194 protein-coding genes, 1 tRNA gene and 5 pseudogenes (1 of these 200 cut by a window edge) are annotated in these 230686 nt (G+C 53.5%); 69 read left to right on the forward strand and 131 right to left on the reverse strand.

The genetic code is table 11. From position 1 onward, the window contains the following. Positions 1 to 128: 128 nt before the first annotated feature. From JMJ16_RS27620 to JMJ16_RS27630, 3 genes are all read left to right on the forward strand, one after another. A complete protein-coding gene (locus JMJ16_RS27620) occupies positions 129 to 377 on the forward strand; it encodes a bacteriocin (protein ID WP_201386815.1) in 249 nt (82 codons plus the stop codon). A gap of 176 nt (positions 378 to 553) precedes the next feature. Continuing rightward, on the forward strand, positions 554 to 1129 hold the full coding sequence (locus JMJ16_RS27625; RefSeq protein ID WP_201386817.1) for a hypothetical protein: 576 nt from the start codon (positions 554 to 556) through the stop codon (positions 1127 to 1129). Positions 1130 to 1269: 140 nt separating this feature from the next. Beyond that, positions 1270 to 4020, forward strand: a complete 2751-nt coding sequence (locus JMJ16_RS27630) for a peptidase domain-containing ABC transporter (protein WP_236601726.1) — start codon at positions 1270 to 1272, stop codon at positions 4018 to 4020. Positions 4021 to 4653: 633 nt separating this feature from the next. Here JMJ16_RS27630 and JMJ16_RS27635 read toward each other — a convergent pair. Together JMJ16_RS27635 and JMJ16_RS27640 are read right to left on the reverse strand one after the other, a co-directional pair. After that, on the reverse strand, positions 4654 to 4950 hold the full coding sequence (locus JMJ16_RS27635) for a GNAT family N-acetyltransferase (RefSeq protein ID WP_201386818.1): 297 nt from the start codon (positions 4948 to 4950) through the stop codon (positions 4654 to 4656). Between the two features lie 359 nt (positions 4951 to 5309). Further along, a complete protein-coding gene (locus tag JMJ16_RS27640) occupies positions 5310 to 6437 on the reverse strand; it encodes an RNA-guided endonuclease TnpB family protein (RefSeq protein ID WP_201386820.1) in 1128 nt (375 codons plus the stop codon). A gap of 72 nt (positions 6438 to 6509) precedes the next feature. Here JMJ16_RS27640 and JMJ16_RS27645 point away from each other — a divergent pair, with 72 nt between their 5' ends. Then, entirely contained in the window at positions 6510 to 6707 is a 198-nt protein-coding gene (locus JMJ16_RS27645) for a ribbon-helix-helix protein, CopG family (RefSeq protein WP_201377430.1), read from the forward strand. Here the strand turns inward: JMJ16_RS27645 and JMJ16_RS27650 are convergent. The 3 genes from JMJ16_RS27650 to JMJ16_RS57285 all read right to left on the reverse strand — a co-directional run bounded on the left by JMJ16_RS27650 (position 6693) and on the right by JMJ16_RS57285 (position 8308). Next, positions 6693 to 7298 carry a transposase gene (locus tag JMJ16_RS27650; protein ID WP_201386822.1) on the reverse strand — a complete coding sequence of 202 codons (606 nt, stop codon included), beginning with the start codon at positions 7296 to 7298 and terminating at the stop codon, positions 6693 to 6695. The two genes, JMJ16_RS27645 and JMJ16_RS27650, sit on opposite strands and share 15 nt — an antisense overlap. Further along, a complete protein-coding gene (locus tag JMJ16_RS27655; RefSeq protein WP_201386824.1) occupies positions 7295 to 7801 on the reverse strand; it encodes a hypothetical protein in 507 nt (168 codons plus the stop codon). Before JMJ16_RS27655 ends, JMJ16_RS27650 begins: the two co-directional genes overlap by 4 nt. A gap of 363 nt (positions 7802 to 8164) precedes the next feature. After that, complete coding sequence (locus tag JMJ16_RS57285; RefSeq protein ID WP_374229094.1) at positions 8165 to 8308, reverse strand: transposase; 144 nt, start codon at positions 8306 to 8308, stop codon at positions 8165 to 8167. Positions 8309 to 8322: 14 nt separating this feature from the next. Between JMJ16_RS57285 and JMJ16_RS27660 the strand changes: the two genes are divergently transcribed. Next, complete coding sequence (locus tag JMJ16_RS27660) at positions 8323 to 9582, forward strand: transposase (RefSeq protein WP_255553248.1); 1260 nt, start codon at positions 8323 to 8325, stop codon at positions 9580 to 9582. Positions 9583 to 9726: 144 nt separating this feature from the next. Continuing rightward, the gene (locus JMJ16_RS27665) at positions 9727 to 11427 is read left to right on the forward strand and encodes a WD40 repeat domain-containing serine/threonine protein kinase (protein ID WP_201386826.1); all 1701 of its coding nucleotides are present in this window, start codon (positions 9727 to 9729) and stop codon (positions 11425 to 11427) included. Positions 11428 to 11444: 17 nt separating this feature from the next. On the opposite strand, the gene JMJ16_RS27670 is transcribed toward JMJ16_RS27665, so the two are convergent. From JMJ16_RS27670 to JMJ16_RS27690, 5 genes are read right to left on the reverse strand one after another with little or no spacing between them, the layout of a single operon-like run. After that, positions 11445 to 11939, reverse strand: a complete 495-nt coding sequence (locus JMJ16_RS27670) for a zinc ribbon domain-containing protein (RefSeq protein WP_201386827.1) — start codon at positions 11937 to 11939, stop codon at positions 11445 to 11447. A 52-nt stretch (positions 11940 to 11991) separates the two neighbouring features. Beyond that, a complete protein-coding gene (locus tag JMJ16_RS27675) occupies positions 11992 to 14619 on the reverse strand; it encodes an Hsp70 family protein (protein WP_201386828.1) in 2628 nt (875 codons plus the stop codon). Continuing rightward, positions 14597 to 15238: a hypothetical protein gene (locus JMJ16_RS27680; RefSeq protein WP_201386829.1), complete on the reverse strand. Its 642-nt coding sequence runs from the start codon at positions 15236 to 15238 to the stop codon at positions 14597 to 14599. Before JMJ16_RS27680 ends, JMJ16_RS27675 begins: the two co-directional genes overlap by 23 nt. Further along, positions 15222 to 15677: a hypothetical protein gene (locus tag JMJ16_RS27685; RefSeq protein WP_201386830.1), complete on the reverse strand. Its 456-nt coding sequence runs from the start codon at positions 15675 to 15677 to the stop codon at positions 15222 to 15224. The genes JMJ16_RS27680 and JMJ16_RS27685 overlap by 17 nt, the downstream gene beginning before the upstream one ends. Continuing rightward, positions 15674 to 20602 carry a hypothetical protein gene (locus JMJ16_RS27690; RefSeq protein ID WP_201386832.1) on the reverse strand — a complete coding sequence of 1643 codons (4929 nt, stop codon included), beginning with the start codon at positions 20600 to 20602 and terminating at the stop codon, positions 15674 to 15676. The genes JMJ16_RS27685 and JMJ16_RS27690 overlap by 4 nt, the downstream gene beginning before the upstream one ends. 1188 nt (positions 20603 to 21790) lie before the next feature. Here JMJ16_RS27690 and JMJ16_RS27695 point away from each other — a divergent pair. After that, on the forward strand, positions 21791 to 22309 hold the full coding sequence (locus JMJ16_RS27695) for a hypothetical protein (RefSeq protein ID WP_201386833.1): 519 nt from the start codon (positions 21791 to 21793) through the stop codon (positions 22307 to 22309). Positions 22310 to 22628: 319 nt separating this feature from the next. Here JMJ16_RS27695 and JMJ16_RS27700 read toward each other — a convergent pair whose 3' ends face one another. Then, positions 22629 to 25088 (reverse strand): serine/threonine-protein kinase, encoded by a 2460-nt coding sequence (locus tag JMJ16_RS27700; protein WP_201386835.1) that lies wholly within the window; start codon positions 25086 to 25088, stop codon positions 22629 to 22631. A 429-nt stretch (positions 25089 to 25517) separates the two neighbouring features. Here JMJ16_RS27700 and JMJ16_RS27705 point away from each other — a divergent pair, with 429 nt between their 5' ends. The 3 genes from JMJ16_RS27705 to JMJ16_RS27715 all read left to right on the forward strand — a co-directional run bounded on the left by JMJ16_RS27705 (position 25518) and on the right by JMJ16_RS27715 (position 27721). Beyond that, entirely contained in the window at positions 25518 to 25751 is a 234-nt protein-coding gene (locus tag JMJ16_RS27705; protein ID WP_201386837.1) for a hypothetical protein, read from the forward strand. A gap of 185 nt (positions 25752 to 25936) precedes the next feature. Continuing rightward, on the forward strand, positions 25937 to 26590 hold the full coding sequence (locus JMJ16_RS27710) for an RNA-guided endonuclease TnpB family protein (protein ID WP_201386839.1): 654 nt from the start codon (positions 25937 to 25939) through the stop codon (positions 26588 to 26590). Between the two features lie 330 nt (positions 26591 to 26920). After that, a complete protein-coding gene (locus JMJ16_RS27715; RefSeq protein WP_236601727.1) occupies positions 26921 to 27721 on the forward strand; it encodes an aminoglycoside adenylyltransferase domain-containing protein in 801 nt (266 codons plus the stop codon). A gap of 343 nt (positions 27722 to 28064) precedes the next feature. Here JMJ16_RS27715 and JMJ16_RS27720 read toward each other — a convergent pair. The 3 genes and pseudogenes from JMJ16_RS27720 to JMJ16_RS57295 all read right to left on the reverse strand — a co-directional run. After that, positions 28065 to 28478, reverse strand: a pseudogene (locus tag JMJ16_RS27720) (IS5 family transposase); the annotation flags it as partial. Between the two features lie 160 nt (positions 28479 to 28638). After that, positions 28639 to 28857 (reverse strand): CGNR zinc finger domain-containing protein, encoded by a 219-nt coding sequence (locus JMJ16_RS57290; protein ID WP_374229125.1) that lies wholly within the window; start codon positions 28855 to 28857, stop codon positions 28639 to 28641. Positions 28858 to 28949: 92 nt separating this feature from the next. Next, positions 28950 to 29279 (reverse strand): annotated as a pseudogene (locus JMJ16_RS57295) (ABATE domain-containing protein); the annotation flags it as partial. A 136-nt stretch (positions 29280 to 29415) separates the two neighbouring features. Between JMJ16_RS57295 and JMJ16_RS27730 the strand changes: the two are divergent. Both JMJ16_RS27730 and JMJ16_RS27735 read left to right on the forward strand, forming a co-directional pair. Next, positions 29416 to 30585 (forward strand): epoxide hydrolase family protein, encoded by a 1170-nt coding sequence (locus JMJ16_RS27730; protein ID WP_201386843.1) that lies wholly within the window; start codon positions 29416 to 29418, stop codon positions 30583 to 30585. Positions 30586 to 30612: 27 nt separating this feature from the next. Continuing rightward, on the forward strand, positions 30613 to 30789 hold the full coding sequence (locus JMJ16_RS27735) for a hypothetical protein (protein WP_201386845.1): 177 nt from the start codon (positions 30613 to 30615) through the stop codon (positions 30787 to 30789). Here JMJ16_RS27735 and JMJ16_RS27740 read toward each other — a convergent pair. The 8 genes from JMJ16_RS27740 to JMJ16_RS27775 form a co-directional block, all read right to left on the reverse strand. After that, entirely contained in the window at positions 30782 to 31555 is a 774-nt protein-coding gene (locus JMJ16_RS27740) for a sugar phosphate isomerase/epimerase (RefSeq protein ID WP_201386846.1), read from the reverse strand. The two genes, JMJ16_RS27735 and JMJ16_RS27740, sit on opposite strands and share 8 nt — an antisense overlap. Continuing rightward, entirely contained in the window at positions 31552 to 32559 is a 1008-nt protein-coding gene (locus tag JMJ16_RS27745; RefSeq protein ID WP_201386848.1) for a Gfo/Idh/MocA family protein, read from the reverse strand. The genes JMJ16_RS27740 and JMJ16_RS27745 overlap by 4 nt, the downstream gene beginning before the upstream one ends. A 152-nt stretch (positions 32560 to 32711) precedes the next feature. After that, positions 32712 to 33095: a cupin domain-containing protein gene (locus tag JMJ16_RS27750; RefSeq protein ID WP_201386849.1), complete on the reverse strand. Its 384-nt coding sequence runs from the start codon at positions 33093 to 33095 to the stop codon at positions 32712 to 32714. 74 nt (positions 33096 to 33169) lie between these two features. Beyond that, a complete protein-coding gene (locus tag JMJ16_RS27755) occupies positions 33170 to 33850 on the reverse strand; it encodes a GntR family transcriptional regulator (protein WP_201386852.1) in 681 nt (226 codons plus the stop codon). A gap of 354 nt (positions 33851 to 34204) precedes the next feature. After that, positions 34205 to 34624 (reverse strand): hypothetical protein, encoded by a 420-nt coding sequence (locus tag JMJ16_RS27760; protein ID WP_201386854.1) that lies wholly within the window; start codon positions 34622 to 34624, stop codon positions 34205 to 34207. A 133-nt stretch (positions 34625 to 34757) separates the two neighbouring features. Next, entirely contained in the window at positions 34758 to 36230 is a 1473-nt protein-coding gene (locus tag JMJ16_RS27765; RefSeq protein ID WP_201386856.1) for a hypothetical protein, read from the reverse strand. Between the two features lie 40 nt (positions 36231 to 36270). Next, positions 36271 to 38229 (reverse strand): glycosyltransferase, encoded by a 1959-nt coding sequence (locus JMJ16_RS27770; RefSeq protein ID WP_201386863.1) that lies wholly within the window; start codon positions 38227 to 38229, stop codon positions 36271 to 36273. A gap of 403 nt (positions 38230 to 38632) precedes the next feature. Further along, on the reverse strand, positions 38633 to 38827 hold the full coding sequence (locus JMJ16_RS27775; protein WP_201389171.1) for a transposase: 195 nt from the start codon (positions 38825 to 38827) through the stop codon (positions 38633 to 38635). A 578-nt stretch (positions 38828 to 39405) separates the two neighbouring features. Between JMJ16_RS27775 and JMJ16_RS27780 the strand changes: the two genes are divergently transcribed. Further along, positions 39406 to 40767, forward strand: coding sequence for a serine/threonine-protein kinase (locus JMJ16_RS27780; protein WP_201386870.1), 1362 nt, complete (start codon positions 39406 to 39408; stop codon positions 40765 to 40767). 257 nt (positions 40768 to 41024) lie between these two features. On the opposite strand, the gene JMJ16_RS27785 is transcribed toward JMJ16_RS27780, so the two are convergent. Both JMJ16_RS27785 and JMJ16_RS27790 read right to left on the reverse strand, forming a co-directional pair. Then, on the reverse strand, positions 41025 to 42086 hold the full coding sequence (locus JMJ16_RS27785) for an NAD(P)/FAD-dependent oxidoreductase (protein ID WP_201386871.1): 1062 nt from the start codon (positions 42084 to 42086) through the stop codon (positions 41025 to 41027). 322 nt (positions 42087 to 42408) lie between these two features. Further along, entirely contained in the window at positions 42409 to 42822 is a 414-nt protein-coding gene (locus JMJ16_RS27790; protein WP_201386872.1) for an Rrf2 family transcriptional regulator, read from the reverse strand. Positions 42823 to 42941: 119 nt separating this feature from the next. Here JMJ16_RS27790 and JMJ16_RS27795 point away from each other — a divergent pair, with 119 nt between their 5' ends. Both JMJ16_RS27795 and JMJ16_RS27800 read left to right on the forward strand, forming a co-directional pair. After that, on the forward strand, positions 42942 to 43181 hold the full coding sequence (locus JMJ16_RS27795; RefSeq protein WP_201386873.1) for a bacteriocin leader domain-containing protein: 240 nt from the start codon (positions 42942 to 42944) through the stop codon (positions 43179 to 43181). A 176-nt stretch (positions 43182 to 43357) separates the two neighbouring features. Then, entirely contained in the window at positions 43358 to 43933 is a 576-nt protein-coding gene (locus tag JMJ16_RS27800; protein ID WP_201386874.1) for a hypothetical protein, read from the forward strand. Between the two features lie 65 nt (positions 43934 to 43998). On the opposite strand, the gene JMJ16_RS27805 is transcribed toward JMJ16_RS27800, so the two are convergent. From JMJ16_RS27805 to JMJ16_RS27840, 8 genes and pseudogenes are all read right to left on the reverse strand, one after another. After that, the gene (locus tag JMJ16_RS27805) at positions 43999 to 44298 is read right to left on the reverse strand and encodes a GNAT family N-acetyltransferase (RefSeq protein ID WP_201386875.1); all 300 of its coding nucleotides are present in this window, start codon (positions 44296 to 44298) and stop codon (positions 43999 to 44001) included. Beyond that, entirely contained in the window at positions 44234 to 44509 is a 276-nt protein-coding gene (locus JMJ16_RS27810) for a hypothetical protein (protein WP_201386876.1), read from the reverse strand. Before JMJ16_RS27810 ends, JMJ16_RS27805 begins: the two co-directional genes overlap by 65 nt. A 662-nt stretch (positions 44510 to 45171) precedes the next feature. Further along, a pseudogene (locus JMJ16_RS57300) lies at positions 45172 to 45667 on the reverse strand (alcohol dehydrogenase catalytic domain-containing protein); the annotation flags it as partial. A 459-nt stretch (positions 45668 to 46126) separates the two neighbouring features. Beyond that, complete coding sequence (locus JMJ16_RS27820; protein ID WP_201386878.1) at positions 46127 to 47671, reverse strand: sialidase family protein; 1545 nt, start codon at positions 47669 to 47671, stop codon at positions 46127 to 46129. A gap of 498 nt (positions 47672 to 48169) precedes the next feature. Further along, entirely contained in the window at positions 48170 to 48619 is a 450-nt protein-coding gene (locus JMJ16_RS27825; protein WP_201386886.1) for a MarR family winged helix-turn-helix transcriptional regulator, read from the reverse strand. 54 nt (positions 48620 to 48673) lie between these two features. Then, a complete protein-coding gene (locus JMJ16_RS27830) occupies positions 48674 to 48850 on the reverse strand; it encodes a hypothetical protein (protein ID WP_201386906.1) in 177 nt (58 codons plus the stop codon). A gap of 705 nt (positions 48851 to 49555) precedes the next feature. Further along, positions 49556 to 52516: a PAS domain S-box protein gene (locus JMJ16_RS27835; protein ID WP_201386908.1), complete on the reverse strand. Its 2961-nt coding sequence runs from the start codon at positions 52514 to 52516 to the stop codon at positions 49556 to 49558. Between the two features lie 583 nt (positions 52517 to 53099). Beyond that, positions 53100 to 53672 (reverse strand): TetR/AcrR family transcriptional regulator, encoded by a 573-nt coding sequence (locus JMJ16_RS27840; protein WP_201386910.1) that lies wholly within the window; start codon positions 53670 to 53672, stop codon positions 53100 to 53102. Between the two features lie 941 nt (positions 53673 to 54613). On the opposite strand from JMJ16_RS27840, the gene JMJ16_RS27845 reads away from it, so the two are divergent. From JMJ16_RS27845 to JMJ16_RS27865, 4 genes are all read left to right on the forward strand, one after another. Further along, the gene (locus JMJ16_RS27845) at positions 54614 to 55372 is read left to right on the forward strand and encodes a TrmB family transcriptional regulator (protein ID WP_201386912.1); all 759 of its coding nucleotides are present in this window, start codon (positions 54614 to 54616) and stop codon (positions 55370 to 55372) included. 21 nt (positions 55373 to 55393) lie between these two features. Further along, entirely contained in the window at positions 55394 to 56647 is a 1254-nt protein-coding gene (locus tag JMJ16_RS27850; RefSeq protein WP_201386914.1) for an adenosylhomocysteinase, read from the forward strand. Positions 56648 to 56650: 3 nt separating this feature from the next. Further along, complete coding sequence (locus JMJ16_RS27855; protein WP_201386916.1) at positions 56651 to 56866, forward strand: NAD(P)-dependent oxidoreductase; 216 nt, start codon at positions 56651 to 56653, stop codon at positions 56864 to 56866. A gap of 468 nt (positions 56867 to 57334) precedes the next feature. After that, a complete protein-coding gene (locus JMJ16_RS27865) occupies positions 57335 to 59554 on the forward strand; it encodes a glycosyltransferase family 39 protein (RefSeq protein WP_201386920.1) in 2220 nt (739 codons plus the stop codon). Positions 59555 to 59939: 385 nt separating this feature from the next. On the opposite strand, the gene JMJ16_RS27870 is transcribed toward JMJ16_RS27865, so the two are convergent. The 3 genes and pseudogenes from JMJ16_RS27870 to JMJ16_RS27880 form a co-directional block, all read right to left on the reverse strand. Then, positions 59940 to 60236 carry a hypothetical protein gene (locus JMJ16_RS27870; protein WP_201386922.1) on the reverse strand — a complete coding sequence of 99 codons (297 nt, stop codon included), beginning with the start codon at positions 60234 to 60236 and terminating at the stop codon, positions 59940 to 59942. A gap of 746 nt (positions 60237 to 60982) precedes the next feature. Beyond that, positions 60983 to 61132 carry a hypothetical protein gene (locus JMJ16_RS27875; RefSeq protein WP_201386924.1) on the reverse strand — a complete coding sequence of 50 codons (150 nt, stop codon included), beginning with the start codon at positions 61130 to 61132 and terminating at the stop codon, positions 60983 to 60985. A 55-nt stretch (positions 61133 to 61187) separates the two neighbouring features. Beyond that, positions 61188 to 61442 (reverse strand): annotated as a pseudogene (locus JMJ16_RS27880) (isochorismatase family protein); the annotation flags it as partial. A 305-nt stretch (positions 61443 to 61747) separates the two neighbouring features. Between JMJ16_RS27880 and JMJ16_RS27885 the strand changes: the two are divergent. From JMJ16_RS27885 to JMJ16_RS27900, 4 genes are all read left to right on the forward strand, one after another. Next, entirely contained in the window at positions 61748 to 62185 is a 438-nt protein-coding gene (locus JMJ16_RS27885) for a MarR family winged helix-turn-helix transcriptional regulator (RefSeq protein ID WP_201386926.1), read from the forward strand. 148 nt (positions 62186 to 62333) lie between these two features. Next, entirely contained in the window at positions 62334 to 62969 is a 636-nt protein-coding gene (locus JMJ16_RS27890; RefSeq protein WP_201386928.1) for an LUD domain-containing protein, read from the forward strand. Between the two features lie 162 nt (positions 62970 to 63131). Further along, on the forward strand, positions 63132 to 63797 hold the full coding sequence (locus tag JMJ16_RS27895; RefSeq protein ID WP_201386930.1) for an NADPH-dependent F420 reductase: 666 nt from the start codon (positions 63132 to 63134) through the stop codon (positions 63795 to 63797). A 56-nt stretch (positions 63798 to 63853) separates the two neighbouring features. After that, a complete protein-coding gene (locus tag JMJ16_RS27900; protein ID WP_201386932.1) occupies positions 63854 to 64942 on the forward strand; it encodes an LLM class flavin-dependent oxidoreductase in 1089 nt (362 codons plus the stop codon). A gap of 17 nt (positions 64943 to 64959) precedes the next feature. On the opposite strand, the gene JMJ16_RS27905 is transcribed toward JMJ16_RS27900, so the two are convergent. The 3 genes from JMJ16_RS27905 to JMJ16_RS27915 all read right to left on the reverse strand — a co-directional run bounded on the left by JMJ16_RS27905 (position 64960) and on the right by JMJ16_RS27915 (position 67830). Further along, positions 64960 to 65541: an HNH endonuclease gene (locus tag JMJ16_RS27905; protein ID WP_201386934.1), complete on the reverse strand. Its 582-nt coding sequence runs from the start codon at positions 65539 to 65541 to the stop codon at positions 64960 to 64962. Between the two features lie 310 nt (positions 65542 to 65851). Next, positions 65852 to 67219, reverse strand: a complete 1368-nt coding sequence (locus tag JMJ16_RS27910) for a dipeptidase (RefSeq protein WP_201386936.1) — start codon at positions 67217 to 67219, stop codon at positions 65852 to 65854. A gap of 203 nt (positions 67220 to 67422) precedes the next feature. Continuing rightward, positions 67423 to 67830, reverse strand: coding sequence for a hypothetical protein (locus JMJ16_RS27915; protein WP_201386938.1), 408 nt, complete (start codon positions 67828 to 67830; stop codon positions 67423 to 67425). Between the two features lie 322 nt (positions 67831 to 68152). On the opposite strand from JMJ16_RS27915, the gene JMJ16_RS27920 reads away from it, so the two are divergent. Further along, positions 68153 to 68863, forward strand: a complete 711-nt coding sequence (locus JMJ16_RS27920) for a DUF6022 family protein (RefSeq protein ID WP_201386940.1) — start codon at positions 68153 to 68155, stop codon at positions 68861 to 68863. Between the two features lie 519 nt (positions 68864 to 69382). Here JMJ16_RS27920 and JMJ16_RS27925 read toward each other — a convergent pair. Beyond that, the gene (locus tag JMJ16_RS27925; protein ID WP_201386942.1) at positions 69383 to 69868 is read right to left on the reverse strand and encodes an Rrf2 family transcriptional regulator; all 486 of its coding nucleotides are present in this window, start codon (positions 69866 to 69868) and stop codon (positions 69383 to 69385) included. A 20-nt stretch (positions 69869 to 69888) separates the two neighbouring features. Then, positions 69889 to 70080: a hypothetical protein gene (locus tag JMJ16_RS27930; protein WP_201386944.1), complete on the reverse strand. Its 192-nt coding sequence runs from the start codon at positions 70078 to 70080 to the stop codon at positions 69889 to 69891. 775 nt (positions 70081 to 70855) lie between these two features. Here JMJ16_RS27930 and JMJ16_RS27940 point away from each other — a divergent pair. From JMJ16_RS27940 to JMJ16_RS27965, 6 genes are all read left to right on the forward strand, one after another. Then, a complete protein-coding gene (locus JMJ16_RS27940) occupies positions 70856 to 71077 on the forward strand; it encodes a hypothetical protein (RefSeq protein ID WP_201386946.1) in 222 nt (73 codons plus the stop codon). Positions 71078 to 71348: 271 nt separating this feature from the next. Next, on the forward strand, positions 71349 to 71525 hold the full coding sequence (locus tag JMJ16_RS57305; protein WP_374229126.1) for a carboxymuconolactone decarboxylase family protein: 177 nt from the start codon (positions 71349 to 71351) through the stop codon (positions 71523 to 71525). 133 nt (positions 71526 to 71658) lie between these two features. Beyond that, positions 71659 to 72414 carry an SDR family oxidoreductase gene (locus JMJ16_RS27950; protein ID WP_201386950.1) on the forward strand — a complete coding sequence of 252 codons (756 nt, stop codon included), beginning with the start codon at positions 71659 to 71661 and terminating at the stop codon, positions 72412 to 72414. 347 nt (positions 72415 to 72761) lie between these two features. After that, entirely contained in the window at positions 72762 to 74288 is a 1527-nt protein-coding gene (locus tag JMJ16_RS27955) for a PAS domain S-box protein (protein WP_374229095.1), read from the forward strand. Positions 74289 to 74297: 9 nt separating this feature from the next. After that, positions 74298 to 74696: a response regulator gene (locus tag JMJ16_RS27960; protein ID WP_201386952.1), complete on the forward strand. Its 399-nt coding sequence runs from the start codon at positions 74298 to 74300 to the stop codon at positions 74694 to 74696. Positions 74697 to 74891: 195 nt separating this feature from the next. Next, entirely contained in the window at positions 74892 to 75047 is a 156-nt protein-coding gene (locus JMJ16_RS27965; protein WP_236601837.1) for a hypothetical protein, read from the forward strand. Positions 75048 to 75090: 43 nt separating this feature from the next. On the opposite strand, the gene JMJ16_RS27970 is transcribed toward JMJ16_RS27965, so the two are convergent. From JMJ16_RS27970 to JMJ16_RS28065, 20 genes and pseudogenes are all read right to left on the reverse strand, one after another. Continuing rightward, positions 75091 to 76287 (reverse strand): FAD-dependent oxidoreductase, encoded by a 1197-nt coding sequence (locus JMJ16_RS27970; RefSeq protein WP_201386956.1) that lies wholly within the window; start codon positions 76285 to 76287, stop codon positions 75091 to 75093. A 262-nt stretch (positions 76288 to 76549) separates the two neighbouring features. Beyond that, positions 76550 to 78796, reverse strand: coding sequence for an excinuclease ABC subunit UvrA (locus JMJ16_RS27975; protein ID WP_236601729.1), 2247 nt, complete (start codon positions 78794 to 78796; stop codon positions 76550 to 76552). A 408-nt stretch (positions 78797 to 79204) separates the two neighbouring features. After that, positions 79205 to 80551, reverse strand: a complete 1347-nt coding sequence (locus JMJ16_RS27980) for a branched-chain amino acid ABC transporter substrate-binding protein (protein WP_201386957.1) — start codon at positions 80549 to 80551, stop codon at positions 79205 to 79207. Positions 80552 to 80858: 307 nt separating this feature from the next. After that, on the reverse strand, positions 80859 to 82472 hold the full coding sequence (locus JMJ16_RS27985) for a PadR family transcriptional regulator (protein ID WP_201386958.1): 1614 nt from the start codon (positions 82470 to 82472) through the stop codon (positions 80859 to 80861). A gap of 29 nt (positions 82473 to 82501) precedes the next feature. Then, on the reverse strand, positions 82502 to 82825 hold the full coding sequence (locus tag JMJ16_RS27990; protein ID WP_201371233.1) for a PadR family transcriptional regulator: 324 nt from the start codon (positions 82823 to 82825) through the stop codon (positions 82502 to 82504). A 259-nt stretch (positions 82826 to 83084) separates the two neighbouring features. Then, on the reverse strand, positions 83085 to 85004 hold the full coding sequence (locus JMJ16_RS27995) for a glycoside hydrolase family 127 protein (protein WP_201386959.1): 1920 nt from the start codon (positions 85002 to 85004) through the stop codon (positions 83085 to 83087). Positions 85005 to 85085: 81 nt separating this feature from the next. After that, the gene (locus JMJ16_RS28000) at positions 85086 to 85964 is read right to left on the reverse strand and encodes a carbohydrate ABC transporter permease (RefSeq protein WP_201371235.1); all 879 of its coding nucleotides are present in this window, start codon (positions 85962 to 85964) and stop codon (positions 85086 to 85088) included. After that, positions 85964 to 86914 carry a carbohydrate ABC transporter permease gene (locus JMJ16_RS28005; protein ID WP_201386960.1) on the reverse strand — a complete coding sequence of 317 codons (951 nt, stop codon included), beginning with the start codon at positions 86912 to 86914 and terminating at the stop codon, positions 85964 to 85966. Before JMJ16_RS28005 ends, JMJ16_RS28000 begins: the two co-directional genes overlap by 1 nt. A 105-nt stretch (positions 86915 to 87019) precedes the next feature. Further along, positions 87020 to 88318 (reverse strand): sugar ABC transporter substrate-binding protein, encoded by a 1299-nt coding sequence (locus JMJ16_RS28010; RefSeq protein WP_201386961.1) that lies wholly within the window; start codon positions 88316 to 88318, stop codon positions 87020 to 87022. Positions 88319 to 88533: 215 nt separating this feature from the next. Continuing rightward, positions 88534 to 89592, reverse strand: coding sequence for a LacI family DNA-binding transcriptional regulator (locus JMJ16_RS28015; protein WP_201386962.1), 1059 nt, complete (start codon positions 89590 to 89592; stop codon positions 88534 to 88536). An 848-nt stretch (positions 89593 to 90440) separates the two neighbouring features. After that, positions 90441 to 90899, reverse strand: coding sequence for a RidA family protein (locus tag JMJ16_RS28020; protein WP_201386963.1), 459 nt, complete (start codon positions 90897 to 90899; stop codon positions 90441 to 90443). A 104-nt stretch (positions 90900 to 91003) separates the two neighbouring features. After that, positions 91004 to 92116 (reverse strand): alanine racemase, encoded by a 1113-nt coding sequence (locus JMJ16_RS28025; protein ID WP_201386965.1) that lies wholly within the window; start codon positions 92114 to 92116, stop codon positions 91004 to 91006. 19 nt (positions 92117 to 92135) lie between these two features. Further along, on the reverse strand, positions 92136 to 93752 hold the full coding sequence (locus tag JMJ16_RS28030; protein WP_201386967.1) for an amidohydrolase family protein: 1617 nt from the start codon (positions 93750 to 93752) through the stop codon (positions 92136 to 92138). Positions 93753 to 93961: 209 nt separating this feature from the next. Further along, positions 93962 to 94983: pseudogene (locus JMJ16_RS28035) on the reverse strand (ABC transporter ATP-binding protein). A gap of 11 nt (positions 94984 to 94994) precedes the next feature. Beyond that, positions 94995 to 96074: an ABC transporter ATP-binding protein gene (locus JMJ16_RS28040; RefSeq protein WP_201386968.1), complete on the reverse strand. Its 1080-nt coding sequence runs from the start codon at positions 96072 to 96074 to the stop codon at positions 94995 to 94997. Positions 96075 to 96095: 21 nt separating this feature from the next. After that, positions 96096 to 97031: an ABC transporter permease gene (locus tag JMJ16_RS28045; protein WP_201386969.1), complete on the reverse strand. Its 936-nt coding sequence runs from the start codon at positions 97029 to 97031 to the stop codon at positions 96096 to 96098. A gap of 12 nt (positions 97032 to 97043) precedes the next feature. Then, a complete protein-coding gene (locus JMJ16_RS28050) occupies positions 97044 to 98006 on the reverse strand; it encodes an ABC transporter permease (RefSeq protein ID WP_201386970.1) in 963 nt (320 codons plus the stop codon). A 187-nt stretch (positions 98007 to 98193) separates the two neighbouring features. Next, entirely contained in the window at positions 98194 to 99882 is a 1689-nt protein-coding gene (locus tag JMJ16_RS28055) for an ABC transporter substrate-binding protein (RefSeq protein ID WP_201386971.1), read from the reverse strand. A 263-nt stretch (positions 99883 to 100145) separates the two neighbouring features. Next, a complete protein-coding gene (locus JMJ16_RS28060; protein ID WP_201386972.1) occupies positions 100146 to 101750 on the reverse strand; it encodes a response regulator in 1605 nt (534 codons plus the stop codon). Between the two features lie 100 nt (positions 101751 to 101850). Further along, positions 101851 to 105609 (reverse strand): GAF domain-containing protein, encoded by a 3759-nt coding sequence (locus JMJ16_RS28065; protein WP_201386973.1) that lies wholly within the window; start codon positions 105607 to 105609, stop codon positions 101851 to 101853. A 236-nt stretch (positions 105610 to 105845) separates the two neighbouring features. Between JMJ16_RS28065 and JMJ16_RS28070 the strand changes: the two genes are divergently transcribed. The 3 genes from JMJ16_RS28070 to JMJ16_RS28080 all read left to right on the forward strand — a co-directional run bounded on the left by JMJ16_RS28070 (position 105846) and on the right by JMJ16_RS28080 (position 111764). After that, on the forward strand, positions 105846 to 109412 hold the full coding sequence (locus JMJ16_RS28070; RefSeq protein ID WP_201386974.1) for an NB-ARC domain-containing protein: 3567 nt from the start codon (positions 105846 to 105848) through the stop codon (positions 109410 to 109412). Positions 109413 to 109548: 136 nt separating this feature from the next. Next, positions 109549 to 110088, forward strand: a complete 540-nt coding sequence (locus JMJ16_RS28075; RefSeq protein WP_201386976.1) for a DUF4126 family protein — start codon at positions 109549 to 109551, stop codon at positions 110086 to 110088. Between the two features lie 224 nt (positions 110089 to 110312). Continuing rightward, the gene (locus JMJ16_RS28080) at positions 110313 to 111764 is read left to right on the forward strand and encodes an aminotransferase class V-fold PLP-dependent enzyme (RefSeq protein ID WP_201386978.1); all 1452 of its coding nucleotides are present in this window, start codon (positions 110313 to 110315) and stop codon (positions 111762 to 111764) included. Positions 111765 to 111833: 69 nt separating this feature from the next. Here the strand turns inward: JMJ16_RS28080 and JMJ16_RS28085 are convergent, their stop codons facing one another. Then, positions 111834 to 114005 (reverse strand): serine/threonine-protein kinase, encoded by a 2172-nt coding sequence (locus JMJ16_RS28085; protein WP_201386980.1) that lies wholly within the window; start codon positions 114003 to 114005, stop codon positions 111834 to 111836. A gap of 334 nt (positions 114006 to 114339) precedes the next feature. Here JMJ16_RS28085 and JMJ16_RS28090 point away from each other — a divergent pair, with 334 nt between their 5' ends. Beyond that, the gene (locus JMJ16_RS28090) at positions 114340 to 114894 is read left to right on the forward strand and encodes a hypothetical protein (protein WP_201386982.1); all 555 of its coding nucleotides are present in this window, start codon (positions 114340 to 114342) and stop codon (positions 114892 to 114894) included. 251 nt (positions 114895 to 115145) lie between these two features. Next, a complete protein-coding gene (locus tag JMJ16_RS28095) occupies positions 115146 to 115655 on the forward strand; it encodes a hypothetical protein (protein ID WP_201386984.1) in 510 nt (169 codons plus the stop codon). A 63-nt stretch (positions 115656 to 115718) separates the two neighbouring features. Here the strand turns inward: JMJ16_RS28095 and JMJ16_RS28100 are convergent, their stop codons facing one another. Beyond that, positions 115719 to 116303, reverse strand: coding sequence for a hypothetical protein (locus JMJ16_RS28100; RefSeq protein ID WP_201386986.1), 585 nt, complete (start codon positions 116301 to 116303; stop codon positions 115719 to 115721). Between the two features lie 212 nt (positions 116304 to 116515). Here JMJ16_RS28100 and JMJ16_RS28105 point away from each other — a divergent pair, with 212 nt between their 5' ends. Beyond that, a complete protein-coding gene (locus tag JMJ16_RS28105) occupies positions 116516 to 116908 on the forward strand; it encodes a hypothetical protein (protein WP_201386988.1) in 393 nt (130 codons plus the stop codon). A gap of 127 nt (positions 116909 to 117035) precedes the next feature. On the opposite strand, the gene JMJ16_RS28110 is transcribed toward JMJ16_RS28105, so the two are convergent. Further along, the gene (locus JMJ16_RS28110; protein ID WP_201386990.1) at positions 117036 to 117563 is read right to left on the reverse strand and encodes a hypothetical protein; all 528 of its coding nucleotides are present in this window, start codon (positions 117561 to 117563) and stop codon (positions 117036 to 117038) included. A gap of 374 nt (positions 117564 to 117937) precedes the next feature. Here JMJ16_RS28110 and JMJ16_RS28115 point away from each other — a divergent pair, with 374 nt between their 5' ends. Further along, positions 117938 to 118846 carry a class I SAM-dependent methyltransferase gene (locus JMJ16_RS28115; RefSeq protein ID WP_201386992.1) on the forward strand — a complete coding sequence of 303 codons (909 nt, stop codon included), beginning with the start codon at positions 117938 to 117940 and terminating at the stop codon, positions 118844 to 118846. A gap of 180 nt (positions 118847 to 119026) precedes the next feature. Beyond that, the gene (locus tag JMJ16_RS28120) at positions 119027 to 120073 is read left to right on the forward strand and encodes a proline racemase family protein (RefSeq protein ID WP_201386994.1); all 1047 of its coding nucleotides are present in this window, start codon (positions 119027 to 119029) and stop codon (positions 120071 to 120073) included. On the opposite strand, the gene JMJ16_RS28125 is transcribed toward JMJ16_RS28120, so the two are convergent. Beyond that, the gene (locus JMJ16_RS28125; RefSeq protein ID WP_201386996.1) at positions 120063 to 120632 is read right to left on the reverse strand and encodes a hypothetical protein; all 570 of its coding nucleotides are present in this window, start codon (positions 120630 to 120632) and stop codon (positions 120063 to 120065) included. The genes JMJ16_RS28120 and JMJ16_RS28125 overlap by 11 nt on opposite strands. Before the next feature lie 454 nt (positions 120633 to 121086). Here JMJ16_RS28125 and JMJ16_RS28130 point away from each other — a divergent pair, with 454 nt between their 5' ends. Continuing rightward, positions 121087 to 121275 carry a hypothetical protein gene (locus JMJ16_RS28130; protein WP_007906583.1) on the forward strand — a complete coding sequence of 63 codons (189 nt, stop codon included), beginning with the start codon at positions 121087 to 121089 and terminating at the stop codon, positions 121273 to 121275. Positions 121276 to 121423: 148 nt separating this feature from the next. Beyond that, positions 121424 to 122341 carry a prephenate dehydratase gene (gene pheA / locus JMJ16_RS28135; protein WP_201386998.1) on the forward strand — a complete coding sequence of 306 codons (918 nt, stop codon included), beginning with the start codon at positions 121424 to 121426 and terminating at the stop codon, positions 122339 to 122341. A 91-nt stretch (positions 122342 to 122432) separates the two neighbouring features. Here the strand turns inward: pheA and JMJ16_RS28140 are convergent, their stop codons facing one another. The 3 genes from JMJ16_RS28140 to JMJ16_RS28150 form a co-directional block, all read right to left on the reverse strand. Continuing rightward, on the reverse strand, positions 122433 to 123965 hold the full coding sequence (locus JMJ16_RS28140) for an esterase family protein (RefSeq protein ID WP_201387000.1): 1533 nt from the start codon (positions 123963 to 123965) through the stop codon (positions 122433 to 122435). A 325-nt stretch (positions 123966 to 124290) separates the two neighbouring features. Then, on the reverse strand, positions 124291 to 125139 hold the full coding sequence (locus JMJ16_RS28145) for a sulfite exporter TauE/SafE family protein (RefSeq protein WP_201387002.1): 849 nt from the start codon (positions 125137 to 125139) through the stop codon (positions 124291 to 124293). After that, complete coding sequence (locus JMJ16_RS28150; protein WP_201387004.1) at positions 125139 to 125603, reverse strand: DUF1634 domain-containing protein; 465 nt, start codon at positions 125601 to 125603, stop codon at positions 125139 to 125141. Before JMJ16_RS28150 ends, JMJ16_RS28145 begins: the two co-directional genes overlap by 1 nt. A 405-nt stretch (positions 125604 to 126008) precedes the next feature. On the opposite strand from JMJ16_RS28150, the gene JMJ16_RS28155 reads away from it, so the two are divergent. After that, positions 126009 to 127031 (forward strand): alpha/beta hydrolase, encoded by a 1023-nt coding sequence (locus JMJ16_RS28155; RefSeq protein WP_201387006.1) that lies wholly within the window; start codon positions 126009 to 126011, stop codon positions 127029 to 127031. Positions 127032 to 127099: 68 nt separating this feature from the next. On the opposite strand, the gene JMJ16_RS28160 is transcribed toward JMJ16_RS28155, so the two are convergent. After that, positions 127100 to 128011, reverse strand: a complete 912-nt coding sequence (locus JMJ16_RS28160) for a ribonuclease Z (protein WP_201387008.1) — start codon at positions 128009 to 128011, stop codon at positions 127100 to 127102. Between the two features lie 19 nt (positions 128012 to 128030). Next, positions 128031 to 128216, reverse strand: coding sequence for a hypothetical protein (locus JMJ16_RS28165; RefSeq protein ID WP_007906563.1), 186 nt, complete (start codon positions 128214 to 128216; stop codon positions 128031 to 128033). Between the two features lie 181 nt (positions 128217 to 128397). On the opposite strand from JMJ16_RS28165, the gene JMJ16_RS28170 reads away from it, so the two are divergent. Both JMJ16_RS28170 and mutM read left to right on the forward strand, forming a co-directional pair. Next, the gene (locus tag JMJ16_RS28170) at positions 128398 to 129078 is read left to right on the forward strand and encodes a DUF3267 domain-containing protein (RefSeq protein WP_201371270.1); all 681 of its coding nucleotides are present in this window, start codon (positions 128398 to 128400) and stop codon (positions 129076 to 129078) included. A gap of 30 nt (positions 129079 to 129108) precedes the next feature. Then, positions 129109 to 130035 (forward strand): DNA-formamidopyrimidine glycosylase, encoded by a 927-nt coding sequence (gene mutM / locus JMJ16_RS28175; protein WP_201387010.1) that lies wholly within the window; start codon positions 129109 to 129111, stop codon positions 130033 to 130035. Here mutM and JMJ16_RS28180 read toward each other — a convergent pair. Further along, the gene (locus tag JMJ16_RS28180; RefSeq protein ID WP_201387011.1) at positions 130022 to 130507 is read right to left on the reverse strand and encodes a hypothetical protein; all 486 of its coding nucleotides are present in this window, start codon (positions 130505 to 130507) and stop codon (positions 130022 to 130024) included. The two genes, mutM and JMJ16_RS28180, sit on opposite strands and share 14 nt — an antisense overlap. A gap of 460 nt (positions 130508 to 130967) precedes the next feature. On the opposite strand from JMJ16_RS28180, the gene larB reads away from it, so the two are divergent. Both larB and JMJ16_RS28190 read left to right on the forward strand, forming a co-directional pair. Continuing rightward, the gene (gene larB, locus JMJ16_RS28185) at positions 130968 to 131834 is read left to right on the forward strand and encodes a nickel pincer cofactor biosynthesis protein LarB (protein WP_201387013.1); all 867 of its coding nucleotides are present in this window, start codon (positions 130968 to 130970) and stop codon (positions 131832 to 131834) included. A gap of 89 nt (positions 131835 to 131923) precedes the next feature. Continuing rightward, a complete protein-coding gene (locus JMJ16_RS28190) occupies positions 131924 to 132205 on the forward strand; it encodes a KGG domain-containing protein (RefSeq protein ID WP_007906556.1) in 282 nt (93 codons plus the stop codon). A gap of 155 nt (positions 132206 to 132360) precedes the next feature. On the opposite strand, the gene ftsZ is transcribed toward JMJ16_RS28190, so the two are convergent. Together ftsZ and JMJ16_RS28200 are read right to left on the reverse strand one after the other, a co-directional pair. Beyond that, complete coding sequence (gene ftsZ / locus JMJ16_RS28195) at positions 132361 to 133977, reverse strand: cell division protein FtsZ (RefSeq protein ID WP_201387015.1); 1617 nt, start codon at positions 133975 to 133977, stop codon at positions 132361 to 132363. A gap of 429 nt (positions 133978 to 134406) precedes the next feature. Continuing rightward, positions 134407 to 134826, reverse strand: coding sequence for a response regulator (locus JMJ16_RS28200; protein WP_007906554.1), 420 nt, complete (start codon positions 134824 to 134826; stop codon positions 134407 to 134409). Between the two features lie 706 nt (positions 134827 to 135532). Here JMJ16_RS28200 and JMJ16_RS28205 point away from each other — a divergent pair. Then, positions 135533 to 136945 carry an ATP-binding protein gene (locus JMJ16_RS28205; RefSeq protein WP_201387017.1) on the forward strand — a complete coding sequence of 471 codons (1413 nt, stop codon included), beginning with the start codon at positions 135533 to 135535 and terminating at the stop codon, positions 136943 to 136945. 85 nt (positions 136946 to 137030) lie between these two features. Here JMJ16_RS28205 and JMJ16_RS28210 read toward each other — a convergent pair whose 3' ends face one another. Both JMJ16_RS28210 and JMJ16_RS28215 read right to left on the reverse strand, forming a co-directional pair. Further along, on the reverse strand, positions 137031 to 137669 hold the full coding sequence (locus tag JMJ16_RS28210) for a hypothetical protein (RefSeq protein ID WP_201387019.1): 639 nt from the start codon (positions 137667 to 137669) through the stop codon (positions 137031 to 137033). 283 nt (positions 137670 to 137952) lie between these two features. Further along, positions 137953 to 138026 (reverse strand) — tRNA-Arg (locus JMJ16_RS28215). A gap of 311 nt (positions 138027 to 138337) precedes the next feature. Between JMJ16_RS28215 and JMJ16_RS28220 the strand changes: the two genes are divergently transcribed. Beyond that, on the forward strand, positions 138338 to 139513 hold the full coding sequence (locus JMJ16_RS28220) for a hypothetical protein (RefSeq protein WP_201387021.1): 1176 nt from the start codon (positions 138338 to 138340) through the stop codon (positions 139511 to 139513). Between the two features lie 142 nt (positions 139514 to 139655). On the opposite strand, the gene JMJ16_RS28225 is transcribed toward JMJ16_RS28220, so the two are convergent. Then, positions 139656 to 140834 carry an FAD-dependent oxidoreductase gene (locus JMJ16_RS28225; RefSeq protein WP_201387022.1) on the reverse strand — a complete coding sequence of 393 codons (1179 nt, stop codon included), beginning with the start codon at positions 140832 to 140834 and terminating at the stop codon, positions 139656 to 139658. A gap of 422 nt (positions 140835 to 141256) precedes the next feature. Between JMJ16_RS28225 and aroA the strand changes: the two genes are divergently transcribed. From aroA to JMJ16_RS28245, 4 genes are all read left to right on the forward strand, one after another. Continuing rightward, positions 141257 to 142609: a 3-phosphoshikimate 1-carboxyvinyltransferase gene (gene aroA, locus JMJ16_RS28230; protein ID WP_201387024.1), complete on the forward strand. Its 1353-nt coding sequence runs from the start codon at positions 141257 to 141259 to the stop codon at positions 142607 to 142609. A gap of 404 nt (positions 142610 to 143013) precedes the next feature. Beyond that, a complete protein-coding gene (iscB, locus tag JMJ16_RS28235) occupies positions 143014 to 144342 on the forward strand; it encodes an RNA-guided endonuclease IscB (protein WP_201387026.1) in 1329 nt (442 codons plus the stop codon). A gap of 73 nt (positions 144343 to 144415) precedes the next feature. After that, on the forward strand, positions 144416 to 144718 hold the full coding sequence (locus JMJ16_RS28240) for a hypothetical protein (RefSeq protein WP_201379885.1): 303 nt from the start codon (positions 144416 to 144418) through the stop codon (positions 144716 to 144718). Positions 144719 to 144782: 64 nt separating this feature from the next. Beyond that, positions 144783 to 146054 (forward strand): radical SAM protein, encoded by a 1272-nt coding sequence (locus tag JMJ16_RS28245; protein ID WP_201387028.1) that lies wholly within the window; start codon positions 144783 to 144785, stop codon positions 146052 to 146054. Positions 146055 to 146132: 78 nt separating this feature from the next. On the opposite strand, the gene JMJ16_RS28250 is transcribed toward JMJ16_RS28245, so the two are convergent. The 7 genes from JMJ16_RS28250 to ispE all read right to left on the reverse strand — a co-directional run bounded on the left by JMJ16_RS28250 (position 146133) and on the right by ispE (position 154032). After that, a complete protein-coding gene (locus JMJ16_RS28250) occupies positions 146133 to 147341 on the reverse strand; it encodes a glycosyltransferase family 9 protein (protein WP_201387030.1) in 1209 nt (402 codons plus the stop codon). After that, complete coding sequence (locus JMJ16_RS28255) at positions 147338 to 148165, reverse strand: GNAT family N-acetyltransferase (RefSeq protein WP_201387032.1); 828 nt, start codon at positions 148163 to 148165, stop codon at positions 147338 to 147340. Before JMJ16_RS28255 ends, JMJ16_RS28250 begins: the two co-directional genes overlap by 4 nt. Beyond that, a complete protein-coding gene (gene waaF, locus JMJ16_RS28260) occupies positions 148162 to 149499 on the reverse strand; it encodes a lipopolysaccharide heptosyltransferase II (protein WP_201387034.1) in 1338 nt (445 codons plus the stop codon). The genes JMJ16_RS28255 and waaF (JMJ16_RS28260) overlap by 4 nt, the downstream gene beginning before the upstream one ends. 187 nt (positions 149500 to 149686) lie before the next feature. Then, positions 149687 to 150427 carry an IMP cyclohydrolase gene (locus tag JMJ16_RS28265; protein ID WP_201387036.1) on the reverse strand — a complete coding sequence of 247 codons (741 nt, stop codon included), beginning with the start codon at positions 150425 to 150427 and terminating at the stop codon, positions 149687 to 149689. A gap of 138 nt (positions 150428 to 150565) precedes the next feature. After that, positions 150566 to 151786, reverse strand: a complete 1221-nt coding sequence (locus tag JMJ16_RS28270) for a glycosyltransferase family 9 protein (RefSeq protein ID WP_201387038.1) — start codon at positions 151784 to 151786, stop codon at positions 150566 to 150568. Further along, positions 151783 to 152988, reverse strand: coding sequence for a lipopolysaccharide heptosyltransferase II (gene waaF, locus JMJ16_RS28275; RefSeq protein ID WP_307813212.1), 1206 nt, complete (start codon positions 152986 to 152988; stop codon positions 151783 to 151785). The genes JMJ16_RS28270 and waaF (JMJ16_RS28275) overlap by 4 nt, the downstream gene beginning before the upstream one ends. 102 nt (positions 152989 to 153090) lie before the next feature. Then, positions 153091 to 154032 carry a 4-(cytidine 5'-diphospho)-2-C-methyl-D-erythritol kinase gene (ispE, locus tag JMJ16_RS28280; RefSeq protein ID WP_201387042.1) on the reverse strand — a complete coding sequence of 314 codons (942 nt, stop codon included), beginning with the start codon at positions 154030 to 154032 and terminating at the stop codon, positions 153091 to 153093. Positions 154033 to 154293: 261 nt separating this feature from the next. On the opposite strand from ispE, the gene JMJ16_RS28285 reads away from it, so the two are divergent. Further along, positions 154294 to 155292: a hypothetical protein gene (locus JMJ16_RS28285; protein ID WP_201387044.1), complete on the forward strand. Its 999-nt coding sequence runs from the start codon at positions 154294 to 154296 to the stop codon at positions 155290 to 155292. 175 nt (positions 155293 to 155467) lie between these two features. Here the strand turns inward: JMJ16_RS28285 and JMJ16_RS28290 are convergent, their stop codons facing one another. Further along, positions 155468 to 156280 (reverse strand): hypothetical protein, encoded by an 813-nt coding sequence (locus JMJ16_RS28290; protein WP_201387046.1) that lies wholly within the window; start codon positions 156278 to 156280, stop codon positions 155468 to 155470. Positions 156281 to 156510: 230 nt separating this feature from the next. On the opposite strand from JMJ16_RS28290, the gene JMJ16_RS28295 reads away from it, so the two are divergent. Then, on the forward strand, positions 156511 to 157344 hold the full coding sequence (locus tag JMJ16_RS28295) for a purine-nucleoside phosphorylase (protein ID WP_374229127.1): 834 nt from the start codon (positions 156511 to 156513) through the stop codon (positions 157342 to 157344). Between the two features lie 4 nt (positions 157345 to 157348). Here JMJ16_RS28295 and JMJ16_RS28300 read toward each other — a convergent pair whose 3' ends face one another. Further along, positions 157349 to 158056, reverse strand: coding sequence for a hypothetical protein (locus JMJ16_RS28300; RefSeq protein ID WP_201387048.1), 708 nt, complete (start codon positions 158054 to 158056; stop codon positions 157349 to 157351). A gap of 273 nt (positions 158057 to 158329) precedes the next feature. Next, entirely contained in the window at positions 158330 to 159049 is a 720-nt protein-coding gene (locus JMJ16_RS28305) for a hypothetical protein (RefSeq protein ID WP_201387049.1), read from the reverse strand. A 383-nt stretch (positions 159050 to 159432) separates the two neighbouring features. Between JMJ16_RS28305 and JMJ16_RS28310 the strand changes: the two genes are divergently transcribed. Continuing rightward, positions 159433 to 159681, forward strand: coding sequence for a twin-arginine translocase TatA/TatE family subunit (locus tag JMJ16_RS28310; protein ID WP_201379863.1), 249 nt, complete (start codon positions 159433 to 159435; stop codon positions 159679 to 159681). A gap of 33 nt (positions 159682 to 159714) precedes the next feature. After that, on the forward strand, positions 159715 to 160062 hold the full coding sequence (locus JMJ16_RS28315; RefSeq protein ID WP_236601730.1) for a 4a-hydroxytetrahydrobiopterin dehydratase: 348 nt from the start codon (positions 159715 to 159717) through the stop codon (positions 160060 to 160062). A gap of 114 nt (positions 160063 to 160176) precedes the next feature. Here the strand turns inward: JMJ16_RS28315 and JMJ16_RS28320 are convergent, their stop codons facing one another. From JMJ16_RS28320 to JMJ16_RS28350, 7 genes are all read right to left on the reverse strand, one after another. Further along, positions 160177 to 160842 carry an SDR family oxidoreductase gene (locus JMJ16_RS28320; RefSeq protein WP_201387051.1) on the reverse strand — a complete coding sequence of 222 codons (666 nt, stop codon included), beginning with the start codon at positions 160840 to 160842 and terminating at the stop codon, positions 160177 to 160179. 81 nt (positions 160843 to 160923) lie between these two features. Continuing rightward, on the reverse strand, positions 160924 to 161394 hold the full coding sequence (gene ispF / locus JMJ16_RS28325) for a 2-C-methyl-D-erythritol 2,4-cyclodiphosphate synthase (protein WP_236601838.1): 471 nt from the start codon (positions 161392 to 161394) through the stop codon (positions 160924 to 160926). A 2-nt stretch (positions 161395 to 161396) separates the two neighbouring features. Then, positions 161397 to 162092, reverse strand: coding sequence for a 2-C-methyl-D-erythritol 4-phosphate cytidylyltransferase (gene ispD / locus JMJ16_RS28330; protein ID WP_201387055.1), 696 nt, complete (start codon positions 162090 to 162092; stop codon positions 161397 to 161399). Positions 162093 to 162283: 191 nt separating this feature from the next. Further along, on the reverse strand, positions 162284 to 163462 hold the full coding sequence (locus JMJ16_RS28335; RefSeq protein ID WP_201387057.1) for a PIN/TRAM domain-containing protein: 1179 nt from the start codon (positions 163460 to 163462) through the stop codon (positions 162284 to 162286). 345 nt (positions 163463 to 163807) lie between these two features. Next, entirely contained in the window at positions 163808 to 165229 is a 1422-nt protein-coding gene (radA, locus tag JMJ16_RS28340) for a DNA repair protein RadA (RefSeq protein WP_236038033.1), read from the reverse strand. A 167-nt stretch (positions 165230 to 165396) separates the two neighbouring features. Then, positions 165397 to 167928 (reverse strand): ATP-dependent Clp protease ATP-binding subunit, encoded by a 2532-nt coding sequence (locus tag JMJ16_RS28345; protein WP_201387059.1) that lies wholly within the window; start codon positions 167926 to 167928, stop codon positions 165397 to 165399. 832 nt (positions 167929 to 168760) lie between these two features. Next, positions 168761 to 170287, reverse strand: coding sequence for a 30S ribosomal protein S1 (locus JMJ16_RS28350; RefSeq protein ID WP_201379848.1), 1527 nt, complete (start codon positions 170285 to 170287; stop codon positions 168761 to 168763). Between the two features lie 650 nt (positions 170288 to 170937). Between JMJ16_RS28350 and JMJ16_RS28355 the strand changes: the two genes are divergently transcribed. Then, the gene (locus tag JMJ16_RS28355) at positions 170938 to 171573 is read left to right on the forward strand and encodes a CoA pyrophosphatase (protein ID WP_201387061.1); all 636 of its coding nucleotides are present in this window, start codon (positions 170938 to 170940) and stop codon (positions 171571 to 171573) included. A gap of 855 nt (positions 171574 to 172428) precedes the next feature. Here the strand turns inward: JMJ16_RS28355 and JMJ16_RS28360 are convergent. The 8 genes from JMJ16_RS28360 to mutS all read right to left on the reverse strand — a co-directional run bounded on the left by JMJ16_RS28360 (position 172429) and on the right by mutS (position 184788). Continuing rightward, the gene (locus JMJ16_RS28360) at positions 172429 to 173376 is read right to left on the reverse strand and encodes a P1 family peptidase (protein ID WP_201387063.1); all 948 of its coding nucleotides are present in this window, start codon (positions 173374 to 173376) and stop codon (positions 172429 to 172431) included. A gap of 159 nt (positions 173377 to 173535) precedes the next feature. Then, positions 173536 to 174204, reverse strand: coding sequence for a ribulose-phosphate 3-epimerase (gene rpe, locus JMJ16_RS28365; protein ID WP_201371320.1), 669 nt, complete (start codon positions 174202 to 174204; stop codon positions 173536 to 173538). A 19-nt stretch (positions 174205 to 174223) separates the two neighbouring features. Continuing rightward, complete coding sequence (gene pgl / locus JMJ16_RS28370) at positions 174224 to 174970, reverse strand: 6-phosphogluconolactonase (protein ID WP_201387065.1); 747 nt, start codon at positions 174968 to 174970, stop codon at positions 174224 to 174226. 168 nt (positions 174971 to 175138) lie between these two features. Next, complete coding sequence (locus JMJ16_RS28375; RefSeq protein ID WP_201387067.1) at positions 175139 to 176416, reverse strand: glucose-6-phosphate dehydrogenase assembly protein OpcA; 1278 nt, start codon at positions 176414 to 176416, stop codon at positions 175139 to 175141. A 97-nt stretch (positions 176417 to 176513) separates the two neighbouring features. Then, positions 176514 to 178064, reverse strand: a complete 1551-nt coding sequence (zwf, locus tag JMJ16_RS28380; RefSeq protein WP_201387069.1) for a glucose-6-phosphate dehydrogenase — start codon at positions 178062 to 178064, stop codon at positions 176514 to 176516. A gap of 351 nt (positions 178065 to 178415) precedes the next feature. Next, the gene (gene tal / locus JMJ16_RS28385; RefSeq protein WP_201387071.1) at positions 178416 to 179546 is read right to left on the reverse strand and encodes a transaldolase; all 1131 of its coding nucleotides are present in this window, start codon (positions 179544 to 179546) and stop codon (positions 178416 to 178418) included. 244 nt (positions 179547 to 179790) lie between these two features. Then, complete coding sequence (tkt, locus tag JMJ16_RS28390; protein WP_201387073.1) at positions 179791 to 181803, reverse strand: transketolase; 2013 nt, start codon at positions 181801 to 181803, stop codon at positions 179791 to 179793. A gap of 198 nt (positions 181804 to 182001) precedes the next feature. Then, complete coding sequence (mutS, locus tag JMJ16_RS28395; protein ID WP_236601731.1) at positions 182002 to 184788, reverse strand: DNA mismatch repair protein MutS; 2787 nt, start codon at positions 184786 to 184788, stop codon at positions 182002 to 182004. 95 nt (positions 184789 to 184883) lie between these two features. On the opposite strand from mutS, the gene JMJ16_RS28400 reads away from it, so the two are divergent. Both JMJ16_RS28400 and JMJ16_RS28405 read left to right on the forward strand, forming a co-directional pair. After that, entirely contained in the window at positions 184884 to 185099 is a 216-nt protein-coding gene (locus JMJ16_RS28400) for a hypothetical protein (RefSeq protein ID WP_201387077.1), read from the forward strand. Positions 185100 to 185109: 10 nt separating this feature from the next. Beyond that, on the forward strand, positions 185110 to 185511 hold the full coding sequence (locus JMJ16_RS28405) for a lipopolysaccharide assembly protein LapA domain-containing protein (protein WP_201387079.1): 402 nt from the start codon (positions 185110 to 185112) through the stop codon (positions 185509 to 185511). Positions 185512 to 185542: 31 nt separating this feature from the next. On the opposite strand, the gene JMJ16_RS28410 is transcribed toward JMJ16_RS28405, so the two are convergent. The 12 genes from JMJ16_RS28410 to nusA form a co-directional block, all read right to left on the reverse strand. Continuing rightward, positions 185543 to 187075 (reverse strand): hypothetical protein, encoded by a 1533-nt coding sequence (locus JMJ16_RS28410; protein ID WP_201387081.1) that lies wholly within the window; start codon positions 187073 to 187075, stop codon positions 185543 to 185545. Beyond that, complete coding sequence (locus JMJ16_RS28415) at positions 187068 to 187733, reverse strand: hypothetical protein (protein WP_201387083.1); 666 nt, start codon at positions 187731 to 187733, stop codon at positions 187068 to 187070. Before JMJ16_RS28415 ends, JMJ16_RS28410 begins: the two co-directional genes overlap by 8 nt. A gap of 219 nt (positions 187734 to 187952) precedes the next feature. Continuing rightward, entirely contained in the window at positions 187953 to 189374 is a 1422-nt protein-coding gene (locus JMJ16_RS28420; protein WP_201387085.1) for an FtsW/RodA/SpoVE family cell cycle protein, read from the reverse strand. A 54-nt stretch (positions 189375 to 189428) separates the two neighbouring features. Continuing rightward, complete coding sequence (locus tag JMJ16_RS28425; RefSeq protein WP_201387087.1) at positions 189429 to 189878, reverse strand: FHA domain-containing protein; 450 nt, start codon at positions 189876 to 189878, stop codon at positions 189429 to 189431. 11 nt (positions 189879 to 189889) lie between these two features. Further along, positions 189890 to 190762: a DUF3662 and FHA domain-containing protein gene (locus tag JMJ16_RS28430; RefSeq protein ID WP_201371333.1), complete on the reverse strand. Its 873-nt coding sequence runs from the start codon at positions 190760 to 190762 to the stop codon at positions 189890 to 189892. Further along, on the reverse strand, positions 190759 to 191724 hold the full coding sequence (locus JMJ16_RS28435; protein WP_201387089.1) for a bifunctional riboflavin kinase/FAD synthetase: 966 nt from the start codon (positions 191722 to 191724) through the stop codon (positions 190759 to 190761). Before JMJ16_RS28435 ends, JMJ16_RS28430 begins: the two co-directional genes overlap by 4 nt. 212 nt (positions 191725 to 191936) lie before the next feature. Then, positions 191937 to 192836 (reverse strand): tRNA pseudouridine(55) synthase TruB, encoded by a 900-nt coding sequence (truB, locus tag JMJ16_RS28440; RefSeq protein ID WP_201387091.1) that lies wholly within the window; start codon positions 192834 to 192836, stop codon positions 191937 to 191939. Between the two features lie 17 nt (positions 192837 to 192853). Next, complete coding sequence (locus JMJ16_RS28445; protein ID WP_201387093.1) at positions 192854 to 193909, reverse strand: bifunctional oligoribonuclease/PAP phosphatase NrnA; 1056 nt, start codon at positions 193907 to 193909, stop codon at positions 192854 to 192856. Then, positions 193906 to 194292, reverse strand: coding sequence for a 30S ribosome-binding factor RbfA (gene rbfA, locus JMJ16_RS28450; protein ID WP_201387095.1), 387 nt, complete (start codon positions 194290 to 194292; stop codon positions 193906 to 193908). Before rbfA ends, JMJ16_RS28445 begins: the two co-directional genes overlap by 4 nt. Positions 194293 to 194403: 111 nt before the next feature. Continuing rightward, entirely contained in the window at positions 194404 to 197124 is a 2721-nt protein-coding gene (gene infB, locus JMJ16_RS28455) for a translation initiation factor IF-2 (RefSeq protein ID WP_201387097.1), read from the reverse strand. Positions 197125 to 197783: 659 nt separating this feature from the next. Then, on the reverse strand, positions 197784 to 198140 hold the full coding sequence (rnpM, locus tag JMJ16_RS28460; RefSeq protein ID WP_201387099.1) for an RNase P modulator RnpM: 357 nt from the start codon (positions 198138 to 198140) through the stop codon (positions 197784 to 197786). Between the two features lie 142 nt (positions 198141 to 198282). Further along, entirely contained in the window at positions 198283 to 199407 is a 1125-nt protein-coding gene (nusA, locus tag JMJ16_RS28465) for a transcription termination factor NusA (protein WP_201387101.1), read from the reverse strand. Between the two features lie 419 nt (positions 199408 to 199826). On the opposite strand from nusA, the gene JMJ16_RS28470 reads away from it, so the two are divergent. The 5 genes from JMJ16_RS28470 to JMJ16_RS28490 all read left to right on the forward strand — a co-directional run bounded on the left by JMJ16_RS28470 (position 199827) and on the right by JMJ16_RS28490 (position 204717). Continuing rightward, entirely contained in the window at positions 199827 to 200981 is a 1155-nt protein-coding gene (locus tag JMJ16_RS28470; RefSeq protein ID WP_201379801.1) for an acyl-CoA dehydrogenase, read from the forward strand. Positions 200982 to 201078: 97 nt separating this feature from the next. Then, positions 201079 to 201978 (forward strand): class I SAM-dependent methyltransferase, encoded by a 900-nt coding sequence (locus JMJ16_RS28475; protein ID WP_201387103.1) that lies wholly within the window; start codon positions 201079 to 201081, stop codon positions 201976 to 201978. Beyond that, positions 201978 to 202436, forward strand: coding sequence for an ATP-binding protein (locus JMJ16_RS28480; RefSeq protein WP_201387105.1), 459 nt, complete (start codon positions 201978 to 201980; stop codon positions 202434 to 202436). The genes JMJ16_RS28475 and JMJ16_RS28480 overlap by 1 nt, the downstream gene beginning before the upstream one ends. A gap of 227 nt (positions 202437 to 202663) precedes the next feature. Beyond that, positions 202664 to 203209 (forward strand): RNA polymerase sigma factor, encoded by a 546-nt coding sequence (locus JMJ16_RS28485; protein ID WP_201379795.1) that lies wholly within the window; start codon positions 202664 to 202666, stop codon positions 203207 to 203209. Between the two features lie 2 nt (positions 203210 to 203211). Further along, positions 203212 to 204717 (forward strand): PQQ-like beta-propeller repeat protein, encoded by a 1506-nt coding sequence (locus JMJ16_RS28490; RefSeq protein WP_201387107.1) that lies wholly within the window; start codon positions 203212 to 203214, stop codon positions 204715 to 204717. 138 nt (positions 204718 to 204855) lie between these two features. On the opposite strand, the gene JMJ16_RS28495 is transcribed toward JMJ16_RS28490, so the two are convergent. The 5 genes from JMJ16_RS28495 to JMJ16_RS28515 form a co-directional block, all read right to left on the reverse strand. Beyond that, positions 204856 to 206163: a hemolysin family protein gene (locus JMJ16_RS28495; RefSeq protein WP_201387109.1), complete on the reverse strand. Its 1308-nt coding sequence runs from the start codon at positions 206161 to 206163 to the stop codon at positions 204856 to 204858. Between the two features lie 194 nt (positions 206164 to 206357). After that, positions 206358 to 208472, reverse strand: coding sequence for a 4Fe-4S dicluster domain-containing protein (locus JMJ16_RS28500; RefSeq protein WP_201387111.1), 2115 nt, complete (start codon positions 208470 to 208472; stop codon positions 206358 to 206360). A 172-nt stretch (positions 208473 to 208644) separates the two neighbouring features. Beyond that, positions 208645 to 209610, reverse strand: a complete 966-nt coding sequence (locus JMJ16_RS28505) for an electron transfer flavoprotein subunit alpha/FixB family protein (protein WP_201387113.1) — start codon at positions 209608 to 209610, stop codon at positions 208645 to 208647. A gap of 20 nt (positions 209611 to 209630) precedes the next feature. Beyond that, complete coding sequence (locus JMJ16_RS28510; RefSeq protein WP_201387115.1) at positions 209631 to 210416, reverse strand: electron transfer flavoprotein subunit beta/FixA family protein; 786 nt, start codon at positions 210414 to 210416, stop codon at positions 209631 to 209633. A gap of 316 nt (positions 210417 to 210732) precedes the next feature. Next, positions 210733 to 211380 (reverse strand): hypothetical protein, encoded by a 648-nt coding sequence (locus JMJ16_RS28515; protein ID WP_201387117.1) that lies wholly within the window; start codon positions 211378 to 211380, stop codon positions 210733 to 210735. 88 nt (positions 211381 to 211468) lie between these two features. Here JMJ16_RS28515 and JMJ16_RS28520 point away from each other — a divergent pair, with 88 nt between their 5' ends. From JMJ16_RS28520 to JMJ16_RS28530, 3 genes are all read left to right on the forward strand, one after another. Next, positions 211469 to 212038, forward strand: a complete 570-nt coding sequence (locus tag JMJ16_RS28520) for a GNAT family N-acetyltransferase (RefSeq protein ID WP_201387119.1) — start codon at positions 211469 to 211471, stop codon at positions 212036 to 212038. Between the two features lie 116 nt (positions 212039 to 212154). Next, positions 212155 to 213492, forward strand: a complete 1338-nt coding sequence (locus JMJ16_RS28525; protein ID WP_201387121.1) for a cytochrome ubiquinol oxidase subunit I — start codon at positions 212155 to 212157, stop codon at positions 213490 to 213492. Between the two features lie 2 nt (positions 213493 to 213494). After that, the gene (locus JMJ16_RS28530; protein WP_201387123.1) at positions 213495 to 214535 is read left to right on the forward strand and encodes a cytochrome d ubiquinol oxidase subunit II; all 1041 of its coding nucleotides are present in this window, start codon (positions 213495 to 213497) and stop codon (positions 214533 to 214535) included. Positions 214536 to 214611: 76 nt separating this feature from the next. Here the strand turns inward: JMJ16_RS28530 and JMJ16_RS28535 are convergent, their stop codons facing one another. Further along, entirely contained in the window at positions 214612 to 215127 is a 516-nt protein-coding gene (locus tag JMJ16_RS28535; RefSeq protein WP_201387125.1) for a PRC-barrel domain-containing protein, read from the reverse strand. A gap of 102 nt (positions 215128 to 215229) precedes the next feature. Further along, complete coding sequence (locus JMJ16_RS28540; protein WP_201387127.1) at positions 215230 to 215487, reverse strand: hypothetical protein; 258 nt, start codon at positions 215485 to 215487, stop codon at positions 215230 to 215232. Between the two features lie 317 nt (positions 215488 to 215804). Between JMJ16_RS28540 and menA the strand changes: the two genes are divergently transcribed. Next, the gene (gene menA, locus JMJ16_RS28545) at positions 215805 to 216752 is read left to right on the forward strand and encodes a 1,4-dihydroxy-2-naphthoate octaprenyltransferase (protein ID WP_201387129.1); all 948 of its coding nucleotides are present in this window, start codon (positions 215805 to 215807) and stop codon (positions 216750 to 216752) included. 73 nt (positions 216753 to 216825) lie between these two features. Here menA and JMJ16_RS28550 read toward each other — a convergent pair whose 3' ends face one another. The 6 genes from JMJ16_RS28550 to rpiA all read right to left on the reverse strand — a co-directional run bounded on the left by JMJ16_RS28550 (position 216826) and on the right by rpiA (position 222161). After that, the gene (locus JMJ16_RS28550; RefSeq protein WP_201387131.1) at positions 216826 to 217473 is read right to left on the reverse strand and encodes a histidine phosphatase family protein; all 648 of its coding nucleotides are present in this window, start codon (positions 217471 to 217473) and stop codon (positions 216826 to 216828) included. Between the two features lie 594 nt (positions 217474 to 218067). Next, entirely contained in the window at positions 218068 to 218895 is an 828-nt protein-coding gene (locus JMJ16_RS28555; RefSeq protein ID WP_201387133.1) for an energy-coupling factor transporter transmembrane protein EcfT, read from the reverse strand. After that, on the reverse strand, positions 218892 to 219779 hold the full coding sequence (locus tag JMJ16_RS28560) for an ATP-binding cassette domain-containing protein (RefSeq protein ID WP_201387135.1): 888 nt from the start codon (positions 219777 to 219779) through the stop codon (positions 218892 to 218894). The genes JMJ16_RS28555 and JMJ16_RS28560 overlap by 4 nt, the downstream gene beginning before the upstream one ends. Continuing rightward, complete coding sequence (locus tag JMJ16_RS28565; protein WP_201387137.1) at positions 219755 to 220600, reverse strand: ATP-binding cassette domain-containing protein; 846 nt, start codon at positions 220598 to 220600, stop codon at positions 219755 to 219757. The genes JMJ16_RS28560 and JMJ16_RS28565 overlap by 25 nt, the downstream gene beginning before the upstream one ends. Before the next feature lie 82 nt (positions 220601 to 220682). Next, positions 220683 to 221300, reverse strand: a complete 618-nt coding sequence (locus tag JMJ16_RS28570) for an ECF transporter S component (protein WP_201387139.1) — start codon at positions 221298 to 221300, stop codon at positions 220683 to 220685. A gap of 165 nt (positions 221301 to 221465) precedes the next feature. Then, entirely contained in the window at positions 221466 to 222161 is a 696-nt protein-coding gene (gene rpiA / locus JMJ16_RS28575; RefSeq protein WP_201387141.1) for a ribose-5-phosphate isomerase RpiA, read from the reverse strand. A gap of 436 nt (positions 222162 to 222597) precedes the next feature. Here rpiA and JMJ16_RS28580 point away from each other — a divergent pair, with 436 nt between their 5' ends. Both JMJ16_RS28580 and JMJ16_RS28585 read left to right on the forward strand, forming a co-directional pair. Beyond that, on the forward strand, positions 222598 to 224676 hold the full coding sequence (locus tag JMJ16_RS28580; RefSeq protein ID WP_201387143.1) for a response regulator transcription factor: 2079 nt from the start codon (positions 222598 to 222600) through the stop codon (positions 224674 to 224676). A gap of 214 nt (positions 224677 to 224890) precedes the next feature. Next, on the forward strand, positions 224891 to 225037 hold the full coding sequence (locus tag JMJ16_RS28585; RefSeq protein ID WP_007906414.1) for a hypothetical protein: 147 nt from the start codon (positions 224891 to 224893) through the stop codon (positions 225035 to 225037). Between the two features lie 37 nt (positions 225038 to 225074). Here the strand turns inward: JMJ16_RS28585 and JMJ16_RS28590 are convergent, their stop codons facing one another. The 6 genes from JMJ16_RS28590 to JMJ16_RS28615 all read right to left on the reverse strand — a co-directional run. Further along, positions 225075 to 225881, reverse strand: coding sequence for a PspA/IM30 family protein (locus JMJ16_RS28590; RefSeq protein ID WP_201387145.1), 807 nt, complete (start codon positions 225879 to 225881; stop codon positions 225075 to 225077). Between the two features lie 218 nt (positions 225882 to 226099). Then, a complete protein-coding gene (locus JMJ16_RS28595; protein WP_201387147.1) occupies positions 226100 to 227650 on the reverse strand; it encodes a flotillin family protein in 1551 nt (516 codons plus the stop codon). A 6-nt stretch (positions 227651 to 227656) separates the two neighbouring features. After that, positions 227657 to 228478, reverse strand: coding sequence for a hypothetical protein (locus JMJ16_RS28600; protein WP_201387149.1), 822 nt, complete (start codon positions 228476 to 228478; stop codon positions 227657 to 227659). Beyond that, positions 228472 to 228810 carry a hypothetical protein gene (locus tag JMJ16_RS28605; RefSeq protein WP_201387151.1) on the reverse strand — a complete coding sequence of 113 codons (339 nt, stop codon included), beginning with the start codon at positions 228808 to 228810 and terminating at the stop codon, positions 228472 to 228474. Before JMJ16_RS28605 ends, JMJ16_RS28600 begins: the two co-directional genes overlap by 7 nt. 156 nt (positions 228811 to 228966) lie before the next feature. After that, a complete protein-coding gene (locus JMJ16_RS28610) occupies positions 228967 to 229506 on the reverse strand; it encodes a helix-turn-helix domain-containing protein (RefSeq protein ID WP_201387154.1) in 540 nt (179 codons plus the stop codon). A gap of 681 nt (positions 229507 to 230187) precedes the next feature. Further along, positions 230188 to 230686, reverse strand: the end of a protein-coding gene (locus JMJ16_RS28615; protein WP_201387156.1) for a penicillin acylase family protein. Its footprint extends 1943 nt past the window's final position; only the last 499 of its 2442 coding nucleotides appear in the window; the start codon falls outside the window, past its right edge — the gene reads right to left on this strand; it ends in the stop codon at positions 230188 to 230190.

The following is a 230686-nucleotide window of genomic DNA, read 5'->3' on the forward strand; positions in this document are numbered from 1 at the left end:
TGCGGACAGTCGCTATGATGCCTTGTTATGGGAAATCCGATCGACCTGAACTTGACCATAGTGATCCATCTCTCATGAGATAGCAGATCACTCGTTTTTTAGTAGTTTGTCAAGGAGGATTTGTTTTTATGTTCGACGAGAAAAATCCCATGTTCCAGGAGTTGACCGATGAGGATCTAGATCAAGTTGCTGGCGGTTCCGGTCTGTTTGGTGGTGTCGTGGGCTCGGTCTTGAATACAGTCAACGGCACCGCATCAAATGCCACGACGACGGCGACGTCAACAAGCCTCCCTCTTGCGACTGGTGGTGCGAACGTTGGCGTGCAGACTCCAGCCGGTAGCGTGAACCTTGGTCTTGGCACTGATCTCGGCCTCTAGCAGCGCAAAGATCGATGGAATGCAGGGAAAACGTCTAGGCGTTTTCTATTTGTTCTGTCATATGATCTCTCAAATGCGGCTCTGCTCGTAGTCACTGGGAAATGCATTGCGAGCAGAGTTTCTCCAGCTGGTTGGTAAGTTGCTCGAAGCACTTACCAACTGGCGCTCATTTTACCATGTTTTCTATGACCTCTTCAAATCGTTCGATTTTTCGTGAAGATGCTTATAAGCGGCATCTTCAGAAGCAAAAACAGAGCATTATCCTACGCCTGGCGACACCTCCCGTGTGGATGTTTGCCTGGCTGCTTTTGCTCTGTTTCCTGGGAGCCAGTCTCCTGGCGTGGAGAACGCAGGTCCCAGTTTTCGTGGGAGGGCAGGGGATTTTGACGCGACAAAACTCCACACATGGAGCGATCATCGTCGCGGTGCTCTTTGTGCCAGTGAGCCAACAAAAGCAGATCCATCCCGGTCAAGCTGTCGAATTACGTGTTGGCCCAAAGGCGACTCTTTTACGCGGTGTCGTTGTGTCTCTTGAACCACGCGTGATGAGTCCTCTGGATCTACGCACTCGTTTTCAGCTTCAAGGTGAAAGCGCGTCGATGGTTGCCGAGCCTTCCGTCACGGCGGCTCTACGTCTTGATGCTCCTCTCTCAGCCAATCTCTACGCAGGGAGCACCTTTTCAGCTCGTGTCCAGGTGGGATCACAGAGTGTGCTTTCCCTGTTGCCTGGCCTCAACCAACTCGTTTCGTAGTTGGATTTTCAGTGAGAACTACAAGGTGTCAACTGTCTTGACACGTACAACCACACTACAAAGGAGAGGAGGCCACATTCCTGGCCCTGCCTTTTTTCATTACCGGGAGGATACTACGCTCATAGGGGGATGCTGCGCTTATGGAAGAACACATACCAAAGGGATATGACACCGCTCGGGCCATTTATGATGCCCATCAGACAAGCAAGAGGCAGAAAGCTGTGCAGCCTCGATTATCATTACCCAGCCATGAACAGAGGGAGAGTGGGTGTTTGCCGTGTGAGCCAGTTTCTCCGACACCCACGAGCGCTGAAACTCCCACCCATCCCATGAGGGCACTCAAAGAACTCGTGGCAGAGTCAGCACGACCTGTGGCCGCTCTTCAAACCATGGTGCTTGATCCCTCGCGCTTCTTCTCAACGAGAGAAATGCAGACACCTTCGGGGCCGCGTTTGCTTGCCTTACCTAGTCATCATAGAAGTACAGGCGTCTCGAGATCAGTTTCACTTAGCCCGCAGACTGCTAAGCACAGTACGACGCATCCGGCCATACTGTCGCTACCCAGCCGACAGAAAGAGGCCGTGCCGTCGAGGAATAGACAGCGTGTCGACGTCGCCAGTTCCTCTCAAGGTCGACCCGTTACCTCTGTGCGCTCCTCGCAGGAGCGCCAGCAACCGCCACAGGCAACGGAGAAGGCGCGCACCCAGGAACCTGCTCGTCCTCGCCGTCTGAAGCACCTCCGTCGCGTTCCTGCAATGAGACAGATGACTGCGGTTGAATGTGGAGCGGCTTGCCTGGCGATGATTCTTACCTACTATGGGTGCGCCACTCGTGTTTCGGATGTGCAGGAGCGTTGTGGTGTCGGTCGGGATGGCTTGTCCGCGCGTGCCATTGCGAAATCCGCGCGCCAGTATGGATGCAAGGTGCGTGCGGTCTCTTTAAAGGTCGAGGATTTCCGTTTTGTCTCGCTTCCAGCTATCATTCACTGGGAGTTTAATCATTTTGTGGTTGTTGAACGCTGGTCGAAGAGGTATGTTGACCTTGTTGATCCGGCCGTTGGGCGTCGACGCATCACCCACACCGAGTTTGAAGAAGGCTTCACTGGCGTCGTCCTTATGGTCGAGCCAGGACCTCAGTTTACGCGGCAATCTTCCCAGCGTTCTTTCTCTCTGGGGACGTATGCACGTTCCATGTTGTCTCTCCGCGGCATTCTCATCCAAATCATCGGGGCGTCGCTGCTGTTGCAGTTGCTTGGCCTTTGCGCCCCCCTTCTGACAGCAGTGGCGGTCGATACGATCATTCCATCCGCGAATCGAGATCTTCTCATGCTGCTTGGCGTTGGAATGCTCCTGTTGATTTTCGCGCAAGGGGTCACGAAGCTTTTGCGTGCCACATTGATTATTTATCTGCAAACACGCATTGATGTGCACATGACGCAGCACTTCTTTACCCATTTGCTCAGTTTGCCATACCGCTTTTTCCAGCTTCGCTTAAGTGGTGACTTGCTTTCCCGTATGAGCAGTAACGCTGCGATCCGCGATCTTCTCTCCAGTCAATTGGTCTCGACGGTGCTCGATAGCAGCAGTGTGCTTCTTTCTCTGATAGCCTTGATCTGGTTATCCAAATTGATTGCGGGTGTGACCGTACTCATTGGCGCGTTTCAGATTGGCTTGTTGCTGCTCACTGCCCCATCTGTGCGCAGGCTTATGCAACGCGAGCTCATGGCCCAGGGAAAAGCTCAGGGCTACTTGAATGAAACCCTGGCTGGCATCGCCACCCTCAAGGCTGCTGGCGCTGAAGAGCGCGCATTCGACCGCTGGACGAATTTGTACTTTGAGCAGATGAATATCTCCATCCGTCGCAATTATCTGGTCTCGTTGATTGGCGTCATCTTCGAATTACTTTACAATCTGTCCCCCACGCTCTTGCTCTGGATAGGAACGCTGCAAGTCATCAATGGAGCGATACCTCTTGGCACGATGTTCGCGCTCACTACGCTGGCTACCCTCTTCCTCATGCCACTCAGTTCGCTGGCGTCGAGTGGACAGAAATTGCAGATTGCTGGCGCCCACTTCGAGCGCATCGCCGATGTGCTTGAGGCCGAACCTGAGCAAGATCCACTGCAGGTGCGCACCCCGCCAACACTGACTGGTCGTATTGAGGTGAACAATGTGCGTTTCCAGTATGCACCACACACGCCGCTGATTTTGAACGATATTACGGTGAATATTGCTCCTGGGCAGCGGGTTGCGTTGGTTGGGAGAACAGGCTCAGGTAAAAGCACATTGGGGAAGTTGTTGATTGGGCTGCTCACGCCAACGCAAGGGACGATCGCGTTTGATGGAATACCGCTGCAAGAGTTGAACTATCGCGAGGTTCGCAGTCAGTTTGGAGTGGTTCTGCAAGAATCTTTCATCTTTAGCGGCTCCGTACGCGAAAACATCGCGCTCAATCATCCAGAGATGGACATGGCACAGGTGATGAGAGCGGCACAATTGGCAGCCATCCATGAGGACATCGAGAAGATGCCCATGGGGTATGAGACGGTCATGTCTGAGGGAGGAAGTTCCTTTTCCGGTGGGCAGCGCCAGCGATTGGCCCTGGCCCGTGCCCTGGCTCACCAACCAGCCGTCCTTTTATTAGATGAGGCAACGAGCGCGCTCGATGTCACGACCGAGCGCGCGGTAGAACAGAATCTCTCTCGTTTCTCCTGTACGCAGGTCGTCATTGCGCACCGCTTGAGTACCATCCGCAACGCGGATCTGATCCTGGTGCTGGATCAAGGGCGTATCGTGGAGCAGGGATCTCATGAAAGGCTCCTGCGTCGTGGAGGCTACTATGCCCAACTGATCCAGAGCCAGATTGAAAGTGGTGAGATTGAAGCCGCGTAGCATTGTTTCAATGCAGATTTCTTTCGTCAACGGCCATAACAGTCGCCCTGGCCTGGTTTCATTCCCATGTGGAGAGCCAGGCCAGCGGTGGCTCTTACCAGCGCTTTTCGGCGTACAGTTTTCCCATGAAATGCATATTTTGCAGAAGAGCAGCGCGCCCAGGCTGTAGATATCTGCCTGCGGCGTGGTTTGGGTGCGGCCATACCTTCCATCGAGAGGACCTACCATATTCTCTGCTGCTTGCGAACTACATTGATAGTGTGCCTGCTTGTTTTGTCTGACACACCATAATCGCTGGCAACTTTACGCAGCGATCAGGGTCTGCGAATTATTGCTGAGTGAGAGATACCCCAATTTGTGAGATGAGAAGAGGGAAGATGGTCTGACGTTGGGAACGCGAGCTAGGATGAGGCGCGTTCTGACACATCCATGAGGATGGTAAGAGACACCTTCGGCAGACGAAGCGCGTTCTCTGTCAGATCGCAGGTTGGGAGAAGACCTTTGGGAAAAAGTTGCGGATGTGAGTGAGGTCAAGAGGCAAGCAACTGGAGCAAACCGGGAACCGATACCCATCCATACGTGGCGAGCATAAACTCCTCTCCGCTAATCTCGCCTCGGTACGGTATTCCTCAATCAGGTGCGCACCCAACAATTCATAAAACCTTTTGGCGGGATAGTTGTCCGGAACGCTCCCACAAACAGAGATGGAACCATCTCTTGTTGAAAGTGCTCGGCGACAGCCCGTATCAGATTTCGCCCAATGCCCATGCGATGGTAATCGGGCAAGATATACATGGTTTTCAGTTCACCCTGATAGGCCTGGTAGCCAGGAGGTCGTTTTCCTGCTAATGCAGCGAGAGCATAGCCGACAACGGTGCCATGATCTTCCGCGACATAACAAAAAGGACGACGCTCTTCTTTCTTGACCATTTCTTCAAATCTCGGTAGAGCATTCTCATACGACAAGCTATAAAAAAACACCCCCATTTCCACAAGTCTGGGGGTGTTTCTCTAATTCCTACTTAGGAACGTCGCTACCTGACTCACTGACAACAATATCCTGATCGTGCATCAAAGTGCTTCAAGATCGATACGAATGTCCTTAGCAGTGGTGCCAGAAACTTTGAGTATTCGATCACCACCAGTATTACTGTTACCTGGAATCCAGTCGCCCATGTAATGGAATTGACACTCCCCCGGATACATCCAGGGGGATTCTTCCTTCATCCAGGCGACTTGCTCACTCCCATTACTGAGAGACAGTAGAGGCCCTCCTGTCCAGAAGCGTTTTATGCACTCAGAGGTGCATCAGTTTCCGTATGCCCTACGAGACTGAGAGCCTTCTGCAAAATGTTCATAGCGGCGTTGTGGTCTCTATCCAACACGATGCCGCAACCTGTGCATATGTGAGTTCGCACGCTCAAGCTCTTCTTGACGAGCGTGCCACAGGCTGAACAATTCTGACTGGTGGAGTGTGGCGGGAGAGCAATGACAGGGATACCATGTGCTGCCGCATAGTACTTGACCCAAGCCAGAAATAGCCTCCATCCAGCATCGTGTATGCTCTTTGCAAGGTGCCTATTTCTGACCATGTTGCGAATCTGCAAATCTTCAAAGGCAATCAAGTCGTGAGACGAGACGAGCGCGTTTGCCTGCTTTCTGGCAAAATCTTCACGCTGCCTTTGGACTTTCAAGTGGGCTTTTGCAACGGCTTTGCGAGCCTTCTTTCGATTCTGACTCTTCTTTTGTTTCTTAGAGAGACGACGTTGCAAACGTTTGAGGCGTTTTTCTGCTTTGCGATAGTGGCGAGGGTTCTCAACGGTGACTCCCTCAGAATCGGTAGAGAAGGCTTTCAAGCCAACATCGATACCAATCTGCTTGCCAGAGGGAAGATGCTCGATATGCCGCTCGGCCACGACGGCAAACTGGCAGTAGTAGCCATCGGCACGCCAGATGAGACGAACACGCCTGATGTCAGGGATGGGGCGGGTGGCGAGATCACGACTGCCGATCAGACGCAAGCGACCGATGTTGCATCCGTCGGTGAAGGTAATATGTTTGCCGTCCGAGTCCAGCTTCCACCCGGTCGTCTTGTACTCGACCGACCTGTTATCATGCTGAAAACGTGGATAGCCCTTCTTGCCTGGTTTCTGGTTACGGCAGTTGTCATAGAAGCGAGAGACGGCAGCCCATGCCCGATCAGCAGCCACTTGCCGAGCCTGAGAATTGAGAGAAAAAGCAAAGGGGAATTCTTTGGCAAGAACAGCGCAATAGCATTGCAGATCATTCTTGCTCGCATGCTTGTCCATCCACAAACGCAGGCACTTGTTGCGAATGAACTGCACGATACGGATAGCCTCATCAATGGCTGTATATTGAGCCTTGTTGCCATCCAGTTTGTATTCGTAGATCAGCATCCTTCTTGCTCCTTCTCGTTTCCAGTGGTATATTTTACATCACAATTGTGATGTAGTCAAGAGAGGTAGATCATGGTACGAGCACGCAAAAATATCTACTTTACTGAGAAACAGGTGGAACGATTAGAGAGAAAAAGTCGAGAGGAGAACTTACCTGAAGCGGAAATAGTACGCCGGGCTTTAGATGCCTATTTAGCATGGGATGATCCAACCTACCAGCCAACTCCACCCACGCCCCAAACAAGGAAGAGCCATTCATCCCCTGGATAAATCACAGGGGCTTTCTGGCTCGTTTTCTGTAAAAATATCGGGGCGGTCTTCAGATTTGAAAATGCTCTGCGTTCTTGCGCGAAACAGAGCCGTCTGCTGAAGCGAAAATTGCCGAATTGGAGCGTTTTTGTGGACAGTTGGCAGTGGAGAATGCCTTATTAAAAAAGTATTGGGCAAGCTCCCGTTGAGCAACGGCAAACCATACAGTAGAAATTCTGACATCCATTTTGACATCTTAGAGGTGGAGTGCCCCCAAAAAATACATACCAATGTGAGGAGATGAGAGATAATCACGAGAATACTGTGAGCGACAGCCATGCCAGCCCGCTTTTTTCCACGCCGTGCGGCGATGCGCCGAAATTGAGCAGGCAAATAGCCGTGCTTTTGGCGGGCCACAATATGAGCGGCTTGCAATAAGAGACGCCGCACCCAAGGGTTGCCCTTGCGCGTTTTGCCATTAAGCCGTTTGCCAGCACTTTCATGATTGCCCGGACAAACCCCAGTCCAAGACGCTAAATGGGCAGCGGTGGGAAACTGTTGCATGTTGATGCCAATCTCGGCAAGAATGCCACGGGCTGACCGTTCGCTCATGCCTGGAATCGAGCACAGCAAAACGACGGCTTCTTCCCATTTCTGTCCCCAACCGAAGGGGACAGAAATGGCCGCTTGCGCGAACTTCCCTCTGGCGAACTCTCGCTTGCTTTCTCCTCTGTTGGTGAGTCATCAGAGGGAAGATCGGGAGGCGTAAACCGATGCACGATTTCAGCGGTGATCCGCTCCACCGCAGCTTCCAGGTGCTCAATCTGCATGAGGTGTTCTCGCAACAGGAACCGGTGATGAGAACTGATGGCCCCCGTGAGTGCGGCCTCCAGCTCTCTCTGGCTGGCTCGCACCCGTCCCATGGCAAGTGCGGCTAAGCGAGAGGGGTCGCTCTCTCCATCGGCAATCGCGTGCAAGATCATGCGCGAAGCCTTGCCCATGATATCGGAGACCACATCCCCTAACTTGAGATTCATCCCTTCGAGCGTCTTCTGAACGCGATTGACCTCTCTGGCTCTTTCCTCCGAGAGCCGAACCCGATAGCGCGTTAACAACCGGTGCTTTCATCCCTCCCCCTAAACGGGGAGGGATGAAAGCACCGTTCCTTGTTTGGTGGAGAGGGTGGTGGGGCGCCCAAGAAACGTTCTCACGTTCCCTGACACTCCTGTATGTACCGTTTGATGACCTCTGCCGACACGTTGCCTGCTGTACCCACATACTAGCTGCTCGTCCAAAGATGTTCCTTTCCACACATCTTTTTGCATTTGGGGAACTGCTCGCGCAAGGAGCGCGATGAGTCCCCTTTGAGCACATTCGCTCTCAATGCCGGGCTGCGCACGTGGCGGAGCGCTCACAAACACATGAATGTGGTCTTCGTCCGTCGAGAGCGCCAACAGCGTGAGACCTTGCCGAGGACCTCATTCCTCCCTCAACCGTTTCGTCTCTTTTTGGATCTCCCCTGTCAAAATACGGCGGCGGTACTTGGGAATCCATACCAGATGAGAAGCAATCAAGTAGTGGGTATATCTGGTTTTACCAACTTGTAAACCACTTTCATTCATGCTACAATTGTAGCATGAAAACGGTGACAATCTACCAATTGAATCATTTATCGCCTGCCCTCTTCCAACGCCTCAAAACTTCTCAGATGGAAGCCGCACAGGTATGGAATTGCTGTATGCAAATGCATAAAGCTGTACGTCTCGCCCATCTTCCCTGGCCAGGACGAGACGAGTTGCAGAAAGCCACCAAAGGGCGTTTTGCCTTGCAGAGCCAATCGGTGCAGATGATCGTTGCCGCCTTCCTTGCCACCATTGATATCACCCGCCAGCTCCGTCAAACGCATCCCCAGATGAAGATGAAGTACCCCTGGCGAACCAAACGTTTTTATCCGGTCAAGTGGCCTGCTCAGGCAGTGAGCAAAGAAAACGGGCGCGTTGTTTTGCCTATGGGCAGAGGACGCCCATCCCTGGTCTTGCCCCTTGAACTGCCCGAACACAGTGGGGCGTGCAGTCTGGTTTGGAACAATGGCTTTGAGCTGCATATCTGCGTGGAAATTCCACAGGCAGAGCAGGCTTCTGGCACCGTTGAGGCAACCATCGATTTGGGCGAGATCCACCTGGCTGCCGTGACTACGAACACAGGTCAGGCTCTGATCGTCACCGGACGCGGTATCCGTTCGCTCAAACACCTGAGAAGCAAACAGCTCGGCAAGATGGCGAAAAAGCAATCGAGGTGCCAAAAGTCTTCTCGTCGTTGGAAAAAGGTGCAGCGAGCCAAACACAAGCAATGTCGTCGTGCAGAACGTCGCATACGTGACCTGCGACACAAAGCCACCCGCAAGGTGATAGACTTTTGTGTGCACCATCAGGTAGGCACGCTCTTTCTTGGCAATCCTCATGGTGTTCGCAACAAGAACAATGGGAGACACCACAATCAGCGTATGGCCTTGTGGGAATACGGGAAAGACAGAGCGTATCTCACGCACAAGGCCAAAGCGGCCCACATCATGAGCTTCACTGGCTCGGAACGAGGAACAAGCAGCCAGTGTCCTAGATGTGGGCATACACACAAGCCCAAAGGCAGACAGTGGGCGTGTCGCGCTTGCCAGTTCTCCGGGCATCGGGATCTGGTTGGCTCGATCAATATGCATCGGCTTGCCTTTGGCGAGCAAGTAAACTTTCCTCGTTCGTTTACGTATCTCCGTCCTGGCTTGTCCAGGTCAAGGAGTAGTAGGGCAGACACGCCCCAACGTTGTCTGAGCAAGGAACTGGCCCAACCACGTATCGCGGATACGGTCTCCTGGGAGACAGGCCAAACCGGTAACGTTGCTTAGAAGCCCGTCCCGTTTACGGGACGTGGAGTGTCACTGGGTATTTTGTGCCTTGACATACTTCTATTCGCTCCTCTACAATTTGAGCAGGTGTGGCACTGACTTATGTGACCTACCTGAAAAATTCTGTAGCGAGAATAGAAGAGCATGGTGGATTATTCAGGACGAACTATAGATAATTATCATCTTCTGCGACAGTTAGGAAAGGGAAGTTTTGGTGAAGTCTATCTCGCTGAACATATCCACCACAAAAAGCTGTTTGCGGTCAAAATTTTGCGAGCACGGTTGAACAAGGACAATTTACGAAGCTTCCTCAATGAGGCTCGTGCTTTTCGCCTGGATCATCCTCACATTATGCGCATCAGAGACTTTGGCCTCGATGAAGATCTCCCATTTATTGTCATGGACTACATTTCTGGGGGGACGCTCCGCCAGTTACATCCACCAGGCATCCCACTTCCGCTTAAAACGATAGTTTCCTATGTGAACCAGGTTGGCGCTGCGCTCCAATTCGCTCATGATGATGGATTGGTTCACCGTGACGTGAAGCCGGAAAATATGCTCATTGATTCCCGGGGAAAAATTCTGTTGAGTGACTTTGGGATTGTGACCTCTTCACATAGCTGGAATCCCTCTCACACCTCGGGCGTGGCCGGAACGCCAGTCTATATGGCACCAGAGCAAATACAGGCCAGGCCTGTGCGAGCGAGTGATCAGTACGCACTTGCTACAATCGTGTACGAATGGTTGGTTGGTGTGCCTCCCTTCCTGGGCACTATGGCAGAACTGGCTGTCAAACATTTGACTGTATTTCCCCCTGGTTTACGCGAACAAGACCCCACTATTCCCCTTGAAGTAGAGCAGGTGGTGATGAAGGCGCTGGCAAAAGATCCTGGGCAACGTTTCGCTAGCGTAGGCGAGTTTGCAGAGGCTTTAGAGAAAGCCAGTAAACCACCATTGGGGACGACGCTCCTTGTCCTCGACACGCATATTGATCTGATAACATCTCTTGCCTGGTCCCCCAATGGCCTCTATCTTGCCTCAAGCAACGGAAAAACTGTTGCCCTTTGGGATCCCGAGACCAGTCAACTCCTTGCCACTTATACAGGGCATCGTCGTGACGTCACAGCCGTTGCCTGGTCGCCTGACGGTACCTGTCTTGCTTCCGCAAGTAGTGACAGGACCGTCCAGATATGGGAGGCTATGACCAGAAAGCCCGTACGAATGTATCAGGAACATACTGATGATGTCTTTGCTGTTGCCTGGTCACCTGATGGCACTTATCTTGCTTCTGCTGGTAGCGATCGATCCGTACGTGTGTGGGAGCCAACTACTGGTAAGACGCTCTCTACGTATGATGGACATATTGACGATATTTTAGCCGTTGCGTGGTCCCCCAAAGGGAAGCTTCTTGCCTCTGCGAGCTATGACACCACTGTGCATGTCCATGATATTCTCAGCGGTAGGCAGGTATTGACCTATGGGGGCCGTGCCGGTATCTACGCGCTGGCGTGGTCCCCCGATGGCGCGCTGCTTGCCTCTGCAAGTTATGATCAAACAGTCCAGGTACGCGAGGTACCGAGCGGACGCTTAGTTCAGGAGTATCAGGGCCATACAGCTGGCATATTTGCGTTGGTGTGGTCCCCTAACGGGTCCTTTATTGCCTCGGGCGATGATGAGAAAACTATCCATATCTGGGAGGCCTCGACCGGAAAGCTTGTGCATATCTATCGAGGGCACATGCGCGGCGTACGCTCCCTTGCCTGGTCACCTGATGTTTCTCCCATCAACGCCCGTATTGCCTCTGGCGGTTTGGATCGCGTAATCCTGATATGGCAGGCATCATAACACCCTTGGAGACCGATTCATCTCCTACGATCTCTTCTCTGTGGACTCTTCCTTTTGCGAAAGAGGCCCTTCTTGCCGGACCTTGGGACTGGCATCTGCGTAGCAACAGAGGGGGGTGGAGATGATGTGCTCCCAGGGAGCATATCATCCCATGGATGCTCCGCCTCAATGTACTTTATCCCTTGTAGGGCAAGCACATTGGTTGGTGACTGGGCTAGCACTTGTTTCCATTGGTGCTGGGCCTCCATCAAATCATGTAATTCGAAACACGCCAGCGCCAGGGCATTACGGGCCTCGATATCCTTCGGGCACCAGTACACCACCGCCGCAAAGAGATCGCGTGCCTGCTCAAAAGAACCATTACGCGCCTTGAGGAGTCCAGCATTAAAGAGCTGCGCTGGATATTGAAGCAACCGTACATAGCTTTGCAGCGGTGTTCCACAACGCCTGCATTCTTGTGCGCGTGCATCATTCTCGGCCTGGCAGCTACTTTCGGGGCATGATACTTTCATTTCGCAACCCTCCTGTGTGGCATTGTGTTTATTGATTGGAGAATGCTCCAAACTAGGAGGTATGGTCCTCTACCAACTTGCCATCGTCTCCATCTTCTTGGGAGTTGACCAAAACGTTCTTTATCTGTTGGAGACGTACCCAGGCTTGATTGGCCCGATGCTGTACCAACAGAGGATTGGTCTGGATATCCCGTGCTGCCGCATTGAGTTGATTCTTGATGAGGATGATTTCGTTCTGAAAATCTTTCCGTTTCCTCCCGGTGGCAATTTGATCAATTTCTGTCGCCTCCACAAGGATACTATGGATATAGCTTGCCGCCTTTTCAGATTCTGAGAGAGTATTTTCACTTTTCACTGCCTTGGCATACAAAAGCGCTAGATGATCACGCAGGGCATAGAGTGAAACAAGTGCATTTGTATATCTAGTCTGGTCTCCAGCTTGGAATGCCTGATCGCCTTGTATTTGTTGAGCCTCGATTGCCTTGCTGATTTCTCGGCTATTATAGCCTTGCTGGGTAATTCCTGAATAGGTAGATAGTGCTTCAACAAAATTTTTGAGATTGAGACACTCCCCCACAACCTTCTCAAACACGTCTCGTGGAGGTTCAATTGAGCTCTGAGTGGGAGCAATGCTTGCAACTAGCTCCTCCAACTCCTCAAAATCATGAACAGCCTGTTCAAGATCCTCTTTCTCAACAGCAGCCTCGTAGCTCTCTTTTGCCTTTTTATATTGTTCTTCAACACGACTCTTCTTCTGAGTGTGCAGTGTTGTTGTCAATTTTTGAAATGACTCATCGAGAGCCTCTACTTCAGTGGCAGTCGGCGGCTTTCGCTCTGGTGGAGGCTCGATCTGCGTCTCAAAGGTTTTCTTGCCAATTGTGCCTTTGATAGTTATGCCTGCCAGTTCGTCGACGTGAAGCGTAAAGTGAACGGGGGTTCCTTTCGCCAGAGTGGGAAGGTCCTCAATGACAATTTCTTTGACCATTTTCTTCTGTTGGTATAAAGGTAAGCGGAGTCGCTGCGTATTGCCGGGGTGATAAAAGACGTCATCTTGGCTGGCAGGTAAGGTGCTCAGCGCCTTGATGAGTTCCTTCCTATATGGTTTGCCATCGCGGCTGACTTCTAGAGAGAGAGCTTTGGAGAGCAAGGCGGTTCCACTAGAACCACCAGTTGGGCGTAACGCATCCTTGCTCTGGCTTATAGAGTGATTCACGGTCGCGATCAGGGTATCGCTACCGCTAAAAATCTCAAACGTGAGTAGATTCTCGGCTGAAGTTTGTAACGGGACACGTGTAAAGCCGAAAGAATTGCCTCTTTTCAACGCTTGCTCATCCTCAAAGCCTAGATCTGGAATGGTGAGCCGGATGTATCCATCGGTAAGATCGAGGTCAGGGGCAAGCGCCTCAACTCGCCCTCCAATGGTGACTTGTCTGGCGGCGGTGACGCTAATCCCACGGAAGAGTACACGTACGGAGCGCTGTGCATCATAGTTGATTACTCCGCCGGTGGCAGAGGCGCGAATCGCGGCTCCTAAAGCTACAATGGTGTCGACCTTCTTATAAACAGGCTCAGTACATTTTGCTCGGGGTTCAGAGGCCGTTGGATCAGCGCAAAATGTCTGGCGCACGAGCTCTCGTACCAACGGAATATGTGTCGTTCCGCCTGCGAGAATGATGGCATCGATATCGGCCAGGGTAATACCGGCCTTTTTCTGCGCGAGCTCCAGGGCCTGGTAGCAATAGGGGATGGTTCTTGCGATAAGGGGCCGCATGAGTGCCTCGATTTCGTCGCGCTCAAATGGGATATCAATGTTGACGGGCTGTCCCTGCTTATCATAGAGACTTGACTGACTGCGTAATATGAACTCATCTGATGTAGAAAGCGCCTTCTTCACGCCCTCAGCCAGGAGTCTGAGCTTTTCAAAGCGGTGGCGATCCTCAGGGTCATTTTTTATGTCCAGGTCGAGAGCATACTCTTCACTTAATAGGCGTTGACGCAATTCTTCGGCCAGTATACTATCAATGTCATCACCACCCAGCCGGTTGTTTCCACTAATACCTAGAACCTCAAATGCTCCCTCAATACTACGCAGGATGGAGACGTCAAAGGTACCTCCACCAAAATCGTAGACCAGGAAGACTCCATTCTGTACCTGGTTTTGCCAGCAGTAGTAGCTTGCGGCAGCGGTTGGCTCATGCAATAACTCCAACACTTGAAATCCAGCCATCTCAGCGGCCTTGCGTGTTGCCTCTATCTGAGGCTGGTCAAAATAGGCGGGCACAGTCACAATAGCGCGATCAACGATCCATTCTGCGCTCTCACTGGAAAAACGCGCTACATCTTCTTCAATTTGCTGTTTCATTTCGCTTAGTATCAGCGAAGATACCTGCTCCGGTGTCAGTTGTTCATCCCCTAGGCGTACCGATGTTTGTTTGCCCATGACGCGTTTGACCGATCTAATGGGTTCAGGCGTCGTCCCGATGCGCTGAAAAGCTTTGGCGCCAACAATTTTTTGTAGGCTCCGGGGATCCTTCCAGACACAACTTGGCGTGGTCTCTCGCTTTGTTTTAGGATCTTTATGCAACACTATATCTGTATCGGTGGGGTTCATTATGGCGACCGCGCTATTGGTGGTGCCCAGGTCGATACCGATCGCTTTACTGATTTGTTGCCTGGCCATTCTCTTTATGCTCCTCGTATGAACGTGCGACTGCATGATGGTTGCCATCTCTTGGCTCGGACTCAAGTGGTGCCCCCATCACGACCCGTCCGGCTCGAACCAGTACGGGACCTTGGTGAGCCTGGAGCATGCGTATGATGGGTTCATAGACGTCTATGACTATCTCTTCAGTCAGATGTTGCTGGTGTCGCCAGTGCTCAATTTCCACAAAATCGGCGACCTCTTCATATGATTTGCCGAGCGGAAATTCTATCTCAATACCAGCAGATGTCAGGGCTTCAAGCATCTGATCTTTAATGATGCAGAGAGACTTATAGAGGCGTGGCAATGTCTCCTGCCTCCCTTGTAGACGACTGCCCTGGTCAGAGCTGGAAAAAGACGATGAAGAGCGCTGCAAAAGCATTTCTAGCTGAGCCACTAGTACAGCCTGTTCCGCCAGGGCCGCAAAACTGGTTTGAAATGCTTCTGCCTCGGCCCGGCGACCCTCGGTGAGGGAGGCATAATGGACACGTAATAAGGCCGCTACCTCTGCAGCTGGTGAAAGCAACTCGTATTCCAGAGGGAGTGCCTCACGCTCTTTAAAAATGCTCCAATCAGGTAAGTTACCCGCAGATGACATCCCATTCCTCCAACGGCAACGTATATCTGGGCACAAATGGTGAGCTATGAAGCAAGGGTTCCGGGTCGGCTTCCGCTATGGTTATTTCGCTCTCCAAAAGCTGCTGAAGCAGTTCCGCCGCATTCACATCTTCTACGCTCAGAGGGGGGGTTCCCTGCGCTAACGTTGCCAGGGTCACGGGCTTTCTTCGATGCCTACGTATAAAAGCCTCCCACTCTTCGTCTTCATACTGCGCCTCAGGGAACTCAAATAGCTCGTATGCCAGGCGAGTACGTACATTGGTCTTTAATTGTTCAGTTGCCCAGCGGAAGAGCATCTCCTCTTCTTTTGATTCAGCAAGTTGGTACAGTTCCTCTCCACGAGCGACGATCTCCGCCAGGGTTGCCCGCGTTGACAGCCGAAGGATATGAAAAGGATTTGGTTTCTCAGGTGTGATCATTTTTTGGTCTCTTTCTCAGATGAAAGATGTTTATTTAACTGATCAAGCTGTGTCTTTGCCAGGTTATTCGCACTATTAAACTCCAGCGCTTCTTCTAAAAGGCCCCTTGCGAAAATGAGCATTGCCCTGGCCAGGTGATTTTCTGTAGAGGCATTTTTCCCCTCTTCTACATGCTTGAGTGCCATCTGCGTCAGGACCGTAGAAAGCTGTTGTGTGATCATCTTGTTATTTTCGTGCTCTGTATCCAACTCCAGGGCTTGTCTCAAGTATTTATCCGCCTTCTCAAGCTGACCCAGATTGGTGCAAGTGATACCATGCTGATAATATGCAGTTATGTGGAGTTGACGCGCCCTTTTACTCAGGCGCGATGTTGAGGGCACTCGCGCTATATTCTGAAGGGCCTGGTCAAAGAAATTCTTGGTCAGTGCCTCCTCTGCCTCCTTGAGCAGACGCGCATTGTCCTCTTCGGGTACAAGCTCTTCCATCTCCTGGATGAGTTGCTGCGTAGCAGGGTTCTGAGGATTGAGGATAGCAGCTTGCTTTCCACGGCTTAGGGCCTCTGTGTAACGTCCCTCTGAGGCAAGCCAGCGTCCATGGCGGAGACAAATTGTGGCGTGTTCTGCCTGGAGCCCCGATGGACTCTGTATAAGCGGTTCCGCCTCGTCAATAGCCTGGTACGCTCGTTCAAACTCCCCCTTTTCTGCGTAGGCATGCAGATCCCGTTTGAGCTGTACAAGCGCCTGAATGCGCGCATCTTCCAGCATTTCATCTGAATTGGTGTAACCCGGGCTCCGGGATAGCGATGCTTCGTAATCTCGTATGGCAAGCAGAGAATTATCGCGCACGTAGCCGCGGTAGTTCAAGTGTCTCGCGAGTGCCTGGTTCTCGGGCGCATAGGCATTTTTCTTTTCGCAGAGAGGAAGCAAACGGTCTGCTATCGCGCTGGCCCGCATCACGATTCGCTGCATTTCTTGTTTGCCCATGTTGAGGTACAGATCGTAACTCCAATCGTTGTACCAATCGAGGCATGCTACCAGGACGCGCGTAATGGGAACATCAAGCAAGATAAAAGTCTCAAGCAGATCAATGCCTCCCGAGTAGTTTTGGCGGATACCTGAGGGAAGGCTTTTAATCTCCTCGGCGTTCTGGAGAGCCTTCTCAGCGTCCATCAGCAGCGATGCTCCCCATTCATTGAGTAACTTGCTTGCCTGACTGCTAACGTACTGTATTCTGCGATTATCGATATCTATCGCATAAGGAAGCCCATATGTACTGAGGGAAGAGCATAACTGTTGTTCTCCTGACCGGCAGAGGTCAAGGCAACGCGAGTGGGTTCGCGCCCGCTGGTAGTTTCCGGTCGCGAAATCCTTCTTCCCGCTTGTGCTGTGAAAAGTGAGGATGGTATCGAGTGCATCATGCCACACCTCCTCCTGTTGGAATGGGTCCAGGGTAGAACGCCCTCCCTGTTCATTTATTCCCCGCATCAACGCAAAGTAGTACCAGAAGGTTTCTGAACTTAGCAGCAGGACCCAGAGAGCCGTGCTTACCTCCCAGTCCCTTTCTGCGTCCTCCTGTCTGGCAAGCTTTGCCAGGGCCACTTCTCTATAGAGAACGCTGATGAGGTGCATAAAAGGCACTTCCGCCTGATGCTCTTGCAGTGCCAGGCCCCATTCGTGCTTTATCTGTTCGTGATCATCGTTCACAAGTGCTGTGGCAAGTTGGGGATGCTGCCCAATGACCTGGCCTATAGCGTGGTATCGCCCCGGTACAACCTCTACATCATCGAAGCCTGGAAAGAGGAACGCAAGCAAGCGCATGGTTGCGGCCCGTAATTCGATTTTGCGTGCTCGCTCCAGTAACATCTGTTTCGTTTCGGTCCCATTTGGCTTTGCTCCTGCCCAATGGGCAGCTTGCCGTAAATACCTGGAAGCTTCAAGATATTCCCTTTCAGCGAGCGCCGTAACCGCTTGGTGGCTTAAGAAGCGAAAGCACTCCTGCTGCCAGCTAGCTGTCTGTTGGTTATCATCTGCGTCGCGCAGTGCCTGTTCCCATAGACGAGAGGCTGATGCTGTTTCACCAAGCACTGCCGCAACTCGTGCCAGCGAGGCTGCCTGTTCGCGCGATTGTCTTGAATGTGATAGATCGGTAAGAATTTTGGGAATGAAGGCGGGGACGCTGCCTTTATTGAGCGCATAGATGGTCAATAAAGGAAGAACACGTTCTATATAAAAGGGGGCCAGGCTCTTTCGCGCCTGCTGGCGGAGAAGCGCTTCGTAGCCCTGTTCTGCCTTCCCGCTGTTGAAAGCCAGCACCATACTCAGGCTTTTACTAAACTGCGCTCGTTCCGGTGAGGTTTCTCCGGGTGAGACGTCGTGAGATGGGTTAATGTGTCCATGTAAGAGGTCAGCCAGTATGGAGCAAACGCGACCGAGCCAGGTGTCATTGGGTACGATTGTACGTAGAATGGTGCTGGCTTCCTCGCGTTGGCTGTTGTGGCTGTAGATAAAGGCAAGCAAGATCTGCAATTGCCTGTTGTCTGGATCTTGCAGTATGCGCTGAGCCACATCCTGTCGTAGTGCCCGGCACTGTTGCCCATCGGCATTCATATAGAGAATGTGTAGCGCTGCCGCCACTCCTATCTGGCATGCGATCCGAATTTTCGGGTGTTTCCTGCTCTGTGCCGCTAGTTGCTCCAGGAATGGAAGCAATATACGTGCCTGTTCTCTTTGCTTTCCCTCGCTAACCATATGGGCAATTGCTTGAGCGAGTTCGCAGAGAGCTACTGGCTCTAAGTGTTCCACAGCCTCCAGTACTGTTTGCAGTTCCGTAACAGCACTAGCGACGTCATGGAAGCTTCCATACCATAGAAGACCCAATGCTACATACCACATGAGCCATGGTTCTCGCTGTGCAGGTGTCAGTGCTCGGTAGGCGTGCCAGAGCTTTGGGTAGGTTTCAGCCCGCTGCTCAGAGAAGGCAATAAAATGAGCGCACCATGAAAGTACTTCACTATTACCTGGTAGTGTTTGTCTACCTTGATCTAACGCTTTCCGCCATGCCATCGCTGCCTGGGTACGGTATCTTTGAAGCTGTTCCTGTGGTAGGACACTTTGTGTGGTTTTGTACAAATAGAGATGGCCTAGAACGTAGTAGGCTTTAGCCAGACCCTCTTCAGCCAGACGTTCATTGAGCTCGATAGCTCTATCCAGCTGTCCCTCGCGTCCCTCCACATATGCCTGAAGCAAGCGTATTTTGCTATCGTGCCGCCCGGGAAAGACCTCATTCAGGTGGTGCTTTCCCGTATTGAGTTTGCCCTCGCGCAAAAAAAGAACTGCCAGGAGAAGCCGCGCTTGATGGTGAGAGAGCGTCAGTGCTGCTTTTTCCAGGAGAGTGATCCCCTGAGCCTGGTCCTGCCAGCGTAACGCCTGTACTCCCCGCCAGAAGAACTGATCGGCAAGAGGCAAGCGCGCGAAGAGGGGGTGTGCAATCAATCGATTCGTTACCTCCTGCTCCCCGCTACGTACTGAGCAGGCCAACCTTGTGCGTAGCACCTCTATCTCCTCAACGAGGTACGTTGTTTCTACTTCCCTCAGGTGGGTACCGGAAAAGCCTTCCCTTGCTAGGGCGAGGCGTATCTCTATAATATGTGCACGCGAATGCTGTTCAGGATTTCTCTTCATTTCTGTGAGAAGTTCCTGCATCTGTTGTTGTTGCTCCAGGGCGGGATCTATCTCCAGGAGCAGGCAGGCGACTGTCCAGCGCCCTGACCAGTTCGCAAGTGCCCGAAGGCAACGTACCGCGCTCTCGCGATTGCCAGAGAGGATTTCTGCCCAGGCTGCATAGTAGCCCCATTGAGGATATTCTGGATACTTTTCGGCAAGGGGTGAAAGCAGATGAGCCGCCTGCTGGATATCGCCGTTTAGCAAGCATATGCGTCCAAGGGTTGCCTCAACTATATCGCCGATATAGATGTGTAAATGTAGCTCTTTGAGGCGAGCAGCATCTTCAACAGAGCATGGCAACGGGCCAGGGAGAACGCTTGTGTCGAGCCATTCAATGATTGTGCATAGCTGAAATAGTCCCGCGATCACGGGGTCTTGCATATACTCCGAGTTTGGGAAATGATCCTTCACCTCGCCATATCTGCCAAGTTGGATCCAGGAAGCCAGCTGCCCAATACGGGCGGTCCTATCGTTAGGGTCTGCAACCAGGGCACTGCTAAAATACGTACTCGCTTCAGCGGGTGAATCCTCAATAAGTAAACTGTAGAGCCCTTGGGTAGTACGCATGTGAGGAACTAAAATATGAAGGGGGACCAGGCGCTCTGTGATTTGAAATATGCGTTTGAGCTGGGTATGTTCCACAGAAAAGTCGAGATTACACAAACGGGTAAGTAACGCTAAGATGGTCGATTCAGCATACACCTGGGGTGTTGATTGAACATGGTCTATGTATATGTCGAGGACATCATCCTCAAGCACCTCGTTTCGAGCTAATGCATGAGCACAGTAAACTCTCTCCTCACGGTTTGTGGAAGGGTTGCGATATGTGAGAGCAAACAGCTTACACGCCTGAACAGGTTGGTTACGTGCTTCGTAGGCCCGGGCAACTCGTAACCATATATCGGCGGGGCGTACTCCATTGAGCTCCTCAGGGCTGCTTGTGACAAGCATATTGCCCATATCTTCTACCGCTGCCAGGTCATCCTCGCTTAAGTGAGGCAGGCGGCTCTGATCAAGAAGCGTTTCTAGGAAGGGAAGCCATAAATGGATGGATTTAATTGGCGAGTGATGCATTTGTTTTCGTACTTTGCGCAAAAGCACCAGAGCGACCGAAGGATCAGGTTCCGCTAGTGCCTGCTCCCATTGCTTCTTGAGACGCCCCTCACTTGTAAATTTATCCCAAAAAGATGTCTTTGGTTCCATACGCGTGTAACTTTCCAGAATCTTTCTGCCGTACCTGCATAAGTATATCTTATTTTAGCGAATCACATCTATGAACTACATCACAGCTTATGGCTTCTGGGAGGTTTAATAGCAGGTGCCATCATTCGGTTATCTGCTGTGTATAAGGTGCCCCTTGTAGAATATCGTCTGCATATGAGCCTGCGCGGTCGTGATTGGCTCCCCACACATCAGCATACCTTTTTCCTCAAGGCAGGGGCTTGACCCTACTGCTACATTCCTCAAAGGCGGTAACAGGCAGGAAGTCAAAGCCTTGTTGTCAAACGGCATGAGCAATGGAAGCAGAACTCTGGGTTGGTCGTAGTCCAACCCGGAGTCCAGTTGGGCTTGTGGGACTTCCACGGCTTTCAACGGACGTAGCTGAACGCTGGCTGCGTGGACAATGCAATACTTGTCCATGAAATCAGCAACTATGCATGTCAACGATCATGCGCATGATCTGTTTTAGTTTTGTTTGTAGATGGTTTTGTGCTTTATTCTCGGTACAAGGTCACCAAGCTCTTCTGTACTATTAGCACCTTGTGTTCTCCGTCAAACGTCATAGCCAATTCATATAGGGCAGGTGATCCAGACATAGCCGGAATCTCTTGGAGCAGTTCAACGCCAGGCACTATTTCACTTGACGAAACAAAGGTGAGGTTGCCACAAATGTTACGGAAGGTCATAGATCGATGGAATACGAGCATGTATGTTTCCGGCTTCTGCTCCATCGTGCCTCTCTCCTGAACAATTATAGGACAACTGTTATTGTTGGTCTTAAACAAGATAGAAAACATGTTCTAACATGATTTCTACTTAAAACATGGGTAGATAGTATGTCCGTTCATCCGTTTGTCAGCCTTCACAAGCACGCTATGTTTCTATTTTTTTTAAAATGCGTTACAATTATTAAGGCTAAAGCACAATTCATGTGTTACAGAATGACACTTCGCTTTATTACAGATGTGACGCGTGTACCTGTGATGTAAGGATTCCTTACACCCTGGGTAAAGAATAGGAGAAAGCGAGACGTTTGTCAAGTCTTTCCAATATTTCTGTCACTTTTAGTATTTTGTGATGTAAATGAGAGAAATATTTTATAAATCACTTTACATTCTTTGACATGTACGTATAGATTTAGTTTTATTGTATTAAAACAGGAGAAAAATATTGCAAAAAGAGCGCGAGCAACGTGTTCCAATTGAGGTGCAAAAGCTAGCTGAGGAAATGCTCCACTTGTTTAAGATATCTAAGGAGAAAGGCATTACAACTGAGATGTTGGGACAGAAATGTCGTACGAATCGTCAGTGGGTTTCTAATCTCCGGTCTATTTTCAGGAACATTGACAATGGTATATTAGAACCATTGCCAGGATGGCCTGCCATTGTTACAGTAGTAGTTGCTATGACCCCGGATGATGAACTGGCGTATGGAACCCACTTGAAGTGGATACTAACTGAACTGAGCGTGATGTACGACGCGGCAGAAGAAGCTCATCCACATAAATATGGCTCCATCACCGCCACACGTGAGGCCATCAAAAAATCGTCAAAGAAAGCCCTGGATCCAGCCTCAAATGCGGTGCTGGTTAATGAGGTCCAGGCTTTAGACGCTAATGTGCGACGACGAGAGCTATCAAAGCAGGCGCAATCGGATGCGAGGCAAGCTGCACAAGAAAAAAAACGCTAGAAGCCTATGGCCTTGCCTTATCACGGGGTCCTGACATTTTTCCCCGAAATTCCCGCTATATAATAGGGACTGTATTCCAGGATGGCAGCGAGATTATATCCCCTGTGTTGGCTACTTGGGACATCTGTTGACAAAATCGAAAAAAACTCCAGGATACGCTCCCGTCTTCCACATTGCATTCAATCGCAGCGATCTCCCTGAGCGCCTGAGTGTCGGTCTGTGGGCACGCCAACGATGAATCGTGGGCTTCCAGCCCATGCTTACATGGACCCTATATGCATGCAACTTTTTTCTTCTCTGGACTTTGTGAGTACGCCAATTAGTAGCGGCTCCAGCCTAAAAGGCGCAGATCGGTGCCATCGGAGATATCCGCAAAGTAGGTTGGGTCCCCTGTATCGAGGGAGCCATAGTACATCTTACGATTAGCGCTATGAGGATCGGCCTCCTGGAGCGCAAAGAGTTGCCCATCTTGCGAGACATTTGACCAGGCATATTGAGAAAAGGGGCAGAGTGACTGACCACCAGTTGTATCGCTGGAGAGGCGTGTGAGGTTCGTACCATCGGTATTCATCCGCCAGAGACCATTCTGGCTGGTATCTCCGCTGCCGTTCTCGACCATGAGTAGCAGCGTTGTGGGAGAGATGGCGCGTAGCATGGTAATAGCCTGATCCAGATGCGCGATGACCTGGGAGGTACCGCCCGTTGAGGGCTGAACGGTGATTGTCGTTGGTCCAACGGGAGCGTGCCCATCGCTGGTGCCGCAGTTGGCAACGTAGAGTTTTGTGCTATCGTAGCTTGCATCAAAGCTACCGCAATTCCAGTTCTGACTAAGCAGCTTTTGCAGGTTGCTATCGTGCTGATTGGGGCCCCGTGTAATATCCAGGGTATAGAGATCGTTGTGAGTAGCACCCGAGTTTGGGATGAAAGAAGACAAAAGGACGCGATTATTATCTAACCAGGTCATAGGTCTATAGGCCAGGGCCATTTGTGATTGGAGGATCATCTGGAGCGTGCCTGTGCCCATAGTATATAGGTAGAGCAGTGGCTTGCCTCCACTACCAGGGTACTGATTGAAGACGAGCTTCTGCCCGTCGTAGGAGAGCTGCATCTCAGCTAGCTGGTTGCCACTAGGGGCACAGTACAGCGTTTGTTGTTCCTGTCCATCCACTCGTAGGAGGCGGAGTTGGCTTATCCCATTTTTGTTCAAGATATAGACAACCCATTGCCCATTCTGCGTGACCTGTCCCTCATTGATATGGATGTTTGGTTCACCCAGGATGGGAGTCGCTTTAACTGTATTGTCGGCATCGCGACGTTTTAGCGTTCCCTGCGTTGGTGCGCTGTCTGGTCCTTCATTCACAATGTAGATAAGCTGGCGATGGCTACCTTGCGTAACAGGATGGAGTGTTGCGGGACGGGCTACATTCCCTGTCGGACAGTCAGTGGTAATGGCAGCCGCGGCTGGCTGGAGTAGCGTTTTTGAAGGTGTTTGGGTTGACCTAGCACTTGCGGGTGTATTTATTGCGACCTGGGGTTTGGGGGGAGATGCTGCATGATTATTGAGGTAGCCAGTATTGTAGAGGAGGGCAAAGACACTGGCAGTCAATGCTATACCAATTAAGGTGTAGGTAAACGCGGTGACGCGATTCGTTGCTCGCGCCGCGGGAGGAGGAGTTGAATATGTCGATGGAGGATATGAAGCGAGGATTGTTGGGGCGAAGGTGGTCTGCTTCTGCGTAGGGACGATTCCCTGCGGCATAGGGAGAGAGTGGCTTGTTGGAGCAGTATAGTAACTCGTGCCTGTAGGTTTTGGACCCATAGGTTCAGGGGAGGTGGGCGTGGTGGAGAGTTGCGTCTGGAAAGGACTGGCTGGTAGCCTGGAGTCATTGACTATGGTAGAAGGCACATCAGTGAGCGTCGGGGCAGCAGAATCTGGTTTTACTGCCTCATTGAGAGCGGTGCGAAATGCAGCGGCCGACTGGAAGCGGTACACAGGATCTTTTGCCAGAGCTTGGAGCACAACACGCTCAAGTATTGGCGTGATAGTAGGGTTGAGGGCACTCAAAGGACGTGGTTGCTCGCTGAGATGCTTTACCAGGAGTGTCATAGAGTCGTTAGCATGAAAGGGGCGCTGCCCGGTGAGTATTTCATAGAGCACTATACCGAGCGAGTAGATATCGCTCGTTTTATCGGGCCGGCTCTGAATCTGCTCCGGTGCCATATAATCAGGTGTGCCCTTAATGGCAAAGCTATCCGTGCGTGTGACATCATTCGTTAGGGGTTTGTTGTTTGTGTGCTCTACACTCTTGACGAGGCCGAAATCGGAGAGCATAAGCGTCTCTTCATTTTTGAAGAGGATATTGCCAGGTTTAATATCGCGGTGGATCAGACCTTGTTGATGAGCATATTCTAGTGCATTAAGGATTTGATGGATAAAGAAGAGTGCTTGCTCAAGAGGAAGCGGCCCCTGGTGTTTATGTAGATAGTCTCGAAGAGAGCCTCCAGGCATATAGGGCATAACCAGGTAGGCGTAAGTATCTTGCTCGCCATACTCATACACTGGGAGGATATGGGGGTGGTCCAGGAGCGCCAGAACGCGTGCCTCTCGCGTAAAATGAGCAAGGAATTCTGCTGTATTAGATGCCTGAGGGTTGGGTTCAAAGACTTTTACCGCAACCTGGCGATGTAGATGAATGTCTTCAGCTAGATAAACGGTCGCGGTACCACCCCGACCCAGTTCGCTTAACAGGCGATAGTGACCTAATATTGCTTCTAGCATGCTGTTACTTCCAGTTAATAGATAAAATTTAACTACGTCAATTCGCGCTTAGTATAGCACATAGGTATTTAGCATAAAAGAAAGAGATGCAGTTGTGCACCTTACTATAGCTATTTATTATGCGCAGATAACAAACAAAAACTCACAGCAAACTCGCCGTGGAGGCGCAGTATACCTCGCAAGCCTGCCCCAAATGTGGCTACACGCATGAGGACAATCGCCCGAACAAGGGACTGGTCTTCCATCATAAGAACCGCGCCATGCGGGGACCCCTGGCTTGAGACATGAGGAGGAGCATGGCGCACTCCTTTCTTTTTTTGCTATTTGGCATAAATACGACATACATGGTATAATTTGTGCATGAATAGAATGGTGCGGATTCAACTTCAACTGAATACAGAACAGTCCTAAGTCTTGCAGGAAACGTTGGTGCAGTTTACCGTTGCCTACAATCAGGTGTGTGTCTATGGTTGGCAGCATCGCGAGAAGAACGGTGTCAGGCTTCATCATGCCACCTACTACGAGACGAAATCTTTGTGTCCTGGTCTGGCGAGTGACTTGCTCATTCAGGCTCGGGTCAAAGCCACCGAAACGCTTCGCAGTGCTTTCACCTGGAAAGCCAGGAAGGAAGCGTCCTATCCGAAAAAGGTTGCTAAAGCATAGAAACAGGGGAAACCCGTTCCCCTCTTCAAGCCTGTTCGTTGTCCTTCCTCTGAGCAGTGTGCGGTTCGTTACAATGCTCACACCTACTCCCTCAATTGGGAAACACAAACGATTCGCGTTTCGACCACGCAAGGCAAAATGACTCTTCCCTTTACCGTTCCTCATTTCAGTGAGCGATATCGTGGGTGGAAATTGCTACTGCTGACCTGATCCACCGCAAAGGGAAATGGTGGCTGCATGTCGTGGTCAATGTTCCCGAACCTGTTGTTCAAGCCAATGACACGGTTGTTGGTGTGGACTTGGGCTTGAATCGTCCTGCTGTGACTTCCAACCGTCACTTCCTTGGCTCTCGCCACTGGAAAGAGGTTGACCGCCGTACTTTCCGTCTCCGTCGCAAACTTCAGTCCAAAGGAACCACGTCTGCCAAACGGCATCTCAAAAAGCTGTCGCGTAAGCAGATGCTTTTCCACCGGGACTGTGACCATGTTCTCTCCAAACGCATCGTGCAAAGCGTACCCCCTGGAGCAACAATTGTGCTTGAGAACTTGACCAATATTCGAGAAGGAGTCCGACATCGCAAAGGTGAAGGACAACGTAAGCTGCATTCCTGGTCCTTTGCGCAGTTGTACGGCTTCATTGTCTACAAGGGGCAAGAACAGGGAATTGTGGTTGAACGCATTGACCCGCGTCATACCTCGCAAACCTGTTCTCGTTGTGGGCATCAAGCACGCAACAATCGGCGTTCTCAATGGGAGGCGAAAGCCTTTGTAATCGGGAGCAGTGGCGTTTGTTTTCATGCAGTTCCTTTCACACATTGTTCAGTTCTGTTACCAAGTTGACAATACCATCTAGATAGTTGCTTCAAGACCTCGAGAAAACTAGCGTTATCATACTTGTACTGTTTTATACTATAAAGAGGTCTGTCGCTGTCAAAATGTCATTATCTCCATCGAATCGTTGCGATTCTGCTGGCGTTATTGTCTCAAATTGCTTTCCCAATACCGCTCGTAGCTGTTCTCCATGCTGGTAGACGTACTCTTGCAAGAGAGGGAGAATACAGATGTGCAAGGAATAAGAAGAGGGGAAGTGGACAAGGCTAGCGAGTACTTCTCAGGCATCTGGGCGCGAGGTAGGAAACGCTTGTGTGTACTCATCCAAGGAGGTGTCAAGTGTCAATCAATTCTGATACTCGATTGCAGAACCTGCCACCCGAAATTCAAACCTACTCCCTGCAAATGGTTCAGTTACTTCATAACTATTTGCAAGGGAATTTATTAGGGGTCTACATAGTCGGTTCCGCAGCATTAGGAGGGTTTATTGCTGGTAGAAGCGATATCGATATACAAGGGGTATGCGCACGACAACTCAGCCAGGGCGAAAAGGAACAGATTACTTCCTTACTTGCCCACCCATCCTTACCATGTCCAACGCGAGGATGTGAATTTGTTCTCTACAGTAGAGAGAAAGTAACTATCCCCTCTCCAGCTGCCGGATTTGAAGTGAATCTCAATTCTGGTCCCCAAATGCACTTTCATGTCACCTATGATCCAAAGGATGAATCATTTCACTGGTTTCTCCTCGATCGATCAATTGCACGAGAACATGGTATCAGCATTTTTGGCCCAGATGCCCACGAACTCTTTGGGGTCATTCCGAGAGCGTGGCTACTCAATGCTCTTCTCACTTCATTGCGCTGGCATACAGACCATGATGAGGCTGGCTATTCCAGTATCCTCAATGCATGTCGAGGGTGGCGATTTGCTGAAGAGAATCACTGGTCATCAAAAGTAGATGCGATTGAGTGGGCCAAAGCACGTGTTGCTGATGGTGAGCTGCTTACGCAAGCCCTCGCTTTACGTGCCGGAACATGTGACAAAACATTAGATCAAAAGAAGGTAAAACAGTTTCTCAACAGAATCAGAGAGAGAATAGAACAAGTCCAACAGGTTGATACTCTCCCGCATACATAACGGGGGATGCTTCTTTCATCAGCACTCGATTTCGACTTATACATGAGGATGTCATTGCGATCGACAAACACCTTCTCAATGGGGATCAAGGCCAGGGGCGACCGGTGGTTCATCGCCCGTCGGTTCCGTTGCGACCAGTGAATTGTCACAAGCAGTTCACTGGTTTCTTTGTGTTCAAAGACGCCTTGAAGCAGACGGAAAATGGGCAGGAATGCCGGGCGGGGTTTGAGCGCGGCAATCATGTTCCATTCGGGATCATAGGAGAACCCCTCTGGCTCCAAGAGAATGGTGACCATTTCATATCGCTCTTCAAGGGTTGCAACATCCCACAAGGCGGCCATGCCTGGCGGCTGCTCCTCACTGGCTTAGGACGATCGACGATGATGCTTTCGATGGTCGGTTGTACCAGTTTCATATCGTGGCGATTGGCGCCCTCAATCGCCAGACCGATTGGCACACCGTGTCCCTCGGTGAGCAGGCTGCGTTTGGCCCCGCTCTTGCCCCGATCGGTGGGATGGGGGCCGGTTTTCTCGCCGCCTAGCGGAGCTTTGACCATCGCTCCATCCATTGAGAGCCAATCCCAGTCCAGCTCATGCACCTCATCAAATTGCTCAATCCCTGCTTGCCGCAATTTGAGAAAGACCCCTATTTTTACCCACTCCTGAAAGCGATCGTGTGCCGTCGAATGGGTGCACAGTTCGGTCTGATCCAGGGCTCGCCATTGACAGCCAGTTCGTAGCACATAGAAAATTGCGTCGGTACTGCTTCCACTACCTCAGATTGTCACAGAAGATAGCGAGGATTGTAGAAAGTGGAAGTAGGCGGTATCCAAAACGCTGTGTGGCGAGAAAATCATGGTCATATTCCTGTTCTTTTGCTCCTTTGTTTGCCCTCTTCTTTCAAGCTTTTTTTCGCTCTCAAGAGGGTTGGGCCGCTTCATTCCTGCGCAGTTGCTGGCGATATCTGCGGATTTTCGCGACATTCCCACAACCTGTCGTCGTACACCAGCGACGTCGATGATTTTTTGTACGGTCAACAAAGAGCCAACTGCAAGTGGCACTCGCGCATTCGCGCACCAGGCTTCGTTCCGAGGAGGTGAGGAGTTCGGCAGCCGATCGCACGATGGGCCCAAACATCTGGTCGAGCGCACGCGAGTCACTGGACCACTCCCACCTGAAACCATCCGCGACTGGAATGATGCGCCCCCGGCTATCGCTTTGCCAAGTTCGGCATTCAGGATAGTCAGATCAGTCTCCATTGGCTGTATATCCGTTGCGACAGCGGCAAAGATACGATAGACGGCTTCTCTGAGCATGCGGGCGCCTTCGAGCACTGCAACGGCTTCGGCAGGATGCGACTCCGCTTTGTGGAGAAGATCGGTTGCATGGTCTTCAGTTATGGAGCCCGCCTGTTGACTCCAGGCCACAAGATCGTTATAGCCACATAAGTATTCCCGTGTCACTCCGCCACGTAGCCCGTCAAGCGTGTTGGCAAAATCCAGGCACATCTGCCCACCAATGAATGCAAAGGGCCTCCTGGTTGTTTCGCTGGTGCTCATCACATCACTCTCTTCTGCTCATTCTTTTTTTGTAACCCTCTAAATTGCACTTGACAAGTTACCGGTGCTTTCTTACAATGTAACCATCTATTTGTATTTTAAATGGTTACCAACATTTGTCAAGGGAGAGATCACCATGGGAAAGCACCCGTTCACCGTGCATGTTCCCCAAGCGGTTCTCGATGACCTGAAGGATCGCCTGGCGCGCACCCGCTGGCCCGATGAGGTGGGGGGAGCAGGATGGGACTATGGCACGAACCTGCACTATCTGAAGACCCTTGTAGACTATTGGCAGCACGACTTTGACTGGCGGGCCCAGGAAGAAAAACTCAACCAGTTTGCTCACTTTCGCGCTGATATTGACGGTTTTGGCATCCACTTCATTCATGAGCGAGGCCGGGGACCGAACCCACTGCCCCTTCTTCTTACTCATGGCTGGCCCGGCTCGTTTTTCGAGATGCTCAAGCTGATCCCTCTGTTGACTGATCCAGAGGGGCATGGCGGCGATCCAGCTGACGCGTTCGATGTGATTGTGCCATCATTGCCAGGGTTTGGTTTCTCCGACCGCCCCACAGTTCGCGGGGTGGCAACAGCGCAAACTGCTGAACTGTGGGCTCGTTTGATGCGGGATGTGCTTGACTACTCTCGTTTTGCCGCAGCTGGCGGGGACATTGGTTCGGGCGTCACCCAGCGCCTGGCTCTGGCTCATCCTGGCCTGCTCGTAGGCATTCATCTTACCTATCTCGGGGCAAACGTACCGCTCCCTGAGCAGCCCGACCTGTCGGAAGCGGAGCAGCGCTATTTGCATGCGGTTCAGCAATGGTCGTTGGAGGAAGGAGCCTATTCAAGGCTACACGCTACGAAACCACAAACGCTGGCCTATGGCTTGAACGACTCACCAGTTGGCCTGGCAGCGTGGATTACCGAAAAATTCCGCACATGGAGCGACTGCGATGGGGAGGTTGAGCGGCGTTTCAGCAAAGATGAGTTGCTGACCAATATCATGCTCTACTGGGTCCCGGAAACCATTGCTTCCTCGGTGCGCATGTATTACGAGAATGCTCATACTTTGTCGAGGCTTCAACCAGGGCAACGCATTACCGTTCCAGCAGGGGTGGCCCTTTTCCCAAAAGAGATCATCATACCTCCGCGTGAATGGGCGGAGCGCCTCCTCTTCGTGCAACGCTGGACAGAGATGCCACGAGGCGGTCATTTCTCAGCCATGGAGGAGCCTGAGCTGTTGGCTGAGGAATTGCAAGCATTCTTTCGTCCACTCCGCGCGGTGTCAGCCCAGCAAACTAATTAAACGAGCAAGGAGGCAAAGAAGGTTTTCGTGCAGAATCATGGCTCTTCCGACGCTGTGACGAACTATCCTGCTGTTGCTGAACCACTGGAGACGTCGGTTCAGCAACACCTGGAGCGCGTCTCTGGCGCAACCGACACTTTACTTACACTTTTCTGGCTCGGCCAGATCCTCTCGGGGTTGGGGAACGCGTTCGCGATTAGTTGATGGCTTCATGAGAATACTGTTGCCAGGAGTTCGCCACAAATCGAGCACACTCCTCCATTGCGCCAGGCAGATCGCTACCACTTTCCTCATCGGCACAGAGCCATCCGGCATATCCGATCTCATGAAGTGCTGCAAATACAGGAGCAAAATCGATGTTGCCCTGACCAAGCACCTTGAATGCGCTATCGGTAATATCTTTGAGATGCACATTATCAAGCACATGACGATAATCGCGAAGCACCCCGGCGATATCGTTGATGCCAGACTTGATCAGGTGTGCGGTATCCACGGTAAGTTTGACAGACTGATCGTTTACAGCGTCAAAGAATACCTCAAAATCCTCGCAATACATGACCGGCTGGTTATAGTGATGATGGAGTGACAAAACCGTTCTGTATTGCTGAGCTTCCTTCCCCAACTCTGAGAGGACCTGCGCAAAACCCTTGATGTCGCCCCTCGATAGACCCTGTCTTGGCTGAGCGTGACAAAAGATAATTCGTTCTGTTCCAACGGTCTGCGCAAATTTGAATAGGCTGCGCAGCGAAGCAATCCCTGTTTCATCCAACAACCCTCCAGTGATCAATCCGGAGGCAATGGCCGGAGCATCTTTCCCCCACTGTTCCACAAAGCGTGCTGGATCACCGACATACTCGCGATACTGGCCGTTTTTGAGTTGCAACCCTTGATAGCCGAAGGAATGGTATCGTGAGAAGAGTACCTGTTGTTCAACTGTATTATCGGTTGGTTTGGAAAATGCCATCTTCATGCTGGTACTCCTTCATTGAATACAACGGCACGCCTCTCCTCAGCAGAACGATAGGCACTATCTAACAGCGCAACTGTTTTTAAGTTATCACGTCCACTATTTTCCGATTCTTTGCCCTGTTCCAAGGCAGTCAGAAACAGATCTAAACCTGTAAAAGTTGCTTCAGGCTTGTGTGAGCCACGGTATGGATTTTCCCATTGCTTTTGTGGTCTGCTACGATCATCCAATTTATAAAGACTGGTTCCAGCATAATTGAGTATGATCGCACCTGTTTCACCAAGCACGAACGTCTCTGTTTTCGAAACAGGAGAAGAAAAACTCTCTATATAAGAAACCAGTGCGCCTTTTTTGAAATTGACAAACGTATTGGCCTCAGTCTCTCCTACACATTGGATCGCAGGTGATGAACGTGTTTCAGAGACAAGGGAAACAGCCTCATCATCCAGTAGGTGCCGGAAGCCATCAAACCAGTGAACACCCATCACTGCCATCGCATGCCTTTTCAACTGCGTTCTCCACCCGACATCCTGGCGAAACATCAAATCCTGGTGTATCACGTTTACTACCCGCCCTATCTCCCCATCGGTTACAAGGCCGCGCGCTACATCGAATGGATAGTGATAGCGGAAATTCTGGTTAACGGCGAGGCTAACGTGAGCTTGAGCGCATGTATTGACCATATGTTGCGCATCAGCATATGAATCGGCAAATGGTTTCTCGACAAACACATGCTTCCCCGCAGAAGCAAGCGTATCGACAACCTGGCGGCGTACATTCGTTGGCGTACATACTACGCCAATCTCCCACTCTGCTTTGGCGATCATCTCTTCCAATGAGGTAAACCCTTGCGCGACCTCGTATTTCTTACATATGTTATTCATACGTTCAGCATCTGTATCGCACACCGCTACCACTCGGATGCGCTCAGGATGAGGTAGATAGGCATCAAAATGCATGCGAGAAATATTCCCACAGCCAACAATAGCGATATTGAACTGTTTCATCGTTTATCCAAGCTCCTTCCTGGTTACTGAGGCATAAGATCTCAGCTAACGATACTGGAGAGTGGGGGCACATAAATAGTGCCCTTAAGCCGTCAACAATCGAGTCATGCCTAATTGCGCACATTATTGCTATCAACACTTATAAGCGTTATTTATGCAATCTCGTCACCTTCAAAATTATCGGTGCGTCGATCTGGAGCAGAGAAAGAGACTATTGCCACTAATGGCTCGGCACTGGTACACTTTGCCCAATGTTTTACCCCTCTAGGGATGCGAATCACCATACCAGAAGCCAGGTGAAATAACTCGTCCCCTAACTTATGATCACACTCACCAGATATAACATAGAGCAATTCTTCACAATTAGGATGAGAGTGCAGAGGATTGCGTTTACCCGGCTGAATCGTCACTACACCTAACGTCTGCTCTGCTTCAGGCATCTGCGCAGCTCCTACCAGCCATGCGAGATGCCCCCAGCTCATTTGATTGACATTTTCTTGCTCCGCCACGCTCCTGATTACATCATGTTTATTCAACTACTTGTACTCCTCTCATAACGGCAATCGCTCAAAAGCAACCTGATCATTGTAATCTAACCGCATCAACAGCATTATGAGGGCTTATCTGCCACGGTCTCAGACGCTTCGATCAGGGCTACTACAGAACGACGCACGCCCTCTATATGCTCTTCCATTAGCTGCGCTGCCAGTTCACCATCGCGTGCTTCCAGCGCGGCAAGGATACGGGGACGTTCGATAGCCGTTCGCGTGACAACCTGCAGATCGCGATTAGCCCCCATGCGCACGATCTGGATCTGACGTTGTAGGCGGCCAAGCGCTTCCAACAAGATTTCATTATCAGAGAGCTGCGCGATGGCATTATGAAAGCGCTGGTCTGCGACACTATAACTAACCATGTCGCCCTGTTCCAGCACCTCTTGCGTCTCGTTGAGAATAAAGCGCAACTGCATCAAGGTCTCTTCAGTGAGCCGGGAAACTGCCAGACGAACAGCCAGTCCTTCAAGCGTTTTACGCACTTGATACAGATCGTTCACCTGCTTGGCCGTGAACGTACGCACAAAGTTTCCACGATAAGGACGACGCTCAACAAGACCCTCCTCAACGAGAGTGGCAATGGCCTCGCGCAAAGGGGTTCGACTTACCGACAGGTCATTCGCAAGAGTACGCTCATCAAGTTGAGCACCTGCGGGAATAGCTCCCGAGGCTATCAGTTCGCGAACTTTATAGTAGATACGCCGATTGAGCGGATTGTGCTCCAGTTTGTTCTTCAACGCTCTATTCTCCATTTTTAAAGAGACCTGTACTCTCTATGGGAAGTATTGGCTTGGTATATTGTATATTGTATATTTATTGTACCCGGGAAACAGTACTCTGGCAAGTGTGTTCTCGATGAAGCGATACAGGAAAGGGAATCAAATAGCATGGCAACAGTTGTACTACTTGGTACTCTTGATACACAAGGACTTGAGTACGAGCACTTACTTATGAGGTAAAACTCGTTGCGCATCCCGTGGGCAGATCCGAAGAGTCGATCATGATATTTGCAGTTCATAGAGCAATGCAGCCGTAAGTAGTTCATCCACCACAGTCAATGTCGGTCAATGTCAGGTTCATTAACCTCGCGCTCAGCGCGATAGCAGCGCCAAAGCTCTTCTACATATGGCAGCACCACGCCCCCGGTTATTGTCGCCACGACCTTGCTTGTCAAGTTGGGCACGCCTGATCGTCTCATACGAAACACCATAATCCTCGGCTACCTTCCGCAGAGACTCCTGGTTCTCAATAATACGGCGTACCACATTTGGCCATTCCGAAACGGGAATTTTCCACTGTGGCGTGTCCAGACTTGGGCGGCGTTGAGAGAGAGAAACCACTCCTGGATTCTCACGTGCCTGGTCAAATGGGGTACCAGATTGGGCATAATCAGCACTTGGTTTCGGCGTATAGACGAGAATATCACTGCGACCAGAAAACAACATCTCAATGGGGATCAAGGCCAGGGGCGACCGGTGGTTCGCCGCCCGTCGGTTCGCTGTTGGACCCAAGAAAAGCGCCAGAGTTAATCAAGACTCTGGCGCTTTTGTGTTTCCGTCACCGTTGGAGTACAATAAGTGTTCCGGCGGTTTCTTCGCGTTCTATGATTTCCTTCATTATCCCTGTCGGTTTTAGGATAAGCTCTTATTGCTTAAATTGCACCAGCAAGGCCCCCATTGCAGGTACGGTCAATGTTACCTGTCCTTGATTGGCAATTGTATCCCCTACGATTTCATCTTTGTGCTGCGCATCAAATTGCCAGATCGTTCCTTTCCCGCCAGAGAGTAATGCTGAGAGGTTCACGTGCATTCTTATGCTCTCTTTTTTTCCCTGATTCGTCACAAGAAAATAGGTCGTTTCTTGTGCATCCTTCGTCGTTATCGCGAACAAATTGGGATTGTTGACGGTGCTTCGATAGGTCAGGCGGCATCCTTGTAGGGCGCGAATCGCCATCCGCATCGCGTAATAATCGATTCGTTTCGTTCCGTTTGCACTGATCAGGCCAAAGGGAGTGTGACCATAATCATACAATGAGAAGATGTTACTTCCATACACATAGTCTTCCCCCGGTTGTGAACCGCGCATCAGGTTATTCATGAGGGTGATCCCCATTGGAGGGGAGTCGTATTTGTTGTTGGTGGCGTAACTGCCCCACTCGGAGATCCAGACTGGGTCATCGGGCCGCCCAAGAGCGTTTAACCATCTATGGGCTTGCCTCACATACGCACTCATATCCTGATTATAGTCGTGTATGTCCAGGCGGTCAAATAGATCAGTGGCTTTTTGAAGCATGGCATAGGGCCAATCGCTTCCAGTGTTGGTTGCCGGGGCATAGATGTGGTAGGTGCGTCCTGGGAGATATGTTTTATAGACAAAATCAATGGCATCATGCGTGTATTGTAACAACGTGACATACTGGTCCTGGGTGCCAGCCCAGCCCTGCGAGAGCAGGTTGGGTTCATTATGCATCTCAAAATCGTCAACGTGATAGTTATTGCGTACATTGAGCCAATAGACGGTTGCAAACACGTGCTCCCACCATTCATTCCAATCCGCTTGCGTCTTTGGAGGATTGGGGGACCAGGAAGGGTTGTGTTTATCATCTCGATTTCGTAACGTTAGAATGGGATGAATACCCGCGGCTTGCAAGTCCTCAAAAATGGTACGGGCGTTGCCGTGCCAGAGGGGCTGATCATGTGTCCACCAGTAGTCACTGCCATCAGGTGGGTTAGTCATAGCCGTATCCCATGCAGCCCAATTGATGATATTGGGGTTGGCCTTGATCTGATCGATGGTTGGCGTTCCGTAACTGGAGCTATCGTTTTGGGCTTCCCAGCGAGGCATGCCACCATAAATATGATAAGAGTTAATCCCTAGATCTTTGAGATCTGAGATCTGGAAACGGCTACTGCCCTCTACCGCACCAATAGAACAGGTGCTGTGGCCCCAAGGCGTCCCATTGACAGTAATGGTAGATACCGAAGGATCAACGACGGGGGGCGCGGTTGGCGTCATCGCTTGTTGTACGTCCGGTTTGGTCGGAAATGGAACACAGGCAGTCAGTAGCAACAGAATCCCTTGCAGTTTTAACAGATTGTACCAAAAAGAGGCTTTCACGAGCTATCCCTTTTCTCGACTCTTCTCTTCTCCCTTGATCTTATCGGGGTACGAAGAGATTCCCTATTTCAGATGCATGAATTTGAAGGTCAATGAGCAGGCAAAGCGTGACACAAAATCCCTGCCACAGCGACCCCTTTATGGCGAACACTGTTGCTCCCAGGCCATAATATCGATTGTCGTGAATGTGTCCGATAATGCTTATCCATATTAATGCAGTATAAAAGAAGATATTCACTGTCGCGAACCACTGATAGGTATGTCCTTTCCCGCCTGGGAGCATCAAAGCGCAGAGGCAGGTAAGGAGAACAATCAATGTGTAGGGGAGGAGCACGCGATTTGGTAACGGTTTGATCTGGTTGCGTCCTTTTGGAGTCACACGGAATGAAAGCTCTCTCTTAAGTAGGGTACTGACTATCGCATGTAAAACGCCCATAAGCGTCCAGGGCCAACAGATCATGGGAAAGAGCCAGGTCTCCCAACTCAGTACCTTGGCATTGATTGGACGGAACCATCCCTGGTATTGAATCCAGAAGACAATCAGTAAACAACTGGCGGTCGTTCCTGTAAAATGCAGGAGGAAATCGAGGTAGTTCACATTGGCTAATGGTGTTTGGATTGCCAGCGCAAGGAGAGGTAGGAGACAGATAAGAAGCATATTGATACATGATAATGGATACCATAACTGCGCAAAGAGGAACTGCGCTCGTAATTTCAACGGTAAGTTGTTCCAATGGCGCGGTGTTAATGTCAGCAGTAACTTGGTGAGACTCCGGCTCCATTGAAACTCCTGTGTTACGCTATCAGCAAGGCATTCAGCGCCATCACCGTGCGCAAAGGCATTGAACGCAAATGCGCCGCGCCACCCATAGGCATTAAACAGGAACGTAGTCGAATGATCTTCAGCTAATTCAGGGCCCAGTCCTCCAATGTCTTTGAGCGCCTGCGTTCGCACTGCGTAATGGCTGCCGATACAGAGGGGAGCAAAGCCATTGCTGTAGCCTGCCTGCATGGCACCATGCAAGCCTCCTTCGGCATAGAGCCGCGCTCGGGCAGGCCAGGAGGAGGCTGCATTCGCGTCACAAATGCTTGGCGCCGCGACATACCCAATAGCTGGATCACCAAAAGGGGTGATCATATTGAGAAGGTAGGTCGGTTCTGGTACATGATCTGCATCAAGTTGTACCACAAAGTCGTAGAGACGATAACCACAGGTATCATAAAAGTACGAGAGATTTCCCTCTTTGCTCTTTTGGCGGCGCGGCCATATGGTATTCTGATATCCCGGCATATTTTTGCGACAGGATATCCATATCCCATGGGCAATACACCATGCCACAATCTCCTCTGATGGATCTTCATCTGCCAGCCATACATCAAAGGTGCGGGGAAATGTCTGCGCCTTCATGGCAGCCAGCGTCTTTTCAACGACAGACCAGGGTTCCGATGGTGCTTTGGTGACAACCATTGCAATCTTCCCAGGAGGCACTGGCAACGACATATCTGGTTGACGCATGCGCGAGACAAAAAAGAAATAGTAGCCAGGGAGGAGGGTTGACCAGAGCAGGACCAGACTGTTTAAGATCATTCCAAAGGGCGTGACAACATGTTCTGGGCGGAGCCACCACGTCCAGAAGAAGACCAGGGAGCAGAGCCAGATACCAATCAACAGCAGGTAGATACGTTTCTGCTGCGTATTCATGATCGCTGTGGTATAAGAGACATACTTACGGCCCACTTGCTGGAGGTGGGTCTCCTCAAATACCCTTGGTGTCTGGGGTGCTACTTGATGATGAGCTGGCTTCACAGAACGGCGTTTCTGTTCTCGATGAGAGAAGGCATTTGAAGCCTTAGGGAGACGGAGGGTGTTAATAAGCTCTATAGTCACACTTGGTATGCGATGTGTCTCTGATGCCTCTACCTCGTTGTGTGGACGTTGTTGTTCCCTGACTGACTCATCAACTTGCATGGCAGCTTTTTTGTTCCGAGGGGGTAGCATGAATTGGCGTTTTCCTCGTGTGCTCTCTTGCGATTGCACATATAACGCAGTTGGCTCGTCAGGAGGAGGGAAGGGAAAGACAGTATTCATTGTATCACGGACCTTTTCACAAGAAAATACTAGAGTATCAAGCAATTTCCCGAAGGGGTCAAAAAAGAAAAGATTCATACATTAATGTGCTTCAATGAGAAGAGCATTGCCTTTGTGAGAGAAGCTAAATGTAACGGAGTAGAGAGAATAAGGCATACATCGATGTTTTTTGTAATTTGTACGAGGTACGAATATCTTTCCTTCTCATTTTCATATAGCTATTATTAAGTATATAACATTGATGATAGTATAATCGATAGTTCGAAGAAATGGAGTGTTTCTAGGTAGAATATCTTCCTGATCGGGAATCTCATCAGACTTTACGAATAAAATGACCATGTTCCCATGGAAGAAACCGATCACAGGCGGTAGAACTCGCGCCCATTTCACGGGAGCAGGCATTCCATGGAATGCCTGCTCGTAAGATATACACGACGGTAGCAAACATCTCTTGATCATCGGCTGCTGGTCGCCCTTCTTTGGGATGGGGAGGATGAGCAGGAATCAGAGGGCGGACACCTTATAAAAATCCCCTGCATACTAGGGTAGGAAAATCTCTGGCCTTTCCTATCTATACTAGCATCCAGAAAGAACAATGCGTCTGATAGTTTCATAAGAAACATCATACTCTATTGCAACTTTGCGCAGTGGTTCTTGGTTCTCAACAATACGGCGTACCACATTCGGCCATTCTGAAACGGGAATTCAGCAATAGAATGATGTATCCAGGGGGAAACTGGTCGCATACCCCTCGCGCCATTCCAACCTCTCCCCAAACTTCAACATCTCACTTTGTTCTGGTTCACCAATATATTTATCTCTGCAAATAAATTGACAATACCTGTTGCCCGTGTCTGGGGCAAGGCCAAGAAAACTACTAAAGTAGATACTACTATACCTCTTCTCATCAGTACTATTTGGTTACCCTTGCATCATGAAAGCAATCGTATATGCTATATTTTATCTGTACAATTTATGAACATATTCTCATGTTTTGCTTGCTGGCGAATGAATGTGCTCCATGCCCTCTTCGTCCTGAGACGAGCTTTTATTTCGAACCACTTTAGTATGATGAGGTTTTGCTAGATGGATCAAATATTTCATGAGTATCAACTTGTGACAGCACTTGCCAGGAAGACAGCGAGTACTCTCTACCTCGCCCAGTCCATTACCGATCCTAATGAAAAGGTCATTATTAAGTTCTTTCACACTCTTGATTCCAACGTTGAGCAAGAGCGTTTCCAGAATGAAATCGACCAGATCTCCCAATTGCGCCATTCCTTTATTCTCCCTCTTCTCGAAGCTGGGATCGATGAAGAGCGCCCGTATTTGATAAGCGCATATGCATCTGGGAACTCATTACGTCATCGTATGATGGCCTTCACTCCTGACCCCTTCCCTTTTGACAAAGCAGTCGCTACGCTTGTACGAGTGGGACAGGCTCTTGCATATGCTCATACGCAAAATATCATGCATGCAAACATCAAACCTGAAAATATTTTCTTCAATATCCAGGAAGAGGCACTACTGGCCGACTTTACGCCTTTGAGCCTCATAGAAATGTATTTATCTACCTCTCGGATTGATCTCTTGCATGTGCATTCTGTGCCGCCCGAACAATTTGAAGGTATCTATAGCAAGCAGAGCGATCAATATGCACTTGGATATCTGGCCTATGAACTGCTGACCGGTCAATCCCCTTTTCCTCCTGGAGACTCAACGACAGAAGAGACTTCGAAGTCTCCCACCCCACTCACTCACATTGTCCCAGAACTCCCTCAGCATGTCGATGTAGCGGTGCTCAAAGCATTGGCAAAAGACCCGCTTGAACGTCATGAGAGCATTCAAGCTTTTCTCGAAGCACTCACGGCTTCTTCTTGGGATAGGATCATGACCACATTCCCATTAGCGACGATGTCATCCTCAACTGGAAATGTGTCTCAGATTCCATCCATGAGCTTCGATGGCGAGAGTCTTGCGCCCTCAGAGAGTGAAGTCACGGCAAAACGTCCCGCTTTGGGGAGAACACCTACTCCTTCACCTCCTCAAAGCAGAAAAAGAGTTGCAATAGGGGTGGGGGCAGCCCTTGTTCTGGCATGTTTCCTGCTCCTGGGTATGGGAGTTCTGCCTCGCTTGCTTCTCTCGTCAGACGTATCAAAGCAGAGCTATCACCAAGGAATACCAACCCCGTCAGCAGGCTCAGCTACAACGACAGCGGCACAGGTGACACCTACCCCTCAATCATCACCTCAACCAACTGTGACCGCTACTCAGACTACACCATCACCTACGGTAGCGCCGCCTACCGTCGCGCCATCGCCTACCGTCGCGCCATCGCCTACTGTGGCGCCATCACCACCATCCCAACCCAAGCCAACGCCCAGGCCGACATCAGTTCCAACCCCCACTCCAACTCCTTGTCGATGTCTCCTCCTTTGTTCGTGTTGACCGTTTCGACAGAAAGGGTGTGTAAAGAGAGGAGGTAAAATGCCTAAACCAGGCATTTTACCTCCTCTCTTTACACACCCCGATCAGCGGACACCATGTTTACCTGCTCTATGTCAGAGATAATCAGCCGAGGATGTGTGAGAACATGCTCCTCTGCCGTTCTCGACCATGAGTAGCAGCGTTGTGGGAGAGATGGCGCGTAGCATGGTAAAGGCCTGATCCAGATTTAGGTAGTGCTCTTCTCAGAACTGCTCGGTCTAGCTGCTGTCGCCCTCACGTTGAAGCGCACCATTGATCGTCGATCTTTCTTTGCTTTCTCTGATTCGTCTGTGAGCGCGGAAGGCAGCCACATCGTGGGCCGTGTCCTCTGCGATCAAGTCGGCGTTGATTGCGGCTCCGGCCTTCAGGCCTGTGGCGGCTGCGGTGATGACCTGAGCGAGTGGGTCGGAGACGTTGCCTGCGACCCACACCCCCGCAACAGTGGTGGCACCGTTGGCATCGGCGGGAACGTAGCTGCCGAAGACGGAACCGGCGATCTCCAGGTCGGTTGTTCCCAGCCCCAAGGTGCTGAGTACCTCGGCGCGTGCTGCGAAACGGGGCGAGACCACGACAGCCTGGCGTGGAACAAACTCGCCGGAGCGTAGCCGTACCCCGGTGAGTCGGTCGCCGTGGACTTCAAGGGCCGAGACCTCACCTTCGACGACCGTGATGCCACGGGCAGCCAGTTGCTCGGCTTGCTCTTGGGACAGGGCGGGCGAGGTATGCTGAAACAGGATCACGTTAGCGCTCCACTGTCGGAACAGCAGTGCCCCGTGAACTGCCATCGGCCCAGTGCCAAGAATGCCGAGAGCCTGATCACGTACTTCCCAGCCGTGACAATACGGGCAGTGCAGCACGTCACGCCCCCACCGCTCGACTACCCCCAGTATGTCGGGCAACTCGTCAACCAGCCCGGTCGTCACCAGGAGCCGCCGTGCATGGACGCTGCCCCCATGGGGCAGTGCCACCCGGAAGCCGACGTGGTCGCCCTGGCTATTCAAACGCTCGACCGCGGCGACATCACCAGCAATGATCTGACCTCCGTAACTGATCACCTCGGCGCGACCAGCGGCCAACAGTTCCGAGGGCGTCATTCCGTCGCGCGATAGGTAATTGTGTACATGAGCGGCCAAAGCGTTGCGGGGCTGGCCGCCATCCACCACTAGCACCGAACGTCGCGCACGCACAAGCGCTAACGCTCCACTCAATCCAGCGGCTCCCCCTCCGACAACCACCACATCGTACCTTTCGCCTCGGCCCAAGGCTGCTGTATCAACCATCGTTTCCCTCTCTTTTTTAATCGTAGACTTTAGAGACTCACAAAATCCAGAATAAGCATAAAAAAAACAGGCCTCATCCTTGTCAGGAGTGTGTGCGTTCTCATGATCTATACCTCCAATATATTCGACCAATGGGCATTCTTTTCAAGAAATGCAATCAACTGGTCAACCAATTCAACCAGCTCAGGACAAGGCGAGCATGGAAACCTGTTATTCCACTGCCGATCATGGCCCAGCCAACAGTCATCGGATCAACGCCGTCTTAAAAGTCATTGTAGACTCTTAATATCTACAATGAAGCCAAAAAAACACGCAGGTGCGTTCACACAAGCGCATTCACATCGCCTACTTGTCCAACCAATTCAACGAGCTTTCGCTCTTTAAGATACGCTTCCATCTGCTGTTCTGCCTGCGTCATCACCCCCTGAATTAAGCACCCTTGATGATCTTCACCGTCATCACAATGAAACAGGGAGGCTGTCCCTTCAATGGCGTGAATCACTTCTAAGAAAGAAAGATCTGCTTTGTTTCTCGTCAGCTTGTATCCTCCGTTGATTCCAGGAGTAGAGGAGATTATGCCCGCCTTCACAAGCTTGGTCAAAATCTTGGAGAGATACGTTGGGGAAAGCCCTTGAAGTTCTGCCAATTGCTGGACACCGATGGTTGTTCCTTGAGGGAGTGCCACCATATACAGCATGGTATGGAGCGCATAATTGGTCGCTTGTGAATACTTCACACCTCTTCCCTTTCTATTGCAGACTCATTGAGTCCATAATAGATCTTTCAGAGGATGATGTCAAGCTTCTCAATCTCTAATGGTCTCTTTTGTGTATTTTATCGCTGATAAGTGGTACCATGCGACTATATATGTTCCAGGAGTTGACCGATGAGGATCTAGATCAAGCTGCTGGCGGTTCCGGTCTGTTTGGTGGTGTCGTGGGCTCGGTCTTGAATACAGTCAACGGCACCGCATCAAATGCCACGACGACGGCGACGTCAACAAGCCTCCCTCTTGCGACTGGTGGTGCGAACGTTGGCGTGCAGACTCCAGCCGGTAGCGTGAACCTTGGTCTTGGCACTGATCTCGGCCTCTAGCAGCGCAAAGATCGATGGAACGCAGGGAAAACGTCTAGGCGTTTTCTATTTGCTCTGTCATATGATCTCTCAAATGCGGCTCTGCTCGTAGTCACTGGGAAATGCATTGCGAGCAGAGTTTCTCCAGCCGGTTGGTAAGTTGCTCGAAGCACTTACCAACTGGCGCTCATTTTACCATGTTTTCTATGACCTCTTCAAATCGTTCGATTTTTCGTGAAGATGCTTATAAGCGGCATCTTCAGAAGCAAAAACAGAGCATTATCCTACGCCTGGCGACACCTCCCGTGTGGATGTTTGCCTGGCTGCTTTTGCTCTGTTTCCTGGGAGCCAGTCTCCTGGCGTGGAGAACGCAGGTCCCAGTTTTCGTGGGAGGGCAGGGGATTTTGACGCGACAAAACTCCACACATGGAGCGATCATCGTCGCGGTGCTCTTTGTGCCAGTGAGCCAACAAAAGCAAATCCATCCCGGTCAAGCTGTCGAATTACGTGTTGGCCCAAAGGCGGCTTCTTTACGCGGTATCGTTGCGTCTCTTGAACCACGCGTGATGAGTCCTCTGGATCTACGCACTCGTTTTCAGCTTCAAGGTGAAAGCGCGTCGATGGTTGCCGAGCCTTCCGTCACGGCGGCTCTACGTCTTGATGCTCCTCTCTCAGCCAATCTCTACGCAGGGAGCACCTTTTCAGCTCGTGTCCAGGTGGGATCACAGAGTGTGCTTTCCCTGTTGCCTGGCCTCAACCAACTCGTTTCGTAGTTGGATTAACCCAATACCAACTGTTTCTCTCTGTACGACCACTTCAAGGGTGAGTAGGCCATTTCCTATGCGCCTTTTTTCACTACCGGGAGGATACTATACTCATAGGGGGATGCTGTGCTTATGGAAGAACACACACCAAAGGGATAGTTGTCCCGGAACGCTCCCACAAACAGAGATGGAACCATCTCTTGTTGAAAGTGCTCGGCGACAGCCCGTATCAGATTCCGCCCAATGCCCATGCGATGGTAATCGGGCAAGATATACATGGTTTTCAGTTCACCCTGATAGGCCTGGTAGCTAGGAGGTCGTTTTCCTGCTAATGCAGCGAGAGCATAGCCGACAACGGTGCCATTGAACCTCATGGACTGCTTGCTCACGCGAGAGCGTTGTTGCCGCGCTGGCGTGGGGGGGGCGGCCTTCAACACCGCTTTTATCGAGCGCCTCAATGCCACCTTCCGTCAACGCCTGGCGAATTTGACTCGTCGCTCTCGTCATGCCGCTCATCGTCTCAAGACGCTTGGGATGGGCATGTACCTGATCGGATACACCTATAATTTCTGTTTTGTGTATCATGAGTTGAGAAAACCTTCACATCTGGGTTTTCCCTTGACCTCTGCTATGGTTGCTGGACTCATTGATTACGTCTGGAGTGTGGTTGAACTCTTGAGTTTTCGCATCGCTGTTCTTTTGCTCCTTTGCCCTGGGTTGAGCCAAAGAGACGAGGCAAACCTAAGAAGCCCGTTGTTTCGGACAAGGATATGCGCCAATGCGCCCTGTTTCGTTTGCGAAAGGGGAACTTATGCTCCTCCACCGCTTAGTGGAGCCCTACCGACAAGAATGCCCCCTTGCTCTTCACTTTACGCATAAAACAGGCCAGATAAGTGAAATACAGCAAATGAATCATTGAAGAAAAACTGACCGGAAAGTGACCGGTGTCTGTCCTGGGAAATGGCTGGCTTTTCTTCTACACTCTTGACCGTAAGAGGTGGTTTTACCATCTTAGTTGTTTTACAGGCAAGGAGAAACATGTCATGCGAAACGCTTTGAAAATATTGCTGTGCGGTGCACTTCTTATGGCAGCACTGTTCTCATTCAGCGCCTTTACCTCTGTACCTTCAGCACATGCCGCGACAACAGGGATGAATCCTCATGCCATGCCAGCAGGGTTTAATGGGCATGTCGTATCAAATACCACGATGTCACCTTCCTATACCTGCCCATTACCGGTGATCTACGTGATAGCCCGTGGGAAAGATGTCCGCGAGCAGGGCAAAATCGTCCTCGAACTCGTTGCCTCCTGGCAGCTTTAAGGCATTAAAGTCGGCAAAGGGGATACGCAGGTACTCAGCCTGTCCACCGGTATAGGGTCCCATCGCTACGTAGCCATATGCGCCTCCGGCGAAACCGGGATTAACCGTCAGACAGTAACCTGTATAGCCACGCTCACAGTTCTTGCAGAAACCACAGGCTACATTGAAGAGGAGCTACCACGCGATCACCCTTTTTGAGCGTAACCACAGCGGAGCCTATCTCTTCCACAATACCCATATTCTCGTGTCCAAAGACAATACTAGGCTTGGCTGCGGTACGTCCCTCGTACATATGTAGATCGGAGCCGCAAATGCATGTCGAGGTAATGCGAATAATCACATCATTGGGATGCTGAATCTTGGGATCATGGACCTGCTCAACCTCAACATTGAAGGGTCCTTTATAGACAACAGCTCGCATAAAACCTCCTCCGGTCACTGAACACCTGTCTCGCCAGAGAGACACACGCCCTTGAATGCTTGACTACTTCAAGCACCAATAAAAACCAGTCCAAAGCACCGAGGAAAGAACAGCCATGACTAACCTTCGACCATGTCCAACAAGGCAAAGGGAGAGCTTATCCGCCAACATCTATTTTTAGTATACGTCGCAACGAACAAGTTATTTTCCCTCTTCCTCTCTCTGTTCATGAGCTTCATCATGCCACACGTTCTTTCCTAGAGCAATTTGGCGTCTATCCATTCATGCATGTATGGGGACATGTGCTCCTGGAACGTGAGCAACACTGTGAAATTCGCCACCGGAACCATCTTTGCACGCTTCGAGGAAGAGGAGCGATCAGGCACATGTCCGCCTCGCCTTCTGTATGTGGGGCGAGGCGGACATGCCTGGGTTGATATTGAAGAGATTTCTGTGGAATTAACTCCCCATATGATAATTTTTCCCTGATGTTCCCCCAGCAGGAGCAACTTTGGGTGTCACAGTGAGTGTCTCACAAGCAATTGATCCCCCCGTTACAAACACGCTACCACTGTACATGGATTGATGAAGTGTCGTGCCTGTAGGTGCAGTGGCGACCGGAAAGGCCGAGACTGCACGATTGTTGGCAATCGAGGCGGAGATGTAGTCCCCGGTCATATAGCCGTATTCCGTGCTTGCCCACCAGGTTGCGGTCGTTGGGCCTGCCAGGGTCTGGTGCTGGCTCCAGGTCGTACCACCATTGGTGGACATTGCCAAGCCCACATAGATCTGGCAGGTCGCGGCAGCGCAACTCCCTGCATTGGCCCAATAATAGTAGGTTACAGCCAGGTGCGCTTTGCTGCCTGCTGTATTGCTATCGACAGCCAGGGCCGCCGTGATATGTTCGACATCGCTGCCGATCGCATCGAGGGGGATGCGTTGCAAAGGCGTCCAGGTGATGCCGTCAGTCGAGGTAGTGAGAACAATATCGTCAGTGGAATCGCCGGTTTCATTGGCAAGACAGTTCGCCTCAAAGTAGCAGCCCGCCCAGACAAGGTAGACCTTTCCTGATGCATCAATTTTTGCGGAGGGCAGGGATCCTCCTCGATAGAATGGAGCTGCCGTGCCGGAGTAGGTGGAAGGGGAGACCTTGACCAGATCAGTCCAGGTCGCACCGCCATCGGTTGATCGATAGGAATAGATGCCATCGGCTCCCGTTGTCAGATCATAGCCATAGATGGGGACAATGACATTGCCACTGGGTTGCACAACCGGCTGCCCGCCCAGAGCGGAGAAGGATTGGCTCGCTGGGCTCACTGGCTGCGACCAGGTGAGGCCTCCATCATTGGAGGAACTCATGAGAATCTGGCCATCCGCATTCCCATTATCCCATTCCTCATAACAGCGACCATAATACGCGCTTGTTGGATGATTGTCGCAGACAATCCAGTCCTTATCGAAGTAATCACTTGAGCCAGTAGCGGCGACGAGCACCGGATTGCTCCAGGTGAGCCCATTGGAAGAGCGACTGACCACCACAGCGGTACTCCCTGAAGAGCCCTGGAATTGGGTTTTCGCGGCCAGGACAGAGAGCAGCCAGATATGATGGGCCTGATCATAGACCACGACTGGATTACTGGCTCGAGCATAGGAACCGTCAGCAGCAACCGTCAGGCCAGATAATGTGCCTCTTTTCCAGGTCAAGCCAGCATCAAAGGAAGTTGCCCAGCTAATCCCCGAAGCCCCGCCGTAGGTGGCAAAGCGTCCACTCTGGAACGCGGCGACAACGGTTGAGCCGTAAGAGAACGTACTTGGCTCAACCTGCGTTTGATGCTGCGAGGTGGGATTGGTGAAAAGATCGCTGCTGATCTGCTGCGCAACGGGAGAAGCCGCCAGTGCATGTATCGGGCGCAGGGCTGCAAAACTCAGACCCGCGATGAGCATGAGTGTCGTGACAATCAGGAACGGTATATGATCTTTACGAGGGAGAGACACGAAGTGCATTGGTTCCATCCTTTTCTCTTGAAGAATTCCCATAGAGCCACAGTTATCCTGGGGCGCGGCTCTATCCTGCGGTAGGTAGGAGGGAGTAGTCGCCACATGGGTTTATGAGATGCAGCGGCACTGCAAATGAGCGCTCACCACCATCCACCTATTACATAATCGCACAGGCAGCCTTTTTGTGACATTTTTGAGTACTCAGTCTCTGGAAACACTCTTTTTCTCGGCTTGAGCAGCAGTTGAACGCCTTGTCATGACCGAGAGCATGGTCTCTCGGCTAGCTTGCCATCTTTCCTCTGTAGTGACTTTCTGTCCAGGCCCTCAAAAGCTAAGATGAGGTCTCACGCGTCATCTCATACACTTGGTGTCCCGAGGTAAAGAAAGCGCCACTCTTCCATCATGTTCTTCAAAAAAAAGACGTTGCGTCAGCTACCACTTTCTCGCTTTGTCTATGTTTCTGGTACGTTGAGTGAGAACTGCGCACTCTTTTCGCTTGCTGTTCTACTGGATGCGTCTGGAAAGTGCCTCACCTGCTGGTCGTTTCTCGACAATACGCCACAGAAGAGCGATGCAATCAAGAAGGGATTGTTCTTCAAAGGTATCGGTCAGAAACTTGTAGAGCACAGCCTCCTCTGCACTGGCACGGACCACCATCTCTTCCCCTTTTTCGGTCAATGTCAGCTCTATCATACGACCGTTCGTTGTCGATGGGATGCGTTTGACGAAACCTGCCTCGACCAATCCATTGACTAATCGGCTAGGACTGCCCCTCTCGCAGATAAGCAAATTTCCAAGCGCAATCAGTGACAATGGCTGATGTACCTGAAGCACATGTAGCACCTCAGCCTGCGATGGGGTAAGATCAAGGGGGCGTAGCACCTCTGTTAATATCCGCTCGCCCTCCCGTTGCGCTGCAAGTATGAGATAACGTAATTCCTCAGCAGGTTGCATGTGTTTCTCTTCTCCTTTCTCCATTGATTTTTCTTCGATTGCTGGCTTCTATGCTCATTCAGCGTTCACAGGAAGAGCCGCTCGACGTGTGGCCAAACGCTGTAGAGAGTCAGGATCATGACTGGGAAGGTAGATCGTTGGTGTAGATTGCATATATGTAAGAATCTGACGCGCGGTTTCTCGATAGACCGCGATATTTGAAGTCACGCCATCAACCGATTGTTCGAGCATTAATTGCTCATTATATGATGTATCACCCGCAAAAAAGAGGGCGTGTTCATCTTCCTGCACCACGACCGAGTAATGTCCAACCGTATGCTCTCTCTACTCTTTGTGTCTACTTCGATTGATGATCTGTCATTGATGTTACATCATTTATTTTGCGCTGTCAAGAGGGATCGACTGGAGAAATGGGAGTTATACAGATTTTGCCAGCAGAATGTTGAGATTTACAACTTCACCAAACGGCGGCACGGAAGCCCCGGCGTTCACACCCTGTCTTTTACCCACATTTTACAATTAGATTTTGTGGAACAGCACAGGAGGCCAACTCCCCCTGTTGAGTGTTTCACAAACACATGTATAGCGATTGGCTTGTGAAGCTCCTCCAAAAAGATGTGGGTAAAAGACAGGCATCAATGACCGGGGCTTTCTCGCCACGTCCTCTGTAAAGGCCGCTGTCTGCAGACCACGAAACCGCTGATCTTTGTATTTCACCGTTCCATAGCCACATCCAGGTTCGTACTCTGCGAACTCATTGCGCATCCCGTGGGCAGATCCAGGTTTCAGGTCATTTACCATCTGGCGGTCACGATTGACTGGAAAAGTGGCGCGCCGAAAGGGAGTTGTGATGGGAAGTTAGGAAGGCTCCGCAATTCGCGCGTCCGAGTGCCACAGCAGAGACACCATAACTAGCATCAAAGCCTATCACATCCCTCAAATTCTGTCTATCATCAATATAGAAGTTCTCTTGGGAAGGGTGACCATAAAGGTCGATCCTTTCCCGACTTCGCTCTCCACCGTGATGGTTCCCCCATGATGCTTGACGATCTCTGCCACAATGTAGAGCCCCATTCCCAGTCCCGGGATCGCTTTCTGTTTGGGACCAGTAGCCCGATAGAACCGCTCAAAGATTTTGTCGCGCTGCTCTCGCGGGATACCCAGGCCATGATCGTGCACACGGATCGTGATGGTCTCTGGGGAGGCCTCGAGGTCCATCTCGACGGTCTCTGCACTGGGAGAATACTTGATGGCATTGCTAAGCAGGTTGGTGAAGACCTGTCCAAGCCGATCTCGATCCGCCATCAGGCTGGCCTGAACGGCGCCACGCACCAGGATGCGATGGCTGGGATGCGTTTGCTGCATAGTCTCGGCGATCTCCCGCAGCAACGCGTCGAGATCCACCGGCCCCTGCCGATACTCCAGTCTGCCCGCCTGAATCTTGGAGACATCCAGCAACTCTTCCACGAGCCGGGTGAGTGTGTTGATCTGGGTCTCCATGCTGGAAAAGGTTATGTCAAGATCGTAGCTGCCTTGCTTTGTCAGTTTCCTTTTCAGCAGAGCGGTCTGAAGTTTCAAGGCCGCGATCGGGTTCCTCAGTTCATGGCTGGCCATATTGATAAAGTCATCTTTGCGTTGATCGAGCTCCTTGCGGGCTGAATTATCCAGTACAAAGACGATGCCCCGGGACAAATTGGCTTGTAATGCGACGCGTCCTACAATCACTGGGAGGCGGCTGCCATCTTTACACACGTATTCTTTCTCATAGGGCGTTACATACTGGTGGTCGGCCAGTTCCTGCTGAGACTGCTGGATACGAAGATATTCTGGAGGTGTCATGCGCACCCAGTTTATGTTCCCGGCATGCAGATCTTCGCGTGTATAGCCGGTCATGCGCAGAAAGGTGTCGTTGGCATCCACAATCTGCTCACCTTCAATGATAGTGATCCCGATAATGCTGGAGTTCATCAGAGTGCTCGCCCGCTCCTGGCTCTGGCGTAAGGCTTGCTCAATACGTTTCTGGTCTTCTATGTCAGTGGCGGTGCCAAACCACTTGACGATCTGGCCTGCTTCATCACGCACCGGCATGGCACGGGCTAAGAACCAGCGATAGGCTCCCGTCTGGCTATTTCTGAGACGCTGTTCGTGCTCATACATTTCTCCCGTGCCCAGGGCATGCTGCAAGAGCGCTCGGTTGCCTTCACGATCATCGGGATGGAGGAACTGGAAATGAGCCCATTTGTCGCTTTGTGCTTGCTCAAGCGTGAGTCCGCTGTAGTCACGCCAGCGCTGGTTCGTGTACTCGAACTGGCCGTCGGGGCGTCTCGTCCACACGAGCTGTGGCACCGTTTCGGCCAGCACGCGCCAGTTCTGCTCGCTTTCTTTGAGCTGCTGCTCCGCTCGTTTCTGCTCGTCGATGTTGGTGGCGGTGCCAAACCACTTGACGATCTGGCCTGCTTCATCACGCACCGGCATGGCACGGACTAAGAACCAGCGATACGCTCCTGTGTGACCATCCTTCAGACGGTGTTCGCTCTCAAAGGGTTTACCTGTTTGGAGGGTATGCTGCCGTAGAAGCATAACCCGTACAGCATCCTTAGGATCCAAGAACTGCCGCCATCCATAGCCGCACAGTTGCTCAAAAGCGGCCTGTGTATACGCACAATAGCGCTGATTACAGTAGTCAAGACGGCCATCTGGGCGAGTGGTCCACACGAGTTGTGGTACTGTTTCGGACAGCACGCGCCAGTTCTGCTCGCTTTCTTTGAGCTGCTGCTCCGCTCGTTTCTGCTCGTCGATATCGGTGTAGGTGCCAACCCAGTGCAGGATCGCACCCTGTGCATTTCTCTGCGGCACGCCTCGGGCAAGAAACCAGCGATACGATCCGCTGGTGCCGTCTTGCAAACGGTGTTCCACTTCATAGGGCTCGCCTGCCTGGATAGAGATCTGCCACGCCGCCTGTACCCGTTGCCGGTCATCAGGATGCACACCCACCAGCCAGCCATCTCCTTTGACCTGTTCGAGGGTCATCACCAAATAGTCAATCAAGCGTTGATTATTGTGGGTGACAGATCCGTCAGGTCTTGCGATCCAGACCAACTGAGGAAGAGCATCAACCAGGGCTTGAATTTCTCCTTCGGCTCGCTTGCGCGCGGTGATATCGCTTCCGACATAGACCAGGTACGCGACGTGGTGGTCCCCGTCCCTGTGGGGAGTAATCGTCACCTCAAGGTGAAGGTCCATGTCTTTTCTGGGGTGAACCAGGGTCTCGAACCGCACGGTTTCTCCCCTGCTGGCGCGTGCGATGGCTTCGCGTAATTGGTCTTGACTGGCGGGATAAAAGGACCACCAGGGGGTGTCAGCAAACGGTTTGCCGATCACCTCCTCGCGTCGGATCTGCGCATCTTCTAGAGGGGCCTCATTGATTTCCAACAAGATCCCCTCGGGCGTGAGAAATCCGACCCCGACATACATGTCCTCCAGGATATCAGTGGCGGGATATCCGTCTGGGGAAAACGTCTCCCGGCGAGGCAAAGGTTCTCTTTTCTCGTGAAAATGCAACGCCAGCCCCCCAACGGTCGGGGCGAGCTGCACGTGCAGCCAGGTCCGGGTCACGGGAGAAACATACTCCACTTCGGTGGGTTCTTGGGTCTGTCTGGCCGTGAGCACGGCCTGGTAGAGCGAGGTGCTCACTAGCTGGTGAGCACCTCTCCAGAAGCTGTTTCCGACAAGTGCCTCTGGTGGTGCTTCCGTCATGGTCTGCGTACTCGCATTGGCATACACAACCGTCGCGGCGTCATCAATGAGAAACAAGGCTCCGGGAAGCGTCTCAAGAAGCGTGAGGAGCGTCTCACAAGACGCAGGAGTGAGACGCCTGGTCTGCTTGGTATTCAACATAGCGCGGTACATCTCCCTTTCACGTGTCCCCATCCCTGGTGGCGAAGATGCATCCCTACTCTAACCCCCAAGATGTCTAGAAGAACGCGTTCTCTCTCTCCACCCTTCCCTCTCCGTAGACCCAGTGCGGGTGTTCGCTGCTACGAAATGCCCGCCTGGCGGGCAATATATGTGGATACACTCTAAACGAGAGAAAAAGATCATTCAAACGGCTTTCGTTTGAGTACAGAAGGAAACATACGGGTATAGTTGACAGCTTAAATGTTGGTCCGAAGGAGGCGTGGAAGGCAGAGCAGTGAAGATCGGCCTGATCTCTCGCCCGAAATGCCATCTATTCATATCTCATATCGGCTACGCGGGCTCTTTATAGTAACGAACCCTCGCACTGGGCCTACCAGTACTTTGTTGACATGGGATTTCGTCTCACTTTAAACTCATCAGAGACGGATGATCCGACCTCAAATTGCTCAGGACAGAGACTCGAAATTAGGAGTGGTTTCCCAAATCCACAAACTACCGGTAAATGGCGGTTGAATATCTGTCGGACAAGACATAAAATTTCGCCTCTCTGTTGACCTGGTATTTACTGGCGATATTGTATAAGGAGCATGCTTGCAAGCTGGCGTGCAGTTTGCGCGGCATTCACATTCTTCCGCGTTAACGCTGTGGCAATAGCGCCATCCATCAGCAGACAAATCTGTGAAGCAACGCGGTCAATGTCAGCCAAGGTCGCCGCCTGAGCTAACTGCTTCACGTAGTCATGGACCAGTTGTTTATGTTCATTCACGATGTCATGCACAGAACGTTGCTCATCGTTAAATTCGGCGGCAGCATTGATGAAACCACAGCCATGAAAATCGGAAGAGTGAAACCACTCGTCGAGCGCATCAAAGATAGCAAGAATGCGGTCTTCAGGTGTAGCACCGATGCGATTCACCGCCTCTTCTAACCAGGCTCGCCAGCGAACATCCCGCTTTTGTAAGTAGGCTATAACCAGATGGTCCTTTGAGGGAAAATACTTATAGAGGCTCATCTTGGCAACACGGGACTCTTTCACGATGCGATCTATTCCTGTTGCGTGAATACCTTCCTGATAGAATAACCTTGACACGGTATCGATGATACGCTCGTATGGTGTTAACTCATGGTTATTCATGAGACCCCTTTCTGCTAAAAAAACAGGCTCGTCTGTTTATTACTACTCTTGGCAACAGACAGACTTGTCTGTCTGTTGCCAAGAGTATACAGACGAGTCTGTCTGTTGTCAAGAGTAGAACAGGTCACTTGTCGGGGCTCTCCAATGCTAAAAAAACGCACAGGAACCAGATACTCATGGTTTGCGCAACGAGATTCAACTCAGCAGTGGATTGACTTGAGAGCATTCTTCAGCATTCTCCTGTTTTCATAGGCCGAGGTATCTCTGATCCTTGCGAGAAAAAAGCGAGAGCATTGAATCAGTCGAAGAAGCCGCTTCAGCTAAAGATGTCTTATGTGTTTGGCTATTTGATTTCTACATTTTAAAAATGCTATTAAGGCCCATTGACTAAAGTAGGAAGAAGAAATCTCCACAGAAAAAACGCTTTAGCTTTATTTCCTCAAGAGACTAACGATGACCTCCTCAAAAAAAGATGGTATGGGAAATACACAGCAAGAAATAACAGCGACAGATAGAAGCACAATACAAGATGTTTTTCAAACGGCTGTTAATCAGTCATCAGAGTACTTGCATACCGGTCCCACATATGCATCCTCTAAAGAGGAGAAACTTGAGGCCTGTCTGATTGCCTCTCGATCTCGTTCTGGGAGGGTCGGGAGCGTAAACAATTCTGAGCGGATACCCTCCATGTGAGCGCCCAGGTCCTTTTCATCCAGGTAGCCCTCGGTAAAAGCCGTCACGAGCCGCTTCTGCTCTGCCTCGAACTCGGCGCGACGCTCTGCGATGCACCTGGCGTCCTCGTTGTCTGCTATTTCCTGTGTACAGCTGTCTGCATGAGCGGCTCCTATCGGTTGCTGTCCTTTTCCTTCATCCCTTGCAGTCCTCTTCTTTTGTGTGTATACTATTAACTACTAAAGTGGTTAATAAATTTGGAGAGTGTTATGGATACGCTGCAACTGCTACAGCAGATAGGTTTGACAAAGTATGAGGCGGAGGCGTACGCGACGCTTGTCCAGTACGACTCAATGACGGGATACGAGCTTGGCAAGCAGTCGCATGTGCCGCTCTCGCGTATCTACGAGATCCTCGAGCGGCTGGTGGAGAAGGGGTTGGTGCTCGTGCAACCTGGAGAGCCGCCGCGCTACCGTGCACAAGAGCCAGAGTACTTTCTGGGGCAAGTGCGCGCGACGATGGAATATACCCTCGATACGCTCGCGGCTTCCCTGACGCTGCTGCACTCCAGGCAACCCAGCGATGAGTTCTGGGTGGTCCGTGGCCAGCGCGCTACGCTTGAGCGTGTGCACCGTCTACTCGGCGAGGCGCGAGAGAACGTAGACCTGGTCATGCCGGCGACGCATCTCGCAGAGATGCAAGAAGATCTGTGGCAGGCTCAGGAGCGCGGCTGTCATGTCTACCAGTCCTCGACCACTACCATGAGCGCGCCCGATAGCGTGCTGGTTTTGTGTGACCAGCGCCTGGCTCTGGTAGGTACGCTGAGTTCACAGGCCATCGTCACCTCCAATCCGGCACTTACACTCACGCTACGAGGCTACTTCGAGTACCAGCGTCTGACAAACAATAACGCGCGCTCTGACATTGTGTCGCGCGAGCGGGGAATTGCCTGGCTGGCGTGGGAAGAGCGCAAGCAGCGTCTGCTCTGGAACGTCAAGAGTGCGCCGTCTGGTGCGGCTCAACGCTAAAGATCTGAAAGGATTCGACCTATGGATTACGATATTCGTGACATCGCCCTGGCTGCTCAAGGAAAGCGGCGTATTGCCTGGGCCCAACAGCATATGCCCGTCCTGAGTCAGCTCAGCGCCGAGTTCGCCTCCGAGCGCTCTTTCGCAGGCAAGCGCATTGCGGCGGCTCTGCACATTACAACGGAGACGGCAGCTTTACTGATGGCCTTGCGCGCCGGTGGGGCAGAAGTAGCGCTCTGCGCCTCCAATCCGCTCTCCACGCGTGACGATGTTTGTGCGGCGCTCGTAGAAGAAGGGATTGCAGTGTACGCTTTCTATGATGAGGACCTGGAGACCTACGGTCGTCATATCGAACGTGCATTGGCCTGCGATCCTCACCTCGTTATGGATGATGGTGCGGACCTGATCGTCGCGCTTCACCAGAAGCCCTCGTGTGGGGCAACCGTTGCCGCAATTGAGGAGACGACAACAGGAGTGGTGCGCGCTCGCGCCCTGGCGGAGCAGAAGCTTCTGCGCTTCCCCGTTGTCGCTGTGAATGACGCGCCAACGAAGCACTACTTCGATAATCGCTACGGAACCGGGCAGAACACGATTGACGGCATCTTGCGCGCGACCAATACGCTCCTGGCAGGCGCGACGCTGGTAGTCGCAGGCTATGGCTGGTGTGGGCGTGGCGTGGCGGCGCGAGCGCGTGGCATGGGCGCTCGCGTTGTCGTGTGTGAGGTCAACGCGACGCGGGCACTTGAGGCAGTGATGGACGGCTTCCAGGTGCTGCCCATGCTTCAGGCGGCGGAGCAGGGCGACATCTTTGTCACGGTGACCGGCATGGCGGGAGTCATTCGGAACGAGCACTTCCAGAGCATGAAGGACGGAGCTATTCTGGCGAACTCGGGACACTTCAACGTCGAGATTGATATCGCGACCCTTGCAGACATCGCCAGCGAGCGGTCACAGATCCGCGAGCATCTTGAGGAGTATCGCCTGCCAGATGGGCGCAAGCTCTATCTGCTGGCCCAGGGGCGACTCGTGGGCCAGGTGGCAGCGGAAGCCAGCCCAGCGGCCATCATGGACCTCAGCTTCGCCGACCAGGCGCTCTGCACGCGCTATCTCCTGCAGGAGTACGAGCACCTGACACCTGATGTGCACGATGTGCCAGCCGAGATCGACGAGCGCGTCGCGGCGCTAAAACTGCGAGCGCTGGGCATTGAGCTGGATAGCCTGAATGAGCAACAGCAAGCTTACGCGCGCTCCTGGCAGTCGGGGACAGTGGCGTAAGCTATGCGCGTCTTACTTACCGGAAGCTCAGGGCTACTTGGTAGCGTCATCGCTCAGGAGTTGACGGCACGGCAACACGAGGTCTACGGTATCGATCTGAGACCGGGACCTTGGACAGGGGAGCTTGTTAACATTGGCAACCGTGAGGCGCACTTCCGACTGGCTCTAGTGGTGGTTCCCCTGGACTTTTGGGCAGGCGTGCTCCAGCTCAAGGTATAGCGGAACGGTTTGGCTGATAGAGGAGCTGTTGATGATCCATTTCTAAGCGTTTTAAATGACAAAAATCGTAGTGACCGGTGATTCGTCGCCCGTCGGTTCCGTTCCAAGAATACAGCGAAACATCAGAGCCAACTAAGACTCTGGTGTTTCTGTTTTTTAGCGTTCCGATCGCTTGAAAGAACGCCTCAACGTTTCATAACTTACTCCAAGCTGCTTAGCCACCGCACGCTGAGACACCGCAGCTTCTAGCAACCCCTTAGCCTCTTCCCGTTGAGCAGGGGACAAGCCTGGATGGGCAGGCGGTACGTGCCTTCGCGTTAGATCGAGCTTAGCTTCTCAAGCAAGTCCACCCGACCCTTTGAAAAGGGAAGAAAAGTTTTACCCTGTTACGTTTTGCGAGATTCGACCGTTTACCTCATTGATAAACTCATATGTATATAATATCTGATGATATGGAGTCATGGAAGCATGGAACAATCTGCTGCTGATGAAGATACAATCAAATTAATTGCTGTCAAGCCTTCTCCAGAAGACGCTGGTGGCGTCAGTCGTACACCAGCATCAGCGGTTACCTGGCTTGTGCAGAATTGGGAAATATTTCCAATCATCCTGGTGGCTGCGTTTTTGCGCTTTTTTGCGATAGGCAATGTGACCTTCGCGGACGATGAGGCGGTCATATTTCAGATGGCTCGTGACGCGGTCACGCGGGGATGGCTGCCGATTGCAGGAAATCAGGCATCATTGGGGAGTATGCACCCTCCATTGGATATCTATCTGTTTATGCTGCCCGCAGCCATCAGTGCCAATCCAGTTGGGGGAGAAATCCTGGTGGCGTTGTTTAACAGCGCGGCTGTGTTGCTGACCTATCTGTGGGCAAGGCGGTACTATGGCCGCTTGGCGGGGACAATTGCGGCGGCGTTGTATGCAACATCTGTCGGGGTCTGGACATATAGCCGTAATATCTGGTCACCCAATTTTGTGCCGTTTTTTGTGGTGGTATTTCTGTTTTTGCTCTTTCGAGGGGTCCAGGAGCGACGCAGCGGATGGTTTGGGCCAGCAGTCGTCATGCTGGGGATATTGTATCAGCTCCATGAAAGTTCGCTGTTGTTGCTTGCTCCGCTGGCAGTCGCACTGTTGTTTGCTTTTCGCACCTTGCGCTGGCGCGATCTTTTTATCGGGATATGCGGGTTATTGATAGTCTTTGCTCCTTACCTCTTCTGGGAATTTCACGCGCAATTTACCGATCTGACTCAGTTGGGAAAGCAGTCACAACATTCTGTTATCAATTTTGATGTTATACGCGTTTATGCTTTTTTCTTGCATCCTACCCTCTATTATCCCTATACTGATGCAAGTGTAAGATCCGCCGAAAATCATATTCTTGTGGCAAATGCCAATTCTATTGTTCTTACGACGCCACTGCGCCATTTGCAGCGCTTCTTGAAAGGAGCTTTCGTTCTTGTTCTTTTTCTCTTTGTGGGAAGTCTCCTGATACTCGGCTGGCAAACCCTTTTTTCTCAACAGAGAAGTAGGGCAACACAAGATGGAGTAGCGACGCCTCCTAAAAAAGGGCTGAAGAGGTGGTGGGATGAGCTTTACGCGACTCCTTATAGACAGGGACTCCTTCTGCTCCTTGTCTGGCAGCTCGTTCCCCTTATTATGCTGACTCGTCACTCGATTGGTATCTTTACACATTATCTGTTGTTTCTCCTCCCAGGCCCTTTCCTGCTGATTGCGCTGGGCGTGGTGAAAAGTATCGAGTTGGTACAGCGGATGCGTCCCGCGTGGGGCACATGGGCACGCGATGCCATGGCTGGCATCGCGGCCCTGGTTATTCTGGCACAACTCATCGGCAGCAGTGCTGCGCTCATCGATCAGACCGCAGGTAACTTCGATGGCAGAGAGGTTTTCCCCTATTTTAACGATGCCAATTCGTTGCAACACGCATTGCAAGATGCCGATCAACTGGCCCAACAGCGGCATATTGGGCGTATCTACGTCACGACTTCCTATACAATAGATAGCGGGATGAGATATCTCGCAGAGCAGGTAAAAACGCCCATTGAATTGAATGATATCTGGCATTGTTTTATTTTACCTGATCTCAGCGCTGGTCCCGTGGTCTTCCTTGCTCAGCCCAATAACCAGCTCATAGATACGCTTCTCAGCACCTATACACAGGCCACGCTGATCGATCAGCCCCAACGGTTGAGTGGAGCTCCTTTCAAACTGTATATTCTTACCGCGAAAGCTGTACCAGAGCCAGTTGCTCATACTTTCGCTCAGGGATTGCAATTGCTCTCTCCTGACGCTCAGCTTCTGCAAAGCCCCACAGCCAAATTACAATGGTTGACAACCCGCTGGAGAATAACGGAGACGCAAAAACCAGCATCCCGCACCACCTATGGGTACACATTCCAGCTTCAAGGAAAGCAGATGGATAGCATCAATTGTACGCCAACTGCGACATGGGCTGGAGATCAGCTTTTTGCATACCAGGATGCGGCCACACGCGGTAGCCCAACTCCTGCACACATTAGCATCAGCGCATATAAGTTTATCGCGCAACCATATCTGGTCCATGCTGGTCCATTGACATTCACTACAGGTGCCAAGGTGAATACACCCCACCAACTGTTTCTGACCACAGATCAGCATAGCAGCATTCTCCTGCCTGTCTCACAATAATGGGAGTTCTCCTGATGGGGCAAGGTAAAGCGTCAATACTGGTGAGAGAGCGCCCGTAGCCCGTCGGTTCCGTAGCGACCAGTGAACTGTCACAAGCAGTCCACTGGTTTCTTTTTGTTCAAAGACTCCTTCAAGCAGACGTAAAATAGGCAGGAATGCCGGGCGGGGTTTGAGAGCAGCAATAATTTTCAATGTGGAGGAATGTGCTGGAACGATTTCTTGCAATTCTTACATTGTCGTCATCTGTTTTCTCTCCTTTTCCCAGTAGTAATATTGAAGCCTCTCCTAGATCAATTAATCTCAATTGTCCAACGATCGCCTGCACGTATTTTTTTGTGGTCATGGCCTCTCCCGTTTCATCTCCTCTTGTTGTATGCGTCTGTTCTCATGCGTTTCTGCCTTCTCTCTTCTGAACAATAGTCTTCTTGAGCACCATGGTTGTGGGTCCAGACGTCCCGTTGTATAGCTCGTTCTCTTGTTTCATCAGGAGCCTCCTTTGGTTCCTCCTTTTTACCTTGATGGTTATGTGCCGCTTTGGTTCGTACGTGTGGTTTCTGTGCCTGCGTTCTTCGTATTGCCGGCGTAAATCAAGCCCGACAAGCGATTGGATCACCTCTTCATAGGTGTGCTGGGTTCCGGGAACACATGCATAGACACCATATTTCAGCTGCGCTTTTTGCAAACGCTGTACTTCTTGACGATCGCTTTCAACAGATCCAAAGGTTGGATAACAGCAGGGTACAGATTCCATATCTTTGATCTTCCTCTGTCTTACTCCGTGAGAAAAATGCCGATCACGCTCGAACTCATGAGGTGATTCACGCGTTCCTGACTCTGGCGCAAAGCGCCTCCGTCCGTTTCTGCTTATCAATATTGGTGCAGGTGCCAAACCATTGGGCGATCTGCCCCGCTTCATTCCGCAGAGGCACGCCGCGTGATAAGAATGACGCCAAAACGTGGTGTCGTGCTTCAAGTAGGCCTAGCGTTTCTCCTGATCTGCTCTCTTCTGACTGTCGGAGTATACCTCGGTGAAGAACGTCGCTGAAGGCGGGCGCTGATTTTCTCTCCATCCTTCCTGAAAAGAGGAAAGCCTACTCATTTCTCTTGAGACGAATGCGAAAAGATATTGGACAGACAACACAGAGCCCATGTACAAAGACGATATTGACCTTTCCTGCTGTATGCTTCGCTGAAAAAATGCCCATAGAGCTGAAAATCCTTCCTTTTTTGAAAACAGGATTCTTCCCCTTTTGACAGGTCGACTTGTCGTCATACGCCAAACAACGCAGTGAGGATGGCTGGCAACGCTCCCAGGATACCCGCCTCACTGCATGTTCTCTCCTTTTCTGTCCTGCACTTGCCTTCTCTTCAGGCGTCAGGGTCACCAAAGGAAGAAGGTTCAGTGCTTTTACGCACGCTTGGCTCGCACTACCACTCATTGACCTTCTGGTGAAACTCATGCTGCGAAGCTGGAGCAATGGCCACATTCGACGGCTGCTCGCCCAACGCCTGAACGAATGCCTTGCTAAGCTCGCGATTCCCGCCAGTCACCAACGTAACTGATCCGTGAATAGCCATTGGTCGTTTCCGTTCGATCAGGAGAAATCGCTGTTCGCCAGCTCTTGTCTTTCCCTCACTGTTCACTTTTCTCAAAAGAGCTGAAGAGGGCAACCACCTCACTCGTCGTGAGAATGGCATGAGCAAACGTCGGTCCGTTGATCTCGTGCGCTGCATGCATAGCTTTTTGGCTAGAAGCTGCGGTCGCATCTGTGACCAGGGTCACATGGTACCCGAGTTCCATGCCAAAGCGACCAGTCGCTTCGATACAGGTGTTGGCGATCATGCCAATGAGCACCAGGCGTTGGATGCCATGTTGCTTGACATGTAGAGGCACACGCATCCTGACACGAATACTCGTTCTCCCTTCTCCAGGATAATCAGAGGACCAACCGGCTGAGAGGAAGTATAGATCTGTATCCCTTCCCGCAGGTCATCATCCCACTGCATCGTCATGAAGGCGAATATCCCGTCTTGTTCTTCTTCGTTGGCTTCTTATTCCTGGTTTCTTCCTGGAGCCCGTTGCTGCGCCTCCGCAATCTGCTCCGAATGCATCTTGCTTGCCAATGTGTCATCCTCCTTGACAGAAGCATCGAAATTGGTTTATACTTCAACTATCAAAGGCAGAGGTGAAGCATGAAGCATGAACTCAATCTTGGTGTACGGACATGGCTGCATCTTAACCGTGTCAGGTTTAAGGTAGAAAAACGCCTTATAAGACATCTGGAACACTATGACCTCACACCTGCGCAATTCGCGGTGCTGGCCCATCTCCAGGCGTTTCCTGACATCTCGCAGCAAAGATTGGCCGATCTGCTGTTTGTAACGAAAGGAAACATTGTCGGATTGCTCAACCGTTTGGAGGGTCGCGGTTTCGTCCAGCGACGGTCTGACCCGGAGGATGGCCGCATGCATGTGGTCTCTTTGACAGAACGGGGGAGTGCACTGGCCGCACAGGTGGTCCCAGAGCAGGAGAAGTTGGTTGCTGAGTATATGGCGTTCATCCCGCCCGAAGATCAACGTGACCTTCATCAATTGTTACACACCCTTGATCGGAATCTAGAGCCCGACTAAGTTTTTTTTGACAAACTAGTTTAACTATAAACGAATTTAGCAAAAACTGTGTATCCAGTGCTAACTGAACAGAAAGAACGTCTGGAGCAAAGAGAAACTTTCCCTGGGGAAAGGTCCTTTGTTACTGATTGGTAAAGGAGTTAGAGACATGGGCAAATCTCAAGTGATACCGAATACAGAATTTAGTTATCTTGCGCCTCGGGAGCGCGTGGCGAAAACCGCTGAGGCCCTCACTGCCAATGGTATGCAGACCTTTGTGGTCGCTAACGCTAAGGAGGCACGCAAGAAGGTTTTCGAGCTGATCCCCAGTGGCGCTGAGGTTTTCAATGCAACATCTCACACCCTTGATCAGATTGGAGTTGCTGCTGAGGTCGAATCATCCGGTCACTATGATGCTGTGCGTACTCGCCTGATTGAGCTCGATCAGGAGGGACAGAAGCGTGCTAAACGTCAGTTGGGTGCTGCCCCTGAAGTACTTGTTGCCAGTGTCCACGCTATCACAGAGCAAGGTCAGTTGATGATCGCGTCAATGAGCGGAAGCCAACTGGGAGCTGGTGTGTCTGGCGCCGCGAAAGTTATCTACGTGGTCGGTACACAGAAGCTGGTGGCAAACCTCAACGAGGGCATCCGCCGCATTTATGAATACACGCTGCCACTTGAAGATGAGCGGGCTTTCAATGCCTATGGTGTCAATAGCGCGGTGAACAAACTGCTGATCATCAATCGGGAAATTTTCCCTGGGCGCATTTCTATCATTCTGGTCAATGAGAACCTTGGCTTCTAGATCCATCTAGCATAGCCCTGTTTAACCTGTTATCTCTATAAGCTATTGACATATCGTACTCATGACATGTTGACAGATTATAGGGATCCGATGAAGGCGCCAGCGCCCAATGAGGAGGTCTGACATGCTTGACGATGAAATGGCTGCCGGAGGGACCCATCGATGACAGCTATCGCTTTGCCGCATAAGCGGCTGCCACAGATTGCCGTGCTCGGGGCGGGTCACGTCGGCCCAGTCATCGCACGAGTCGCGATAGAGGCGGACTACAATGTGTCGATCGCGGGTTCGGGTGACCCTGAGAAGATCGAGCTGATCGCGCAGGTGCTGGCCCTAGGGGCCGAGCCACGACGGGCAGCAGACGCTGTCGAGGAGGCGGGCATTGTCGTGCTGGCGATTCCGCTTCACAAGTTCACGACGCTGGACCCTGACCTGCTGGATGGCAAGCTTGTTGTCGACGTGATGAACTACTGGCCGCCTGTCGACGGCGTGCAGGAGTTGTTCGAGGATCATCGATACAGTAGCAGCGAGGTTGTCCAACGTCGGCTCGCGAAGTCAACGGTCGTCAAGACCCTCAACCACATTGGCTACCACGAGCTCGAAGGCGAGCGCCGACCAAAGGACTCGCCGGAACGCCGCGCGCTTGGGGTTGCTGGCGACGATCCACACACGGTGGACATGGTGGCGGAATTCATCGAGCACATTGGCTACGACGCTGTACAGTTCGACCATCTGAGCGCGGGTCGCCTGCTCGAACCAGGAGGCCCTGTCTTTGGGGCGTCGTTGCACCGAACCGAGTTTGAGCTGGCTGTCCGCGCCCAGATAATGTAGGCCAGCATCGGCTCGCTCAGATCCATGCTATCAGATACTAGAAGGAAAACATAGACATGACAGAAACGCCGTCCAGTATTGCACCCGTGCAGTTTCCATTTACCTTTGGCCTCGACACCTTCGGCGATTTCATAAACGACGAGGAGGACTGCACACTCTCGCACGCTCAGATAATCCGGCACCTTGTCGAACATGGGGTTCTTGCCGACCAGGTCGGCCTGGATTTCTTCGGGATTGGCGAACACCACACTGATGACTTTCCGCTGTCGGCTGGCGACGTGGTGCTCGGCGCAGTCGCTGCGCTCACCTCCCACATCCATCTCGGGTCAGCCGTCACGGTATTGAGCTCAGACGATCCGGTTCGGGTGTTTCAGCGCTACTCCACGCTCAATGCCATCTCCAGCGGGCGGGCAGAGGTCATCCTTGGACGAGGCTCCAGCATCGACTCGTTTCCTCTCTTCGGCTACGATCTTGCCGACTACGAGGAACTCTTCGAGGAGAAGGCCAGCCTCTTCGCCGAGATCGTCAAGGGCGGTCCCGTCACTTGGGAGGGCAAGACCCGCGCGCCGCTCTATAACCAGGATATTGTGCCGCATACCGAATTCGAACCGTTTCCGGTGTGGATCGGTGTTGGCGGAAGCCCTCAGTCGGTCATCCGCGCCGCACGCCTTGGCTTTCGGCTGATGCTCGCTATCATCGGCGGATCTCCATTGCGCTTCGCGCCTTTCTCACAACTGTTCCAGCAGGCCCTGGAGCGTTTCGGGCGTGCTCCGTTGCCGGTGGGCGTGCACTCGCCGGGTCATGTCGCCGCGACCGACGAGCAGGCCCGCGAAGAGTTCTGGCCGCGCTACCTGGAGGTCATCACCAGATACAGCAGGATCCGCGGATTCGCCATTCCGACCAGGGAATCCTTTCTTCGTGAGGTTGGGCCGGGGGGAGCGCTCTACGTGGGGGCGCCAGAGACCGTCGCTCAGAAAATTGCAGCCAATCTCACCGCGCTCGGCGCGAGTCACTTCGACCTGAAATACGGGATGGGAGGTCTCACGCAACGAGCCCTCATGACCAATATCGAGCTTTACGGCACACAAGTGGTCCCTCGCGTTCGCGAACTCCTGGTGGAAGCGCAAGGTTACCGTTCTCACTGACACTACCATGCTATGTTTCAAGGCATCGGACGTTGAGCAACCTCCTTCCGCCAGGTGGGATTGGCCTTGATCGAGGTAGCGCTTTGATTGGAGTAACGCTTTGTGTCTTCACGCACACTTTTGTTATACGATTCCCAATCATCAAGATGTCCAATAAGCAGGTGATGGGTACGGCCCTTGATTTCGCACAGAGTGATCAAGTTATTCGGGTCAAGTTCGAGTTCCGGGTAGAGATGGAAGGGTTTGATATGGTGAACCTGTAATCCCTTTCCCCGGTGACCACAAACCACACAGGCTGGCTCGTGGCTGAGATGCTCATGAGCTACTCTGGGCCATTCGGGGCTGCGAGCTTTGCCATACTGATTAGCAATTCTGGCACCAGGGTCTTTTTGCCAGGACGGAATGCGTCCATTTACCTTCGGAATATCTTTCTTTTTGATCGGAGTGTGTTTCCGTGCTGGAGCATGACCCCTGGCAGAGCTACCGCCTCGTCTACGCCGGGTATATTGTCCAATATTAATAAAGGCGAGTACAAAAATTAGAAGCACAACGATCACTAGCGCAGCTGCTAGAAATGGATCCCCTACCGAAATGTGCATATTTTCTCTTTTCCCGCTATGAGCAAAAACGTTCAAAGTATGCTTGCTAAAAATGTTCTCTGCTGATAAGTTCTTAAAAAGAATATATGATTGTATGAGAAAAAACAATCCTTTAAGGTTTGTGGCTCTCCAATATGCATTATGTTGAGAAAGCAACCCCGATCTGCCCATTCTTGTGCACGTGAGTGCTCAAAGGCATGCATTGCCAAGAGCACAGGCCCGGAAGGGTTGGCACAAGAGGAAGGACGCAGATCTGCATCCTTCCTCTTGTGCTTGGAAAAATGAACGCTTGCGCTCTTTTTGTCTTCTCTTATTTCTCTGCCAGGCGATGCAAAATCTTGCAATACGCACCCGGCCCGCGCCGGAAGCTGCTCAGGCGGAAAAACTCGTTGGGGGCATGGATTTGCTCGTCCATCAGTCCCCAAGCGAAGCCGACCGTATAGGCTCCCAGGTGGCTGAGAAAGAGTTCGCAGACGGGAATGCTGCCGCCCGCGCGAGTGTAGTAGGGCTCTTTGCCATAGATTTCTCGCAGCACGTCGGCTGCTGCCTGGTTGCCCCAGTGATCGGCGGGGATCAGGTAGGGTCGGGCGGTGCCGGGTAGGGCGTGGACGGTGATCTGGACGCCGGGAAGTGTGTATTTCTTGATGTGTCGAGTGAGCAACTCGACAATGGTGGTAGGCTCCTGGTTGGCGACCAGGCGGCAGGTAATTTTGGCATGCGCCTCAGCAGGCAGTACGGTTTTGACGCCTTCGCCCTGGAAGCCACCCCAGATGCCGTTAATCTCCAGCGTGGGCCGGGCCGCAAGATGCTCCTGGGGAGTGTAACCAGGCTCGGCGAGGAGAGCGGTCACGCCGATCCGCTCCTGATAGTCCTGTGTATCGAAGGGAATGGCGGCGATGGCCGCGCGATCCTCGGTGGAGAGCGGGAGGACGTTGTCGTAGAAGCCTTCTACTAGAATGGTGCCCTCGGGGCTGCGCAGGGAGGCGAGCAGAGCAGTCAGGGCGTGAATGGGATTGGGCACGGCCCCGCCATAGATGCCGGAGTGTAGATCGCTTTTCGCGCCGTGCACATCGATCTGGATACCGGCCAGTCCTTTACAGGCTAGTAACAGTGAGGGCTGATCTTCGCCATACTGGACGCCATCGGAACTGAGCACTAGATCGCATGCCAGCAGATCGCGATGGCTGGCTACAAAGGCGGGCAACTGCGGACTGCCAATCTCCTCCTGTCCCTCCAGGAAGAATTTGACGTTAAGCGGTAGCGCCCCTTCGGTCTTGAGCAGCGCCTCGACGCCCAGGATAGGGGTGAACATGTTTCCTTTATCATCCGATGCGCCGCGAGCATAGACGCGATCGTCGATAATCGTTGGCTCAAAAGGCGGGTGGGTCCAGAGTTCCAGCGGGTCTACTGGCTGGGTATCGAAATGGCCGTAGATGAGCACCGTTGGCTTGCCAGGGGCATGGAGCCATTCTCCGTAGACAACCGGGTGGCCCCCTGTAGGGAAGATTTGCACCTGTTCCAGACCGGCGGTTGTTAGACGTTGGGCTACCCATTGAGCGGCTCGCTGCACGTCACCGGCGTGGGAAGGCAGCGACGAAATACTGGGAATGCTGAGAAATTGCAGCAGCTCGTCCTGGTGGCGGAACTGCTGCTCTGCAAGGTATGTTTCCCATGTCATCGTGGTGGATTCTCCATTTCTAAGGGCAGGCGAGCTACCTGTCGCGAAATATCTTCTACAATATACTATCAGCCTGGTTGATCTCGCTCCGCATCGCACGTTTCGAATCCGGTACGCTTCTTTGCGCTGAGCTTCAGTATATCCCCCCATGCTCCCTTGCAGCAAGCATTGCCGTCGATAATCATGGCCTTCGACCAGCGGGCTCAGGACCACAAGTGATGACCACCGCTCGGAATCACCACGGGACCCGATGGTGCGCTCTGGTTCACGGAGTTTGGCGGGAACAAGGTCGGAAGCATCACCCCTGCTGGTGTCATTACCGAGTTCCCCGCCCTCGCGGCAGCCCGGGGCCATTTCTCATTATCATAGGGGCTGATGGTGCGCTCTGGTTCACGGAGTCGAAAATAAAGGGTGACAAGATCGGGCGTATCACGACCTGTGGTTTTGTTGCTGCGTTCACTGTTCCCACGCCCGGCTCGGTACCACATGGGATTGCCTCGGGGTTTGATACTGCCAATCTGGTTTACGGGGTTGAACGGGAACCAGATCGGACGGCTGAGGATCTTCTGATGCAGTGAGTCAGGAGAGGGAGAAGGTGGAGACGTTGTCAAATGGCAAGCGTTCTTGCTCTTGACGCACGCAGGCAGCAAATGTCAACGCCGCCGTGGATCTGAGCCGAAATGGGGCTGACCATCCCAGACCAATACTCTCTTCAAAAAACAAAAATGATGAGCGCCGACGAAACAACGCCGACGATGAATCATGTTTCAATAGCGATTCCCAAAAAGCTGTCCCAAGAAGGACCGTTTAACCCTCTTTAAGGGTGAAGATCATTTTATGATCCTCACTGAATGCCCCTCAGGGAAAGGGCGTGAAACAAGTTGCTTTTCACCCCTTGTAAAGCAACTTCTCTAGATGAAAGGAATCACTTCGATGAAGTCTTTAGAAAAGTTTCTCTCAGAGAAGAGAGAGGTTACTATTCATACGCTTGCAAGTTACATCAAGCAATATATTCAAGAACAGTGTCCGCTTCTGTTACAGGAACACCGGGAGGAATTGCTACGTACTTTCGACCAGGCCGGGGAACGTGCCTATGGGGTGTTTGCAAGAATGCTCTTCCTTCCTATCCAGGAGCAGCTCACACAAGCAGGGTTTGTCTGTGATCCCAACTATCCAGGCGATTTTAGCACGAGTTCGATCGAGTATTGGGGGCCTCCAGAGGAAAGGGATCGCTGTTATTGGACCGTAGTGAGAACGGTGCAAGGGATAACATTAGGCACCATTATCACACGTGTATTCCATGATCATACGCAGTTCCGCATCCCTCTTCCTCCTGCCACCTTTACATTAGAGGAGACTGAGACTGATACGATTGTCGAAGCGCTCTCTCATGCTTCTGTACGACTGCAACAGGCTGAGTTGCTTCAAGGGAAATGGGCTCCTGGGCAAGAGCGACCTGAATGGGAGTATAGTATCGAGATCGGGTTGGCTGATTATGTAGATTCCAGGAGTGCAGAGATCACTGGAACGTTACTTGACAGAGCGCTTTCCCTTTGGGGGCGCAATGGTTGGGAACTCGTCACGATCGTTCCCCAGCAGGAACGCTTGATCGCCTTTTTCAAGCGTCCCGCTAAAGGAAACTAAGTACTACAGTTCCACAATATATGCCCAAGGAACAGGACCTGGCAGCAATCCTTCTAGGAAGAAGACCTCTCGGATGTGGTTCCAGAGGCCTACTTTGCCCCAGAGGTAGAAGTGATAGGCTACCCTCTCCCAGAGGCCGAATTGCTCTGGAAGTTCGCGCTATGGTGAGCTAGTGCGTACAATCCCAAGTAGAGGTCCCTGGGAACCCACGAAAATATACAGGAAGGATTTTCGTGGGTTCCCAGGGACCTCTACTTGAATCCTTTCTTCATGCTGGCCCGTGGCGATTCGATGCGTGGGGTTGGCATTGGAGGTGGAAAATATGTTAGTGCAAGTGATCCGAAGTGTGAGGCGGTGCTTACCAATCTCTCGCGCACCGAGAACGCCGCATTCGCCTGAGATCGGACAAGAATTGCGGGATCTATGTATGCTGCTGCTCTTCAATGAATACCGAGAAACAAAGCTGGAGTGGTAGGTCCAGCCACCGAAGAGTTCACGCCTGCGTCAAGATGCACGACATCACGTTCTTGCTAAGACCCACTCGAAGCTTTTTTTCCACAAATCCGCTGGCACTTCTTCTGCGAGGGTCTCTACAAGGTCGGACAGACGCACGCTTTGTAACTTCTTTCGCCATTCCTGATCTGCCTCCTGCATGACGCGGGCGATGGGACAAGGCTTCGTCTCGCAATAATCTGCATCTCGGCAGGGATTGTTCTTTCTAATTTCGCTGCACACAAAGGTTGATCTCTTCCCCTCTACTGCCTCGACGATATCCAGAAAGGTAATCTCGGTTGGTGCCTTTGCCAATCGATACCCTCCAGTAGGACCCAACGTGCTTTCAACAATTGAAGCCTGCGATAAGCTTTGTAAGGCTTTCGATAAATACTCCTTTGGAATACCGTGGAACTCCGCCAAGTCCTTGGTCGCCAAGTAACGATTTGCTGGAAGCCCGGCGAGTATGGCACAGCAATGCAGCACCCACTCGACTTGACTTTTTAACATCATCGGTTTGACCCCTATTTTCTCTATTTCAACGCAGCGTCGACCGAGCCTGCTACTATCTTGAATTGATTGTGTATGTGATGATAGACATGAACGAGCTCACGGGCTCGCAAACCGACGCGATAGTTGCTTCCCTGGCGTTCCATAATGTGTTGTTCGGCTTCGTGCATGCCTTCCGCGACGATTTTAGGCAGTTGTTCCAGTAGGCTTGCCATTGGTGTCTGTTTCCTCTCGTTCTCTTCATGGCAAGGGCATACCAGGTTGCTTTGCCCGTGCCGTGGCAGACAAGGTGGTCTTGTTCCAGCAAGAGCAGAAAACGGGAAGGTGGCGCTTCTGTTGCTGCAAGGCGTACATGAAAAACAGAAGCCAGAGCTACCAATTCGGGGCCCTGGTGCGGATAGTGCCTTGGTCTGACGCAACGTCACCTAGTAAGTCTTCTTTGTGTACTTTGGGCAGGCTGCCCTCCAGGTCGAGTCTATTATATCCTACCTTTCTCAACTCTATCAAACTAGAGCAAGCGCAGACCACTGAAGCGATAATCGCTGTCATAATCATCTTCGAGAATCCAGGCATTAGCTTGCTTCGCCCATTGCAGGAGGGCAACGCGTTGCGCCAGATGCATGGTTATACCCGAAGGGAATTGATGCGATGGAGTGACGTAGGCCAGGTGAGCTTGTGGGTAGCGCTTTTGCCCAATTTTAACATTGATCCTTGCGATATCACAGGGATAGGAGCCAGTTGCGCGCCCGCGTTGAGGAGCGCGTGTTGTGCATTAATTGAGGGCAAGATCTGCTGTGTTTTGAAGTGCGTGTTGTCTTTTTGCCATGCTTGAAAAGAAAGCCTCCAGCAAATGATACCATGCAATTTGCAAAAATGACTCTTGAAAGGACTCTCTTTCTAGACTATGCTTCCTACAAAGGTCAGCACACATTCTGACTGCAAGACTTCTTATTGGTAGAGATTGCTGAGAACGTGAGGAGGGTAAGCAAAGTGAAGGAGAAGGCATTTGTCGCTCTGGAGTGTCAGTGGACCGGGAATGCCTTGCACAGAATTCGACATTTACAGCAGGAGCAAGTCATCTATGGTCCCTACGCTCTCATTCCTGACACTGTTCAGACGTATGAAGAGGCAATTCAATCTCTCGTGGCAGAGAACTTACGTCAGCAATATGAAACACGACGGGAGAGGAGGAAATTGAACACTGAGAGGTGATGCCTAGGCTCAAATACTTGGCTTCAGATAGAAAACACCTTACTCTCTTCCAACCACAGCAAATCTCTGCAACAGAGCCAAAAACTGCTTGCAATAGCCTCTTGGGCATGATCGGCTGGACTGCTTACGGTCCGGACTCCTATGAACACAGGGATGCGGCTTTTGCCTTTGAAAAAAGATCCCTTAGCAGTCGACCGCTTGACGGGTCCTATATTAAGGATATACAATATCCTTAATATAGGAAGAGAGGGAGTGATTGCTCTGTCTTCCCGTGTCTCTTCCCATTCAGCAATCGCCTGAGCTTTTTAAACAGCTCAAGGCATTCAGCAGCGCGGTAAAGGAAAGCACGATTGCAGAGACAATCCGGGATCGTGTTGCGATCAGGGCTTTGCACATCAATAGTTGTATAGTCTGCAAGGATATGCACATCGAACTAGCGAGCCTTTGATTGGTAACAGAGGGGATGATGATCTTCTATGGAAAATACATAGAATACTTATTCAAGTCTTTCCAACGCGCATCAGAATATATGTTTAGACAGCACAAGCCCGACGTACGGGCTACGAAGGAGGAGGTTCAGTATGAAGATTGTAGTTATTGGCGGCAGTGGACTCATCGGGAAAAAGTTTGTGAACAAGCTTCGTGAGCTTGGCCATCAGGCCGTGGCGGCATCACCTAGCACAGGCGTCAACACCATCACTGGTGAGGGGTTAGCTCAAGCGCTTGTCGGCGCTCAGGTGGTTGTCGACGTGGCGAACGCGCCTTCGTGGGAGGACAAGGCAGTTTTAGAGTTCTTCGAGACATCAGGTCGCAATCTCCTGGCCGCAGAAGCGGCCGCTGGTGTGGGACATCACGTTGCCCTGTCGGTTGTCGGCACCGACCGTCTTCCCGAGAATGGGTACTACCGAGCGAAGGTGGCCCAAGAAAACCTGATCAAGGCTTCGAAGGTACCCTATACCATCCTTCGCTCAACGCAGTTCTTCGAGTTTGTCGGCGGCATTGCCCAAGAGGCTAGCGATGGACAAACTATTCGCTTGTCGCCTGCATTTATACAGCCGATCTTGTCGGATGACGTTGTGGCTGCACTGGCCGACGTCACACTCGAGGCGCCTGTGAACGGTATAGTTGAAGTGGGTGGTCCCGAAAAGATACATCTCGATGAACTCGTGCGCCGATTTTTGAGCGCGAACAAAGACACACGTCAGGTGATCACAGACGTTCATGCACGCTTCTACGGCTCAGAGTTGGAGGATTACTCCCTCATCCCAGGCGACAACGCGCGGATCGCCCCGACGCGTTTCGAGGATTGGCTCAGCCGCTCTGTATCTCAAAGGTAAGTCAGTAAGGCAGGATCAACGCCCAGACTCAACAAACCTCATCAACACCTTATACACATATGTGATTCCTCTCTCTTAGATGAAAACAAGCAGAAGAAGAGCTTTCTCAAGCTCAACGAGCGGGAGAGTTTGACTTCTTTCGTCCAAAGAAAACAAATCACATATGTACATAGGGGGTGTGATGAGGTTTCTAGCTTAATGCCTCCGGCAGACCGCCAATAAACTGCCTGTGTTTGCGAGGAAGGGTGTTCGCTTATTCTCACATCTATCAATTCTGTTTCGAGATATCAGAGCAGGGAAGCAACTTCCTTACAGGGATGGGACCACATGAAAGGGATAGCTACTGCGTGATGTTGAATGGAAAACAGACCAGACATCTCACTCTTCCACTCTGGAAGGCGCTCATCAAGCATGTTGATGGGCAGAAACGAGCTGAGCAGCAGCTCAAAGCCAGCGAGGAGAACTTTCGCGTCCTTGCCGAGACAGTGCCACAATTCGTGTGGACTGCCCAACCCGACGGCTCGCACGAGTACACGAACCAGCGCTGGTGTGGCTACACCGGGTTCACGCCTGAATGTGTACAGAGATGGGACCATCTCCAGTTCCTCCACCCCGATGATCGTGCAAGGAATCAGGCTCTCTGGCGGCATGCTCTGGACACAGGAGAAAGATTTGAGTGCGAAGGACGTCTCAGAAATGGTCAGACCGGAGTCTATCGCTGGGTCTTGACTCGTGCCATGCCGGTACGCGATGAAGCAGGCCAGATCATCAAGTGGTTTGGCACCTGTACCGATATTGAGGACCAGAAACGCATAGAGGAAGCCTTGCGTCAGAGTCAGGAACGTGTAAACGCCCTGATGAACTCCAACATCATCGGGATCAATGTCATCGAAGGGGAGCAGATCGTGGACGCCAACGACACCTTCCTGCGCATGACTGGTTATACCCGCGAAGACCTGCGGGCTGGGCGCATAAACGTGATGCACATGACAGCTCCAGAAGATCGGGCACAGACCCAACAGGCCCATCAGGAACTGGCTGTCCGGCAGGTTCTGACCCCCTATGCGAAAGAGTACATCTGTCAAGATGGCAGTCGCCTTCCAGTGCTCGTGGGTGGAGTCGTCTTACAGCATGATCCGCTCCAGGCCATTGGCTTTGTGCTGGATAACTCGGCCCACAAGGAACTGGAGCAGCGCAAAGATCACTTTCTGGGGATGGCCAGCCATGAACTCAAGACACCAATCGCGTCCTTAATGCTCCAAACGCAGCTGTTGCGAAAACAACTGGCAAAGCAAGACATTCACAACGCAGATAGAGCGCTTTCCCGGATGGAGTCTCAACTCAATGCCGTCACCCGACTGATTGGAGAGTTGCTCGACCTCTCCAAAATTCAGGCGGGCAAGCTGGAGCATGCCCAGGAAACGGTGGACCTGGGAGACGTGCTTCAGGAGGTCATTGAGATCGTGCAACAGACGCAGACAACCCATGCCATCGTCGTGCATCATTCCGAGCATCCTCCTCTTCTGATTGGGAATAAGGACCGCCTCGGCCAAGTGCTCCTGAACCTGATCAGCAACGCGATCAAATATTCCCCGGGAGCCAACACGATAGAGGTTGCTATTGAGACCTCCGAAGAATCCGTGATCCTTAGTGTGTGTGATCATGGCATCGGCATTCCACGAGAACAGCGCGAGAGAATCTTTGGGCGTTTCTATCGGGCAGTCGCTCCATATCAGCATACCTTTCCCGGCTTAGGAATGGGCTTGCATATTGCCTCGGAGATCGTCAAGCACCATAGGGGAACCATCACGGTAGAGAGCGAAATGGGAAAAGGATCGACCTTTCATGTGATGCTTCCCCGGAAAAGTCCATGAGGAACGCATATGTGCGCTTTTCAACAACATGCATGTAGTGATATCTCTATCGTCAAAAGTATTCTCATTGTCGAAGATGACCCCATTCTTGGCGATCTCCTGCTGGAAGCGCTCCAGGAGGAAACGACCTGTCAAGGGCATCTTGCCCCAAGCGGCGAGATGGCGCTGAATATGCTTTCAACGATCACGCCTGAGTTGTTTCTGCTAGACTATCATCTCCCTGGGATGAATGGGCTGGAACTCGCCGACCAACTGCAGTATCGAGGAGGAGGCGATCAGAGACCCATTCTCCTCATGAGTGCCAGTTTGCCACAAGAAAACGGCGCCCTGGATCACCTCATAACGCTCCAGAAGCCCTTTGACTTGGATAAACTCCTGCAATTGATTGCAGAACTTCTTGCATCATAAGGACAATGGTTCTTTGCCAGAAAGGGAGGTATTGTGACACTCCGCTTGGGCTAAAGCCCAATGGCTTCTTGCTTCAACGGGAGCGGTGACTCACTCCCATGAGGTTGCCCCGCTGCCTCAGGCGACCGGTGGTTCGTCGCCCGTCGGTTCCGCCGCAAGCAAAGAGCAAAAGCACCAGAGTCTTGATTGACTCTGGTGCTTTTGCGTTGCCGTCATCACCAGACAGGCACCTTTGCCCGCGACTGGATTCTGGAGAACCAGGGCAGACTCCTCAGCCTCTCGGCTATGCGGCGCAAGGACGCTGAGCACCCTATCGAAGAGGTCAGGCGCAGGACGCGCAAGATGCTCTAGCCCTCAAGCATCTCAAAGGTGACGTCACGGAACCAGACCTGGCCTATCGCTCGCCTTTGTAGCGTGATGCCTCCTTCTTTCCAGTATGCCAGGAGACATTGCGCCAGTGGAATTTAGGCAACCAGCGATTCGGCTTTCCTTCAACAGCATCGGCGATCAATCCACCTAGTACTGGCGCAAATTTGAACCCATGCCCACTGTCTCCTGTCGCTACAGTGAGGCCTGCGCATTGAGGGTGACGATCAATCCAGAAGTCACCATCGGGCGTGTCAACGTAGAGGCAACGACGGGTACTCACGATAGGTGCGTCTTGTAGCGCGGGGAAAGTAGCAGCCAGGAACGTTCGTAACTGTTCTATATCACTGCTGATCACGACTCGCTCATCCTGCTCAGGATGAAGCACCTGTCCTACTCCGTGATTCCCTATTTTGATGACTCCTTCACGTGGATGAAGAGGGAAGCCATACCAGCCAGTGCGACCAATATCGGCAGTAAAAACGACAAAATTCGGTGGGGTAAAAAGATTGGGATCGGTTGGCTTGAGGTGAAATACAGGATGTCCAGTCGCCTTCACGAAGTGAGTGAGGTCTGGAACAAGGAGAGAGGACCATGCCCCAGAGGCAACTACAATATGCTCAGCATGAAAGGTACTTCCAGTATAAGTACGCACGCCCTGCACATGTTGATTCTCTTTGAGCAAGGCTTCGACCTTTTGGCCTGGATACAGGTCGACTCCTTGGGTCTGGGTAAGCCGGGCCAGGGCAGCTATCACGCGACCGCTTTCCGCATAGCCTCCCTGGGCATGAAAGAAACCATCGACGAAGGCCCCAGCTTTCCAGGCCGGAAAGCGGTGTGTGATAGTATCCTCTGTGAGACGCTCAGGAGTATGTCCCCGTTTGCGTAGCAGATGATAGCTTTCGTACTCGAACTCGCCAGGTGACATAGGTGCGCGCGTCAGCATAGTTACACCGACGTCATGGAAGAGCGTCTCACCTAACATCTCATTCCATTGAAGCCAGCCCTGGTATGCCTGTTCCGCCAGTTCCATATATGCTTCATCCGAACCATATTCCATGCGCACAATTTTACTAATGTCTGTAGAAGCGGCTAAGGGATGTGGCAGAGGGCCGGGGTCAATAACAGCAACACGATATCCACGCCTCTTCATTTCCAGGGCAGTCGTCAAGCCGAAAACGCCAGCGCCGACCACAAGAAGATCATATGCATTCTCTGTAAGCATCTATAAATCCTATCCTTAGTTAATGGGAGTGCGTCCTTCATGCGCTCCTGTTGCTATTCCCCATTCCAAAAGTATAGCATAGGCTGGCTGCTCTCCATGTTGCATAAGCGCGCACTTACAAAAGCCGCGGCGAGAAAGCCCCGGTCATTGATGCTTGATTCCTACCCATATCTTTTTGAATGGTCTTTACAAGCCAATCATTATGGAAGCGTTTGTGAAACACTCAACATGAGGAGTTGGCCTCTTGTGCTGTTCCACCTATCTAGCGCAAGTAGTGGCTTGTCAGCGAATGCGTCGCATTGAGCAAATCTCGTGGCGTACCCTCAAAGATGACTGAGCCTCCCTTATTGCCACCCCCAGGACCCATGTCAATGATCCAATCGGCGTTGCGAATCACATCCAGATGGTGTTCAATCACAATCACGGTATTGCCACCATCGACCAGCCGGTTCATAATAGTAAGTAGGTGCCCAATATCCGATAAGTGCAGGCCGGTCGTTGGCTCATCCATAACGTAGATACTGCCTTGCTTATGGAGTTCGCTGGCCAACTTCAAGCGCTGGCATTCGCCGCCAGAGAGGGTGCTCAAGGGCTGGCCGAGGGTCAGATAGTCCAATCCAACATCGCTCATCGCCTGGAGCTTTGACTGCACATCTTTGATTGTGAAAAACGCGAGCGCCTGTTGGATGGTCATGCTCAGGACATCTGTAATGGTTTTCCCATTGAAGATGTAGCCCAGCACTTCATCCTTAAAGCGCTTCCCGCCACACACCTCGCAAGGAAGTTTGACCCCCTCAAGAAAGCCCAGATCATTGTAGGTAACGCCAAGTCCTTTGCAATTGGAGCAGGCTCCCTTCGAGTTGAAACTGAACAGACCAGCGTCGACGCGGTTGACCGCCGCAAAGGCTTTGCGTACATCATCCATGATGCCGGTATAGGTAGCCGGGTTAGAACGGCTGGAGATGCCTACTGGCGACTGGTCAATTACCACGGCCTCCGGATGCTGGCGGAGGAATGCCTCATTGATCAACGAACTCTTGCCCGAACCAGCCACGCCAGTGACGACCGTCAAGACGCCGGCGGGAATATCTACACTGACATCCTTCAGATTATTCGCTCTGGCATGGACAATCGGCAAGGTTCCACGGGACTGCCGGAACGTCTCCTTGAGCGGCCTTTGAAACTGCAAATGGTTGCCAGTGAGAGTGTCTGCTTTGAGCAGGCCTGCAAAGTCGCCCTCATACACTACCTGACCTCCTTCGCTCCCGGCGCGCGGCCCCATATCCACAAGGTAATCCGCGATTTTCATGACATCGGGGTCATGCTCTACCACGATCACTGTATTACCCTTATCTCGTAAGTTCTCCAGTTGCTCGTTCAAACGGTGAACATCGCGCGGGTGTAAGCCGACACTGGGTTCGTCAAAAATATACATGACATCTACCAGGCTCCCGTTGAGGTGCTTGACCATCTTCACACGTTGTGATTCACCGCCCGAGAGAGTGTCAGTTGGGCGATCCAGGCTCAGATACTCCAGACCAATATCCACCAGGTGCTGCAACCGTTCCGTCAGCGTGCGGATGACAGGGGTTGCCGCTGGCTCTTCAATGGTCTGTATCACCCCTACCAGCTCACCAACCTCCATCGCTGACAGTTCGGCAATGGTATACCCATTGATCTTGCAATTGAGCGCCGCTTGATTGAGTCGCGTGCCCTTGCAAAGCGGGCAGGGACCGAGTCTCAAGAGTGGTTCGACCTGTTGTCGGGTGCGCTCGGAGAGGGTTTGAATATCCCTGGTGATAAATTTACGATTAAATTTGAAGAGTAAGCCCTCGTAGGTTGCGTTCATTTCTTTGTTACCAATGGCTAGCTTGTACTTTCGCGGTTCGCTGTTGAGCAACAGGTCCATTTCCTCAGGAGTGTAGTCGGCCAGTTGCTTGTCATTGTCAAATAAGCCAGAGCGAATATAAAGATCGCGTTCCCAGCCAGCCAATCCTGGAGCGATGACAGCCCCCTCATTCAATGACTTGGTCATATCGACAAGCGCCTCCGGGCCTATCCCTATCTTGCGGCCAAGACCATTACACTCCAGACACATCCCTTGAGGGTCGTTGAAGGAAAACGCATTGGCATAGCCCACGTGTGGTGTACCGATGCGCGAAAAGAGCAGGCGTAGCACAGGCGCAATATCGGTGACCGTTCCTACTGTCGAGTGCGATCCACCACCCAGGCGTTTCTGGTCCACAATTACAGCCATGCTCAGATTCTCAATCGCATCGGTGTCCGGGAGGGGGTAGCGCGGCAGAAAGTTGCGAATGAACATACTGAAATTCTCAAATAAGAGTCGTTGCGCTTCTTGAGCAATAGTGTCAAATACCACGGATGATTTTCCTGAACCAGATACTCCGGTAAAGATGATGATTTTGCGCTTGGGTAGCCGTAACGAGACCTCTTGGAGGTTGTTCTCGCGTGCACCACGAATTTCAATATATTCTTGAGACATAGTCATAGAAGCTTCCTCTTATATTGCTAGAATAGTGACAGCTATAGTTTGCAACTAGGAGGTGTTTGAGCCTTGATGCCAGCAATCCTTCGCACTGACGTTTCCGCTCTTTCCGCACAGACAATCAGTATAGCAGAGATGGAGAGGCAAAACTTCTCCTTTCTTGCGATTTTTCAGGAAATATAGTTATTGGCCTACCTCAGCTTAGAGGCCGTTCCATTCTATGGGGGTGAGGAGTATCGCGATCCTCTTTAGTCTAAAACAACATACCTGCCATCTTCTGTCAGGTTTCCGGCAGGTTCGGGTGTCAAGTTGACAATAGGGTTACATATAGAGATGAGAGGCAAAAGGCTTCCGGGCATCGCGATAAAAATGCCCAGAAGCCTTCCAGGATGGGGCGAGGAGAAGGTTGGGTTACTTGGCGGCTACCTGGTCTACGAACTTCCAGGTATCTTTGCCGTTGACATTAGTAACTTGCCAGACGGAGATGACCTTATTGGTCGTATCGCCGTTTTCGGTGAAGTTGTGGTGGCCGGTAACACCGTTATAATCTGTTTTTTGCATCGCTGCGATGACGGCCTCACGGAAAGATTTGCTGCCGGCGGCATCATTGGAGTCTTTAGGTGTTTGAGCACCGTCGGCGAGGGCTCGTTTGATCGCTTGCAGCAGGATATTCATACAGTCGTAGCCAGCGGCGCTATATGCTCCATAATCGCTCTCGCCATATATGCGATTATAGCGTGTGATAAAGTCTTTCGCCGAGGGGAGTACGGTTTCATTCACCTTGGCGATGGTGGCGAAGGTTGGACCACCCGTTGAGCCGACGACCTGGGCGAAGACAGGGTTTTCGATGCCATCGCCACCACCAAAGGCCAGGCTAGCGGTTCCAGAGTCGTTGAGCAGTTGTTGGCGTAACTGGGTACCACCCTGACTATCGGTGCCGCCGTAGAATACCAGGTCGGGTTTAGCGCTTTTAATATTAGCAATGGTGCCACCATAGTCATTGCTCTTCTGTTTGCTTTCGCGGTTCCCTACGAGTTGCCCTCCCAGTTTTTGCCACTCGTTGCTAAAGATGTTTGCCAGTCCGACACCATAGACCGTCGTATCGTCTATAACGTAGACTTTCCTATAGTTTCTTTTCTGGTACAGGTAATCCGCCAGGACTGATCCCTGGTGATCGTCCGTCGTCGCGATGCGGAAATAGGTTACCTTTCCGGTTGGGCGCAGTATGGGCACCTTATCCTGTGCCCCAGTGCAGTTAACCGCCGGTCCGCGTTGCGTCAGACAGGTATTGGTGTTGGAAGGGCTAATTAAGGTAATGGGGGCTTGATTAGCAATGGGCATCTCCGCCTGTGCTACTGAACTATTAAATGGCCCTACTATGCCTGCCACGAGGGCATCATTAATCAGCGCGGTAACATTATTCTTTCCCATATCAGGATCAAAGGTTCCCTGAGCTCCAACGTCGTCTTTGGGAACAAAGACGATGTTATATCCAGGGATCAGATGCTGCGCATTTGCTTCCTGGACTGCCATCTCTGCGCCATCTTGCGCGGGCTTGCCATTGGGGGTATCCTGTCCCGACACCGGAAAATCAGTGGCTACTTTGATGGTTGTGGAGCCTTTGCCGCCTTTTTGACTTCCCGTGGCGACTGCGGGTCCGCAGGCGGTGAGGAGCAGGAGCAGTATCCCAAGACTCACTATTGTAGTACTTTTCCAGATACTGGTATGCGACCGCTGCCGTTGTCTGCCGATTCTCATATTGCCTTTGCCTCCTTTAAAAGTAAGGATCAAAAATCAATTATGATCATTACTTCTGAGTATAAAAAGAGTAAGAGGCGTTGTCAAGGTATATAAGTGCGATGTCATCCATGATTTGGTATTGTCACCTTACCAAGATCCCCGCGAATGCTTTTTGACAGCGCACAGGGTCTTCCCTCGGTCTTGGTCATGGAAGACTCGGCCAGGGTCTTCCATGTGGGTACATCCATTCAGGACGCGCTGGATCTGGCACTGGTGCCCGGGTAGAGGCGCAGACGGGTTCGGTTCAATCTCACGTACCGTTCCTTTAGAACTGCTGAGACTGCTCTATCATCGGAGGCTGTTCTTGCTGGTTATCCGAAGTTGGAGATGAGAGCGCGCGATAGCCTCGCTTCAGCATAGCGCCTATGCCCCCAAGCAGAATCAAGGTGAAGATCGACAGCGAAACGAAGAGCAATGGCCCATAGCTTCCAAAGAATTGAGCCTGTGGCATCACTTTGAAGAAGAGAGCCCCTAAAGGGGTATTGTACATGTGTGTCCATGTATATATATTCCAGACGACTGTGCCGGACAAGGAGATAATGAGCGTGATTGTCACTACGGACGCATAGCGGAAAACGCGGCGCAGAAATGGCTTTTGTAGCTCATCGGTTTCGATAGCGAGGAGAAGAGCACCAAAGCCCAGGAAGGGAAGCAGACAAGCCCCAAAGGAGTAAAGAAAGATTTGAAGCGGAGAATAGATGCTGCCAACCCAGTCGGCACTATTCTGGAAGAAACGAATCAAGAAGAAGCTTAGTGCCGGGAGAAGCACCACTACTGCGACCATAGTGAGCAGCCCCTTTTGCCTCGCTCTTATAGTCTGCCATCCTTTTATGAGGCCAAGAAACAATCCGCTACAAGCAATTTCAAGCACTAAGACTGTAGAAAGCTCCGAGAATATGTCGCGTATCGGGCCAAAAGGCTCATTGTTGGTTGGTATCAGGACAGCCATAGGCGATGACTGCAATAGCGGGAAGACCAACAGAGGCAGAAGGACGCTGGCAAGTGTACCAAGAAGCAACAGCTTACGTCTGGTTGGCGGCGCGCTTCTCAGGATGCGAGTGAGAAAGAATATATTCGCGACGAATAATAAGATGAACTCAATGTACAGCGCATAGACGGCAATATTGTTGCTCATGAACCCCGGATCACTCCATAAGTTGGGATCAGCGACCTTGAACGCTACAATGAGTGGAAATCTATTCAAGGCATGCGAGTCGCTCCCAATAGGAACCCCTGTTGCTGTATATGCCCCAATAATGCTTTCATATGGTATCGAGAGCGATTGCCAGATGAACAGAGCGGCGGTGAAAACGGCCAGGAGAGCTATAAAGGCCCTGGTGGTCAGCCTGACATCCTGGAGAGAGAAGGCGCTTCGCTGGCTGCGGTAGTGTGGATCGAGCCGTGCATCAATGGCCCCGAGCAGCAGATCAAAGATGGTCAAAGGGGTGATCGTGTGCTGTTCGAGGACGGCGAGCATCTCCTCTTCATAGCGCTCGCGCCAGGCGCGTGGGTAGAGGCGCAGGAAAGTTCGGTTCAATCTCATATACCTTTCCTTTCGTTGGTGATCGTGAGGGTGTGCATCAATACGTTCATTGTAAAAGCTGGCGGAGCGACGAGACTGCCTTAAGGTGTCCTCTCCAGCGGGTGTGAGAGCGTAGGGGCGCAGGTGTTGCTCCAGCACGAGCGGCTCAATCCAGCCCTGGTGTTCCAGGGAAGCCAGGATACGGTAGAACGTGCCGGGTTCCGGTAGCGTTAGGATCTCCTGCTCAAGCTCCGCTAACAGGTCTAAGGTGTGCTTGGGCGCGTCCTCAAGGCAGGAGAGAATGCGCGAAGCAAGTTGCGCGTAGCCGATGGGTAACCGTGCCTGTTGAGACATCATCAGGGTACCTCTTCTCTCATGATTGAGTGTTAGGTGGTCGAGAGGCGCTGCGAACTAACGGCGACGATGCGACTCATCGTCGCGATCTGCTCGCGCAGGGCGGTCACCCCAGCGGCTGTAATGCGATAGGGACGACGCCGCTCCTCTGGGGGGAGCGGTACGATCCAGCCCTGGCGTTCGAGGCGCGCGAGTGCGCCATAGAGCGTACCAGGTTCGAGTTTGGTGCCGCTGAACGCGGCGATGTCCTCCATCATGGCGTACCCATGTTTGGGTCCGCTTGCCAAACTGGACAGGATGAGAAGCGAGGGGTCAGAATAGCGACCCAACTCGAAGGGGTCTTTCTCTCTGGGCATGGTTCAACCTCATAGTTATTTATACAGTGAGACTTTATATCGTGAAACTTACTAAGCCTGAATGAATAATAGCATACGTGGAGGGGAATTGCAAATTGCTCTACAACAACGGTGGTGCGCCTGGGCGCATGACGGTTCGAAGGTGTGCCAGAGCCAAGGTTCCGCCTGTCATTTACCAAAAAAAAACAACAGAGAAGGATCTCTATTTAGAGATTCTTCTCTGTTGTTACAGAATTGAATAGAATTACCGGCCTCCAGGTTATTTTGTGGAGATCCAGACGCACATCTCACCAGCCTGGCGATGATCCCAGACATAATAGGGAATAGCAGTGAGCGTATGCGCATGAGATTGTGGAGGGGTCGTTTTATACAATGTATCCGACCAATCCTCGCTCTCTACAACGGTCGCCGGACCCTCAATCACGGTTACCCCACCTAAAAACTCAGGCTCAAAGCGGCTCTCCAATGTAGCCGTTTCAGGTAGGCGGATATGATGTAGTGGCACCGCATTATCTGCACCTTCCAGACAATATACCAGGGGACCACGTTGCAAGGCGACTCGATTACTATTCTCACGTATATCTGGATGCCCATAGACTCGCATCACCGGCATCGCCAGATTAAGTACTATCTGATCACCACTCTGCCAGCGGCGCTCAATTCGTACATACCCCTTTTGCAAATGGTCATCAAGCACAATAGCTTCACCATTGAGAGAAAGTTGTGCAGCCTGACACCAACCAGGAATACGCAAGTTCAGGCCAAAATCAGCAGGCTCATCAAGGGTCATCTCCAGGCTGATCGCACCATCCCAGGGATACTTCGTTTCCTGCTTCACTTTCACGTTGTGCCCACCAACAGAAAGCTCACCTGTTCCTTGAATATATAAATGCGTAAAAATGTCTGTATCGCTCACCGTGTAGACATACTGACCCAACGACATCAATGTACGTGCTATATTTGGTGGACAACAGGCACACTTGAACCATCCTACACGGTGATGATCACCTTTGCTCTCCAGGGGATTAACATAAAAATATTTGCTTCCATCAAGCGAAATACCACTTAACATCCCGTTATATAATGCTCGTTCAAGCAGATCAGCATAGCGGCTATCCGCATCCAGTTGGAGCAAGCGGTAGTTCCACATGGCCAGACCAATTGAGGCGCAAGATTCGGCATACGCAGTCAGATTCGGCAGGTCGTAATCTTTCGTGAAACCCTCGTTCTTCGCTGTCGAACCTATACCTCCGGTGATATAGAGCCGCTTGCTCACAAGATGATGCCAGAGACGCTCACCTGTCTGAAATAACGACTCATCGTACCTCTCCTTGACCAGGTCAGCGATAGCGCTATAGAGATACATTGCACGCACAGCATGTCCAACAACCTCTCTCTGCTCTCGTAGAGGCACATGTGATTGATTGTATTCATACGTCTGCGCCCAAAAATCGCGCGGATCATCCCCGCGCAAACGTGCTTCTTCATCAAAATAATGCGGCTGTTTGCCACGCTCATCAACAAAGTACTGGCTCAAATTCAGATACCGCTTCTCTCCGGTAACACGATAGAGTTTGACTAATGCCAGTTCGATCTCTGGATGCCCGCTGTATCCCCGCTTCTTGCCTTCTTCAAGCCCGAAGGTCCTATCAAGGTAATCAGCGTAACGACTCACAATATCCAGTAATGAGCGCTTACCCGTTCCCTGGAAATGAGCTACGCCAGCCTCTATCAGGTGGCCCGCACAATAGAGCTCATGCAGGTCCCGCATATTTGACCAGCGCTTCTCCGGCTCGACTTCTGTAAACCAGATGTTGAGGTAGCCATCTGGCTGTTGAATAGAGCGTATAAACTCAATAGTCTTATCAAGCAACGTATCCAGTTGAGCATCTGGATGGGTCGCCAGACTTAAACTTGCTGCCTCAACCCACTTTGTAATATCTGTCTCCCAGAAAACATAGGGGATGGGATGCATTCCCCTCTTCCAACCCCGCTTCTCTGAATCAAAATAGTTATTCAGCTTCATTTGCTCATACATCATTGGCAAGGTGTTTTTACGCACTCTCTGCAAACGTGGTGCCCAGAATGTATCCTCAATCGTTACCGTTGTATGCGCGACAGCATTGGAACCCCGCCTTGCATCTGCTTGCTGAGTTGATGTTGGAGAAGATGATGTCATTGCCTATTCCTTTCACAATACTTATCGTACCAGTCACCGGGGAGAGGTGTCTTATACATGTCAGCTTTGCCCTATCCCACATTATTCTTTCACTGCGCCAGCTACCAGGCCAGAGGTAATATAACGCTGTCCGAAGATAAAAACCAGAATAATTGGCAATGCCGCAACGACCGAAACCGCCATCAGATCATTCCAACGTACCCCATATTCTCCGATGAACTTATAAATGCCCAACGTTAAAGGGCGCTTGTTATCATCAGAAATCAATGTCAGCGGGAAAAGAAAGTCGCTCCAGCCCATCAAAAAGGTGAGAGCACCAACCGTCAATATGCCAGGTCGCGAGAGCGGCATAATTATTCGGTAGAACGCCCCCCATAAACTACACCCATCAATAAAGGCTGCATCTTCTAGATCACGCGGCAAGCTTAAAAAATAGGGGCGCATCACGAGCGTTGCAAACGGTAAGGTACGCGTCGTAACCGCCAGGATTACCGCCGGAATAGAGTTCACCAGGCCGATTTGCGAAAAGATCACAAACAACGGTAGAGCCAGCATGATACTGGGAAACATCTGTACAACCAGAAAGGCCAGTAGCATCCCCTGTTTTCCCTTTACTGGGAGCCGGGCCAATCCATAGGCCATTGGTGCTCCTAGCACCAAACTCAATAGCATTGTGCCAAGCGCAATCTGAAGACTATTGCCCATATAGCGCCATATATCCGTGTTCTGGATAAAGTTGGAGATATAAGGGCTCCAATCAACCTGGTGGGGAAAAAACGTCGGTGGCGTGCTGAACAGCTCTGTCGTATTTTTGAGTGAACTGACAATGACCCAGTATAAAGGGAAGATCATTACGACCGTAAAGAAAATCCCTAACACTGTCAGCATAATTGTATTCCAGGATTTGCGATTGAGAGGAGGCTTATTCGCAGCACGATAAGCTTTTTGTGTAGTCATCATCAAGCAATCTCCTCTCGTCTCAGCAAGAACAGATAGATAGCGCTTACGCCCAGTAAGAGCAGGAACATCAACGTAGCAACAGCCGCTCCTGAGCCAAGATCAAACTGGCCGAAGGCAATACGATAGGCATACAATGGCATTGCTTCAGTCGTATTGACCGGGCCGCCGCCAGTAAGGACATAAATCAGGTCAAACACATTCAATGTATAGATGAACCCGAGCATCAAAACTGTCAGGCTGGTTGAACGCATCAATGGCAGCGTAATATGCAAGAAACGCCCCAATCCATTTGCTCCATCAACAACCGCCGCCTCATACAGGGTCGCCGAAATTCCCTGCAACCCAGCTAAAAGCAACGACATGTTAAAGGGAATACCAATCCAGATATTCGCAATGACTACGGCCCATAGGGCCAGGTTTGGGTTCGTAAGCCAGTCAATAGGCGAGGAGACCACATGCAAACTTTGCAAGACGTAGTTCACAATGCCCGAGTCACTCTGAAACATCCATTTGAAGATCGTGGCACTTACAATCACCGGCAACATCCAGGCAATCATCACTGAACCACGCATCACACCAACCAGGGGGATACGCCGATTAAATAATAACGCCATCGCGAAGCCGATAATATATTGAAAAACCAGTGAGGCAATGGTAAAGATCAGTGAGACGACCAGAGAAGAGCGAAAATTTGGGTCAGAGATCACTGTATGATAATTATCCAGGCCAACAAATGGCGTAATACCAGTTAATAGGCTACCAACGTTCACCTGCTCAAAGCTATAGACAACCATGGTGATAACCGGATACACCAGAAAAAGAAGTAGGAACAGGGTCGCTGGCACTAAGAAGAGATAAGGGCCTAGCATTTTGTTTATTCTCCGCCGCCTCACTGAACGCTGAGTCTCTGTCTTCGCCGCTTGTGGAGGGGTATTGACAAGTGTAGACACGGGAAACTTCCTCCTTACTGTGACCTGCAAAGCCCAAGAGAACGAGTAAACGCACTCTCTTGCGAAGAGAAATACGTCTACTCTTTCTTCTACAACGCGTGATCACTAGGACGGTAGTAAAGGCTTTACAGATTGACTGGCTGCTTGAAGAGCTGCTGAGGCGGACTTCTGTCCACTAATTGCTGCCTGGAACGCTTGTTGCACGTAATTTGAGATCTTTGGGTAGTTCGGGCCATACGCACGAGGCTTAGCTGTCGTAAGCGCCTTAACAAATACGGCTTGTTTGGGGTCCTGGATGAATGCGGAGTCTGTGCCCAGATCTAAACGACTCGGTAGTGTTCCGTTGCCCAGCAGACATTTCTTGAGAACAGATAGTTCCTGTGTCCACTTGATAAACTCCCATGCTTCGGCCTGGTGCTGGCTGGTTGCAGTGATAGTCCAGTTCTCACCGCCCAGAATAGATGCTGCTTGCTTGTTTTTTGGTAGAGGAACAACGTCCCAGTTAAACTTGGCATTCGAGCGAGCAGCAGGAAGGTTCCAGGGGCCATTAATACACAATGCAGATTTGCCAGCGGTCCACTGCGTCATCGCGTCCTGCTGTGTCCAGTTCAAAGCATCCATTGAGAGCAGTCTCTCTTTGGTCAGATCGACCAGGAATTGCAAGGCGGTCGTAGCCTCAGGACTATCCAGCGAGTTCAGATCTGCACCTGCTTCCCACAGGAACGGCAAGAACTGGAATGTCCCCTCTTCACTTTGTACCAGAGACATCGATAGCCCATAGACACCTTTGGTGGTCAACTTCTTCGTCGCATCATGCAGTTCATCCCAATTTGTAGGCGGGTTGACACCGGCCTTCTTCAGCATATCCGCGTTATAATAGAGCGCCAGGCAATTACTATTATTTGGAATGCCGTAGTTTTTATTTTTCCAGGTTGTTGATGTCCAGGGACCAGTAATATATTCGTTTCCCTGCCCCCACGAGGAGATTTGTGAGGTTAAATCTGCCAGAATGCCCATCGAAGAGAATGCCTGGTGATCAGGATTGTCAATAACCAAGATGTCAGGAAGCTGGCGGGCGGCTGCCCCCTGAATAATTTTCTGTTTGAGGTCAGCGAAAGGAATGGCCGTGCGCTGAATCTTCACATTTGGCTTGGCTTTGGAGTAATCGGCCAGGAGCTGTAGATATCCAGCCCCAGGAGGGTTGAAATAATCCCAGATGGTCAACGTCACGGGTCCGGAATCGGCACTACCACTAGCGCCACCACATGCCTCAAGAAGCGTAATTGCGGCGCTCGTGCTGATACCCAGGGCCGCCGTTTTTGCCATAAAAGCTCGACGGCTCATTCGTCCGGTACGAACTTCGGTCATCATGTCTTTCCAGGGTTCTTGTTGTTTGTGGGTCATCTATGACCTCCTTATAAATGATGAAAATACTAAAACTCTCTCAGAGATACATCATCCTCTTCCATTGAGGAACATTGTCATCATTCAGACCAACCAACCATAACGAGAGAACGTCTGACCACTTCCATACGAAATTCGTTGCCAATCAAGCGATCATACAACGAAAGCTGTCTCCATGAACTCCTTCCTGTGCTGATTACCTCCATTCTTGCTCACTACCCCGGCTGTGAGGGATCACTTGAACCGCGTAAAATCAAGCTACAGGGAAGACGCACAATACCAGAGCGTTGCTCACCAGCAAACAACGCTAGCAAGCTTTCACCCACATAACGTCCCACCTGTGCAAGATTCATATCTACAGTTGTTAACGGCGGTCGAGTTGCACATGCCATGGGTTCCCAATTGTCAAAACCTACGACAGACACATCGGTTGGAACACGTAAACCGCGCGCTTGTAATGCCTCCATAGCGCCTCTTGCCAACTGGTCACTACCACAAAAAAGCGCGTCAATCGAAGGATCTTGATCAAAGAGAAAGTTCGTTGCGGTATATCCCCAGCTTTCCTGCCAGGGGCCCGATAGGACACGATGGTGGGGCAGCGCAATATCATGCTCAGCAAGCACCTGGCGCATGGCCCCTTCACGTAAACGGACCGCTTCAAAATAACTGGGGCCTGTAATATGGGCAAATTGACGCCGTCCCAGGCTTACAAGATGTTCAGTTGCGAGTCTCGCACCTTGAGCATCATCGGGTAAGACGCACAAAGCGTTGGGATCTTCGACATGGGTAAAGGCATAGACAACAGGTATTCCTGTCCTCCCTATGCTTATGGGCGGGCGCGAATCTTCACGCCGGGCAGATACCACGATCCCATCAACTTTGCGCGCCAGTAAATGCTGCAAATGCTGTTGTTCGCGACTCTGATCGCGTGAATTACAGAGCATCGCTGAAACCGGACGTGTCCCAAAGGCGTCTTCAATCCCCATCAAGAGGGGAATACTAAAACGTCCATAGTTGTCGGTTGTTAATACGCCAACCATGACACCTTGATTTGCTGAAACATCCTCTTGGAGGCTAAAAAAACGAAAACCCAGACGCCTGGCTTCAGAACGTACACGTTCTCGCGTTTCCAGGCTTAATCTCCCCCTCCCATTTATTGCTTTAGAGGCTGTCCCTAATGTCACGCCAGCGGCATCTGCAACATCACGCAAGGTAACGTTCTGCCTTGGCTGTGATGATAGATCAAAGAATTGTTTGTCCGGTTCAGACACCATCTAGCTATTTTCCTTGAACTGCATACACACTACGAGGAAACTTTTCACTCACAAATGCAAATATATAACCCTTCGAATCGAAGAATACCTAATCTGCACCATAAAGTCAAGCATGTTTCCCACCAAAAACGAAAAAAACAGTGCAATTACCAAAATTTGCAAGCAGACAATGACTCCAACAAGGAAAACTTTCCTGCATTTGAGGAAAACAAGATGCCGCGAGCATTATCACCATCGGCGTCAACGGTCCTTCTCACACATACCTTATCAGGTCTAGCGAGCCTGATCGTTCTCGGGATGGTGCTCACACTGCTGCTCATTCTTATGGCTTTGCCAGAACTCAGAAGAGCATCTGGCAAGGTGGGCTCTCATGGAGTATGCTTGTGGGAAACAAACCTTTTCAAACAGACTAAGGAAGGATCATCGATGAACTGCCCATATGCTACTTCCTCAATGACGAAAGAACCACGGAAGAAAACCACCCTTGGGTATCCGGACCTTGCGCTCTTCTGCCTGCAAACGGCTTTGTAACGGTCGACTGTGTAGGTATTGACGGCTTGTGCCTCATAACCAATCGCCGAAGCGACTTAGGGTTCATGCTGAACTGCCGAGCCACCTGCCTCAGCGACATGCCCTCGTCCAGGAACTGGAAAGCATCTTCCGCTGTTCGAGCGGGCGTCTCTGGCTCGTTTGTCGCTCGATGCCTTTCTACTCAACCAGTCGCTGAATTGTTTCCCGAAATGTGCCCAACATACTCGCGACTGTCCTAATAGATAGCTGAGGACATCGGCGAAGCTAGAAGGTGACTTGGCATGGTCTCCAAATAGAGAGCGCCCAACCCGCCAGTATTAGCGGACCTCGACGACCATTTCCACTTCGACCGGGGCGCCAGCAGGCAGTTCCGCGACGCCAAGAGCGGCACGGGCATGTTTCCCCGTCTCCCCAAAGATTTCTTCAAGAAGGGTAGAGGCACCGTTGATGACGCGTGGCTGTTCCGTAAAACCCTCCGCCGAGGCGACATACCCATTCAGCTTGACAATGCGCACTATAGCATCCAGCGAACCCGTCAGGCCACGTACCTCGGCTAAGCAGTTGAGCACCGCCAGGCGGGCTGCCTCCTGCCCCTGCTCAATCGAGACCTCGCGCCCCAATTTGCCTTGTATTGTCAACTTACCCGCCACAGTCGGGGTCTGACCAGAGGCAAAAATGAGCTTGCCCACCTGAACGGCGGGAACATAGCTAAAGGCCGGCTTAGGTAGTTCCGGCATAGTGAGACCTAATTCTTTTACTCGTTCTTCAAAAGACATTGTATGCTTCCTTTCCTCGTGCTTGTCAAAAATAGAGATAATTAAGCAAGGGTACCCTTACATGTTGCCTTCTTTTCAGGGGGGAGTGGAAACCAGTGTTTTGGTTACTGCCTTCGCCCACGTGCCGCAACGTGCCAAATAGCCTTGACAATCCCTCCCTGTGTCACAAGGACTTCATCCGACAGATTGACCGCCGTACAAACGTGATTTGGGAAAAACAGTAGTTTGTCGCCAATTTCAGGGCTAAAACCCGGGGCAAGGCGTACTGTACCATGCTCCTCGTTCATACGAATCACCACCCCGTTCTGACCGTCTATTGTGGCACCATATCCCTCCAAGCCTACATTGGCGGGGATGACATCGCCACAAAAGGTTTTCGACCCGGCATCGATGATCGCCAGGTCGGGTGCCGGACGGCTAACCACTGTTACTAGAATGGAGAGCGCGAGCTCATCTGGTGCGCTCGTTCCCACTTGCGTGGTCATGCGATCAAAAAAGACGTAGGTTCCCGGACGTACCTCGGTAATGCCTGGTACCTCGGCGGCCGATGACGCAGTCGGCGTTGAACCCACACTGATCTCTTGAATCGGGATACCAGCATGACGCAGCCGTTCAGCGATCGCAACCATCATCTCTCCCTCCATACGGCCTAAGATCTGTGGGTCTCTACTGGACGCCTCGGGGAAAGAGGCTCCGCGAAAGGTAAAAATGCCATCCAGGCTCAAACCTGGAGCGTCCAGCACCTGGCGACACAGCTTTCCTGCGGCCTCCTGCCCCACTCCCGTACGACCCAGGCCTGAGTCGATCTCTACGCGTACCAGGAGCGTGGAACCAATCTGGCTGGCGGCCTCAGAGAGTTGTTGTACCCCTTTCTCGCTCTCGACGCCCACAATCAGGCGACAATGTTGAGCCAGTCGCGCCGCGTGCTGCGCTTTTTCGGGTCCTATGATGGGGTATGCGACAAAGATATCCTCGATGCCTGCGTCGGCGAAGACTTCTGCCTCGCTTAATTTGGCCGCGGTAATTCCTCCCGCCCCCGCCTGTAGTTGCATCTTTGCGATTTCTAACGTTTTATGCGTCTTGATATGGGGCCGCAAACGTACCCCGGCCTTCGCGGCGCTATCGGCATAGCGGCGGATATTCTTCTCTAATCGCGCAATGTCGACAAGCAAAGCTGGTGTATCCACCTCTGTGATAGAGCGACCAATCATCGACATCCACGTCTCCTTTCTGATACTATTCCACGACGTATGCTTCTCCATGAGCTGGGGCTATCAACTGTCCAGGTCGGTGCGGCGTGAGTTGCTTTTCTCGTACAACTATCTGACCTGAGACAATAACGGCCGAAATCCCCTCAGGATACACACGGGGCTGCTCATAGGTAGCGAGATCACTAATGGTTTCGGGATCAAAGATCACGAGATCGGCGATCTTGCCCACTGCAATCATACCGCGATCCGCAAGACGAAAACGCTCCGCGGGCAGAGCCGTCACCTTGCGCACAGCCTCTTCCAACGCCAGGCTCCGCGTCTCACGGACGTAGCGCTTAAAAAAACGGGGAAAGGTGCCATACAGCCTGGGGTGAGGACGTCCCGAGCGAAGAGGCAAACCATCCGAGCCAATCATCGAGAAGGGCGCTCGCACCACCTCATCTACATCACGTTCATCCATATGGAAGATGAGAATGGTCATCTGTCCCTGCTCTTCTACGATCAGGTGAAAGAAGGCCTCCTCCGGCGCCATACCCAGGGTCTCAGCCACCTCTGCCATGTTCAAGCCCTCAAGCGACCGCAAACGCTCCTGGCGCACCGTTGAGACAAATACACGATCCCAGCCGTTCGCGCCAACCTGGTTCTCCCAGCCCTCAATACCATGCGCGAAATCACGACAGACCTGGCGCCGCGTCTCTGGCTCACGTAATCGCTTGAGCATCGTTGCAAGGCCGCCTTCTTGCAACCAGGGCGGGAGAAGTTGCGTGCCCAGCGTCGATCCTGCGTTGTATGGATAGACATCGATGGTCATATCCAGGCCGCGTGCACGTGCATCCGAAATAAGATCCAATGCCTGCTGAATACTGCCCCAGTTATTGCGCCCGGTTATCTTCAAGTGGCTGATATGCACCGCGACCTCTGCGCGCTCAGCGATGGTCAGCATCTCTGTAAGGGAGCTTAGAAGTTGGTCACCTTCGCCACGCATATGTGAGGTCACCACGCCGCCATAACGGCCTACTACAGACGCAAGTCGTATAAGCTCGGATGTGGATGTATACATGCCAGGCACATACATCAAGCCCAGGGACATCCCGGCCGCGCCCGCCTCCATCGCTTCACTCACCAACCCTTCCTGCGTGGTCATCTCCTGCTCCGTAGCATCACGTGGCTCAAAGCCCATGACTGCCACACGCACGGGGCCATGTCCAAACAGGGGACGTACATGCTGCCCTAGCGCCACACTGCGCAACGTCTCAAATAAAGCCTCCGTTGTATACCAGTTCCATGGGTGCGTGTCCTCCCCTAGCACAGGGGCCGAATAGTTTTTCACCGCGTCCGCGTGCGTGGGAGCCAGAGGAGCCAGGCTGAAGCCACAATTGCCGGTTATAACGGTGGTGATGCCCTGCTGGACCTTCATCGGGACCACACCCTCTCTCAGCACCGTCAGGTCATCATGTGTGTGTGCATCAATAAAGCCAGGTGCGACAACCTGCCCTCCGGCGTCAAGCACGTGATGTGCCTCCGAGACAAGCTGAGAACCAAGCGCGACGATACGCTCACCGATGATGCCGATATCGCCTAGAAAGGCTGGAAAGCCTGTGCCATCGACGATACGAGCATTCCTGATACAAAGATCGTACATTTGTATTTACCGATCTACCATTTTTCTGCGTTCTTGAGGAATACCTTTTCTGCTCTTTCTCTCCAGGTGAGCGAAAAGGCAAAGAAGAAATTACACAGCTCTATGCAGCGTACCATATGAACCGCTACTTTGCCTACCTAACGCATTCTGGGTGTGTGGAAATGAGAAGAGGTGCCTGTCAACGCCGTTGACAGGCACCTCTTCTCATTTCATTTTGTTCCTAGCTGGGCGACCTGCTCGGAGAAGTGGCAGGCGGCGTAGTGCTCGCGCCCCTTTTTGACCTCGAAGGCCGGCTCTACCTCGCGGCAGATATCCTGGGCCATAGGGCAGCGTGTGTGGAAGCGACAACCCTTGGGGATGTTGATCGGGCTGGGTAGGTCGCCGGAGAGGATGATGCGCTTACGCTGCTTCTCGATCTGGGGACTGGGAATTGGTACCGCTGAGAGCAAGGCCCGGGTATAGGGATGTTGAGGCGCCGCGTAGAGTTCATCTCTATCCGAGATCTCGACGATCTTGCCCAGGTACATGACGGCGATGCGGTCGGCAACGTGTCGGACCACGCTCAGGTCATGCGAGACGAAGAGATAAGTCAGGGAGAACTGGCGCTGTAGGCTTTGGAGGAGGTTGAGCACCTGGGCGCGTACAGAGACGTCCAGGGCTGAGACTGGCTCGTCGGCGATAATAAAATCGGGGTTGATCGCCAGCGCGCGCGCTACGGCGATACGTTGGCGCTGCCCACCGCTGAACTCATGGGGATAGCGATCATAGTATTCTGGACGCAGGCCCACCACGCGCAGCAGTTCAAGGACGCGCTCATGGACATCTCTTCCCTCAGCGACCCCGTGGATGTGCATTGGCTCTCCGATTAGTGAGCCGATGGTGAAACGTGGATTGAGCGAGGCATAGGGGTCCTGAAAGACCATCTGAATGCGCTGGCGCACCTTGCGTAGCTCTTCCCCCTCTAAACTGGCCAGGTTCTGCCCATCGAAGATGATCTGGCCTGCGGTTGGCTTATAGAGGCGTACCAGGGTTCTGGCGATGGTCGTCTTCCCGAGCCACTTTCGCCGACCAGGCCCAGCGTCTGCCCGCGCACAATGCTGAAGCTGACATCGTCGACTGCACGTATATCTCCAACCTTGCGCTGGAAGACCAGGCCCCTGGTCAGGGGAAAGTAGGTCTTGAGGCCCTGCACCTCCAGGAGCGTCTGACTCCCTACGGCTGTTTCTGTCATGATTTTCCCCTTTAGCTTGAATGCAGAACTTTCTTGATGCTTTCCTGGCCCAGGCGGCGCATGGCTTCAGTGCGTGCTTCCTGTCTACGGGCCGCGTATGCCTTCTCCTTTGGATCAGTGATATCGGGCCAGCAGGCCTTATGGTGCGCAGTGTTTCCAGGTATGGCCTCCAGGGGCGGCATCTCGCGACACTTTGGCCGGGCGTAGAGGCAACGCGGCATAAAGGGGCAGCCCGTGGGGGGATGCAGCAGGTCAGGCGGCGCGCCCTCGATGGTTTTTAACTCTACCTGGCGCGCTTCATCCAACCTGGGGACAGAGGCCAGCAGACCAAGTGTATAGGGGTGGCGTGGATTGGCAAAAATTTCGTCGGTTGGCCCCTCTTCAACGACTTTTCCCGCGTACATGACGATGACGCGGTCGGTCATGCCCGCGACAACCCCCAGATCATGCGTGATAAGCATCAGGGCTGTCTGAAACTCTGTGCATATCTGGCTGATGAGTTCCAGAATCTGGGCCTGTACGGTGACATCCAGGGCTGTGGTTGGCTCATCGGCGATGAGCAGGCGCGGGTTGCAGGCCAGGGCTATAGCGATCATGACGCGCTGGCGCATGCCGCCGCTGAACTGGTGAGGATAGGCGTTGAGGCGCTCCGCCGCCGCTGGAATGCCAACCTGTTCCAGTAGGGTAATCGCGCGCTTGCGTGCCTCGCCCTGCGAGACTTTGAGGTGAATACGCAATGCCTCGATAATCTGGTTGCCAATGTTCATTGTGGGATTAAGACAGGTCATGGGATCCTGAAAGATCATACTGATCTGGGCACCGCGTATCTTACGCATCTCGCTCTCAGGCACGCTGAGCAGGTCGTCGTCCGCAAAGATGATGCTGCCATCGGCATACTTTCCAGGCGGTTGGGGAATCAGGCGCATGATTGAGAGTGCAGTGACGCTCTTGCCGCAGCCACTCTCGCCGACGATGGCCACCTTCTCGCCGGGCCGAATGCCAAAGTTGACGCCATCGACGGCATGCACATCGCCCTGTTTCGTCTTGAAATAGGTCTTGAGATTCTGGACATCTAAGAGATACTCACTCATGGTTGCTTCCCTTTTTCGCTACTAGCGCTCAGTCATATGGGGGTCGAGAGCATCGCGCAGGCCATCGCCCACTAGATTGCAGCTCAGGACGGTCAGGAAGATCAGAATGCCGGGAATAAACACTAGCTTAGGATCGATATCAAGCTGTCCCTGTCCGTCGTTGATAAGTGTGCCCCAGCTGGGGAAGGGGACCTTGACGCCAAAGCCAAAGAAGCTGAGAACTGATTCTAAGATGATGTTATTGCCTACTTGCAGGGTCGCGTTCACGATAATCGGACCGATGGCATTGGGCAAGATATGGCGAAACATCAGGCGGAAGTCACCGGCGCCAATCATGCGCGCCGCCATCACATATTCGCGCTCTTTCAAGGCCAGAAACTCGCCACGCACCAGGCGAGCAGCCGTGGTCCAACCAAAGACCGCGATAAGCGTGATAATGCTCAGCGTTGATCCATTAGTAAACGAGGCCGAAAGCACGAACAGCAGGAGGTAGGTGGGAACTGAGAGGAAGACGTCGGTCACGCGCATAAGGATATTGTCGATCCAGCCGCCATAGAAGCCAGCCAGCGCGCCAATAGTGGTGCCAAGGATGATCGCGGCCAGCATGGAGGATAGTCCCACCAGTAGCGAGACCTGGCCGCCAATCGCCGCGCGCGCGAAGAGGTCGCGTCCCAGGTCATCCGCGCCAAGGGGATATTGCCACGAGGGCGCGGCCGAGGGATCGGTCAGGGCGGGCTGTGTCGCGTTGTTATGCCCGGTGATGATGGGTCCCACAAAGCAGAAGAGGAAGAGCAGGATCAGGCAGCAGGCGCCAACAGTTGCCGCGCGGTTGCGCACAAAGCGATCAAAGATGATGCGTGCCTGGCTACGCCGCTTGCGCGCAAGCTCTGGTGTGACATCGAGCAGGGGTTCTAGCTCGTCTTCTGGTGTCATGTCGAGTTGTTTGGGTGTCTCCATACAAATACCTCCTCATGCGTAGCGTATGCGCGGGTCCATCACGGCATAGAGGATATCCGCTAGCAGATTAAAGAGAACCACAAAGACCGCGCTCAGTATCAGAATCGCCAGTAAGACGGGATAATCGCGGTGCTCTGCCGAGTCCAGGAAGAGTCTTCCCATGCCGGGCCAGGCGAAGACGCTCTCGGTAATCGCCGCGCCGCCGGCGACCGAGCCAAAGTCGATGGCGACAACCGTAATCAGCGGGATAACCGCGTTGCGCAACGCGTGCCTCCGCAGAAGCGGAATAGGGGGGAGTCCCTTGGCGCGGGCGGTGCGGATATAATCCTGGCGCGTGACTTCAAGCATACTTGAGCGCATATAGCGGCTCCAGCGCGCGGTAAAGGTCAGGGCCAGGACGGTCATGGGCAGAATGAGGTGAATGAGATGGTCGATCAAACCATTAAAAAAGTCATAGGTGTAGCCTGCGGTCGCGTCTCCCGATGGGGGCAGCCAGCCAAGCCAACGTGAGAAAACCTCCTGCATGAGCAGGCCAAGTAAGAAGATAGGGAGCGAGATACCTACATAGGTCAGCGTCGTCACAAGATAATCTGTCAGTCTCCCCTGACGCGTCGCGGAGAGCGTTCCCAGCACTATGGCGATGATGAGAGCCAGCAGCAGGGCCAGGGAGAAGAGCTCCAACGTCGATGGGAAGTGGTCGAGAATGACGGAGGAGACGGTCTGGTTGGTGAAGAATGAGTAGCCAAAGTTACCGTGCAGCGCGCTCACCAGCCATTTAAGATACTGGATAGGTACCGGGTCATCTAATCCCAGGCTGGCGCGTAAGGCCTGGCGTCCCGCTTCATCCAGGTTCGGATTATAGAGCACCTCTTCGGGTCCACCCGGCAGGAGGTGGATAAGGGTGAACATAAAGATGGAGAGCAGGAAAAGGAGTGGAAGCGCTTGAAGCAAGCGCCTAATCACATATCGTCCCATAGAGATCTCCAGTACTGCTAGAGGTACGTGGACAACTAACGTGTATAGTGTAACATAGCCACCAGGATGGGGGTACTTCAATGATGCTTTATTACCCCTGGGTAGTGCAGGTGGTGGTTCTCCAGACCTTCGCCTGGAAAACCACCACCTTGCGCTCAAGCTATTTCGCGTTATGCGCGCTCTTTGACTAGGCGGGACACTTGCCGTTGTCGCACCACCACTGTGCTACGCCAACAGTCTCGGAGTTGGCGAAGGGTCCCGGCTTATAGTTGTGTGTGCCCTTCTTATGGATTTCAAGATCGATCAGGTTGTAGAGGCCGATAAACGGTAACTTGTCCAGCATCGCCTGGTGAATCTGGTTAAAGACCTGCTGGCGCTGCGTGGGATCGGATATGGCCTGCTCTTTCTGGAAGAGCTGATCAAGGTCGTTATCGCAGAAGAAGTTCAGATTCTGCCCATGGGGTGGAATCTGATTGCAGGCGAAAGAGGCCGCATCATCAGGATCATAGGTATAGGAGCTCGCCCACTCCGCCAGGTCATACTTTCCAGGTTGCCCACCATTGAGGAAGGGACCGAAGAAGGTGCTACCGGGATAGTTGGTGATGTCCAGCTTGATACCGATCTTGGCGAAATCGGCCTGGATCAAGGCCTGGTCTTTCTCGCGCCAGCGGTTGTTGGCCGTGGTTGAATACTGGAACTCCAACCGTTGCCCACCCTTCTGACGTACGTTATCGCTGCCTAGCTTCCAGCCAGCATCATCGAGTACTTTGTTGGCGCCCGCGATATCAAACGGTGGGCACTGTAAGTCTTGCTGATAGCCAGGATGATAGGCGGGGCCGTGATCGGTACACAGGGGAATGGCCTGTCCCAGGCGTGCGACCTTCTGTAATTGCACACGGTCAATAGCCATCGCCATCGCTTTGCGCACATTAAGGTCTTTAAAGATGGGATTATTGGAGTTAATGTGCAAGCCCTCATAGCTTGCAGACGGGTTAGTCACGATTTCGTAGTTTGAAAGGGCCTGATAGGATGGCGTCTTGGTGACGTCCAGGAACCAGGCCGAGTCGGCGGTGCCAGCCTGGAGATCCTTCAGGATGGTATCCTGACTGGGAACGGCGCGGAAGACGATTTCATCCAGGTAGGGTAGCCCCTGGGAGGCCAGGTAGTAGTTGTCGTTGCGCACGACGGTATAGTGATCTCCAGGCTTGCTCTCCTTCATTTTGAAGGGGCCGCTGGTTACCTGGGGATCGAGCCCCTCAGTCTTTTTAATATCCGCCGGGTTCATGCTCTCGAAATGATGCTTGGGTAGGGGGGCGAGAGAGCCATCGGTCCAGGACGCGATAAAGGGGGCAAAGGGCTTTGAGAGGTGAAACGTGATCGAGAGCTTATCAGAAGAGACCTCTGCGGACTCGATCAGGCGGACGGCGACGGTGCTGGCAGCCGCAAAGCTCGGATTACTCCAGGTCTTCCAGCTAAAATACACATCGTCGGCGTTCAGTGGCTGTCCATCGGACCATTTCAAGCCAGGCTTGAGGGTGAACTTCCAGGTTTTGAGGTCAGCGCTGATGCCGCCGTTCTGCTGTGTCGGTAGTTCGGCAGCGAGCGCGGGACGAATCTGTCCTGAAGCATCACCTTCGAAGAGCGCGGAGTAGAGGGTTCCATTCACTATGGTCGCGAACGTCTGCACTGACGCATTAGGAATGAGTGCGTCTGGTTCGTTGAACAAATCGTCAACCCAGATACCACCACGCTGGGGTTTACTCGTATTGCTGGTAGTCGGCGTCCCCTGAGGGGCGCAGGCGCTGGCGAAGAGCATCAGCACCGAGGAGAGCGCGACAAGTATCGTCAGGAAGCGTGAACCAGGTCGTTTGACCATTTGATCCTCCTTGCAGATAAGGGCGAACAGGCAGCGTGTTGAGATTGGCTGTATAAGCATGTTCCCTCGTGCTTATTTTTACACTACCTCTTCAACAGTTTGAAAATGCGTTTCCTTTGCCGCTGGCTTGCTTGGGGATATATACGTAGCATAACATACAAACGAGTCTTTATTGAAGCCTAGTTTGTATTTGCCATATACTACGCAAACTATCCGTTAATCCTCACAAGGAAGAGCTAATAGTAGTCAGTTGCCGAAGCGATTTATTTGTGTCCATCGATGTTGTCCAGGAGCAGGCTGGCGCAGAGGAGGGCATGCTGGCGTTGCTGGGGCGAGAGGGTCGAGAACGTCAGTGTGCGCAAGGCGTTGTGAAGGAGCGCAATAAAGTATTCGCTCATATCGTCATTGCTGAGCCTATCCAGGTGGCGAACCATACGGCGAATGTGGATGACGGTGAGGTAGGCCTTGCGTAGGGCGGCATTCTCTGTCTGGAAGGTAGCTTCAGCCTGTGCTAACTGGGTGAAACGTGTGATGCGGCAGAGCACCTCCTCCATGTGCAGGCGTTCCTCCAGCGAGGCTGCGCGCGAGGTCAGTAATTGGAAGCGTATGACAGAGTCAAGCATCGCCAGGTCGCGTAGGTAATGTCCCTGACCTGTGCTACAGAAATCAATCAGCCATGCCCGGTGCTCCTCGTCAATGAGAATGTTATGCTGGTTGAGATCGCCATGTGTCGTGCTGATATAGGTGGAGCGCCGGAAGGGGCGTGTTGCTGCGGGCAGCGGATCGGTGAAGGTGCGCTCATCGTCGAGGGCGCGTAACGAGAAGCGCTGTTTAGGGTGAGGTATAATCAGGCCATCCAGGGTCTCCTCCAGCGGACGCGAGGCCTCACCAAAGGTCTGGTTGTAGTTTTCGGTGAGATCACAGAGCTGCTGGCGTCCCAAATTCGCGTACCAGGATTTACAGGTATCGAAAAAGAGGTTATCGAGAACTTGCTGGATGGCCTCGCTGCCTGCCTTCTGGTAGAAGGTGCCAAAATCTTCCAATCGCTCATTCGCCGTTCCGAGCAAAGAATAGATGATTCCTCCCAGTAAGGGCGTGTAGCGTACACTCTGGACCATCGTGTTACGTCCGCCACCAATAAAGGGGAGCACATAGGTATTAAAGTTGGTGTTCTCCTTCTCGATCTTCTGCGTTGCGCCAAATTTAGTGACCACGACGCGTGCCCCACCATATGGATTAAAAGGCTGCACAAGCATGACCCCTGTGCCACTAAAACCCGGGGCCAGCGGCCTGACCAGAACACTGTTCGCTGTGCTAAAAAGGCGGCAAAGAAGATCTGCCAGTTCTTCACGTACCTGCTGATAGCGCTGGGTGCCGGGGCGAATCCGTTCACGCTGGATATCGATGTGTGAGAGCACCTGTTCTTCGGCTTCGAGTGGCTCCCAGTGGATTTCTAGTTCCAGGTTGATCTTTTTTAGTGCTTCGCGTACGCATGTTAGTAGTTTATCGGGACTGAAACGATCCTTGGGTAGAAAGTCTGCTGCCTTGTGATCATGAAAGGCCTCGTGTACATGGTCGAAGGTGCCGTGTGCCGAGAGAATCACAATTTGCAGTGCGTCATTGAGGCTGTACTGGCTCAAGATCTTGAGCATGGCGACGCCTTCAAAGTTGCTGATATCCGATGAGTTCATGCGCAAGTCGAGAATGAGCAGGTGGAAAAAGGTGTCCTGTAGCTTTTGGAAAGCCGCGTCAATGGTGGCCGCGCTGTCGACCAGGTAATTCTCGGCCTGCAAGATCTCTGTAAGCTCTTCACGCCATTGAGGCAGGTCATCCACAATGAGTATGCGTCCATGCCGCTGCTGTGCCATTGTCCAGTACTCCTCTCTTTGCCAGAATTGATTACGCGTCACGCTCTCTACCTCTTAGACGATGTGTCACCGCGTTTCTTGAAAAAGCCATTGTCCTTTTCTACTCCTTTGGTAGCAGCAGCGTAAAGGTGACGCCAGGGCCATCGGGGTTGTCTTCAAACCAGAGATACCCATGCTGGCGCAAGGCGTTGCGGCGGGCGCTCCAGAGACCAAAGCCCGAGCTGCCTTTGGTGGAGTAGAACAGGCTAAAGACCTTGTTCTTGATGTGTGGCTCGATGCCCTTGCCGTTATCACGAACCTGGATGGCAACCTTATCTTTCTGGTTATAGGCACGCAAGCTCAAGCGTCCAGCGGGTTGCTGCTGCATGGCCTCTATCGCATTATTGATTAGGTTACGCAGGATGTCATGTACGAGAGCTTCGCGCACATGCACATGGCCAGCATCTGGCGCGATATCCTGGTATACCTCGATATGGGCCGGGATATGACTCTGGAGGATGGCGTTCTCAAGGAGCGTACGCGGTGAGATAGAGATTTTTTCGTCGGCAGCACCGGGACCCGGATCTGTGATCACTTCTTTGAGTTCTGTGCTCAGGTCAAGAACCGTACGTACCGACTTCTCCGTCTTGTCGAGCTTACTTTCTATAATTTCATCACGCATATGATGATAGTTTAGGCGTCGTTTTATGCTGGAAATATAGGTTTCGACCAGGCCAAGATCATTGCCCAGGCGATGGGTCAACTCGAAGGCTGATTGCCCGATCAGACTCACCTCCTCGGCGGCCCTGGCGCGCTGTTCGGACTCTAACCGGGCCTGGGACACTTCCAGGCGATAAATGGTACTCCCAAGCTGCTGAGCCAGGCTATCATAGAATTCGATATCGGTCTTGCCAAAGTGTCCCGCCTCACGATGGACCAGGGTGAGTGTGCCATACAGGCGTCTGTCGAAGCGAATGGGGAGGAGGAGCATGGCCTGACCATCTCTGGGTTCTGGCTGCGAGGTGGATGTATAGGCTTGCTTGCCGATAATGATCTTCTCATGATGTTTGAGGATCGACTGATAGTGCTGCTCAGCGGTGCTGATGGGTCCATGTTCATGTAGGATGCCTGGTGCGGAGAAGCGCAGACGCTGGAGTGCATCAGCGTGCTCATCATAGCGGCACAGCTCAACATAGCTCTGGCTATAGTGTTCCGCTAGTTGAAAAACGATCTGGTATCCTTGCTCAAGCTGGCTGATATCGTTGAGTTCCCCCAATTCGCGACTGGCGCGATACAGTAGGGCGAAGTGTTGTTTCTCCTTCTCTGCCTCCTGGTAAAGCTCGGCGTTGCGTAAGGCGACAATCGCCAGGTCGGCCAGTCCCTGGAGCAGGCGCTCATCGCTCTCATCAAAGGCCTGTTCTTCTGGACTCTCGATATTGAGCACACCTTTGAGCTCACCATTGACGAGCATCGGCACGGCCAGCTCTGAGCGCGTATCCTGAATGTAGCGCAGATAGATCTCTTTCCAGCCTGGCTGTGAGGGATCGATATTCAACAGTTGCCTGGTGCGGGCAACCTGTCCGACGATGCCTTCGTTCACGCTATGTTCCCTTCCTTTCTTATCTGGTAAGACGCCACGCTCGGCAGCCATCCAGAGGACTTGCTCTTCGCGATCATAGAGCATGAGGCAGCCCGTACGCGATTTGTTTTGCATAAGTTCGAGCGCTTTATCGAGGATAAGCGCAAAGACACGCTTCGTTTCTAGCTGGCTGGTAAGCTCCTTGCTAATGGCGTAGAGTGCCTGCCGTTCGTTGGCGAGGCGCTTCTCTCGCTCATAAGCCTGGGCTTTGGTAATGGCCAGTACGGCCTGTCCGGCCAGCGTCTCCAGAAATTCCTGGTCTTCCTGGTGAAATGCGCCGATACGCGTGCTTTCAAAATTGAGCACACCAATGGCTTGCTCGCCATTGAGAAGGGGAATATCTAATTCGGAGTTGGTATCAGGCACCTTATTGATATAGAGGCTGCTCCAGGGAGTATCGCTATGCACGTTATCAACGCGCACTGAACGTTTGTAGTGAATAGCCCAATTGGTCAGGCCGCGCCCCTCAGAGAAGGGGATTTTAAAGGGTTGCTTTAGAACGGCATGGGTCCCATAGGCGGCTTTGGCCTCAAGTGTTTGTTTCTTGCGATCATAGAGCATGATACATGCCCCTTCGACGGGGACATAGGTAAGGGCCTGGTGTAAGAGCGTCTCCAGAAGCGCCTCCAGGTCGAGTGTGCTATTCAGCTCTTTATCAATGCGTTGTAAGATTTCTAGCTCGCGTACCCGGCGTTGTAGGAGACTATTGAAGGTCTGCGCGTTGCGGATCGCAATGGCGGCAAAGTGGGCCAGGCCTTCAATCAGCAGCTTTTGCGACCGGTCGAAATATTGGCTTTGCTCGTAGAAGATGAAGAGGACGCCAACCGCTTCCACGTCCACGCGTAAGGGCACAATGGCCAGTGATTTGATGCCTTCCTGGACCAGGAGGAGCCGAACTCTTTTGAGTAGTGGCTCGCGGGTCGAGCTACATGTAGGTTCAAAAAGGGTATGGGGATGGAAGGTCATATGCTCGGTCACCTGTTCTTGCCAGTCTCTCACCAGGGGTTCATGCTTGAGGATATGAGATGGTTCGCCGCTCAGGAGGCGCTCTGGTGGTGTTGGATCATAGGTCGTGCCGACCAGGGTGGGCTTCAGGACAACGCGTTTGGCTCCGCTTGCGATCTGGATGCGCTCGATGATCTCTCTAAGGGGATAATGGAGCTGGCTGGTGAGCAGGCGACCTGCCTCATTAAGCTGTGTCAGACTATCATAAAGGCGGATATTATTGATAGCCATGAGGATATGGTTGCCCAGGACTTGCAGAATAGCCATATCTTCATGTGTGTAGGCATATGGGTGGGGATGCTGGACGGAGAGCACACCCAGGGGAATCTCCCCCAGTAGCAGGGGGATGAAGATAAAGGATTCCTTGGGCAAGGTGCCACGCACCGGAGCGATATGAAAAGGGAGCTGCTGAGCCTGGCTACTGAGATGCTCGACCAGGACGGGGCGACGTGTTTGTAAGACATACTTGCTGGCCCCGCTGGGTGGGCGATCTCCTTCACGAATCGCATTCCCCTCATCGATGCCATAGAGGTCACGCGTATGCGTTGGGGCCTGGTAGATAGCTAGCATCAGGGCATGGCGAGCATCGAGCAGATTATTTAAGAGTGGGTAGAGGGTAGGAAGCAGGGTATCAATGGATATAACCTCCTGGTTGATAACCTGCCCAATATGCGTCGCCTCGCGGTAACGTTGCAGCATCCATGTCTCTTGTAAGACAAACGTTGCCAGCCTGGAAAATTGCTTCAATAGCTCCTCTTCGGGAGAAGTTGATGGGGATAATTCACGGAAGGCCAGGGTGAGCATCGCAAAAGGAGGATGACCTGGTCGATTGCTCAGTGCAAAAGAGATCAAGGAATGTACCTGCTCTGCCCGTGTATAGTCGGAGTGATAGAAAGGCCTTGCCTGCAAGTCTGAGACATAAAGGATTTCTGGCTGTATCTCCTGAACCTCTCGCGAGAGGAAGGGGGCTATGGTCTCTTCGCGAAGGATATGCGCGCGCGGCGCGGCAGGCGACGAGTCTCTCTGCTGGCTCTCGGCGTAGAGCGCGCGTGCGTAGTGAAACGCCCCTGTGACGGGATGATAGGCGGTCAGAATGCAGATATCAGGTGTAAAGAGGGCGCGCGCCTGCTCTGCTATGTGCAGGAGCGCTTCAGCGAGATTCCCGCGCTCATATATCTCAGCCGTGAGCCGCTGCGCAAGCTGAGCAAGGGTGATTGAGGAGAATGGGGAGCGCATAGTATATTCCTCCACCTGAAAATAGAATACGTTAGATGTTCTTGCAAATATATTGTAGTATTGAGTGTACTTTGTTATGCTAACAAAAACAATTGTTTTGTAGCTAGCTCCTGTTTTGAAGATACTCTAAGCACGTTGGTGGGAGAACCCCATATATGGGACAGGTAGGGGACATCTAGGGGACGTCGTTCGCTTTTTTTTAGAATGCCAGGACCATTTGTATCAAAGGGATTTGCATGGAAAAGCGAGTACACTGGTACGAAAATCTGAGGCGTGAGCGCAAGCTACGCGGATTATCCCAGAGCGAGGTCGCGACTGCGCTCCAATGTGATACAAAAACTGTAGGGCGTTGGGAGCGAGGAGAGGCTTTTCCCAGTCCGTATTATGTCCAGCGGCTGACCCATTTTTTTCAGAAAGACGCGCTAACTCTGGGCCTGTTTGAGGATATTCCGGTACCTGAGACGGGAGAAGCATTGCCGCAGTTGCAGGCAGCCACTCTACAACCAGCGGGGCCAGCACCTGCGATGCATACCGAGCCGCGCCTGGAGATTATACCTTGTCATGAAGAGTGGAGCGAGGCTCCCTATGTTGAGGAGTTCTTTGGCCGGGATGTGGAACAAGAGCTCCTCAGAGGTTGGATACTTGAGGAGGGCTGCCGAATCGTAGCGTTTCTGGGGATGGGCGGCGCGGGAAAAACTACCTTCGCGCGCGTTATAGCTGAGCAGCTCAAAAGTGCCTTCTCATCTGTCCACTGGTTCTCTCTCCAGAATGCGCCTACCCCTGAAACCTATATACGCGCCTGCCTGCAACACCTGGAGGCGCTGACCCCCACGGAGACCCTGTCATTTGAAGCCTCCCTTGCTCGCCTGTTGCAGTGCTGTGCCGAGAAGCGCTGCCTCTTGATTCTCGATAACATGGAGTCGATCCTTCAGGGAGGCGAGCAGGCCGGGCGCTATCGCGTGGGCTATGAGGCGTATGGCCAACTCCTGACCCACCTCGGTACTCATCCTCATCAGAGCTGTTTGTTGCTAACTAGTCGCGAGAAGCCGAAGGAGATTACACGCCTGGAGGGGGGGAGCGCTCGCGTGCGCTCACTTGTGTTGCCAGCGCTGGGAGTGGCCGAGAGCCAGCAGCTATTGCAGGAGAAGGAACTGACTGGCTCAGATGCCGAATGGGAGGCACTTCTACGGTTGTACGCAGGCAATCCCCTGGCGCTCAAGCTCGTCTCGGCCTCCATTCGTGAACTCTTTGATGGCTCTATTGGCGAATTTCTCCGTGAGGGCGAGGCCGTCTTTGGAGATATTTCGGTGCTTCTGGAGCAGCAATTTCATCGCCTCTCCAGTCTGGAGCAGGACCTGCTCCAATGGTTGGCGATTGAGCGCGAACCCGTAAGTCTCCAGACCTTGAGTGACGACCTGGTCATCCCAGTTGCGAAAGGGGCGCTTCTGGACGCGCTCAATTCCCTGCGGCGGCGTTCGATGGTGGAGATAAGCGTCGAGCACCGTTTTACCTTGCAGCCCGTGATTATGGAGTTTATGATCGAACGCCTGGTAGAGCTGCTGTTTGTGGGCCTGCGTGCGGGCGAACTGGCGGGATGTAGCGGCTACGCGGTACTGAAGGCGCAGGCCAGCGACTATGTCCGCGAGAGCCAGGTGCGACTGATTGTCCAGCCATTGCTCAAGAAGTTGCTAGCAGCATTAGGGCATACGCATTGTGAGCGTCATTTGCGCACCTTACTTGATCGCCTGCGTGAGGGGGAGGGTCTGGAGAGTGGCTATGGAGCTGGGAACATTGTGAACCTACTTGTGACATTAAATGCGAACCTGCAGGGGCTGGATTGCTCCTCACTCACCATTCGCCAGGCTTATCTGCAAGGCAACGACTTTGCCTTTGTGAACCTGGCGCACGCCACGCTCTTGAACTGTGCACTCAACGATTCCTTTGCCTGGATACTGTGCCTGGCGATCAGCCAGGATGGACGCTTGCTGGCGGCAGGCACCACTGTCGGGACCATACGTGTCTGGAGGACTGATGACGCCACACCTGTTCTGACCTGTAGTGGGCATAGCGAGGAGATACGCTCGCTGGCCTTTAGCCCGGACGGTCGCTACCTGGCGAGTGGGAGCGAGGACCATACGGTGCGTCTCTGGGAGGTCGAGAGTGGAGCCTGTCAGCATATCTTACATGGGCATCGCGACCAGGTGCGCACCGTTGCCTTTAGCCCAGATGGACGCTATGTAGCCAGCGCGGGTGAAGATCGGCTCATTTATCTATGGGATGCCTTTTCCGGGCATGTAGCGAGCGTACTGGATGGGCATAGCCAGAGGGTGCGCTCCCTGGTCTTCCATCCCAGCCTGCCATTGCTGGCCTCAACTGGAGATGAGACGACAGTACGTTTGTGGGATTATGAGCAAAGTGCGCATATCGCGACCCTGGCTGGGCCGAGCCAGGCAGTGCGCGTCGTGGCCTTCAGCCCCGACGGACGCTTACTGGCGGCTGGAAGCGAAGACCACACGATTCGGCTCTGGCGAACGGAGGATTACGAGCAAGTTGCGGTATTGCAGGGCCAGGGGAGCCGCGTTCGTACCATGCATTTTAGTGCCGATAGTACCTTGTTGGCGAGCGCGGGCGACGATCAGATGCTGAATCTCTGGGATATGACAAGCCATCAACGCATCCACCAGGTACATGCTCACGGGAGTCGCATTTGGTCCGTAGTGTTTGTTCCCAATACCACACAACTCATCAGTACCAGCGAGGATGACACAATCCGTTGGTGGGACCGGCGGAGTATGCTCTGTTTGCGTACCTTACGCGGTTATACCGACCTGTTGAAGGCGCTGGCCTATAGTCCAGATGGGCGCCTGCTATTGAGTGGAAGCGAGGACCGCACTCTTCGCCTCTGGGAGGTAGAGACCGGGCGTAGTCTGCGTGCGCTACGCGGGCATCAGAATCGCGTTCGCACCGTTGCCTATAGTCAGGATGGCTTTACTATTGCCAGCGGAAGCGAGGATGAGACAGTTCGTCTCTGGGACGCGCGCACGGGGCACTGTCTTCGTATCTTACGTGGACACACACACCTGGTCCGCTCAGTAGTCTTCAGCGCCGATGGCTCCTTGCTTGCCAGTGGCAGCCATGATTTGACGGTATGCGTCTGGGAAGTCGCTACTGGCCAGTTGCTCAGACGCATAGAGGGCATCACTGGGTATATCTGGAAGGTCGCCTTTCATCCAGTCACCAGGCAGCTTGCCTGTGGCACTGACGATCCCGTAATTCGCTTATGGAACAGCGAGACGGGCGAGGTGGTGCGCGAATTTACCGGTCATACCCATCGTATCTGGGCTATAGAGTTTAGTCCAGATGGGCGCTACCTGGCCAGCTGTAGTGACGATCTAACGCTGCGGGTATGGGACGTAGCGAGCGGAGCCTGTCTGCATATCATGGATGGCCATACTGGCTGGGTACGCACGCTGGCCTTTCACCCTGATGGCACGCTGCTCGCCACGGGCAGCCATGACCAGACTATTCGCCTCTGGGAGGTGCAGACGGGGCGCTGCCTGGCGGTGTGGCGCGGACATGAAGGCTGGATCTGGTCGGTAACCTTTCGTCCCGATGGGGCGCAGTTAGCTAGTTGCAGCGATGATGGCACAATCAAGCTCTGGGACGTGGCGAGTGGTGCCTGCACGCGCACTCTACGCAGCACACGGACCTACGAAGGCACAAACATTTACGGCGTCATTGGCCTTTCAGAGGCACAACGCGAGGCACTCCACTTCCTCGGAGCCATCGAAGAGCAGATCTGACCGGGTGCGGGATGTGCAGGTGCTGAGAGCACCCTGCTGGAACCAACGAGGGCCGTTCAAACGTGCTATTATTGCGACTTGCTACGTGTAATATACATCGTTTGCAATATCTGATGGGAGAGAAAGGCCTAGTTCTATGTCTATCGAGAAAAAAGAGACGCTACCAGAGGTTATCGCCGCCGAGTTTGAGAGTATACGTGATGATGAGGAGGCGCGGGCTATCTACGCACGTGTGTTGGGATTGGGCCTTGTCGCGGGCCTGCGCTCAATGACACCCTTTACACTGCTTGACTGGACCAGGGATCGCGATCCTGAGCCGAAGAATGGCCTGGAGGAGCTACTGGCCTCGCCCGCGACCCGCGTGGTCACCAGCTTTCTCGCCACCGGCGAAATAGTAGGCGATAAGCTCCCCATGACCCCCTCACGTACCGAGCCAGCCCCCCTGATTGGTCGCCTGGGCATTGGCGCGCTGACCGGTCTGTTGCTCAGTCGCCGCTATGGTAAATCGCTCTGGCTAGGTGCGGCTCTGGGGGCTGCAGGTGCCGGCGTTGGCACCTTCGCGGGCTATAATGTACGCTCGTGGCTCACCAAAAACACCTTTTTGCCCGACCCGATTGTCGCCCTGCTAGAGGATGGCCTGGCTCTGGGCCTTGGTTACCTCGCAGTGAAAGAATAAACAGTATTACTAAAGAGAAAGCCGCGCTATGCCTCCTGGGGCACAGCGCGGCTTTCTCTTTAGTAATACTTGACTTATATTATCAAGTGTATCAGCTCGACATTAGATCACAAATTTTGTGGGGAAACTTGATATTTGCGCGATACTCTGGGTATACTTTTAGGCAAGGTAGAGAATGCCTGGTTTAAAAGAAGCTGTATTTTCTGGGAAGGAATATGGAGCTAATGACAACGACCGCAGAGCATCGATCCGATCGATCCGTAAAGGGAACAAGAACGTCAGCCTATGCGCGCCCGCGCGTGGTGGGCATAAAAACCGAGGTCTCCCTGATTACTGGTGGGCAGGTACGCTATGTAAACCTGGATAGTGCGGCGAGCACACCACCACTGGTCAAGGTACGCCAGGCCGTCGATGACTTCCTCCCGTGGTATTCAAGCGTACACCGGGGGGCGGGCTATAAGTCGCGCCTCTCGACCCACCTCTACGAGCATGCACGCGATGCCGTGATGCGCTTCGTTGGCACGACGCCAAAGACGCACGTGGTGGTATTTGTACGCAACACAACCGAAGCCTTGAATCTCCTGGCTCACCGGACCTTGCTGGAAGATGATGAGCTTATTTTGACGACGAAGATGGAGCACCACTCCAATCTCCTGCCCTGGTTTCGCAAGAAGCATGAGATAGTGCAGCTTACCGAGGATGGCCGTATCGACATGGCGGACCTGGAGCAGCGCCTGTACCAGCATGAGGGGAAGGTCAAGCTGATTACCATCAGTGCCGCCTCGAATGTAACGGGCCTAGTCAATGATGTCCACCAGGTGGCACGCCTGGCCCACGCGCATGGCGCGAAGATCGCCGTCGACGCCGCCCAGTTGACTCCACATCGACGCATTTCGATGGGAGCATACGGAACTGCTGATAGTATCGATATCGTGGCCTTCTCCGGGCATAAGCTCTACTCTCCCTACGGCGCGGGCGCGCTGGTAGTTCCCGCTACCCTCTTCGCCGATGGCGACCCCATGCTCGTGGGTGGCGGTACTGCCTGCCTGGTGACAAGTTCGGGCATTAAGTGGGCCACGGGTCCCGATCTAGAGGAAGCAGGCTCGCCAAATGTGCTTGGCGTAGTGGCGATGGCTGCCGCTCTGGAAGAACTGATGCGCTTTGGCATGGAGCGCGTGGCGGAACATGAGCGTGAACTGACACGCTATGCCATCCAGCGTTTGCAGGGTGTGCCAGGCCTTACCCTGCGCGGCCCTGCGTGGGAATCGGTGCTGGCAGGTGAAGAGGATCGCCTGGGCGTCTTCTGCTTCACCATGGAGGGACAAAGCTATGGGAAAGTCGCCGCGGTGCTGGCGAACGAGTGGGGCGTCGGCGTGAGGAGTGGCTGTTTTTGCGCGCATCTCTACGTGGCGCACCTGCTGGGTATCTCCGAGGAGGATGCCTCAGAGGCGCGTGAACGCTTACTCACAGGTCTCCCTGTCGAATTGCCAGGGATGGTGCGTGCCAGCCTGGGCCTGGCGAATAGCAAGGATGATATCGACCGCCTGGCATCCGGCCTGATGGCCATCGCTCGCGGCGAGATCCGCGCTCAGTATGCGCATAATGAACATGGCGACCTGGAGCCAGTTGGCGATAAGCATGCCTTCGAAGCCCACGGCATGAGCTTCCTCGCTTAGTATATGACAAGTCAATGGCCCCCACAGAGCCGTAGGGGCCATGCTGGTATGGCCTTAAGCCGAGATGGGTCACGGCGTAGGTCTGGCAATCGTGATGATATTTCTGTGTCTGTCGATGACAAGAATGTTTTGGTTATCGCTCCAGTAGAGTGTTGCTCCACCATAGCCCGGTTCTGGCCCGGGTACGGAACCCAGCAATTTTCTTGTCATTGTATCCCAAAAGTAAATAATGTTTTGCTGGTCAACTGCAGCTAGAGCGCGCCCATCGGGTGACCAGGCCAGGTCAGAGAAAATAGATCTCGGTTCGCTAGCAATAGGATTGAAGGTAAATGTCTGTTTAGTTGTGGGTGACCAGAGACTCAGCGGTCCTGCATAGGGCGCGGCTGCGATCCATTTTCCATCGGGTGACCAGCGTACGACAGCATCGTTGTGGTCGGGAGGATTACTCTGGGCCTGAGGAAGCGTATATGTATAGGTGGGCTGGTGGGCGACTTCTATTTCCCAGTCTTGCAGCATATTGTGCGTATTGTTGGTTGCCAACCTTTTACTATCAGGTGACCAATCAAGTCCGAGTATGGCCTCGTGGGGTGTTATATAGTTGGCTATCACTTGCTTGGTTGGGGGATAAAGTAATTGAAAATGTGTTACCTGGCTTTCTCCATCTTTCTGTGCCATTGCCAGGTATTTGCCATTGGGGGACCATGCCAGGTGAGTGACTACTTCGTTCGCGGAGCTATACGCATTTGGCTCTACAATTTGCGTTTGTTGCTGCTGCTGCCAATCCCAGACCGTGATACTGCCATCACCAACAGCGGTAGCAAAACGCTGGCTATCAGGCGACCAGGCAGGACGGACCTGAGGTATGATATCTGCTTTCCCAGCCCAGATGGTGTGTTTTGTATGCATGTTCCAGATGAGAAAGATGTCTGAAGCAATACTTACGCATGTGTGTCCATCAGGAGCTATGGTGCTGGAATAGATAATCGCGGGATTGTTGAGAACGTTTTCTGGAATCGCAGTTTCTTGTGCTTTAAGGGATGAGATAAGATTTTGAATACCGCCAATAGTCGCACCGCCAGCGATTGTGACAACGCTCAAGGTCAGACCTCCGGCGACAACGGCGCGCCGCGAGAAGCGACGCCCCGGCTGCGGTGACTTTACGTTGGGCGTTTGAATCTGCACCTGAACTTGACCTGTTCCTGGTGCTCTACGTGCCCCACCAGGCATACCCAGCGGTTGCGTTGGCGTATGAGGGCGAGTTTGCTGGTTGCTGCCAAGGATAAGAGACGCGGTACTAATGCCCTGGCTGCGCGCGATGCGCAGGATTTCGTGGTAAACCTCGGCGATGGTGGAGGGGCGCTCAGCGATATTGAGGCGCACCATACGGTCAACGAGAGTCGCTAGTTCAGTAACGCCTGCCTGTCTATAAGCGTATGAGGGGGAGAACTTAAAGGGATTCTCCGCAGGGTCCTCACCTGAGAGCAGGTGATGCAGGAGCGCGCCGAGACTATAGATATCCGAGGCGGGTGTTGTCTGAGCCTTGCCATATTGCTCGGGTGCGGCATAGCCAGGGGAGCCAAAAGGGATGGTATCTCTGGTCTGGCCTGGTTTGAAATGGCGGGCGATGCCAAAGTCGATTAAATAGAGTTGGCCCGACGGGCTGCGCATAATGTTGGAGGGTTTAAGATCGCGAAAGATAACTGGAGGTTGGCGCGTGTGCAGGTAGCTCAGCACATCGCAGAGTTGTAGCGCGATTGAGAAGATCTCTTCAAACGCCAGGAGAGGTGCTGGCTGAACTGAATGCCCAGGTGTCTCCTGGCTCTCAAGATAGCTTTCAAGCGTCTGGCCATCGATAAAATCCATGACCAGGTACCAGTGCTCGGGATCGGTAAAGTGATCATAGACGCGTGGTAGGTGAGTGTGCGTCAATTGTGAGAGGAGGCTCACCTCGCGATTAAAGGCGTCCGTTGCCTCGATGGCCTGCTGGGGAGTAAGGTTGCGCAGGTTGATCTGCTTTAGCGCACGGACAGTATTCTGCTCCTGGGTATCAAACACTTTATAGACCGCGCCAAAGCCACCCAGGCCGACCTGCGCCAGAATGAGATAGCGCTCTCCAACGAGAAAAGGCGTCTTCTCCTCGCTCTCAGGTGGCGTTAATTGGCGTTGGCAGGCGAAGCAGGTGGCGTCTTGCAGAGAATTGCCTGCTCCGCAATGAGCGCAGTAGAGCGTTTCTAAGGCCATCGTTGATATCCTTGTATTGGCGTGGGCTGGCTACCTGGTAAATAAGGAAAAGAGGTAGATCGCGGAGGGAGAAAATCCCCTTATATAGTATAGACGCGCATTGGTGGTTTTTGTTACATCAATTTTGTGTTCAAGTAGGAAATTTTAACGGCACACGCATGTTAGCGCAGAACCTGGCCTATGTGGAGCAAGCCTGGCGTGGTGATGTACAGGTTTAGCGTAGAGCGAAGATGATTGTTCAGGTATCTCAGAACGCTATACTGAATGTGGAATGGGGTTGAGCCGGGGATAAGGAGCTATTTTTTAGAATCGATGAATGGATGGAAATTGATGCATGGATCAGAACATAGGCATAGGGTGCGCTGACCTCGTGAGCGCGATGGAGCGCTGGTACGATAGCGGAACCAAGGCCCCGCTTGAGCAGGTACATGCCTGGATGGCCTCAGATTGCCGTGACGCGCAGGGCTATCTCTGGGACTGCCTCTTTGAGCACCCTGGACGCCTGGAAGCGCCAGATATCTCTGAGATCGTCGCGTTTGGCTCATGTTACCTGGAGCGCTGTGTCGTCGAGAATAGTGAGACGCTTTATGCCGATGGACGCTTCTCTGCGTGCGATACGCTGCGTGCCTGGTTCCAGCGTGCCTGGAACAAGCGAGAGGAGCAGAGCACAACTATTGTCGTGCTACGAGATCTGCTGGCACGTTTGTGTTGCCGAGGCGACGAGCAGATAACCGATGTAGTTATGACTGCTGTTCTTGAGCATCTTTTTATCCAGCCAGAGATCCGCGAGTTTTTTCGTGCCTGGGAACAGGAGCCTATGTTGGCGAGTGTCTATAGAGACGCTCTTACCCTAAGTGATACCTGGGATGTTTTTGAAGAGGGCAGATAACGTCGCTTTCTTGCTGGATATCACGCACGTTGTTACTCTTTTGCCGCCAGGCAGTTGTAATAAATACAAGCTAGCATAGCAGCCGAAGCCAAAAACTTCTTCGTGTGACAGTACCAGAAAATGCTATCACTCACTACAAAAGTGGAATTCTGTATTCATATATTTCTATGTGAAATTGTATGCAAAGCGTTGCCTGGTATGTGGGGGAAGGCATGTGAAGTGGCTGCAAAGCATGGAAAAGGAAAGGTGAAATGCGCTTAATTACCTGGCTTATTTATCGTTTTATGGGCCGCAAGGTTGGTCGTATCGTCTCTGGTAGTATTATGACCCTGCTGGGCCTTCTCTGTCTGGTCGTGAGTCCATTTGCTGATAGCGATGCCTCAAAGACAGTTATCGCCGGCCTGGTCTGCCTGGCGTTCGGTATACTTCTTCTGGTATTAGGTATACGTGATACTGGTGGTTCTAGCTTTGGTAGGAGCACCTTTAGTGCGCGCAAAGCCTCGGGAGTGCAGGGCCAGCCCCAGTATGGTCAGCAGGTGCCACCCCAGCAGTATGGCCAGCCCCAGTATGGTCAGCAGGTGCCACCCCAGCAGTATGGCCAGCCAGCCCCCTATGGACAACAGGCTCCTTACGGCCAGCCAGCCCCCTATGGGCAGCAGCAGCCAAACCAGGCATATGGCCAGCCGCCACAGTACCCGGCGCAGAATAGTCCCTACGCGCAGGAGTATCAGAACCCCCAGCAGTATCCTCCGCAGCGCTAATAAGGAAAGCATAAGCCAGGAGCGACAGGCATAGAGTGCCTGTCGCTCCTGCTTTTTTCTTTCTCACATCGTGGGGTAGTGGGCCTGGGGCTGTTCTTGCTGATCAGAGTGTGAGGGAGAGGAAACGGGATAGGTCAGTCCGCCCTCTTCATAGGTTGCCTGCCGCGGTTGAGCCGCCTGGTAGCCCTGTTCATAGGAACGCGGGGAAGGATTGGGAGTGCTTCGCTGCCTCCTGGGCTGATAATAGACACGTGTTTGGGGCCTATTGGCTTGAAAGAGGGGGAGCCGCCGCAGGGAGGCCAGGATGCTCTTGCCGTTTGTCCCTAGCAGGATGGTCATGCCCAGAGGAATGAAGATCCATAGGCAATACACGATCTCCGCGCCGGGAAGTTTGCTCAGCGCCACAGCGAAGCCAATGCCCGCTATCCAGTTCGCGAAAAAGAGAAAGACATAGAAGATGGTCGCGCGCCGGGGCGCGGCTCCGATTACTAGAGTTCCCAGGCCAAGATAAAGCGTCATCAAACAGGCCGTTAGAAAAGGTGGAAAAATGGCGGTGACGAGCGAAGCGATGGGAATACCAATAATGACAAGCGCACAGGCCAGAAGGAATGCGCGAAAGCGACGATAGCGACGTACTGGCACCGACATTGATCTACTCCTGATAAATTCTGCCTTGTCTCTAGAAGATTAAAATACTTACACGAAGTATACGTTCCAGGAGAGAGAGAAGTTTGTTTCACTGAAGCAGATGAGAAAAAAGAGCGATATCTTTGACTTATTGCGTCCTCAAACGTTTATATCATTGTGTGTCAATTTTATTCTGGCATTATGAGAGATCATCTTCTAGAAGTAGGTGTTCTATGTCCGGATATGTCCTTTCGACCGGGCCATTGAAGCGCCTGGGGAATACACCCAGGGTTCATACTATCTTCAACACGTTTATGTGTTTTGTTGTTGGTGCGGGCTTGTGGCTGCCTGTGTTGGGGATCTGGCAGGGCTTTTTCTACGCGCCCAGCCTGTTGGCAACGGATCGTGCTCAGGCGGAGCAGATCTATGGCAACGCGCTTGGGATGACGCTCTTCCCTCTGATCGCTGATTTCTTCGTCTTCCTGGCGGTTGGCGTGTTTATGACCGCCTGGAGCCGCTCCCGCGCGGAGCGGCTCGCGTATCGCCTTCTCCTGGGTTTCGCAGTTAGCATTCCCGCGCTTGTGTTTGTGTTGCTGGTCCTTTTCGCTCTTAAAGTTGGTATGTAGTTAGCTACTCAGCACTTCTCGCCACTACGTAGCTCGCAGGATAAGAGTGTGTGGTGATGACCTGGCAGAGCCAGGTCATCACCACACACTCTTATCCCATTAAAGCACCGCAGGTGCTGAGATGGAATTACTTGCTATCCGTGTAGGTGATGGGCACGTCGCCTATCTTTGTCGCACGTAGCTTCTGGTCGTAGCTGATCTTGGACGCACCAACATTGTTTGCCAGGTTCTGGCTATTATAAGTGACCTTCTCATCGCCAATGCGCGCCACGCGCTGAGGGATGTCTTTATCAAACTCAATCTTGGTTGAGCCAACGCTTGTAATTTTGCCCTCGTCATACGTTACAGCCAGCTTGCCAAGTTTCGTGATACGCCCTTCATCATCGTAGCTCATCTTCATATCCCCGACTTGTGTCAGGCGCCCTTGAGTATAGATCACCTTGTCTTTCCCGATGGTATGCATGTTGTAGCGGAGCAGGCGTAGCACGAACAGGTATTGTGTTGCCGTCTGTGCGTCATGAATCGGCTTGCCGCTGGTGGCCTGGATACCAGTGGCTCCAGTGTTGGTGCTACTCCCACAGGCGGTAAATGGTAGCAGCAAGAGGCTGAGGCAGAGTGTGCATAGAGGCAGGCAGATAGATATTGGACGCGGCATAGCATTCCTCTCTCAAGAGCTGTCACAATAGCCCTGTTTTTTATTCTCTACGTTGCTGTTACCATTATAGTAATTGCCTCCTATTGGTGGATGTGTGTCCTGGCAGCCAGGACGCACATCCACCAATATACTCATATAGCATCTATAGCATCGCAACTTAGAAAGAACACGAGCCAACGCTCAGGTTTGCCAGTGAACAAGCTAGAGAAGGTGTAAATAGTTATTTAAACATGGAAAAGTATATTAATTATACAGAATGATTATAATGCATATATACGTTTGCTTTAGGCAAAGTAATACTTGTGAAATACATCTCTCTTACTGGTTGGTCACCTATTGTTTGTGTTGTTTGTGTGGAAAGGGATGTGTCTACGATGTCTTTACAGCTCTCTTCTGAGCCGAAGTATGCCCCCCTACCCGCGTATGCGGCCGATCTCCTTCACGCTTCACTGTATACCGCCGAAGATGTACAGCGCTTACTAGAACGCGAACTATTGATTCAAGATGCATGGGGTGGAGGACCGTTGCCAGCCTCTTTTTTTCCGGGTGACGCATTGCACGTCGTGGATATTGGTTGTGGTGCGGGCACCTGGCTGAAGTCCATGCGCCAGGCATACCCCCACATGCACCTGGTAGGCGTTGATCGAGATGCGTCCGCCATTAGTGCGGCGCGAATGCTGAATGCTTGCTATACAGATGTGCGCCTGTATCAATGTGATGCACATAGCATGGGTGTGAGTGAGTGTGAGAACGCCAGCTACGACCTGATACACCTGCGCTTCCTGGCACCTGATAGCGCGCCTCATCAGTATGCCGCTCTACTGCGCGAGGCTGAGCGCCTCTGTCGCTATGGTGGGCTGATTACTGTCTGTGAGATCGAGTTGCCCATCAGCGACTGCAATGCCTTGAACCAGTTGATGCACCTGTTGCAGCAGGCGCTAGAGCGAGATGATCGCGCCTTTACTCCTGAGACCTCGCATCAATTGGGCATTATGTCCTGGACCCAACGCTGCTTACAGGCGTTTAACTGCAAACCGGTACAGGAAGAAAAGTTCTATATCCCGTGTTCTTACGGGAGCAAGGGATATTTGCTCTTCTGCCAGTATCTAGAACAGATCATACACTGTATCAAGCCCCTACTCATCTGCACCCAGACCATTGCCTTAGAAGAGCTAGATGAGTTGGAGCACGAGGTGCGCTGTGAGGTCGCGAGCCAGAAATTTTATGGCCTCTGCCCACTATACGTACAGTCCTGGCGCCGTCTCTCCCCCCAATCCCACTAATGATGTAGTTCTTAAAAAAGAGCATGGGCGAGCGCGAAACATACGGTTTCGCGCTCGCCCATGCTCTTTTTGTATGAGAAGTATCACAATGTAAGAATGTTTATAGCAAGTGGTTTATACTAGAACAAGAAATATTTTTAAGAAAGCGCGCTTTGAGCGCAGCAAAGGAAGGAGCGCGACGTGAAACTAGACTTGGATGCTCGCCTGGTTGGTTCTGGCGCGAGCGTGATTAGTGCCATAGAGGCGCATGCCGCGGGCGAACCGCTGCGCATCATTACTGGTGGCTTGCCTGAGTTGCCAGGTAGAACGTTGTTGGAGCGCAGGCGTAATTTCGCGCGCCACTTTGACTGCCTGCGGAAGGCGCTGGTCTGGGAGCCGCGAGGGCATCACGAGATGTATGGTTGTGTCCTGGTTCCTCCCGGTGACTCCGAGGCCGATATGGGCGTGTTCTTCCTGCATAACGAGGGATATAGCACCATGTGTGGCCATGGCGTTATCGCGCTAGTGACTGCCCTGGTCGAGACGGGCGCGATTGAGTGTAAGGGACAGCAGACACCAGTAACCCTGGAGACGCCCGCGGGTCTGATCCGTGCGACCGCGCACCTCAATGGGCAGCACTATGTCGACCATGTCTCATTTGTGAACGTTCCCTCCTTTGTCTATGCGCGTGATGTCCGCGTAGTGATTCCCCAGATTGGTGAGGTGGTGGTGGATGTGGCCTATGGCGGGGCTTTTTATGCCATTGCCTCGGTCGAACAGGTGGGCCTGCGCGTCCTGCCGCAATGCGTGAGTGAACTGGTTGAGGTAGGCGAAGCAATCAAGCATGCAGTTAACGGCAAGTTGCGGGTGGAACATCCATTGGAAGACGAGTTAAGTTTCCTCTATGGAACAATTCTTGTGGATCTGCCAGAGAAGCTCAATCATCATAGCCGCAACGTATGCATCTTTGCGGATGCAGAGGTTGATCGCTCGCCTACTGGGACGGGCCTCTCTGCGCGCCTGGCACTGTTAGATGCTCAAGGACAATTGCAGGAAGAGGAAGCGATCACGGTAGAGAGTATCCTTGGCGCGGAGAGCGCCTTTCGCGGGCGTATCGTTGGACGGACCAAAGTGGGTCCATTCAATGCCATCGTACCTGAGGTCAGCGGCAAGGCCTTTATTATTGGGCGCCATGAGTTTATCTTGAACCCACGAGATAAAATTGGGCGAGGGTTTTTCATGAATTAGGTCGGCCCCGTAAACCACCCATTGCGGCCAGGCCCGCTCCCAGCAGGAGGGCCAGTACCAGAAAGCCGAAGGTGTACAGGAAGGTATCGCGAATAGTGGTAAACTTCACAGCGTCAAGCAAGGTTGGGCTGGCACTGCCGTAGGATTGGGTAATCGAGGGCAGCGTCTCTGCAAAGAGAATGACCGCGCTCACAACCAGGTCGCAGATCCCAAGCACCAGTCCAGCCAGCAGACCTGTGAGGGCCGAGGCGCGAATATTGCCTCCACTGTGTCGGGCAATCATATAGCCCGCATAGAAGTAGATAAAGCCAGCGATGCAGAGAACGGGAAGATAGATTGTGGCATTGGTAATAAAGCTCACCATTGACCAGGGAAAATAAATGACATTCATCAGGCTGGTCATAAGGTGGACGGGAAAGCTAGTGAGACGTGCGAGAATAGTTACCATGAGATCGAGTCCAACCAGGATGAGGCCAAAGAACATGCCTCGTTTGAAAATCAGCCTCTCAACCTGCTGTGAATTATATCCATTGTCGGGACTATGCGCGCTGCGTTGCATAGGGACCTGCCTCCACGTCGTGATAGCGATAATGGTTTTTTTGCGCAAGCACAAAATATATAGGGTGATTATAGCGGGAGCAAAGGCGTTCGACAAGCATCTCTTGAGTATGGCAAAATCAGAGAGATTGTGTGGTGGTTAGAGCTATGGTATACTATGGAAACGCCAGGAATGGTAACTACGCCTGAAGGCCTCCTTTTGCGATATAAGGAAGTTGTCACTTCGTGCTTGCGTCGTTTGGTATACTGAATGACGATAGGTAACGGTTGCATCCTGGTTGGGAAGAAATTATGAACACGCTGTGTTTATAATAGTGAAGAAGATTCCCAAAAGTACTACTTGTTAGGAAACCTGAGCGCGGAGCGCTAGCCACGGTAGTGGCGCTGCGCCCCCGAATGGGGGCTGGTTTCCGCATAAGGGGCAAAAGACACCAAGCGAAAGGGGTTTATACACAATGCCAAAGAAGGGTGAACTTTCAAAAACCGCTCGTGCCTCGCTGGCGAACAGAGAGACCGTCAACCACCTGACCACTCGCGTTTGCGATCAGTGTGGTGAGCGCATCATGCTTGCTGAGCTACAGCCAGTCAAGGTTCTTGGCACGGGCATGAAGTATTACCATAAAGAGCACTTCAAGGTCGGCTAGTCGCTGCCCTGTCTCAAAAAGCCACAAGCCCCCATTGTTTGGGGCTTGCTTATTTTTGGTGAGTGGTGAGGTTGACCGGGGAGAGGTGTACCGCACCATTATAGTGGGAGCATGGTCGCCGTTGTGTGTAGAAAGGCAGAGTGCTGTTATGGCACAACAGATCGAGATGAAGGATAGCAGGCAGGAGCAGAAGCAAGAGGAGACGGAGACTCCGGGTTCGCAGGTCAAGGTTGCCTTTCAGGGGGAGCGAGGAGCCTTTGGCTATGAGGCCTCGCGCACCTATTTTGGTGCTGGAGGGAAAAGACATCTTCCGGGAACTGAGGTGGAGCCGGTGCCCTATCGGGCGTTTGCCGATGTCTTTCGTGCGGTGGCTGCGGGCGAGGTCGATTTTGGCCTGGTGCCTGTGGAGAACTCGCAGGCTGGAAGCATCAACGATGTCTACGATCTCTTGCGTCAGCATGACCTGTTTGTGATCGGTGAGATCTCTCACCCGGTCAATCACTGCTTGCTCTGCCTGCCAGGACAGCGAATTGAGGATATCCATCGCGTTATCTCGCATCCACAGGCGTTGGCCCAGAGTGATGCCTTCCTGCGCGAACTGGGTGTGGAGATTGTCGCCACCTATGATACCGCGGGAAGCGCCAAGATGGTACGCGAGGAGCAACTTCAGGGGGTAGCGGCCGTCGCAGGTAGTGGTGCAGCCGAACTCTATGAATTAGATATTCTGGCGAGTGATATTCAGACTATTAAGGATAACTACACGCGATTTATCGCCCTGGGACGCGAGCCTGCGCCGCGTAGTGGCGCACCAGCCAAGACGATGATCGTTATGGCCACGGCACACCAGCCTGGCTCGCTCTACCACTGCCTGGGGATGTTGGCGGAGCAACAGATCAACCTCTTGAAGCTCGAGTCTCGCCCATCGCGCCAGCGACCCTGGGAGTACGTCTTCTATCTCGACTTTGAGGGGCATCGCGAGGATGTCCGTGTAAGAAGAGCCCTGGCGGACCTGGCAGGTCATACGCTTTTCTGTAAAGTGTTAGGCTCCTTCGACAAGAATATGTAATCCAGTCAAATAACTGTGGGGAGGAGGGAGGTGTCCCATGGCAACCGCCATAGGACACCTCCCTCCTCCCCACAGTTATTGTACTTAAAGGCTAATCCCACTTATCCCATTTGAGCCATCCCAGGGCGTTGTACATCTGAGTGGCCCAGATGTTCCAGGAGTGGTAGCCCTTCTGGAGATCGAAGTGGTAAGGGATTTTGAGTTGATCCAGCTGTTTCATAAAGCCGAGCGTATCGCTGTAATAAGGCTGGTCTTTGGTGGCCGCGCCCAGGTAGATATGCAGTTTCTTCGCGCGTGGTGTATACAGGATAGTATATGCCGGGCTATTATTGAGGCGGTAGGTGGGATCGTTTCCCCAGACAGAGCCTTCGGCATAGTAGTAGCCACCGAGTGAAATGAATGTGCCGAAGATATCGGGATGATGAATTGCGATATTGGCCGCACCAAAGCCTCCCATTGAGAGGCCCCCAATAGCCCGGTGTGAAGAATCTGGGATGGTGCGATAGTGCTGATCGACATAGTTGACCAGGTCGGTAGCGATATATTTCTCAATCGGTTGTTTCTGGTCATAGCTATTTCCCCATTCACTGGTTCTACCAGGACGGCCATTTCCATCGGGCATAACCAGAATAAGCTCGGGGATTTTGCCAGTAGTGATCAAGGTATCAGTGGACTGGCCTGCCTTGCCACCAGTGAGCCAGTCGACATCTTTGCCAGGTGACCCATGAAGAAGGTAGAGGACCGGGTAATGCCGTGTTTTACCCTGCAAGGTGTTATAGGATGGAGGCAGGTAGACCTCGAAGGGTTTTGCCGCACCAAGCGCCTTGCTTTTCACATAGTCTTGTTTGATCGAACTCACCCCGATTGATTTATCCGCATTTTTATCACCGTTTTTCAAGGCAGTAATATGGGGAGCCGTATGTAAGCCAACATCGGGCGAGAAGATGAAGAGATCGCCTGAGCGGAGCGCTAAGAACAGAATCAGCACAATGGCAATCGCCCCTGCCCAATGGCTGAGCGAGCGTCCCAGGTTTGTGTGCGCAAAAAGGCTGGGGTGTGTAGCGGTTTCATCTATATTGAAGGCGCTACGCTGGCGGCGGGCTTCCCAGCGCAGCCAGAGAAGCATGAACCCCCGTTGGAATGTATGCAGGGGAGGATCGATTACGCTCTCGCTCGTAGCGATACCAACCGCCGAGCCAATGAAGGCACTGAGCAGGGCCAGGGCAAACATAATGAGAGAGGTATTAAAAAGGGCATTAGCTTGAAGTGGCTCGAGATGTCCACCAGGATCATATACTGGTTGTAGCTCTAAATGAATGAATCCTTTCAGGTATCCCAGGTAGAAGACGATAGCGGCTCCCAGAATAGCGGAGGTCTTACGGCGACCAACCAGAGCACTAATCAAGGCCACAAACGCGGTCATAACGAGGGCCGCGATGAGCTGTGAGCGTAAGGGATCGAGGCCCATATCGATGATGGAAGAGGCCATCGTTCCCAGAGTTGCATTGGTAAAGAGGAAGAGGCCACTGAGCAGAGCCGCGATTAGTGAAGCAGTGTAGCGCAACAGTGGTAGTAGCTCTATACGTTTAAAAAGCTTGCGCAAGCGTGGTTGCAACTTGTTCATAGCATGCTTTCTCACCCCCTGTGACCCAGTCAAAACTTCAGGTATTGAGCAATGGGGTTGGTTGTATAAGTATTTGGCCAGATGGCTGCCTATACAGTATACATACCTCAAGATTGAAGGAAGATTAAAACGGGGCCAATATCCAAAAGTACCTTTGCCTTGAGGCCCTCTTGTGGTACAAAAGTGGCCTCGAAGTAAATGTCTTTCCCTTTTATAGTAACGCCGTAATGCCACAAAGCACAAAGAGTTGCAGAGAGGTAGAGGTGGGTATGGGGTGCAGACATTTGCCGTGCCCATGCTCCCCTACCTCTACTTGTATTGGTGTCTACCAGGAGATGCCGAAGCCATGGAGAACCATTTGGAGCGCGATGAGACTGAGCACCGGGATAAAAATCTTGCGCAGGGTGGTATTTTTCATGAGTGGAAGGATGCGGGCGCCCACAAAGGACCCGGCCAGAATGCCGAGTGCGACGGGGGCTGCGATAAGTGGATGTACATCGCCGCGTGCGAAGTAGATACTCGCGCTAGCGGCGCCAGTGACGCCGATCATAAAGTTACTGGTCGTGGTCGAAACCTTCATGGGGATGCGCATAATCGTATCCATGGCCAGGACCTTAAAGACGCCACTACCAATGCCGAGCAGGCCCGAGAGGCATCCGGCGACACACATCACGAGAAAGCCCCAGCCTGTATTCGTCACTTCATAGGCGACTTCTTCTCCCAGGCGTTTGTCGGGATAGCTGCTGGCGAGCGAGAGCGCAGTTGCCAGGCGATCATTCTTCACATTTTGAGGTAGCTCTTCGCCCAGTTTGACAAGGATGGGTAGTAGTGAGATCAGCAGGACAATGCCAAAGATAATATAGAGTAGTTGGGGCGCAACAATGGTTGCCAGGAGTGCGCCTACAATCGCGCCTGAGACCGTGGCCGTCTCCAGGAACATACCAACGCGGATATTCGAGAGGCGGTCGCGTACATAAGCGGCGGCCGATCCGCTGGAGGTGGCAATAATCGCGATCACACTCGCGCCGACCGCATATTGGATTGGTAGACCAAAGGCCAGGGAGAGCATGGGGACAATCAAGATTCCACCTCCCAGCCCAAGCAGGGAGCCCATGAGTCCAGCTAGAATCGAGCCAGAGAAGATAAGCAGGATGGTTGTCAGGGTGAGTGTCATTAGGCGCCCCCTTTCCCCAGGAGCATTCCCAGAATCAGCAGCGCCAGGACGATACAGGTGATAATGACATAGCGATAATCGCGCTCCAGGTAGAAGGCCAGAATCGAGAAGGCCACACGTAGTATCGGCGTCGCAATGAGAATGACCAGGCCCAGCATGATTACTGCCAGGGGTTGCAGCCTGAGCAAGCCAGCGAAGAATTGATCCAGGGTATGCGGAAAGTTTGTGAGCGATTGATTTGTCAGCGCTCCCGGCTGTAGAAGTGTGAGCAAGAGACCGATGATGATAATGATAGAGCTAACGATCACGCCAATCTGTAGCAGCCAGCTAATCATATCGTTGGTGCGTGTGCTCGCGTTGAAGTGGGCAGATGGAGGTGGAGCTGACTCCAGGGACGCTGCCACGCTGCCCGCCTCTGGATTTTTTGCCTCTTCAGCAGAGGATTCATGATGATGAGATGACATAAGAACTTTTTTCTACCCCTCATAGAAGATGTGTGCTTGCTTCACATCCATGCAGAGAATGATCAATATCCTTTATGAATAGTGGCGAAGTCACTAACATAAATTGGCTTCCTTGTTCTCTATTTTAGAGCCGTGGAGTGGCAAAGTCCAATACAGGTTCGCTATACAATTAATAACCAGGAGGAATATATAAGTGTGAAAGCATTCGCTGGCAGCACTTGATCTTCACCCAACAGCTATACGCCAGGCGTATATAAGATAGAGCGCCCTGTAGTTGTAATGTCGAAGAGATCTGATGGCAGATGGGAAGTATGGTAATACAGGCATAAAGTTGATCCACAAAATGTTATTACTAGTAAGTTTTAGAAATGCCAATCACAACTAGAAAGGTTGGCCTGTGTACCTATGATGAATAAAGCAAAGCGAAACTGGGGACGTCCCTCCTGGAAACAGATGTTACTTGGTGGTGTCGTGGGTGGTGGCATAGGCGTACTAGGAGCCATTGCTGGTGTTGGTCTCTATATTGTCGATACCCTGATTCGGCCAAAGCAGCAAACAAATTTTATTGAGCAGTATACATTTAGCCCCTTTGAGGTCAATTTACCCGCGGAAGAAGTCACATTCCCGCCTTTGTATGGCGACTACGAGGTGAGTGGATGGTTTGTGCCTTCACCAGGGGCGACCACGACGATTCTTATCTGTCCTGGCTATCGCGGGAGGCGCTCGGATCTATTAGGAACCTGCGTCAATCTCTGGCGGGCGGGACATAATATCCTGGCCTTCGAGTATTATGGACACGGGGAGGTGGTGGGGAAGCCGGTGACGCTGGGCTATCGTGAGATCAACGATTTTCTCGGGGCGGTGGCCTATGCGAAGCAGCGCGTGCCAGAGACACGCCTGGGAGCGGTAGGCTATTCTATGGGGGCTGCGGTCGCGCTTATGGCCGCTGCGCGTGCGCCTGAGATTGAGGCCGTAGTCGCAGATAGCCCCTTTGCTACGCATCGTAGCCCCATTGACTATGCCGTACGCCGCACTCTGCATCTCCCCTTCTTCCTCTTCGATTGGATGACGGATATGATTCTCTGGTGGCGTGCGGGATATCACTTCAACCAGGTCGAACCCTTGCGCGATATCGGGCGTATCGCGCCGCGTCCTGTGCTGATTATTCATGGCCTGAAGGATTCTATTGTTAATCCCAATGATGCCCCTCTCCTCTACAAGGCCGCGGGCAATCCCAAAGAGCTCTGGCTCCTGCCTGATGCCGACCACTGCGGAGCGTACTTTGAGGACCGAGTGGCGTACGTCAATAAGCTTGTGAACTTCTTCAATCTCTACTTGAAGGAAATGCCGGCTCCCATTCCCTTGCCAGAGCGCAAAGAGAGCCAGGCAGCAGATTCTGACGGGCACCACTTTTCAGAGGCAGGCTAAAAAACGATCAGATGGAGCGTCCAGGGCCGGACGCTCCATCTCCTTAGAGGCAAACTGTCTGTGCGAACTCAGGCATCGGCATAGTCGAGAGTGAGCACCATGCCATCTCTGGCGGCGCGGGTGTTGGGAAAGACACTACGCGCCAATTTTTCGGCTCGCGTCGTATCATTCACCTTTGGGCTAAAGTGGGTGAGCACCAGTTGATGCGCGCCAGCATCCCTGGCGATGCCGGCCGACTCGGAGGCGACCATATGCGCGTTCGAACGAGCTAGTGGCAGATCGTCAAGTGTATCATACATACTCTCGCATACCAGCAGGTCGACATCGTGTGCCAGCTCGCTAAGCGTGCTCTGGGGTCGGGTGTCGGTGATATAGGCCAGAGAGATCCCGCGCCTGGCGGCGCCCAGGACGTCTTGTGGAGTGAAGGTACGCTCATTGTAGCTGACTGTCTCGCCGGTTTGTAGGCGCTTCCAGAACTGGACAGGGATATCGAGGGCGCGTGCCTGCTCGACCTGGAAGGCTGGTTGACGTTGTAGCTCGACGCGATACGCCAGGCAGGGAATGCCATGGAACGCGGGCGCGCAGGAGGCCTGGAGATTGCCAGGAAGCTGAAAATGTTCGCCACCCTTGAGTTCATGGATGTGAATGGGGAAAGGGAGTTCAGCGGCGATGCGGCGCAGGCCCTCGACGACATACGAGGTCCCCGCCGGGCCATAGATATCAAGCGGCTCCGTACGTCCGGCATGGGCGACCATAAAAAGGACGCCTGGGAGTCCCGCGACATGATCGGCATGCATATGCGAGAAACAGATTGCCCCAAGCTGGCGAAATCCCCAACCAAGCGTTTTCCAGGGGATCTGTGTTCCCTCCCCACAGTCAAAGAGTGTGAGGTGAGACCCGCTACGCACAAGCATGCAGGAGAGCCAGCGGTTGGGAAGTGGCATCATGCCGCAGGTTCCAAGGAGACAAATATCTAACATAAAAAGACCTCTAGAATAGTCACTTGTCGTTCTGATACATCCACGCAAGGGCAATAATGACGCAGGAAAAAGCCCCTGTAACGGTCAAGGCTATGCTAATGACAAGAAACGGAAAGCCGCTAAAGATGGTGAGAAAGCTCGCGAAGCCGACCCAGAAAAGCGCAAATACAATAATGAGGTAATGCCATGCCTGCCATTTTCGCATTTCCTTGCCTTTCGTCTCAGCCTGCCATTGTGTCCCTACCAGGTTTGGCTTATAGTATATCAGTTGTGTGTGGCCGGGACTATAGTTTCGGTCACTATGCGGCGGCTTGCCAGGAAATATGAGTCGCGTTCAGCCGTATTGAAAGATATATTGTTGCAGGACGCGAGAAGAGGAGCAGCGAATGGCGTTACAGGTCATTAATCGTTATCATCCCCAGCGTCGCAGGCTGATGCAGCGGGGTGTCGACCAGGGACAGGCCCGTGCGATTGATGAGATAGAACTGTTGGGCGAGGAGCAGCTAAGGCCCCTGGCTCTTTTGAGCCTGCGTATGTTGTTGGTGAGTGGCCTGGGTTTTCTCGTGTTTAATATCGCAGTTTATGCTCTATTTGCGGCCCAGCATGGGCAAAATGGGGCATGGTGGCAGGGTTTGACCTTCTGGAACGTCATATTATGGGTAGTCATCAATATTGTCGGTTATGTAGTGATCCTGCCTATTCATGAAGCCATCCATGGGCTGGCGATTCTCTTTTGGGGAGGCCGACCCTATTTTGGCGCGAAACTGCCGCTGGCCCTTTACTGTGGTGCACGCAGTCAGCTTTTCTCACGCCAGCAATATCGCGTGATCGCGCTCGCACCCCTGGTCGTTATTACCCTGCTCGGCGTATTGCTTATCGCCTGGCAGCCGGGATGGGCCAGCTATCTTCAACTGGCGCTCAGCGGCAACTTCGCGGGCGCCGCCGGAGATGTGCTGGTGGTCGCGCGCATGCAGAAATTGCCAGCGGATGTGTTGCTAGAGGATACGGAGACAGGCTATCGCGCCTGGCAGATTCTCGAAGAGAACGAGAAAAGCCAGAATAACTAGAAAAACTAAACAACTAGAAAAGAATTACCAATGCCCGAGTTACCAGAAGTTGAATATACCGCCAGACAGTTGCAAGCCTCTATCGTTGGTGCGACCATCCGTGAGGCGCAGGTCTTCTGGGAGCGTATCATTGCACACCCGCTTCCAGAAGATTTCTGCGCCCAGGTAAGCGGCCGTACCATTGAGGGCGTCAGGAGGCGTGGCAAGTTCTTGTTGCTTGACCTTAGTGGTGAGGGATTGCTTATCAGTCATCGCCGGATGACTGGGAACTTCCTGCTCCTAGAACCCGGCTGGACGCTGGATACAAGCCTACGTGAGCGCGATGTCCAGGCCTGGAGCACACGCGGTCCCAGCTTTACGCTTAAGGCTGATAGCTCCCAGGCGTATAGCTCGGAGATGAACTATTGCCGGGTGTGCTTTATCCTGGAAGATGGGCGCAACTTGCTCTTCACAGACCCGCGCAAATTCGGGCGCGTCTCGCTCTGGCAGCGTTCTCAGGAAGAGGAGGCGCTCAGGGGGCTGGGACCTGAGCCATTGAGCGAGGCCTTTAGCATTGAGGGACTGGCCCAGGCGCTTGCTCATCGCCGGAGTCCGATCAAGCAGGTGTTGCTGGATCAGACCGTGATCGCGGGCGTCGGCAATATCTATGCCGACGAAGCGCTTTTTCATGCCAGGATTCACCCACGTCGCGCTGCTAACAGTCTGACATCGCAGGAGATTGCCAGCCTGCACGAGGCGGTAGTGTCAGTCCTGCTCAAAGGTATTGAACATGGTGGAACCTCGTTTAGTTCCTACCGTGATCTCTGGGGCGAGGCAGGCGATAATTATAACCATGTGCATGTCTACAAACAGGCTGGTAAACCCTGCACACGTTGTGGTACGCTAATTGAGCGTATCGTTGTCGCCCAGCGCAGCACGCACTTTTGCCCTGTCTGTCAGGTCCTCACTCAGGAGTAAAAAATGCTGGCGCGCAGGTCAGGGTCTCCTGCCCAAGGGTAAAGACAACATCGGCTGTCGCGGGTATGCCCACTGGTTGACGCCCTAACAGGGGGAGGTTAAAGCTGACATAGCCGCCAGTATCGCTGGTTGGATGTTGTGTAAGGACAACATCGCCATAGCGAAAATGGACCGTCGCGGTCGCAGCCATACCAGCCACGCCCGCCACATCATGCGTCAGGCGAGCATAGATAGTGATGGTACCGGAAGACGCGGGCGCGTTATTTGAAGCCCAGGCGCCGCAGCGATAGGTGGGACTGGTCGTGGCGAGCGTATCTTGTTGAAAGTCCTGGTTAATGGTCATGGTATGGGTTTGTTCCGCGTCGGCTGACGAAGTCACCGTAGCACTACAGGCGACGAGGCAGGGCAGGCTGCAGAACAACAGCGTTAGACTTGCCAGAAACCAGGCCCTGGCTGAGTGAAGAAATAGCATAGTAATCTGTCTCACGCAAAAAAGAGCTAATCCGGAGCACATGCCGGAAGGCCGGCGGCAGTGGAGGGTGAGGGGGAAGGATTGTTTATCTCCACATCATCCACATATCATCCACCACCTGAAGCGTCTGAACACAACATAGTATAGCATAGCGCAGACGAGGAAGAAAGTGCTTTTTAGAGTCGGAGGCAGTAGAGAAAGGAGAGCGGTACATGTCCTGAAGGCGTGAAGGCCTTGGAGCAGCTAAGCTTCTTAGATAAAGAATTGCTTCTTTTCAACGTTTTTAAATAAGAATGTACTACTGTTGGCTTGCTGATTGTGATTGGCTGTGTTACACTGTAAATGTTGCACGACAGTCACATCATTACCACTATGGGAAAACATTAGATCCATGTTTTTTTTAGGCATGGAGCACATGTTCTCTCTGGTGTGAGTAAGCCAGGGAACCCAGGTGATTTGAGTGAATCGTGAAATTGAAGAACAACTCGACTTATTAGGTCAATTGCTCAGTGATGTACAGGATGGGCAGCGTGACAAGGACGCGGCACACATGGCTGAGCAGGTGGCACCGTTGAAGCAGATCAACGAGGCGCCACAAGGAACACAGGACTCAGTACACTGCGATGTCTCATCTGTGATGGAGACCCGTCCTGATGCTGGACGAGAGAGACGCAAGGGTGCCCCTGAGGTTATATTTGGCGAGACCAAAGAGACCGAGCAAATTCTTGCCATGGCGCGTGGATTACTGGCAGGAACGGGGCGGGCGATTATTAGTAGGATGCCTGCGCGCTCACTGGAGGCCGTACGGTCGGCTTTCGAGCACTATGAAATGCGCTATCAGGAGGCATCACATATGATGGTGATTTATGCTCCTGAGTATAACAAGCGCGTCACGGGTGGCAAGGTGGGAGTGATTAGCGCGGGGACATCCGACATTCCTGTTGCGGAAGAGGCCGCGATGATTACCGAGGAGATGGGCTGTCGGGTGACACGCATCTATGATGTAGGTGTGGCGGGATTGCATCGGTTGATCGAGCCTTTGCGCGCGTTGCTGGCGGAAGATGTAGATGCGATTCTTGTAGTAGCTGGTATGGATGGTGCGTTACCATCTGTCATAGCTGGCCTGGCTCCTGTACCGGTTATCGGAGTGCCGACATCAGTGGGCTATGGTATGGGTGGCAAGGGTGTGGCGGCGCTATTATCGATGTTGCAGACGTGTGCGCCTGGCTTGACCGTGGTAAATATTGATAATGGCGTGGGCGCTGGCATTACGGCAGGGATGATCGCCAATCGCGTGGCACATGCGCGTGGACAACGTTCGCAGTAGGATGATACGGGGTGTTCTGATCTAGGGTGTCTCACCGCAATGTAGTTGGGAGAATGTGGTAAAGAAGTTAAAGAGAGGCGGGACTTTCCATGGCAAATAACAAGCGTGGACCTGAACCTGGATCACAAAAAGCCAAGCATGGCGGACAGGCCGTGCGCGAAAAGTATGGCCCCGAGTTCTACTCGAAAATTGGGAAGAAGGGTGGCGAGACGGTCAAAGAGAAACGCGGCCCACAGTTTTATGCTGAGATTGGGAAAAAAGGTGGTGAATCCACCAAACGTCAGCAAGGTTCGGAATTTTACTCGAAGATTGGGAAAAAGGGGGGAGAGAAAGGGCGTTCTTCCACTAATGCTGCTGACGCTAAGGAATAGCCGAGGCGTATGAGGGACGTTGTGTGTTCTCTCTTCTCTGCTCGCGTATCTAGCGTGCCACATAGCGCTGCCACAGTATCGCCATAGATGTAGAAGCGTCAAGCAGAAGCGGAGCAATTCAAGCTTGAATTGCTCCGCTTCTGCTTGACGCTTGTTTATTCGTGGCGTTTGAGGAAGGGAGGGACATCAATGATGTCCTCGTCATCGGCATCGCCAGCGTATCTGCGTAGCTCCTGCCGGCGTCCCAGACCACGCAGGCCGCGTAAATCATTCAAGCTGCGCTGTGTCCGTTGCTCCGGAGCTGGTTGCCCTGGCTGTCCCGACCGTATGGGTTGTCCCGGGGCTGGTTGCCTGGAGGGCATGGGACGCTGGTCAGCGGCGTTGGGCAGGGATGGCATCCGTGGCGATGTTGAACTGGCCTGTCTTCGTTCAGGGAGCTGCGTTCCTCGCTGTTGCTGAGCTGTCCGAGAAGGCGGCTTGGGCGCGGTAGGGGCCGCTGGTGGCTGATAAGGAGGCGTGTTTTGCACCACCTGTCCTGTTCCCGTAAGGGAGTTTGAGCGCGCAGCGGTATGCCCGAGACGGACTGCCTGGAGACGCGCGGTCGGAATCTCCTCCATACCAGCAGCGATCAGCGTCACACGAATGGTATCGCGGAGGGTGGGATCAATAACCGCGCCAAAGGTGATATCAGCGGCATCATCGATGGCGGCGCCAATGCGTTCAGCGACCTCATTGATCTCGAAGAGGGTCATATCTTCGCCACCACTGATATTGAAAAGCACGCGTTTCGCGCCACGGATAGTCACATTCAGGAAGCCACCCGCGATGGCCTCTTCGGCGGCAAGTTGTGCCCGGTTACGCCCCTGACCCTGTCCAATGCTCATCAACGCAGTTCCCGCCTCATGCAAGACGCTGCGCACATCGGCAAAATCAACGTTGACCATGCCAGGCACGTTAATGACCTCGGCGATACCCTGAACGCCCTGGCGTAGCACATCGTCAGCCACTTTAAAAGCATCCGAGAGGCTATAGTCACGCGCGACCGTGGTCAGGAGGCGATCATTGGGAACGGTGATAAGGGCGTCAACCTCTTTACTGAGTTCAGCCAGGCCCTGATCAGCGATGCGACGGCGGCGTGTCCCCTCGAAGGAGAATGGCAGGGTAACGATACCAATGGTGAGCGCGCCAATTTTTTTTGCAATGGAAGCGACGATGGGGGCCGCGCCCGTGCCAGTACCACCGCCCATGCCGGCGGCGATAAATACCATATCGGCCTCACCCAGGGCTGCGCGAATTTCGGCTGCGCTCTCGGTCGCGGCACGCATGCCTACTGCGGAGTTGCCGCCTGCGCCCAGGCCCTTAGTGTGATGCTGTCCCAAACAAATACGCTCTGACGCTTGCGAGAGCGCCAGTACCTGGGCATCTGTATTTAAGGCCATATAGCGTACGCCGCGTACATTGGTATTGATCATACGGTTAATAGCATTCATACCACCGCCACCAACACCAACGACCACAATATCAACATCATACTCAGGATCTACCGTGCCAAAGTAAGATGAGGAGGAGGAGGCAGGATTCTCGTCGGTGTCACGCCGCTCCCATTCAGCACGCGTAGGCTCATCGTGCTGCTGGAATTGTTTGTCCTGGACCTCGTGGTGCAGGACAGCCCACTGGTCTGCTTGTTCCTGATTATTACCTGGTTGGGCCTTAGCCGTCCCTTGCCTCTGGACGGGGTCTCGCCTCTGCGAGTCGTGGAATAATGGCTGCATGCACACCCCCATTTCCTCTCATCGGAACTACGGCACAGGACTCTCGCCTTCAGATAGGGTGAGCAGGTGCCGGTTGATTAGATGTTTTTGCCTTGCGCCAGAGATAGGTCAGATGCATGTCTGACCTATAAAACAAGCCCCAATCCACAATAGAGAAGAAGAGACACTAAAAAAACATACTAGTCGTATTGTATCAAGAGTGTCAAGTATATGCTTAAGTGTTTGAAGACATGCCAATATGGCTGGGGTTGCTTGCCTCTCTATATAAATAACGAATGAGAAGACGAAAAAGGTGATACGACTTTTCGCTGACGAAGTTCTTGGGGTGGGGAAAGAGGCAAAAGGCGAGGAAGGAAAATATATATCAGGAAGAGGGGTGAGCAGGAGGCTTATACCCCATGTGTCCCTCTTCCTGGACAAAGGACAATATCAGGATAACGCCTTCTCTTCTGAGGTTGCAAGGGCGTGTGTAATCATTCGAATGACGCTCCCAATATCCATGGGCTTGCGTAGCTGATAGATGCCACGTTTGCCTAATTCTTCAACCGGGAGGGTCGCGCTCATCATAATAGTCGGGATATTGTGCAATGCATGATACTCTTGTAAACGGTCATACAATTCAAGCCCATTAATGCCTGGCAGGCGATAATCGAGAAGCAGCAAGCAGGGGTCGATACGAGGAGCCTCTTCCAATGCTTTTAGACCGTTATCAATCAGTCTAGTGGTATAGGGGGTCTCCTCTTCGATGAGTTGCTGTAAGAACTGACCAATATCGGCGTCATCTTCGACAATCAAAATGGTCGTATTCTGTGGGCCCTTTGCCGCTGGTGGAAAAACATCCCCTGGCATGACAAACTCCTTTTGCAATGGATGAGATTAAACGCCAAGTGTATACGTTTTTCTTAACGAATATACGTTGGGTTCGGTGACGCTACACAATATTTTTCATATGTGCCCTGGTGAGAGCTGTTGCAGAGCAGATACGCCTTCTACTAATAGACGTAGCCTGTCCGCAAAAATAGTAGTTTCGTCTTCCCTGATATATGCATAGAAGTAGGCAGGTGCTAGGCATAACAGCCGGATTTGGCTATCGCTCTACCATCATTGTAGTCCTCTGATATATAGACATTGGATATATCAGGAAAGAAAGCTTTTTTACAACAGTGTCGTACCTCTACTACTGACATTCGACAAAAAAATTGGAAAAAACAAAAAAATTCATAGCTCCCCTCTCAAGTTATGCAAGACACTGAGAAGGGAAGGTTCCCAAAACGATAGCAAGTATTGTATCACCTGCATCGAAATTTGTGTATGCTTGCTGCCAAGAGTACAGGGCCTTCCCACTTTCTTCTGGCTCTTATCTCCGCTCGCGTAGCGAGCCATCGGGGAAGGGGCGTGCAGGGAAAACGGCAAAGCCGTTTTCCCTGCACGCCCCTTCCCCCTTCTTCAAAAGAAAAGTTTCCCATAGGGAGGATGCTTTACTGGTAGCCAGAGAGTTCGTGTGGTACAACATGTGGTTATAGAGGCAAAAAAAAGAGTGATTCGGGGTTAATGTATGACAACAACGCAAGGCAAAAATGTGACGACCTCTTTTCTGGTTAATAAACGCATCGCCTCGGCGATGCAAGAGGCACTGTATGGCGCGCAGGGGCTGGCGCTTTTAAAACATGTTCTTAATGATGAACCAGGGCAGGCCTTCTTACACCTACTACGGCTTTTAGCAGGTGCCGAGCAGGTGCCTATGCAGGTTGCTTCGGCCTATAGCGAGGTCTTTTACGCATTGGCTGCATCAGAGCATGTGTATATAACAACAGAACTGTCAGATGCCTGGCAGGCCCACATGGTGGGCCGCTTGCTTGAGGATGAAAATCCCTGGACGGCTCAGGTCGAGCGGCAGGGGCGCGCATGGCTGGGGAGTCAGGCGCGGATTTCGGCTACGCTGCATCGCCAGGCCGCGCGTGAGTTGAAGGCGCTACAGCGACTCTTCGCCCTCTCGGCTGAGGTGGTGTGGAAAGCAGTGCAAAGCGTGGTGGGTGAGACGATGCCCGTGTTACGCGATGCCTGGGAACCCTGGCTTGACCTGGGAACAGTTCAGGAGTCAGGGCATAAGAGTGTGCGAGCCGCTCTTATGCACCAGATTGCTGAGCTGGCGGACTGGAGTGAACTGGCGGACATGCTGGAAATGCATTGGGCGCGCCAGGGGACAGGCGCGCTGGCTCGCTATGCTGTCCTACGCTGGCAGGGAAATACGCAGACCCTTGAAGGAATTGCTCATCCCGACGCTATTCATCTCGACAATTTTGTAGGCTATGAGCGGGAACTGCGCAAACTCAAGGCAAATACTGAGCGTTTTCTCGCCGGTATGCCGGCACATGATGCCCTGCTTTATGGGCCGCCAGGGACGGGGAAGTCATCGAGCGTAAAGGCGCTGATCAATACCTACACCGACCAGGGGCTGCGCCTGGTCGAGGTGCGCAGGGAGTATATTGGTGATCTGCCGCAGATCGTGGCGCAATTGCGCCAGCGCGCGCCGAGCTATCTTGTGTTTATTGATGATCTCTCCTTTGAAGAGCATGAAACCGAGTATAAAGTATTAAAGATGCTCCTTGAAGGGACGGCAGAGGCTCGTCCACAAAATGTACTCATCTACGCGACGACCAATCGGCTTAACCTGGTACGCGAGCTACATACTGATCGTAGTAAACCCACTGAAGAGGTAAACTGGCGCGACACGATGGATGAGAAGCAATCGCTAGTGCATCGCTTTGGCTTGCGGATCACATTTAGCGCACCCAGCCAGGAGCAGTATCTACAGATTGCTCAGGGGTTAGCGCAGCAGCGAGGGCTAGAGCTTGAGGAAGAGGAGCTGCGTAGCCGGGCTTTGCAGTGGGAGCGCCAACGGGTTGGCCGTTCTGGTCGCCTGGCCCGTCAATTTGTCGATGAATTAGAGGCCGAGATCGGCAGGTAGGCATGGAGAGGCCAGTACATGTACTGTACTGGCCGTGTCACGACAACAATTCCAATGGCGTCACCCCAGCAGCGAGCAAGACTGATTAAGAGGACTGGCGCAGGATAATTACGCCCTGCGAGATCATTGTCTGCAAGATGCCGCGCATATCCTGGGGTGAGAGTGTGAGCATAGTCGCGATTTTATCAATGGTCATGTTGCCATTGGCGAGCATATAAATTTGACGCCACTTGCGCGGCCAGCGTGAGAGTTCGGTAAAGGGGATCTCTCTGGCGCGCAGGGGGTAGATCTGTGTCGCCTGTGGTGGGCGTATCGCTGGCAAGGGCCGTGTCACGCGTGGCTCCATTGCTGGGACCTGGGGCCTTGCTTGCGCAGGAGCGGGCAGGTGAAGAGCGGGAATGGGGCGGGTCGTGCGGTCAGGCGAAGAGGATTTAATGGCGGGATGGGAGGGAGCAGGGGTCTCCGGGTCCTGGTAAGACTTGAGTGACCAGCTAAGGGAGGTGGATTGCTCAATCAGGTCCTGGGCCTCTTTCCCAGTCATAAGGACCTGCCCATCTTTCCCGGCAATGTAACAGGTCTTAATCTCTCCCTGGTAGATGGAGAGCACGATACGGCATGGCTCCTGAATGTGCCCAATACCTGCGGGCAAGGTGGCGTAGCCCCAGCCGTTGTAGCTATAGTCGCGTAACATGCGGTTGAGTGCAGTGAGAGTAACGGTATACACCTGTAACCCCTTGGTATTGTTTTTTGAAGTAGCCAAAGAACACGGAATAGCACCCTGATAAAAGGGATGGGAACATCCTAACCGTTCAGGATATTTGGTGATAATAAAGGCCGAATTGAGTCATTGATTTGTGTAAAGGAAGGAAATGCCTGAGCAATAATAACATGTATAGCGGCGCACGTCAATACGCTCCGAGAGCCAAACTAGATCTACGCGTGCATCAAGATATACGTTGATAATACTTAATACAAAAAAGTGCATTTGTAGAAGGGCATAAAAAAAACGCACCCAGAGGGACTCGAACCCCCGACACTCGATTCCGAAGATCGATGCTCTAATCCGCTGAGCTATGGGTGCTTGTAGCACCTATAAACTACCATACCCTGGTTGTAATGTCAATTCCTTGCGGCTAAATTTTCAGAGCTTCACAAAAGTTGCGTTTTGCATGTATTTATTTTCATGCAAGTTACTCCCCCTCAAACTCTAGAGTTTTATATGATGAGAACGAAAATATTTCTATCCATCGTTTGAACAAAGTCCTATATGTAAACTTGCAATGTTAGTGCTGGGCCGGGATGGTAGGGAACTTCCTTCGCTGTATAACCTCCTGTAGATAACAAATATTGCCTCACGCTGGCACTGGCAGAAAGATGTGGAAAGGGTTGTTTATGACTATATTGCGCAAATATAAGAAGTTGTTACTCGTTTGCTCCCTCTTGCTGATTGTGCTGGCCGGGTTAGCATTTGTAATGGTGCGTTCCAATCAGGCCGGGGCGCAGGGAGCGTCGGTCCTGACCAGGCATTATCTCTATGTCGTTCCCGATGAGGGCATAGATGTCTACGATATCGACCGCGCGCATGCGTTTGTCAGACATATTGATCTGCCCATGCTCAAAAGTGGGCGGGGTGTGGTTGCCGATCCATTGACCGCTAGCCTCTTCATCAGTTATGGTGGTAATGGTGGCGCGCATGGCAACGGTTCACTGCTGAAATATGATTTGCTGCATGATAGGGTGGTATGGACGAAAAGCTACGACTTCGGTATCGATAGCATGGCGATTACCCCTGATGGCAAGTCGATTTATATGCCGGGTGGTTCTAACCAGTATCAGGGGTTCTGGCATGTATTGCGCGCTCGTGATGGAGCGGTTCTCCAGGCGATTCAGGTTGGTGGCGGAGCTGCGGGTCATAACACGGTTGTGGGCCTGAGTGGGAAGTATGCCTATCTGGGCGCGCTGAACAACAATCAACTCTATGTGGTGGATACCGCGAGCAACAAGGTTGTGAAGAAGGTGGGACCACTCAAAGATGGCGTCAGGCCCTTTACCGTGAACAACAAGGAGACGCTGGTCTTTACAACCGCCTCCCATTTCCTTGGTTTTGAGGTGAGCGATTTGCAGACGGGCCAGTTGCTCTATAGCGTTCCAGCCGAGGGCTTTGTAGATGGGCTGCATATGTCGGCACCCAGCCACGGTATCTCTCTCTCCCCCGATGAGAAAGAGGTGTATATTGTTGATGCCCCCAATAGCTATGTGCATGTCTTTGACGTAAGTGGTCTCCCCGAACGTGCCCCCCGTAAGGTTGCTGATATCAAATTAACAGCTTTCCAGGGCGAAGAGACGCCCTGCGTGTATGATTGTTTGCGCGAGGGCTGGGTGCTGCATAGCCGTGATGGTCGCTATGTCTATGTTGGCGACTCCGGCGACGTCATTGATACGGCGACGCGAGCCGTCGTGAAACATCTTCCTGACTTGATGAATACACGCAAGTACCTGGAGATCGATTGGCGTAACGGTATCCCGGTCTTTACAACCAGTCGCCAGGGGCTAGGCTACGCGTTTTAGGCGTTCCAGCGGTAATGTGTTTCTCTGGAGAGGACCTGGTAGACGAACTCCAGCCTCCATATGTCAAGGTAGAGCAGAATCAGGTTTCCTCTCCAGAGCTTGTCGGCTATGACAGATGATTATTTTGTATACAGTGCCTCGTTTATGCAACCGAAGATGCTTGCTCAAGGGGATAGGCCGAGAAACGCGCCAGGCGAAAACGCTCCAGGGGGATAGAGGGGGCTTGCTGATAGAGCAAGGCGCCAAGAATTTCTCCCAGTAGTGGGCCAAATTTAAAGCCATGCCCTGTGAGTCCAGTTGCAAAGACAATGCGTGCGTCGCGTGGGTGGTAGTCGAGAATAAAATCTTCGTCGGGGCTGACATCGTACATGCATGTATCAATATGGGCCAGGCGCGCGTCTTGCAGGGTTGGGAGCAGGTTTTGTACTTTTTGTGCTATCTGCGCGACAATACTCTGTTCAATAGTGGGTGGCATATCCGGATCAATTGGGGTGCCAAAGGCGTGGGAAGTGGCCTTTAACCAGGTGGAACTATAGCCCCTGGTGCTAGTGGTATGCAAGGGAAAACCATAGAGATCATTCGCGATAAAAGCTGGAAATGTGTGGAGCGCAAAGGCTGTGCTAGGAACATCGGTAAAGTAGAGCACATACTGGCGTGTCGTTGTAATGGGCAGGCGTAGGTCACCAAGGATATGCTGAATCCAGGGACCAGTCGTTAAGGCGACCCTTTCGGTCAGCAGGTCGTGCCCATTCTCTAATAGCAGACGAATAGGCAGGCGTGAATTTTCATTGATGATGTGTGTCACACGGCAGTTACCAATGATCTTACCACCCATGTCGAGAATAAGTTGTTTGAGGGTTTGTAGGCAGGTTGATGCATGCAGCAGGCCCGCATCAACGTTATAGGTGAAGCGGTCATATCCTTGTGTATTGAATTGAGGAAAGAGCATATGGCAGTCCTCTTGTGAGAGGAGATCAATGGGGATGCCCTGCTCCTGGAGTACGTGGTAGGCGGGGAGCGTATAGTTGTCCTCTTCCTGCCCCAGCACAAGGACGCCAGTTCGCGTATAGAGGGTGGCGCGACTGTGACGTTCCAGGCGTCTCCAGGCTTGTAAGCTCTGCTGAACCATACGTGGATAGAGGGTGTCTGATCCATATTCAAAGCGCAGCAGGCGTGATGGGCCGCGAGACGTGGCGCGCGCGTGGTCGACAGCATGTTGCTCTAAAACATAGACATCCTTAATACCTGCGCGTAATAAGGCGTATGCGGTTGCCAGTCCTACAATGCCTGCTCCTATAATGGCCACATTTGCATGTTGCACGATATATTTGCCTCCTGGGAAAATAGCTGTAACATAGAATAATACGATTATAACAAAATATTTGTATATTATCAATGAATTAATGCGTGTTATCATTTGCAGTGTTGTTTGTAAATATGTAAGTGTTTTTAGTATATATTGTAAGCAATATGTCATAACTTTGTGCATGCTATATCAGAGGAAAAGTATGGTGTTATGCTCTACAAATTACATCCCTGCCAGGGAGATGTGATAAACGTTATCTACAAATAGCTCCCTGAATGAAGCTTGCGCACTCTGTAAATGATGCCAGAGAAGAGACAACTCTTGTTCCAAATGATATGATAAGGCAACAATTGATCTGGGAGTGCTGGTTACTGAAGACGTATGCTTCTGCTCGGAAACGAATGACATAGTATTTGTAGATTGAGAATGAGAGACATATGGTACACGAAGAATTGCGATCACTGGTTGGCACCGATGTACGTATCGCGATAGAGGAGGCGTCTCGCATACAGGGTAAGCCCGAACTGCCTTCATCGAAGTATTTCACCTTGCGTTATGTGCTGGCGGCCGCGCTTGCTAAAGGCACAAGCATGGTTTACTATCCCGCTCAGAGCGACGATAGTGAGGCCCTTTTTCGTGGCTGCCGGGCCTTGGGTGCTCAATTAGACTGGGTGGATGCGGAGGAGACCATATTACGTGTGCAGGGTGTAGGCTATCCGCAGGCCGCAGACGCCGTCACCTTGAATGTGGGGAACGCGGGCGCCGTCCTGCGTTTATTGCTGGGTCTGGGCGCCTGTCTACCCGAAATTACCTTTGTAACCGATCACCCGCAGTCTCTGGGGAAACGCCCCAATCGCGAGCTACTGGAGGCATTGAGTACGCTGGGTGCAACGTATCAGGCGGAGGGAGCAGAGGGATGCCTCCCCATCACCTTGCGGAGAAGCGCTCTACATGGTGGCAAGGTGCGTATTTCGGGTGCGCGTAGCTCGCAGTATATCAGCGCCTTGCTCTTTCTGGCCCCGCTTCTTCCAGAGGGTCTGGAGATCGAGATTATTGATGGCTTAAAATCACAGCCCTTTGTGCGCTCCACCTTGCAGGTATTGCACGAGGCTGGCATCCAGTTTGAGCACTCGGCTGACTTGAGTCATCTATCGGTTCCAGGCAAGCAGCAGTATCAAGCGCGAGAGTATATCTTACCAGGCGATTATCCTTCCGCGGCGGCGCTGATCTCAGCCTGCATAAGCGCGACTGATCCAGCAAGTGAACTGGTATTAAACCGCTTGAAGCCCGGAGACGAGATTGGCAATGCCCTGCTGGCGGCTTACCAGGCTATGGGTGCCCAGTTGGATATCGCTGGCGAGCAGGTGACGGTACGGGGAGGAGCTACCCTCCAGGGGGTTCGCGTGGATGGTGATCGCATCATTGACTGTATCCCGGTGCTGGTTGCCGCGGCCTGTTTTGCCCAGGGGGAGAGTGTCTTCTACAATATCGAGACATTGCATTACAAAGAGTCAGACCGTATTGACGATCTGTGTGCAGAGCTACGGCGTGCGGGCTGCGATGTCACACCTCAGCGTGACGCAATTATTGTACGTGGTCGGCCGCAAGGGATTGAGGGAGGTGTGACCGTGGATGGACACAATGACCATCGTCTCCTGATGGCCCTGGCAATTGTAGGCATGCGTTGTCGTCAGGGCCTGGCTCTGACTGGTAGCGAGCATATTGCCAAGAGCTATCCCCATTTCTTCGCGCAGCTTAAAGAACTGGGCGTACCTGTAAAACTTGCCTAATTGGGCCTCTCTGGTGAGAGGCTGGAAAAATATGAGTTATGATGATACAATAGCCTGCGATCAGGTAATGACGAGGCGATTGAGGCATGACTGAAGATCCATCTAAAGATCCGTGGTCATGGACCCCGGTTTGAAAACCGGGGCTTGTAGCAATCCGAGCGATTGATGCAAGCCCCGCCATTTTCCGACCGCAACATGAGCAGACTTGGCCCGAAAGGGCTCCGTTGGGGGCGAATACAACAATAGGTACCGGTGGGTGCGCGGCCAGCCCACCGCTCTACGGCCAGTGGTTAAACAGATCGAGGGTACGCTCAGTGCCTCTGGCAAACAAACCGCTTCCAACATTGTCGAGGCCACCATTACCCGCGCAAGCGGAGGTTCCGCAAGGGGCACAAGGAGTTGATATGTCTCACGTTTTCGTCGTGGATACCAACAAGCAGCCACTTGCCCCGGTCCATCCTGGGCATGCCCGCCTGCTCTTAAAGCAGGGCCGCGCCGCTGTGTGGCGACGCTATCCCTTCACCTTGATTTTGAAATGCGCTGTGCCTGCGAAGGTGCCGCAACCGTTGCGGCTCAAGATCGATCCAGGGAGCAAGACCACCGGCCTCGCTCTTGTTAACGACGAGAGTGGCGCGGTCGTCTTTGCCGCAGATCTGGCCCACCGGGGGCAGCAGATCAAGAAGGGCCTCGACACCCGAAGAGGAGCCCGGCGGGAACGCCGCCAACGCAAGACCCGCTACCGCGCTCCCCGCTGGCGGAATCGCAGGCGAGAGCAGGGCTGGTTGCCACCCTCGCTCTTGAGCCGCATCCGCAACGTTGTCACCTGGGTCGAGCGCTTGCGCCGCCTGGCTCCTATCCAGGCGATCAGCATGGAGCTGGTCCGGTTCGATATGCAAGCAATGGAGAACCCGGAAATCAGCGGCTTGGAGTACCAGCAGGGCACCCTCGCAGGCTACGAGACCCGCGAATACTTGCTAGAGAAGTGGCAGCGGAAATGCGCCTATTGCGGGAAAGAAGGTGTTCCTCTCCAGGTGGAACATATCGTGCCACGCGCGAGGGGGGGCAGCAACCGCGTGAGCAACTTGACGCTCGCGTGCGAACCCTGCAACACGAAGAAAGGCACTCTGGATCTCCCTGCGTTCCTGAAGAAGAAGCCCGATGTGTTGAAACGCATCCAGGCGCAGGCCAAAGCCTCCTTGAAGGATGCTGCCGCCGTCAACGCCACACGCTTCGCGTTGCTAGAACGGTTGAAAGCGGTGGGCCTGCCGATCGAGTGTGGCAGCGGGGGACGCACCAAATACAACCGCGTCATGCGCAACCTGCCGAAAACCCACTGGCTCGATGCTGCATGCGTGGGGGCCAGTACGCCCGGAGTCTTGCAGGTAGCAGGAGTGCATCCCTTGCTCATCGAGGCGTGCGGGCATGGGTGTCGGCGCATGCGCAACGTCAATAAGATTGGTCTCCCTTGTTCTGCTCCCAAAGGGCCGAAAAAAGTACAGGGCTTCCAGACGGGCGATATCACCAGGGCCATCGTCACGACGGGCAAAAAGCAGGGGATCTATGTGGGCCGAGTCCTGGTGCGCGCTACGGGCTCGTTTGATATCACCACCCGGCATGCGCGTATTGCCGGCCTGGATGTGCGCTTTTTCAGCCACCTCCACCGTTCAGATGGCTATAGCTACGCGACAGGAGAAGGCTATGCAAATCCCCCCGCCCAATCCACCCCGAAATAAGGAACGGCCATTCCTGCTTCAAAGACGGGGCATCCTGGCCCGGCCTGGTGATGACAGCGAAAGGAATTGAATTGTGTATAAGTTTAAAGGCTTTGATAGCGCGGAGTGTGGCGACAGCATGTCCGCACTGGAAGCGATGATCAATGCCTGGATGGAAGCCGAGCATCCACGCATTCGTCATGTTTGTCAGAGTATGCGTGGTGAGCATATTTTACTCAGCTTCGTCTATGAGGATGCACGGCTGTTGGAGCAACGGGTCGCAGCCAGCGCGCAGACTGGAATCACAGGTGGCTTCCCCCGTATTTACGACGAGGATCTTATGGACGAGCGTCCGACAAGCCCTCGTATTCCGGCGACACCACCTCCCATGCATTAGCTCCGGGTTGATGCTTTTTAAAATAGTAAATCCGACTGTAACCGAGGTAAAATAAAGGATCAGCATGCCAGTTCCACATTTGCTTTACAGTACTCCAGATGGAGAGATTCGCGAAGAGACACGGCTACAGGCGCTTGCCTTTGGTGGCAAGCCATTGGAAGCCAGAGACTTAATACCCTTGCCAGACGGAGTGACGCTTTCGATGATGCCGGATCGTCTCGCGGTTGGACTCAAGAAGACTGGTGAGCGACAGGTGCTGGCAGCGAACAGAGGTTGGGCCGTAGCGGCTCTCTTGCCCATTGGATATACGCGTACCCTGTTGCCAGAATATGAAAAGGTACCGGGGACCGAGCCTCTGCCCTTCTTTGGCTATAGTGCTGTTGCCTCCATAAATGGCGAACTTTACGTAGCCGCCGTCAAGACGGATGACCCCCATAAGTGGCACCCTCGTTCGTTTCCGCGCAAGAAGCTAGAGCACGCGGTAAATGCCAAACTTGAGGCCTTCCCCGAAAACCGCGTCGTGCGCCAGCATGCGCATTGCGCCCTGGATTACTCCTGTCCCACCGCCAGTAACCTGTTCCTTGAGCGCTGGGAGATGGCTATCGCCGTGTCGCCCGGATGTAACGCGCGCTGTATTGGGTGTATCTCTAAACAGGAAGAAGAGGACCTGATTTCGCCTCAGGACCGTCTGGACTTTATTCCCACGGTTGAGGAGATTGTAGAGGTTGCGGTCCCTCACCTGGAGAGTGCCGAAGAGGCCATTGTCAGCTTTGGGCAGGGCTGTGAGGGCGAACCTCTCATGCAGTGGAAGCGGATCGAGCGTGCCATTACGGCGATGCGCGCACAAACGAAGCAGGGCGTCATTAATATCAACACGAATGGTAGTAATCCCCGCTGGTTGCAGCGCTTATATGACGCGGGCCTGGATACGATTCGTGTCAGCACCATCTCCGGGCATCCCGAAACCTACACCGCCTATTATCGCCCCATCGGCTATCGCTTTGAGGATGTCAAAGAATCGCTGAAGCGTGCTCATGAAGAGGGGCTGTATACCTCGATCAACCTGCTCTGTTTCCCAGGGATGATCGATCGTGAACGCGAGATCGAGGCGCTCCTGAACCTTGCGCGTGAGACGGGCCTGCGCCTGATCCAACTGCGCAACCTCAATATTGATCCAGAGGTCCTGCTTCCACGTATGCCTGCCCTGGACAGCATGGGGAAGGCGCTAGGAATGAATGCCTTCATTGAAACCCTTCGGCGCGAGATTCCAGAGGTCGCGCTTGGCAATTTCACGCGTCCCATCCAGCGAGCCCAGGCACAGCCTTCAGAGCTGTAGTCATGTATAGAAAGGGGAGTGTGGTGGCCTGCTGGCTCCAACAGCAGGCCACCACACTCCCCTTTCTATACATGATGATTATTCTGTAGCAGTGGATGTGGCACCGTGCCATTTGCCGTGAAGGCGGAGCATGCGGCGGGCGGCGGCGGCGACAGACTCAACGCCAAGCTGCGTCAGGCAGTCGTGTGTCGCGCAACCTTCGGGCGTGCCGAGCTGATGCCCACGATAGAAGCAGGGCATACAGGGGAGATCGAGGTGGACAATCGTAGCCAGGTCTTGCCTATCGCCGGTGTAGGGTCCCCAGGCCTTATAGTTGGTCAAGCCAAAGATGGCGACCACGGGCGTTTCCACGGCGGTCGCCAGGTGGGCCAGGCCCGCGTCATTGCCGATAAAGAGGTCCGCTAGCTCCAGCACAGCGGTTGCAACCTTAATATTGCCCTTCCCCGCCAGGCTACGCACCGGAGCGCTCGAGTGAAGCTGGTTCATAATCTGTTGATGTAGCTCGACTTCTTCAGGCCCTCCAACTAGCAGCAACTGACCCCCGGTCTCTTTGTACAGCGTGTCGGCAAGCTGGGCGAAGCGCTCTGGTGCCCAGCGACGCGCCGTGCTATAGCCACCGCTTCCCGGATGCATGGCGATAATTGGATGGGGTGCCGCCTCAGGCACGCTTGCGCCATAGACTAGCTCATGGGCTGCTTCGCGTTCAGCTTCGTTGAGCGGAATTTCGAGCTTTGGTGTGTGTGCCGTCGCGCCAACCGCAGCCGCGACCGCCATATTGTATTCCGCTTCATGCATAGCGCCAAAGCCATCGTCCTTGACCCGAACATTGAGAAACCAGCCATGCCCATTGTCGAGACCAACGCGCCACTTCGCGCCCGTGGCTCGCATCAAGGCCTGGTGTTTTAGGCGCCCAAAGCGCAGTGTCAGGTGGTGGAAGAGCAGAACCGCGTCATAATGCCCCTCGCGCAAAGGTTTGAAGATATCCGCGAGGCGCTTTAAATTGCTTGGATGCTTGATGATCTGTTGTGGATAGTCGAAGAGATATTTATCCAGCACGATAATGTTATCAATCACAGGCCAGCCCTTCAGGAGGCTCGCGGAATCGGGAGTGACCAGCAAGTCGATACGTGCCCGGGGGTAGCTCTCGCGTAGAGCACGTAGGGCCGGAGTCGCGAGGAGCAGGTCGCCGAGGCCCGCCAGCTTCACGACCAGGATGTGTGCATCTGGAGCCAGGGTGACGGATGAGTGTATTGGCTCAGTGGTCTCGTGTGTTCGTGCATTGTTCATGCCAGGCTCCGCTTATAAAAAGATTTCTGCCCCAGCGTACGAAAGCCAATACGCTGGTAGAGACGTTTGCTCTGCTCTGTTGGAGAGAGGGTCGCGACGTGATAACCCAGGCGCTCTGCCTCATTAAGGACATGAAGCATCATGCTGGCGGCAACGCCCTGGCGACGTGCCTCGGGCAGCGTGCCAATGCCATAAATACCTGCCACACCATGGGAGAGCAAGAGCGAGGCGCTAGCAACCACGTGACCATCAAGCGAGCCAGTAAAGTGGCGCCAGGCATGGCCTGGGCCGAAACCAGAGGCGAGATACGTCTGGTAGTAGAGCTTTATCCTATCCGTCGTTGACTCAAAGGCGATCTGTTCAACATCGCAGAGCTGTTGTAGTTCCTGCGCATTGCTGACTTCCTGAATGGCTAAGGTTGGCGATGGAATTACGTTCTGTTCACGTGCGGATAGTGAGAGTGTCATAATGGCATTGTCGTAGACATGGGTAAAGCTCTGGGCCAATAATGACTCTTTCAGGTGCGCTGGCTGTGAGGCTAGATAAAGTGTCCAGCCGAAGCTTCTGGCCTGGCGTTTCGTATAGTACTCAATGAGAGCCTGGATGCGTTGCTCGATGTATGCCGGGTCGCCTGATGTGAAGCGCGAACGCAAGACGCCATTCAGCGTAGGCGTGACCGCGAACCAGAGCAGTTCCGCATCCTCTCGCAGTTCCGCACCATGAATAACGCGTCCAAAGCAGGCCATTTCTTCGGCGAAGTTCGCGGATACCGAGGCTGGCAGAGAGGAATCGTTGGTGCGTATTGGCTGGTGTTGTTGGCTCATGCGTTTCCTCCCTGAAGAGACTGGCTGGACTCCTGCGTATGTATCCGAGCGCCCTCCAGTTTGCTAAGGACGGCGGAGTGTACCTGTTCGGGCGAAATATCCTTCATACACTGCGTCGTATGGAAGCGGCAGTTGGCAGGCCCTTTGGCGAAGTAGCAGGGGCTACACCAGATGTCGCTGCGTAGCACTGTGGCGTGAGGACTCACTGGGCCGCTCATCTGGGGATCGGTTGGGCCATGAATGGCGATTAACTCTGAGCCAACGGCGGCGGCAATATGCATGGGGCCACTATCGCCAGAGATGACGATATCAGCGCGCTTAAGCAGGGCCGCCAGTTGAGGCAGATTGGTCTTGCCAGCAAAATTATACATATGCGCGCGCGTGCGTTTGAGCACGGCCTCAATTAATGGCTGATCCTTAGGGGCCCCGGTCAGGACGACGTTCATGCCATCCTCGTTTACCAGGCGCTCTATGAGGCGCGCCCAGTAGGGGATCGGCCAGCGTTTTGCATAGCCATTGTGTGAGCTAACCTGGCAGGCAACCAGCGGTTTCTGTGGATCTATGCCCTCCACCTGGAGCAGGTCGGCGACCTCTTGCTCACTCTTTGGCGTGACATGCAGGGTGGGTACACGCGACTCCTGGTCAAGGGTAGCGCCACAGGCATGTAGCAACTCCATACAGTAATCGACTTCGTGTTTCCGCTCTCCCTCGGCCCAGTGACGGCCAGGGACACTCTCTGTCATAAAACCGGGATAGCCCTCCGCGCCAAAGCCAACGCGTCGCGGCGCACGACTGAGCACAGAGAGGATACTGGCCCAGGGACCAGAGACGCTAACGGCCAGGTCATAGTCTCGTTCGCGCATCTGCTGGCGTAGGGCTTGGGCCTCGCGCCAGTTGCGTGTTTGCAGCAAGGCTTTGGGGCGGCGCCAGATATTGGGATCATAGGTTAGAAGTTGCGTGATATCGGGATCTCCGCGCACAATGGATGCGCTAGAAGGAATGGCCAGCAGGTCGATCTCTGCCTCCGGGTAGGTCCGCTTCAACTGGCGCACCACAGTCATAGACATAACCAGGTCGCCAATAAGATCGACGCGGATGACCAGAATGCGTTTGGGATGGAACGTCTGAGGCGAGAGAGGTGGTTGTGCTTGCCCAAAAGCACGCAGCTTGAGATAGGCTCCCACACCTCCCAGGGCCAGAGAAATGCCACCTAGCAAGAGGTGCCGGCTGGTATGGACGACCGCGTTGCGCAGCTTGCGCTGAGCGTCGGGTCGTGTTGGGTAACCGTACTCATCGAGATCTTGTATTGTTGGATCGACTACTGTCTGTGTCATACTACCATCCCGGATTATGAGCTGTTTGCCGCGGCGATCCTGCGGCAGGGTGGGGTCTCCTCCCTGCATTATAGAGAGCTAAAGAGAAAGATGCAAACTTTTGACCGAAACGCATATATTTGGGGAACGTAGTGTGGGAGGCCCTGGCCTCCGCAGACTGCCAGGGCCTTCCACACTACATCAACACTTAGCGGACCTCTGATTCAAAGCGGTTATGGATCTGGAGAGTGCTCTGGCCATCATCGGTAATATGCTTCACGGCGAGCGAGATGCGATTATCCTCATTCAGCGCGTTCCAGTAGAAGCTGAGGACCTCTTCTGGTGCTCCCTGGCAGGGAAGGAGGAGGGGATCGCCTGTAAAACTAGGCAGAGGCGTGCCAGGACTCATATAGGTCGTGAGTCCATAGCCATAGCCAGGGACGGGCGTGGCAGGATGGTAGGTGTAGCGGTCGGTAAGCTCTGGATTCGTCTGATTGGCTTTGAGAATGCTCAGAGTGATGGAGCCTGGCTGCTGCCGCAGATCGATCATACCGCTGATGCGAGGTGTAAAGTGTGGGGCATCCGGTTCACGCTCACGCGTCGCCAGGGCCGCGTCAAAGGATAGCCCCGCCTGGAGGGACTGGTACAGCGTGCGCGTCTGGTCCCCATTGCTGACGAGGTAGATTCCAGGAAGTTCGAGCATGGCCTCATAGATGATCAGGCTGGGATCGGCGACAAGGCTGACGTCAACCGGCTCCGTCTTCAAAACGTTCCCTGACACAGTGAAGCGTCGGTTACGGCTCTGTTCGCTGCGACCCATGATCCAGTACACGATAATCCAGCCATGATCATCTGAGGCGCGACCAAGGACGAGTCCACGCCCTGGATAGGGATTGCTGCGCACATGCTTTACGAAGGCATTGGTGGCGATAGTGTTGGCATCTATCATAAAGTGTATAAAACTCCTTCAAGCGGCCTTGCGGCATGGTTTAATGGGGGTTATGTTCTCAGTATAGAACATGGAGGGAGAAGTGCGCCAACCAGGGGAGCATGGGCTACCCAGATTAGCGCACGTCTAGCATGCGGCTCAAGAACGCGAAGAAGTATTATGCGCGTCGTTTACGGGAGAGAGGATATTTCTGGCGAGCGCGAGCACGCTCTCTTCAGACACTACGCGTACGCAAGGGTGCTGGGGAAGCTCTTCATCTGTAAAGTCCAGCCGTCCGCATGGGATGCTTGGGCAGCCGGGACAGCGCTGGGTTGAAGTGATAATGCGGTGACGCGCAGGAGCGCCCCAGGGGCCAAAGATGCGGCTATCGGTTGGACCAAAGATGCGTATGCTTGGCACATCTTGCGTGACTGCGAGGTGCAGGGGACCATTATCCACGCCCATCACGAGGCTGGCGCGTTGCAGCAACGCAGCAAGCTGTCCCACACTGCTATCGCTGACGCAGAGCGGTTGTGTGACCATCCTCTCAGCGACCTCTTCCAGCAAGGGACGCTCCTTTGGTGTCCCGGTCAAGACAAAGCGAAGCGAAGGATAAGAGGCCTGGAGCTGATTGGCGCAGGTCGCCCAGGCTTCCGAGCGCCAGAGCTTGACAGCGCCGCCGGTGCCGGGGTGAATGATCACGACAGGCGCCTCAGGCGCGATTCCGGCATCATGCAGCGTCTGAGCCACCCACTGCCGCTCTTGCTCCGTTGTCTCAAAGCGAAGTGGATAGCGTTCCGGCGTGAAAGGCGTCTCCAGGGGAGCTTGTCCAAGAGCTTGTAGGCCCGCACTGGCCAGCTCCAGGTTATAGAAGGTTGAGTGCTGATGCTCAGGAAAAGGGAGTGTGCATGAGAGGAATGGTGTCGCAGGCGGGAGCGCGTAGCCAACACGGCGGGGAATACCCGCCAGGTAGACGAGGGCCGCGCCCCACCAGAAGTCGGGCCGCAGGTTGATCGCGACATCGTAGTTGCCAGCGCGTAGCTGCTTTGCCAGTTTGAATAGAAGCATGTAAGGCGCGAGTGGATGCTGGGAGGCGCGCTGAAAGCCTGGAAAAGCGCAGGGAATGAGTTCATCCAGGGATGGGTGGCGCTCGACAATCGCGCTGGACCAGGGGCCGACCATCATAGTGATATGTGCCTCGGGGAGTTGCGCGCGTAGCGCATCCAGGACGGGCGTCGCCAGCACCATATCGCCCAGGTGGTCTGGGCGCAGTAGCAGAATACGCGGTTTCTCTCCTGGTTGTTTACGTGCTCGCTGGATGCGAGGCCAGCCCAGGAGATGGACCAGGAGGAGAATCAGCGTGCGTAGAGCCAGTTTCATGGGCGCACCTCGTGATCGCTGTTGCTAGGAACCAGGCGCTGAACTGCTTCCCAGACATCCTCTACCGTGATCGCTTGCATACAGGTGCAATTCTGACACTCGCGCATCTTGCCCAGGAAGAAGCAGGGCTGACGCGTGGGATGCTTCCACAGGCCGATATGCCTGGGATCATTGGTGGGATAGGGGCCATACTCCTCGGGACTGGTTGGTCCAAAGATGCCTATGACGGGAATATCGACGGCGGCGGCCAGGTGCATGGGACTGCTATCGTTGCCAATGTAGAGCGAGCAAGCTTCGAGTTGTGCTGCCAACTCGCCAATGCTGGTCTTGCCAGCCAGGTCCAGGACGCTGCCCGTAGGCACCTCCAGGCCTTCCAGCAATTGCTGGGTCAGTGGAGCATCGCCAGGACCGCCAATAAGCAGGACACGCGCGCCCAGATCCCATATCAGTTTCTGCACCAGGGCACGATAGCGCTCAAGGGGCCAGCGCTTGGCCGTCAGATCCATGCCGGGATTACTGCCACCCCCGACAAAGACGGCGATCTGTGTTCCCTGGTAGTGTTGCGCCGTTTGGCGCTCCTGGGGCGTAGGCACAAAGCGCATGCGTGGCTGCTCAATAGGAAGCTTTAGCGCACGCGCCAGGTCGAGGTAGATATCGGCTTCGTGCTGCAAGTGTTCAGGCGAGGATGAGACTGGAACACGATCTGTGAGGGAGAAGCCACGCCCCTTGCTATCTGGTCCAACACGTCTTGGCACGCCCGCGAGCCAGGGGAGCAGGGTCAGCATCGGCGAGCGATCAAGCACGAAGGCCATATCAAAGTGCGAGACCCGCAGGCGACGGGCAAAGGACCTATATTCGCGCAGGCTGTAGCGACCAGGAATGCCAACAGAGCCACAGTCAATGACCTCGTTCACAGCTGGATGGTGCTCGGGGATGACTTTTGACCAGGAACCCGCCACATAGGTGATATGTGCTTCAGGATAAGCTCGGTGTAGCACCTCCAGCAGAGGCGTGGTCATGATCACGTCACCCAGACAGCAAGGTTTGATAATGACAATGGAGCGTGGATGTTTTTTGGCGCGTTGCACGAAAGGAGCGCGAAATAAATCGAGAAGCGCAAATGGGAAGCGCAGAAGCGTGCAAAGCGCACTGATAATATGCTGACGCAGGGCTGGAAACCTCCAACTTCTCTCTATTGACACATGTCGTTATTGAACATGTTCTCTTGTTACCGCAATGGCATTATTGTAACAGATTTCTGCTCACTGGAGAGAGAAGTTGGGACCGGTGTGGTCGGGAAGGCGCTAGAAGAAGCTTGCCTCTGTTCCTTGTGGATAGATGGCGCGTGTCAGGTAGACTTCGTAGCCTTGCGCCAACAACTGTTGATAGACCTGGGAAGCGTTGCTCAATTGTGCGAAGGGTGCGAAGAGTGTGGGACCGCTGCCAGAGAGAAAGACATGGGCCGTACCCGCCCGGAGCATACCTTCACGAGCCTGCGCGACTTCAGGATAGCGTTCAAGCACGCCACGCTGGAGGCTATTATGTAGATCTGAAAGCTGGAAATTGCTCTTGTGCGCGAGCGCGTCCTGTATTTTGCGGCTACTGGCGCCATCGCTATAGTCGGCAGGGGAGAGATTGCGAAAGACCAGGGCAGTCGAGACGCTGATAGCTGGCTTGAGCAGAATGAGCCAGCGCATAGCCTGTGGCCAGTGAGGGGCAAGAGGCGTGATGCGCTCGCCGCGTCCCTCGCATAGGGCCAGGCCACCGGCCAGGAAGAAGGGTACATCTGAACCCAGGGCAGCCGCGATTTCATGCAACTCAGCCATTGAAAGTGGCAGATCCCAGCCCTCTTTCAGCAGGAGCAGCGTCGCGGCGGCATTGCTGCTTCCACCACCCAGGCCAGCCGCCACGGGAACGCGCTTCTGGTGCTCAATGACAAAACCATGCTCCAATGAGAGGCGCTGACGCACGGCCTGCACGGCACGCACAATCAGATTCTCTGCCGTGCTCAATTCTGGTCGTGAGCAGATAATCTCGACTCGCGGTTCCTCAATTTCGCTGACACAGATGGTATCGTAAATATCTAGTGTTTGCATCAGCGTGACAAGCTCATGAAAGCCATCCGCGCGCCGTCCCAGGACATCGAGGGTTAGATTAATTTTGGCGTATGATTGAACGAAGCGCGTCCGCCCAGGCGTCGAGCCGGTGTAGCCTGTTGATTGTGATGTGGTATATGCGTTTCCCATGCCTGCATTGTGCCTTGAACGCCTGTGATTGTCAAGCTTTTTTGCTGCGCTCGCCCAGGCATCGCAAAAATGAGGTGTTTTATCGTTCTCTCATTTAGAAGCGCAAGCGCACAGGCAAGCAGCATTTGCTATAGTGGATAGCCTAGAAATCCCCTTTGATGAGATGAAACGAGCGAGGTTATGATATACTCTGACATAAACATGTATTGATGGCTTGTGTAGAGCTTCGCGTAGAATGCCTATTTCTGGAGTTTGATGTCAATGGATATTACCGTCGCCTATTTCCATCCTTTATTTCACCCTGAGATGGTTAAACGTGATTTTGAGCAGATTCGTGCGGCTGGGGCAAATAGTATTGTCTATGCCGTTCACGAAGAAGAGGAGCAGCGCTGGGGAAAGGATCTGGAGCGAGGGTTACGACAGGCACAGGATGCTGGTCTCAAAATCATCCTTAGCCTTGGGCGCTATGGCAATCTTTTTGCAGGCCCCTCACATATGCCAAGCTGGTACACCTTTCGGCATCCACAATCGCGTGTGCAGGATCGGCATGGGCGTCACCACGGGATGACCTGTTACAATCATGAGCCCTTCCGCTCCTGGCTCCTGGGGGAGATCGAATTTTACCTGAAGAATTACCCTATTAGTGGCCTGCTGATCGATGAGCCGCGCGGCCCCGAGATTACCTGTTATTGCCCGGTATGTCGTGCGCTCTGCCCAGATATTACCGATCTGGAACACTTTCGGCGCCGCTCCATGGTGGACTTCTTTGGCGAGCTGTTTGAATCCGTGAAGCGCATAAACTCCAGGATCACGACGACCATTGTGCTCTTGCCCCAGGACCTGGAATTGATGGAGGAGTTGGCGACTATTCCTGAGCTTGATACGATGGGCTGCCATCTCTTCTGGCAATTATTGGGGGAGGATGTCGCGAAGGTTGAGGAATGGGGGCGCAAGCTCGTTGAACTGACCAGGAGGCAGGAGAAGCGCAGTCAGCTCTGGTTACAGAACTATAACCTGCGGGAAGCGGAGGAGCCAGAGCTGGAGGCCGCCTTTAAGAAATTATGTAGCGCCGATCCAGACGAGATCGCCTGCTATTACTATTGGCGCAACAATGAACGCCCTGAGCAGGTCTGGGAAACGACCAGGGGCCTCCTACGGCGTATTCCGCGCAAGCAACTCTTCTGGCGGCAATCCACGCTCTCACGTGTCCCCGCTATCGCCCTGCCTGACGAGAAGCCCGTCGATACAGGCAGTAAATGAGTCCCATTGCAAATTGAGGATCTGTAGGGTCCAAGCTGGCTTGGACCCTACAATTTGTTTGCGGTGCTTCGTATAGGGTAATGTGTTGATGGCAGGCTGGCGTTGAGCTAGCCTGCCATCAACACATTACTACCCTGCGAGCCACGTAGTGGCGAGAAGTCGCTTTTTTATTTAGCTAGCGTTGAAGCGAGAACGGTGAGGAGGAATCCCCCTTCTCCTCGTGAAGCTTCTCCAGGAGGGCGCGGAGCGCTTTTACCTGCTCCTGGGTGGTCTCCAGGCTCTTATCTGCCTCCAGCACCACACCCTGGACATTGAGGGCCTTGAGGGTGCGGGTATCGTTCTCATTGAGGCGCCCACCGACACGAATGAAGGCAGGATGCTGGACGGACCCACGAACGGTATTGTAATGGAGAATATCCTCGATGCTCAGGGAGCCAAATGGCTTCTCGATATCGAAGTCCAGGAGAATCGCGGCAATGCCATCGAGTCCAGACAGGTTACGAATAGTAAAGTATGGTGAGACATCGCCCGAGCGGAGCGGCGACATAATATTTTGGACGGGGAGGATGACGACCTTCTCTACATCTTTGGACTCCTGAGCCAGGAGGTGTGCTGGCGCATTTAATGGCAGCGTGATGTAATTGAAGCCCTGCTCTTTGATACTGGTAATAGCTTCGCTATTGAGCGATTCGCCATTGCCAGCCAGGTGCAGCCCGAGGACTATATCCTCCTGGTAGGAGCGTGCTGCGTCAAGCTCTTGCTTTAGTGCGGAGAGAGCAGCGCTATCTTTGCCGTTCCATTGAAAAAGCAGCCCATCGGCACCGGCTTTGAGCGCTGCTTCCGCGCTGCCCGCGCTAACCGTGGGAAACTCGACGACGATGGCGGCGGCGTGCGCCTTGGATTCGGCTCTGCTTTTGCCCAAAAAGCCCATCCCGCTACCACTTCGCGCCCGGCGTGCCTGCGTAAACAAATCATGCAGTTTAGCCATATCCTGTACGTGTCTCCTTATCGTTTCACAGCCACCTCCTGGTGGCCAGTGCGATGCAATAGAGTAGAAAACGGTTCTGATCAAACTGGATGTTGTGTGCATTATAGCACGTTTTCGCGAGGCCCGGCAGGAGCCTCTTATGGGTTGCGTCTTGTGCGAAGATAATAGCAGGATGGTAGTGGGAGAGGAGGGAGAGCAGAGTAAACAAACGCTAAAGGAGTCAAATCGTGATATACGAACAGATGATGGAGGCGACGGAAGCTATTCAAGCTCGTGCGCTCCAGAAGCCCCTGGTGGGCTTGATTTTGGGGTCCGGGCTAGGAGATCTGGCGACAGAGATTGAGAACGCCGTAGCGTTGCCCTACGAAGAAATACCCCACTTTGCGCGCTCGACTGTGGCTGGCCATGCAGGCCAATTACTCATTGGGACCCTGGCAGGCGTGCCTGTGGTTATCATGCAGGGGCGCTTTCACCTCTACGAGGGCTATAACGCGACCCAGATCACGCTGCCTGTACGTGTCATGCACCAGTTGGGGGCGCAGACCCTGATCGTCACCAATGCCGCCGGTGGAGTCAATCCCGAGTATAAGCCTGGTGATGTCATGTTGATGAGCGACCATATCTTCTTACCGGGCATGGTGGGGATGAGTCCCCTGGTTGGACCCAATGATGAGCGCTTTGGCGTGCGCTTCCCGGCGGTGGCCAACGCTTACAACGCGGAGTTACGAGCGCTAGCACGTGAGGCGGCGCAGGATGTTCCGGGCCTGTGCCTACATGAGGGCGTCTATACCATGGTTGTAGGTCCACAGTTTGAGAGCAAGGCCGAGTTGCGCTTCCTGCGCCTGATTGGTTCGGATGCTGTGGGCATGTCGACGGTGCCCGAGGCCGTAATCGCTCGGCATATGGAGATGCGTGTCCTGGGCATGAGCCTGATTACGAATACTGCGACAGGCGACGAGCAAGAAGAGGTCGATCATGTAAGCGTGCTGGAAGTCGCGAACTTCGCACGTCCGAAATTCGCCGCCCTGGCACGAGGAATTTTGCGTAGGCTCGCCCTGCTGTAAGCGGTTAGGCTATCGTGACCTGCTTATAGCTCCAGTTGAAGCGCTTTCCCTTCCAGTCAACAACGTAGACAAGATAGTATGTACCAGGTTGGACCGATGTACTGACCTGGTACTGCCAGCTGGCGGTCCCATCGTTATGACATGGCTGTAGCGATTGTGCGTTGCTGGAGAAGACCAGGGCGCCCTGCTCCTCATTGGGAATTGGCTGTTCCAGATTATCGAGGTTCTTAAGAAGTGCATAGCTATCTTTGGTCAAGGCCTTGTTGGTCTCATCTGGATTTTTGGTAAGCCAGAGTTTGCATGTAATCTCAGGGGCTTTGAGTACCTCCCCTTGACATTTATTTGCTCCTTTGGAGCCTTTGGTCACAGCCTGGAGTGATGCTGTGTAGAGGGTTGTTCCGTCAGGTTTTTGCGTAGGCTGGTCGACGTTTGCTGTTGGGCACCCCAGGCTCGTTGCCGCCACATCGACTATAGGCTGTGTCGTTGGGGAGGAGGTGGGAGTCTTTGTTTTTGTCGCAACCGGAGATTGTTTGGTAATATTCGTTGTGGGTGGTGTGCTTTTGGGTGGGCGATTCATGGCGTTGAATGTGAAGCCAGAAAGCAGGCCTGTGATGGCAAACAGCAAGAGGGCGGTGGTGATTACTGTCTGGGAACGGCTCTTGGTACGGAGCGTATCTGTGGTTGGTAGATTGTTGCGATCATATTGTTGCATGCTGCAAGCGCTCTCTTCTTCTCATGAAATACTCTATGCGTATATCTAAATAGTTCGTTGATCCGTATTCATGATACCATGCTGGCGAGAAGGGGATTATAAAACAGGACTAAGCGTAGCCCAAAATGGGGACGTACTTCTGATCCGAAACCCTGAGCGCGAAGCGCTAATCACGGCAGTGACGTTGGGTTACGGAATAAGATCATACTCATGAGAATGTGAAGCTGGCGGCATTTATAGGGGGAAGCAAGGTGGCTCTGCTCGTTTGTGTGCTCAGGCGTGAGCCGCTTTCACTGTGAAATAGAGCCAGGTCCAGTTGGCGTAGGTGCCATCCCAGTCTGTTAGCACAACGAGGTAGTAGGTCCCGGGCTTTACCTCGGGCGAGACGCCAAATTTCCAGGTTCCCTGTCCCTGACCATTGCTTGCTTGCACCTGGGGCGTGGTGGCGTCGAACTGGAGCCCGTTGGCGATCTCATGCGTAAGAGGAGACTGGAGCTTGTTGAGGTCTGACCAGGTAGATGCAGGAATATCGATGCGTTTGTTACTGGGAACTTTTGTCAGCCAGAGCCTGAAGGTAATGCCTTTCTGATGGATGGCATTCCCGGATTTGGTACATGTGCCAGATTTATCGACGGCATGCGCTGAAAGCGTATACGCAACCTCGCCGTTGGCTACGCCCTGGTAGACGCCTTGATCGATCAAGGGGCAGTTGAGCGGAATTTTGTTGACGGGCGTGGTATGGGTGCTGGTCGCCGTAATGTGGGTAGTGGCGGCCATAGCTTGTGGGCTTTTTTGTGGGCCTTTGAGGTGCTGGAAGATGCCCACGGTCATACCAAGGATCAGTCCTGAGAGCGCGAAGAGGAGCATAGCGATAATGATGACACCCACCACGCTTCCACCTTGTGTGTACGGCGAGCGTGGATTGATTGTATGAGTGGGTGACAGATAACTGGCCTGTCCCCTTGAAGATGTTTTAAATGACGATGCGGGCATGTGGCGTGTATGCTCTTTCTTGTGTCTTTCTGACCGATATATTTTCTTATCATACCATGCTTTAGTGAAGATGACATATGATTTCTGGCGCGATAGGCCAAATTGGTAGTTTTGAGTGATCCAGATAGTCTGCGTCGCGAAAGAGAGGCCGACCGGCGTCATGGGGGAGAACCGGTCGGCCTACCCAGTGTAGGGGGTGTGGGGAAGTGCTGGGTAGAGGGACCCTCTCTGTCAAAAGAGAACGTGGGCCTCTCTCAATTTGGGGCGATATTTTTGCGGAATGAGCGACAGAGAGTATGGTAGAATATGGAAATGGAAGGATCATTGAGAGCGAGACCTGGATATGCGTATCAATCCATGACGCTCGACAAAGGAGTCTGAAAATGGGTTTTCATCCCTTAGAACTTGCGGTCCTGGCCGTGGTCGTGCTGGCTATCTTTGGCCCAAAGACCCTCTCTTCGTTTATGCATGGTGCTGGTAAAACCGCAGGTCAGGCCAAGCAGGCTAAAGATAAGTTTATGGCCGAAGTGCCGGTCGAGGACTTTTCAAAACTGAAAGACCAGGTGAATGCGGTCTCCAACCCTGGCAAGGCCGTGCAGAAATTGTTGCTTGAAGAGAAAAAAGCTGAATAGCGACGTTCCCGGGACAGGAAAGGGATGGTTGTGATGGCAGAACTGGCTTCTATGAAATGTGAGGCGTGCCGTGCGGAGTCGCCTCGTGCCACCGCCGAGGAGATCAGCACGTATATGACTGACATTCCCGGCTGGAAGACTGTTGAGCATGAGGGCGTGCTGCACCTGGAGCGCCGGTACAAGGTCAAAGATTTTGCCACCGCCCTGGAATTGACAAACAAGATAGGGGCCTTGGCAGAGCAAGAGGGACATCATCCTGCCATTACGCTCCAGTGGGGCCTGGTGGATGTGGCATGGTGGACGCATGCCATTCGCGGCCTGCATCGCAATGACTTTATTATGGCCGCCAAAACTGAAGAACTTTTTAAGGCTTTGTCGTGAAGATATGAAATTGTAGGGTCCATGCTGGCATGGACTCTGAGCGCAGCGACGCTCCCAGCGATTGGGGTTGGCCTGCGGGCCGGGCGAGTCCATGCCAGCATGGACCCTACATTATTAGACGCGAAAGAGGCCCCGGCGAGTGGCGGGTCCCTGCCCGGAGAGGCTAATGACGTCTACGCTCTTGTTGCGTGCCTCTGGTTGCAGAAGAGCCTGTACCAGGACTTCTGCGGCGTCCTGGCGCGAAATCATACCATCGGTTGGCAGGGGATGGGGAGCCACAAAGATATCTTCGCCGCCTGGTTCGTTGTTCAGGCCTCCCGGGTGGACAATGGTATAGGTCAGACCGCTCGCGATTAAAGCTTGCTCGGCCTTATATTTGGCGCGGAGAACCCGGGTCAGGGGAGGGATGCGTTCGGGCTTGTTGGTGCTCATGGAAGAGCAAAGCACTACTTGCTGGATACCCGTTGCTTTCGCTGCCGTGATAAGATACATAACAGAGGTGTACTCGCTCTCCTCGATAAGCTCCAGGTCGCTCATCGAGCGGGTGCCAATGGTGCTAATAATCGCGCTGACCCCCTGCATCGCATCCTCCAGCGTCTCCTCGTTGAGGTGTTCGCTGATAACAATTTCTGTATTGGATGAGTTCAGGCCCGCCGCTTTTTGTGCGCTACGAACGACAGCGCGGACGGGAATATGTTTTGCCTGGAGGGAGGCCACCACCTGGCGCCCTGTCTCGCCGTTGGCCCCCAGTACCAGGACACGTCCAGTAAATTCTGCCATGGATGGTGTACCGCTCCTTACGAAACATGTTTCTATGTGTCTATTGTATAGCGCGGTACTATCCTGGAATGTCGCGTGTGGTTAGCGTTCGAGAAGCGCCACGGCCTGGCAGGCGATGCCTTCGCGTCGTCCGACAAAGCCCAGGCCATCGGTGGTGGCGGCCTTCACACTGACCTGGCCAATATCCAGGCGCAGGTGTTTGGCGATGTGTTCACGCATGGCCAGGGAGTGCCCCGCGAGCTTTGGGCGCTGGGCAATAATCATCACATCAATGTTGCTGATTTTCCACTGGTGCTGCTCTAATAGGTCGCGGGTATATTCCAGGAAAACGGTGCTGGGTTGATCCTTCCAGCGAGGATCTTCGGAGGGGAAGTGTTGCCCGATATCGCCAAGTGCCGCGGCCCCCATTAGCGCGTTGACCACGCTGTGCAGAACGGCATCCGCGTCTGAATGGCCGGCCAGGCCATACTCATAAGGGATCTGGACGCCTCCCAGGATGAGGGGGCGGTCGGGCACGAAGGCGTGTACATCATAGCCAGTACCAATACGCATTGTCATCGTGTTTGTCCTTTGATAAAAACTTCCGCAAAGAGGAGATCCTCCTGGGTGGTAATCTTGATGTTGGTGTACGAGCCGGGAAAGACGGCCACTGCATGCCCCAGGCGTTCAAGCAAGGTTGCATCATCCGTCATATCCTCCTGTGCGAGCGGCGTATGATGGGCCTGGTGAATGAGGGGAAAGGCAAAGACCTGGGGGGTCTGTACGGCCCACAAGAGTGCGCGGTCAGGCGTCTCAGTAATAATACCCTTGCGTACCTGTTTGATGGTATCTTTCACTGGAACGGCGGCAATGGCCGCCTGGTGTTCTTGCGCAGCCTGGAGGCCCGCGGCCAGAATCTCCTGCGTCACAAAGGGTCGCGCGGCATCATGGATCATGACCCAGCGGCAGGTGGGAACCTGTCGTGCCAGCTCGTCGAGTCCATGCCGAACTGAGTCCTGGCGGCGAGCGCCACCGGGAACGACCGCGATAATTTTCTGCCACTGTTCGCGCTGACAAAGGTCGTCCACATCGGCAAGGCGCTCCGCGTTGGTCACGATCACAATGGTATCTATGAGAGGCGAAGCCTGGAAGGTATCGATGGTATGAGCCAGGGTCACGCGGCCCGCAAGCGAGAGCCAGAGCTTATCTCGGCCCTGCATGCGCCGGCTGGAACCCGCGGCCACAATAACGGCGGCTGACGTTTCTTGCATAGTGCTATGAGGAGCTATTCCTCGGCCTTTCTCCGTAGTGAGCGTGTGCTAGCGTCTCTCCGTGTTCCCTACCACCTGGAATGGGACGAGATGATAGGTGCTCAACGGGTCAAAAAGAAGGCACCCGCAGAGGGGTGCCGACCAGGGTTTTCAGTCTTGTGGAGGTGTGCCTTGCGCTGAAGGCGCACGCCTTATTGCATTTGTCGTTGTTTGGTTGGCGACTGAATGGATGTCGTGGTGGCTCCACTCTGTGGCTGTGGCTTGGGGTGAGCGAAGATCATGCGTCCCGCAACCGTTTGCAGAACGCGGGTGACGGTTACCTCAATGGTCATGTTCATATATGAGCGACCGTTCTCAACCACAATCATGGTGCCGTCATCGAGATAGCCAACACCCTGCCCAAGCTCTTTGCCATCCTGCATAATTTTAATGTGAATATCTTCTCCTGGCAAGAGCACAGGTTTGATAGCATTCGCCAGCTCATTGATATTGAGGACTTTAATTCCCTGTAGTTCCGCCACGCGGTTGAGGTTAAAGTCATTGGTGATGATGGGGCAGTGAAGTTCTTTGGCCATCTTGACTAGCTTACCATCTACATCGGCGATGCCCTCGATATCTGTATCAACGATCTCAATCGGCACGGTCGCATCTTTCTGCAAGCGGTTGAGAATCTCCAGGCCACGGCGCCCGCGATTGCGGCGCATGGTGTCGGCGGAGTCGGCGATGCGCTGGAGTTCATTGAGTACAAAGCGCGGAACCGTCAGGGTGCCGCTGATGAAGCCAGTCTGGCTAATGTCGGCGATACGACCATCGATGATCGTGCTGGTGTCGAGCAGGATGGGAGACTGCACTCCTATCTGGAGACCGCGGTCCTTATCGCGTTTACTCTCCCGCTTGCTCTCGCGCTCACTCTCGCGCTCTTCGTCACGCTCACGCCGGCGGAGCAGAGAGCTTTGGAAGAGGCTGGCGATGTCGTTCTTGCGCATGACAGCAATCGCTACGCCCAGGTAGCCGAAGAGGACGGCTCCCACGAAGGGCAGGATATGTCCCACAGGCTCAGGCAGGCTGGTGAGTGGAATTGCCAGCAGGGCCGAGATGATCAGGCCAACCGTCAGGCCGATGGCGGCAGCTACCAGGTCGCTGGCGGCGGTTTTGCGGATCTTGTCGCGCATCCACACGTAGGGGATCACTGTCAAGTAGGGAGTAAGAATAAAGGCGATAATACCGACGATGACAGCGATGACAGCGATCCATTGCCAGCCAATAAGTGTGCGTGGTGGCACATGCGTGAGCTGGTAGGCGTAGTAACTGACTACTGCCCCAATTGCTATGAGGCAGCCAATAATGCGTGATAAAGTGTTAACGAACATCCCTGCATCCTCCGTCGCAGTGCACGGTAAAGTGCATAAAGTAAGTATGCGCTCAAATAGCAGTGTTCTGCATGCCCGTGCAGGTAACGGCGGTGATAAAAACAAAAAGAATAAGTGCGAAAAATGTTGCCTATTCCTGCGACACACGAGTGCATGTTTACAAGCTAGCAGAAAAATGCCTATTGAGCAACGAAAACAACGTATTGATTACGCAGTATACATGTTTTCTGTACAGGTATCAACAACCATGCGAAGACTTGCCTTTCTCCCGTTGAGAATAGTGACACAGCAAGACACCTAGAAGACCTGCATGCGTAATAGAGAGATCATGTGATTGCTCTATTACTAGTGTAGTGCAATCTCCAACGCTACCGCAAGACTACTTGCAGTAAGCACTTGAAAGTCACCGGGTAGTCCTGCCTCTTCTAGTTCGGCGCGGACGCGTGCGCCTTTGCCGACTGCGCTAGGAACGATACAGCGTTTAAAGCCAAGTTTGGCTGCCTCACGGACGCGCATTGCCAGGCGGCTCACGGCTCGTAATTCTCCTGAGAGTCCGACTTCGCCGATCAGAACCATATCGGAAGGGACATTCTTCTCGCGATAACTCGACGCAATGGCCGCGGCCACGCCGAGGTCGATGGAAGGCTCCTCCAGATTAAAACCACCGATGACGTTGGCATAAACATCATGGCTGCCGACCGCCAGCCCGACGCGTTTGGTCAGGACAGCCAGGAGCATCAGGAGGCGATTATGATCAATGCCATTGGTAGTGCAGCGGGCATTGCCGAAATTGCTGGGAGTAACGAGGGCCTGTACCTCAACGAGCAGTGGGCGTGTTCCCTCCATGCTCACCACAATAGCCGAGCCGGTGGCATCCGCGTCGCGATCAGCCAGGAAGACGGCCGAGGGATTGGAAACCTCTACCATGCCCTCGCCCTGCATCTCGAAGACGCCAACTTCGTGGGTAGCGCCAAAGCGGTTTTTTACACCACGCAGCAAACGGTAGGAGTGATAGCGTTCGCCTTCCAGGTAAAGCACGGCATCCGCGATGTGTTCAAGCGCCTTGGGGCCAGCAACGGTCCCTTCTTTTGTTACGTGCCCGATGATGAAAACGGGGACATGGCTGCTCTTGGCAAGCTGCATGAGCTGCAAGGTACATTCGCGCACCTGGCTAATGCTACCAGGGGCGGCGGTGAGATGGCTGGCAATCAGTGTCTGAATTGAATCGACAATTAGTAGTGATGGTTTGAGGCGATGCACAGCTTCTGTAATCGTGTCCAACTCAATGGAAGCCAGGAGGTAGAGGCGTTCACCTGCGATCTCCAGGCGTTCCGCGCGCATCTTCACCTGTTCGACTGATTCTTCGCCCGAGACATAGAGAACTGGCCCGACCTGTTGAGCAATCGCGCCTGAGACCTGGAGTAAAAGTGTTGATTTACCAATACCAGGTTCGCCACCAATGAGAATGACAGAGCCTGGAACGAGACCACTTCCTAGCACGCGATCCATTTCTGGATAGCCCACGGAGATGCGGGGCTGACTAAGGGGTTGGATCTCGGGAAGGACAACTGGCACGTTGGTGCCTTGGGTGAGTGGGGCATGCGTGAGGAGAGCCTGGCGACGTTGTTGGGTCGCGTTCTGGCTCGGTGAGGCCTCTGCAACCTCTTCCAGCGTATTCCATGCACCACAATCGGGGCATTTCCCCATCCACTTATTCTGTTCACCACCACATTGCTGACAGACGTATTTTGTGCGTACTTTTGCCATATTAACGCTTTGAATGTTATAGGCGAGAGAAAATACAAGGGCTGCCTGAAGAATCGTCAGGCAGAGAGACCTGTCCCGTTCGCGAAAAGCAAGCGGAACAAGTCTTAGTCTTACGTCGACAAGAAGAAATGTGAGGCATGTTGTTGCATGCCCCACGGACTTGTCTCCTAGGATTCGGAACCGGAAGGATTACCTTCACTACCAGCCGAGAGCGCGGCCTCGGGAGCTGCGGGAGGCGGCAATTGCTCGATGCGATTGCGAACTTGTAGATCAAGATCGCCATCCACAATGCTTGCCTCGATCAGGTCACCAGGATGGAACTTACCCTGGAGCAGACCTTCCGCCAGCGGATCTTCGACCATACGCTGAATGGTGCGGCGCAACGGGCGAGCACCATACTGTGGATCGAAGCCCTTCTCAATCAAGAAGTCCTTCGCAGGCTGCGGTACGACTAGTTCAACCTGCTGCTCGGTCAGCTGTGTGCGGACGCGGTTGAGCAGGAGATCGACGATCGAGTACATTTCCTCCATCCGCAGGGAATGGAAGACGATGACCTCGTCGATACGGTTTAGGAACTCAGGTTTGAAGGTATTGCGTAGTTCGCCGAGCACCTTCCCCTTCATGGAATCGTATTCGGCCTGGTTGGCCTTCGCCTTGTCCTTCGACTGGCGGAAGCCCATGGACGCTTCCTTGTTTAGCAAGGAGGCACCGACGTTCGATGTCATGATGATGATAGTGTTACGGAAGTCTACAGTGCGTCCCTTGGCGTCTGTCAGCTTACCATCTTCAAGGATCTGAAGCAGCATGTTGAAGACATCGGGGTGAGCCTTCTCGATTTCGTCGAGCAGGATCACACTATAGGACTTACGACGCACAGCCTCGGTGAGCTGACCTCCCTCTTCATAGCCGACATATCCAGGAGGGGCACCAACCAGGCGAGCCGCGGCATGGCGCTCCATGAACTCTGACATGTCAATTTTGATCAGGGCCTCTTCGCTGCCGAACATAAACTCGGCAAGCGTACGAGCAAGCTCAGTTTTACCAACGCCGGTGGGACCCATGAAAATGAAGGAACCAATCGGACGTTTGGGATCTTTCAGGCCGGCGCGTGCGCGGCGGACGGCGCGCGAGATTTTCTCGATAGCCTCGTTCTGACCGATAACGCGGGAGTGGAGCGCCTCTTCCATTTGGAGTAAGCGCTGAGACTCTTCCTGTGCGATGCGCATTACCGGGATCCCGGTCCACATCGACACGATCTGAGCGATCTCTTCCTCGCCAACAGTCGGCTTATCGGAGCCGCGCTCTTTCTGCCAACCGGACTCAAGCTTCGCGATACGCTCACGCAGCTTCACCTCGCGGTCGCGCAGTTCGGCAGCCAGTTCATACTCTTGCTGCTGAATAGCGGCTTCTTTCTCGCGTAGGACCGATTCCAGACCTTTCATGGCTTCTTTAAGATTGAGAGGAGCGAGTGAGTTTTGCATACGCACACGGCTGGCTGCCTCGTCGATCAGATCGATAGCCTTGTCAGGCATAAAGCGGTCGGTAATATAGCGACTGGCCATTTCGGTTGCGGCTCTGAGGGCCTCATCGGTGATAATCAGGCGATGGTGCTGCTCATAGCGTTCGCGGATACCCTTGAGGATCTCAATGGTTTCCTCAACCGAAGGCTCACGGATGATAACTTCCTGGAAGCGGCGCTGAAGTGCGGCGTCGCGCTCGATGTACTTGCGATACTCGTCGAGCGTGGTGGCACCGATACACTGCAACTCACCACGTGAGAGGGCGGGTTTGAGAATGTTGGCTGCATCGACCGCGCCTTCAGCGGCACCGGCACCGACCAGGGTATGCACCTCGTCGATAAAGATGATGCAGTCGCGACTATTGCGAATTTCCTCAATAATTTTCTTGAGGCGTTCCTCAAACTCACCGCGATATTTAGTACCAGCGACCAGCGAGCCAACATCAAGTGTCAGCAGGCGTTTATTGGCGAGGGTCTCAGGAACCTCACCAGACACCAGGCGTTGGGCCAGCCCTTCCACGATTGCCGTTTTACCAACACCCGGTTCACCAATAAGCGCGGGATTGTTTTTATTGCGGCGGGAGAGAATCTGGATGACGCGTTCAATTTCCTGGTGGCGACCAATGACCGGGTCGAGCGTGCCAGCACGAGCGGCCGCAGTCAGGTCAATGCCCATCTGGTCGATGGTAGGTGTTTTCGAATGTTTAGCATCCCGTTCATGGGGAGGATTAGATTGGCTAAGCACCTGAATGGTCTGAGTGCGGACCTTTTCAAGGTTGACACCCAGGCTCTCCAGAACGCCTGCGGCAATGCCTTCGCCTTCACGAACCAACCCGAGCAGGAGATGTTCTGTACCGATATAATGGTGATTTAGGCGACGAGCCTCATCGACAGCCAGTTCGATGACCTTCTTCGCACGAGGCGTCAGGCCGATCTCGCCGAGCACGATGCGGTCTCCGCGCCCAATAATAAATTCAACGGCGCTACGAACTTTGTTCAGTTCGACACCGAGATTTGCCAATACTTTGGCAGCAACACCCTCTCCTTCACGCACAAGGCCGAGTAGAAGATGTTCTGTACCGATATAGTTGTGTTGGAAGCGCTGGGCTTCCTCTTGAGCGAGACTCAGAACTTTTCTGGCGCGCTCTGTGAATTTATCAAACCTATCTCTATCGTTCACCTGTTTGTCACCCCCCTTTCAGTGGCAGAGGGTGGAACCGAGCCCTCTGTGTCGCTCAGGTAAACCGTGTGATTCATCATACAACACCCAACATACAGCGTCAAGGATAACAACCGTAGCCTCCCGTCTGTCGTTATACGTCTATACGTCTCATACTGCTTACTGAGAAACAATCGACCTCTTAACCAATTCCTATAGTAGAGGAACGCGTCCTGAAGAAGTTGTCTGCTTCATTGGTTCAGGTGCGCGGCCTTTGTCGCGTGTGCGCGACAAAAGCGAGAGAGAAAAACTGGTTCAAAAAAGCCTCCCTCTGTGTGAATGCCTCAGCCACTCCTGCGTAGGATTGGGATGGTTACCGGGTGATAAGCAGGGAAATGGAACAACTGAGATAGGCACGTGGTCTGGAAATGGAACACTGTTCTTGCCAGCGCCCGGTGTGTAAAGAGGGAGACAGATTGCTAAGGTGCAAGTGACGCAAGTGAGATCAACTCTCTTGTACTCTGACCAAAATTGAAGTGTGCCCAGTTTTATCTTCCCCCCACCACCTCGACGTTGGAAAGAATTCCTTGAACCTCTCGAACCCTTTTAAAAGGATTGCGAAAACTGACACTATTAACTGCGCATTTCATCATACTACACGGAATTTGGCGCGTCAAGAAGGCCCAAAAGTGCTATGTGTGCAACGTTTAAAAAGGGTAGCTACATGTAAATGCGGTCAATATAACAAGGAACCTCCCAACTACCTCGCGTATGCGATAGGTAGTGGGGAGGTAGAAACTTTATGGTGCGAGCCACAGCTATGCTGGTCGTGGCTCGCACCAGAGCGCTGCTCTTATTCAGCAGGCTCAGTCTCGTCCTTGGCGCGCTGGCGAGCTGCGGCGCGGAAGGCCTCAGCCATCGCGGTCGTCTCGCCCTCGTCCTCCGCCTTGCTTTCGGCGCCACGCTCACGTTGAGGAGCGCGCTCACGCTTGCGCTCTTCCGTGGGGGCCGCGCTCTCAAGGGAGGGCGTGGTGGACTCCAGGGAAGGCATGGGCTCACGCGTGGCCGAAGCGGCAGTTGAAGCAGCCTCTTCCGTGGTGGCGGCGCTTGCCTCTGGCTGCTGTTGCTCAGCACCCTCTGGCTCTAGCTCGTCTACCTGGCGCAGGCTCAACCCGAGGCGACGGCGCTCGGGATCAATGCGCAGGATGCGAAGCTGCAACTGGGCGCCTTCCTGCAAGATCGACTTAGGATCAGTGCCGGGAGCCAGCTCAGAGTGGTGGATCAGGCCCTCGATGCCATCTTCAATGCGCGCAAACGCACCGAAGGGAGCGATCTTGGTGACTGTGCCATTGACGAGCTGACCAGGCGTGTAGCGCTGCTCAACCGTGGTCCAGGGATCGACCTCTGCGCGCTTGATCGAGAGGGCAATTTTCTTGCGCTCCTTATCAACGCTGAGGACCTGTACCTCGACCTCCTGGCCGACATGCAGTACTTCGCTTGGATGATTGACGCGGCTCCAGGCCAACTGGCTGATGTGGACCAGTCCGTCTGCACCACCCAGATCGACGAAGGCACCGAAGTTGGCCAGATTGCTGACCACACCCTTGCGTACTTCGCCGGGCTTAAGCTCCTCAAGAAGCTCTTCGCGGCGACGCTGGCGCCATTCCTGAACGGCCATACGCTCAGAAAGGATCAAGCGGTTGCGCGCGCGATTGATCTCGATAATCTTGAGCTGGAGCTCTTTGTCTTTCATCGCCTGCAACTTGGCAGCGGTCTCTTGATTCTCGCCGCCAGCTGCGACCTCTTCCCGTTTGAGGTTGAGGATCTGAGAGATAGGCACGAAACCACGGATGCCGTTCACGTCAACAATCAAGCCGCCCTTGTTAAAGTCAATGACTTTGGCTTTGAGAAGCTCGCCGTTTTTGAACTGCTCTTCCGCGATGCGCCACTGGCGCTCGGTGTTGGCTCGCTTGAGCGAGAGGACTGCATGTCCCTCCGACGTCTCTGGCTGAATAACATAGACCAGAACTTTGTCGTCGTTGTGCAGCTCCTCAAAGGAGCCATAACCACTGGAGGGCAGCTCTCGCGTGGAGAGAACGCCTTCTGACTTCAAGCCGATATCAACCAGGATCTCATCCTGATCGATACGCACGATAACACCTTCAACGACATCGCCTCGTTTGATACCGATTGTCATTGGCGAGGACGCCAGCAAGGCTTCCATGTCATTCTGGTTGAAGTCTTCCACGTCTTCGTGCGTAATGCTTGGATTGTTGTTTTCTACTTGAGGATCATTGCCTTCGATCATCGTCTGTACCCGCCCGCTGTTAGGATTTTCCGCTGGCATTGTCGAAAGGTCGCCGTGCTTTTCTACTTGCATGGGTGAAACCCCCTTCGATCCACGGTTTTTGCCCGTTTCAGAGGGACACTCCAGCCCAGTTTCTCGTTTTGTGCATGCGGTAAAAAATGCTTTATGCTGCCTTATGCTTGTCTTCATGTTTGCTGGCACATGGCCAGAATGAGTTGTGAAAACGAGATGGACCTTCAGTTTTTATGCCTGGGGAGTGTGCCATCGGAATTGGGTTTATCGGAGGAGATGCTTAGGCGGTAGTCGTTTCGGCCATCAATACAGCTTCTGGCTAGCCAGAATATCTGTCGCGACCTGTTGCTTTGCTCTACAGAACGGTGATACGAAACGATACGCACAGGCAAGGTAGGCCCTAGTTAAGACACAGAAACGCGCCTGGACAAAGCATACCCCCACTCGATGTTGTAATTATACCAAAAGCTGTCCTTGAATGCAAGACAATACGCGGCCTTTTCGCAATGCTCTCCGATGTTTTTCTATCTTTCACATTGTATCATAATAATGCAAGCCCCTTTCATTGTGACAAGCCGGATCTCATAAAGGCCATCCGTTCCTCACTCATCATGAAAAGTTTTCGCCTCGCAAGCTCGCCTCAATGATCTCAATGGTAAGATAGTGGACGTGTGCGGCGCTCAGGAGCAGGGGTATGCTAAAATAGAGATATGGATGGAAGAGTTCTACAGGAGCGCACCCTGCTCCTTACACACCTGCGCACCTGCCTGGAGGCGCCTGAACACGCTCATTTCTTAGATGATCAATTGGAAGGTCATCAGCCGGGGGCGCGCCAGGCGGCGGTCTTGCTTGTCTTGTTCGAACATGAAGGCGAGCTTTCACTGCTTTTTATTCGTCGTGCCAGCACGCTCCGCGCGCACAGCGGCGAGATTGCCTTTCCCGGAGGAAGCGCCGAATCTCAAGATGCTTCGCCCGTTGAAACCGCTCTACGCGAGGCTTGGGAAGAGATTGGTCTCGCGCCTGAACGCGTTGAGATTCTGGGCGCCATGCCACCGGTCTTTACAGTGGTCAGTAACTTTTTGATTGTGCCTGTGGTCGGCTATCTTCACCAGGGACCTGGCGAGTTACGGCTTCAGGAGAGCGAGGTGGCCGAATTGATCGTCGCGCCCTTGCGTGCCCTGGCCGATCCCGCCATCCAGCGCGTGGAGCACTGGACGCGTGGAGAGAAGACACGCGCTGTCTACTTTTTTGATTACGGAGCGTATTGTATATGGGGCGCGACAGGACGTATCCTGGCCGCGTTGCTCTCGATCCTGGATACTCACGATGCCGGATCGTCCTTTTAGGAAAGCCAGGAAAGCTACCAAATAGTTCTATTACTCTTGCTAATCCCTCTGTTTTGACTACAATTAATAATGTAATGCGATGGCTTGTAGTGCGTTCGTCGTACGATGTCTCTTGACGTAGTGCCTCTCCGAAAACCTGAGCGCATAAGCGCTAGTCGCGAGAGCGACGTTGGTTTTCGCATAAGAAGGCAGGTTGGTCTGTAGCACCCCAAGTGGAGAAGACAGTGACATTGCCAACGTCCGATACCCAGTTTGCACAACTTTGGCCGCAGAGACTCCCCATTCAATCACACTCGATGCCTGTTGATACCTCTTCAACCTATCCTCCTTTTCTCCTCACCCCCACTCTCTGTGTGCCCAAAGCGAACGTGCAACTGGCCGATACGTTGCTTCACTCTCGCTGGATGCTACCCCAAAAGCGCGAAATGCTCACTACGCTAGGCGTTGTTTCCTCTTATGCCGAGCACTACGCGAGTAGTAGCTCCTTGGTACAGCCAGGACAAAAAAGCGTTGTGCACGCGATGTTTTCCTCATATATAATGCGTTCTTTTCGCCTCCTGTCGCAGCTGGAGAGCGGACATTTTTGTCGTATTGATATACCAGGCTTGTAAAGCTACTATCTTACTCTAGAAATTGCATATAGTCGAAGAGAAGAGAGAGAAGCGCTATCGCTGCAAAATAACAATTGAAAAAATCAGGCCGAGGCGTATAAGCAGAATATCACATATCCGCTGTTGCGCACGTACCTGCCAGGAGGGTTTAGGTCTCTCTTGCGCTGGAGAAGGAGCGTGTGCCCTGAAAAAGGAAGCCCCTTTCGCGTTCCTTTGAGGAGTCACTCAAGGGGCTGATGCTTACTTATGCCTGAGCGGCGGGGATGCCATGGAGCGTTCGGGCGTGACGAATGGCTTTGATAATGGCGCGTGCGAGCGTCTGGGCTGCGGCAGCTCCTATAATGCTGACGCGCTGCGCTGCTTGCGCTGAAGGGAGCCGTGGTGTGTCGCGTGGACCAAGCGCCAGGGCGTAGATGGCGTCGCCATCAAACATGGTGTGCACCGGACGTATGACCTGGGCCATACCATCGTGCGCCATTTGCGCGACTTTGGTACACTCCGCTTTGTTCAGCGAGGCCGTGGTTGCAATCGCGGCTATCGTCGTGTTACTAAAGGGATTGGCGGCAAGTGTGTCAGTTCCCAGGAGTTCTCGTGTGCCTGCAATGACCTGCTGCGTCTCTGGATCATGAATATTGCCCAGCGCGTTGACTACGACCAGGGCTGCTACAAGCGTGCCATCGGGCAGTCGTGTGCTCGCTGATCCCAGGCCACCTTTCATCGCGAGCAGGGGGCTGACCAGCTTGCCTACGGTCGCCCCAGTTCCTGCGCCTACATTTCCCTGGATAACTGGGTCGCTGCTGGCTTGCAGACAGGCGCGGTAGCCTGCCTCTGCGTCTGGACGAATATGTGATGAGCCGAAGGCGAGATCAAATATGGCGGCTGCGGGGACAATCGGCACCCGTGCGACCCCTGTATCTACGCCTCTGTGTTGCTCCTCAAGATAGCGCATTACGCCAGCTACTGCTTGTAGCCCGAAGGCACTTCCGCCCGTGAGGAGGATGGCGTGAACCTCATCCACCATATGAATTGGATTGAGGAGATCCGTCTCGTGGGTGGCGGGAGCACTGCCCCGTACGTCGACGCCGCCTACGGCGTCACTATCGCAGAGAAGAACGGTACACCCTGTCCCTGCCATGAGATCTGTGTCATGTCCGACGCGGATGCCGGGGATATCGGTGATGTCGTCATGCATAAATACTGCTCCATCCTGTGCGCAGATGCTTCTTCCCAAAAAATATAAGAAACGGATTCGATAGATTGAGACATGCCTATTATACAAGCAAAAGACCCTCCCAGGTATACCCTGGGAGGGTCTTTTTGCGTACGAGCATGAGCGTGGGAGGGGCGCTGTTTAGAGCTTCTCGCTGGTTGCGGCTCGCTGTAGGCGCTCAATGGCCTGTTTGACCGTTTCGCGCTGGTTATAGACCGAGGAGCCGGCGACGAGGAGGTTGGCTCCCGCCTTGACAACGCTTGCCGCGGTCTTCTCAGAGATACCACCATCGACCTCGATATCGCAGGAGAGGTGACGCTCGGCCAGCATCCGGCGTAGCTCAACGATTTTGGGCAAGGTTTCAGGGATAAGCTCCTGACCTCCAAAGCCGGGATTAATCGTCATAATAAGTACCATATCGAGCAGCGAGAGCATGTCCTTTAAGAGAAAAACGGGCGTGGAGGGATTAAGCGCGACACCGACCTTTTTTCCTGCGGCTTTGATGTGTTGGATGACGCGGTGTAGGTGCGGGCAGACCTCCTGGTGCACAATAATGACGTCAGCGCCTGCCTGGGCGAAGGTCTGAATATAGTCCTGAGGATTGGTGATCATCAGGTGGGCTTCCAGGGGCAAGCTGGTGCTGCGGCGGACCGCCTCGACCACCAGGGGACCCATCGTGATGTTGGGCACAAAATGCCCATCCATTACATCGATCTGGATACGCCCGGCCCCACCCCTTTCGGCGTCGCGGACCTGCTCCCCAAGGCGGGTAAAGTCGGCGGAGAGGATGGAAGGAACGATCTCGACCATGCTTCTTTTTCCTTCTTTCTTACGCCTTATGCGTGAGTTGTGAGGCCGCCGCGGTATCGAAGAGCCAGGTCACATCACCCTGTGTGGGCTGGACTAGCTGCGCTGGGTACTCGTCGGGGTTGCGTGCCCCTTCAATGACTTCTTTGACGGCTTCTGCCTTATCCTGGCCCGTGACCAGGAAGAGCACATGGCGCGGAGCCTGCAAGACAGGAGGCGTAAGGGTCAGGCGCGCAGGGGGGGGCTTGGGCACGCTCACAGGCATGACCAGGCGCTCACGCTCCTGGAGTGAGGGCTGGTGTGGGAAGAGGGAGGCGGTATGGGCCTCGGGCCCCATGCCTAAGAGAATCAGGTCAAAGGCGGGGGTACCAGAGGTGCCAAAGACGCGGCGCATCTCCTCAGTATAGGCTTGAGAGGCTGCGTCGCGATCCTTCTCCTCGGCGTACATACGGTGAATCTGGCTGGCGGGAATGGGAACTTTGCTCAGCATGGTGTCCATCGCCAGGCGGTAGCAGCTATCCTCGCTCTCGGGCGGGACGCAACGCTCGTCAGACCAGAAAATATCGACCAGGTTCCAATCAATCTGGCTGGTGTAGGGTTCGGCGGCGAGCAGTTTATAAAGTGCTTTAGGGGTATTGCCGCCAGAGAGCGCAAAGGTGAAGCGCCCATGTGAGACGATGGCTTCTTGCGCGACTTGAATAACGTAGCGAGCCGCTGCCTGGCTGAGTGTGTCCAGGCTTGAGTAGACGGAGATATGTCTATTTTGCATGTTTGTTTCTCTCCTACAAAGCTGACTGAGTAGTACACGATGTGTAATTTTTTAGCATGGCGCGTGACATCTCACGCCTGCGGCGCTCGCCCTGGTATGTGGTGAGGTGCAGTCTGGCAGCCAGTGGCTGCCAGACTGCACCTCACCACATACCAGACGTGCCTGTTGTTATTCTACAAGAAGTCTATAGACTTCATTGAGCGCGGCCTCAAAGAGGCGATCATGTCCCAGAATCTCTAGCTCATCGTGCAGCAAGGTGCTGGCTATACGCGAGGAACTTTGCCCCAGGCTAACGGTGCGTTGATGGCGTGTGCCTTCGGGAAGCTCGACCGAGGTGATCGCATATTCCGCGCCATCGGCGCGATCAATGGCAAAGGTCGCGTGTTTATCATCGAGGGCACTTAAGATACGGACCAGGCAGAGTGAGCCAGGTGTGAGCGCGGGTTCAACACGAGGGCGAATGGTAATACTGCCACGCCCACTATGAACCAGGAGTTCATCTGTGCCTGGTAATTGGAGCTTGCCCGTGGCGTGTGAGGTATGCCAGGAATGCTCGCCCGTCTCTGGATGATGCTGGTTCCGTTCATTGGCGGTATCGATCTGCCAGTTCAGGCTCTTGAGTAGCCAGGCGGAAAAGAGGAGAGCGCGCGTCGTATTGACGGTAGGAGTTGTGGGACTGCTGCCGTTGGCGCCAGTGGTGTCCCTGGTGGGTGAGATGGCGTGCTCAATCTCTATTTGATAGATGCCGCTCAAGTAGTCTTGATAGGTGGGCACATCGAAAAATTGCGCGACCAGTTGACGCCAGGGCGTGATGCGTCCCCAATTAAGATCGCTGAGTGCCCAGCTGGGGTTCTCCGCCGTATCTGCAAGATACGCTGCTAGGCGAGCCAGGCTATTCTCTGGCTGAAGGAAGCTTTCGGAGTCGACAATGACGCGATTGCTTGTCTGAGCCAGGCGCGAAAAGAGGGTCTCATCACGGGGCGGATCCTGGAGCCACCACAGATAAATGGGAAGCTCTGGTTTGAGTAAGGGCTGGATGATCGTAGCTGCAGAGCGAAGAGCGGACCTACTGAGCATGATCGTAATCTGTTCAAAGTTGTGGCGCATGATATCGGAGATGATTGGAAACGAGCGGAGGGTCACCCACGTGCTGACCTCGGTGGGTGAACTCTCGCTGGTATCAAGGATGAGCAGTATGACGCGCGCGATATGGGTACTACAGAGATCGCGAAGAAGTGAGCTAGCGCGCTGTGCTGTGGCTATGTCTGGTGCACAGATGACAAAATTGAGGACACTGGCACGCACATTCACGTTCTGGCTAATGCGCACGTTGTCGGCGGACAGGTGCCAGAGTGAGGTGAGAATCTCCTCGGCTTCTTCTATGCGTACCGGTTTACCTGCCCAGGGGAGATGCACGCCTGGATTTTCAAAGGATGCCTTCGTCATTCCCGTTCCCCTTCATCAAAGTGAACTTCATTGTTCATGTGGACTGCGTTGTGCTACATCTTTTATCGCTACAAACTCAGCATACAGGCTGTTATAATCAGGGACGGCGCCAGCGGAAGCCATCGCGCCAGATGAACTCATCGGAGCCCTGTGGTCCCCACGTACCAGACTCATAGGTATGAATGGTGGCAGGTGACTCGTTCTTCCAGGCATCAAGAATACCCTGTACAAAGGTCCAGGCGGCCTCTACCTCGTCGCGGCGGGTGAAGAGGGTTGAGTCGCCGAGCATGGCATCAAGCAAGAGGCGCTCGTAGGCCTCGGGCTGCTCGCGTACAAAGGATGAGCCATAGAAGAAGTCCATATTGACCGAGCGAATCTGCTGATCGGTACCTGGTACCTTGGCACCGAATTTCAAGGAGATGCCTTCATCTGGCTGTATGCGCAGCGTCAAAACGTTTGGTTCGACCTGCCCCTGAGCATCATTCTGCTTAAAGATCATCAGAGGTGGCTGCTTAAATTGAATGGCGATCTCTGTGACACGCTTGGGAAGGTGTTTTCCTGTTCTCAGGTAGAAGGGAACGCCTGCCCAGCGCCAGTTGTCAATGAACAATTTCATGGCAACATAGGTCTCGGTGGAGGACTCTGGTGAGACACCGTTCTCACTCAGGTAGCCGCCGACCTGATGTCCACCGACATAGCCAGCCGTGTATTGTGCGCGTATCGTGTTTTGGAGAGCCTCGCGGCCAGAGAGCGGCTGAAGCGCGTGGAGCACTTTCACCTTTTCATCGCGGACCGCGTTGGCGTCAAAGGCAATGGGGGGTTCCATGGCTACCAGCGTCAGCAACTGGAGCATATGGTTTTGAATCATATCGCGGATGGCGCCTGACTCTTCGTAGTAGCCACCGCGACCCTCAATGCCAATATTCTCAGCAACAGTAATCTGGACATGATCGATATAGCGCCGGTTCCAGATGGGTTCGAAGATGCCATTGGCCAGGCGGAAGACCAGGATATTCTGGACGGTCTCTTTCCCCAGGTAGTGGTCAATGCGATAGATCTGATCCTCTTTAAAGACCTTACCGATCTGGCGGTTCAACTCGCGAGCGGAAGGGAGATCATGACCAAAGGGTTTCTCGACAATGATGCGTGTCCACCCTTTACGGTTGCGGTTGAGACCAACGGCCCCCAGGTTCTGAATAATGGTAGGATACTGGCTGGGTGGCGTGGATAGGTAGAAGATGCGATTGCCACTGGTGCCCCGCTCCTGGTCAAGGCGGTTGAGTAGTGCCGCGAGTTTCTCATAGCCTTCTGGCTCGTGGAAGTCGGATTGCAGGTAGAAGATGCCATTGGAGAAGCTCTCCCAGACCTGCTCGTTTACTGGCTTCTGACGAGAAAACTCGTTGATAGAGTCGAGCGCCTGTTTGCGAAAGACCTCATCATTGTAAGGACGGCGTGCGAATGCCACGACAGAAAAGCCTGCGGGCAGGGGATGTTCCAGAGCCAGGTTATAGAGCGCTGGCAGCAACTTGCGGTGAGTCAGGTCGCCGGTAGCGCCGAAGATGACCATCACGCATGGTTCTGGACTCTGTTTAATGCGTAGCCCCTCGCGAAAGGGGTTGGGCGCTTCGACTACGCTACGCTGAGGCATGAGTGTAATCTCCTCATTCAAGAATGTGTAATCTAAGACATGTAATCTAAGATCGTGTTGTCAAACTCTGGTAACGCCGGTCTCCTGGTGCTTGTTAGTCCAGCAGATAGTTCGTCTCTACAAGAAGTATAACCCCTCATGGTAGCATCTGGCTACCTGCCATGGAGAAAAGAACCGGTGATAAGCGAACTGATGTAGTGAAATACTTTAGTATATACCCGCGCGAGGTGCGCCTGAATTTCTGTGCTTGTTCTTCAAGAAAGTCTATGAAGAAACGCAGCAGAACAGGGCAGGGATAATGTATCCCTACCCTGGCGCCTGGAAGGCGTCTATTGGTGCCTGTGCAGGCCTCTAGTCAGCAACCTGCTCTTTGAGTGCCTGCTTTTTGCTCTTAATACCAGCGAAGAGCTGGTGGAAAGAGTCAATGAACTTCTGGACCCCTTCGTCCTGCAACTGCTTGGTGACCTGGTCGTAGTGGATACCATTCTTCTCCAGCTCATCAAGCGTCTTCTTCGCGCCCTTGATATCGTTCTCAATGGTGTTTTTGACGATACCATGGTCGCGGAAGTTCTTGATGGTGTCAAGAGGCATGGTGTCAACCGTATCAGGGCCAATCAGTTCCTCGGCATAGAGGACATCGCGGTAGGCCGGGTTCTTGGTGCTGGTGCTGGCCCACAGCGGACGCTGCACATGCGCGCCCGCATGCTTCAACGTCTCGAAGCGAGGGGTGTTGAAGAAGCGTTTGAAGTCCTGGTAGACGAGACGCGCGTTGGCGATAGCGGCCTTGCCCTCAAGCTCTTTGAGCGAGGCAGCGCCACCAGCCTTGATCTTGTCCTCGAGCAGCTTGTCGACCAGCGTATCAACGCGGCTGACAAAGAAGCTGGCGACCGAGGCGATGTGGCTGATATCCTTACCCTCGCTGTTGCGCTCCTCGAGTGCGCGCACATAGGCATCGACGACATCAGCATAGGACTGCAACGAGAAGATCAAGGTGATGTTGACGTTGATGCCTTTGCGTAGGGTCTCATAGATGGCGGGAATGCCAGCCGGGGTCGCGGGGATCTTGATCATCAGGTTGGGGCGCTCGACCATATTCCAGAAGCGTTCAGCCTCTTTAATCGTGCCCTCGGTGTCGTTGGCGAGCTCTGGGGAGACTTCCAGGCTGACATAGCCATCCTTGCCCTCGGTGCGATCATAGATAGGTCGTAGCAGGTCGGCAACGGTGCGGATGTCCTGAATCACCAGGTCCTCGTAGATCTCGTTGGAGCTTTTGCCCTCTTTGATGAGCTGCTGCATCTGCTCGTCATAGGCATGACCGGCGCTAATGGATTTCTCAAAAATGGTCGGGTTGGCGGTAACACCAAGGATGCCATCTTCTTTCAGCATTCTCGCGAACTCGCCAGAAGCGATCTGGGCACGGTCGATATTGTCGTACCAGACGCTCTGTCCCTGGTCTTGTAACTGTACCAGTGGATTGGCCATTACGTTCTTCTCCTTATATGATGGATGTACGCTTGTAAGTACACATCTTCGTTAAGCTTGTATCTGTTGCCCTCTAAATCGTACTACCAAAGGCAACCCATTTGTCAAGTAGATATAACAGGTATTTGAAGGTCAGAGGGAGAGGTGTTCTCCCCTCGCCTTCAGAGATGTGCCAGGAGCGAAGGCTGACCATAGTACTCTTGTACCTGACCGTGGTTCCTGGCCCTTCTCTTTCTCTCTGCGACTAAAGCAGATTTTTTGCCTTGGCAGTGACATTCTCTACGGTGAAGCCAAACTTCTCGTAGAGGACGCTGAACGGAGCCGAGGCACCGTAGTGATCCAGGGTGACGGTATCACCATCCAGACCGACGTAGCGCTCCCAACCGAAGGGAGATGCAGCCTCGATTGCGATACGAGCCCGTACACTCTTAGGCAGGACACTCTCTTTATACTCGGCGCTCTGTTTCTCAAAGAGTTCGCGGCTGGGCATACTTACTACACGAACGGCGATGCCCTCTTGTCGCAGCTTTTCTGCTGAGCTAAGGGCCAGGGCCAGCTCGGAGCCGGTCGCGATCAGGATAATTTGTGGTGTCGTCTCGCTATCGCTGATGACATAGGCACCTTTGACCACATTGGCCGCGCTGGCATGCGTGGTGCGATCCACGGTGGGCAGGTTCTGGCGTGAGAGCACGATGGCAACCGGACCCTCAATGGTGATGGCGTTGCGCCAGGCCTCGGCTGTCTCGTTCGCGTCACCCGGGCGGATGACGGTCAGGCCAGGGATGGCGCGCAGAGCCGCCAGCTGCTCGATAGGCTGGTGGGTAGGACCGTCCTCGCCGACGCCAATGCTGTCATGGGTATAGACATAGATGGCCTTCTGGCGCATGATTGCGGCCAGGCGGATGGGTGGGCGCATGTACTCAGAGAAGATGAGGAAGGTCGCGCCAAAGGGAATGAGGCCGCCGTAGAGTGCCATACCATTGAGGATCGCACCCATGGCATGCTCACGGATACCAAAGTGCATATTGCGACCGTTCTCGTCAGCCGTGAAATCGCCCAGGTCCTTCATATAGGTATTGGTGGAAGGCGCTAGGTCGGCGGAGCCACCGATCAGGTTAGGCAGCTTAGGCGCGATCGCGTTGATGGTCTTGCCTGAGGCAACGCGGCTGGCCAGGGCCTCGCCCGCTTTGAAGGTCGGGATTTCGCTGTCCCAGCCCTCGGGAAGCTTGCCGTCCTGCTCCTGCTGCCACTGTTGGGCCAGCTCGGGATAGGCGTTGGCATAGGCCGCGAACTGCTCCTGCCAGGCCAACTCCTGCTGCGCGCCACGCTCAACGGCCTGGCGGAAATAGGCCACGGCCTCTTCTGGCTCGTAGAAGGGCTCCTCAGAGGCCCAGCCAAGGTTGCGCTTGGTCAGGATAACCTCCTGCGCGCCCAGAGGCGAACCATGGGCCGACTCTTTGTCCTGCTTATTGGGGCTACCATAGCCGATGTGCGTGCGAGTGACAACGATTGAGGGACGCTCATCGGCCTGGGCGGCCTCGATGGCCTGGCTCACGGCCTCTAGGTCGTTGACGTCGGCAATGTGCTGCACATGCCAGCCGTAGCTCTCGAAGCGTGCACCAACATTTTCTGTGAAGGCCAGGCTGGTGTCGCCCTCGATGGTAATCTTGTTGTCGTCGTAGAAGTAGATGAGCTTACCCAGCTTCAGGTGACCAGCGATAGAAGCTGCCTCGGAGGTGATACCCTCCATCAGGTCCCCATCGCTACAGATGGTGTAGATGTAGTGGTCAAGCAGTGTATGGTCAGGGCGGTTGTAGCGGCTGGCCTGGAAGCGTTGTGCGATTGCCATACCGACACCATTGACGAAGCCTTGACCCAGGGGACCGGTCGTGGTCTCAACGCCGGGAACGTGGTGGTATTCGGGATGACCAGGCGTGCGGCTACCCCACTGGCGGAAATTTTTCAGTTCTTCAAGGGGCAGATCATAGCCTGTCAGGTGCAGCATGCTGTAGAGCAGCATGGATGCGTGGCCCGCGGAGAGAATGAAGCGGTCACGGTTGAACCAGTGTGGATTGCGCGGATTGTGGCGCATGTATTTGGTCCAGAGCAGATAGGTGAGTGGCGCGAGCGCCATGGCGGTGCCGGGATGTCCGGAGTTGGCTTTCTGTACACCATCCATAGCAAGAGTACGAATAGTATTGATGCAAAGGTCCTCAAGTTGCTTTGGCTGTACTGGTGATTGCTGTTGCGTTGTCATTAATCCTCCAACAAAGAGATTTTATTTATTGTAAATCGTACACTATCGCCAACCTCTTTAATGATATCACAGATGGGTTCAAGATGGTAGATGAGTAATGTACGTTTCGCAGTTGCTCTCGCGCCTGCGGCGCGCAGGGATAGGGTGTATATGCATATGGCGCGAGCAATGCCCGCGCCATATGCATATACACCCTATTTATGAATCACGTTGTGCTTTTTGTTGTAGTTCATAGAGCTTACTGATAGCCTCTATGGGCGTTAGCTCATCAACCTTCATAGTTTTTAGCTCATCAATGAGCGGGTGTGGCTCGGACGCCAGCAGCGTCATCTGCCAGGCGGCGGGCATTGCCATATCGCGCATGGCCTTGCGGCGCGCCTTGGCATCTCCCTGGCGTTCAAGCTCGGCGAGGATCTCTTCTGCGCGGTGGAGAACGGGCCGGGGAATGCCAGCAAGCTGGGCTACGTGAATGCCATAGCTGCGATCCGCGCCTCCAGGCACAATCTTGCGCAGGAAAATGACCTTGCCATCTTCCTCGGCCACGGCTACGTTGAGGCAGCGAATGCGTGGGAGCAGTTTACTGACCTCGACCAGTTCATGATAATGCGTGGCGAAGAAGGTGCGTGCGCCACAGCGCTTATTATTATGCAGATACTCCACGATGGCGCGCGCGATGGCCAGGCCATCATAGGTACTGGTGCCGCGCCCGATCTCATCGAGGATCAGCAGGCTGCGTGGCGTGGCGTGATGCAGGATATTGGCGGTCTCGACCATCTCGACCATAAAGGTGCTCTGGCCCGTGGCCAGATCGTCCTGGGCGCCGATACGGGTAAAAATGCGATCCACAATGCCAATGGTGGCCGACTCGGCCGGGACATAGGAGCCAATCTGAGCCATCAAGGTAATCAACGCCACCTGGCGCAGGTAGGTTGATTTACCCGCCATATTGGGGCCCGTGATGATGGCGATCTGGGCCTCGTGATTTGAGATATCGGTATCATTTGGAATAAACGGGGTATCCGTCTGTGCCTGCTCAACAACGGGGTGACGCCCGGCCACAATATGGATAGTGTCGTCCTCGTTGAGCTGGGGGCGACAATAGTCACTTTTGGCCGCGACCTCTGCCAGGCTCAGAAAAACGTCGATCTCAGCGATGGCGTGGGCGGTGTCCAGGATGCGTTCAGCGGCATGGATCGCAATATCCGAGCGCAATTGCGTAAAGAACTCGTTCTCCATCTTATTGATGCGGTCCTGCGCGTTCAGGATCAGCGTCTCGTACTCTTTGAGATCGGGGGTGATATAGCGCTCGCTATTGGTGAGTGTCTGGCGGCGAATATATTCAGTGGGCGCGCGATTCAGGTTGGCATTGGTGATCTCGATAAAGTAGCCATAGGCTTTATTGAAGCCGACACGCAGATTTGAGATACCCGTGCGTTTGCGCTCGCGCTGCTCCAGTTCGGTAATCCATTGTCGGCCATTCTGTGATGCCTCTTTGAGCTTGTCCAGTTCGGCGCTAAAACCCGCACGGATGATACCGCCTTCGTTGATACTGACGGGTGGCTCTTCGATAATGGCCTTTTCAATGAGCTCGATGATATCATTGTTCTCGGCGAGGCGATCAACCAGGCGTACAAGGGAGGGCGCGTTCTCGCTCGCGGTTTCATCGAGGCAGGTGCGAACCTCGGCGGCGGCGCGCAGGCCCGTCGCGAGGGCCACTAGGTCGCGTGGGTTGGCGATACGCTGGCGAACGCGGTTGATCAGGCGCTCCAGATCGCCTGCGCGTTTGAGTGCCTCTCCCAGGCGCGCCTGGAGCAGGGTATCGGTGAGGAGTTCGCTAATCGTCTGCTGGCGCAGTTGTAGGGTAGGAATATCCAGCAGGGGCTGTCCGATCCAGCGCCGTAGCAGGCGTCCTCCCATCGGCGAACGCGTCTTATCCAGCACCCAGAGTAGCGAGCCTTTGACCGAGTTCAGGCGTCCTGTCTCAAAGAGTTCCAGGTTGCGGCGGGTGTAAGGATCGAGGGTCATAAAGTTATTGGTCGAGTAGGTCTCCAGCGCAATCAGGTGTTGGAGCAGGCCCTTCTGAGTCTCCTGCACATAGGAGAGGACGGCACCCGCGGCCCGGACGGCCAGGGGTAGATGGGCGCAGCCAAAGCCTTCAAGCGAGGAGACCTCAAACTGCTTGAGCAGGCGGTGACGGGCATCGTCTTCGGCGAAGTAGCGTGAGTCATAGGGGGTGACATGCCCGGCCAGGCCAGAGAGCAGTTTGACGAGGGGTGCATAATCCTCTTCTTCATCCTCTTCTGCCTCCAGGTCGGGAATATCCGCGTTGGCGTTCCCGTTGCTCCCCAACTTTGTAACCTGCTTCTCGCTCATGACGGTGGCCAGCCAGCGTTTCTTGCGATTGCCCAGGCGGCTATAGTGGGCCTCGACCAGCACCTCGGCGGGACTGACGCGTGAGATCTCCTGTTGGATGGCTAGCTCAGGCTCAGGTGTGGCAAATTGTGTGACCGCGAACTCGCCCGTTGTAATGTCGATATACGCGATACCAATGGCACCTCGACCGGGGACGACCGCGGCCAGAAAATTATTGCGTTTCGCGGCCAGCATGGAGGGGTCGATGACGGTGCCAGGCGTGACAATGCGAACCACTTCACGCTCAACCAGCCCCTTCGAGAGGGCGGGATCGCTCACCTGTTCGCAGATTGCCACGCGGTACCCCTTGCCAACGAGCCGGGCAATATAGCCGTCGGCTGCGTGATGAGGAATACCTGCCATGGGGGATTTCTGTCCACGCCCAAAGTCGCGCCGAGTCAGGGCGATCTCCAGTTCGCGGGCGACGATCTCGGCGTCATCATCAAACATTTCGTAGAAGTCGCCCATGCGGAAGAAAAGGATGGCGTCCGGATTTTGGCGTTTAATATTCAGATATTGTGCGCGTACTGGACTCTGGCTGTTGGTCTCATTCGCGAACTCTTCAAATAACACTTGCTTTTTCCCTCCTGTGATCACGTGTCTCAGTATAATTCTATTCTGTGCATGCGTCAATTTGGTGGAAGAAGAGTAGGAAAGGCAGAGCCCTTATGCGAGAAGAGCTTTCACGCCTGCGGCGCTCAAGGGTACAGGGTGTGGTGGCAGATGACCTGGCAAAGCCAGGTCATCTGCCACCACACCCTGTACCCGAGGTGAGCTTGCGAGCCGAGGCAAGGGCGAAAGAGAAATTGGGAATTCCTGCTAATAATGGCTATACCACTTGTAACTCGCGCCAGTTGGATTATAATATTGGTATATTTGATTAAGGAGGGCATCGTGTTCTACCTTGTACTAGTGATGATCGTGCTTGCGGGTGGTGTGATAACGCTCGTTGCGGTCCAGAACCTGAGTAATACAACGCAACTCGAGGTCTTGATCTGGCAAGCGCCAGCGCTGCCAGCAGGGCTTTTGATTCTGGGTGCGTTTATCCTCGGTGCGCTCTTGTTATACCTTTCGAGCGTGGGGTCTGCCATCTCTGATCGCAAGCAGATCCGAAAACTGAGCCAACGAGTCAAAGAGCTGGAACAGAAGCAAGCGCAGCCGCCTCAGCCTCCTCAGGCGCCCAGCGCGATGATGCCGCCCCAGGGGCCTGCTGGCTCTGGTCCAACTCCTATACAGATGCAGCCAACCGCGCCAATAATGCAGATGCCGGGCATGTCTGGTCCATTAAAGAGCTAATATGTTGTGTCGGGCTTGTCCCTGGCTCTGTTTACGTATTCCAGATCTGCCCGAGCACTTTCCGAACGAGGACTGGCAACCCCTTCTCGCTGGTCCCCGTAACCTCTTCTTGGGGCTTTTCAGGTGCTAGATTTTTTTTATTTTCGCTATCTGTAGTATATTTCTGTATGGCTTGCTTACCAGGCTCCTCGACCATCCTGGTCTCTCTAGTCCCTTCAGGCTCGCTGGGGTTTGTGAGGGCTGTGGGCGCGTTATGTTGCATTTCTGCGCCAGTATTCGGCAGATGCCCGGGCTGGAGAGGGATGGTTGGCTCATCTTCGATAGCAACCGGTGCTGGCGACTCAACTTTGCCCTGTACCTCTTCCTCTCCCTGTACCTCATCTTCTTGAGGTTTTCGTGGAGACGCCTCAGCGCCTGGTTCGGCGCTGGCGACTTCCGGGGATGTGCTCTCCCGGGGCTTGCGACGTGGCACCAGTTCAATCGTGTCCTCTTCATCTAGCCCCGTCACCTCTTGCTCCTCTATAGCATGTTCATTGGGCGAAGGTATGTGCGTCTCAGGTGTCTCTGTAGAAACCTGCTCATTCTGGTCAGCGCCTTCGCCTGGCTCCGGAGTCATGGGACGAGTATCGATCTCGTCCAGGGCTAGTTCTAATTCTGGCTCGTTTACCAGTGACTCTTCCGCTGGCACTATGGCGTGCTCTGCAGTGGCATGTGGCAGCGTCTGCATGTCTTCAATAGGAATTGGTACCTCTCCCTCCAATGGGGGGAGTTCCTGGGTAGTGCGCCTGGTTGCCCGGATTTCCGCTATAGGAGACTCCACTGTAGGCTGCTCCTGTATCGGGGCAGTGGTGGTCTCTTCGCTCGCTACAGGCGATGTTGTCGTTTCGGTCATCTCTGCTTGTTCGGGCGCGGGAGCGATGCTCTCCTGGTGCGCGTGCTGCGGCTCTTCAAGACTGTCGTCATCGCTCATGAGCTTCTGTAAAAGCTCTTCCGCGGTAGGCACAATCGCCAGGTCATTCTCCTCCTGGGCGACGGGCTGGAGAACCTGGGAGGACTGTAGATCCTGCGAGGCCTCTTCATCGTTCATGGAGTCGAGCCAGTCATAGGCTCCTTCGAGGGCGTTCTCGCACCAGCGGGTGTAGTCACCGCGAATAAGGTCCAGCTTTTCACAGCGCTCTAAAAGTTGCGCGGTATGGTCGAGCCAGGTGTCGCCTCGATCAAGCATCTGATCCAGCAGATGCAGATTCTCGACGCCACTGGCTTGCAGGCGCGCAAGGGTTGCCAACGCGATGGGAGAGGGCTGGACCGACTCAGTAAGCGATGCATTATCCGCGATCTGTTGCTGGAGCCAGGCGATTTCCTGTTGCACCAGGGCCTGGCGCTGTTGGAGCGTCCAGAGCTGGTAGGAGTGCGTAAATTGCTCAACCTGCGCGGGATCCAGGCGCGCGAAGAGCGTCACCAGGGCCTCAGGCAGTGCTACTGGCTTGCCGATATGTTCCATTTCGGCGTGTGTGTGCTCACGCTTCTCCTGGCTGGCAGCCAGCCTGCTATCGGGTTTATTCATACCCTTCCAGCCTCCTCTCCTGACCAGGTTTTGATGAGGTATCACGGCGCCAGCGCTTCGCCCAGCGCTGAATGGACTGGTTGACCCGATCTGCCTGCTGATCGACCAGGAGTTCGTCAGACTCTTCAGCGGGCGCTGTGGAGTTGAGTTCTAGCTGGTTCTGGCTAGCTTCCTCTACTGGTGTGCCAAAGATCGCCGACGCTTTGGAGGCGTCAGGGCGCTGACTGGGGATCGCTGTTTTCTCCGGCGTTGCAGGAGGAGCTGGGGATATGGGCCCGTCCCAGATGGCGACTGAGGGAGCATCAGGGGCACGTTGAAGTGGTTGCCTGGCTGTGGGGGCCTCTTCATTCCTGGCCTCGGACCTGGCGCTGGCCTGCTCACTGGCTGTTACCGCGTGTGCTTCTTCTGTCCTGGGTGCATGGGGAACCGTCTCGCCCTGTTGCTCGATCACAGCAAGCGCTTGTTCGCGCTGATGCTCGGACAAGAGCGCTTTCACCAGTGTATTTGTGTAAATTGGCTCATGATGCTCTGTCAGCGCTTGCTCAAGCGCATGTGCCTGCTCTTCGAGTTGCTGCAAGACTTGCTGTTGCAGTTTTAATTGCACCTGCAACTGCTGATTCACTTCTCTATAGTAAAGCCATTGCCGGTATTGCCCCATAAAACGTGTGCCCCACAGAGAAAATATGGATGTGTTTATTGTGTGATGGAGACGCTTCTCTCCACAATGGCAGTATAGCACCAGGGGAAGCGAGAAACAAGCAGCGTGTTTGCGTAAACACTTTGAGGCCCGTAGTGGATGGTCCTGGTTGACTATGCCAGTCAACCAGGACCATCCACTACGGGCCTCAAAGCAATCTGTGCACGAGGTTTAGTAGTGTTAGGTTCCTCCGTCGCGTTGAAGTGCAGTGTTATGCGAGATGCGCAGGAGGATACCAATAATGATGTAGTTCGCCAGTACCGAGCTACCTCCCTGGCTTAAGAAGGGAAGTGGAATACCGGTCAGGGGCATGAGTTTTAAGTTGCCAGCGATAATGACCAGGGTCTGGACAGCAAAAATGGTGGTCAGGCCGGCTGCCAGGAGTTGCGAGAACGTATCGGTGGCCTGCGTGGCGATGCGATACCCACGATGAATGACCAGGAGGTAGATGCCTAGAATGGCGAAGAGACCCATCAGGCCAATCTCTTCTCCCAGCCCTGAGAACATCAGGTCGGACTCGACGACAGGAATGAAGCCTTGGCCGGCTGGATGTCCCAGGCCAATTCCAGCCCCGAAGAGTCCTCCGCTGCTCAAACCCATCAGGCCTTGCAAGATCTGATAGCCTGCATTGTCGGCGAAGTCGCTATCTTTCTGGGTCCAGTGCTGCCAGTTCACGACATCGAAGCTCACAACGGCGAAGCGATTGCGGACATAGCTTAGCAGTATATAGCCGACAAACCCGAGTACGATAAAGGCGCCAAAGGCTGAGAGCACGTAGGTCAGGCGTCCACTGGCGAGATAGACCAGCGAGAGGAAGGTGCTGTAGATGAGCAGGGCCAGGCCCAGGTCGCTTGCAATCAGGAAGATGAGCAGGGCCAGGCCGAGCATCGTCAGCAAGGGACCGAGCTGGCGGAGTGGTGGTAGGCGTAGCTTGCCCAGGCGTAAGTAGCCCTGCGCCAGGATATCGCGGTTATCATTGAGATAGGCGGCGAAGAAGATCACCAGGGCGATCTTAAGTAGCTCGGAGGGTTGTAAGCCCGTGCCGGCGACCGCCAGCGTATCGCGCGTGGGGCCACCACCATGGCTGCGAATACCATTGATCAAGGCTGGGAGTGCCAGGACGAAGCTGACCACGGCCCAGGTGTACTTATAGCGCCCGAGCCACGTAACGTCGCGGAGCACGGCTAGCACAATACAACAAAGGGCCATGCCAATGATTACCCAGCGCAACTGGAGTGAACCTAGCGAATCAATTGGATGAGGGTAAAGATCGGGGCCGATGCGTGTGGCGAAAAGCACACCGATACCGCTGAGGAGACCGACGAGGGGGAGTAAAACCTGGTCAGCTTTGCGGAAGAAGATATTGAGCACGGCGTGCACGCCCAGCAGGGCCGCGATCAGGCCCAGAACTGGAATCAACCCCTGAAGCGGGGGGAGTGTTTTGGTGCTAAAGGGAGCATTGGCATCAAGCGCGGCCTGTTTGAGCGAGTTGGCCAGAAGTAGCTGAGTCATGATCAGGATAATGATCAAGCTGGGAATGATCAGCAGGCCTAATTCTCGCCAACGGTAGCGTGACAATGTCCCGGGTGCTTGGCTTGCCATCCTCGATTAACACCTCTCTATCTTGTAAGCATTTACAGTCGTACGGCTCGTTGATTACTGGGTGAGTTTGAATTGAATATAACCAACGCTCACAATATCGCCTGGGCGGGCTGGAAGAGCTTCGCGGGCAGGTTGGCTATTGACGTAGGTGCCATTGGAGCTACCTGCGTCCTGGACGTACCAGGAGCCGTTACGGAACCAGACGCGGCTATGTTCCGCGGAGACAACTGGATCCGAGATCTGAATAGTATTGGTTGGGCCACGACCAATCGTGGTCTGTGGCTCCAGGGCAAAGCGTGTGCCCGGCATCAGGTTGCTAGGACCGCTATTGACGACCACAAGATGCCCAATGGTTTTGGCGCGAGCGGCGCCGCCATCTTCACCGGTGGCTGATTTGCGCAGGTCGCGTGTAATGGCCAGGACAACCTGCATCAAGAAGAGATACAGCAGGATGACCAGGAGAATACGTAAGATGAATAAGAACGAATCAATTTGTAATGGCATGGGGCCGAGGCTCACCTTCTCTCAAAGTAAAAGTCGTAGCTACCAATGGTAAAGTAATCACCATTGCGCAGCATATGTTGCCGCATATGCGGGGTCCCATTAATAGTAATGCCATTGGTACTGCCGAGATCAAAGATCGAAAAATGGCCATTCTGGAACTTGATCTGGGCATGATAGCGCGAGACGCGTTTATCTTCGACAATAATATCGTTACTTAGCTGGCGACCAATATTGACGATTGGCTTTTCGATGCGGTAGATCTGCTGATTGGCCTGCGGTAGCCGGATTGTGAGCCAGGCCTGTGGCATAGGTGGCTGGGCTACCTGTGGCGCGGGCGATGCGGAAGGCTGCTGAGGAAAATTTGGATTACTTCCCGAGGCGGGTGGGTTGGATGGCGCGGACGAAATGCCAGGCAACTGCTGCCCCTGGGGAAGAGCGGCACGGATTTGCGCGAGTTGTTCCGCGCTCAGAGCCTGGGTAGCCATTGCGCCACCGGCCTGTCCATCAGCAGTCTCGGTCTCGATGCGTACATCGCTGACGCCCAGGTCGCTTGCGGCATGTAGGCGAATCACTGGCATGGTACGCAAAGTATAGCGGCGATGACGTGCAAACTCTACCAGGTGGTTCTGCCAATCGCGGACCAGCATTGCCTGGGTGGGTGTAAACTGTTGATGATCTTTGATACTCAGGTAGATGTCATAGACGTTGGGCGCAAGGCGTCGCCCCTCGCCCTGAAGGAGGGTATTGTCTTCCATGGCTCGCTCAAGATGGCGCTGTAACTCTACCGGCTCGAGGCGAGACGGAAAGAGGCGAGCGAACGGGCGCTCAATCATGCGCTGCATGAACGATTCAAATTTATTCAGCGGGTTCTGGCGAGCTTTCAATTGCTCACACTCCTGAGAGCTAAAATGTGTCGCGCTTGCTGGCTATCAGCTTCAATCTGTGCCTTTAAGGCCTCTATTCCGGGAAAGCGCTGCTCACCACGCAAGCGGGCAATAAATTCTATCACAATATAGGCGTCGTATAAATCAAGCTTAGCATCGAGTAGATGCGCTTCAACAAGACGCTCTTTACCATTAAACGTTGGACGAATGCCAATATTGACTACACCGTTATAAACGGGGGAAATTGCCTGCCCGTCACTTTCTGGGCCTTCTTGCTTGGATATAAACACACGCGCCGCGTAGACCCCATTGGCGGGCAAGAGTTTATGGGGATCAGGACGGACGTTTGCTGTCGGGAAGCCGAGGACGCGCCCGCGCTGATCGCCATGAACGACGATGCCGCCCACCTGTACCGGGTGCCCGAGGAGCCGGTTGGCCTCCTCGACCTGGCCCTCGCTTACTAGCGTACGAATGCGTGTGCTACTAATGCGCTCCTGTCCTGCCTCTTCCAGGGAGACCGACTGAACCTCAATGCCATGGCGTTGCCCATAGTCTTGCAGGAAAGCGACATTTCCTGTCCGATTATGCCCGAGGCTAAAGTTGGAGCCGACGACCATGCCACGAATCTGAAAGCGCTGGCAGAGCTGATCCATAAAGTCTTCCGCGCTCAAGGCCGCCACCTCAGGGGTAAAATTGATAACGATAGTATCCTGAATATATCCGCTCTGGTGCGCGATTTGCAGTTTTTCTTCCAGGGTCGTCAAGTATTGGACATAAATATCTGGCCGCAGGACCATAAGGACATGTGGCGTAAAGGTCACGAGCACTGGTTTGCTGTGAAGCTGTTCGGCGAGCGAATGCAGCCTCTGCAACAGGTGCTGGTGTCCACGATGTATGCCATCAAAGTTGCCGATGGTCACGACAATCGGCTCTGAATTAGTGAGTGTTGTTGTGTAGTTCATAGATGTATGTGTGTATGTGAGAGTATTTCTGAGAATTGCGTATAGGCATGCATCTGCCTTTGATGCATAGTATAACTATAGTACCACAGCCCATTTTTATCAGCAATAATATTAGCCATTGCGCCTACATTGTGGCTACGTTGTGCCTACAAAAAATACGCTCCTTACGAGGCTGAGCGCCTTTTTCGTAGTCCCCTGGTAGTTACAAGGCCCTAGTGCGTGCTGGTGGCAAAGACCTTTTTAGGATGCCAATACTGGCGCTGGTCGTCCCATTGCGCAATCGCCAGAAATTGACCCTCTTCGCTATATATACGTGCCAGCGTGGAAGCGGGTTGTGGGGCCTGGACAGATGTCTTGATGGGATTGCCATGCAGAACCTGGGTGACCTGTTCGGTACTCAGGGTAAGCGCGGGATACTGGCGAAGAGCGGCGTCGGCTGGAAAGAGGTATTGTGTGACGCTTTCGTCTGCAATGGCGCTCTCCAATTGGTTAAGGGTAATGCTCTCAGCGAGGGCAAAGGGACCACTGCGTGTGCGGATCAGTCCTCCCAGGTGGGCGCCCGTTCCTACATGTTCACCCAGATCATAAGCAAGCGAGCGAATATACGTACCCTTGCTACACACCACCGCTAGTGTCAGGCGTGGAGCCTCCCAGGCCAGGATCTCCAGTTGCGAGATCGTAATGGGGCGAGGTGCCAGCTCGATCTCACTCCCGGCGCGTGCCAGCTTATAGGCCGGCTGTCCCTGAATTTTGATCGCGGAATAGCGAGGAGGTTGCTGCATCTGCTCTCCGAGGAAGGCCGGTAACGCTTGCTCAAGCTGCTCTTGCGTGAGTGAAGTCGCGTCATGTGTGCGTAGGACGGCGCCCTCGGTATCATAGGTATCGGTCACGACGCCAAAGATAATCTCTGCCTGGTACGCCTTGCCGCTCTCGCTAAGATACTCCGCGACGCGCGTGCCCAGTCCCACGCAGATAGGAAGCACGCCGCTGGCGGCCGGGTCGAGCGTCCCGGCGTGCCCGACACGCCTCTGCTTGAGCAACTTGCGCACGCGTGCCACGACATCATGCGAGGTCATGCCAAGCGGCTTATTGATATTGAGAATTCCGTCCATTGATACCTCTTGTCGTTTTAGGAGTGAGTTGTGTCTGTTGCGTCTAGACTGGCCAGGCGCTGGCATTCCTCGGCTAGCTGCGCGACAATTTCGGGCATGGCCTCCGCCAGGGGGCGATTTACCGTGGCTCCGGCGGCTCTTGGATGACCGCCGCCGCCTAGACGCATGCAGAAGGCTGCAGCATCGAATGGCTCATAGGTTCGTAGGCTAATGCGCGTGGTCTGTGGCTCGCCATAGGCTTTGAAGAAGGCTGCCACTACGACGCCCTCGACATCGCGTAAGGTGCCAACACAGCTATCATCCATATCCGCAGTAGCACCAGCGGTGATCAGGGTTGCATCGTCGGCGTAGGACCAGATGAGCTGGCCCTCGCACGCTGTCTGGGCCTGTTTAAAAACCTCTGCCTGTAGGCGCAGCTTGGCTAGGGGATGGGTGCGGAAAAGGGGTTTAACCGTCGTTTCCGCGTTAGCACCCGCGCGGATTGTGACCGCGGCGGATTCCATCGTGCGCGCGGAGGTGTTGGAGTACTGGAACGAGCCAGTATCGGTGATCATGCCTGTTAGCAGGCATTGGGCGGCCTCTCCGGTGAGGGGGAGGTGTGCCTGCTGCTGAAAGAGTACCAGTAGCTCGGCCGTCGCGGCGGAGGATGTGTCAATAATATTTACCTGCCCACAGCCAGTACTGCTCACGTGATGATCCATGTTCAGGATAGGCACATGTGTCAGGAAGTCCCTGTGTTGTTCAGCCAGTGCGCCAAAGCGATAGAGTTCGCCGGCATCCAGGGCGATCACCAGGTCAAATTGCTCATCCCCAAGCGTGGTCTGAAAGCGTTCATGACCAGGCAGAAAATGAAACGATGGTGGTACCACGTCGGCGCAGACTGGCACGCAGTATTTGCCTAGCTGGTCCAGCATATGGGCCAGGCCGAGGGCGGAGCCAAGGCAGTCCCCATCTGGTCGCTCATGCGCAAGAATGGCGATGCGCCGCGCGGGCTGGATCATCGCCATGGCTTGCTGGACCAGGAGGCCATCAAGCTCCTGGGTCAAAGTAGGATTCAGGTAGGTCTGGCTCATGCTTCCTCGTTCGTTGATGATGTTGGTTGTGAGGAGTCCTCCTGGTTGACCTTGTTAATGAGGGCCAGGATGCGTGCGCCCTCGGCAATGGAGTGATCAAGTTTAAAGACCAGGTCTGGCATATAGCGCAAGGTAATGCGCTCAGCCAGTTCACGGCGCAAGAAGCCTGAGGCGTTCTTCAGGCCCTGCATTGTTGCGACCTGTTCCTCTTCGGTTCCCATGACGCTGACCATAACCTTGGCATGGCGCAGGTCGCCGCTGACTTCAACATGGGTGATGCTGGCGAAGCCAACACGGGGATCTTTGACGCGTGTCCGCATCAGATCGCTAAGTTCGGCGGCGATCAATTCGCCCAATTTCTCTTGACGATGTGGGTTAGCCATAATCTCGTCCCATCCTCTTCGCTACACACGGATGATCTAGTGGAAAAGGGCAGAAGCGTAGTATGGCCTGGTGTGACAGACATGCTACGCTTCCGCAATCCTCTATATTTCTTATGCGCCGGGCATGACGCGCTCTTGCGCAAAGGCCTCGATGATATCGCCGACCTCGATAGCGGTGAAGTCCTCAAGGATAATACCGCACTCATAGCCGGTCAGTACCTCGCGCACATCGTCTTTACCACGACGGAGCGAGTCCACCTTGCCTTCATAGACCTTGTCCTTCTTGCGCAGGACGCGGGCCTGTGAGGAGCGCATGATCCTACCGTCGGTGATACGACAACCAGCGATAATGGTGTTACGACCAGCCTTAAAGGTTTGCATGACCTCGGCATGACCCCCGATTACCTCGCGGTACTCAGGCTCAAGCATACCGGTCAGGGCAGCCTGGATATCGTCAATCAGCTTGTAGATGACGTTGTAGTAGCGGATATCGACGTGCTCTTTTTGCGCTTCGCGCTGAGCCGCGCCATCGGCCTTGACATTGAAGGCGATGACGATGGCGCCGGAGGCCGAGGCCAGGTGGACATCGGTCTCGCTGACGTTACCAATACCCTCGTGAATCAGGCGAACCTTCAGGTTGTCCTCGCCCAGTTTGGAGAGCGAGCCCTTGATGGCCTCTGCGGATCCCTGTACGTCGCTCTTGAGCACGACGTTGAGTTCCTTTACAGTGCCTTCCTGCATCTGGGTGTAGAGCGTATCCAGGCTTACCTGGCCAAGATGGGTGTTCTCCTGGCGACGGCGCTCCTGCTCAGTCTGGGCATTCTGGCGAGCAGTCTTATCGTCAACGACCACCTCCAGGCGGTCACCGGCCTGTGGTACCTCTGGCAAACCAAGGATGCTGACTGGTGTGCTGGGTGGCGCCTTTTGCACGCGCTTGCCACGATCATTGAACATGGCGCGTACTTTACCGGCGATAGGCCCAACCACGATAGTGTCGCCCATTTTGAGTGTTCCCTGCTGGACGAGGACGGTGGCCGAAGGACCACTGCTCTTCTCCAGTTTGGCCTCAATGATGACGCCAGTCGCAGGCACGTTGGGATTGGCCTTCAGGTCCTGCAGCTCAGCGACGAGCAGGATATAGTCGAGAAGCTCATCAATGCCCTCGCCCTTCTTGGCGGAGATGGGGACACAGATGATCTCGCCACCGAACTCTTCGATCAGTACGTCGTTCTCAACCAACTGCTGCTTGACGCGATCTGGATTGGCGTTGGGTCGGTCAATCTTATTAAGCGCGATAATGAGTGGCATCTTGGCGGCACGCGCATGGTCGATTGCCTCGCGTGTCTGCGGCATGACACCATCATCGGCTGCGACCACGATAATGGCGACGTGGGCCACTTGTGCTCCACGAGCACGCATGGCGGTAAAGGCCTCGTGACCGGGAGTATCCAGGAAGGTAATCTTCTTATCGTTGACCTCAACCTGGTAGGCGCCGATATGCTGGGTAATACCTCCAGCCTCGCCTGCGGCGACTTTCGTCTTCCGGATGGTGTCGAGCAAGGAAGTTTTACCATGGTCAACGTGACCCATGATCGTCACCACTGGTGGTGTGATAACCATGCCCTGATCGTCGCGAGAAGCCTGCTGTGCCTCGCTGGCGGATAGGGTTTTGCGTGCGCCTGTTGCCGCCGCGACCTCGCTCTGGGTGGGTTCAAATCCCAGATCAGTTGCAACCTGGGACGCTTTCTCGTACTCCACGACCTGGTTGATGCTGGCGAAGACACTCTGTTTGATCAACTGGCGAATGATCTCATTGGGTGTGACGTCGAGTAACTCAGCAAGATCTTTTACGATGATCTGCGGTGGAATGGTAACGGGTCCAGTGACCTTTTCCTTGACCGCAGCCGTGCGACGCTCAGTCGTTCGCTGTGCATGTCCATTGTTGCTTCTAGAGCGTGATCCACCCGAGGGGCGAGAGGGGCGTGATGGTCCTCCCGTGCCAGCGGGACGGTGTGGCGCTGTACCACCACCAGGCCTGGCTGGTGGACCCTTATGAACGGGTGCTCTTCCGCGCTCAGGCGTGCTGCGCTCACTTACGGTACGTTCACTTGTGCGTTCGGCACGCTCGCGGTCACGGTCGCGTCCACGGTCGCGCTCAGGGCGTTCTGTGACCGGGGTAGCACTGCCAGGGTGGAGGCTATCCTGAGGAGGACGGTAGGGACCACCTGCTGAGCCTGGGCCACCGGGTCTGCTACCTGGACCACCTGGTCTGCCACCCGGGCCACCACTGTAACCGCCGGGTCTGCCGCCCGGGCCACCGCTATAGCCGCCGGGTCTGCCACCTGGGCCACCGCTGTAACCGCCGGGCCTGCCGCCTGAAGGACCCTGGTGTGAGCCTGGGCCACCGCTGTAACCGCCGGGTCTGCCGCCTGAAGGACCCTGGTGTGAGCCTGGGCCACCGCTGTAACCGCCGGGTCTGCCGCCTGAAGGACCCTGGTGTGAGCCTGGGCCACCCGCTGGTCTATAACCACCGCCGCGATTCGGAGGACCTTGCCGTGTGGCGGGACCGCCTGGTGAAGTGGGCGGATGCTCCCTATCACCCTGTGGATGGGGCCCTGTTTGGGTAGGAGGAGATGTACGACGCCGAGGAGCTGCTTTCTGTTCTTGTTCCTGTTCCTGGCTGCCTGGTGTAGGGCTTTCGGACCGAGAGCCGCCACTAGTTCTTTGCCTACCTGGCGCCGCAGGGGCGTTAGGTGTAGATTGAGTTGTCTGTTGTTGATTGGCTGGTTTGGCCTGCTCGGTCCCATCTGTGAAATCAGATGCGTCTCTCATGAAGAAGACTCCCTTTCTATCATCTGATGCGTCTAAAGACGCTGGAAATCTCTCTTCACAGCCATAAAAAAGGTCTGTCGCCCTTCCCTGGAATGTGTCGAGAAGTGGGTGACAGACCCTCGTTGGTGCAGTGCCAGGCATGTTTCAGTCCGCGCTCTCTAACGTTTAGAGAGGCTATGCTTATTTAATCATAGCTATTTCGCTCCGCAAACATTCACTGTTACAACTGCCCTGTAGACGAGGGGCTGTGTCTCTATTAAGAGTAGAGATAAAACAACACATTGTTTAATCCCCATCCGGCCACCGACCTGGTCGGATGTTCGTATTGAAACCCTCTTTCTGCCGTTAGCGGCATTGAGAGGGACGATAAGAGTAAAGGCGGTAAAAGTAATAATTTACAAGCGCAAGCGCATGCTGTTTCATATGATGCACAAAACAGCCTGTTGTCGAAATTCAACTGCTCTAGTATAGCCTACTCTACAGATCCTTGCAAATGCCAGGCACCTCTACAGGACTTCTTGAGGCCCTATGTATAGAGATGCTTGATATGTGGAAACGAGGGTAGTGAGAAAAAACTTTTTGCATCCTTCTCACTTGTCTATCGACAAATGTAGAAGAAAAGTATCCTGACTCACCGCCCGCTTCCTAATACAGACGTATCACGCTTTGGGTTCTGCAACCTTTTTGCGTGTCGCCTGTGCTGGTACGCTTACTGGTAGATCTTCTGGCAGCGTGGCGATAAACGCTTCGAGGCCAGCCAGATCTTCCTGCGGGATGGCATCAATCTTCAAAACCTGTTCGAGTCGCCTGCTTTTGATCGCTTGTTTCCAGCAAGAGAGGCGTGCGCAGAGATAGGCTCCGCGCCCCGACTTCTTGCCGGTTGCATCGACGGAGACATGCCCGTCAGGCGTGCGTACTACCCTGAGCAGCTCCCGCTTCGATTTATTCTCGTGGCAGGAGACACACGTACGCAAAGGGATATGCTTTTGTGGTTTCTGTTGTTTGGCCTTTGTCATACGATGACTGTGTACCCCCTTCTTTAGTATACGACCTGCTTCTTATGTGGAAACCAACCCCCGAATGGGGGCGCGGCGCCACTGCCGTGGCTAGCGCTTCGCCCCCATTCGGGGGCAAGCGCTCAGGTTTCCTAATAGGCACTTACCTGTTCCCACGTGAACGGCGTCCCGAGCGCTCATGGCGTGAGACGCTGGTGATCTGTTCCTCTGGCTCTTCGTAGATTTCACCTTCTACGGGTTTGACGACATCAACGCGCCAGCCGGTGAGCTTTGCAGCCAGGCGGGCATTCTGTCCATCTTTACCAATCGCCAGCGAGAGTTGGCGCTCAGGCACGGTGACAATCGCAGTATGATCTGAGTCGCGTAACTCAACTTTCAGTGGCTTCACCGGACTCAACGCGTTCGCTACAAATGAGGCTGTGTCCGGGCTCCACTGGATAATGTCAATCTTCTCATCATTGAGTTCACGTACGATATTGCTGATGCGTTGTCCGCGTACGCCAACGCAGGAGCCAATGGGATCGAGGCCCTCCTGGCGTGCGTAGACAGCGACTTTTGCTCGGCTGCCTGGCTCGCGTGCGATGGCTTTAATCTCCACGGACCCGTCGTAGATTTCAGGGACTTCATTCTCGAAGAGACGACGCAGCAGGTCCCGATGGGTACGCGAGACCAGGATCTGGAGCATCCGGCCCTGTATGCGGCGTACATCATAGATGTAGATGCGCAAGCGTTGCTTCATGCGATAGTGCTCGCCGGGAATGGTCTCCGAGATGGGCATCAAGCCTTCGACTTTATCAACTTTATCCAGGTCGAAGTCGACTACCCAGCCACGCTGTTCCTCGCGGGTCAGGGTGCCCAGGCGAATCTCACCTACCCAGCCCTTCACCTGTTCATAGAGGTGCTCATGTTCTGCTTCGCGGATGCGCTGAAGAATGACTTGCTTAGCGGTCTGCGTGGGGATGCGCGAAAAGATGAACGATGAATCTACGTCGAGCAATTGTCCGAGGGCCGCATTTGGAACGAGACGCTGCGCCTCCGCCAGAGAGATCTCCTCGTTAGAATCATTTACCTGGGCCACAACACGCTTCGACGCCCACACATGGACTTCACCATTCTTGTCGACCTCGATGCGTACATTCTCACCACCACCGAAGCTTTTACGATATGCTGCGAGGAGGGCGTTCGCTACGGTTTCCATTACCACTTCGCGGGGTAGCCCCTTCTCGGCAATTAATTGTGCGATAGCCGCCTGAAATTCGCTCCTCATATGCCTTGCTCCTCCCGCTGGTGCCCAGTTACACTCAACTCAATTTTATGTGTGCAAAAGAAAACGTCTCTAGCAGACAGAAAAGTGGGGAAAATACCCACTTTTCGCAAAAAAAATCTCAGTTCTGTCTGTATTATATCATGCTGATTGAGCTTTGCCTAGTATTAAGACGCAAGCTCAATAGGACGCCTCAGCGCCCTGAAATTGTTTATTCTATATCCATAGCTTATATTATACTCTAAACTTGTTGTTGCTGAAAAGATGATATTTGTGATGTATGTATTCATATTTTTAAACGTATGAGTGGGGACCTTTATTCCCGTCTCTCCTCTGGATGTGCCAAAAGAATACTCCTTTCTTGTGATATACTCGCTAATAGCGAACTATTGTCTCTATTTTGCACAAAGGAGTACTCTGTCATGGCTGTGTCTCATGTCAGTGAAGACGAAAAGGCACTGATTGAAGCAATTCGTGAGATCGCTCAGGAGCGTGTGGCGCCCCGGGCGGCTGAAATAGATCACTCTGGCGAGTTTCCCTGGGATATGAAGGAGCTACTGGCCTCCCATGATATCCTGGCGATGCCCTTCCCCGAAGAGTACGGTGGCATTGGCGCCAGCGAACTGGCGATCTCGATGGCGGTTGAGGAACTCTCGCGCTGTTGTGCCACAACCGGCCTGATCCTGGCGGTTCAGCAACTCGGCTCGATGCCGATTCTGCTGGCTGGCAATGACGAACAGAAGCGCAAATATTTTCCCCGGCTGGCAAGCGGTGAGTGGCTGGCGGCCTTTGGTTTGACCGAGGCTGGCTCTGGCTCGGATGCCGCCGCGATGCAGACCTTTGCCGTGCGCAAGGGCGATAAGTATATCCTCAATGGTTCTAAGCGCTTTATCACTAATGGTGGCCTGGCCCAGGTCAACTCCATCTTCGCGATTACTGATCCTCAGGCAGGTACTCGTGGCATCAGTGCCTTTATCGTCGAGAAGGACTTCCCCGGTTTCTCTGTTGGGCGCATCGAAGATAAGATGGGTATTAAGGGTTCGCAGACGGCTGAGCTGATCTTTGAGAACTGTGAGGTTCCAGTCGAGAACCTGCTGGGAGGGGAAGGCGAAGGCTTCAAGATCGCCATGCGTACTCTGGACCGCACACGCATCGGTATCGGCGCCCAGGCCCTTGGCATCGCGCAGGGGGCCCTGGACCTGGCCGTAGCCTATGCCAAACAGCGTGTGCAGTTCAAAAAGCCGATCGCTGAGAATCAGGGCATCCAGTTTATGCTGGCGGATATGGCGACCAAGGTTGAGGCGGCGCGCCTGCTGGTCTATCATGCCTCGGAACTGGTGGATGATGGCGATGAACAGTTTAGCAAGTACTCCTCCATGGCGAAGATGTTTGCCTCGGACGCGGCTATGGATGTCACAAACGACGCGATCCAGGTTCTGGGTGGCTATGGATACATGAAGGAGTATCCCGCGGAGCGCATGCTGCGTGATGCCAAGATCACCCAGATTTATGAGGGCACCAATCAGATCCAGCGCCTGGTAATCGCGCGAGCCTTATTGTCCGAACGAAATTCGTAAGTTTAGGAGTGGTGGCCCGGACGCTACATGCGTACGCGTCTACTTCTGGCAGTAGACGCGTACGCATGTAGCGTCGTTCAGAGGAGGAGCTGGGATCATGTCTTCCTTTAATTTCGACATGCTGGCATCTATTTATGATGCAACGCGAGGCTATCCACGCGATGTGGCGTTACGTATCGCTCAGACCCTCGACGAGGCGTCCTCCGCGGGTCCGCAGACGCGCTTTCTGGAGATCGGCGTGGGAACCGGGCGTATCGCGCTCCCCCTGGCAAACCTGGGACGTGACCTCACAGGTATCGATATCTCTGAGCGTATGCTGGCACAGCTTGAGCATAAATTGCAGGCCGAGGACTGGCAGGAAGAACGGCTTGCCTGGGGAGAGTTGCCAGACGAGCAGGGCCAGCCGCAACCGGCATGGGGGAAGCGTTTCCAGCGCACTGAGCCAGATGCTCATATGCGCATTGCTGTTGCAGACGTCCATCACCTGCCTTTTGCAGCGGCTTCCTTCGAGGTTATTGTCGCGGTCCATGTCTTGCACCTGGTGGATGATTGGCGCCAGGTGTTGCAGGAGGTCAGGCGCGTAGCGACACCTGACGGTATGTTTCTCCATTGCGGCGACGAACATGGCCCCTCAGATGTTCAGGAGGTGCGCGCCCAATGGCGACGTGTCCTTGCGGAGCTTGGCTATGATGAGCAGCGCCTCTATCAACCCTCTGATGCCGATCTACAACTCGCCTGCGCCGAGTTTGGTTGGCAGGCTGAGCGCTGGATAGCCCTGACATGGGAACGGGTTATTACGCCGCGCCAGGTCCTGGAGGGTATCTTGCAGCGCAACTGGTCAAGTATGCGCCGCGTTCCCGATGCGGTCTTTCAGGAAGGGTGTCTCCGGCTTGAGCAGTGGGCTTACGCCTACTTTGGCGCGGGCATCGACACGGTGCGCAAGCAGGAGCAACGTTTCATCATTACCCGCTATAGTGCTCAACTCCAGGACCAGTAATGGAGCTTCTGCTACTGATCGGCTTGCAGGGCTCCGGAAAGAGCACCTTCTACCGCACGCGTTTTGCCTCTTCGCACGCATATGTCAGCAAAGATCTCTTGCGCAACAATCGCCGCCCAGCACGTCGCCAACTCCAGCAGGTGGAGGATGCGCTGCGGCAGGGTCAATTAGTGGTTGTGGACAATACCAATTCCTCACGTGCCGAGCGCAGTGAACTGATTGAACTTGGCAAGCGTCTGGGTGCACGCGTCATTGGCTACTATTTTGAGACAGATGTGACCAGGAGCCGTGAGCGCAACGCTCGACGCGAAGGGCGTCAGCGCGTCCCCGATGTCGCCATCTTCGCCACCCTCAAGCGCCTGGAGCGTCCCGACTATAGCGAAGGCTTCGACGAACTCTTCTTCGTCCGCAACAATGACGATGATGGCTTTGACATCTTCCCCTGGCAAACTACCTAGCGCATTTTTATCTGAGTCAAACTGAAAATAATGGCATCTCCTCCTCTTCTCCTCTAAGATCTTCTTCCGAAACCCAACGTTACTTGCGTGACCAGCGCTCCGCGCTCAGAGTTTTCGGAGAAGAAGTAAGTCTCTCTTCGTCTCTTGTTTCCAGAGCGTGACGTTTTGTCCGATGTGGCGTTTCTTTGGAAGAGAAAATTTCAAATACGGACTGCGCAGGGAAATTGATGAATTATCAGATCGATCTACCCGAATCTGAGAGAGACCCGTTTGAGTTGCTATATCGCAGGCATGCGCCGCGACTACTTGCCTATATACGGGGAAACCTCTCATCACCTCAAGATACGGAGGACTTATTGATGGATATTTTTGTCTCCGCGCTAGATCACCAGGAGCTTCTCCTGCAAGCAAACTACGCGGTGCAAACGACATGGTTGCGCCGGGTCGCGCGTAATAAGCTGGTGGATTACTATCGTCGTCAAAAGCGGCACCCAGTTGTGCCACTCGATGAACATATTGATGATCTCTTCTATGACGGGCCAGAGCCTGAGCAGAGCGCCCTCCGCCACGAAGAATATACCTGGTTGCGCACTCATCTCAAGGATCTCTCGGAGCCACAGCAAGAGATCCTTGGCTTGCGTTTCGCGGCTGGTCTGCGTTGTGTCGAGATAGCACATCTGCTCAAGAAACGTGATGGAACGGTGCGCATGCTCCTGGCTCGTGCATTGAACGCACTGCGTGTGCGCTATGAGCAGCAGTGGGAGGAGCAATAGCTATGAACGATCAGGAATACTTTCGCGCTGAAACGGTGGACGAGCAGATTGACTACCTTGGGCAGGCCAGGTTCACGCAGTCGGCAAATAGCCAAGTTGTTGAGCACATTCAAGACTTTTATGCCGATGATGCTCGTATTATTGATAATGTCTGGCAACTTCTGAAGCAACGTCGAGAAGCGGCGAGCCAGCTTCATAGCTCATCCTTACCTACTATGGAGGAGGCTTCTATGATCAATACACTGGAAAGTGTGCCGACCAGAAACGAGCGACCACGCCTACCTGAGAAACACCTCCGCAAACTTAAACACTTTATCATGGCAGGGCTCCAGGTGGCGGTGCTGTTGCTAATCATTGGTGGTAGCCTGGCTATCTTCAACTTAGCGGGCAAGAATCAACAGAGCGGGACGACCAGTGGCGGCTCAATAGCTGATACTTATGTCAACGCGTTCACTGGGGTCTACCGCCTCGACAGCAAGAGTGGGGCCGTACGCTGGCACTACGATCCCAATCCTTCACACTCTCCAGAGGGAGCCTCCTCGGGTTGGGCAGCACCTGTCTTTTTCCAGGGGAATATCTACGCAGGCGTCTATAATGGTAAGGATCACTACCTGGTCGCGCTAGATGCTCGCACAGGCCGAGTGCGCTGGCGCAAACCTGCATGGGTTCGAGCCATCGTGGAGGGTGATAATGCACTTTACGTCAACACGCAGGATACAGGTGACCATGTTACGACGCAGGCCATCAAAGCGGACGGCTCGCTGCTCTGGTCTTACTCATCTGATACTGATCCCTGTACGTTTTACGGCACTATACAGAAGGTCGCGCCAAAGATGCTCTATTGTGTGGAAAGCCATGAGTTTTTTGCCCTGGATACGAACAATGGGAAACAACTCTGGAAGATGCCTGCATCGAAGCCTGATGAGATATATACAAAGCCAAGCATCGTCGATGGTAGGCTGTACATCTGCATCTTGACTGGCTCGGTCAGCACGCCGGGACCCGAACATATTGAAGCCTACGATGCCACGAACGGTAAGCCGCTCTGGAAGACTCAGCCGGTGCAGAAGCAGCTCTTCGGCTTCACGGCAACGAACGAGAAGGTCTACATCGGCTCGCTTGAGGGTGACCTCGCTGTCCTTGATGCTCGCACTGGTCAGCAACTCTGGATACGTCATACCGAGGGCGCGCTCTACGCCAATCCAGTAGTCGATGGCAATACGGTGATCGTCGGAGCGACGGCCCTCTCCAAGGATGCCCATCCTGGCCCTCTGCCTCAGGCAACGATTATCGCTTACGATACGCAATCAGGGGCTATTCGCTGGAAGAAGTTCGTGGACGACTTTATGGGACCAATAGATTCTACGCCAGTCATTAACGGCACGTATTACTATAATGGGAGCCACACGGTAGGATCACTGAAGGTGAGCGACGGTAGCGAGGCTCGCAGCATCACTATTAGTGGAATTTTTAATGACTTCCCTGCAATGAGTATTGTTGAGAAATAAGGGAAAGCCTGACTGCTTCTCATGGCAACCATGAGAAGCAGTCAGGCCAGATGGTATTAGAGAAGATTTTAAGAAGGGGAAGTGCTGTGGGGTGGCGGCCCCGAAGGCCGCCACCCCACAGCACTTCCCCTTCTTAAATCAAGAATCTTTGGCTTTGGCCAGGACTTTGTCGATGCGCCTGCCATCCATGTCGACGATCTCGAAGGTGTAGCCATCGATCTCGACCTTGTCGCCAACGGCTGGAATGCTTCCGATATGGGTCAGGATCATGCCTGCCAGCGTCTTGTAGTTGAGGTGCGTCTCCTCAGGAACGGCTGGCATACCCAGTTTCTCGCGTACGTGTTGCTGGTCGGCCATGGCATTAATGAGCCAGCTACCATCTTCGCGCTGGGTAAAATCGACCTCCTCGGGTTGATCGTACTCGTCATGGATCTCGCCTACTAGCTCTTCCAACACATCTTCCAGCGTCACCAGGCCCGTGACCTGGCTATACTCATCGATCACGATTGCCAGGTGCACGCCCTTGCGGCGGAAAACGGTGAGCAGGTCATCGACATACTGGTATTCAAAGATAAAGAAAGGTGGGCGAGCTAGCTTGACCAGGTCCACCTGTCCATCTTCGGCACGCTTGCGCAGCAGATCCTTGGCATAGAGCACGCCGACGATATTATCCAGGGAGTCTTCGTAGAGCGGGAGGCGCGTGTAGCCAGAGCTAAGGAAGGTCTCGATGACCTGTTCGAGTGGTGTGCCAACTTCAATTGCCACTATCTCTGTGCGTGGCATCATAATCGTATTGACGGCCCGATCCGAGAAGCGGAAGAGGCGGCTGATAAACTCCTCTTCGTCCCTCTCTACATTGCCGCTGACCGCGCCCTCGCGCGCCAGGTAGACAATATCCTCTTCAGTCACCTCCTGCTTCCGCGTCTTATGCTGGCCGATCAGGCGCAGCACCAGGTTGGCCGAGATGGTCAGAAAGCCAACCACCGGGCGCGCGAAGGCTGCCAGCTTCGTCATAAAGGGAGCAGCCGTGTTGGCGATGTTTTCGGCTGATTGCAGGGCGATGCGCTTGGGCACGAGTTCGCCAATCAGCAACGAGAAATAGGTGATGAGGAGCACAACAATTACCAGGGAGACGGTATCGGCGTAGGGACCGATATAGGGAACCGTCTTGAGCCAAGTGCTCAGGATTGCGCTAATGCTCGCGCCACCATAAGCCGCTGAAAGCGTGCTAATAAGGGTAATGCCGATCTGGACCGTCGCCAGGAAGCGCTCAGGGTCCTCTGCCAGGTCCAGGGCCTGTTTGGCGCTTTTCTTGCCGGCGTCGGCCTGTTGCTGAAGGCGACTACGGCGTGCCGAGACGATAGCAATCTCCGAGGCGGCAAAGAAGGCATTCGCCAGGATGAGCACAAAGATAATAAGGACTTCAACTACGGGAAAACCAGACATAAGCGTTCTTTATCCTTTTGATCTCTATCAAAAACGTGCAAAACGTGGTGGAGTCAGTATCCCTGAGTTTTTTCTAGATCTGATCTCTATTCTAACATAGACACGTCTGAGCGCATACAAAAAGATCCGCCCGCAGAGCTGCGAACGGATCCCGATAGGTGGTACATACCAGCCTTGAACGCAAGCGCTCCAGGCTATTTTACGGCTGGTTGTTTACTTTCGATGGCCTGGGCCACGATCTCAGAGATATCTTCGATCTTGAGCTTCTCCTCGGCCTCGACGCCTTTGACGCCATCCTCAAACATGGTAATACAGAATGGACAGGCGGCGGCTACGACTTCGGAATTGGTCTCTAATGCCTCATTGATGCGGGTCTGGTTGACGCGTTTGCCGACCTTCTCCTCCATCCAGGCACGCCCACCACCACCACCACAACAGAAGCTCTTGTTGCGGTTGCGTTCCATCTCGTTGATGCCGTTGCTATTCAGCACCGTCAGCACGCGCCGTGGCTCATTGTAGGTGTCGTTGTAACGGCCAATGTAGCAGGGATCATGATAGGTCAGCTTGCGCTGGTCGAAGCCCTCGGGCAGCTCAAGCTTGCCATCAGAGATCAGCTGGTCGATAAAGACTGTGTGGTGAACCACTTCGTAGTCGCCACCGAGCTGTGGGTACTCGTTCAACATGGTGTTGAAGCAGTGCGGGCAGGCGGTCAGGATCGTGCGATGCTTCTGCTCGCCTGTACCATCGGCGCTAGCAGACCTGTTGAAGCCATAGCCATTGAGGGTCTCGATGTTCTGCATGGCCTGCATCTGCCACAGGTATTCGTTACCGATGCGGCGCGCGGGATCGCCCGTGCAGGACTCCTCGGGACCAAGGATGGCAAAATTGACCTTAGCGGCCAGCAGGATCTTGGCGACCGAAGTTGCGACCTTCTTATTGCGCTGATCGAAGGAACCCATGCAGCCAACCCAGTAGAGGACGTCCGCGTCGGGATTCTCCGAGAGCAGGGGAATGCCCAGGCCCGCAGCCCACTCGGCGCGCTTATCGTTGCTGATCTCCCAGGGGTTGCCATTGCGTTCGATGTTATTAAAGAGCGAGGTGACTTCTTGCGGGAACTCACTCTCCTCCATGACCAGGCTACGGCGCATATCGACAATCTTGGGCACATGTTCAATCGAGACGGGACAGATCTCCATACAGGCCATACAGGTCGTACAGGACCAGAGGGCCTCCTGGGAGATGATGCCGCCAACCATAGGCTCGTGGTGAGCCTCTTTCTCCTCGACAGTCTTATCTGCCTTGACGCCCGCGATCCCCAGTTTGCTGTAGAGTGAGTCCTGCCCCAGGATCTCACCGCTACGTACAAAGAGGGCCTCTTTCACGCCCAGGATGATCTCTTTCGGGTAGAGCGGTTTGCCGGTATTGGTGGCTGGGCAGACGGTGTTACAGCGTCCGCACTCGGTACAGGCATAGCCATCGAGCAACTGCTTCCAGGTGAACTGCTCCACCTTAGAGACACCATAGTCGTCGCGCTCCTCCAGATTCTCCAGCAGTGGGAGGGCACCCTTGGGCTTGTAGTTCTGGAAGAAGACGTTAAAAGGCGTCGCCAGCAGGTGCAGGTGCTTGGAGCGCGGTAGATAGATCAGGAAGCTGAGCACGACCGCGATATGCAGCCACCAGGAAACGCGGTACGCAAGCGTACTACCATTGACCCCAAGAGGAGTGAAAATGGGGCTAAAAAAGGCCGCCAAGGGTGTCCAGGCGTGGCCACCAGTCGCCACATAATTAAAGCACTCGACCAGGGTCAGGGTCAGAACGACCAGGAAGATCAGGCCCAGGATGATAAAGCCATCCCAGGGACCATGCAAGGCGCTCTGGAGCTGTTTGGGCTTAAAGACGGCACGGCGAATGGCAAAGACCACCAGCGCCAGCGTTACGAAAACGATAAAGAAATCGAGGACGCTCGCGAAAATAGGGCTATCACCTAAGAACGGGATCGAGATGTTGTAGGCGTTCACGATCAGTTCGAGCAGGCCGAACTGGATAATGATAAAGCCCCAGAACGTAAAGAAGTGGGCAATACCAGGGATGGGATCGCGCAGTACGCCGCTCTGTCCAAGCACTACCTTGAAGATCGAACCGATGCGCTCATTAATGTGGTCGGTACGATGTTCGGGTTGAGCCTTGGCCAGCAGGGTCACGAGTTCGCCAGCGCGTAGGGCAAAGAGTCCGAGCGCGGCCAGGAACAACACGGAAAAGATGAGTGCGCCTATCCATCCCCCGGTTGGTGAAATCGGTGGGGGGGTCATTAGTCGAACCTCCGTCTAGTATATGGACGGGCGGTTGCCATAATGTCGAACGAGAATAGCACCGTTCGGACAAGAGAACCGCTCACCGTTGAGCGAGGGCGCCTCAAGTGAGGCACCCTGACATCAACCGTCTCGGAGAGAGACGTGTGCAATAAGCATTTGCAATAAGCATTTAGGCCTTGCGGCGCTTCACTTCCTCTGTAAGCTGCGGCAGGATGGTCAGTGCATCACCAATCACGCCGAGGTCAGCAACAGAGAAGATGGGCGCGTTTTCATCCTTATTGATTGCGATGATGTACTTTGAACCCTTCATACCAGCGAGGTGCTGGATGGCGCCACTGATGCCGGCGGCGACATAGAGTGTGGGTTTTACCGTCTTACCCGTCTGACCGATCTGGTAGCTATAGGGGAGCCAGCCAGCATCAACGATAGCACGTGTCGCGCCCGGAGCGCCCTGGAGAGCCTTCGCCAGCGCTTCAACTAGCTGGAAGTTCTCGGCTTTGCCCAGGCCACGACCACCGCTGACGATGACGCTGGCATCTTCCAGAGCCGGACCCTCGCTAGCAACATCGACGCTATCGACGATCTTAATGGCTTGCGCGGCACTATTGATCGAGACAGAGAGCGTCTCAACTTCGGGCGTGCGACCATCAAACTGCTCAACGGCGAAAGCCTTGGGGCGCGTCAGGACAATGCCGGTACCCTGGTGAGGATGGGTGGCCGTGACGACGTTCTCGCCGCCCCAGGGAACGGTGACCTGAAGCTCCTCGCCAGTAAATGCCAGGTCGGTCGCATCGGTAATTAGGCCCAGGTTATTGCGCACCATCAGGCGAGCGGCGATATCGCGTAGCTCGTAGGTGGTGGCCAGGAGCAGCAAGCGTGGCTGATGGTCGTTGAGCAGAGCGCTCAATGTATCCACGGCTGGAAGCGTCAGATAATTGTCGTAGGTTGCATCCGCGTGGATATAAACCTTCTCCGCGCCGTAGGCACCCAGGGTAGGGGCGACCTCCGCCGCGGCGGCGCCAAGCACGACTGCTTCGGCGCGACCCAGTTTCGCGGCTTTACCAAGCACCTCAAGCGAGGAGCGCGCAGGCTGGCCATTCTCCAGCTCAATGAGTACCCAAATTGTATTCGACATCTTGCAATCCTCCCTGAGCACTAGAGCAACTGGTAGCGCTGCAAAAATTCAGCGATACGCTGTGCCGCGCTGCCATCATCTTTGATTACCTGACCGGCGGCGCGTGCCTCAACCTTACCAATCGTAAGCACACGCTCACGTGCGCCGGCCTCGCCTACTTGTGCAGGCTCGATGCCCAGGTCCGCGATGGTGAGTTTGGTGAAAGGCTTCTTTTTCGCGCCCATGATACCTTTCATGGTCGGATAGATGGCTTCAAAGGAGCCGCTGGCGATGGTGACGACAGCAGGGAGGGAGCTTTCAACGGTTTTATAGCCAGTGGGAACGACGCGTTTGATGACGGCCTTGCTGCCCTCGACCTGAATCTCGCGTGCGAAGGTCAACTGGGGAAGGCCCAGGAACTCAGCCATGGCCCCAGGGACCATGCCGGTATAGCCATCGGTGCTCTCGGTTGAGCAGAAGATAAGGTCCGCGCCCTCTTTCTTGATCGCGGCGGCCAGCACGCGTGCGGTTGCCAGGGCGTCGGAACCAGCCAGGGCGGGATCAGTCACCAGGATCGCGCGGTCGGCGCCCATCGCGAGTGCGCGGCGCATGCCTTCCTGAGCCGACTCGGGACCCATGCTCAGCGCGATGACCTCGCTACTGCCGAGGGTATCGCGGAGCTTAATTGCGGCAGAGATTGTGCTCTCATCACCGGGATCGAGCACGAGAGAAACACCAGTGCGCACAAGACGCTTTGTATTAGGATCAAGCTTACTGACAGTGGTGTTTGGATCGGGTACCTGTTTAATACAGACGATGATCTTCATTGTATATATCCACCTCGCCTATTGATGATGTGTGACGTGGAGAAAAGAAAACTCCCTTGTTTCCTTTGGCTATCCTATTGTACCTGTCGCAAAAAGCGAGTGTCAACGTTGCTAGCTAACGATGACGCCTGCCAACCTCCTTGAATAAGCTCGGCCACTCCTTCCGGATGCCTGCCAGATTTGCATATAGCCAAAAGCATAGCACGCCTGGCACATTTCTGCAAAAAATATAGAGTGTGTGCGTGGACAACGGCTCTGTCGTTGCCCACGCACACACTCTATTCTAAGCGCCGCAGGCGCGAGAGGTAGGAGGCTGTTAACTAAGGGTGCGTTGACGGCGTACCAGGAGGGCAGTGGTGACGGCAACGAGGCCGGCGATACAGAGGGGAGTGCCAATAGCGGCGCCCTGTGTGCGCCAGAGCACGACGCCGATGATTTCGAGCAGCAACCCACCCACGAAGAGCACCGTAATACCAAGTGAAGAGCTTTCAAATGAGGTCCGCACCTTCTGGCGTGCATAGCTGGGACTCTCGTGTGGCGTCGAACTGTCTTCTGTCGCGGTATCCTGGGTAGTATCCTCGCTCTTGCCGGTTGTCTCGCTCAGCAACGCGTAGAGACGCTCGATATGGCGGCGCGAGGTGCGCATGTAGATCTTGCGTGTGCCATCGCTGACTAGAAGTTCGCGGAAGAGTGGCTCATAGTTCTTCTGGCGGAGTGAAACCTGGGTGAGATTGGCTAGGGGAAGCGAATCAAGGAAGAGATGTTCACGCGGGAAGCTCTTCGTATAGTAGCCAATGATGCGTTGATTGGTGAGCACCAGTTCGCAGGCGGTACTGTAATTGACTTCACCGTTATCCCAGAAGCCGGGGGCGGAGAAGAGCACGACCTCGCCTTCTTGCAGGTGTTGCTGAATATTTTTAGGTCCCTTGACGCCTGTAGGCGCCTGACGTCTCTCCTGTGACACTCTCGGCTCACTCTCTTTCTGTCTCGGCTGGCGGCTATCATTTGGTTACACGGCGCAATTATAGCATATCTCAAGGAGGGAATATAGCATGACCGATTCTAGACTCAGCGATGGAAGCAGACAGATGACTATCCGCCCGGCGCGTGTGGAGGATGCTCCAGGGCTTACGCGCGTGCATGTTGATAGCTGGCGCACAACCTATCAAGGCGTGGTGCCCGATGCCTACCTGGCAGCGCTCTCCTATGAGCGGCGTGAACAGATGTGGCACACGATCTTGCAGATGGAGCAAGGAGATGATGCAGCCTCTTTCACTTGTATAGCTGAAGATGAAACCGGCAGGGTTGTAGCCTTCGTGAATGGAGGTAGGAAGCGTACGGGTATCTCAGGCTATGATGGCGAACTCTATGCCATCTATTTGCTTGCTGAGATGCAGGGGCGAGGCCTGGGACGGCGTCTCGTGGGTACTCTGGTAGAGCAATTTGTGCGCCAGGGAATGACATCAATGGCAGTCGTTGTTCTGGCTGATAATTCGGCGCGCTATTTTTATGAAGCGCTGGGAGCCACGCTATTGTGCGAGCAGGAAGATGAGATTGGAGGCAAGAGGCTTACAGAACTGGTCTATGGCTGGTCTGATATTCGTCCCCTCTTGCTCTCATAAGTTTCTTCTGCTTCGGTTTGTCGCTTGCTAGCCTGGCGCCTACAATATGACAGGACATGCTTTTTTATGGCATGATGTGTGCTGGTAGATAGAAACAGGAGAACAAGGGGCATCTTATGGGAGATTTACTGGCCGCGCGTGCCCAGATGGGCACCTCGCTGGCTTTTCATATCATCTTCTCTGTCCTGGGCGTTGGCCTGCCACTGCTGCTATGTATCGCCGAAGGCCTGGCGCTGAAGACAAAGAACCAGACCTGGATGCTGCTCACGCGGCGCTGGGCGAAGGCCGCGGCGATTCTATTCGCTATTGGCGCGGTCTCAGGCACGATTCTTTCCTTTGAATTGGGATTGCTCTGGCCAACATATATTGAATTCGCTGGCCGGGTGGTTGGTTTACCCTTCATGCTAGAGGGTTTTGCCTTCTTTCTGGAGGCGATCTTTCTGGGCCTCTACCTCTATGGCTGGGCTCAGCTCTCGCCACGAGCACACTGGCTCTGCTCCTTCCCCATCTGGATTAGTGGCCTGGCCTCGGCCTGGTTTATTGTCAGCGCGAACTCCTGGATGAATACTCCCGCTGGCTTTGTCTTTAAAAATGGGCAGGTCGTGGATATTCGTCCTTTTCAGGCCATCTTTAATCCCAGCACGCCCTATCAGACCGTGCATATGATGCTGGCATCCTATGTGGCAACTGGTTTTGCGGTCGCCGCCGTCTATGGCTGGGCCATGCTGCGAGGGAAGCGCGATGACTACCATCGCAAGGGCTTGATGCTAGGGATGCTGATGGCGGTCGTTGCCGTTCCACTCCAGATTGTCAGTGGCGACTTTAACGCACGCTTTCTCGCCAATTACCAGCCAACCAAGTTCGCGGCTATGGAGGCGGTCTTTAAGACCCAGGATGGTGCGCCGATCACAATTGGTGGCCTGGTAGACCCGAGCACAGGCGAGGTGCGCTATGCGCTGGAAATTCCCAGGGGCCTGAGCCTGCTAGCCTATGCTAACCCTGACGCCAAAGTGAAGGGCTTGGAGCAAATTCCGCGTGATGACTGGCCAAATGTGCCCCTGGTACATCTCTCCTTTGATGGCATGGTGAGTTCGGGCTTCTTTATGCTCTTTATCGCCTTTGTCTACTGGCTGTTCTTCTTCCTCAGGAGGCGTAAGGCCCCTGAACATAAGCTCTTGTTGTGGGGAATCGTTGTTTCAGGTGTGCTAGGCTTCCTGGCGGTGGAACTGGGATGGATGGTCACTGAGCTTGGTCGACAACCATGGACGATCTATGGCTTCTTGCGTACACGGGACGCGGCCACAACCGCACCCTGGTTGAACGAGAGCTTTTTGGCCTTCACAGGTATCTATATACTGCTAGGTGTAGCACTGGTCTGGCTCCTCTTACGTGTGGCGCGCACGCCGATGCCGCGGCTGGTGCCGCAGGAGCAAGCTCAGAGAGCGGGGGTATAAGTATGGATGTAGCGTTAGCGGCATTGATTGTGCTCTGGTGGGCCTTGATTACCTACGCGGTGCTGGGGGGAGCCGACTTTGGCGCGGGAGTGTGGAATCTCGTTGCCTTTGGCCGCAGCAGGCAGAGGCAGCGCGAGCTTATTCATCACGCGCTGGGTCCCGTCTGGGAGGCAAACCATGTCTGGCTCATCTTCCTGATTGTGGGACTGTTTACCATCTTTCCCGCTGCCTTTGCAGCTCTGAGCATCGCGCTCTTCCTCCCACTTACCTTTGCGCTGATTGGTATTGTCTTGCGAGGAGCTGCCTTTATCTATCGCTACTACGCGACGGATGCCGAAGGCACGTTTGCCAGCAGCTGGGAGACGGTCTTTAGTGTGGCAAGCCTGCTCACACCATTTACCCTGGGACTAAGCGCCGCCGCGGTCGCCAGCGGGAAGCTATTGCCAGCATCCGGGAAGCCGGACGCCACCTATATGGCTTCGTGGTTGAGCCCTTTCGCGCTCGTCATTGGCTTGATGGCGATAGCCCTCTGCTCGACGCTGGCCGCGGTCTACCTGGCCGTTGAAGCCAGCTCGGCCCATGATGATGAGTTGGCCGGCTTCTATCGAAATAGTGCCTTGATAGTAGGCGCGATTACGGCGGTTCTTGGCGCCCTAGGCTTGGCATTGTCTACTGTATATGCTCCCTTGCTGTGGAATGGTATGCTCACACGCGCATGGCCTGTCGTCATCGCGACGATGCTCATTGGGTTGGGAACCGCTGCCGCGCTCTTCTTTCGGCGCTATCGAATCGCGCGTGTGGTCATAATTACTGAGGCTGCTTTCTTGTTGAGTTCATGGGGTCTGTCACAGTATCCGTATATTCTACCACCGCACTACACTATTGATGGCTCGTCCAACGAGGCTTACGTGATTGAGGTGGCGCTGATCTGTGTGCTCGCGGGGATGGTGCTCCTTGTTCCCTCGCTCTACTACCTTTTCTCGGTCTTCAAACTGCCCTATCCTGCTCCAGGTATCCGCCGTGAAGATAAAAAGCCAGTGTAAGGGTATGGTGACCGAATGGCAAAGCCATTCGGTCACCATACCCTTACACTGACTAAATCACGTCGTGGCGAGAGGCTTATTGAAACGTTTGGGCGACGGCATCGGGGATAACGATGACATCATGTCCATAGCTGGCCACCTGATTGGCGCCAAACATGTGATGGTGCCCGCTGAGTTTCTCGCGTAGGCCACCGGCCAGTTCAAAACCGGCCAGGCGCACCTGTGTTGGGTCAACAACATCCAGTAGGATATTGCCAATGGTTCCTACAACGGTGCCGCCTTCGCTCAGGACACGATACTGGTTCAGGACACTTGCCAGGGGTAGGGTTGCCAGGTGGCTGCCCTTCTCTTCTTTGGCCAGGTTCTTCTCGCTGTCAAAGGTAATGGCATCGACACCAATGGCTTTGATATGCGCGAGAGGAAGCGCGTGATGTCCAAACAGGCCAGTCTTTACCTGGAAAGCGTAAATAGCGCTTGTCTGTGGCTCGAAGTAAAAATCTTCTATGGTTCCCACTTTCTTGCCTGTATCCAGAGATACTGCCGCTATGCCCTTTAACTCAGTCCATTTCCTGATATTTGCTGGGGTTTGCATGCGCCTCCTCCTTGCGGTGGTGCTCTAGAATACCATGGAGAAAGGGTCCGTTTGCTCTATTCATGTGGAAGACAAAACGGACCCAGTACTTACACGAAGCTTCTAGTGTGAAGGCTTCAGGAGTTTATGGAACAGGCCGAAGAGCAGGAACGTAGGGGGCCATTGACCAACAAAGAGGCTCCAATCACGTTTTTTGGTAGAAAACAGAAACGCCGAAGCTACAATAGAGATGAGCGCTGCCCAGTACCAGACCTCTTCCGAGACCTGGTCTGTGACGCGAAAGTATTGATCATGGGCGTCTTTAGGAACGCTCTTAATGGTGTGTTTCTCGTGTGAAGTGCCAAAATCTATATTTGCCATTGCTGAATCTCCGTTTCTTGAATCTCTGTCTGTCGATAACATCAGTGTGAGAGAAGGAGACAACGGTGAAGCGTTTGTCTCATGATGCTTCCTCTCCGCGTTTGTGTCTTGTCACCAGGCTTTGCCTGTATCACTGTATGCACACAAAACCTTTGACTTCAGCTTATGTAAGAGTTACTATCTTTAGTATAGAGATGTTTAACAAAGGCATGACATAGATCTAGCCTCCTCAGGCTTGTATCTATCGGTCTACATAGAGGGTGTTCTGCCCACTGTGACCATACAAACAAAGATACAGAACGGGTTAAAACGGCATTATGAGTGAAAACATTGTTCAACCATCTGTAGGGAGCAAGCAGCCCGGCTGGAAATACTGGTTAAAGACTGCGCGCCTCTTTACCCTGGTGGCGACGGTAAGCCCACTGCTGGTTGGGACGGCTATTGCTGGATATGAGCGGACCTTTCATCCCCTCATCTTCCTGACAACCTTTGTCTCCTGCCTCTTCTTGCAGATTGGCACTAACTATTTTAACGAATACTTTGATTATGCCTATGGATTGGATCATGAGGGGTCTCTGGGGGCTTCGACTGTGATCTTCCGTAACGAGATGAGCGCTGGTCAGGTGCTTGGTGGTGCTATCGGCTGCTTTGTCATCGCGGCCCTCCTGGGGATTCTGCTCGTGTTTCTGGTTGGCCCAGAAATCCTCCTCTTTGGTCTGACTGGTCTCTTAATCGCGTACTTCTATAGCGCTCGCCCCTTCAAGTTAGCCAGTCGCGGCCTGGGCGATATCATGGTTTATATCGCCATGGGCCTCTTGATGACCTGGGGTGCCTACTATGTCCAGATTCAGCACTGGTCCTGGCCGGCCTTTGCAGCCAGCATCCCTGTTGGTTTCCTGATCATGGCCATCATGAACATGAATAATGTACGTGACTACCAGGATGACCTGGCGGTCAACAAGAAGACGCTCCCAGTGCGTTTTGGCCTAAATTTTGGGAAGCGTTATCATGCCACCTTGCTTATGGGGAGCTATGTGACCACAGTCCTGTTTGTGCTGGTTGGCCTGTTGCCTATTACCAGCCTGATTGTATTGGTCACCTTCCCACTGGCTTTTAGCAATGTACGCTCGGTTTTACAAGCAACAGACCGCAAAGTCTTTATGCTAGGAATTAAGCGGACTGCGATGTTGAATCTGCAATTTGGGGTTGTGCTGACCCTGGGGATTCTGCTCGCTATCTTGATCTCTGGAAGGATCAGTCTCTAGAGCGAGGGCGTATTCTGAGGTAAATAAAGGGAGGTGTAGGAGGGAGACCCTCCTACACCTCCCTTTATTTACCTCAGCTATTCAACTGGCGGAGATAGCTGGTTTCGTTATAGCGCGCCAGGTGGACTGAATCGCCCGTGATATGGAGTTCGGTCATGCTGGCGTTATTAACGCTGAGGCGGCGACTGGCCGAGAGGGACATCTCCAGGAGATGGCCTACAAGCAGGCGAATGACCGTTTTATGCGATACCAGAAGTAGCGTTTGCCCGCTATGTTTCAGCAGGAGTTCGGTCAAGCAGGGGACGGTACGGGCCAGGACGGCCTGCTGTGTCTCGCCGCCAGGCGGATTGACCATCCAGGAGCCTCGATCCCAGGCCGCAAGTTCCGCTGGGTAGTGCTGTTTCAGCTGTTCACGTGGGAGGTTTTCCCAGCGCCCAAAATCCATCTCGCGCAGGGCGAGCCGTGTCTGGATTGGCAGGTTGAGCAGGTTGGCGCTGGGAATGGCAGTCTGCTGTGCGCGCTGCTGGGGACTACAATAGATAGCGTCAATGGCTTCATCTCGCAGGCTCTCGGCCAGTGCTCTAGCCTGGAGCAGACCTGTATCGGTCAGGGGGAGTTCGGTGGTCCCACAACAAACATCATCGCGACTGGCGCTTGTCTGTCCATGACGAACAATGAGCAGGCGTGTGGTGGGGAGGTTGGGATAAATGTGGCTGGCCATGCAGGCTTCTATATCCTCTTTTCTCTTTATATGCGCGTGGCGAGAAAACCACGAGGTCTTCAGCCTCGTGGATGAATCGCCAGACCGCCCCTTGTTCTTGTGAGCAAGAGACGATCCATTGACTCAAAAAACGCTGCCCGAAAGCAGGTGATGCGTATCTCTTCGCTACCACGCCCTTTTCAGGTGGCGCGGCAGCCACGAAGAGAATCCGGCTTCATCTCGACAAGGTTCAAAAGGCTTTTTGCACCTGGATCACCGGACCTTCCCTCAGTCCTCCTTAAACCCAGGCGACAGAGCAGCGGTCTGATGCGTCAACCACTGGCGTCATGACCTAGCGAACGTAGCTCTCATTTCTGGGGCTGAGTCTGGTGAACTCAGGCTTCCGAAGAAGCTACTCAACTGAAGACACGAACTTCCGAAGAAGCCGCTGTGTCTTCAGCTCAGCGGTAGTTCACTTGCATATCTATGAAGTGCTGGCTACAGCATATCATATTCCTTCTTGCTTCGCGCTTGCGGCACTCAGGGATAAAATAAGAAAAAGTTGCTATGGATGGGCAGACTTCGCCTGCCCATCCATAGCAACTTTTTCTTATTTTAGGGGAGAGTTTGTGAGGCCAGGAAGATGAGGGCGCAACTGAGCAGTGTCACGAGGGAGGCGAGCAGGTCGAAGCGCGCCCAGGTTAGCTGGCGGCGTCGGCTCCTTCTCCAGCCACGATGAAAACCGTAGCAGCGTGCCTCCATGGCGGTGCTGAGCGCTTCGGCTCGTTTGAAGCCGCTGAGAAAGAGGGGGACGAGTAGGGGGGCGATTTTGCGCGCCCGTTGCAGAAAATTGCCCTGGTCAAAACGCACACCACGCGCGGCCTGGGCTTTAATCAGGCGCTCTATTTCGCCGGTGAAAATGGGTACGAATTTGAGCGCGATGATAAAGACCATCACGAGCGTATTGGTGGGAATACCTATGCGCTGGAGTGGAGAGAGAAGCGCCTCCATACCATCGGTCAGGTCGACGAGCGATGTGGTGAAGAGCGACATCGAGAAGAGATAGTAGAGAAAAAGCACGCGCAGAATGACCAGGACGCTTGTATGTAGGCCTTCAAGCGAGATGCTCAGCATCCCCCAATGCCAGTACATTGTCTCTTGCTGGCCCGTGTAGAAGAGCACCTGAAGCACGAAAATAAAGGCAAGAAAGCCCAGGAAGGGGCGGAAGCCGCGCAGCACATAACGTGTAGAGATGCGCGAGAGAATCTGTATCAGAATGCAGAAGAGCAAGAGGCCCGCGAAGGCTGAGAAGCTTTTAATGAGTGAGGTAACGATAATAAGCAGGATGAGGCATAGGAGCTTGCCACGCGGGTCCATACGCGTCAGAGGCGAGTGATTATTGATGAATTGACCAAAGGTGATGGTGCGCGAGATTTCAATCATGATCGTTGCCCTCCACTACGTATTCTAAGCTCCTCATGCTGTACTATGGCCTCTTCCAGTTCGTCGAGCGTAAAAACGGTGGTTGGGAATTCGGGATAGTGCTCGCGCAAGACCAGGGCAATGCGGACCGCCTCCGGTAACTCTATTCCAAGCTTCACAAGCTCATTAGCGCGCGCGAGGATCCCGCGTGGTGCACCTGAAAAGGCGAGTTGTCCCCGGTCCAACACATGAATGGTGTCTGCGAGGTCCACGACCTCTTCCAGGCTACTAGAGGCATAGATAATCGTCATCTGCTGGGTCTGTTTCAAGTGTTCAATGAGGGCCAGCAATTCTCGCCGTCCACGCGGATCGAGTCCCGCTGTCGGCTCATCGAAGATAATCACAGCGGGCTGCAGAGCCAGGACACCGGCGATGGCGACGCGCCGTTTCTCGCCTCCACTCAGGGCGTAGGTATAGCGTGTGCGAAAGTCTTCATAGAGTAGCCCAACATCCTCTAACGCCGTTTGCACCAGCCGCCGCGACTCGGCGAAAGAGGCTCCCTTCCGTAATGGGCCGAAAGAGACATCCTTACCCACCGTCTCCTCAAAGATTTGTGACTCGGGAGACTGAAAAACGACGCCAACTGAGGTGCGCAAGCGTTCGCGATCAAAGGATGGGGCCGTCACATCTTCTCCCCGAAAGAAGAGCGTCCCTGGCGCGGCTTTAATCAGTCCAGCCAGGATATCGACCACAGTTGATTTGCCGGAGCGGGTTGGTCCCACCAGGGCGGTAATCTGGTGTTCTGGAATAGTGAGCGATAGACCACGCAGGGCTTCTGTGGCGAAGGGCGTATCGCGCAGGTAGGTATGACGCACATCTTTTAATTCGAAGAGTTCGAAGAGCATAGATCCGCCTTTAGTTGTTCGGGAGTGAGAATGACGTCAGAGAGGTGTTGCCAGCCACGGGCGCGCAGGCGCTCTCCTAGCCGCGTGACCATGGGAACATCCAACCCAAGGGTTTCTAGCTGATCAGCATGTGAGAAGATCTCACTGGGCGAGCCATCCAGCAGAATCTCTCCCTGGTGCATGACGAGGACACGCTGGAAGGCTGTAACCTCGTGCATAAAATGCGTGATATGGATGACGGCCATGCCCCGTTCGCGTGCCAGGCGTTGCTCCGTGGCGAGGAGCGAGCGTACCAGGTGACCTGGCAGCATCGTGGTAGGTTCATCGAGCAAGAGGTAGCGTGGGCGCATTGCCAGTACGCCAGCAATGGCGACTTGCTGTTTCTGCCCTACAGAGAGGTCGCTAATGGGAAGCTGCGCTGAGGCACCCAGCTCCAGGCTGGAGAGCGCCTCCTGCACTCGCTCCTCAATCTCGTGGCGAGGGAGACCTAGATTCTCTGGTCCAAAGGCAATATCGTCGATGACGGTATTGGCGACGAGTTGATCATCGGGATTCTGGAAAATAACGCCGACGCGCTGGCGAATGGTCCATAGGTCCTCACCACGCGCGGTTGTGGAGATATCATCAACGCGTACCTCGCCCTGGGTTGGATGGAGAATCGCGGCGAGCAGGCGTGTGAGCGTGCTCTTGCCTGAGCCATTGTGACCGATGATCGCCACAGTCTCGCCTGGCTGGATGAGCAAGTTAATATTGCGCAACGCAGGAGGGGTTGAGACCTCCTGCGTATTGTAGTGAAAGGTAACGTTTTGAACTTCAAGCATAGTGTTTATCTGGTTTATCTGTAAGTAGGGAGTGGAAGCGCAATAGTCCCGGTGTCCTTACGCGCCGCATATCTCCCCGGCGCTAATAGGGAAGTTCCTCACGAGCCTTGGTCTCCGGAGCATGCACGAGGCGTTGCTGAACGATAGCATAGCTGCGTGCCACCGCTTCGGCGAAGATGGCTGAGATAATCGCCTCGGCGATAACCTGGGGCAGGAAGCTTGCCAGGATAACGCCATTGGCGGGGATATAGCCCCTGATCATGCCCATGGAGATTACCAGGACCGAATTCGTCAGTGAGCCGATGGCACCCGCGCTGATAGCCGCCACGTCGAAGCTGAAGCGTTTGAGCGCGGCGAAGGTTGCCCAGGCGGTCAGGCCGATAAAGATACGGGGTAGGATCGCAACAGTCGGGTCCTTAAAGAGCGGGCTAGAGGCATGTAGGAGGCTCATCAGACCAAAAATAAAGCCTGTAAGCAGGCCGACGATTGGGCCGCCGACGATGCCGCCAATAATAGTAGGAATATGACCTGTTGTCGCGTTACCAGAGACATTGGGAACCGGGATAAAGCCGATGCCAGGGATGAGGGTGATACATACCGTAAGGCCAGCAAGCATCGCAGCAATGACGATTCGCTCGGTCGTCAGTTTCCATGGATGTGTGGGATCCATGCTTTGTGTCTTCTGTTCAACTTTGCTCAAGCGAACACTCCTTCGTGTTGGATCTATGTTTCTCTGCTCGCGCGCGAGCTAAACGTAGATCAAGGTAAAAATAGCTAGAGAAGCCGGATGCATTCGTGGATATGGATCTATTGTTGAAATATACCCGGCAATTCCTATGACTGTCAAGAATATTCATAGAAGATGTTAGGGGAGGACCTGGACTCCGTGAGGCCCACCAATGAGGGCCTGTTGAGCCATGCCGAGAAAGAGGCCTGTCTCGACGATACCGACAACATGGTGTAACTGTTCGTCCAGGGCTGCGGGATCAAGAATGCCATCCGCGAAGGTGCAGTCGAGAATAACGTTATGGTTATCAGTAATGAAAGGCGTGGTGTTGCCACCGCGAAGCTTGACCGTTGCCCCAAGGTTGGTCAACTTGCGTGAGACCAGGGGGGCGGCGAAGGGAATGGCTTCAATGGGCAAAGCGAAGCTTTGTCCCAGGCGTTGCACGAGCTTGAGCTGATCGGCGATGACAACAAAGCGCCGCGATGCGGAAGCCACGATCTTCTCGCGCAGGAGCGCCCCTCCCCCGCCTTTGACGAGGTTAAGCTGGGAGTCGATTTCATCAGCCCCATCTATATAAATATCCAGTGAGGGATGAGTGGCGAAATCGGTGATAGGAATATGGAGGCTTTGTGCCAGTTCCTGCGACGCGAGCGAGGAGGAAATGGTACCCGCGATGTGTAACCCCTGTTGCATGCGCCTGGCAAGTGCCTGAATGAAGAAGGCCGCCGTTGAACCGGTACCCAGACCTACTAACATGCCATCCTCAACTAACTGAGCTGCCGCCTCGCTTGCAGCCTGTTTCCACGCGTCACGATTTATTTCCTGACCAGTCATAAGAGCATCTCCAAAAAATAAACGAAATTATTCAAGAGGAGGGTTTACTATGAAAAACGCTCCCCTGTAGGGGAGTATAACACGCTGGAAAAGGTGCATCAAACCGTGAGCGTGAATGGGACTTCCCGCGCCCAATTCGCGAAATTATTGCCATCCATAGTGCATCGTGATACACTCACAGAGATAGCTTTTTAGAGAAGAATATCGCATTTAAGCAGTAGCGCAAGGGCCAAGAGCCTTGCGAGAGATGTCATACGCGTATTGAAGACTTGCGTATTGCAATTTGCTGAAGGAAAAATAAACACCTGTTTTGTAACGCAGCCGGTAGCCTTTCATAAGCCGCAGTTGCCAGGCTGCGGTTAAACACGTCTGAAAGCAGAAAAAAGCGTCCAATGAGAGAGCAGAACAGGGCAGGTCTGTTGTAGGTGGTAGAATAATGTCAAGTATATCGCGCATATTTGTGATTGAAGATGATGAGCATATTGGCCAGCAGCTCGTAAATGCCTTGCGCAACGACGGCTATGGCGTCTGGGGCGTCACCAATGGTGGTGACGCCGTACGTGCGTTATGGGCCGATGAGTATGACGTGGTGATATGCGATCTCGACGCACCTGGCATAGAGGGATTTGAATTGCTGCAATGGTTGAGGGCATATCATCCCAATACGCGTACAGTATTATTGGGCGGCATAAAAGCGGAGAAGATGCGTACGCAGGCATTAGAGAATGGTGCTGTGAGCTACCTGGAGAAACCGCTAGATGTGCGCTTGCTGCGAGAAGAGCTGCGGCGTATGCAGGATGATACTGGTTTTACCGTTGACCTGGATTCCTTTGATCTGCTGGATGTGATTCAAATCATTACGATGAGCCGCAAGAATATCGCGCTGCTGGTGAATACGGGCTTGGAGGAGCGGGGACTCCTGCGCTTTCAGAATGGTGAGCTTGTATGGGCGGAGTACGGTTTCTTGCGAGGCGAGGAGGCGTTTTTTGCGCTCGCTGCTCATAAGAATGGTACAGTGATTCATCAGCCCTGGAATGGGCAGGTGATTCCTAATGTGAAGCAGCCGTTATCACGTTTGATTATGCAGGCCCTCCAGTATCGTACCAAGTATGGACAGGGGGAGATGCCCCAGCCGACGGGCGCTCAGCCAGTGCTCAATGCTCTCTCCTTTGATGATATTGATGATACCCCCTTTGGCATGGTGGCTACGACAGAGGGAGCCTCAGGACAGATACCAGTACAGCCCTCGGGCGCTTTCCCCGCCACCAATGGTATGTATGATCTCTCGGGCCAGGTCCCGGTCATAGGTGGTATGCCACAACCATCGGGACAACTTCCAGCGCCCAATATCGCTGGTGTAATGCCTGGGCAGTTCTCCGTTCCTGAAACCTCCGGCAGCATGTCCGACATATGGCCCACGCCTGGCTCCCCTTCCGGGTCGATGCCAGTTGTAGGGAATATGCCATTTATGCCTGAGACAGACCAGGATTTTGGAATTTCTACGCCGCTGGGGCAGATGAATCAGACGCCAGCGAGTGGCATTCACTCCGCTCTCTCACAGGGGCTAAACGCTGGGAGCGGAAGTTTCCCCGCGCAGCCACTGGGTCAACCAGTGCCTGAGAGTGGACTACGTGATGTAATTTTTGGACCCGCAATTACACAGCAGGATGAGGGTGGTGTTGGGATGAGTGATGAGGCACAGAAGGAGTGGTGGGAGCGCACAGGCGAATTGCCGCGCCTGGATGAAGCTACGATGCGCGAGTGGAGCAAGGGACAGGTAGCAAACACGAATGGCTTGCGGCCAGCCGCGCAAGCTGAAGCGGGCAATGATGGGCAGGCTCAACTTTTTGCCCCACAACCATCGATGCAGGTGCCCCAGGATATCTTGGCGCAGCAGCCCCTGCCATCATGGTTAACGGATCAGCCCACCGCTTCAAATTTACCGGTTATTCGGCTAGGTATGACGGAGCCAGGACAGGTAAGTTCACCAGCTCAGGGCGGTGAGTGGAGTGACCCTTACCAGGCCGGTGGTTCGGGTCCAGTCTATGGATCTAGCGGACTGTATCCCCTGCAACAGGGGAGTGGTATGCAACCAGCGGTCAGGTCTGAAACCGTCAATGAGGTGGGGGGAGAGACGATGCGCCGGCCCGCAATCACCAATAATCATTTGCAATCCTTCCAGGCGCGTAATACAAGTAGCCCGTTGCCTATCAATAATTCCATACCCGGCGTGGAAAGCGCCCAGGCTGACCAGAGCCAGAATCGCGATGCCTTTAACTATCCTGCCCTCATCACGGCTCTTCAGACGTTGGGCTACTCAGTCAAGGGTTTTGTCGCGGCAGCCGTGGTAAGCATGGAGGGATCCCCACTGGCACAGATCTCCGTTGATGATAGCGATGTCACACCCCTATGTGCTCCGCTAAGCGCGATGATGAAGAGTGCCCAGCAGGGAGCAGAGCTAGGTGGCTGGGGGCATGCGAGGATGTGTTGCTCCGCAATGCTGGACGATATATAATGGCGCGCATAGTGGGTAGCAGACGATCAGCCTTTTTAGTAGTCATTACTACTCATGAGGCAAACCCCGCGGAGAGCCTGAGTATTGTTGCAAATATCGAGAGCGCGGTGAATGCTGCATTATAGGCGGTGTGGTGCCCCTGGCTGCCGCAGGCGCGAGGGCCCAAGTACCTAATTGGCACATGATGTTATCTAGCAGGAGCGAAGGAATAGTTATGAGCGGAAGCAAGAGTATAGAGCAGACACCAGAGAAATCCCAGGAAGAGAAGGAGAATAATCGCTTCTCCTTTATGGTAGGAATTGGTATCGGAATCGCTATCATTATCTTGTTATCGATTGCCTCTCTGGCCTGGAACTGGTAACAAGCTCTCCCTGGCGTGATCGGATGAACCTGGCTCCTCAGCCCTGTTCGGTGTTGAGGAGCTTTTTGAGTTGGTCTAGATTTAGCTCTCCTGAATTGGGGAGATGAGGAGGCGTAGGCGGATTGGGGGTTAATTGATCCGTTGTGCGCCTGGTAGACGGCGTGCTGTTGCCTTCAATTGGTGTCTCTGAGAACGTCGCAGGCTTGGATGCGCGTTTTCTTAACTGCTGTAGTTGTAACTCGAGGTTTGACGTTGTCTTCGGTTGGGGATTGGCCGCCTGTTGCTGGCGCTGAACCTGCGCACGAGCGCGTATCTCTTCTTCGCTAGAAGATGTAGGGCTGGATGTACCATCCACTGCTGACTCGCGCTGTTTATTGAGAGCCTCAAGGACGCGTTGTTGAATAAGGGCGTTGCGTTTACGCGTCTCCAGTGTCTCGAGCGTGGTCTGGACCTCGGCTATTTTCCCTTCAAGCTGGCGCAGGGCCGAGCGAAGCATCGAGACGAGGCGATCCTGGTTTTGTTTCAGGTTAAGGAAGTGCTCTGCCTGACGTGTAAGGTCGTTATAATGCACAAGCGCGTCGCGCGCTGCTTCATCGTTATGTTGCTGTACCGCTTGCTCCGCCTTATGGAGCCAGCTTTCTGCCGTGGCCTCACATTCTTGTTGGCGTTTTTGTAGCTTTATCCCCTCTGCGATAGCGGTCGCGACCTGCGTTTTAACTTGCACAAGTTGATTGCGCATATCGAGATGAAGTTGTTTGAGCGCTTTCTCGGGATCGTCAGCGTTCTCCACAACCACATTGAGATTTGCCCGTAGCAGGGTGAGCACTCGCTCCAGCAGATTCATAAGCTTCTCTCCCGATATTGTGATATAGACAGCGGCAGTGCCAGCAGGCGCAGATGAGTACTGTTATGTATAGACGTATAGAGCTGATAGTGCAGCTCTATGTTTCATTACGAAACAGATGAAATGGGCGCTTCGAAAAGATGACCTTTGGGAAGGGAGAGGCGGGAAAGGGCATGAGATTATTCTCGTCTGCCCTTTGCCCGCCGTAATCCAGGTGACTATGACTCTTTCGAGCTATCTCCACTGGTAACCTCAACCGTCCCGTTGACCTTGGCTCCATTGGGAGCACTGCCGTTCTGGTCCGAGAGGCCTGGAACGTGGCTCATGAGATCGCCGATACGAGTACCGCTTAGCAGTTCGAAGAGCGCGGGTACCTGGGCCGCCATATTGACGATATCCCCGGTCAGGCGGCTGGCGCCCACACCATCTGAACTACCATTGGAGCCGGTCGAGACAATTGTGACCTTGTCGACCTTGCTCAGAGGCTCGGCGATGGCACGTACTACTTCCGGCATGTTGGAGAGCAGTTTGTCGAGTACAGCTGCCTGGTTGTACTCGTGGAAGGCTGCGGCCTTGACCTTCATGGCGTCGGCTTCCGCTTCACCCTTGGCACGAATGACCTCGGCTTCGGCGAGACCTTTGGCGCGAGTAATCTCGGCCTCGGCGAGACCACGAGCGCGTGAGGCGTCGGCCTCAGCCTGGCCTTTGGCGCGTGCGGCCTCAGCCTGACCTTGAGCCTCGAGAATCTGGCGCAGACGGTCGGCTTCGGCAACCGTCTCAACGCGGCGGCGCTCGGCCTCAGCAGCTTTCTGAATCGTTGCTTGCAGCTCGAGTTCGCGGCGTTGAATTTCAGCCTGCTGCACTTTGATCTGGGCCTGTTTCTCAACCTCGGTAACCTTGACGGCCTCGGCGACGACCTGCTGCTGCGTCATGTTGGATTGGACATCATAGGATTTGTCTGCCGCGGCCTGCTGGCGTTTGACCTCGGCCTCGAAGGAAGCCTTTTTCATCGACAGGTTACGTTGTGATTCAGCCTGGAGGGCGAGAGACTCGGCTTCGGCTTTCACGCGCTCCTGGTCGGCCTGGGCGCGGGCAACGGCTGCCTCACGTGAGGCGCTGGCTTGCTGGATCTGCGTATCGCGTTGGGCCAGGGCGGAGGCGATATCGGCCTCTTTACGGATGCGCGCGATCTGTGGGCGACCCATATTGGTGATGTAGTCGTTCTCGTCGCGTACATCTTTAATCGTGAACGAGATGACTTCAAGACCCATCTTATCCATATCGGGGCTGACGGTGCGCAGCATCTTGCCGCCGACGCTCTCTGGATCTTTCACCAGGTCCTCGACCGTCAACTGACCGACAATACCACGCAGGTGACCCTCCATTACCAGGCGAATCAGGTTCTCGCGATCCTCGCGGGTCTTGCTGAGGAATTGCTCGGCGGCGGTCTTAATGCTCTGCTCATCCGAGCGTACCTTAATCTGGGTTACGGCTTCGACATTGACGGCCACGCCCTGAGTGGTATAGAGCGCCTGGGTAGGTGCAACATCGAAGGACATCAACTCCAGTGAGAAATCCTGTGCACGCTGGAAAAGCGGCACGACTAACCTGGCTCCTCCGGTGATGACATCTGTTCCATTGGTGCCATAGACGATCAGGGCTTGGTTAGGACCAACCTTGCGCATGAGGCCGCCAATAACTCGTAAAAGAATAAGAATTACTACAACGAGGACAACAGCCCCAATGGCAACAGTAAGTGTGAGGTCCATTAGTCCTTACTCCTTTTGCATATTTTGACGCATAACATAAGTATCTTGTGCTTCTAAATTGTTGAGAAGAGCCTGTAACTCATCTACTTCACCTGTATCGAGCTTATCACCCTCTTGCTCAATGAAGTGTTCCCAGGTGTCAACCTCGGCGATTCCACGCTGGTAGTTGAGCACAACAATCTCTTGCCCACGCTCCAGACGTCTGCCATCCAGGGTACGGGCGGGTATGCTCTTGCGATGCCCCCCAGGTGAAACATAGATGATCTCGCCGAGATTATTGCTAGGAATAGTCTTGTTGACCTTTCCTACCAACCCCGTTCGCTCCGAGATATCCTGTACAGTCGAAGCTTCACTTTGCCCAATTAAGCGATCAAGCAGGCTAATAATAAGAACTGCTACAATGAAGCCGCCAACGACAGCCCCAATGATAGTGAATGGAAGCGCTAGATTAGTGGCATTATGAAACATGTAGCCAAAGAAGCCAAACCAGAGCAGAAAGAGCACAATCGCGGTTGGATTGAAGAGGGAGAGAAGCGAAAAGTGATGACCAGCATCGCTGCTCTGGGTCCCCGTGTGTTGACCATTCGCCGCATGTGTTCCTCCATTGCTGTGGATGGCCGGGGCATGTGCGGCATGAAAGGGATCGCTCACATGGGTCTGGAAGCCATGTACCAGGCCATGTCCTACGCCATGTCCCACTCCCGCATCGTGCCCAACTGCCGCGTGTCCGTGTCCAAAGTGGCCAAGGAAGGCTACAGCGAGCAGGAAGAGAAGCCCAAAGAGAAAACAGAAAAGAAAGACAAGTGAGAGCGGATCAGTTGCTAGCATAGCACGGCTCCTTTATCTCCAGGTAGACCACATTTCCGGTTCGTTCCTGCTGGCGCCCGGTCGAAAGCTTCGACCAGGCTAATAGCTGTAGCGACCATGCCAGCAAGGCCGCTCGCAAGCGCGATAGAAAGATAAAAGGGAAATGGTGTAATACCCAGCAATGTCAGCCAGGGAAAGAGCTTGTCCGAATAAAGCGCGATTGCGCCAACTAGAAGCGCACCTAACAGCAGGACCGAAGGGACCAGAACCGGGTGGCGCTGCAAGAGAGGATTACGGGCCAGGGGCAGTCCATGCACCTGAACATTCTGTAGTCCGGTTTGACGCATATGCACGATGATAAGACCTTTTCCTTTCTCGCGGCTACCATATGAGCACGTTCTATCTCCAACCTGAATCCGCTTCGGGTGCGACGATGGTGCATGCCTTGTAGACGCGTTACGCTGGACATCTATTAACTAAGACGTAAGTTCGCCGGAAAGATACAATGGTTATAGTACTTCTTCGTTCCCAAATTCTTCAAAATAGGCGGCGATTTGATCATTCTCTGTAACAGGCTCCGCGTTGCTGGTTAAGGCTTCGGCGACGGCCCCGAGTTCCTCAAGTGAGAGCGTGGCCAGGCGTTGAAAGAGCGCCAGGTAGCGCCGGGGATCGGATGTGCTGGCGAGAAACTGCAAAAAGCCTGACAATTCAGGTTCAGAGCGCCACTCCGCAGCACTGGCATCCAGCCAGGTGCTCAAGCGATCATTTCCGGTGTCAAGCGAGGTCAACAGGTCGGTGCTAAAGTCGGGCGGATCATCGACAAGGTAACCGGGATGGACATTGAAAAAGCGCGAGAGCAGGTCGCGACTCGATGCAGTCAGGTGCAGGCGCTTACCGCTCTCGAGCTGAGAGAAATAGGCCTGGCTGATGCTCGCGTCAAGCTCTTCCTGCATCGCTTTAACGACTTCCATCTGCGTCATGGGGCGATTATAACCGCGCAACTCGCCTTCGACGGCGCGCAAGTGTTTGATTTTTTCGGCTAGTTTCATTCTGATATACACAATCAATAATAACTATTTGTTATAAGGAGTATAGCTGTTTGCAATTGTATTTGTCAAGAGGGAAAGCTCAAGAAGGGGAAATTTGTCGGATTCTGCCTGCGGAGACGCGATATAACCTTGTTTGTATGTGCTAATCTTAGGATAAAGTGCCTACGCCTTTTTAAGCTTTGCTTGCACAAGAGATTATAACTTACTGGTTGGTAAATGAGTATACAAAAAGCCTAAAAGTAGTATTTTTGTATACAGAACCCTCTTAAAAACACGTAGGGTCCAAGCTAGATTGGACTTTTCCTGCCCACGGGATACGCTCAACCAGTGGGGCCAAGGCCATGCCAGCATGGTTCCTACAAATTACCTGGCAATCAGGCGGTTTGTTAAAAGGGTGTAGGCCTTTCTTGAGGTTAGGGAAGGCAACAGGCGCATAAAAAAGGAAAGGCTTGCTTGGTTTGGGGGTATAAGCAAGCCCTGGATCCTGGTAGAAATGACCTGTCAAAGCCTGTGACTCACTCTGTCAGGACATAGCTATACTATACAGGGCATTTCTCAAGAAAAGTTCAGAACTATGTAAAGTTTTTTCTATATTTTGATAGATTTTGGGGGCATAAGAAGGGGAGGGTGGAGGAGATTGACACCTGTTCAATCTCCTCCACCCTCCCCTTCTTATGAATCTTATTGGTGAGGTGGGTGGAGGCTGAGCGTGCCTTCAGCCAGGGTTTCGATGTGTTTGCGCTCGAAGAGCATGGGATGGTGGCGCACATCAAGCCACATCTGGATGAAGTCGTCATAGTGGGGACTGTTGGGATGTCCCGATTGGCCTGGGGCATGCCCTGAGAGCGAGTGGGTCAGGTCGGACAGGTCTAGAATCTGGCGATAGGATGGTACGGTAATGACCGTATCGGGATTTTGGGGCGAGACGGCGCCCATATTAACTGTGTCTATGTCGCCACCAACGGCAAAAGGGCCACGATTAAAGGTTTTCTCCAGCGCCCTGACGCTACCAAGGGGATGGTTATAGGTCATGCGATGGACGGAGCCATATTGCCAGTTGAGGATGTTTTCGCCACGGCGATCCCGTAGTTCGCCAAGCGTGGCCTCAAAGGCGGCGCGTAGGGCTGCCTCCCAGGTGCGAGGACCATTGCGCATCACGCTGTCGGTGAACCAATCGTCG

The sequence above is a fragment of the Ktedonobacter sp. SOSP1-52 genome (assembly GCF_016587395.1).

Excerpts from the sequence above, each read along its gene's own strand:
- JMJ16_RS27620 (WP_201386815.1), top strand. The coding sequence starts at position 129 with ATGTTCGACGAGAAAAATCCCATGTTCCAGGAGTTGACCGATGAGGAT.
- JMJ16_RS27625 (WP_201386817.1), top strand. The coding sequence starts at position 554 with ATGTTTTCTATGACCTCTTCAAATCGTTCGATTTTTCGTGAAGATGCT.
- JMJ16_RS27630 (WP_236601726.1), top strand. The coding sequence starts at position 1,270 with ATGGAAGAACACATACCAAAGGGATATGACACCGCTCGGGCCATTTAT.
- JMJ16_RS27635 (WP_201386818.1), bottom strand. The coding sequence starts at position 4,950 with ATGGTCAAGAAAGAAGAGCGTCGTCCTTTTTGTTATGTCGCGGAAGAT.
- JMJ16_RS27640 (WP_201386820.1), bottom strand. The coding sequence starts at position 6,437 with ATGCTGATCTACGAATACAAACTGGATGGCAACAAGGCTCAATATACA.
- JMJ16_RS27645 (WP_201377430.1), top strand. The coding sequence starts at position 6,510 with ATGGTACGAGCACGCAAAAATATCTACTTTACTGAGAAACAGGTGGAA.
- JMJ16_RS27650 (WP_201386822.1), bottom strand. The coding sequence starts at position 7,298 with ATGAGCGAACGGTCAGCCCGTGGCATTCTTGCCGAGATTGGCATCAAC.
- JMJ16_RS57285 (WP_374229094.1), bottom strand. The coding sequence starts at position 8,308 with ATGAATGAAAGTGGTTTACAAGTTGGTAAAACCAGATATACCCACTAC.
- JMJ16_RS27660 (WP_255553248.1), top strand. The coding sequence starts at position 8,323 with ATGAAAACGGTGACAATCTACCAATTGAATCATTTATCGCCTGCCCTC.
- JMJ16_RS27665 (WP_201386826.1), top strand. The coding sequence starts at position 9,727 with ATGGTGGATTATTCAGGACGAACTATAGATAATTATCATCTTCTGCGA.
- JMJ16_RS27670 (WP_201386827.1), bottom strand. The coding sequence starts at position 11,939 with ATGAAAGTATCATGCCCCGAAAGTAGCTGCCAGGCCGAGAATGATGCA.
- JMJ16_RS27675 (WP_201386828.1), bottom strand. The coding sequence starts at position 14,619 with ATGGCCAGGCAACAAATCAGTAAAGCGATCGGTATCGACCTGGGCACC.
- JMJ16_RS27680 (WP_201386829.1), bottom strand. The coding sequence starts at position 15,238 with ATGTCATCTGCGGGTAACTTACCTGATTGGAGCATTTTTAAAGAGCGT.
- JMJ16_RS27685 (WP_201386830.1), bottom strand. The coding sequence starts at position 15,677 with ATGATCACACCTGAGAAACCAAATCCTTTTCATATCCTTCGGCTGTCA.
- JMJ16_RS27690 (WP_201386832.1), bottom strand. The coding sequence starts at position 20,602 with ATGGAACCAAAGACATCTTTTTGGGATAAATTTACAAGTGAGGGGCGT.
- JMJ16_RS27700 (WP_201386835.1), bottom strand. The coding sequence starts at position 25,088 with ATGCTAGAAGCAATATTAGGTCACTATCGCCTGTTAAGCGAACTGGGT.
- JMJ16_RS57290 (WP_374229125.1), bottom strand. The coding sequence starts at position 28,857 with ATGTTTGGGCCCATCGTGCGATCGGCTGCCGAACTCCTCACCTCCTCG.
- JMJ16_RS27730 (WP_201386843.1), top strand. The coding sequence starts at position 29,416 with ATGGGAAAGCACCCGTTCACCGTGCATGTTCCCCAAGCGGTTCTCGAT.
- JMJ16_RS27740 (WP_201386846.1), bottom strand. The coding sequence starts at position 31,555 with ATGAAGATGGCATTTTCCAAACCAACCGATAATACAGTTGAACAACAG.
- JMJ16_RS27745 (WP_201386848.1), bottom strand. The coding sequence starts at position 32,559 with ATGAAACAGTTCAATATCGCTATTGTTGGCTGTGGGAATATTTCTCGC.
- JMJ16_RS27770 (WP_201386863.1), bottom strand. The coding sequence starts at position 38,229 with ATGCTACCCCCTCGGAACAAAAAAGCTGCCATGCAAGTTGATGAGTCA.
- JMJ16_RS27780 (WP_201386870.1), top strand. The coding sequence starts at position 39,406 with ATGGATCAAATATTTCATGAGTATCAACTTGTGACAGCACTTGCCAGG.
- JMJ16_RS27785 (WP_201386871.1), bottom strand. The coding sequence starts at position 42,086 with ATGGTTGATACAGCAGCCTTGGGCCGAGGCGAAAGGTACGATGTGGTG.
- JMJ16_RS27795 (WP_201386873.1), top strand. The coding sequence starts at position 42,942 with ATGCGACTATATATGTTCCAGGAGTTGACCGATGAGGATCTAGATCAA.
- JMJ16_RS27800 (WP_201386874.1), top strand. The coding sequence starts at position 43,358 with ATGTTTTCTATGACCTCTTCAAATCGTTCGATTTTTCGTGAAGATGCT.
- JMJ16_RS27805 (WP_201386875.1), bottom strand. The coding sequence starts at position 44,298 with ATGAGGTTCAATGGCACCGTTGTCGGCTATGCTCTCGCTGCATTAGCA.
- JMJ16_RS27810 (WP_201386876.1), bottom strand. The coding sequence starts at position 44,509 with ATGATACACAAAACAGAAATTATAGGTGTATCCGATCAGGTACATGCC.
- JMJ16_RS27820 (WP_201386878.1), bottom strand. The coding sequence starts at position 47,671 with ATGCACTTCGTGTCTCTCCCTCGTAAAGATCATATACCGTTCCTGATT.
- JMJ16_RS27825 (WP_201386886.1), bottom strand. The coding sequence starts at position 48,619 with ATGCAACCTGCTGAGGAATTACGTTATCTCATACTTGCAGCGCAACGG.
- JMJ16_RS27830 (WP_201386906.1), bottom strand. The coding sequence starts at position 48,850 with ATGCTCGAACAATCGGTTGATGGCGTGACTTCAAATATCGCGGTCTAT.
- JMJ16_RS27835 (WP_201386908.1), bottom strand. The coding sequence starts at position 52,516 with ATGTTGAATACCAAGCAGACCAGGCGTCTCACTCCTGCGTCTTGTGAG.
- JMJ16_RS27840 (WP_201386910.1), bottom strand. The coding sequence starts at position 53,672 with ATGAATAACCATGAGTTAACACCATACGAGCGTATCATCGATACCGTG.
- JMJ16_RS27845 (WP_201386912.1), top strand. The coding sequence starts at position 54,614 with ATGGATACGCTGCAACTGCTACAGCAGATAGGTTTGACAAAGTATGAG.
- JMJ16_RS27850 (WP_201386914.1), top strand. The coding sequence starts at position 55,394 with ATGGATTACGATATTCGTGACATCGCCCTGGCTGCTCAAGGAAAGCGG.
- JMJ16_RS27855 (WP_201386916.1), top strand. The coding sequence starts at position 56,651 with ATGCGCGTCTTACTTACCGGAAGCTCAGGGCTACTTGGTAGCGTCATC.
- JMJ16_RS27865 (WP_201386920.1), top strand. The coding sequence starts at position 57,335 with ATGGAACAATCTGCTGCTGATGAAGATACAATCAAATTAATTGCTGTC.
- JMJ16_RS27875 (WP_201386924.1), bottom strand. The coding sequence starts at position 61,132 with ATGGCTATTCACGGATCAGTTACGTTGGTGACTGGCGGGAATCGCGAG.
- JMJ16_RS27885 (WP_201386926.1), top strand. The coding sequence starts at position 61,748 with ATGAAGCATGAACTCAATCTTGGTGTACGGACATGGCTGCATCTTAAC.
- JMJ16_RS27890 (WP_201386928.1), top strand. The coding sequence starts at position 62,334 with ATGGGCAAATCTCAAGTGATACCGAATACAGAATTTAGTTATCTTGCG.
- JMJ16_RS27895 (WP_201386930.1), top strand. The coding sequence starts at position 63,132 with ATGACAGCTATCGCTTTGCCGCATAAGCGGCTGCCACAGATTGCCGTG.
- JMJ16_RS27900 (WP_201386932.1), top strand. The coding sequence starts at position 63,854 with ATGACAGAAACGCCGTCCAGTATTGCACCCGTGCAGTTTCCATTTACC.
- JMJ16_RS27905 (WP_201386934.1), bottom strand. The coding sequence starts at position 65,541 with ATGCACATTTCGGTAGGGGATCCATTTCTAGCAGCTGCGCTAGTGATC.
- JMJ16_RS27910 (WP_201386936.1), bottom strand. The coding sequence starts at position 67,219 with ATGACATGGGAAACATACCTTGCAGAGCAGCAGTTCCGCCACCAGGAC.
- JMJ16_RS27920 (WP_201386940.1), top strand. The coding sequence starts at position 68,153 with ATGAAGTCTTTAGAAAAGTTTCTCTCAGAGAAGAGAGAGGTTACTATT.
- JMJ16_RS27925 (WP_201386942.1), bottom strand. The coding sequence starts at position 69,868 with ATGATGTTAAAAAGTCAAGTCGAGTGGGTGCTGCATTGCTGTGCCATA.
- JMJ16_RS27930 (WP_201386944.1), bottom strand. The coding sequence starts at position 70,080 with ATGGCAAGCCTACTGGAACAACTGCCTAAAATCGTCGCGGAAGGCATG.
- JMJ16_RS27950 (WP_201386950.1), top strand. The coding sequence starts at position 71,659 with ATGAAGATTGTAGTTATTGGCGGCAGTGGACTCATCGGGAAAAAGTTT.
- JMJ16_RS27960 (WP_201386952.1), top strand. The coding sequence starts at position 74,298 with ATGTGCGCTTTTCAACAACATGCATGTAGTGATATCTCTATCGTCAAA.
- JMJ16_RS27970 (WP_201386956.1), bottom strand. The coding sequence starts at position 76,287 with ATGCTTACAGAGAATGCATATGATCTTCTTGTGGTCGGCGCTGGCGTT.
- JMJ16_RS27975 (WP_236601729.1), bottom strand. The coding sequence starts at position 78,796 with ATGACTATGTCTCAAGAATATATTGAAATTCGTGGTGCACGCGAGAAC.
- JMJ16_RS27980 (WP_201386957.1), bottom strand. The coding sequence starts at position 80,551 with ATGAGAATCGGCAGACAACGGCAGCGGTCGCATACCAGTATCTGGAAA.
- JMJ16_RS27985 (WP_201386958.1), bottom strand. The coding sequence starts at position 82,472 with ATGATGTCTCAACAGGCACGGTTACCCATCGGCTACGCGCAACTTGCT.
- JMJ16_RS27990 (WP_201371233.1), bottom strand. The coding sequence starts at position 82,825 with ATGCCCAGAGAGAAAGACCCCTTCGAGTTGGGTCGCTATTCTGACCCC.
- JMJ16_RS27995 (WP_201386959.1), bottom strand. The coding sequence starts at position 85,004 with ATGACATCATCTTCTCCAACATCAACTCAGCAAGCAGATGCAAGGCGG.
- JMJ16_RS28000 (WP_201371235.1), bottom strand. The coding sequence starts at position 85,964 with ATGATGACTACACAAAAAGCTTATCGTGCTGCGAATAAGCCTCCTCTC.
- JMJ16_RS28010 (WP_201386961.1), bottom strand. The coding sequence starts at position 88,318 with ATGACCCACAAACAACAAGAACCCTGGAAAGACATGATGACCGAAGTT.
- JMJ16_RS28015 (WP_201386962.1), bottom strand. The coding sequence starts at position 89,592 with ATGGTGTCTGAACCGGACAAACAATTCTTTGATCTATCATCACAGCCA.
- JMJ16_RS28020 (WP_201386963.1), bottom strand. The coding sequence starts at position 90,899 with ATGTCTTTTGAAGAACGAGTAAAAGAATTAGGTCTCACTATGCCGGAA.
- JMJ16_RS28025 (WP_201386965.1), bottom strand. The coding sequence starts at position 92,116 with ATGTCGATGATTGGTCGCTCTATCACAGAGGTGGATACACCAGCTTTG.
- JMJ16_RS28030 (WP_201386967.1), bottom strand. The coding sequence starts at position 93,752 with ATGTACGATCTTTGTATCAGGAATGCTCGTATCGTCGATGGCACAGGC.
- JMJ16_RS28040 (WP_201386968.1), bottom strand. The coding sequence starts at position 96,074 with ATGAGTGAGTATCTCTTAGATGTCCAGAATCTCAAGACCTATTTCAAG.
- JMJ16_RS28045 (WP_201386969.1), bottom strand. The coding sequence starts at position 97,031 with ATGGAGACACCCAAACAACTCGACATGACACCAGAAGACGAGCTAGAA.
- JMJ16_RS28050 (WP_201386970.1), bottom strand. The coding sequence starts at position 98,006 with ATGGGACGATATGTGATTAGGCGCTTGCTTCAAGCGCTTCCACTCCTT.
- JMJ16_RS28055 (WP_201386971.1), bottom strand. The coding sequence starts at position 99,882 with ATGGTCAAACGACCTGGTTCACGCTTCCTGACGATACTTGTCGCGCTC.
- JMJ16_RS28060 (WP_201386972.1), bottom strand. The coding sequence starts at position 101,750 with ATGGCACAGCAGCGGCATGGACGCATACTCATTGTGGATGACCTGCCT.
- JMJ16_RS28065 (WP_201386973.1), bottom strand. The coding sequence starts at position 105,609 with ATGCGCTCCCCATTCTCCTCAATCACCCTTGCTCAGCTTGCGCAGCGG.
- JMJ16_RS28070 (WP_201386974.1), top strand. The coding sequence starts at position 105,846 with ATGGAAAAGCGAGTACACTGGTACGAAAATCTGAGGCGTGAGCGCAAG.
- JMJ16_RS28075 (WP_201386976.1), top strand. The coding sequence starts at position 109,549 with ATGTCTATCGAGAAAAAAGAGACGCTACCAGAGGTTATCGCCGCCGAG.
- JMJ16_RS28080 (WP_201386978.1), top strand. The coding sequence starts at position 110,313 with ATGACAACGACCGCAGAGCATCGATCCGATCGATCCGTAAAGGGAACA.
- JMJ16_RS28085 (WP_201386980.1), bottom strand. The coding sequence starts at position 114,005 with ATGGCCTTAGAAACGCTCTACTGCGCTCATTGCGGAGCAGGCAATTCT.
- JMJ16_RS28090 (WP_201386982.1), top strand. The coding sequence starts at position 114,340 with ATGGATCAGAACATAGGCATAGGGTGCGCTGACCTCGTGAGCGCGATG.
- JMJ16_RS28095 (WP_201386984.1), top strand. The coding sequence starts at position 115,146 with ATGCGCTTAATTACCTGGCTTATTTATCGTTTTATGGGCCGCAAGGTT.
- JMJ16_RS28100 (WP_201386986.1), bottom strand. The coding sequence starts at position 116,303 with ATGTCGGTGCCAGTACGTCGCTATCGTCGCTTTCGCGCATTCCTTCTG.
- JMJ16_RS28105 (WP_201386988.1), top strand. The coding sequence starts at position 116,516 with ATGTCCGGATATGTCCTTTCGACCGGGCCATTGAAGCGCCTGGGGAAT.
- JMJ16_RS28110 (WP_201386990.1), bottom strand. The coding sequence starts at position 117,563 with ATGCCGCGTCCAATATCTATCTGCCTGCCTCTATGCACACTCTGCCTC.
- JMJ16_RS28115 (WP_201386992.1), top strand. The coding sequence starts at position 117,938 with ATGTCTTTACAGCTCTCTTCTGAGCCGAAGTATGCCCCCCTACCCGCG.
- JMJ16_RS28125 (WP_201386996.1), bottom strand. The coding sequence starts at position 120,632 with ATGCAACGCAGCGCGCATAGTCCCGACAATGGATATAATTCACAGCAG.
- JMJ16_RS28130 (WP_007906583.1), top strand. The coding sequence starts at position 121,087 with ATGCCAAAGAAGGGTGAACTTTCAAAAACCGCTCGTGCCTCGCTGGCG.
- pheA (WP_201386998.1), top strand. The coding sequence starts at position 121,424 with ATGGCACAACAGATCGAGATGAAGGATAGCAGGCAGGAGCAGAAGCAA.
- JMJ16_RS28140 (WP_201387000.1), bottom strand. The coding sequence starts at position 123,965 with ATGAACAAGTTGCAACCACGCTTGCGCAAGCTTTTTAAACGTATAGAG.
- JMJ16_RS28145 (WP_201387002.1), bottom strand. The coding sequence starts at position 125,139 with ATGACACTCACCCTGACAACCATCCTGCTTATCTTCTCTGGCTCGATT.
- JMJ16_RS28150 (WP_201387004.1), bottom strand. The coding sequence starts at position 125,603 with ATGTCATCTCATCATCATGAATCCTCTGCTGAAGAGGCAAAAAATCCA.
- JMJ16_RS28155 (WP_201387006.1), top strand. The coding sequence starts at position 126,009 with ATGATGAATAAAGCAAAGCGAAACTGGGGACGTCCCTCCTGGAAACAG.
- JMJ16_RS28160 (WP_201387008.1), bottom strand. The coding sequence starts at position 128,011 with ATGTTAGATATTTGTCTCCTTGGAACCTGCGGCATGATGCCACTTCCC.
- JMJ16_RS28165 (WP_007906563.1), bottom strand. The coding sequence starts at position 128,216 with ATGCGAAAATGGCAGGCATGGCATTACCTCATTATTGTATTTGCGCTT.
- JMJ16_RS28170 (WP_201371270.1), top strand. The coding sequence starts at position 128,398 with ATGGCGTTACAGGTCATTAATCGTTATCATCCCCAGCGTCGCAGGCTG.
- mutM (WP_201387010.1), top strand. The coding sequence starts at position 129,109 with ATGCCCGAGTTACCAGAAGTTGAATATACCGCCAGACAGTTGCAAGCC.
- JMJ16_RS28180 (WP_201387011.1), bottom strand. The coding sequence starts at position 130,507 with ATGCTATTTCTTCACTCAGCCAGGGCCTGGTTTCTGGCAAGTCTAACG.
- JMJ16_RS28190 (WP_007906556.1), top strand. The coding sequence starts at position 131,924 with ATGGCAAATAACAAGCGTGGACCTGAACCTGGATCACAAAAAGCCAAG.
- ftsZ (WP_201387015.1), bottom strand. The coding sequence starts at position 133,977 with ATGCAGCCATTATTCCACGACTCGCAGAGGCGAGACCCCGTCCAGAGG.
- JMJ16_RS28200 (WP_007906554.1), bottom strand. The coding sequence starts at position 134,826 with ATGCCAGGGGATGTTTTTCCACCAGCGGCAAAGGGCCCACAGAATACG.
- JMJ16_RS28205 (WP_201387017.1), top strand. The coding sequence starts at position 135,533 with ATGACAACAACGCAAGGCAAAAATGTGACGACCTCTTTTCTGGTTAAT.
- JMJ16_RS28220 (WP_201387021.1), top strand. The coding sequence starts at position 138,338 with ATGACTATATTGCGCAAATATAAGAAGTTGTTACTCGTTTGCTCCCTC.
- aroA (WP_201387024.1), top strand. The coding sequence starts at position 141,257 with ATGGTACACGAAGAATTGCGATCACTGGTTGGCACCGATGTACGTATC.
- iscB (WP_201387026.1), top strand. The coding sequence starts at position 143,014 with ATGTCTCACGTTTTCGTCGTGGATACCAACAAGCAGCCACTTGCCCCG.
- JMJ16_RS28245 (WP_201387028.1), top strand. The coding sequence starts at position 144,783 with ATGCCAGTTCCACATTTGCTTTACAGTACTCCAGATGGAGAGATTCGC.
- JMJ16_RS28250 (WP_201387030.1), bottom strand. The coding sequence starts at position 147,341 with ATGAACAATGCACGAACACACGAGACCACTGAGCCAATACACTCATCC.
- JMJ16_RS28255 (WP_201387032.1), bottom strand. The coding sequence starts at position 148,165 with ATGAGCCAACAACACCAGCCAATACGCACCAACGATTCCTCTCTGCCA.
- waaF (WP_201387034.1), bottom strand. The coding sequence starts at position 149,499 with ATGACACAGACAGTAGTCGATCCAACAATACAAGATCTCGATGAGTAC.
- JMJ16_RS28265 (WP_201387036.1), bottom strand. The coding sequence starts at position 150,427 with ATGATAGATGCCAACACTATCGCCACCAATGCCTTCGTAAAGCATGTG.
- JMJ16_RS28270 (WP_201387038.1), bottom strand. The coding sequence starts at position 151,786 with ATGAAACTGGCTCTACGCACGCTGATTCTCCTCCTGGTCCATCTCCTG.
- ispE (WP_201387042.1), bottom strand. The coding sequence starts at position 154,032 with ATGGGAAACGCATATACCACATCACAATCAACAGGCTACACCGGCTCG.
- JMJ16_RS28285 (WP_201387044.1), top strand. The coding sequence starts at position 154,294 with ATGGATATTACCGTCGCCTATTTCCATCCTTTATTTCACCCTGAGATG.
- JMJ16_RS28290 (WP_201387046.1), bottom strand. The coding sequence starts at position 156,280 with ATGGCTAAACTGCATGATTTGTTTACGCAGGCACGCCGGGCGCGAAGT.
- JMJ16_RS28300 (WP_201387048.1), bottom strand. The coding sequence starts at position 158,056 with ATGCAACAATATGATCGCAACAATCTACCAACCACAGATACGCTCCGT.
- JMJ16_RS28305 (WP_201387049.1), bottom strand. The coding sequence starts at position 159,049 with ATGCCCGCATCGTCATTTAAAACATCTTCAAGGGGACAGGCCAGTTAT.
- JMJ16_RS28310 (WP_201379863.1), top strand. The coding sequence starts at position 159,433 with ATGGGTTTTCATCCCTTAGAACTTGCGGTCCTGGCCGTGGTCGTGCTG.
- JMJ16_RS28315 (WP_236601730.1), top strand. The coding sequence starts at position 159,715 with ATGGCAGAACTGGCTTCTATGAAATGTGAGGCGTGCCGTGCGGAGTCG.
- JMJ16_RS28320 (WP_201387051.1), bottom strand. The coding sequence starts at position 160,842 with ATGGCAGAATTTACTGGACGTGTCCTGGTACTGGGGGCCAACGGCGAG.
- ispF (WP_236601838.1), bottom strand. The coding sequence starts at position 161,394 with ATGCGTATTGGTACTGGCTATGATGTACACGCCTTCGTGCCCGACCGC.
- ispD (WP_201387055.1), bottom strand. The coding sequence starts at position 162,092 with ATGCAAGAAACGTCAGCCGCCGTTATTGTGGCCGCGGGTTCCAGCCGG.
- JMJ16_RS28335 (WP_201387057.1), bottom strand. The coding sequence starts at position 163,462 with ATGTTCGTTAACACTTTATCACGCATTATTGGCTGCCTCATAGCAATT.
- radA (WP_236038033.1), bottom strand. The coding sequence starts at position 165,229 with ATGGCAAAAGTACGCACAAAATACGTCTGTCAGCAATGTGGTGGTGAA.
- JMJ16_RS28350 (WP_201379848.1), bottom strand. The coding sequence starts at position 170,287 with ATGCAAGTAGAAAAGCACGGCGACCTTTCGACAATGCCAGCGGAAAAT.
- JMJ16_RS28355 (WP_201387061.1), top strand. The coding sequence starts at position 170,938 with ATGGATGGAAGAGTTCTACAGGAGCGCACCCTGCTCCTTACACACCTG.
- JMJ16_RS28360 (WP_201387063.1), bottom strand. The coding sequence starts at position 173,376 with ATGCATGACGACATCACCGATATCCCCGGCATCCGCGTCGGACATGAC.
- rpe (WP_201371320.1), bottom strand. The coding sequence starts at position 174,204 with ATGGTCGAGATCGTTCCTTCCATCCTCTCCGCCGACTTTACCCGCCTT.
- pgl (WP_201387065.1), bottom strand. The coding sequence starts at position 174,970 with ATGCAAAATAGACATATCTCCGTCTACTCAAGCCTGGACACACTCAGC.
- JMJ16_RS28375 (WP_201387067.1), bottom strand. The coding sequence starts at position 176,416 with ATGACGAAGGCATCCTTTGAAAATCCAGGCGTGCATCTCCCCTGGGCA.
- zwf (WP_201387069.1), bottom strand. The coding sequence starts at position 178,064 with ATGCCTCAGCGTAGCGTAGTCGAAGCGCCCAACCCCTTTCGCGAGGGG.
- tal (WP_201387071.1), bottom strand. The coding sequence starts at position 179,546 with ATGGCCAATCCACTGGTACAGTTACAAGACCAGGGACAGAGCGTCTGG.
- tkt (WP_201387073.1), bottom strand. The coding sequence starts at position 181,803 with ATGACAACGCAACAGCAATCACCAGTACAGCCAAAGCAACTTGAGGAC.
- JMJ16_RS28400 (WP_201387077.1), top strand. The coding sequence starts at position 184,884 with ATGCGAGAAGAGCTTTCACGCCTGCGGCGCTCAAGGGTACAGGGTGTG.
- JMJ16_RS28410 (WP_201387081.1), bottom strand. The coding sequence starts at position 187,075 with ATGAATAAACCCGATAGCAGGCTGGCTGCCAGCCAGGAGAAGCGTGAG.
- JMJ16_RS28415 (WP_201387083.1), bottom strand. The coding sequence starts at position 187,733 with ATGGGGCAATACCGGCAATGGCTTTACTATAGAGAAGTGAATCAGCAG.
- JMJ16_RS28420 (WP_201387085.1), bottom strand. The coding sequence starts at position 189,374 with ATGGCAAGCCAAGCACCCGGGACATTGTCACGCTACCGTTGGCGAGAA.
- JMJ16_RS28425 (WP_201387087.1), bottom strand. The coding sequence starts at position 189,878 with ATGCCATTACAAATTGATTCGTTCTTATTCATCTTACGTATTCTCCTG.
- JMJ16_RS28435 (WP_201387089.1), bottom strand. The coding sequence starts at position 191,724 with ATGAACTACACAACAACACTCACTAATTCAGAGCCGATTGTCGTGACC.
- truB (WP_201387091.1), bottom strand. The coding sequence starts at position 192,836 with ATGGACGGAATTCTCAATATCAATAAGCCGCTTGGCATGACCTCGCAT.
- JMJ16_RS28445 (WP_201387093.1), bottom strand. The coding sequence starts at position 193,909 with ATGAGCCAGACCTACCTGAATCCTACTTTGACCCAGGAGCTTGATGGC.
- rbfA (WP_201387095.1), bottom strand. The coding sequence starts at position 194,292 with ATGGCTAACCCACATCGTCAAGAGAAATTGGGCGAATTGATCGCCGCC.
- infB (WP_201387097.1), bottom strand. The coding sequence starts at position 197,124 with ATGAGAGACGCATCTGATTTCACAGATGGGACCGAGCAGGCCAAACCA.
- rnpM (WP_201387099.1), bottom strand. The coding sequence starts at position 198,140 with ATGACAAAGGCCAAACAACAGAAACCACAAAAGCATATCCCTTTGCGT.
- nusA (WP_201387101.1), bottom strand. The coding sequence starts at position 199,407 with ATGAGGAGCGAATTTCAGGCGGCTATCGCACAATTAATTGCCGAGAAG.
- JMJ16_RS28470 (WP_201379801.1), top strand. The coding sequence starts at position 199,827 with ATGGCTGTGTCTCATGTCAGTGAAGACGAAAAGGCACTGATTGAAGCA.
- JMJ16_RS28475 (WP_201387103.1), top strand. The coding sequence starts at position 201,079 with ATGTCTTCCTTTAATTTCGACATGCTGGCATCTATTTATGATGCAACG.
- JMJ16_RS28480 (WP_201387105.1), top strand. The coding sequence starts at position 201,978 with ATGGAGCTTCTGCTACTGATCGGCTTGCAGGGCTCCGGAAAGAGCACC.
- JMJ16_RS28485 (WP_201379795.1), top strand. The coding sequence starts at position 202,664 with ATGAATTATCAGATCGATCTACCCGAATCTGAGAGAGACCCGTTTGAG.
- JMJ16_RS28490 (WP_201387107.1), top strand. The coding sequence starts at position 203,212 with ATGAACGATCAGGAATACTTTCGCGCTGAAACGGTGGACGAGCAGATT.
- JMJ16_RS28495 (WP_201387109.1), bottom strand. The coding sequence starts at position 206,163 with ATGTCTGGTTTTCCCGTAGTTGAAGTCCTTATTATCTTTGTGCTCATC.
- JMJ16_RS28500 (WP_201387111.1), bottom strand. The coding sequence starts at position 208,472 with ATGACCCCCCCACCGATTTCACCAACCGGGGGATGGATAGGCGCACTC.
- JMJ16_RS28505 (WP_201387113.1), bottom strand. The coding sequence starts at position 209,610 with ATGTCGAATACAATTTGGGTACTCATTGAGCTGGAGAATGGCCAGCCT.
- JMJ16_RS28510 (WP_201387115.1), bottom strand. The coding sequence starts at position 210,416 with ATGAAGATCATCGTCTGTATTAAACAGGTACCCGATCCAAACACCACT.
- JMJ16_RS28520 (WP_201387119.1), top strand. The coding sequence starts at position 211,469 with ATGACCGATTCTAGACTCAGCGATGGAAGCAGACAGATGACTATCCGC.
- JMJ16_RS28525 (WP_201387121.1), top strand. The coding sequence starts at position 212,155 with ATGGGAGATTTACTGGCCGCGCGTGCCCAGATGGGCACCTCGCTGGCT.
- JMJ16_RS28530 (WP_201387123.1), top strand. The coding sequence starts at position 213,495 with ATGGATGTAGCGTTAGCGGCATTGATTGTGCTCTGGTGGGCCTTGATT.
- JMJ16_RS28535 (WP_201387125.1), bottom strand. The coding sequence starts at position 215,127 with ATGCAAACCCCAGCAAATATCAGGAAATGGACTGAGTTAAAGGGCATA.
- JMJ16_RS28540 (WP_201387127.1), bottom strand. The coding sequence starts at position 215,487 with ATGGCAAATATAGATTTTGGCACTTCACACGAGAAACACACCATTAAG.
- menA (WP_201387129.1), top strand. The coding sequence starts at position 215,805 with ATGAGTGAAAACATTGTTCAACCATCTGTAGGGAGCAAGCAGCCCGGC.
- JMJ16_RS28550 (WP_201387131.1), bottom strand. The coding sequence starts at position 217,473 with ATGGCCAGCCACATTTATCCCAACCTCCCCACCACACGCCTGCTCATT.
- JMJ16_RS28555 (WP_201387133.1), bottom strand. The coding sequence starts at position 218,895 with ATGATTGAAATCTCGCGCACCATCACCTTTGGTCAATTCATCAATAAT.
- JMJ16_RS28560 (WP_201387135.1), bottom strand. The coding sequence starts at position 219,779 with ATGCTCTTCGAACTCTTCGAATTAAAAGATGTGCGTCATACCTACCTG.
- JMJ16_RS28565 (WP_201387137.1), bottom strand. The coding sequence starts at position 220,600 with ATGCTTGAAGTTCAAAACGTTACCTTTCACTACAATACGCAGGAGGTC.
- rpiA (WP_201387141.1), bottom strand. The coding sequence starts at position 222,161 with ATGACTGGTCAGGAAATAAATCGTGACGCGTGGAAACAGGCTGCAAGC.
- JMJ16_RS28580 (WP_201387143.1), top strand. The coding sequence starts at position 222,598 with ATGTCAAGTATATCGCGCATATTTGTGATTGAAGATGATGAGCATATT.
- JMJ16_RS28585 (WP_007906414.1), top strand. The coding sequence starts at position 224,891 with ATGAGCGGAAGCAAGAGTATAGAGCAGACACCAGAGAAATCCCAGGAA.
- JMJ16_RS28590 (WP_201387145.1), bottom strand. The coding sequence starts at position 225,881 with ATGAATCTGCTGGAGCGAGTGCTCACCCTGCTACGGGCAAATCTCAAT.
- JMJ16_RS28595 (WP_201387147.1), bottom strand. The coding sequence starts at position 227,650 with ATGGACCTCACACTTACTGTTGCCATTGGGGCTGTTGTCCTCGTTGTA.
- JMJ16_RS28600 (WP_201387149.1), bottom strand. The coding sequence starts at position 228,478 with ATGCTAGCAACTGATCCGCTCTCACTTGTCTTTCTTTTCTGTTTTCTC.
- JMJ16_RS28610 (WP_201387154.1), bottom strand. The coding sequence starts at position 229,506 with ATGAAACTAGCCGAAAAAATCAAACACTTGCGCGCCGTCGAAGGCGAG.